Origin of the sequence: Ramlibacter albus (assembly GCF_014297445.1) — a bacterium.
GTDB lineage: Bacteria > Pseudomonadota > Gammaproteobacteria > Burkholderiales > Burkholderiaceae_C > Ramlibacter > Ramlibacter albus.
On record NZ_JACORU010000005.1, the window covers coordinates 159,653 to 378,205 of the forward strand.

Below are 218,553 nucleotides of genomic sequence, written 5' to 3' on the forward strand. Positions count from 1 at the left end.
TAGGGGCCGTCGTCACCGTAGCCGGAGATGTCGCAGACGATCAGGTTCGGGTGCTGCTCGTGCAGCGCTTCCCACGACAGGCCCATGCGCGCGGCGGCGCCGGGGGCGAGGTTCTGCACGAGCACGTCCGCCTTCGCGATCAGCTTCTTCAGCGCTGCGAGCGATTCCTCGTCCTTCAGGTCCAGCGCCAGGCTTTCCTTCGAGCGGTTCGTCCACACGAAGTGCGAGGACTGGCCTTTCACGCGCGTGTCGTAGCCGCGCGCGAAGTCGCCGGAGCCCGGGCGCTCCACCTTGATCACGCGCGCGCCGAGGTCGGCGAGCTGGCGCGTGCAGAAAGGTGCCGCGATCGCGTGTTCCAGCGACACCACCGTGATGCCATCGAGCGGGCGGGTCATGGTCAGAAAGAGCGCGGCAGCCCGAGCACGTGCTCGGCCACATAGCTCAGGATCAGGTTCGTGGAAATCGGCGCGACCTGGTAGAGCCGCGTCTCGCGGAACTTGCGCTCCACGTCGTATTCGTTCGCAAACCCGAAGCCGCCGTGGAACTGGATGCACGCGTTCGCCGCCTCCCAGCTCGCCTTGGCGGCGAGGTACTTCGCCATGTTCGCCTGCGCGCCGCAGGGCTCGTGCGCGTCGAAACGGCGGCACGCCTCCCAGCGCATCAGGTTCGCGGCTTCCACTTCGATGTACGACTCGGCGATGGGGAACTGAACGCCCTGGTTCTGCCCGATGGGCCGGCCGAAGACGATGCGGTCCTTCACGTACGCGGACACGCGGTCGACGAACCAGTAGCCGTCGCCGATGCACTCGGCGGCGATCAGCGTGCGCTCGGCGTTCAGGCCGTCGAGGATGTACTTGAAGCCCTGGCCCTCCTGCCCGATCAGGTTCTCCGCCGGGATCTCGAGGTTCTCGAAGAAGAGCTCGTTGGTCTCGTGGTTCACCATGTTCGGGATCGGCCGCACCGTCAGGCCGCTGCCCACCGCCTCGCGCAGGTCCACCATGAAGATGGACATGCCTTCGGACTTCTTCTTCACGTCCGCCAGCGGCGTGGTGCGCGCCAGCAGGATCATGAAGTCCGAGTGCTGCACGCGCGAGATCCACACCTTCTGGCCGTTGACGACGTAGCGGTCGCCCTTCTTCACCGCCGTGGTCTTGATCTTGGTGGTGTCGGTACCGGTCGTGGGCTCCGTTACGCCCATCGACTGCAAGCGCCATTCGCCGGTGGCGATCTTCGGCAGGTACTTCTTCTTCTGCGCCTCGCTGCCGTGCCGCAGCAGCGTGCCCATGTTGTACATCTGGCCGTGGCACGCGCCGGAGTTGCCGCCCGCGCGGTTGATCTCCTCCATGATCACCGAGGCTTCGGTCAGGCCCAGGCCCGAGCCGCCGTACTCCTGCGGGATCAGCGCGGCCATCCAGCCGGCTTTGGTGAGCGCATCCACGAACTCCTCGGGATAGCGCCGTGCCTCGTCCACCTTGCGGTGGTACTCATCGGGAAATTCGGCGCACAGTGCGCGCACCGCGTCGCGGATGTCCTGGTACTTGTCGGTCTCGTGTTTCATTCGATCTCTGCAGTGGCCTTCATCGTGAGAAAGCCTTGATGGTCATTGGCCCACAGGGCCACCTTGTTGCCGTCGAGGCGGCCGTTGACGCGCATCGGGTTGCCGTCGAACGTGGGCCGGACGGCCTTGAACTCGAACTTCTTCAGCCGCGCCGTCGGCGCCTTGCGGCGCAGCAGGTCCACCAGCAGCGTGGCGATCAGCGGCCCGTGCACGATGAGGCCCGGGTAGCCTTCCACCTCGGTCACGTAGCGCCGGTCGTAGTGGATGCGGTGGCCGTTGAAGGTGAGGGCGGAGTAGCGGAACAGCAGCACGTCGTCCGGCACCAGCTCGCGGTGCCAGGGTGCGCCTTCCTCCGCGCGCGTCGGCTCGGGCACGGGGTCGCCGGGCTTGGGCGCGTCGCGGTAGACGATGTCGTGTTCCTCCGTGAGCGCGAGGCCCGCGACGTTGTGGTACTCGTGCACGACGGTGACGAAGACGAGGTTGCCGGTGCGCCCGGACTTCTCGTTCACCGACGCGATGCGCGAGACGCGCTTGACGACGTCGCCCACCTGCAGCGGGTTCTCCAGGTTCCACTCGAGTCGGCCGCCCGCCCACATGCGGCGCGGCAGCGGCACCGGCGGCAGGAAGCCGCCGCGCTTCGCATGGCCGTCGGGGCCGATCTCGTGGGCCGGATGCATTGGCAGGAAGTACAACCAGTGCCACAGCGGCGGCACATCGCTGCCGCGCTGGGGCGGCACGTCGTCGCGGTCGAGGGTGGCGGACATCGCGCGCAGCGGGGCGGCGGTGATCTCGTCGGTGAGGGTCTCGGTCTTGCCGATCCAGGTTTGCAAGGGGGCGTCGGCCATGCGGAATCGTGCCCCTTTTCGCTGCAAGGCACAATGCGCCAATCCGAGACCCAGCCTTCGACGCCGCCGAAGGCTCGCCGATGCAATTCGACCTGACCGACCTGCGCCTTTTCGTGCTCGCCGCCGAGCACGGCAACATCACGCGCGCCGCCGCCGCCCAGCACCTGTCGCTGGCGGCTGCCAGCGCGCGCATCAAGGCACTGGAGGCGCAGGCCGGTCTGCCTTTGCTCTACCGCGAGGCGCGCGGCGTGCGGCTCACGCCCCCCGGGGAAGCCTTCCTGCACCACGCCCGCGGCGTGCTGCACCAGGCGGAGCAGCTGCGCCGCGACCTGCACGACTACGGCGGCGGCCTGCGCGGGCACGTGCGCGTCTTCGCCAACACCACGGCCGTCACCGACTTCCTGCCCGAGGTGCTGCCCGGCTTCCTGGCCGCCAACCCGCGCGTCAACGTGGACCTTCAGGAAAAACCGAACGCGGAGATCGCCCGCGGGGTGCTCGACGGCCGCGCCGACGTGGGCATCGTGGCCGGCGCGGTCGACACGCTCGGCCTGCAGGTCATCCACTTCAGCACCGACCGGCTGGTGCTCGTCACGCCGCGCGAGCACCGCTTCGCCAGGCGCAAGCAGATCCCCTTCGCCGAGACGCTGCAGGAGGACATGGTGGGCATGCACCACGGCAGCACGCTGCAGAGCTTCCTGGAACAGCAGGCCGAGAAGATCGGCAAGCCCATGCGCCTGCGCATCCAGCTCGGCAGTTTCGACGCGATGTGCCGCATGGTGGGCGGCGGCGTCGGCGTGGCGATCGTCCCGGAGAGCGCGGCCCGCCGCAACCTCAAGCCGCAAAAGCTCGCGCAGATCGAGCTGGCGGACGCGTGGCGCGTGCGCGAACGCTACATCGTCGTGCGCGACCGCGAGGCGCTGCCGGCGTATGCGCGGGCGCTGATCGACCGGCTCTGCGAGCACTTCAAGCGCCGTCCCGCCAAGCCCCGGCCTGCGATTTGAGCGCTGTTAACATCGCGCGGTCGATGCCCCGCAAACCCACCGCCAGGACCTCCTACCACCACGGCAACCTGCGTGAGGAGCTGGTGTCGCGCGGCCTCGAGATCCTGGAGGCGGACGGCCTGCCGGCCCTCACCATGCGCGAGATCGCGCGGCGCACGGGCGTGACCCAGACCGCGCCGCTGCACCACTTCGAGAGCAAGGCGAGCCTGCTCGCGGCGATCTCCGCCCTGGGCTTCCGCATGCTCTTCGACGAGCGCATGGCGGCGCTGAAGGACAAGCGCGAGCCCGACGAGCGCCTCATGGCCGTCATGCTGGCCTATGTGGACTTCGCGCGCCGGCACCCGGCGCTGTTCCACCTGATGCACGGGCCGGAGATCCCGGACAAGACGCTGTACCCGGAGCTCAACGACGCCGCGATCCGCTCGTACAGCCTGCTGGAGACCTGCGTGGCCGACTACCTGCTGCAGGCCGAAGGGACGATGGACCGCCGCCGCGAGGCGACGCTGGCCGCCTGGACTGCGTGCCACGGCTTCGCGCACATCATCACCAGCCCGCAGAACACGCCGCGCTACGTGCTGCGCAAGGACCCCGAAGGCACGGCGCGCAAGATTTTCGAGATCTTCATGGCGGGGCTGGGGCACGCGTAGCCAGCGCAGCGAGCGCCTCGAACTCCCCCGCGAAGACCGCGATGCCCTGGGCCGCGAACTGCGCGCGCACGCGCGGGTCGGGCGAGCTGAAGGCGAGCGTCTTGCCGCTCGCGCGCATCGCCGCGGCCGTTTCCCGAGCGAACCGTGCCACGTCGTAGCCGGGGCCGGCGATCGCAAGCAGGCTCAGCGCCGCGGCGTCGCAGCCATCGTCCATCAGCACCGCGCGCACGCAGTCTTCGAGCAGTGCGGGGTTCGCGAGGAGCATCGCGGTGAGGTCCACCGGGTTGCGGCTGCGCGAGAAGGGCGGCAGCAGGGCGTCCAGCCGCTCGCGCGTCGTGCTGCCCAGCTGCGCCAGCGGCAGCGCGTGCGCGTCGCAGGCGTCGGCGCCGAGCACGCACGACGCGCCGCTGTTGCTGATGACCGCGACGCGCGGCGGCGGCTTGGCCGCGGGCGTGAGGGGCGTGAGCCACAGCGGCACGGCCGCACTCATCTCGGCGACGCTGCGAACCTGGTGGCACCCATGCGCCGCGAACAATTCCGCGAGACCCGGGTCTCGCAGGCCGGCCGCGCCGGTGTGGCAGTCCGCCATGCGCGCGCCGCTTGCCGTGCGCGCGGAACACAGCGCGATCACCGGGACGCCGCGGGCGGCGGCGTGCGCGAGCGCGGCAGCGAGTGAGTCGCGGCTTCGCACCTCCTCGAAGTACAGCAGCACGACGCGTACTCCCTCGTCGGCCAGCACCGCGCCGAGGAAATCCACCACGTCCACGTCGGCCTGGTTGCCCGTCGCACAGAAGTAGCGCACACCGACGCCGTAGTCGCGCAGCAGCGCGTAGGCCGACGCGCCGACGGCGCCGCTTTGCGAGACGATCGCCACCGGCCCGTCCTGCGGCGCGAAGCCGGTGAAGATCGACGCGAACGACAGCACCGCGCCGGTCGCGAAGTTCGCGCAGCCGATGGTGTTGGGGCCCAGCAGCCGCAGGCCGGCGTCCGCCGCGCACTCGGCGAGGCGCCGCTGCTCCGCGCGGCCCGCCTCGCCCAGTTCGGCGAAGCCGGAGGAGAACAGCACCGCGCTGCGCGCGCCGACTGCGGCGCACGCCTGCAGTTGCTCGCGCGCCGCTTCGGCGGGCACCGACAGTACGACGCAATCGGGCGCTTCCGGCAGCTCGTGCAGGCTCGCGTGCGAGCGCACGCCCTGCACGGGCTCGCCGCGCTGGCTCACCGGGTAGAGCGTGCCCGCGAAGCCTTGCTGCAGCATGTAGTGCAGCGGCCTGCCGCCGATCTTGTGCGGGTTGCCCGACGCGCCGACGATCGCCACCGAGCGCGGGCGCAGCAGGCAGTCGATCGTCATGCGGTCTCCACGATGCCTGGCAGCAGCGCCTTCAGCGCGGGCTTGAGCAGCTTGCCGGTGCCGGATGCGGGCAGCCGCTGCATCACGTGCCAGTGGCGCGGGATCTTGTACGGCGCGATGCGGCGCCGCAGGAAGGCGGCCAGTTCCCCGGTGTCGATGTGCGCGCCGGCCTGCGGTTCGATGAACGCGACGATCTCCTCGTCACCGTCGACCGCGTGCCCCAGCACCGCGCACTGCGCGACACCCGGGTACGCCGCGATGGCGGCCTCCACCTCGGCCGGGTACACGTTGAAGCCGTTGCGGATGATCATCTCCTTGATGCGGCCCACGATCGTGAGGTCGCCTTCGGGACCGAAGCGGCCGACGTCGCCGGTGTGCAGCCAGCCGTCGGCGTCGATGGCCGTGCGCGTCTGCTCCGGGTCGCGGAAGTAGCCCGCCATCACGTTGGGGCCGCGCACGCACACCTCGCCCCGATGCAATGCGATCTCGATCCCCGGGATCGGCCAGCCCGCCGTCACGTCGCGCGGCGGTGGATGCCCGAACGTGCGCGTGACCACCGGCGCCGCTTCGGTCAGGCCGTAGCCGTGGTGCAGTTGCAGGCCCAGCAGCGCCTCCGCCTGCGCCTTGCGCGTGGCGTCGACCTGGGACCCGCCGATGTACGCCATGCGCAGGCGGTTGGGCGTGAGGCCGTTGCCGGTGGCGGCGGACCACTCCAGCAGCCGCGCGTACATGGCCGGCACGCCCTGGAAGACCGTGATGCCTTCGTCGCGGATCGCACGCGCGAGGCGCTCCCCCGTGAAGCGGCTGCACAGCTGCAGTGTCACGCCCGCGCGCAAACCGCACAGCAGCGCGCTGATGAGGCCGAAGGAATGCGAGACCGGCAGCGCGTGGAACACGCGGTCGCCCGGCAGCAGCACCTGCTGGTCCAGCGACGCCTGCGTGACGAACGCCAAATTCGCGTGCGTGAGCATCACGCCCTTGGGCGTGCCGGTGCTGCCGGAGGTGTAGAGCATCACGGCGACGTCGTCCACGGGTTCGGCAGCGGTGCGCCCTTCGCACGGCAGCCAGCCGCCGGCCGGTGCACCGAGGCGCGCGCCGTGGGCCAGGGCATCCGGCGACGCGGGCGAGAAATAAGTAAGCCGCGGTTCGCAGTGCGCGCGGATCGCGTCGATCTCGCCTTCGGCCATGCGCGGGTTCACCGGCACCGCCCAGGCCTGCGCGCGCATGGCGGCGAGCAGGGCGACCACCATGTCGACGGTGTTCTCACCGACGAGCAGCAGGCGCTCGCCGGCGGCCACGCCGCCCTCCGCGAGTGCGTCGGCGGCTTCGCCCACACGTGCGTCGAGCTCGCCGTAGGTGACGTGCGAGCCTTCGTCGTCCAGCAGCGCGGGTGTGCCGGGCGGCACGCACCGCACGTACGCGTCGGCGCGCATGTCAGGCCGCCGCGGCGCTGCGCGCCTTGTCGTGGGCGTCCTTCGCGCGGATCGCCTCGCGCATGCGGGCCCAGTCCGCGTCGCCCAGCGCGGCCAGCTCGGTGAACGACGCGCCGTTCTGGTAATGCCCGGCGCCGTCGATCGCGATCGTCTCGCCCGAGAGCCACTGCACGCCGTCGGCCATCAGGAAGACGGCCAGGTTCTGCAGCTCGCTCATGCGGCCCACGCGGTTCATCGGGTTGCGCACCACGCCGTCCTCCCAGTCCTGCAGCGGCGACAGCCGCTTGTTGGCGCCTTCGGTGGGGAAGATGCCGGGCGCGATCGCGTTCAGCCGGATGCCGTAGCGTCCCCATTCGACGGCCAGCGACTTGGTCATCACGTCGATGCCGGCCTTCGACATCGCCGACGGCACGACGAAGGGCGCGCCCGTGCGCACCCAGGTGACGACGATCGAGAGCACCGAGCCCGGGTGGCCGCCGGCGATCCAGCGCTTGCCGACGGCCTGCGTCACGTAGAAGGTGCCGTGCAGCACGATGTTGGCCACCGCGTCGAAGCCGCGCGGCGACAGGTCCTGCGTGCGGCTGACGAAGTTGCCGGCCGCGTTGTTGACGAGGCCGTCGAGCGGGCCGCCGTCGGCCCAGATGGCATCGACCATCGCCTCCACCTGCGATGCGTCGCGGATGTCGACCGGCCACGTGCGCACGCTGCCGCCGTGCTGCGCCATGAGCTGCTGTGCCGTCTCGTCCAGCACCGCCTGGCGGCGCCCGCAGATGTGGACGCAGGCGCCGAGTTCGAGGTACTTCGCGGCGATCTCGCGGCCGAGGCCCGAGCCGCCGCCGGTGACCAGGATGCGTTTGCCCGCGAGCAGGCCCGGCTGGAACATGGGTGTCTCCTGAAATCTGATCGAAACAAAGATGAGGCTGGGCAACTAGGTGAATGCCCTGAGGCCGCAAGCTTGAATCATATCTGATCGCTGTTAAGATGCAAACATCGCAAGGAGACACGGCATGCCCATCCACCTTCCCCGCATCTCGCGCCGCCGGCTGCTCGGCGCCGCGGCCCTCGGCGCGGCTGTGCCGGCGCTGGCCCAGCAGCCCGGCCTGCCCGGCCGCACCATCCACCTCGTCGTGCCGTACCCGCCCGGCGGCACCACCGACCTGCAGGCGCGCGCCATCGCGCAGAAGGTGCAGGCGCAGACCGGCGCCACGCTGCTCGTGGAAAACAAGCCCGGTGCCGGCGGCAACATCGGCGTCGAGAGCGTGCTGAAGGCGCAGCCGCGCGACGGCACCACCATCGGCATCACGGCGATGAACTCGTTCGCCATCAACCCGCTGCTCACGCGCAAGCTGCCGTACGACGTGGCGCGCGACGTGCAGCCGATCACGCTGGTGGGCAGCATGCCCAACATCGTGCTCGTGCACCCGGACGTGCCTGCCCGGGACCTGCAGGACCTCGCGAAACTCGCGCGGGCCGGCGACGTCACCTATGCGTCGCCCGGCGCCGGCACCTCGGTGCACCTGGCTGCCGAGATGATGGCCGACCAGCTCGGCGTGAAGCTGCGGCACGTGCCGTATCGCGGCGACGCACCCGCCCTGCAGGATGTGCTGGGTGGCCGTGTGCCCGTGATGCTCGCCAACCTGCCGGGCGTGATCGAGCATGTGCGCGCCGGCAAGCTGCGCGCGCTCGCCGTCACCTCGGCGAAGCGCTCGCCCATCCTGCCGCAAGTGCCCACGGTAGCCGAGTCGGGCCTGCCCGGTTTCGACGTGAAAGCGTTCTTCGCGCTCTTCACGGCCCGAGGGGTCGCGGCCGACATGGTGGCCGCGCTCAACCGCGAGTTCGGCAAGGCGATCAACCACACCGACGTGCGGACCCAGTTCGCCCGGCTGGGGATCGACACCGCCGCCTCGTCGGTCGAGGCGCTCACGGCGCTGATCTACCTCGAGTCGCGCAAGTGGGCGCCGATCGTGCAGAAGACGGGCGCGACCTGGGACTGACATACTCCACCTCCTCAATTGCTGGAGGTTGCGATGGCAGTACGCGTGTGTTGTTTCGGTGTTTCGCTCGACGGCTACTCGGCCGGCCCCAACCAGGGCCTGCAGAACGCGCTCGGCGAGAACTTCTTCGACGTGATGAAGTGGATGTTCCCCACGCGCATGTGGCACACGCTGTACGGGCAGGGTCCCGCCGAGACCGGCAAGGACAACATGATGGCCGAGCGCGGCTTCGAGAACATCGGCAGCTGGGTGATGGGCCGCAACATGTTCGGCCCGGTGCGCGGCCCGTGGCCGGACGACGAGTGGAAAGGCTGGTGGGGCGAGGAGCCGCCCTACCACTGCGATGTCTTCGTGCTCACGCACCACGCGCGGCCGCCGCTCGAGATGAAGGGCGGCACGACGTTCCACTTCGTCACCGACGGCATCCATGCCGCGCTGAACCGCGCGAAGCAAGCGGCTGCCGGCAAGGACGTGCGCATCGGCGGCGGCGCGGCGACCGTGCGGCAGTACTTGCAGGCACGCTTGATCGACGAGGCACACCTGGCGCTGGGCCCGGTGCTGATCGGGGCCGGCGAATCGCTGTTCAGCGGCATCGACCTGCGCGAGCTGGGCTACGAAGTGGCCGAGACGATCCCCGGCGAGCGCGCCACGCACATCGTGCTGCGCAGGAAGTGAGTCAGGCCGTGCGGTCGCTCCACCACCCGCCGTAATCCTTGTCGCTGCCCAGCACCCACAGTGCAAGGAGCAGCACCGCCGTGCCCGTGATGAAGCAGGAGAGCGTTGCTGCGGACAGGTGCGAGAAGCCCAGCAGCCACGGCGATGCGGCGACCCACAGCCCGAGCAGCGCTTCGGTCCACTCTTCCCACGCGAGCGGCAGGAACACGGCGCCGAGCGAAGCGGCCAGCAGGAACAGGCCCATCACCATGCTGTTGGACATGGCCATGCTGTCGCCGCCGAAGCCCAGCACCCAGGGCGCCGCAACCAGCCAGAGGGCGAGCAGGGCGTTGGCTACGTCCTGCCAGTGCTTGAAATACAGGTGGCGCATGCAGTCCTCCTGAAGACGCTCAGGAGGAACTGTATGCCTTTGCCCTGTAACAAGCTACTGGCTGAGCTGGATATTTGCTTCCTTGATGATCTTTGCGTAAAGAGCCGCTTCCGCGCGAACCGTCTTGGCAAAATCATCGGGTTTGCTTCCAGCAACCTGCAGCCCCAGCGCCTCGATCTTCGCGGTGACGTCGGGCATCTTCAGGATTCGGTTCACTTCGTCCGAGAGCTTCTGCACCACGGGCGCCGGTGCGTTCGCGGGCAGGAACACGCCGAACCAGCCGTACGGGTCGAACGAGTGGTAACCGAGCTCCACGAAGGTGGGCACGTCCGGCAGGCCCGGCATGCGTGAAGTGCCGGTCACGGCGAGCGGGCGGATGTTCTTCAACTGCGGCCGCGCGGATGCGCTGTCGACGAAGGCCGCCGTCACCTGGCCGCCCACGAGGTTCGTCATCAGCGGCGCCGCGCCCTGGAACGGCACGTGCACGAGGTCCAGCCCCGCCTGCATGTTCAGCAGCGCGCCCTGGATGTGCGACGAAGTGCCCGCGCCGTAGGAGCCCACGTTCATCTTGCCCTTGTTGGCCTTCGCGAGCGCGATGAACTCCTTGAGGTCCTTCGCGGGCGAGGACAGCGGCACGGCCAGCATGCTGGGGCTGCGCGCGATCATCGACACCGGCGCGAAGTCCTTCACCGGGTCGTAGGGCAGCTTGTCCATCATGGCGGGCTGCTGGACGATGGCCGTGATCGCGATGAGCACCGTGTGGCCGTCGGCCGGGGCCTTGGCGACGAAGTTGTTGCCGATGGTACCCGCGGCGCCCGGCCTGTTCTCCACCAGCGCGGGCTGGCCCCAGGCCTCCTGCAGCTTCTGCGCCAGCGTGCGCGCCAGCGTGTCGGTGGCGCCGCCCGCGGGGTAGGGCACCACCAGCTTGAGGGGCTGCGCGGGGTAGTTCTGCGCAAGGGCAGGCAGGGCGCACACGGCCAGGCCGGCAACCACGAATGCACGGCGCAGCATCGACATCTTCATCGGGCTTGTCTCCTCGGGTTCTGGGGGTTCACTGGTGGGCCGCGCGGATCATGTTGCGCGCGATCACGATCTGCTGGATCTGGGTGGTGCCTTCGTACAGGCGGAAGATGCGCACGTCGCGGTAGAAGCGCTCGATGCCGAAGTCGGCCATGTAGCCGCTGCCGCCGAAGATCTGCACCGCGCGGTCGGCCACGCGGCCGCACATCTCGCTGGCGAACATCTTGCTGCACGAGGCTTCGGTCGAGACGTTCTTCCCCTCGTCGCGCTTGCGCGCCGCGTCGAGCACCATGCACTTCGCGGCGTAGATCTCGGCCTGGCTGTCGGCGAGCATCGCCTGCACGAGCTGGAACTCGGCGATCGGCTGGCCGAACTGCTTGCGCTCGATGGCGTAGTTCAGGGCGTCGCGCAGCATGCGTTCGGCCACGCCCACGCAGATGGCGGCGATGTGGATGCGGCCCTTCTCCAGCACCTTCATCGCGGTCTTGAAGCCCTGGCCTTCCTTGCCGCCGATCAGCTGCGTGGCGGGCACGCGGCAGTTCTCGAAGATGACGTCGGCCGTGTGCGCGCCGCGCTGGCCCATCTTCTTGTCCTTCTTGCCGATGGTGATGCCGGGGGTGTCGGCGTCGACGATGAAGGCCGACACGCCGCCCGCGCCTTTTTCCTGGGGGTTGGTGCGGGCCATCAGCGTGAAGAGGCCTGCTTGCGGCGCATTGGTGATGAAGCGCTTGGTGCCGTTCACCACGTAGTGGTCGCCGTCGAGGATGGCTGTGGTGCGCAGTGATGCCGCGTCGGAGCCCGCTTCGGGTTCGGTGAGTGCGAAGGAGGCGAGGAGCTCGCCCGTGGCCAGCTTGGGCAGGTACTTGTCCTTCTGCTCTTGGGTCCCGTCCATCAGGATGCCCTGCGAGCCGATGCCGACGGTGGTGCCGAAGAGGGAGCGGAAGCAGGGCGAGGTCTGCCCCATGGCGAACATCACCTCCACTTCTTCTTCCATGGTCGCGCCGAAGCCGCCGTATTCCTCGGGGATGGTCAGGCCGAAAAGGCCCAGCTCCTTCATGCCGTTGGCGAGCTCCTCGGGGATCTCGTCGGTCTCCGACACGAGCGCTTCGTTGGGCACGAGTTTCTCGCGCACGTAGCGGTTCACCGAGTCAAGAAGCTGGGAGAGGATTTCGGGGTCGCGAATCATAGGGCCTCCGCAGTGCCGAGAATGGCCGTGGACTGGCTGGACAAGGTGCCGCCGTTGCCATGCGCGATGGCGGTCTTCGCGCCATTGACCTGGCGCTCGCCGCCTTCGCCACGCAATTGCCGCACCGCTTCGATCAAGGCGAAGATGCCGTACATGCCGGGGTGCGTGCAGGACAGCCCGCCGCCGTTGGTGTTGACCGGCAGCTTGCCGCCGGGTGCGATGTTTCCGTTGGCGACAAATGCGCCGCCTTCGCCCTTGGCGCAGAACCCCAGGTCTTCCAGGAACAGGATCGTGTTGATCGTGAAAGCGTCGTAGAGCTCCACCACGTCGATGTCCTTCGGCGCCATCCCCGCCATCGCGAAAGCCTCCGCGCCCGATTGCTTCGCGGAAGTCACCGTGAGGTCGTGCATCGACGAGACCTGCCGGTTCCACACCGCGGTCGCATTGCCCAGCACGTACACCGGCTTCTTCGGAAGGTCACGTGCGCGGTCGGCACGTGTGAGCACGAAGGCTCCGGCGCCGTCGGTGACGAGGCAGCAGTCGCGCACGGTCAGCGGGTCAGACACCATGCGCGACTTGAGCACGTCCTCGCGCGTGAGCGGGTCGCGCATGAAGGCTTCGGGGTTGAGGCGCGCCCACGCTCGCGCGGCCACGGCCACGTCGGCCATCTGCTCGCGTGTCGTGCCGAACTCGTGCATGTGGCGTGAGGCCGCAAGCGCGTAGGCGGAGGCGGGCAGCAGCGGCTCGTACGGGTGCTCGTACGGTTGCGGGTCGAGCAGGCGGCGCGCGGGCGCCATTTCCTTGCGGCCGAAGGTTGCCGTGCGCTGCACGCTGCCATAGGCCACGAGAACCGCATTGCACTGGCCCGACTGCAAGGCCAGCATCGCCGGCAGCAGGTGCGCGATGAAGCTGGAGCCGCCGAGCATCGTGCCGTTGATGAAGCGCGGGTTCAGGCCGAGGTGCTCGATGACGGGCATCGGCCACATCGTGGCGGAGACGCTCGCCGTCGCCAGGCCGTCGATGTCGCTCATCTTGAGGCCGGCATCCGCGACGGCGGCGTGCGCGGCGCGGGCGAGCAGTTCCATGTCGGTGAAGCCGGGGGATTCGCCGCACCCGTAAGTGGCCGCGCCGACGATCGCGCAGGAGCCGCGCAAATCTTTCAAGCTCATTTCGCGCCCTCCGCTTCGAAGAGCACGAGCCCGTTGACGACCTTCGCCTTTACGCGCTGGCCGATCTTCACGGCGTCGGGCGCGAGGTTGTCCACGCGCGACATCAGGCGCACACCTTCGTCCAGGTCGACCAGCGACACGTTGAGGTCGCCGCCGTCGGCCGGCTTGCGGCGCACGGTGGTGACGGCATGCACGACGCCGCTGCCCTTCGGCGCTTTCCATTCCAGCGACATGCTGCCGCAGTGCGGGCACAGCTCGCGCGGGTAGTAGACGTGCTTGCCGCACGCGGTGCAGCGCTGGATCAGGAACTCGCCCTGTTCCAGCTTCGCCTGGTGGTAAGCCAGCACACCGCTCATACCGGGTCCCAGTTGAAGACGTCGCCGGAGCGGTCCAGGTCGAAGAAGCTCTTCTTCAGCGCGGGCAGGGCGTGGGTGAGCACGGTCTGCGGCGTCCAGCCCTCGCCGCGATGCACCGAGCGCACCGGCCGCGGCTGGCTCATCAGGAAGATCTCGTTGTTGCGCACCGCGAAGATCTGGCCGGTGACGTCCTTCGCCGAATCGCTGGCGAGCGCCACCGCCATCGGCGCGATCTTGGCCGGCGTCATCTGCTTCATGCGGTCGACGCGTGCCTGCTCCTCGGGCGTGTCCGTCGGGATCGAGCCGATCATGCGGCTCCACGCGAACGGCGCGATGCAGTTGCTGCGCACGTTGAACTTCTGCATGTCCAGCGCGATGGATTTCGACAGGGCCGCGATGCCCAGCTTGGCCGCCGCGTAGTTGGCCTGCCCGAAGTTGCCCACGAGGCCCGAGGTGGACGTCATGTGCACGTACACGCCGCTTTCCTGCTCCTTGAAGTGGGCGGATGCCGCGCGGCTGACGTAGTAGCTGCCGTACAGGTGCACCTTGATGACCGAGTCCCACTCCTCGTCGCTCATCTTGTGGAAGAAGCGGTCGCGCAGGATGCCGGCGTTGTTGACCACGACGTCGATACGGCCGAAGGTTTCGATGGCGGTGCCGATGATGCGCGCCGCGGCCGCGCGGTCCGACACGCTGTCCGTGTTGGCGACGGCCTGGCCACCCAGCGCCTTGATCTCGTTGACCACGGCCTGCGCCGGGCCCTCGTTCTTGCCTTCGCCCGCGACCGAAGCGCCGATGTCGTTGACCACGACCTTCGCGCCTTCGCGGGCCATTGCCAGCGCGATGTCGCGGCCGATGCCCCCGCCCGCGCCCGTGACGACGACCACCTTGTCCTGAACCATGCTACTCATCATCTTTCTCCTTGTACGTGGGCCAATGGAACGCCAGCGGCTGCTTCTCGATGAAGCGCTTCACGGCGTCCTTGTGTGCGGGGGTGCTGAAGAGCAGTGCCTGCGCGTTCGCCTCGGCGTCGAGCACCGCGTCCAGCTCGCCCGTGTTCGCCGTGCTGCGCTTGACGATGCTCACCGCGATGGGCGAGGCGTGGGCGAAGCTCGCCGCGATGGCCATCGCGCGCGGCAGCAGGTCGTCGTGTTCGTGCAGCTCCATCACGATGCCGAGCTCTTTCGCTTCCTGTGCCTGCACTTCGCGTGCGGACAGCATCAGCTCGCGGGCGCGCTGCGCGCCGACCACGCGCGGCAGCAGGTAGAACGCGCCGCAGTCGGGGATGAGGCCGATGCGCAGGAACACCATGCAGAAGCGGGCGCGCGGTGTGGCGACCACGATGTCGGCCGCCAGCGCGATGCTGAAGCCCGCGCCGTAGGCCGGGCCGTCGACCGCCGCGATGACCGGCTTTTCCAGCGTGATCAGCTCGCGCATCCACTTCTGCGTCGCGTGCATGCGGGCGCGGCCCACGGGCGGGTCGATGGGCGCGAGGGCCATGCCCTTGACGTCGCCGCCCGCGCTGAACGCGCCGGCCGATCCGGTGATCACGACCGCGCGCACCTCGTCGTCCGTCTTCACAGCCTCGATCGCGGCGGCGAGCTGCTCGCGCAGCTCGGGCGTGAACGCGTTGCGCGTGGCAGGGCTGTCGAGGGTGATGACGCCGGTGTGCCCGATGACTTCCAGTCGAACGCTCATGCGGCCCTACCTTTCTCAGTGCCGAGAGATCGGTGCCTGGTGTGGCATGCCATGATGGACGCCAGGCGGCGGGAGGGGATGGCTTTCATGCTGGCTGCACTCGATGGCTCCGGAGGCACCTCCCCCTCTCCGCCCTCCCTTTTCGACCGCTGATTAGGCTTTGCGAACGATCGCTATGTAGGGCGTAGCCGGCGAGGAAGGGTTGCCTTGTGCTTCGTGAAGGAGACGGCTCATGACCACCTATGTCGGCATCGACATTGCCAAGGAGGTTCACTGGGTGTGCGCCATTGATGTTGCGGGCGCCGTCTTGTTGAACCGGAAGCTTCTTAACTCCCCGGAGGATCTGTTGAGGCTCACGGATGAGCTGCGGCAGCTGCCCGCCCCCGTGCGCGTGGGCATCGACGTGCTCGGTGGCATCGCCGCGCTGGCGCAGGCCGTGCTGCTCGATGGGGGCTTTGCTCTCGTGCATGTGCCCGGCCTTGCCGTCAACAGGGCACGCCAAGGCACCGTGGGAGGCGAGTCCAAGAGCGACCCGCGTGATGCGCGTGTGATCGCCGATCAGGTGCGCACGCGCGCCGATCTGCGCGTGGTCAGCGCCGAGACCGAGCTGGACATCGAGTTGCGTTTGCTCGTCTCGCGCCGTCACGACCTCACGACCGATCAGACGCGGCGCCTGGCGCGCATGCACGACCTGTTGGTCGGCATCTTCCCCGAGCTCGAACACGCACTGGACCTGACCAGCAAGACGGCGCTGACGCTGCTGGCGCGTTACGTCACGCCTGAAGAGTTGCGCAGCGCCGGTGACGCGGGCATCGCCGCGCAGCTGGGACCGCTGGCGCGACGCAGCTTCGGCCGCGAACTGATCGAAGTGGCCTTGCGGTGCGCTGAGCGCCAGCGCATCGCCGTGCCTGGCCAGACGTTGACCGCGCGCCTGATCAAGGAGCTCGCCGTCGAAGCCTTGAGCTGCATCGTGCGGCTCAAGGCATTGGACAGCGAGATCGAGCAGCGCCTGGCTCTCCACCCTGATGCGGCCCTCATCCTCAGCCTGCCCGGCATGGGGGCCATCCTCACGGCGGAATTCATCGCCCAGGCAGGCTCCATCGCACGATTCAAGTCGGCTGACAGCCTCGCGGCCGCGGCCGGCCTCGCACCGATCCTGAAGCAGTCCGGCAAGACCCGCTGGCTCAAACGCCCCAGCGGCGGCAGCAAAGGCCTCAAACGTGTGTTCTACCAATCGGCCTTCGCCTCGCTGCGATGCGCCGACAGCAAAGCCTTCTACGCGCGCAAGCGCCAGGAAGGAAAGCGGCATCACCAAGCCTTGATCGCCTTGGCCCGCCGTCGCGTGAACGTCCTGTGGGCGATGCTTCACAACCGCCAGCCGTTCATCGCATCCCTTACGCACTCTTCTTGACAAAGACATTAGGCGGCCTCCTTCATGGACGAAGCGCGGTGCTGCTCCTGCAGCTCGCGCCAGAGGATCTTGCCGGTGCCGGACTTCGGCAGTTTCTCGACGAACTCCACGATGCGCGGCGCCTTGTAGACGGCCATGCGCTCGCGGCACCAGTCGATGACCTGCTGCTCGGTGTACTCGCTGCGCATGCCCGGCTTGCACACGACGAGCGCCTTCACGGTCTCGCCGCGCTTGCCGTCCGGCACGCCGATGACGCAGGCCTCGTGCACGGCCGGATGGTCGTACATGGCGTTCTCCACCTCGTTGGGCCACACCTTGTAGCCCGAGGCGTTGATCATGCGCTTGAGGCGGTCGCGGATGAAGAAGTAACCCTCTTCGTCCATGTACCCCAGGTCGCCCGTGCGGAAGAAGCGCTTGCCGTCGATCTCGAGGAAGGCCTCGCGCGTGGCGGCCGGGTTGTTCCAGTAGCCGAGGGTGATCTGCTTCCCGTGGGCGACGAGCTCGCCGGTTTCGCCCTGCGGCAGTTCGGCCAGCGTCTGCGGGTCGATCACGCGCATGTCCACGCCTTGGGACGGGATGCCCAGGCACTGGCGCTTGCCGCGACCGAGCGGGTTGGCCTGCAGGAAGGACGCCGTCTCGGTGAGGCCGTAGCCTTCGTTGTAGATGATGCCGTAGCGCTCGGTGAGCATCGTGGCCACGGCCTCGGGCATCGCGGCCGCGCCGCCGGAGAGCAGGGCCAGGCTGGAGAGGTCGCGCGCCTGCGCCTCGGGGTTGGTGAACAGGTCGATGATCATCGCCGGCGGCGCGGTCCACGCCGTCACGCGGTGCTGCTCGATCAGCTGCGCCGCCAACTGCGCGTTCCAGCGCGGCATCATCACCGCGGTGGCGCCCAGCATGATCGGCAGGTTCATCCCGTTCTGCATGCCCAGCATGTGGAAGAGCGGGGCCACGCAGAGCATCACCGACTCGGCGTGCAGGCCCTTCCACACCGCGGAGGCGGCGAGCGACGCGACCACCGTCGCGTGCGTGTGGATGCAACCCTTGGGGTGCCCCGTGGTGCCCGAGGTGTAGGGCAGCACGGCGATGTCGTCGGGCGAGGTCTTCTCGGGGTCGAACTGGAGGCGCTTTGCGATGGCAGCCTCCATCGGGTGGAGCCGGTCGTCGGCCAGTTGCGGCAGCGTGCCTGCATAGTCGAAGACGACGGCCGCGGCGATCTTGCCCGGCTCATCGCCGAAGGGGATCGCGCCCAGCAGTTCGTGCGCGACGAAAGCCGCCGTCGCCCCGCTGTCCGCGGCGTAGTAGCCCACTTCCGCCTGTTTGCACATCGGGTTGACCGGCACCACGACGCCGCCGACGCGCAGCACGGCGTAGCAGGCGGCGACGTACTGCGGGCAGTTCTGCGACATCAGCAGCACGCGGTCGCCGGGGCCGATGCCCAGGCGCTGCTGCAGGTAGGCGGCCAGCGCGTCCACGCGCTGCTTCAACTGTGCATACGTGACGATCCCGCCCTCGAAGACGAAGGCGGGCTTGCCGGGGTACCGTCGGGCGGACGTGTCCAGGAACTCGGGCAGCGTGGCATGCGGCACGACGAGGTCGCGCGCCACGCCTTTCGGCCAGAACCTGAAGTGGGGCCGGTCCGCCATCAGCGCTTCTCCAGGTCGCGCGCGATGATCTCCTTCATCACCTCGTTGGCGCCGCCGAAGATCTTGGTCACCCTCACGTCCGCGTACAGGCGCGCGATCGGGTACTCGTTCATGAAGCCGTAGCCGCCGTGCAATTGCAGGCACTCGTCGACGATGCGGCACAGCGTGTCGGTGGTCCACCACTTGGCCATCGCGGCCGTGGGCACGTCCAGCTCGCCCTTCATCAGCTTGGCGATGCAGTCGTCCACGAACGCCTGCGCGGCGCGCGCCTGCGTCTCGCACTCGGCCATCTTGAATCGGGTGTTCTGCATCGCCATCAGCGGCTGGCCGAACACGTTGCGCTGGCGCACGTAGTCCAGCGTCTCGTCGATGGCTCGGCGCATCATCGCGACCGCGACCACCGCGATCAGCATGCGCTCGCGCGGCAGCTGCTGCATGAGCTGCACGAAGCCCTTGCCTTCCTCCGCGCCGAGCAGGTGGGTGGCGGGCACCTTGACGTCGTCGAAGAACAGCTCGCAGGTGTCGAGGTTGCGCTGGCCCAGCTTGTCCAGCAGCGGGCCGCGGCGGAAGCCCGCGGCCGTGTCGGTCTCCACCACCAGCAGCGAGATGCCCTTGGCGCCGGCTTCGGCACCCGTCTTCACGGCCACGACCACCAGGTTGGCGTGCAGGCCGTTGGTGATGAAGGTCTTGCTGCCGTCGATGCGCCACCAGTCGCCGTCGAGCCGGGCGTGCGTCTTGATCCGCTGCAGGTCCGTCCCCGCGCCCGGCTCGGTCATCGCGATCGCCGCCACCAGCTCGCCGGTGGCCAGCTTGGGCAGCCAGCGCTTCTTCTGCGCCTCGCTGCCGTAGGCCAGGATGTAGTGCGCGACGATACCGCTGTGCACGTTGTTGCTGAACGACTGCGACATGCTGTACGCCTGCTCTTCGACGATGACCGCCTCGTGCAGGAAATTGCCGCCGCCGCCGCCGTAGGCCTCGGGGATGCTGGCGCACAGCAGCCCCGCGGCGCCGGCCTTGGTCCAGATGTCGCGCGGCGCGTGGTGCTGGGCACGCCAGGCCATCTCGTTCGGCACGCATTCGCGCTCGAAGAACCGGCGCGCGCCGTCCCGCAGCAGCGCGAGCTCCTCGTCCATCCAGGGGCGGCGGGCGTCCATCATGGCAGTGCGACCACCGCCTCGGCGCTGAGCTTGACGATGCCGTCCTGGTTGGCCGTCTGCAGTTTCACGCGTGCGAGTTGCCGGCCCTGGTGCTGGAACTTCTCGACGACTTCGCCCGTGCAGGTGATGGTTTCGCCCACGTGCGTGATCGCCACGAAGCGGATGTCGAGCGAGCGGATGGCTTCCTGCGGCACCCAGTTGGTGAGCAAGCGGCCCAGCCATGCAGCCGACAGCATGCCGTGCGCGAACACGTCCGGCATGCCGGCGGCCTTGGCGAAGTCGCTGTCGACGTGGATCGGGTTGTGGTCGCCCGAGGCGCCGCAGTACAGCGCCAGCGTGTGGCGCGACAGCGGCGGGAGCGTGAGCGGGGGAAGTGTTTCAGCCATTTCGCATCACCGAGACGCAGCGCAGTTCCGCCACGAGTTCCTGGCGCTGGTTGGTCACGCGCGTCTTGCGCACGACGAACTCCAGCGCGCCGTTCTTCTTGTCGTAGATGTCCTCGATGCGCTGCTCGAAGGTGAGCGTGTCGCCTGCGTAAGCCATCGCGTGGTAGGTGAAGCCCTGCTCGCCGTGCAGCAGGCGCTTGTAGTCGAGGCCGAGTGTCTCGCGCATGACGGTGGAGTGCGGCGACTCGGACTCGAGGCAGAAGAAGTACGTGGGCGGCACGGCCCTGGACTCGGGGTCGCCGCCCGTGGCCTTGGCGAAGAACCTCAAGCGGCTCTGTTCCACCGGGACGCTGAAAGCGGGCATGGTCAGCCCGATGTGCTTGCGGTCGATCATTGCAGCTGGTACATCGTGACGACGCAGGCGCCGCCGAGGCCGAGGTTGTGCTGCAGCGCGACGCGTGCACCTTCCACCTGGCGCTGGTCCGCGCGGCCGCGCAGTTGCGACACGAGCTCGTAGCACTGCGCGAGGCCCGTGGCGCCGAGTGGGTGGCCCTTGGAGAGCAGGCCGCCGGAGGGGTTGGTGACGACGCGGCCACCATAGGTGTTGTCGCCTTCGACGATGAATTTCTCCGCCGTGCCTTCCGGCGTGAGGCCCAGCGCCTCGTACGTGATCAGCTCGTTGGCCGTGAAGCAGTCGTGCAGTTCCACCACGTCCAGCTCCTCGGGGCCGATGCCCGACGCTTCGTACACCTGCTTCGCCGCCGACGCGGTCATGTCGTAGCCCACCACCTTGCGCATGTCGCGCGACTCGAAGGTGGCCGGCGTGTCGGTCGTCATCGCCTGGGCCGCGATCACCACGCGCTGGTCGAGGTTGTGCTTCTTCGCGAACTCGGCCGAGCACACGATCGCCGCTGCGGCGCCGCAGGTGGGCGGGCAGCACTGGAAGCGGGTGAGCGGGTCGAAGACGGGCGCCGAGGCCATCACTTCGTCGAGCGTGAGCGTCTGGCGGAACACGGCGAGCGGGTTGCGCGCCGCGTGCTGGCGGGCCTTGACCGAGATGCGGCCGAAGGTGTCGCGCTTGATGCCGTACTGCGCCATGTAGTCGCGGCCGGCGCCGCCGAAGAACTGCGCGGCGCGCGGCGCCTCGGGGTTGTAGCCCTGCTTGGCCGTCATTGCCTCGGCGAATTTCTCCAGCGGGTTGGGCCGGTCCTCGTACTTGCCCTTGAGCGCGCCGGGCTGCATCTGCTCGAAGCCGAGCGCGATGGCGCATTCGACCACGCCGCTTTCCACCGCCTGCCGCGCCAGGAAGAGGGCGCTGGAGCCGGTGGAGCAGTTGTTGTTGACGTTGAAGACGGGGATGCCCGTGAGCCCCACGCCGTAGATGGCCGCCTGCCCGGCCGTGGAGTCGCCGTAGACGTAGCCCACGTAGGCTTGCTGCACGTCCTTGTAGTCGACGCCGGCGTCCTCCAGCGCCAGTTTGGCGGCGCGCGCACCCATGACGGTGTAGGGGTCGCTCGCCCCGGGCTTGGTGAAGGGGATCATGCCCACGCCGACGACGTGGACGGGGCGCTGCGGACGGGTCATTCGGTACTCCTCGGGTGGCTTTGTCGCCGATAGCCGGGAGTCTGCGCTTGCCGGGGCGGGCGTTCAATCGCCAATCGGGACAAAACGATTGGCGAAAAAGATCAGGTCTTGAGCAGCCCCACGTAACGCTCGTAGCTGTAGATGCGGTTGCTGCGGCCGCCCGTGAGCTCGCCGACGATGCCCAGCGTCTCGAGCTCGCGGACGGCGGCGTTCGCCGTCGGGAAGCTCGACCCGAGCTTCTCCTGCGCTTGCGCGACCGTGAATCGCGGCATTGTCGGCAGCATCTCGAAAAGGCGGTAGCTCGCCGGGGCCGCGCGCGGGGACTCCACCAGCTTCCTGCGGTCGGATGTGACCAGGCTGGCGACGGAAATGATGGAGCGTTCGGCCTGGCTCGCCGCAGCGGCAACGCCTTCCAGGAAGAAGGCGATCCAGCCTTCCCAGTCGCCGTCGCTGCGGATCGCGGACAGCCGCCTGTAGTATTCCGCCTGGTGCTGCTTGAGGTAGCCGCTGAGGTAGAGCAGCGGCTGCGGCAGCAATCCCCATTGCTCCAGGAGCGCGCCGATCAGCAGGCGCCCCAGGCGTCCGTTGCCGTCCAGGAACGGGTGGATCGTCTCGAACTGCGCGTGCACGAGCGCGATGCGCACCAGCGGCGGCAGTGTGCCCTCCGAGCCATGAATGTACTTTTCGAGGTCGCCCAGCAAGGCGGGCACCCTTTCGGGCGGCGGAGGCACGAACGCCGCATTGCCGGGGCGGGTGCCGCCGATCCAGTTCTGCGACTGCCGCAGCGCGCCGGGCTGCTTGCCCGAGCCCCGCGCGCCCGAAAGGAGCAGCTTGTGGGCTTCGCAAAGCAGCCGCACGCTCAGCGGCAGGCCTTTCGGCGAGTGAAGCTGCTGGCGCACGTGCCGGAACGTACGGATGTAGTTGGTGACCTCCTGGACGTCGTCGGCGTTGCTGACCGCGAAGCCGGCCTCCTGGTCGAAGACATCCATCAGCGTGGCCTGCGTGCCTTCGATCTGCGACGTGAGCAGCGCTTCCTTGTGGATGGCTCCGTACAGCAGCCAGTCCACCGAAGGTACGAGACCCGAGACGCCCGAAAGCCGGGCCAGGGCCAGTTCCGCGTCGCGGTTGGCCGCTTCGAAGGCGTCCGGGCCCAGCGCCGGGCGGGCGGGAGGCAGCGCATGCGGCACGAACGACCGCACGACCTCGCCGAGGGTCGTGGACTTGACGTAGGTGCCGGTGGTTCGTGGCATTAAAGTGCGCTTTAATCCGGTGCTCACCAATTAAAGCATGCTTTAATCCGTCGGCCCAGCATGAAAGCCGGCTTGAATGCCGTCAGTACGGCGGCGAGAACCCGTTGCGGCCGGCGCTGATGCGGGTGGCCGTCGGCTTGCCGTCGATGTCCTGCGCGGTCAGCGAGACCTGCGCGCCCTGCACCAGAAGGTCCCGCGTGCCGGGCTTGAGGCTGAATACCGGCGCTTCGGGCGGCACCACGATCGTCTGCTCGCCGCCCGGGTAGGTGACGCGCAGCCTGCGCCCGTCGGACGACGCGGCAACGCCCGCGACGGTGGCGTTCGTCATCGTGCTTTGCGGCAGGAAGTCGAACGGGCGGTGGCCTTCGCCGGTGCCGCGCATGGCCTCCGGGAACAGCAGCACCGCGATGGCCTTCTGCGAGCCGTCGGCCTGCGGCATCGCGCCCGCGCCGATGAAGCTGCCCGGCTGGATATCCGAGAACGCCACGGGGTAGACCTCGGTGACGGCGAGGTTGGGCGCCAGCACCAGCTCCACCAACTTGCCGCTGCGTTCGCGCAGCACGAGCTTGTCAGGGCCGAGGCTGTCGATGTTGCCGCGCAGGCGCGTCGGGGCTGCCGGCTGCGACCGCGCCGCGCAGGCCGCCAGCACAAGGGCGGCGGCGATGAAGGAACGCCGGGATCCGTCAGGCAGGTGCATTTGTTCTTCCTTTCCGGGCGCCGACAGGATAGCTGGACGGCGTTGTCATGTCGCCGCACCGCGCGTACAAAGCGCATGCAGGAGAAGGGTGCCATGAACGAAGAACGCTATTTCCGCCTCGGCGAGCGGCTGAAGGCCCTGTCTGCGGACCCCGCCACCGCGGCCGACCCGATCAAGCGCATGTTCCTCTGCGACGGCGAGCAGGTGTCGGCCAACGTGTCCATCCTGGCCGACAGCGGCGACGTGATCCACATCCAGCCGGACCACGACGAGCTCGTGCTGATCCTCGACGGCGAGTGCGGCTTCCGCGTCGGCGACGAGACGCGGCGCGTGCGCGAAGGCGACCTCATCTTCATCCCGCAGGGCACGGTGCATGGCCCCGTGATCGACAACGGGCCGATCGCGCTGCTGTCGGTGTTCGCGCCGTTCTACGACCGCAAGCGCAAGAACATCCTCTGGTCCCGCGACGGGTTTGCCTGAGGGTGCCGCGGCTCAGGTCGACGGCAACCGGCCGTCCTTGATCGACTGGATCGTATCCACGATCAGCTCGCGGTGCCGGCGGAACTCCTCCAGCGCGCCGAGCGCGGCGTGCAGCGCGCGCTCGCCGAGGTACGAGTCGCCGCCGTGCGCCTGCTGCTTCTCGATGTCCGAGCGCAATTCGGCAATGCTCCGCTCCGCCGTGGCGATGTGCTCATCGGCCAGGCGCAATTGGTCCATTTCCCATTGGAGGTTCGGCACGCTGCCAAGCATGCCACAGGTGGCGCCGCAAAGGGCTCGTCACCCCAGTTGGGAAAGGCGCTTTTCCTGACGCCGGACAAGCCGCTCGATGTCCGCGACGTCCTGCGGCGACAGTTTCGGCGCGGGCCTGCGCGCGAAAGCGGAGGCGATTGCGCCGCGCTGGTGCAGCAGGTGCTTGCGCACGGCCAGGCCGATGCCGGCCTGCTGCTCGTAGCGCGCGAGCGGCAGGTACGCATCGAACAGGTCGTGCGCGCGCTCGACGTCGCCGCGCGCATGCGCCGCCACCACGTCCACCATCATCTCGGGCCACGCGAAACCCGTCATTGCGCCATCGGCGCCGCGCGACAGTTCCTCGGGCAGGAAGAGGCCGCCGCCGTTGCCGGTGAGGATCGACACGCGCTTGACCTCGCCCCGGTCCGAAGCGGCGCGGATGGCGCTGAGCTTGGCCAGCCCCGGCCAGTCCTCGTGCTTGAGCATCACGCAGTTCGGCGAGCTCTTCAGGATGCGCAAGATCACGGCGGGCGACATCTGCACGGTGGTGGAAACCGGGTGGTCCTGCAGGCACCACGGCACGGCGCCCAGCGTCTCGTTGACCATGTCGAAGTAGCCGGCGATCTGGTCGTCGGTGCGCACGGTGGAAGGCGGCGCCACCATCACGCCGGAGGCGCCGATGCCCATTACCTCCCGCGTGAGCTCGCCCATCGCCGCGAAGCCCGGCGACGACACACCGCAGATCACCGGCACGCGCCCGCCGACGCGCCGCACGACCTGGCGGGTGAACGCCTTCGCCTCCTCGGCCGTGAGCTTGGTCGCCTCGCCCATGATGCCGAGGATGGTCAGCCCGGTGACGCCGCGCTCGAGGCAGAAGTCGACCATGCGGTCGGTGCTGGCGAGGTCCAGCGCACCGCTGTCGGTGAAGGGCGTGACGGTGATGAGGTAGACGCCCTTGGCGGATGGGTCGAACTTGTGCATGGCGCGATCTTGCCACGCCTTGCGAGGCGTGCGGTCGCTAGACCGCGGCGTCGTACCCCGGGTTCGGCAGCGCGCCGGCCACCACCGGCACGTTCGGCTTGCGCGCGGCCACCTTGCCGCCACGCGACTTGAGCCACTGCTCCACGAGCTCCCACACCGGCTTGTTGCCGGCCTTCGCGGCCTCTTCGGCCACGGGTGCCCAGCCCGCCACCTTGTACATGCGCGAGGCTTCGATCGGCTTGCCGGCCAGGCGCATGTCGGTGATGCGCTTGCCCATCGCCGCACCCGGGTCGATCGAATACTGCAGCCCGCCCACGCGCACCATGTCGCCGCCTTGCTGGTAGTACGGGTCCGGGTTGAACAGGTTGTCCGCGACGTCTTCCAGCACGGTCTTGATCGTTTCGCCGGACATCGGCGCCACGGTGGCATACGAGTACGTCGTGGCCGTCATGTCCATCAGCCACTCGCGCGTGATCTCCTGGCCGGCGAGCAGCGAAGTGCCCCAGCGGAAGCCGGGGGAGAACGCGATCTCCGCGCCTTGCACGTCCATCAATGCATCGAGCAGCAGCTGGTCACCCGAGCCGTTGAAATTGCCGCGGCGGTAGAGCGTGCCCTCGGTGGTGCCCAGCTTTTCCGCGAGCTTCGCTTCGTACGGTGCGCGGACGCGCGTGATGAGCGCGTCCATGTCCTTGTCGGCGGGCAGCATGTTCGCGAACACCGGCAACAGGCGGTAGCGGTAGTCCGCGAGCTTGCCGTTCCTCACGTCGAAGTCCATCACGGCGAGGAACTTGCCGTTGGAGCCCGCGTTGGTGACGATGGTCTTGCCGCCGGCGTTGCTCACGACGGTGGCCACCGGCATGCCGTCGTGCGTGTGGCCGCCGAGGATGGCGTCGATGCCGGTCACGCGCGTCGCCATCTTCAGGTCCACGTCCATGCCGTTGTGGCTGAGCAGCACGACGAGCTGCGCGCCCTTGCCACGCGCCTCGTTCACCACCTTCTGCATCTCGTCGTCGCGGATACCGAACTCCCACTCCGAAACGAGGTAGCGCGGGTTGGCGATGGGCGTGTACGGGAAGGCCTGGCCGAGGATGGCGACCGGCACGCCGTTGATCGTGCGCATCACGTAGGGCTTGAACACCGGCTCGCCGAAGTCGGCGGTGCGCACGTTCTGCGCGATGAAGTCGATCTTGCCCGCGAAGTCCTTCTCGACGATCTCCTTCACGCGGTCCATGCCCAGCGTGAATTCCCAGTGACCGGTCATCACGTCCACGCCGAGCAGCCTGGCCGCATCGACCATGTCCTGGCCCCTGGTCCACAGCGCGGTGGCGGACCCTTGCCAGGTGTCGCCGCCATCGAGCAGCAGCGCGCCGGGGCGGCTCGCGCGCAGGCGCTTGACCAGCGTGGCGATATGCGCGAAGCCGCCCACCTTGCCGTAGCGGCGCGCAGCGTCCTCGAACTGCAGGTAGGTGAGGGCGTGCGCCTGCGCACTGCCGGCAGGCACGTTCGCCGCCTTGAGCAGGTGCTCGCCGACGAGGTGCGGCAGCTTGCCGTTCATGCTGCCCACGCCGAGGTTCACGCTCGGTTCGCGGAAGTGGATGGGCTTCAGCTGCGCGTGGCAGTCGGTCATGTGCAGCAGCGACACGTTGCCGAAGCGCGGCACGTCGTACAGCGCCTCGCCGGCGGTCTGCGCATCCGCGTTCGCCCAGCGGCCCAGCCCCATGCCGGCGACTGAGGCCGCCCCCAGCACCTGGAGGAATTCGCGCTTGCCGAGGTTCACTTGTTGACCGGCGAGGCGGGGTCGAGCAGCAGCGCCATCACGTGGCGGATCTGCGCTTCGGTCAGGTTGCCCATGTGGCCCGCGCGCGGCATGTTGGAGCAGGCGTTGTAGGCCTTGGCGTTCCAGATCTTGCCCCACGTGTATTCCACGATCGGTTTCGCAGCGGCACTGTTCGGGTCCGCCACGCCACGCAGCTTGCCGTAGTTGTAGAGGCTCGGGCCGATCGTGCCGAAGGAGATCTCCTCCTTGCTGATCTGGTGGCAGTTGTAGCAGTTGCCGCCGTTGGACGTGCTCGCGGTGTCCGTCCAGGTGAGGCCGCGGCCGCTCTGCGCGATCTGCTCGCCCTCCTTCCAGTCGCCGAGGAACTTGCCGTCGCTCGGCCACTTGACGGTCTTGAGGTTGGCCTCCTCGATGCGCTTGGCGAGGTCCTTGTCGAGCGGCTTGCCCGTCACGTCGGCTTCGTTGCAGGCCTTGAGCGTCTCGTCGATGGCGGTGACGCGCTCGACCTTGGCGATGCCTTCGCTGCGGAAGGCGCTCTTGACCATGTCGGCGGCGATGCGGTCGGCTTCGGCGGGGCTCGGCCCCGTGGCGCAACCCGCGAGGGCCGCGAAGAGAAGCACTGCGGAAATGTTCTTCATCCTTGGGTCCCTCTCAGCGCTTGATCGTCGGCGCCGCGGACTTGGCGCCCCTGGCGTTGACACCGAGGTAGGTGGACAGCGCGGTGAGCGCGTCGCTGCCGAACTCGGGGTAGGGGAAGCGCTGCTGGCGGTAGCAGTCGTTCAGGCGCAACTGCATGCTCCACATCTGGCCGTTGGACACGCGGTACGCGGGCCAGGCGGCGAAGCCGACGCCGTCGCCGGGGTTCTTCGTGAGGTTGGGCAGGTCCTGCAGGCGGATGCGCTTGCCGTCCTCGCCGTGGCACGACGCGCACGAGAAGTCGTGCGTGCCGCCGCGCATGAAGAAGATGCGCTTGCCCGCTTCGTAGAACACCTTCTCCTGCGCATGCGACTGCGGCAGGTTGAACGGCAGGCCGCGCGACTCGGTCGCGACGTACGTCGCCAGCGCCGTCACGTTGGCCATCTCGCCGCGGCCGAACGGCGTCTTCGCGATCTCGGCGGCGTTGAAGCCCTGCAGCTTCTCCATGCACCAGACGAGACGCGTCTCGAGGTCCTGCACCTTGCCGGCGTCGGCGAAATAGCGGGGCAGCTCGACGAAGGCGCCCTTCACGACGCCCGGGCCCTTGCCGAGGTCGCAGGCTTGCAGCGACGCGTTCTTCGGGCCGCGCTTCTGTGTCCACAGCTCCTCGCCCTTGGCTTCGAACAGCTCGGCGGGGTTGCCGTCGGCGAGCATCGAGCGGTATTCGTCGATGGCCTGCGTGGCGCTCTTCTGCGCACTGGCCACCGCGGCGACGCAGGCGAGCGTCACCGCGGCGGCGGCCTTGTGGGTCCGCATCGTTGTCTCCTAGGTCGTTGTTGTTATCGGGCGGTCAGGCGACGACCGCTTCGTCCGTGCGCGTGTCGCCCCGGTTGTCCTTCCAGCTCACCGCGATCTTGTCGCCGGCCTTGGCGCCGCGAACGGTGAACTGCAGGAAGGGGTTCTTCGCGACGGCGGGGCCCCACTCGGCGGAGAGCACCTTCCTGCCGTTGTGGGTGGCCGTGACTTCGGCGATGTGCCATGCGGGGATGGTCTTGCCGGCGGCGTCCTTGCGCTGGCCGGTTTCCATCTCGTGGCTCATGAGGACTCGCACCACGGCGTTGCCGCCCTGGGCCTGGGCGCGGATGCGCATCGGGTCTGCCATGTTCCGTACTCCTTGTTGTCAGCCGCCGCAGCCGCCGAGCGTGACCTTGACTTCCTTCTTGGCGTAGAAGGCCTTGCCGTCGTTGGTGATGGCGACCGCGTACACGTCCGAGGTCTGGCCCATCTTCGTGCGCGTCGCCACGTTGGGCTCGATCGCGTCCGAGACGTCGAACTTCGCGGCCAGCGCGTTGGGGTTCTTCTCCACCAGGATCAGCAGGTGCTTGACGCCCGCCAGGGTGGACGCCGCGCCCATCGGCACCACGGCGCCGTTCTCGGCGATCTCGGGCGCGGTGAGCGTCACGTCCTTGCTTTCCACCGGCGCGGCGGCGCCGTAGGCCTTCACCGCATCGGCGATGCTCTTGGCCTCGAAGGCGTTCTTGTTGAAGGCCCACGCGGACTGCGGGAACAGCCCGGTGGCGCCCAGCAGGCCGGCCACGGCCAGCGACTGCTTGAGTGCTTCACGACGATTGCGCATGTTTTGGTCTCCACCCAAAAAATACTTAAGCGAATACTAATGAACTGGCGTTCATCAACGATACGGACATTCCCTGCAGTTCACGCCTAGCGCCCCGCGCCGGTGGCCAGCCACTCGGCAATGCGCGCGGTGTCCTGCGCACTGAGCTGCTCCTGCGGCGGCATCGGCACGTTGCCCCACACGCCGGCGCCGCCGCTCCTGATCTTCGCGGCGATGTAATCCGGCTTGCCTGCGTGCTTTCGGGCTACGTCGGCCCAGCTGGGGCCGACCAATTGCCTATCCATCGCGTGGCAGGCGGTGCAGGTGTTCCTCTGCAGCAGGTCGCCGGGCATTGTGCCTTGCGCCACCACGGCCGGCTTCGGTGGGGTTGTTGTCGCGACCCCGCGCTGCGGGCCCACCAGGCGGTTCTGCTCGGCCAGGTTGCCGTGCGCGTTGCGCGCATGGTCCGGCAGGCTCGAAGCCACTTTCGTTTCGGCGGCGCAATTGGCCATGCAGGCGGCGGCCTTCACGTCCGGCTTCACGCCCTTGGCGAACTCGTCGCCCGGCCACATCGCGTGCGAGGTGTTCATGCCATTGCGGTTCGGCATGCGCTTCTGCACTTCGGCGATGTTCGCGTCGGAAATGACGAAGTCGTCGGGCACGATGCGCGCCAGGTTCAGCATGTACGCCGTCACCGCGTACACCTCGTTCGTCGTGAGCGACTTGGGCGCGTTCCAGGGCATCGCGCGGTTGATGTAGTCCCACAGCGTGGAGACGTACGCCACCTTCATCAGCGTCGTGCGGCCGGGGTAGTCGTTGCGCTTGAGCGTGGCCACGCGGCCGGTCCGCACGTCGTCATCGGTCGTGCCGCCGACGAGCGGGTTGAACACTTCATTCGATTCGCCGAACACGCCGTGGCAGCTGGCGCACTTCGTTTCCCAGATCTTCTCGCCCTGCGACACCGAGCCCTGGCCCTTGGGCAGGCCCTTGAAGTCGGGGCGCACGTCGATGTCCCATGCCGCCACTTCGGCAGGCGTGGCCGGGCGGCCGATGCCGGGAAAGCGCTGCGCGATTGCGGGCGCCGTCGCCGCGATCGCGAGCAGGGCCAGGGTTGCGTTACGCCAGATGGACATTGCCCACCTCGCCGCTTTCCTGCACCAGCCACGACTGGATGGCGTTGTTGTGGTAGATCGACCGCGTGCCGCGCACTTCGCGCAGCTGGCGCTTGAGCGGCTGCACGTAGCCCGTCTCGTCGATCGCGCGGCTCTGGATGATCGCGGGCTTGCCGTCCCACGCCCAGTCGAGGCTGAAGCGCGTGAGGCACTTGCTCATCACGGGGTCCTGCAGGCGCGCGGTGCGCCAGTTGCGGCCGCCGTCCACCGACACGTCGACGCGCTTGACCTTGCCCCGCCCGGACCACGCGAGCCCGGTGATCGTGTAGTGGCCCTTGTCCAGCAGCACCTGCCCGCCCGACGGCGTGGTCACGACGCTCTTGCACTCCTGGATGCTCGTGTACTGGCGGTGCGTGCCGTCGGGCATGAGGTCCACGTAGTGGATCACTTCGTCCTTGGTGGCCCAGGGCTGGTCGCCCAGCTCGATGCGGCGCAGGTACTTCACCCAGCTCACGCCCTGCACGCCCGGCACGACGAGCCGCAGCGGGTAGCCGTTCTCCGGGCGCAGCATCTCGCCGTTCTGGCCGTAGGCGACGAGCACTTCGCCGCTCTTGACCAGCGACATCGGGATCGTGCGCGTCATCGACGAACCGTCCGCGCCTTCGGCCAGCACGAACCTGCCTTGCTTCAGGTCCGCGCCCGCCATTTCCAGCAGCGTGATCAGCGGCACGCCGGTGAACTCGCTGCACGAGAGCATGCCGTGCGTGTACTGGCAGGTGGGCACGGCCACGTTGCCCCACTCCATGCCGGTGTTGGCCCCGCACTCGATGAAGTGGAAGCGCGACACGGAGGGCAGCCGCATGATGTCGTCCATCGTGAAGACCATGGGCGTCTTCAGGAGGCCGTTGAGCATCAGGCGGTGCTTCGAGGGGTCGACGTCCCACCAGCCCTGGTGGTGACGCTCGAAGTGCAGGCCGCTGGGAGTGACGATGCCGAAGAGCGACTGCAGCGGCGCGAAGGACACCGACGCCTGCGCGGTCTGCGTGAGGCCGGGGCTGCGGCGGCGCTGCACGTTGCGCTCGTACTGCGAGGGCTTGCCGTAGCCGTCGGTCACGACGGGCTTGCCGAGCCCTTTCGAGTGTTCGGGCAGTTCGAGGATCGCGGGGTCGCCCTCGCGTTGCTGCGCGATCGCCGTCGTCGCGGCGGCACTTGCCGCGGCGGCGAACGCACCGCGCAGGAAGTCGCGCCTGCCGTTGCGCGCTTCGGCGAACACGGTGCGCACGCCTGCGCCGTCGATGAAGTTTTCCGGCGCCCTGATCAACCTGCCGAGCATTTATCGCTTGTCATAAATATAAGTAGACGCGAATGTAATGCCGGCAAGCTCATCCGTGGGCTCGGTGAATACCCTAGCGCCCCTGCCGCTCCATCAGCAAATACGTGTTGTACGCATTCATGCGATTCGCCGCGCGGAACAGCGGCAGCTGCTCGAAGCGCGACCAGTCGGTGCGCGCATAAGCCTCGTCGAACGGCTCCATCTCGCGGGCGGCTTCACCCATCTTCTCGCGCAGGTACACGAGGTAGTCGCGCGTGAGCTGCAGGTCGTCGCGCGCGGTGGTCGAGAGCGCGCCATGGCCCGGCGCCACCACCTTGGGCTGGAGCTTGAGCAACGATTCCAGCGCGGCGATCCACTGCCGGCTGTCGGCCTGCCCGACGAAAGGCACGCGGCCGCGGAAGACAAGATCGCCGGCGAACAGCACCCCCTCATCGGGCAGGAAGACCACGATGTCTTCGGGGGTGTGTGCGGGCCCGACGGGTTGCAGCGCGATGCGCCTGCCGCCTACTACCAGCTCCGTCGCGCCGTCGATCCACTGGTCCGGCACCACCAGCTCGGTGCTGTCGTCGATCCACGGCGCGAGGTCCGTGCGCGACACGCGCAGCCGCTGCGCCGCCGTGTCGGACTGGATGTAGTCGATGGCCGCGCGGTGCGCCACGATGCGCGCGCCGTGCTTGCGGAACTCCTGCAGGCCGTAGACATGGTCCGCGTGGTAGTGCGTGACCACGACGTGCGTCACCGGCTGCGGCGTGATGCGCGCGATCTGCGCGAGCAGGTCGCGCGCGAGCTGCGGCGAGCCGAGCGCGTCGATCACGACCACGCCGGCGGGCGTGACGATGAACCCTGCGTTGGAGATGAAGTTGCGGTTGGCCGGGCTGCCCAGCGCCGCATCGCCCTGCACGAACCAGGCGGATGCGGAGACCTGCTGCGGCAGCACGGCACGCGGCCCGGCGGGCGCCTGCTGCGCCATCGCGCCCGCGGCGAACAGCAGCGCCGCGCAGGCAGCGGCAAGGCGGGACGGCACGGCGGCGGCTACCTCGCGTCGGACTCGATCGCGATCTGCGTGCACACGGCGCGGCACAGCGTGACGACGCGGTCGTTGACGATTCGGTAGAAGATCTGCACGCCCTCGCGGCGCTTGTCGATAACGCCGGCCTGGTACAGCGTGTTCAGGTGCTGCGACATGTTCGGCTGCGTGGTGTCGATCTCCTCCAGCAGCTGCGTCACGTTCTTCTCGCCGTTGCACAGGCAGCTGATGATCTTCAGCCGCATGGGCGCGGACATCACGCGGAAGATTTCCGCGGCGGTCTCGAAGACCTCGTCCGACTCCATCTCAGGGCTTGATGTAGGCAAAGTGCTCCCTCGCTTGCAGCTGGCCGATGCGCACCACGCCCGAGGGCGTGAACTCCGCGTCCATCGAGAACTGGTTCTTGTCGATGTTGCGGTTCTTCAGCGTGATCTCGCACACCTCGAAGCGCACGCCGCGCGCCTTGAGCGCGCTCACGAGCGAGCCGTAGTCGACGTTCGGGTTCTTCTTGTCCTTGGCGCCTTCGAACAGGAAGTCGATGCCGTTGGCGTGCGTGACCACCACGATCTTCGTGTCCGGCGCCACGTCGAGGTGGTTGCGGATGTTGCGCAGCCCCTTGGTGGCCTGCGCCTCCGCGTCGTCGATGTGGTAGACCACCTTGTCCTGTGCGAAAGAAGACACGGCCAGGCCGGCCAGGAGGGCGAAGAGCGCGAGCAAACGGGTCATGGCTGTCTCCGGGAAGATATCATTGGCGGCTTATCTACCCCCGACTGTAATGGATACCAAGACCCTCGCGCTCATCGTTGTCTGGGGCGCGTTTGCCCTCGGCCTGGTTTTCGGGGCCATCGGGCAGGCCAGCCGCTTCTGCGTGCGCGGCGCCATCGCCGACTACATGGCGTTCGGCGGGGTGGGGCGGCTGGCGGCGTGGCTCGTGGCCATCGGCGTCGGCGCCGTCGGCGTGCAGGTGCTGCTGGCCACCGGGTCGTTCGACGCGGGGCGCGCCCTCTATTGGAGCGAGCGCTTCCCGTGGCCGTCCTACCTCGTGGGCGGCCTGCTTTTCGGTTACGGCATGGTGCTGGCGGGCGGCTGCCCGCAGCGCTGCCTCGTGAAGGCGGGGCAGGGCAACCTGCGCGCCGCTGGAACTTTGGTGGTGGTGGCGATCGGCGCGCTCATGACGCTGCGCGGTGCCTTCGCGCCGCTGCGCGCGAACGCGCTCGACGCGTTCGGCGCGACGCTCGCCGGTCCGCAGGACCTGGGGGGCGTGCTTTCGCGCACCGTCGGCATGTCGGCCGCGGGTTGGCGCTGGGCGATCGCCGTCGCAGTGGCTGCCGCCATCTTGGCGTTCGTGTGGCGCGTGCGCTCACGTGTGCGCACCATCGACTGGGTGGCGGGCGCCGTCGTGGGCCTACTCGTCGCGGCCGCGTTCTTCCTCACCGGTTCCATCGGCTTCGTCGCGGAGCATCCGGAGACCCTGGAGCCCGCGTGGCTCGGCACGCAGTCGCGCCGGCCGGAGGCGTTGTCGTTCTCCGCGCCGATGGGCCACCTGCTGGACCTGCTCACGCTGTGGACGGACAAGAACACGGTGGCCACGTTCGGCGTGATGTTGTCGCTTGGCGTGATGATCGGCGCGTTCGTCAGTGCCAAGTTGCGCGGCGATTTCCAGATCGAGACCTTCCGCACGCCCGGCGACCTGCGCGATCACTCGCTGGGCGGGTTGCTCATGGGCTTCGGCGGCGTGACGGCGCTGGGCTGCTCGATCGGCAACGGCGTGACGGGCCTGGCGATGCTTTCGACCGGCGCGATGCTGGCGATGGTGGGTATCACCGGCGGCGCATGGCTCGCGCTCACGCGCCAACTGAAGCGCGCCGAAGCGCCGGCCGCCGTGACCGCCACTTGAGGCGCAGCGTCGGGCTGTCATCCCGGACTTGATCCGGGATCCATGGTCGGGAGCCATGGATGCCGGGTCGAGCCCGGCATGACGCGCGTCAGGCTCGCTTCGCGGCCGCGGCAGCCGCGGAAAAGTCCCGCGGCCCCGTGAGCGACAGCCCGCCGTCGACGGGAATGATCACCCCGGTGATGTAGCTGCCCCACTCGCTAGCCAGCAGCATTGCCATGCGTGCAATGTCTTCGGTGCGGCCCAGGCGCTTGAGCGGTACACGTGCAGCCATCGCATCCAACGTGTCCGAAGTCGGCGCCAGCCGCTTCAAGCCTTCCGTGTCCGCGATCGGCCCCGGCACGATCGAATTGATGCGCACACCCTGCGGCCCCCACTCGAGCGCCAGTACCTGCGTGAGCATGTCCACGCCCGCCTTCGCCGCGCACACGTGCGCCTGGTAGGGCGTCGGCGTGAAAGCCTGGCTCGCGGAGATCTGCACGATGCAGGCACCCGGCTTGCGCAGGTGCGCGTGCGCAAGGCGCGCGACGTTGAAGCTGCCCAGCAAGTCGATGTCCACCACCGTCTTGAACGCATTGGGCGACATGTCCAGCGCCTGCGCGAGGAAGTTGCCCGCCGCGCCGGAAACGAGGATGTCGATGGGCCCGAACTTCGACGTCGCTTCGCTGAAGGCGGCCTGCAACGCGTCCGGCTGGCGCACGTCGGCGGCGATGCCGATGGCTTGCGCACCGAGCGCCTGCAACTGCTGCGCAGCCGTGGCCACCTTGTCCGCGGAGCGGCTGATCACAGTGAGCTTCGCACCCGCGCGCGCGAACGCCTGCGCGATGCCGAAGTTGATGCCGCTGGAGCCGCCCGCCACGAAGACGTGCCGGCCACTGAAGTCGAAGGGTGTATCCATGCGCGGCAGCTTAGCCCGCCGCGGGCCGCGTACCCATGGCGAAATCGCCCAATCGACTTGGCGGAACGTTCCGCGCGCACAATCGGCCCCAGGCATCACCGCAGTACAGGAGACAAACCCATGCCAAGCCTCGCCCTTCGAGCCGCCGCCGCGTTCATCGTGGCCATTGCCGCGACCGCGGCCGTCTATGCGCAGTCGGCCAAACCGCTGCGGCTGGTGGTGCCGTTCCCGGCGGGCGGCACGGCCGACATCCTGCCGCGTGTACTGGCGGAGAAACTCCGCGCCGCCTATCCCGCCGGTGTCGTGGTCGAGAACAAGACCGGCGCGGGCGGCAATATTGGCGCGGAGTTCGTGGCGAAGGCGGAGAGCGACGGCTCGACCCTGCTCGCATCGCCGCCCGGGCCGATCGCCATCAACAACCACCTCTACAAGAGCCTCACCTTCGACCCCACGAAGTGGGTGCCCGTCACCGTGCTCGCGACGGTGCCGAACGTGCTCGCGGTCAGCAACAAGCTGCCGGTGAACAACCTGCAGGAATTCATTGCGTACGTGAAAGCCCGGCCGGGGCAGGTGAGCTTTGCCTCGCAGGGCAACGGCTCCACCTCGCACCTCACGGCCGGCATGTTCATGGAGATCACGGGCACGAAGATGATCCACGTGCCCTACAAGGGCACCGCGCCGGCGCTGGTGGACCTCGTCGGCGGCCAGGTCGACTGCTTCTTCGACAACATCGCCTCGTCGGCGCCGATGCACACCGGCGGCAAGCTGAAGGTGCTGGCTGTCGCGGACGAGCAGCGCTCCTCGGCGTTGCCCAATGTCCCGACATTCGCGGAGCAGAAGGTCGCAATGAACGCCGTCACGTTCTTCAGCGTCGTGGCCCCGCCCGGCACGCCCGCGGCCGTCGCTGCCGCGCACCAGAAGGCCTTTGCGGCAGCGCTGGCGGACCCGGAGGTGAAGAAGAAGTTCGCCGAGCAGGGCGCCGAGCCGCGCGGCTGGGCGCCGGAGCAGACGGCGCAGTTCATCCGCGCCGAGTCGGACAAGTGGAGCAAGGTGATCCGCTCGGCGAACGTCACGGTCGAGTGACGCTCGCCCGCTTCACGGCGCCGCGGCCGGCCCGGGCACGAACACGTCGCTGAAGAAGTGGCGCGGGTCGAGCCCGCGCTCCTCGACGCAAACCCTTTTCACGGCCGCCACCATCGCCGGGGAGCCGCAGCAATACACCTCGTGGCCGGCCAGCGTGGCAACGTGGCTGCGCACGGCCTCATCGACACGGCCGGTGAACCCTCCGAGTTCGGCGGCATCCGCTGCGTTCTCCAGCGCAGGCACGAACATGAAACCTGGCAGCGCCTTCTTCCACCGGTCCACTGCGGGGAGCAGATACAGCCCGAACCTGTCCCGGCCGCCCCACACGAGCGTGACGGGCCGCTGCACCTTCTTCTTCACCAGGTCGTCCAGCAGCGACTTCACCGGCGCGAACCCGGTGCCGCCCACGACGCAAAGCATCGGTGCGCCCGACTCTTCCTTCAGCTCGAAGTTGCCGAACGGCAGCTCCACCTGCAACGTGTCGCCGGGCTGGAGCCGCGGCACGATGCGGCTGAATTCACCGCCGGCGACGTGGCGCACGTGCAGTTGCAGCGTGTCGCTTTCATGCGGCGGGTTGGCCATGGAGTACGAGCGGCGGCTGCCGTCCGGCAGCGCCAGCTGCAGGTACTGGCCCGCCTTGAACTTCGCGCGTTGTCCGGCGGGCAGGCGCAGCTGCAGCACGCTCACGTCCGGCGCCGCGAGCGTGTTGCGGAACACCTTCACCGTGAAAGTCTTGCGCGCCGACGGGTCCACGCGGTGCCACGCCTGCGGCACGATCTCCAGGTCACCGAGCGGGCGGCATTGGCAGAAGAGGTGTTGCCCCGGCGGCTTCGCTTCGGCGGGCGGGCTGTCCACGTTGCCGGAGGACACGGCCCCCGCGCAGTTGCCGCACACGCCCTTGCGGCAGGAGTAGGGCATCTCGATGCCGGCCTTGAGCGCGGCGTCGAGGATGTTCTCCTCGGGCGGGCAGGCGAAGTGCACGTCGGTGGCGGCGATACGGATGTCGTAGCCCATGTCGCGTCCGATCAGGAGGCCAGCCCCGCCAGCAGGCGGATGCCGCGCAGCAGCGCGTCGGGCCGCGCGATGCCGCGGCCCGCGATGTCCATCGCGCTGCCATGGCCCGTGCTCGCCAGCACGACGTCGCCGCCGATGGAGATCGCACTCGCGCCCTGCGGCGCGAGCAGCTTCACCGGGATGTGGCCCTGGTCGTGCAGCATGGCGACGTACAGGTCGTGCTTGCGGTCGGCGAGCAGCACGTCGGCGCCTTGCGGGCCGGTCACGTCGACGCCCAGTTCTTGCAACCGCCGCGCCGCGGGCAGGACACGCTCGCTGTCCTCCGGCCCGAACAACGTGCCTTCGGAGGCGTGCGGGTTGATGCCGAACAGGCCCACCTTGGGCGACGCGACGCCCAGGAGATTGCACGCGCGAACGCCCGCCTGCGTGGCCGCGACCACCAGCTCCGGTGTGATGCGCGCCAGCGCCGTCGCCACGCTCTCGTGCAACGTGACATGCACGATACGCAACCCGCCGCCGACGAGCATCAGGAACACGCTGTCCTCCGGCTGCCCGCACACGCGCGCAACGAGGGACGGGTAGCCGCTGAACGGGATGCCCGCTTGCGCGATCGCGGTCTCGTGGTGCGGGCCCGCGACCACCGCGTCGAACTCGCCGGCACGGCACGCGTCGATCGCAGCCGTGGCGACCGCCACCGTGCTGCGGCCGGCTTCGGCGTTCACTTCACCCGGCTTGAACGCGGCGGCGGGCAGGTCGCCCGCAGGCCGCAGCTCGACCTCGGCCAGCACGCGCTGCAGCCCGAGCCGTGCAGCGGTATCCGACAGCACAGCGGTCGGCCCGAACAGCGTGGTGCGCACCTGCGCATCGCCGCGCAGCGCATCCAGCGCCTTCAGCGCGATCTCCGGCCCGATCCCGTTCGGGTCGCCAATGGAGACGGCAATCCGGCGCATCACAAGGGCAACGCGAGCAGCGTGTCCGTGACCGTGCTGTCGCACACCGCCACGCGTTCGCTGAGCAGCAGCTTGCCGTCGACCTTGCGAAAGCGGTCGCGGTACTCGCCCGTCGCAAAAACGTGAGTCTCGCCCGTGTGCATGATGCGCGCCACCATGAAGGGCGTGATGGCGGTCGCACTGGTCGCGTCCGCGCTCTCCACCACCGGCATGCCGAGGATATGGCGGTAGCGCTGGCGCTCGTAGATGTTGGCTTCGCGCAGCGCCGCGATGCGGTCCTCCAGCATCGCGCGCGAGTCGGCGTAGACGATGCCGGCGGGCAGGCCTTCCGCCTCGTTCTCGACGTTGGTGATGCGGTAGCTGCAATCCTCCGTGAAGAACGCCGGCCACTGCTCGAGCCTGTCGCTGTCGATGGTGCGCGCGTATTCGGCGTTGAAGGCGCAAAGGCTCAGGAGGTCGACCATGCTCAGGCTCCCATGTGCGCGCGGTACGCTTTCCAGAAACCGCGCACCGAATTCTCCAGCGCGCGGCCCTCGCTGGACCCCACGTCCTCGCCGCCCATCTCGACCACTGCCGCCAGCCCTTCGGCGCCCGCGATGCCGCGCTGCACGAAGCCGCCGACGGCGCCGTCTTCCATCGAGATGAAGCCCGCCGGGCCCACGAGGTTCAGCTGCTTCAGCCGCACCTTCCGCTGCTCGGGCGTGTCGTCGGTGTAGCCGATGTAGGTCCAGTTCAGCTCGGTGCGCTCCTGCGCTTTCGGCAGCACCTGCCGCACGGCCAGGCAGTTCTGGATCTGCTGCAGCACGAAGCCGGGGAACACGGAGAGGATCTGCAGCGTGATGCCGTCGTCGTACTCCTTGAAGCCCTCCAGCAGCGTGGGGTCCTTCAGCCGGTACTGCGCGTCGGAGCGGATGCCCTGGTCCTTGTACGACGCATCGGCCGCGGCCGGGTCGATCATCGAGTAGCTCACGTGGTTGCCGCCGCTCTCGTCGACGATCACGCCGCCCTTTTGCGAGAGGCGGTTCAGCTCGAAGGTGGTGAAGAACAGGTGCAGCAGGCTCGCGTGGTAGCTGTCCTTTACGTTCTCCACGTACAGCTTCCAGTTGTTGGGCAGCGCCTGCGTGAAGCGCCCGATCACTTCCACGGGCTTGTGCAGCACGCGCTCGATGCGCGCGCAGATCTCGTCGCCAAGGTATTCCTCGATGGGCAGCACGTCGTCGCTGAAACTGCCGAAGACAAGACCGCAGAAGGTGGCGATGCGCAGCTTGCGCGGGCTGTGCTCCTCCTTGCAGAAGTCCGGCGGCATGCCTCCCTTGCCCTTCACGCCATTCTCGAAAGCGACGCCGGTGAGGTCGCCCTGCACGTTGTAGCTCCACGCGTGGTACACGCACTGGAAACCCTGTTCCACCTTGCCGGATTTCTCCAGCGCGATCAGCGCGCCGCGGTGCGAGCAGCGGTTCTCGAAACCGTAGATCTCGCCGTCGGTGTCCTTGACGACGACGACGGGCGTGGTGCCGACGAACGTGGTGCGGTAGCTGCCGGGCTCGGGCAGCTCGGCATCCAGGCACAGGTAGTTCCACGTCGCACCGCGGAACAGGCGCTCCTGTTCCAGCTGCGCGAGGCGGGTGTCGGTGTAGAGCCCGTAGGGGATGCGCGTGAGCCCCGGGCCTTGCCAGGCGATGGGTTGTTCCTGCATCACGCGAGTATCCGCTCCCGGCGCACGGCCGGGTGAAGCCGTTTGGCCTACTCGGGCTTGAACCCGATGTCGGCCAGCATCTTCTGCTCGCGCGCGAACTGCGCCTTCGCGTAGGCGAGGTATTCCTCGCCGCCGATCACGTGGGGCTGCATGTCGAACAGCTCCAGCTGGTTCAGGTAGGCCGGGTCGGAGGCCGCCTTGCGGAAGGCGGCGGTCAGGCGCGACGCGATCTTCGGATCGAGGTTCTTCGGCGCCACCAGGCCGACCGGTGACTCGATGACGAGGTCGTAGCCCAGCTCCTTCACCGTCGGCGCGTTGTAGCGCTTGAGGCGCTCGCTCGTGAACGTCGCGAGCAAGCGCACCTTGCCGCCTTGCACCTGCGAGCCGAAGCCCGGGTCGCCATACACGTCGAGGTGCCGGCCGATGACGGCCTGGAAAGCTTCGCTGCCGCCCTTGAACGGCACCATGTTGAACGACGTGCCCGCGGCCTTCGCGAGGCGCTCGCCGTAGATGCGGTTGATGCTGATCGCGCCCACGTTGCCCCAGCTCACGGCGCCGGGCCGCTTCTTCGCATCGGCCAGCAGCTCGGGCAGCGTCTTCCACGAAGCGTCTGCCGCTACGACGATGCCCGTCGTCAGGCCGGCGAGGCCGATCAGGTAGGTGAAGTCCTTGAGCGGGTCCCAGTTCACCTTCTGCACCAGCGGCGCGCGGATCACGGAGTTGTGCATCACCGAGATCGTGTAGCCGTCGGCCTCGTTCATCGTCGCGAGCGTTGCCGTCCCCATCACGCCGCCCGCGCCGGGCTTGTGCATGATGACGATCGGCTGGCCCAGCTCCTTCGCTGCCGCTTCGGACAAGGTGCGGAAGATCGGGTCGAACGAGCCGCCGGGCGGGAAGGGCAGGACGAGCTGGATCGGTTTGCTGGGGAATGGCTGCTGCGCAATCGCGGGGCCGGCGAGCATCACGCCGGCGGCAATGGCGGTCACCGCGGCAAGGGCCGCGCGGCGGGCGAACGGGTTCATTTCGTCTCCTCGGTATTCGTGGGGAAGGGCAGGTAGCGGAAAGTGCCGTGCGCCTGCGCGACGAGCTTGCCGCTCGCATCGGTCACTCGCGCGCGGCACCAGGCGGTGCGGTCGTCGTGGTGTGCTACCTCGCCGTCGGCAACCAGTTGCCCACGGCCGGGCGCGATGAAGTCGGTGTGCAGGTTCAGCGTGACGGCCGTGCGCTGGAAATCGATCCGGGAAACCGCGGCGCTGGCCATCACCACGTCCAGCAGCGTCACGACCACACCACCGTGGAAGCCGCCGATGACGTTGCCCAGCTCGGGCCGCTCGTCCACCACGAGTCGTGCCCGCCCGCCTTCAGAGAACTCGCGCCGCACGCCGAGCAGGTTCGTGAACGGTATCTGGCCGAACATCTCGCGCGGGTCGGCGGCGACGACCGGCTTCATGCGCGGGCCTGCTCGCGCAGCACGTTCTTCAGCACCTTGCCCGCGGCCGAGAGTGGCAGCGCATTGACGAAGGCGATACTGCGCGGGCATTTGTACCCGGCGAGGCGCTCGCGGCACCACGCACGCAGCTCCGTGACCTGCTGCTCGTTGGCCGCCGCGCCCGGCATGAGCACGACGACCGCATGCACGGCCTCGCCCCAGCGCGCATCGGGCACACCGACGACGGCGGCCTGCGCAACCTGCGGGTGCGTGCGCAACGCCGCTTCCACTTCGGCGCAGTACACGTTCTCGCCGCCGCTGATGATCATGTCCTTGAGCCGGTCGACGATGAAGAGGTAGCCGTCGGCGTCCATGCGGCCGGCGTCCCCCGTGCGGAACCAGCCGTCGCGGAAGGCGGCGGCCGTGGCCTCGGGGTTGTTCCAGTAACCGCGCATCACCATCGGGCCGCGCACGACGATCTCGCCGACTTCGCCGCGTGGGCGTTCGTTGCCGCTTTCGTCCACGATGAGGATCTCGGCGCCGAGGCCCGCGCGTCCCACGGAGTTGAGGAGGCGCCGCGCGCCGCGGTGGTTCTCCGGCAGGTTGATGCAGACCGCGCCGGCGGTCTCCGTCAATCCATACGCCTGGAAGAACTCGGCATCGGGCCATGTCTCGAGCGCGCGGTCCAGCAAGTCGGGTGGCATCGGCGCCGCGCCGAAAGCAATGCGGTCCAGCGACTGCACACGCGTCGCGTCGAACCCGGGTTCGTCCAGCAGCGACTGCAGCATCGTCGGCACGACGATCGTGTCCGTGATACGGTGTTCCGCGATCGCTTCCAGCACCGACGCGGGCCGGAACTGCGACATCGTGATGCAGCTGCCACCCACGATGCTTTGGCCCACGAGCCTTCCCAGGCCCGCCACATGAAACAGCGGCGCGACCAGCAGCGACAACGACTGCGGCGAGTTGTTCAGCTCCGCACCGCGTGTCATCGATGCCGTCCAGAAGTTCGCGTGCGACAGCATCACGCCCTTGCTCTTGCCGGTGGTGCCGCCGGTGTAGAGGATCGCGGCCAATGCATCGCCGCCGGTGCGTGTGTCCGGCATCGGTTCGAGCTTCGCGGCTTCGACCGCCAGTCCTGCCAGTGCGTCCGCATCGAGCATCACCGTCGCGCCGCTGTCCTCCAGCGCTTGCTCGCGCTCCGGCGCGGCCCAGCGCGTATTGAGCGGGCACGCCACCGTTCCCATCCACCAGCAGGCGAGGATGGCGATGACGAGGCGGTCGTCGTTGGGCGAGACGATGGCCACGCGGTCGCCGGCGCGGACGCCGCGCTTGGCGAGGGCCGCAGCATGCCGGCCGACGCTTTTGAGCAGCGCCGCCCAGGTATGCCGGCGCACGCCGTCGTCTCCCAGGTGGGTCAGTGCGATTCGCTCGGGGTGCCGCTGCAGCGCGCGCTGCAGGCCTTGCGTGAGGTACATGCCGCGAGGGTAGGGGGCCTCGCGCCCGCCCGGAATGGCGCAAATCGCCAATCGGATTGGCAAAAACTCACGAGCCGTGAGTCGTCCGGTACTCCCCCGGCGCCACACCGGTCCACTGCTTGAACGCGCGATGGAAGGTACTCGCCTCCGAGAACCCGACGCGGTTGGCAATCTCCAGCAGCGGCAGCTGCGACTGCAGCAGGTATTCGATGGCCGCATCGCGCCGCAACTCGTCCTTGATCTGCTGGAACCCGCGCCCCTCCTCGCGCAGCCGCCGCCGCAGCGTCTGCGGCGTGACGGCCAGCGCCTCACCGACTTCCTCCAGCGACGGCAGCTCGCTGCCCAGCCGCTTGCGCAACAGGCGCCGGATGCGGTCGGTGACGCTGCTCGTGTCGCGGTACTTCACGATCAGGTTCGCGGGCGCCGCGGCGAGGAACTCGCGCAGGCTCTGCGGGTTCTGCACCACGGGCAGGTCCAGCCAGTGCGCCTCGAAACTCATGCCCACGTGGGGCTGCCCCTGCCGCACCGGCGCCTGGTACACGCGCGAGGTGTCGGTGGATTGCACGCCGGTCGTGTAGTCCACGCTCAGCACCGGGATGCGCCGCGCCACCAGCCACGACGCCGCGCCGAACGTGAAGAGCATGAAGGCCTTCACCGCGTAGTCGTTCAGCGGCGTGCGCGCCCCCTTGCGCAGGATGAACTGAACGCGGGCCGTGTCGCCTTCGACCATCACGCGGCCGACGAGGTCGTCCACCAGCAGGTCGTAGAACGTGAAGCCCTGGCGCAGCGCCTCGCCCAGCGTCGCGCAACGCACCAGTTGCCGCATGCACTGGCCGAAGCTCCCCGGCCGCACAGGGCGGCTGACCAGCCCCCACAACTCGTCGCGCAATTCGCGGCGCAGCGCGCGGATCAGCAAGCCGTATTGCGTGAGCGACAGCCGTGCGAGCGGCGAGTCCACCAGCGCAGGCGAGATGCCAGCCCGCGCGAGCAAGGGCGCGATGTCGATGCCCCGATGCTGCGCCCCCAGCAGGATGCTGTGCACCTGCTGGATGGCGACGGTATGGTGCGTCGCCGTCATGCGCGCAGCCACTCCTGCAGGCCCGTGCCCACGAGCGAGTACGCACGGCCGAAGCCGGCCACGAGCCGCGCGGAGACCGGCGAGAGCGCGAAGACGTCGAAATCGCCCAGCTCGAACATCTGCGTGGCGTCGGGGAAGCGGGCCAGGTACTGCCGCTTCGCCTCCTCGTACGCAGGCGTCGATTTCGGGACCACTACCGCATCCGCCTGCAGGCTCACGCGCGGCAGCGCCTGCGGCTCCCATGGGCCGGACGTGTCCGCCGTCACCAGCACGCCCACGCGCGGGTGTTCGAGCATGTCGCGCGTGTGCGTGGCCAGCCCGCTCACGTGGATGAGCAGGGCCGTGCCGCCTTCGGGTAATACGAAGGGCACCATCGAGACCGCGGGCTCGCCCTTGTGCAAGGTGGCGAGCGCGGCGACCGGCCGCTCGGCGAGCAGGGTGCGCAACAGGCGCGAAGTGTCGGCGTCCATGACGTGGATTGTCACCTCGTCGGCACGCGAATCGGATACGTCCTACATCCGCAGCGGATCAGCTTGGGGCACCATGTGCGGAACCTGCGATTGCATGCACATGTCCGAAAAATTCTCGCTGCGCGAACACACGGCCCCCTTGTGGGCGGATTACGACGCGGCGATCGCGGACGAAACGGTGGCCTTCAACGACTTGCAGTCCGCGATCCTGCGCGACCTCTCGCTCGAAGAGAAGCGCGAGCTGCGCACCGACGCCCGCCTGCGCCTGCGCGCCGCGGCGAGCCGCAAGATGGCCGCGCACCGCGCCTTGATGAAGCGCCTGACTGCGCACCGCCCGCGCTGACTCACGCTTCGGCCAGTTCCTGCGCCGCCGGCTCCTCGCCGAGGTAGCCGCCGCTCTGGTGCGCCCACAGGCGTGCATAGAGCCCGCCGCGCGCCAGCAGCGTGCGGTGGTCGCCTTCCTCCACGATGCGGCCCTGGTTCAGCACGATCAGCCGGTCCAGTGCCGCGATGGTGGAGAGCCGGTGCGCGATGGCGATCACCGTCTTGCCCTGCATCAGCTGGTGCAGGCTGGCCTGGATGGCGGCCTCGACCTCGGAGTCGAGCGCGCTCGTGGCTTCGTCCAGCAGCAGGATGGGCGCGTCCTTGAGCATCACGCGGGCGATGGCGATGCGCTGGCGCTGCCCGCCCGAAAGCTTGACGCCTCGCTCGCCCACCTGCGCGTCGTAGCCGCGGCGGCCCTTGGGGTCGGTGAGCTGCGCGACGAAGTCGTGCGCCTGCGCCCGGCGCGCGGCGGCGAGCATGTCGTCCTCGGTCGCACCGGGGCGGCCGTAGGTGATGTTGTCGCGCACGGACCGGTGCAGCAGCGACGTGTCCTGCGTGACCATGCCGATGTTCGCGCGCAGGCTGTCCTGGGTGACGTGCGCGATGTCCTGCCCGTCGATGAGGATGCGCCCGCCGTCCACGTCGTAGAAGCGCAGCAGCAGGTTGACCAGCGTGGACTTGCCCGCGCCCGAGCGGCCGATCAGGCCCACTTTCTCGCCCGGGCGAACGACGAGGTTGAAGTCCTGCAGCACGGGCGTCTTGCCGCCGTAGGCGAAGTCGACGCGGTCGAACTTCACTTCACCGCGCGTCACCTGCAGCGGGCGGGCATCGGCCGCGTCCACCACCTGCCGGCGCTTCGTCAGCGTGGCGATGCCGTCCTGCACCGTGCCCACGTTCTCGAACATGCCGGCCAGCGACCACATCACCCAATGCGACAGGCCGCTGATGCGCAGCGCCATCGCCGTCACGGCGGCCAGCGCGCCCGGCCCCACGGCGCCCAGGCCCCACAGCCAGAGCGACTGCCCCACGGCGCCGAGGACGAGCAGGACAACCAGCGTGTGGTTGATGATCTCGAATTGCGTGATCAGCCGGTTCTGCTCCATCCCGATCTCTCCCGACTCCGCCAGCGCCTGCCGCAGGAACACCGACTCGCGCTGCGTGTGCGAGAACAGCTTCACCGTCGTGATGTTGGAGTACGCGTCCGCGATGCGGCCGGTGACGACCGCCTTGGAGTCCGCGTACTCCTTGCCGATGCGCGCGAGGCGCGGCACGAAGTACGCGGTGGACACGCCGTACAGCGCCAGCCACACCACGAAGGGCAGCATCAGCCGCGTGTCGAAAGCGGCGGCCAGGGCGATGAAGGTGACGAAGTAGACGCCGATGCCGATGATCACTTCCACCGTGGTGAAGATCACTTCGCGCACCGCCAGCCCGGTCTGCATCACCTTGGTGGTGATGCGCCCCGCGAACTCGTCGGCGTAGAAGGCCATGCTCTGGCCGAGCATCAGCCGGTGGAAATTCCAGCGCAGGCGGAAGGGGAAGTTCATCGCGAGCGTCTGGCGCTTGAGGAAGGCTTCCAGCGCGATCACGCCGATGCTCAGGCCGAGCACGACCGCGAACCACGTGAGCTCATCGCCGTGACGGGCCAGGAAGTCTTCGGCGGGAGTCTTCGATGCCCAGTCCACCACACGGCCGAGCACGGAGAACAGCCACGCCTCGAACCCGGAGACCAGCGCGCTCAGGAAAGCCAGCGCGACGATGTAGCTGCGCAGGCCCTCGGTGCAGGCCCACATGAACGAGAAGAAGCCGCTCGGCGGTTGCGCCGGCTCGGCTTCCGGGTACGGGTGGAGGAGTCGTTCGAAAAGGCGAAACAAGCCGACATCATCGCAGACGCCGCAGCGCTAACCTGTCAGGTGCAACTCACCCGGGAGACCACGACATGCAGGAAAAATCCGCCGACCAGCACCCCCTTTCCGACCTCGCCTACGACTGGATCACCCTCATCCAGAACAAGGCCCAGGCGCTGATGGCCTACGACCAGTACATCAAGGACGCCGAGAAGGCCAACTCGCCCGAGTGCGTCGCCTTCTTCCGCAAGGTGCACGACGCCGACAAGGCGCAGCTGGCCGAGGCCAAGCAGCACCTCGTCGCGGTGCTGCAGGGCAAGATGGGCGGCGGCTAACCGACGTCCACGGTCACTTTCAGGAAAGTAGCCGACACGAGCGTCGTGTTCGGGTACTGGCTCTGGTTCTGCGACGCGAAGAGCTGCGCCAGCTCGCGGCGCAGGTCGTCCGCGCGGCCCTGCTGCGCGGCGGCCTCGAACGCCTTGATCGTGGGCCCGTAGAACTGGCGGAACAGGTCCGCGAACTCCTCGGGCGCGCCCTTGTAGTCGAACACCCAGGTGTCGCGCTCCCAGCGGATCGCTTCGTCGGCGATGCCCACCGCCGCAAAACGCTCCAGGATGTGCGGCGTCGAGCCCCACGTCATCGGGCTGACGAAGCCCTCGGGCGGCGGCGGCGTGTAGGCCGAGCAGGTCTTGAGGATCTGCGCCACCAGCGTCGGGTCGCCGGGGATCCAGTTGCCCATCACGATGCGCCCGCCCGGCCGCGTCACGCGCACCATCTCGCGCGCCACGTCGAAGGGCCGCGGCGCGAACATCGCACCGAACACGCTGAGCACCAGGTCGAAGCTCTTGTTCTCGATGCCGCGCAGGTCGCTCGCGTCGCCTTCGAGGAAGACGCAGTTCGCCCCGAGCGCCGCTTGCGCCGCCCGGCGGTTGCCGGCCGCGACCAGGTTGGCCGCGATGTCGACGCCGGTCACCCGCGCGCCCAGCTTGGCCGCCGGGATCGCGGTGGTGCCGTCGCCGCAACCGAGGTCCAGCACCTGCATGCCGGGCTCGATGCCGGCGTGCCGCACGAAGTCCTCGCCGCTTTCGCGCATGGCCTCGGCGATGCGGGTGAAGTCGCCGAGCTCCCACAGGGCCTTGTTCGCGTTCATGCGCCCACCTTCGCCTTCATGTGGTCGATGACGTGCGTGTGCTCGTGCTGCGGGCTGAACATCACGACGTCGGCGTCCTCCTCCACCTTCACGTTGTGGCCGGGCGGCCAGTAGAAGAGGTCGTTCGCCTTCACCGTCTCCTGCGCGCCGGCCGCGTCGGTGGTGGTGATGCGGCCGCGCAGCACGAAGCCCCAGTGCGGGCACTGGCAGAGGTTGCCGTGCAGGCCCTCGAACAGCGGCGTGGTGTCCACGCCGGCCGCGAGGCTGAAGTACTCGCCGCTGATCTTGCCGAGCCCGGTGGCGTCGCCAAAGTCGAGCTGCTGGCGCAGCACGGCACCCGGGATCTGCATCTTGATGTCCACGTCGTCCTTGGCCAAATGCATTTCAAACTCCTTGTTGCGGGGTGTTTCAGTTGGAGCCCATCCGTGGCCCACCCCGGCGGCGGCGAACGGCATACTCGCTGGCAATGTTCCGCGGCAGGCGTTCCTCGAACGTTCCCGGAACGGAGGGCACCCATGTCGTTGCACCAGGTCCCGCCGGCGCCGCCGGTTGCGATCCGCCTGCTCGGCCGCTTCAGCGTGAGCGTGGGCGGCGACGCGCCGCACACCGCGCCCGGCCGGCGCGCGGCCGAGCTGGTGCAGCTGCTCAGCCTGCAGCCGCAGCGCAGCCTGCGCAACGAGCAGGTCGTGGAGGCGCTGTGGCCGCACCTGCTGCCCGAGGCCGGCAGCGCCAACCTGCGCAAGGCGGCGCACCATGCCCGGCAGTTCGTCGGCGCGCCGGGCGCGCTGGTGCTGCGCGGCGGGTGCGTGCTGCTGTTGCCCGAAACCCCTGTCGATTGCGACGCGCAATGCTTCGAGCGCGCGGCCGACGAAGCGCTGGCCGCCGGGGACGCGCAGGCGTGCAAGGCGGCCGCGCGCCTGTACACGGGCGAGCTGTTGCCCGAGTCCCGCTACGAGGCCTGGACCGAGGAGCCGCGGCAGCGCCTGCGCGAGAAGCACCTGCGCCTGCTGCGCGCGGCCGGCGACCTGGAGGCGCTGGTGCGCGAAGACCCCACCGACGAAGACGCGCACGTGCAGCTGATGCGCGAGGAGCTGGCCGCGGGCCGGCGCTCGTCGGCGCTGCGCTGGTGGGGCCACTTGCGAGATCACTTGCAGGGGCTGGGGCTGCGGCCGGGCCCGCACGCGGAAGCCGTGTACCGCGAGTGCGTGGCGGGCCTGCAAGGCACGGCGCCGCGCTTCGTCGGCCGCGCGCTGGAGCTCGTGCGGGTGCTGGGCCTGCTGCGCTCCAGCCTCGCGGGACAACCCGGCGGCGCGATCGTGCGTGCGCCTGCGGGCATGGGCAAGACTGCCTTCTGCCGCCGAGTGATGGAAGAAGCGCGGGGCCTCGGCTGGCAGGTGCGCGCGCTGCAGGCGGGCGACTGGACGCGGCCGTACGGGATCGCGGCCGACCTCGTGCAGCCCCTGCTGCAGGAGTTGCCCGATGCTGCGCAGGCGATCGGCGCACCCGCTCACACCGTCCTTACCGCGATCAGCGCGCATGGCGGGACGCTCCCGCTTCCCCTCCCGCTCGGCCGCCACCAGGTGGTCGGCGCACTTCGCAGGCTGTTGCTCGCGACGTCCGGCGACAAACCGGTACTGCTGGTGGTGGACGATGCGCACGCGGCCGACGACGCCAGTGCCGAAGCGCTGGTGCAGCTGGTGGCAAGCGGGCCGCCGGTCTTCGTGCTGTTCGCTTGCCGGACCGTGTTGCCGCCGGTGCTGGCGCAGCACGTCGAGCGGATGGTGCGCAGCCGGCAACTGGAGGCGCTGGAGCTCGGGCCGCTGGCCGAGGACGAGGCGGCGCTGCTGGCAACGCGCGTCTCGTCGCAAGCGCTGGCACCCGAAGCGGCGGCGCGGATCGCGCGGCTCGGCGAAGGCCATCCCTTCGCGGTGGTGGAGCTGGCGCAATCCGGTGAGACAGCAGCGGTGGCGGCGGCCATTGCGCAGCGCCTGTGCGACGTCGACGCGGACTCGATGGATGCGATGCGGCGCCTCGCGATCGCCGCGGAGTCGTTCGACGTGGCCACGGCGGTTGCATTGGCGGCGGACGACGCGGTGGACGCTGGTGCGCTCGCCCGTCCCGGGGCGGCGGTTCGCGCCGACCCGCTCGCCCGGCTCGATGCAGCGCTGGCTTGCGGCGTGCTCGTCGTGTCGCGCGGCCGCTATCGCTTCCGCCACGCCCTCGTGCGGCAGGCGCTGGTGGACGCGGTCGCGCCGCACCGCCGGATCGCCCTGCACCGCGAGGTGGCCACGCGGCTGCAGCAGGCGGGCGCCGCGCCGGGCCTCGTCGGCCAACACTGGCTGGCGGCAGGCGACGTGGAGCGCGCGAGTGCGTTCTCGGTGGCGGCCGCGCGCCACGCGTTCGCGCTCGGCGCCTACGAGGACGTGCTGCGGCACGTCGAGCCGCTGCTCGCGAACGGTCCTGTGTGGCCCGAGCGGCCGGCGCAGCGCCCCGCAGGGCCCGAAGCGCCCGCGCTGCGCGCCGCCCGGGTCGAGGCGCTCGCCTTGCGAGCCGAGTCGCTCGACGCACTCGCGCGCCCCGGTACGCTCGCGGCGTACGACGCGGCAGCCGACGTCGCGCCGCACGAGCACGCCCAGGAGCTGCGCGCCAAGCGCGCGCTGGCGCAGGTGAAGATGAGCGACCCGCCGGGTGCGCTGGCCTACCTGAAGGACGTGCACCCGACGACACTCGCCGGCCGCGTGGCCGAAGCGCTGGCCTACAGCGGCGCGGCCGCGCTCGGCTTCGGCGACCCGGCCGAAGGCTCGCGGCGTGCGGCCGAAGTGCGGCGCCTGGCCATGGAAAGCGGCGATGAAGGCGCGCTGGTCATCGCGTCATGGGCGCAGGCCGCGGCCGCGCACGCGCGCGGCGACCTGCACGGCAGCGTGTGGGCCGACCTGCGCGAGACCAGCCACCTGCCGCAGCTGGCCGTGCGCGTGTTCGACGGGCACCTGTGCATCACGCAGCGCTTCCTTTATGGCTCGCGGCCGTATGCAGACGTGATCGCGTTCGCGGATTCGCTGGCGGCCGAGGCGCAGCGGCTGGGCGCGGCGCGAGGTGAAGCCTTCGCGACCACGCTGCGGGGCGAAGCGCGGCTCCTGAGCGGCCAGCTCGACGCGGCCGAGGTGGACCTGGTCGCGGGCGGGCGCATGCACCGCGCCATCGGCGGCGCGACCGGCGAGGCACTGTCGCTGCAGCGGCGCGCCGAGCTCGCGATGCATCGCGGCCGCATGGACCACGCCCGCGGCCTGCTGGGCGAGGCGCTCGACGTGGCGCGGCAGTCGGACGTGGGCTTCCATCTGCTGGACCGGATCTACGGCACGCGCATCGCGCTGGCGCGGGACCCCGAGGCGGCCGTGTGCGTCGTCGAGGAGGCGCAGGCGGCGGTGCGGGGGCCGCTGGAGACTTGCCCCGGTTGCCGGATCACGTTCGCGATCCCGGCGACCATCGCCGCGGCGCGGGCGCGCGAGATGACGCTGGCGAGCAGCCACGAGCAGGCTTCGGACTACCTGGCCAACGTCGTGATGAAGCTGCCCGCGTGGTACGCGGCGCTGCACGAGGCCCGCGCCCACATCGCACTGGCATCGGGCGACGCCTCGGCCGCGAAGGAAAAGTTCGCCGCCGCGGCGCAGGGTTTCCGCGCCAGCGGGCAGCCGCTGGACGAACTGCGCTGCGCCTCGCTGGCGGCGCCTTAGAGCACCAGGCTCACGGCCAGCACGACGAGCGCGAGGCCCATCGCGCCGTTGAACACGCGCAGCGCGAGCGGCGAGCCGAGGAAGCGGCCGATGGCCACGCCGAAGAGTGCCCACACCGAGATCAGCGGGAAGCCGACCACGATCCCGATGGCGGCGACCAGCAGCGCGCCTTGCAGCGCGCCGAAGTCCGCGGGCATGAACATCGTGGCGATGGTGGCGGCCTTCATCCACGTCTTGGGGTTGACCACCTGGAACATCGCGCCTTCGGTGAACGACAGCGGCGTGGCCGCAGCACTGCCGCGCTGCACGCTGGCGCCTGCGAGCTTCCACGCGAGCCACACGAGGTACAGCGCGCCGACGATCTTCAGCGCGCCGTGCAGCGCCGGAAACCGCTGGAACACCACGCCGAGCCCGAGGCACACCACCACCGTGAGCACCGCCGCGCCGATGTTGATGCCCAGCATGTGCGGCAGCGTGCGGCGGTACCCGAAGTTGGCGCCCGACGCGGCGAGCATCACGTTGTTGGGCCCGGGCGTGCCGGACATGAGGGCGCAGTAGGTGGCAAGCGGGAGCAGGCTTTCGGCAGGCATGCTGCAACCGTAGCGCGCTGCGCGCGCCGCCACCGGTACATACACCCGCCCGCTGTGCTATCGAAACGGGCAGTACAGCGAGCGTGCTACTTCGTCCAGGCCGGGAACGCGGCGAGCAGCGGGATGTCGCGCGGGTCGTGCTGGATGATCAGCTTGGCCTTGAGGTTCTTCTCGATCTGCTTGACGCGGTCGATGGTGGCCAGGGTCTGCGCGCGGTCGAAGTTGAAGCCGGGGACGCCGGCATTCTCGTAGTTCTCGCGGAAGTGCACGAGGTCGCCGCTCAGGATGACCGGGCCCTTGTCCTTCAGGCGCACCAGCAGCGCCTGGTGCCCCGGCGTGTGGCCGGGCGCGCGCAGGATGACGACCGAGCCGTCGCCGAAGACGTCCTTGTCGGCGCTCTGCGGCTCCACCTTGCCGCCGCCGGTGAGCCAGTGGCGAAAGCCCCCGACGTTGGCGCCCGCCATCGGGCTGGCGGCGGTGAGCGCCGCCCACTCGAGCGCGCCGATCAGCAGCGTCGCGCCCGGCAGCGAACCGAGCTGCCCCGTGTGGTCCGCGTGGAAGTGGCTGATGCCGACGTACTTCACCTGCTCGGGCTTCACGTTCAGCCGCGCCATCTGGTCCACGAGCGACACCTGCGGTGCATTCGGGTTGGAGCCGGGCGCGAAGCCCGTGTCCCACACCATGTAGTCGTCCCCGTGCCTGATGACGTAGCAGCTGAAGGTGAAGGGCACGCTCGGGTTGTTGTACGCGAAGGTGTCGGTGAAGCGGCGCTGGTCGTTGTTGCCGGTGCCGCAGTCCAGGCGCGCGATGGACACTTCGGCGGCGGGCTGCTGCGCCGAGGCGGCCAACACGGTGAAGGAGGCGGCAGCGAGCAGGGCGCGGGCGATCCGGTGCATGGACTCTTCTCCTGGGTTGTGGTTGTGGCCATGAGTTTGCGCGAAAGCATTCACCGCACATTGGGGAACACCCTGAGCCGCGTTTCGCGTAAGGTAGGAGCGATGAACGAGACGATGGTTGAACCCTGCTCCATGCTGTTCGTGCCGGCGGACACGGACCGATTCCTCGCCAAGGCGGGCCAGCGCGGCGCCGACGCGCTGATCCTCGACCTGGAAGACGCGGTCGCGCGGCCGGCCAAGGACGCCGCGCGCGCCAACATCCCAGGCTTCGTGCCGCGGCTGCAGGCAAGCGCCGGTGTTCCGGTGTACGTGCGCGTGAACAACGAGCCCGGCCTGCTGGACGCCGACCTCGAAGCCGCTGTCGCGGCAGGCGCCAACGGCCTGCTGGTGCCGAAGGTGGATACGGCCGCGCAGGTGCTGCGGCTGGACCACGCGATCGGCGCGCTGGAGGCGCGGCACGGCCGCGAGCCGGGCGTGGTGCGCGTGGTGGCGCTGCTGGAGTCGCCGCTGGCGATCTGCAATGCGCTCGCCATCGCGCAATCGTCGCCGCGCCTGAGCGCGCTGCTGTTCGGCACCGAGGATTTCGGTGCGGCCATGGGCATCCCCTCGCAGCCCGAGAGCATGGCGGTGCCGGCGCAGATGCTGGCGCTGGCCGCTGCTGCGGCGGGGCTGCAGCCCATGGGGCTGCCGGGCACGGTGGCCGAGTTCACCGACACCGAGGCGTATCGCAGCGTGCTGATGCGCGCGCGGAACATCGGCATGCGCGGCTGCATCTGCATCCACCCGGCGCAGGTGCCGATCGCCAACGAGGTGTTCGGCGGCACGGCGCAAGAGGCGGAGCGTGCGCGCAAGTTGCTCGAATTCTTCGATGCGTCTGTGGCGGCGGGCCGCGGCGCCGTCGCGTACGAAGGCAAGATGATCGACGAGCCGATCGCCGTGCGCGCGCGGCGCTTCCTCGAGCGCTACGACGCGCTGCAGGCGCGCCGCTCGAAGGCGCGCAAGGACGCGGCATGACCGGCGGACGTTTGCCGCTCGCGGGTATCCGCGTGCTGGACCTCTCGCGCCTCATGGCGGGCAACATGCTCACGCTGCAGCTCGCGGACTTCGGCGCCGAAGTCATCAAGGTGGAGAGCGCCCAGGGCGACACGCTGCGCGACTGGAAGAACGACGGCAAGCCGCTGTGGTGGAAGGTCTACGGCCGCAACAAGAAGAGCATCTGCCTGGACCTGAAGGACAAGGGCGACCGCGATGCATTGCTCGCGCTGGTGCCGCAGGCGCAGGTGGTGGTGGAGAGCTTTCGCCACGGCGGCATGGAGGCCTTTGGTCTCGGCCCCGACGACCTGCATGCGGTGAACCCGGGCCTCGTCATCGTGCGCATCTCGGGCTGGGGCCAGACGGGGCCGTATGCGGAGCGGCCCGGCTTCGGCACCCTGGTCGAAGCGTTCTCGGGCTTTGCGGAGCGCAATGGCTTCCCCGACAAGCCTCCCGCGCTGCCGAACCTCGGCCTCGCCGACATGATCGCGGGGCTCTCCGGCGCGTTCGCCACGCTCGCGGCCGTGCGCGAAGTGGAAGTCAACGGCGGGCAAGGGCAGGTGGTGGACCTGTCGCTGCTCGAACCGATGATCGGCGTGCTCGGCCCCGACGCGGCCATCTACCAACACACGGGCAAGCGCCCGCGCCGCCTCGGCAACCGGGCCGAGAATGCCGCGCCGCGCAATGCCTACCTGTGCAGCGACGGCCACTGGATGGTGATGTCCGGCTCGACGCAGCGCATGGCCGAGCGCGTGATGGCCGCCATCGGCCGGCCCGAGCTCGCGCTCGACCCGCGCTTCATCGACAACTCCGCGCGCATCGCCAACATCGATGAACTCGACGCGCTGATCGGCGGCTTCATCGCGCAGCGCACGCTGCAGGAGAACCTGGCCCACTTCGCCGAATACGAAGTGACCGTCGGCCCGGTCCTCAACGTGGATGAGATCGTGAAAGAGCCGCACGTGAAACAGCGGCAGGTGCTGGTGGACGTGCCGGACCCGGAGCTGGGCAGCATCCTCATGCACAACGTGTTCCCGCGTTTGTCGCGCACGCCCGGCACCATCCGCACGCCTGCGCCGAAGATCGGGCAGGACCAGGCATTGATCAAGAAGGAGACGAAGTCATGAGCCCCTACGATCCCGTTCGCCGCCGTGTCGCCGCAGGCCTTGCGCTTGCGCCGCTTGCCGCCGCCTTGCCTGCTTTCGCGCAATCGACGCTGCCCAAGCAGATGACGCTCATCGTGCCGCAGGCCGCCGGCGGTTCCAACGATGTGATGGCGCGCGCCGTCGCTGCGCGGCTGCCGCAGTTCACCGGCGCGAACGTCGTCGTGGAGAACCGCCCCGGCGCGGGCGGCAACGTGGGCTCGGCATGGGTTGCGAAATCCGCGCCGAAGGACGGCAGCGTGTGGATGGTCACGGTGAACAGCGCGCAGGCGGTGAACCCCAGCTTGTACAAGTCCACCGGCTTCGACCCGATCGCGGACTTCGAGCCTGTGGCGGGCATCGCCGTCGTGCAGCACGCCATCGTCGTGAACCCCAAGTTTCCGGCGAATACCTTGCAGGAGCTTGTGGCGCTCGCGCGCAAGGAGCCCGGCAAGCTCAGTTACGGCTCGTCGGGCAACGGGACCTTCTCGCACCTGCTGATGGAGATGCTCAAGAAGTCGCAGGGCGTGCAGATCACGCACGTGCCGTACAAGGGCGTGGCGCCCGCGCTCACCGACGTGATCGGCGGCACGCTCGACATCATGGTGAGCACGATCCCTGCGTGCCTCCAGTTCGTCAAGGGCGGGCAGCTCAAGGCACTGGCGGTGCCCTCGCTGCATCGTGCGCCCGCACTGCCCAACGTGCCGCTGGCGATCGACGCGGTGCCCGGCCTCGTCGGTGAGCTGTGGGTGGCGATGTATGCCCCCAAGGGCGTGTCGAAGGACATGGTGGAGCAGATGCGCAAGGCCGTCGCGTCGGTGCAGGCCATGCCGGAGATGGAGGCGTTCTTCACCGCGCAGGGCGCGACCGCGATGAAGGCCGGCCCGGCGGAGCTGGGCACGATCACGAAGGACGAGATCGCCAAGTGGGCACCGATCATCCGCGAGTCGGGGATGAAGGTGGACTGAGCGGCGCTCAGCGCAGCAGGCCGAGGTTGTCCTTCACCAGCGCCAGCATGCGCTCGGCGCTGGTGCCCGGCGGCATGAACGCGACATAGCGGCCGGCCGGGTCCAGCAGGTAGAAGAACGCCGTGTGGTCGATGAAATAGCCGCGCGTGGCCGGCACCTTCTCATAGGCCACCTTGTACGCGGTGGCCACGCGCCGCGTTTCGGCCTCGCTGCCGCGCAGGCCGACGATGCGCGCGTCGAACGACTTCACGTATTCACGGACCACGGCCGCGGTGTCGCGCTGCGGATCGAGCGTGACGAAGACGGGCTGCACCTGCGCTGCGTCCTTGCCCAGCAACGAGAGCAAGCGTGCCATCTGCACCAGATCGGTCGGGCACACGTCGGCGCAGCCGGTGTACCCGAAGTACAGCAGTACCACCTTTCCGGAGAAGTCGGCGAGCCGCACCGGCCTGCCGTCGACGCCCTGCAAGGTGAAGGGGCCGCCGATCGGCCCACGCCCATTCATCAGGTCGTCCATCATCCGCGCGGCACCGGTGCGCTGCTGCGCGCGGCCGGGCAGGGCGGCGCAGGCCGCGGCCGCCGCAAGCAGGCGCCGCCGCGCGACGCTCACGCAGCGCCGAAGGAGATGATGGTGCCCGTGGTCGAGGTCACCAGCCGGTCCGCGAAGATGTTGCGCATCGCGTTGACAAAGCCGGGGCCCGAGCAGTGCAGGGGCACCACGACATCGGGCGACATGGCCTTGAGTTCCTCGATGGTCTTGAGGATGTAGTCGTCCGGCGCGGGGAAGAGGTGGATGCCGCCCATCACGGCGTGCAGCTTGTCGATGCCGGAAACCTCCATCGCCTGCTTCACCGTGTTCACCACGCCGGCGTGTCCGCACGATGTGATGACCACGAGGCCGCGGTCCTTCACGTTGAACACCGTGCCGTGTTCGTGCAGGTGGTTGTCGGGCGCGAGCTTGCCTTCCGCCTTGGCGTTTTCGGCGGGCATGTTGCAGCCCAGGCCGTCCTTCATCGAGAAGTCGACGAAGGTGTTCGGCAGCACGCGCTCGAAGCTGCGGCGCTGGATGATGCCGGTGCTGAACGCGTGGCCCTCGATCACCCGCGGCTGCTCGCACGGCACCACCGCCACTTTGAGCGCGGCGAGCTCGCGGCGGTCCAGCGCACCGAAGTCGCTGAAGTGGCCGGGCTGCGCGGTCTGCGATTTGCGGATGCAGAAGTTCTCCTCGCCGCCCACGTACAGCTTGAGGTCGGCGGGCAGCTTGTCGCGGTACTTCTGCAGCAGCGCGACGAGCCCGCCGTAGTGGTCGAAGTGGCCGTGGCTGACGATCAGGGCCTGCAGCTGCTCGGGCCGCACGCCCACGATCTCCATGTTGTTCATCAGCGCCGCGGGGGTGTATCCGAAGTCGAGCATCATCGTGCGCCTGTCGGTGCCGATGCGCGACTCCAGCCCGAGCGACAGGCCCCACTCGTTGTGCAGCGCGCGGCGGTAGTCGGCGCGCGAGACGAAGGGCACCCGCTCCACGCGCACCCACTTGTTGGTTTGCGGGCGGGGCGTGTCGTAGCTGCTGTCCGTCACCACCTTGACGGTGAGGCTGTCCACCGTGGGCACCTGCAGCGCCGCCGCGCGGGTGGCGCGTGGCATGGCGGCCGCGCAGCACACCGCGGCCGCGGTGGAGATCCATTGACGCCGGGAAACGGTCACGTACTTCATAGCAGCTCCTCGTCGTTGTTGCGGCCCATTCTTGCGGACCGCGCCCCGCCAACGCAAAACCGCCTGTCGGCGCTGCGTCAGCCCGGGCCGCTGCCCGAGGACCAGCGCGGCAGTGAGAAGCCGGTGAGCATCGCCAGCACGCGCAGCCCGCTTGCGCACGCGGCGCCAAGCAGCAGCGCGATGCCCGCCGGCGTGCCGGCGTGCTGCGCCAGTACCAGCACCCACCCACCGACGAATGCGCAGACCGCGTACGGGCTGTGGTCCCGCAGTGCAGCAGGAATTTCATTGCAGACGATGTCGCGCAGCACGCCGCCGAAGGTGGCGGTGATCACGCCCATGAGCACGGCGACGATGCCGGGGAGGTCTTGCGCCAGCGCGAGCTGGGTACCGCTCGCGCTGAACAGTCCGAGGCCGAGCGCATCGGGCCATTGCATCGCGCGCTCCGTCGGTGCGAAGTGACGACTGCGCAGGAAAGCCATCGCGAGTACGCAAAGCGCGAGCAGCGCCCACAGCCATTCGGAGTGCGCGACCCAGAAGAACGGGCGACGGTCGAGCAGCACGTCGCGCAACGTACCGCCGCCGAAGGCGGCGAGGCCGGCCACGATGCAGACGCCGACGGGGTCGAGGCGTTTGCGTGCGGCCTCGAGCAGGCCGGACAACGCGAAGGCGAGGGTGGCTGAGGTTTCGACCGCGGTGAGGGCGATGGAGAGGAAAGAGGCGTCGGGCATGTCAGGAGGCGATCTTGCCCGAGTCGCCCGGCGCCAACCCGCTCCCGCACATCTGGCAGAACTTCGCCTCCGACCCGTAGCCGCCCGTGCCGCAGGACGCGCACGTCCGCGCTTCGGCCGCCACGGGCCACGCGTGACGCCGCACCGTCATCTCGGCGGTGACGATGCCCGTCGGCACCGCGAGCGTGCCCCACCCGATCAGCATCATCAGCGACGCGATGAGGCACCCGAGTTCCGTCTTGGGCGTGATGTCGCCGAAGCCGACGGTGGTGATCGTCGTGATCGCCCAGTACACCGACGTCGGGATGTCGCGGAACCCGTTGTCCGGGCCCTCCACGACATAAAGCAGGGTGCCGAGCACCAGCGCCACCATCAGCACCGCGGCCAGGAAAACCATGATCTTGCGGCGGCTGGCCACCAAAGCCTCGGCCATCACCTGGTATTCGGCGATGTAGCTCGTCAGCTTGAAGATGCGGAAGATGCGCAGCAGGCGCAGGATGCGCACGTCGATCAGTGCGTGCAGCTCGGGCAGGAACAGGGCCAGGTAAGTCGGCAGGACAGAGAGCAGGTCCACCACACCGAAGAAGCTGCGCGCGTATCGCAAGGGGTGTTGCACCGACGCCAGCCGCGCGAGGTATTCCAGCGTGAAGAGCGCCGTGAACATCCACTCGGTGACTTCGAAGAACGTGCGAAACCTGAGGTTCCATGCCCGCACGCTGTCGGCCATCACCACCACGACGACGAGGATGGCGACGATCACCAGCGTGTCGAACATGCGGCCGGCGCGCGTGTCCGACTCGAAGATGATCTCGTACATGCGGCGGCGGATGCCGCTGGGAGGCTTGCCGAAGGGATGGTCGGTGGGGGGCATCGACGCTAGCTTAGCTGCGGTTGACCATCGCGTGGCCGGACAGCGCGAAGGCGAGGGTGGCGCGCCGTTTCCGCAAGCGCCAGCTTCTCGCTCTATTTCGGGCCAGGTGCGTCCGGCCCATGCCCCAGGCGCCAGACCGCCCAGAACAGGAAGCCGGCGGCAGCCCCGAGCATGCCGAAGTTCCACAGGTCTTCAAAACTCGCATAGCCGCCCGGCAAGGCTACCCCGCGACGCATGACGACCCCCGCAAAGATGCCAACGAGAGTGGCCGACCACCAACGGATCGCCCTGAATTTCCGCATGGCAAAGTAAGCTGGAACGCCAAACAGGACTGTCGCGACAGCGGAGAAGTAGTACATGATGAAGAACGTCACCAGCATCGTGTCGGCCGCGCGATTGCCGGTCAGCGGATCCCCGATGCCTACGCACAGTGCGGGTAGCACGGACGCCGCCACGAAGGCGAAGCATGTTGCACGGGCCGGCTGCACGTCTTTTAATCGTGGAGCGCGCCGTGCCCCTGCCTCCAGATCAGCCAGAAGAGGAAGCCGGCAGCAGCGCCCAGCAGCGCGAAACGCAACAACACCGCCGGTTCCGGGTCAGCAGGGATAGTTGCGACGCCGCGGACGACCGCACCGGCCAGCGCCCCGAAAACCGTTGCTGACCACCACTTCACCAGGTTCAGCCTCCGGAGTGCGAAATACGAGGGGACGCCGATCAGGACCGCCGCGACTGCCGAAAAGTAGGCCATGATGAACGTCGTCGCCAGCATCGACAGCAGGTCGTGATCACCCGTCAGGGGATGGAACACACCGATGTAGAGGGCTGGAAGTGCGGCGGCTGCCACGAATCCCAAGCAAGTCGCAGAACCGGGCCGCAAGCCGTCACCTCCGGCAAGTGCATCGTTGGACGATCATCTTCATCTCGCGCCCCCACACATATTCGTTTGCAACTGCAGTCAAGAGCGATGGCATCAATGACGACTGGATAAAGTTCGTGCCCTCACCATACGTGTGCAAGACACCGTCGGTCACCGTCCTCGCCACATAACCTGGTCCGAATCGGCTGCCCGGTCCCGTGATGTTGACGACGAGCTGCGCGCCCGTATTGAGGTCGTTGGTCAGGAACGAGGTCACGATGTTGCTGTCGGTCACGAATTCCACCACCGCATTGTTCGGTGTGCCTGCAGCCGTTGCCGCATTCGGAAGACCCGGCGTGGGATTGTCCTTGAGCATCTTCAGCACGCACTCACGATCAGCAGGAGCGAGCCGCTGCACCACATCGTACGCGTGATAGAGCGGATGCGTTGGCCCCATGTACGCAGGAAAACCGGGCTGCGCAGGGACCCTGAACGACGGACCGCCCGGAAAGCGGCACTTGGTGAACCCGTCCGCGGTGACACAGTCCAGGCCGGTCGGGTCGAACTGCGTCAGTGGGTTCGCTTCGGCGTAACCGAGCCGGGTGAGCCGATCGCCCAAAGCCGGAGGGTCGGAAGCCGACGCGGAGGCTGCGACGGCAAACACAAGCGCCAGCGCCGCAAAGATTGATCTCGACTTCATTGCCGCTCCGTTCCATAGGAAATTCCCAGCTCCACCGCTTTGCGTCGGTAAGCCTCGCTCTTCCCCATCTGCCCTTCGGCTCTCCAGAACCGCGCCAGGTAGTCAAGACAAACGACATCGCGCGGATCGAGTTCGTGGATCGCCTCGAAGTAGGCGAGCGCCTCCTGCGTCCTTCCCTGACGGTAGATGACCAAGGGGATCTGCAGCATCACGATGCCGAGGTACTCCCGCATCGTCAGCGTGCGCATGTAGGCGCCGCTTTCCAGTCCCCTCTGCGGTACACCGTACCGCCTGATGTACTCAGCGTCGCTGAGCACGCCACCGCCGCTGGTGACCTCGATGTTGTGGTGCGGCGCCGCGAGCCGCACGTAGCGCAGGAAGCAGTGGAGGGGCGCTGTGACTCCGCGAACGAAAAGAGGAAGGCGCTGCGCCACTGACATGTACAGCAGCGGCATCGTGATGCACATCCCCTTGCGCGTGTCGAGGATGCCGTTGAGGAAGTAGTTGGCCTGCTTGTCCCTCGCGTCGGCGGCATGGTCGTACGCCATGCCCCAATGGCGAAACATGTACGTGTTGAATGCGATCAGCGTGTCGATGTAGTTGCGGCTCGGCTGGCTGGCCATGTACTGCCGGGCGCCACGCACCATCTCATCGATCCTCGATGAGTACCTCTCGACGTCGAGGCGAGGGTAAACCTCGCGTGCGAGGACGAGCGACGCGCGGCCGACGTCGATGCGGTCTTCCGGCAGCGCGAGGAGGTCGCTTACTGCCGCAGGCAACCCGTGCGGACGCGGCATTGCTGCGGATGTCGAAAGCGGCGCCGCGACGATCGCCGCGAAAGTGCTTGCCAGCGCTGTTCTCCGTTTCATGTCTCTCCCTGCGTCGAAGACATGTTCCGTGAGAAGTGCGTCTCTCAGGCCGAGGAATGAACAAAAACACTCGGGGCAAGACGGAAGTCTGATGCGCGACGTTGGGAAAACGCACCCCCTCTTGGTGATGGAGTTCTAGTCAGACTAAGTTCGACGTTCCCGAATCGATCGACGAAGGCAACGACGATGCCCGGCGCCTCTTTCGCGGATAGCGAGTGCGTTGCGTTCGAGGTGATGTCGATTCGACGTCAGCGCTGTCGATTCGACGCTGAACTTGGCGTGTCCGCCTGCCCCGCGATCTTGCCGGCCAACCAGCGCCGCGCATCTTCGACGATGGCACCTCGCTCATCCCGGTCGAGCCGCTGCAGCAGCAGTTTCTCGACGGTCCCAGCTGCGCTGCTGCTGCGCCCCTGCCGCTCCTCCACGCGAGCGATCCGAAGCGCGGCGTCCAGCTCCAGGAACACGGACCCATAGCGGCGGCACACGTCCAGCGTCTCGCGCCAGCACTGCAGGGCACGTTCCTCGTTGCCAGCCAGCAGGTGCAGGTCTCCCTCGACCAGCCCGATCTTCGCCGCAACCGTCGCGTCCGAGTAGGTGCTGGCCAAGTCCCTTGACCGCGCCACCTGCTGCAGCCCGCCCGCCACATCGGCATGGAGGCGCAACGTGTCCGCGAGCACGAGTTCGTAGTAGGCCAGGCGGATGCGCACCCCGTGTCGCCGCAGCCCTTCAACCGTGCGGTGCATCTGCGCAAGGTCGTGCTCGCGGCCCAGCATGGCGTTGGCCCAGCCGATGGCAAGGGTGAGGATGCCGGTCGCGAACCCGGCGCGGCGGCAGTCCTCCAGCAATGGCGGAACGACCGCCAGCATGCGCTCGGGCTCGCGGCCCATGAAGCAAAGCCCGCCCAGCGTGATGGTGGCAATGAGTCGCGAGCCCAGGTCCGACGCCTGCGTGGCGCGCTCGAGTGCCTCGTCGAACGTGCGCCGGGCCAGTTGCGACTGGCCCAGCGACCATTGCGCGGCACCGCGGTACGAGAGGGCGCATACCGCAGGATCGTGGCCGCCGAAATGGCGCAGGTAGAGTGGCCGGTCGCGCGGGTCATAGAGCGCGAGGCCGGCGTCCGCCGCGCGGATCGTTGCCTGCAGCTCGCCGCGGTTCAGCAGCGTTTCCCACTCGGCATGGTGGACCTGCAACTGCTCACGCGGGTCGCCGGACGCCGCCGCCATCTCACGCATGGCCTGCAGCATCGCGGCCTGTTGCGCCGTGCGGCCCTGGTGCTCGTACGAATACCACAGCCCGAACGCGATCGAGAACCGCTGGGCGGGCGTACCTGCGTGCAGCGACAGCTCGCGGGCGCGTTCATAGATCTCGATGCTGACCGGCACACCGACACCCCGCGCCATCATCACCAGCGGGCCGAGCTTCAGCAACTGCGCGAGCTCCTGCGCGTCGCGTTCGGGCCCCGCCGCCTGCCCCCGGATAAGCGCCAGGGCTTGCTCGTAGTGCTGCTGCGCCTCGCCGGCAGCCCCGCGGCGCGCCGCACTCGCGCCGGCAACGTTCCAGGCCTCGATGGCTTCCCGGCTGCGGCCGGCGGCCGTGAGGTGCCAGGCCGCGGCCTCCGCGCGGCCGCTGTCGCCCGAGCCGCGGGCCGCGATCAGGTCCGCCAAGCGGCCGTGGAGCTCCCGCCGAGCGGACAACAGCAGCGTCGAGTACGCGCTCTCGCGGATGAGCGCATGCTTGAAGGTCCATTCGCGCGGGCCTTGCTCGCGCGGGGGAAGGACGAGCCCGGCCTGCGCGACACGATCGAGGGAAGCAAGCACATCGGGTGCGTCGGTTCCCGCGAGTGCCGCCAGAAGGTCGACATCGAAGCTGCGCCCGATGACGGAAGCCAGTTGCAGGAGCTCGCGCGCGGTGCCGAGGCGGTCGAAGCGGGACAGCAGCGATGCCTGCAGTGTTTCGGGGACGTCGACGGTTGCCGCGCCGCGGCTCTCGGCCTCGACCACCGCCCGCGCGATCTCCTCGAGGTAGAGGGGGACTCCGCCACCGCGTTGGACGATGGCGTCCACCACGCGCCGCGGCAGGCTGTTGCCGTGGGTTGCGCGATCGACGAGCGCGTGCGCCGCCGCGGGCGCCAGCTGTTCCAGCGGCACTTCGGTGTCCGCGCGCAACTGGGTGGCGATGGTCTTTTCCGGCCGCGTGGTGGCGATCAGCAGGACGCGCCGGCTGCGGAGGGCCGCAGCCAGGGCGCGCAGCCATTCGGACGTGGAAGGGTCGATCCAGTGCGCGTCCTCCACCAGCACCAGCACCGGCCGCTTCGATGCCGCATCGCACACCAGTTCCACGAGTTGCTCGCGCAGCGCGTGCGACGCCGCCGTGCCCCCGCCTTCGAAGAGCGGTGCAAGACCTTTGGCACGGGTAAGCGCCGACGGCGCGTCCAGCCTCGCGAATTCGGCCATCCACCCGGCCAGCCTGTCCTCGAGCGACTTCGGGTCGCCGGTGCGGGCGCCATGGACTTCCAATGCGTGGCGCAGCGGGTAGTGGTCGGTGGCCGTGTGGTGCGGCGAGCCTTGGAGCAGGAGCGAAGCCGCACCGCTTTCGCTTGCATTGGCACACGCTTCGCCGGCCAGCCGCGACTTGCCGATGCCAGGCTCGCCGCTGACGACCACCGAGCGGCCTCGGCCGTCGCATGCCGACCGCCATGCGTCCCGCAACACGGCGGCCTCCTTCTCTCGCCCGACGAGCTCGGACGAAACATCGGGTGCCTGGAATCGCGCGGGCGCGGCCGCAGTGCCGCTTACGCGCCAGCACCCGACCGGCGCGGAGAACCCCTTGAAAGCGACCTCGCCGAGTTCTTCCAGCTGGACACCCGGCCCGAGCAGGCGCCGAGTCGCCGCATCCACCACCACGTCTCCGGGCGCGGCATGGCCCTGCAGCCGGGCGGCGCGATTCGGTGCTTCACCCACGGCCACGGAGCCGGCCACGAGCTCGCTTGCGACCACGCCACCGACGACGACGAGGCCGGTCGCAATGCCGCAGCGAGCGCGCAACGGGCGGCCCGCAACCGACAACTTGCCAGTTCCCTCCACGATGGCCACGGTGGCGCGGACCGCGCGCTCCGCGTCGTCCTCGTGCGCGCGCGGGTAGCCGAAGTAAGCGAGCACGCCATCGCCGAGGTATTGCGCCACGGCGCCCTGCCATTCGCCAATGACGCGCGTGGCAAGTTGCTGGTACTCGCCCACGGCGCGGCGCAGCTCCTCCGGGTCCAGCTGTGTGCTCAGCGCGGTGAAGCCGGCCAGGTCGATGAAGCAGGCCGTGAGCATGCGCCGCTCGCCATCGGGCCGGATGGCCTGGCTCGCGCCGGCGAGCGCGCGCAACAGGCGCTTGCGGTCGCCGAGCGCGATGCCGAGTGACTGCAGGTCGGCATCGGTCAGGTCGGCGGCAATGTCGAGGTCGATGGCTGCGGCACGCAGCACGGCTTCCAGGTGGGAAAGCTGGTGCTTGGCCAGCAGTACTGCAAGACTCATGGCTGCCGGCGAGCATAGCCGACGGCAGCCGCGCCGCCTAGGGCTGCCCCACCACCACCCACCCCAGCATCCGCATCAGCGGCTCATCCGACACCCGCAGCAGGATCGCGTCCTCGCTCGCATCGTGCTGCTGCTCCAGCCAGCACGGCGCCGCGATCATGTCGCCGCGCTGCCAGTCGAACTCCTTGCCGCCGATGCGCGAGCGGCCGGCGCCCTGCACCACGGTGTAGATCTGGTTGATGCTGGAACGCACCGGCTCCCAGTGGGTGCCCGCCGCCATCGCAATGGCGACGCGGTCGAACGTCGTCAGCGTCACCGGCCCCAGCAGGTGCTGGCGCACACCCGGCGCAACCTCCGGCGCGGCGGCCGCCTTCGCGGCGTAGTCGGCGAACGCAAACCGCATCGGCGACGTCGCGTCGATGCCGTCCGAGGGCTCGTTCACGTCGGGGTAATGCTGGAAGAACACGGGGCCGATGCCGATGGCCAGCGGCGCGTCGAGGAAGTCGATCCAGTACGCATCGCTGTCGCTCTCGTTCGCATGCCCGTGCCAGCACCAGTTGGGCGTGAGCAGCACGTCGCCGGGCTCCATCGGCACCTTCATGCCTTCGACCACGGTGTACGTACCCGGCGCAGCGTCGAGCACCACGCGCATCGCGTTCGGCGTATGCCGGTGGCTGCGCGCCGTTTCGCCGGCCTTCACCATCTGGTACGCGCCGACGATGGTGGGCACGGTGGCGTAGTCGTTACCCGGGTGCGGGTTGGCCATGATCAGGTTGCGGCGCTCGGCCCACTCGGTGCCCACCAGTCGGCCCGCCACGTGCAGCGCGGCGCGCGTGTCGGCATAACGCCAGCGGTGGCCCACGAAGGGATGGCGCGGCTCGGGCACGATGGCCGGCTTGGCCTTCGCCCAGCCGTTCTTCACCTGCACCTCGTCCAGCAGCTTGTACAGCGCAGGCAAATCCTGCGCGCTCTCGAAATCGACTGCAGGCCTCATCGTCACTCGGGTTTCACGTCCGCGGCGCGGATCATCTCGGCCACTACGGCGGTCTCTTCACGGATCACCGCGGCGAATTGCTGCGGCGTGCCGGCCACCACCGTGAGGTTGCGCGAAGTGGCGTTCTTCTCGGCGAAAGCCGGGTCGCGCAGCAGGGCGCGGACATCGGCGTTGATCTTGTCGACGACGGCTTGCGGCGTGCCCGCGGGCGCGAACAGGCCATACCAGATCGACGCGTTGAGGTAACCGTACCCCTGCTCCTGCGCGGTGGGCACGTTGGGGTAGAGCGGCGAACGCTGCTTGCTCGTGATCGCCAGCGGCTTCATCTTGCCGGCCTGCATCAGCGCACCGGCCACGCTGCCGCTGCCGGTGGAGACGGCCACCTCGCCCGCGGCCAGCGCGGTCATCAGCGGCGCGATGCCCTTGTACGGGACGTGCGTCAGGTCGATGTTCTCGCGCTTGGCGAGCGTGGCAAACGCCAGGTGCGGCTGCGTGCCCGGCCCGAAGGAGCCGTAGGGGTACTTCACCGGGTCCTTCTTCGCGAGCGCGACGAATTCCTTCAGGTCCTTCGCCGGCACCGCCGAACTGGCGAGGATGAACTGCTCGCTCTCCACCATCTCGATGATGGGCACGAAGCTCTTGTCGGGGTCGTAGGGTAGCGTCTTGTAGAGGTAACGGTTGGACGTGAAGGTCTGGTTCACCGTGGCCAGCAACGTGTGCCCGTCGGCGGGCTGGCGCGCCACGTAGTCGGCGCCGATCAGCGAGCCGGCGCCGGCCTTGTTCTCGATGACGACCGGCTGGCCCCACTTCTGCGACAGCTCCTGCCCGATGGCGCGGATCATCACGTCGATGCCGCCGCCGGCCGGGAAGGGCACGACGATGCGGACGACCTTGCTGGGGAACGTGCCTTGTGCGAATGCGGGCAGGGCGAGGGCGGATGCCGAGGATGCGATGAAGGTACGGCGGCGGATCATGGCGTCTTGCTGCGAGTGGGTTTTTTCGAGGCGAGGAAGAGGTGGCCGTGCAGGTTCTCCAGGTGCGCGGTCATCAGCTCGGCGGCCTTGGCCGCGTCGCGCTTGCGCAGCTGCTGCAGGATGGCGCGGTGCGCCTTGGATGTGTCCAGGCGCGGCGCTGTGTCGTCGCGCGCCATCACCTTCAGCACGATGTCGGTGAGCGCGTCCATGATGATCACCATCACCTCGTTGCGCGTGGCCACCCCCAGCAGGTGGTAGAAGTGCAGCAGCTGGCGCCGCCGGTCCTCGATGCGGCCTTCGCGCGTGAAGGCCTCGGTCTTCTCGATGCTGGCTTCGAGCGCGTCGAAGTCTTCGGTGCTGCCGCGCTCGCATGCGAGGCGGATGATCGAATCCGTGATGAGAACGCGGCTCTCGGTCAGGCTCTCCAGCGTGATGCGGCCCAGGTTCACCATGTCGCCGAACGAGCGCGTGACGACGCCGGGGTCGCCTTCCTTGATGAACGCGCCGCCCTTGACGCCCTTGCGCAGCTCGATCACGCCGGACATCTCGAGCCCGCGCAGTGCTTCGCGCACCGCCGTACGTGACGCGTTGAAGTTCGCCGCGAGCTCGCGCTCGGCGGGCAGCTTGTCGCCGGCCTTCAGGCGGCCCAGTGCCAGCTGCGTGCGGATCTGGTCGCGGATGACTTCGAAGGTGCGCGGCGAGGGCGCGGCTTCCATGGTCACTGCGGCTCCACCTTGTAATCGCGCAGCAGCTTGGCCCAGAACTCCAGGTCCTTCTTCATCACCACCGCCATCGCGGCAGGCGTGCCGGTTTCGTACTGCACTTGCGCGAAGGAGGTCAGGCGCGTGCGGAAAGCGGGCGTCTTCTCCACTTCGGCGATCTCGTGGGCGAGGCGGTCGGTGATGGCGCCCGGCGTGCCCGCGGGCGCGACGATGCCGAACCAGAAGTCCATCTCGTAGCCCGGCAAGCCGCTCTCGGCCATCGTCGGAATGTCGGGCATGCTGGCCAGCCGCTTCGTGCTGGTCACGGCCATCATCTTCAGCTTGCCTTCCTTGGCCTGCGGCAGCAGCGCGCCGCCGTCGAACATCATGCTCACGCGCCCGGTCAGCAGGTCGGGGAACGCGGTGGTCGTGCCTTTGTAGGGTACGTGCACGAGGTCGATGCCGCCCAGCGTCTTGAACAGCTCACCGGAAAGGTGCAGCGAGCTGCCGTGGCCGAGCGATGCGTAGCTCAGTTGCCCCGGGTTCGCCTTGGCATATGCCGTCAGCTCCTTCACGTTGTTGGCAGGCACCGAGGGCGACACCATCAGGAAGAGGGGTGTGCGGAACACCAGCGACACCGGCGCGAAGTCCTTCAGCGGGTCGTAGGGCAGCTTCTTGAAGGCCGAGGCGTTGATGCCGAGGCTCGACACGCTGCCCAGCAGGATCGTGTAGCCGTCCGGCGGCGACTTCGCGACGAGGTCCGTGCCGATGATCAGGCTGCCGCCGGGCTTGTTGTCGACGATGACGGTCTGCTTCAGGCGGTCCGACAGGCCGTCGGCCAGCGCGCGTGCGAACGAGTCGGCCAGCCCGCCCGGCGGGTAGGGGATGACCAGCTTCACGGTCTTGGTGGGCCAGGCCTGCGCGTGCGCGAACAGCGGCGCGGCGACGGCCAGCGCGACCAGGAGGCGGCGGAAGTACTTCATGCGTAGACCCATCCTTCAAACAACCTGCGGGTGGTGCGGTAGAACGAACCGTGCTCGGCGTGCCAGCCGGCTTCGCGCCTGACGACAGACGCGTCGACACTGAGCACGCCGGACGGCATGGCCAGCCGCAGCGGCTGCCCTCGACGCGCATTGGCCAACTGGTGCGGGATGCTGCCCTCGATCTGCGCGGCAACCGCCGTGCACAGCGAGCCGGTGAGCGGCAGCGCGCGGTGCGGCTGGCCGTTGGAGATCATGCGCACGACGAGGTCGCAGTCTTCCTTGCGCACGGTGCCGCCGCCGATGATGGGGCTGTCCTGCGGCGCGCTGACGAAGGCGATCATCGGGATCATCGGCTTGTTGCGCGCGTCGTCGAGGCTGCGCGTGATGCCCATCTTGACCGAGGCGTAGAGGCGGACTTCGCGCAGCTGGTCCAGCACATTCGCGTTCGCTTCGATCTCGTCGGGCAGCTCCGTGCCGCGCAGGCCCAGCGTGCGCGCGTCGATGAAGACGCAGGCGTTCGCCGCATCGACCATCGACGCCGGCACCTTGCCGATGCCGGTGACCAGCAGGTCGTCCGCCGCGTTGCCGGTGGGCAGCAGCTTGCCGGTGGATGCGCCGCCCGGTTCGAGGAAGTCCAGCCGGATCGGTGCGGCGGTGCCGTGCACGCCGGGGATTTCCAGCGCGCCCGTTTCCACGCTGCGCCCATCGCGCACCTCGAACGTGGAGTGGATGATCTTGCGCGTGTTCGTGTTGTGGATGCGCACCTGCACTTCGCCGTTGCGCGCCACGTCCACCAGCTTCTCATCGACGGCAAAGGGCCCGATCGCCGAGGACATGTTGCCGCAGTTGCCGCTGTAGTCCACGCGCGCTTCCTTCACCTGCACCTGCGCGAAGGTGTAGTCGACATCCGCGCCCGGCACGCTGGGCGGCCCGATCACGCACACCTTGGAGAGCGACGACACGCCGCCGCCCATGCCGTCGAGCTGGCGGCCGTACGGGTCCGGCGAGCCCATGGCGCGCAGGAAGATCGCGTCCCACTCGCTGCGGTTGGCGGGGAGGTCCTTCAGGTGGAACACCAGGGCCTTGCTGGTGCCGCCGCGGATGAAGGCGCAGGGGATGCGGTGGGCCATGGCTTGTCTCCTAATAAGGTCGCGGCGAGATCGTGTCCCGCTCGCGCACGTGCACGGTCATGTCACCCACGTGTTCAATCGCAATGCGCACTTCGTCCCCGGGGCCGAACGGGCCCACGCCTTCCGGCGTGCCGGTGGCGATGACGTCGCCCACCTGCAGCGGCAGCACGGAGGACACCAGCTCGATCAGCTCGGCGATGCCGACGATCATCGCGCTGGTGTTGGCTTCCTGCTTGAGCTCGCCGTTCACCCACAGGCGGTTCTGCAGGTTGCCGGGGTCCGCCACTTCGTCGGCGGTGACGAGGTACGGCCCCATCGGCGTGAAGCCTTCGAAGGACTTGCGCATCGAGCGCTCTTCTTCCGCCACGCCGGGCTCGATGCGCATCGTGGCGTCGATCAGGCAGCTGTAGCCGAAGACGTGTTTCATCGCGTCGCCGCGCGGGATGTCGCGGCCGGGCTTGCCGATGATCACCGCGAGTTCGCTCTCGTGGTCGAAGCGGCGCGTCGAGCCCTTCGGCAAAGCGATCACGCCGCCCGCGCCCACCAGCGAGGCCGGTGCCTTGAGGAAGAAGCCCTGCTCGCGCGCGGTGCGGCCCTTCTTGGTGACGACACGGTCGCCGAGTTCGCCGATGTGCTTCTGGTAGTTCGCCGGCGCCGCGAACACGTGCGGCGGGGCGGGGTTGGGCGGCAGCAGCTTGACGCTGGCCACGGGAACCGGCCTGGCTTCATCGCGCAGCTTCAGGACCTGCAGCCTGGATTCGGGCCAGCGCGAGATGAGCCAGTTCATGCGCTGCGCGGGCAGCGCGTCGAGCGCGAACGGCACGACGTTCGTCACGTCGTAAAGCTGGTCGCCCTCGACGACGCCGATGCGGTGGTTGTCGTAGACCGCCAGTTTCACGCGCGGACCTCCTCGGGTTTTTCTTTCGTCGTTTCGGTTTGCGGGGCGCCCGCGCCTCGCACGGTGTCGATCAGCGCGCGCACGTCGGCGGGCAGGGCGTCGCCGCGCCAGGCCACCTGGCCGTCCGGGCGCACGAGCACCAGCTTGCGTTCGTAGAGTCGCGCCGCTTCTTCGTTGGCGATGTCGGCCACCTTGAACGGCACGCCGGCCGCACGCGCGGCATCGGTGAGCGCGTCGACCTTCGCCGACGCATCGAAACGCAGCAGCACGAACTCGCGCCCGAACAGGTCCAGCAGCGACTGCTCCGGCGCCAGCCACACGTGCGGTGCGCGCGAGCCGGGCCTTGCCGTCGGCTTGTACGTCGACACTTCATCGGGCGGCGCCGGCGTGCCGTCGGGCACGATCACCGGCGAGCGCTCGTAGACATAACCGAGGTGGATGCCGATGGAGTACCACTCGCGCTTCATCATCTCGGTGTAGCGGTCGCCATATTCCTTGCGGGCCTTCTCGACGTCCGGGTCGTTCATGTCGAACACGCGCGGGTCCGGCTTGAGGATGCGCGGCGAGAGCATGCGCTTCAGGTTGTCGCCGGCCTCGGTGACGTTGCGGATGGCGACCGGCCGCTGCTCGATCTCGTAGCTTTCCAGCAGGTGCGCGCCGCCCCAGCCTTGCAGCACGCCGGCGAGCTTCCAGCTGAGGTTGACGGCATCGAGGATGCCGGTGTTCATGCCGAAGCCGCCGGTCGGCGAGGTCAGGTGCGCGGCATCGCCGGCGATGAACACGCGCCCCTTGCCGTACGAATCCGCGACCAGCTGGCGGCGCACCCACGGGAGCATCGAAAGGATCTCGAATTCGAAGTCGCGGCCCACGGCGCGTTTGATCGCCGCGCGCATCTCCTCTTCGGAGACCTGCCGCTTCTCGTTGTCGCCGACCAGCGAGAAGCGCCACTGGTCGCGCCCGTTGATGGCGACCAGCGTGGCCCACGTGCCCTCGGGCCCGATGAAGATGAAGCGGTAGCCCGGCTTCTTGTCGTGCAGCTTCTCCAGGCCGTCGCAGCGGAACACGCAGTTGGTGGTGTAGGTCAGCACCGGCTCGCCGGTCATGCCGATGCCCAGCGCCTGGCGCACCGTGCTCGCGCCGCCGTCGCAGCCGACGAGGTACTTCGCTTCGACGGTGCGCGTCGTGCCATCCTCGGACTTCAACGTCGCAATGACCTTGTCGCCGTCGTCCTCGAACGAAGCGAGTTCCGTGCGATAGGCGAACGTCACCTTGCCCGACTCGCGCGCGAACCGCGCGAGCACGGGGTCGAAGAAGTTCTGCGGGCAACGCTCGCGCTTCAGCGGGCTTTGCGGCGGCGCCTTCTCGGTGTTGGGCGACGGGAAGGGCTCGCGGCCGAACTCGTAGCCGGTGAGATGAGTCACCCACGCGCAATCCTGCGGGTAGTCGCGGTTGTAGCCGGCGTTGCGCACCCACTCGACGATGCCCCAGCGCCGGCAGAACTCCATGGTGCGGATGCCGACCATGTCCATGCGGGGTTGGGCGACGCTGCCGTCGGTGCGTTCGACGAGCATGCATTCGATGCCGCGCCAGGCGAGGTCGCCGGCGAGGGCCAGGCCTACCGGGCCGGCGCCGACGATGAGAACAGGGACTGCCATGGTGTGAGATGCTAAAAGGTCTGTCCATTAGCCGCAAGCTCGTCATTCCCGCGCAGGCGGGAATCCAAAGCGTTCGGAAGCCTTGGATCCCCGCCTTCGCGGGGATGACGCTACACAGCCGTCACGTCGTGCTCGTAGATCCACTCGATGCCGTACGCGTGCTTGCCCTTCGCGGCCTCGGCGCGCGCCTTCGCGAAGCGCTCGTCGCGGGCGCGGATCACGGCTTCGTCGCGCGTGTGGTTCTCCACGGCGCGGGCACGCGCGGTCATCTGCACGCGCGCGGTGCGGTCGCGGCGCTGCGCTTCGTAGGCCTTCAACGCGGCGGGGATGTCATCGCGCCCGCGCTCGATGGCGGCGGCGACGGCCCAGCCGTCCTCGATGGCCTGGCACGCGCCCTGCGCGAGGTAAGGCAGCATCGGGTGGCACGCGTCGCCCATGAGCGTGGCGCGGCCCTTGCTCCACTGCGGCAGCGGGTCGCGGTCGAACAGGCCCCACTTGAGGACGGGGCCGGAGTTCTGCAGCAGCGCGCGCATGGTCGGGTGCCAGTCGGCGAAGCGGGCCATCATCTCGGCCTTGTCGCCGCGCGCCGTCCACGACTCCTCGGCCCACGTCTCCGACTCGAACATCGCGACCCAGTTCACCACCGTGCCGCCGCGGATGTAGTAGTGCACGATGCTCGCGCCGGGGCCGAACCACACCGTCATGTCAGGCTGTATCAGCCCGGGTTCCAGCGAGAAAGTCGGCGTGAGGCCGCGCCAGCATGCGTTGCCCGTGTAGCGCGGCGCCTCGGGGCCGAAGAGGCTCGCGCGCACGGCGGAGTGGATGCCATCGGCGCCGATCACGACGTCGGCTTTCAGTTCGCTGCCGTCCGAGAGCATCACGACGGCCTTGTCCCCGTCCTCGCGCACGCCGGTGCACTTGGCCTTCAGCTGGATCGCGTTCGAAGGCACGGCGGAGCGCAGGATCTCGTGCAGGTCCGCACGGTGGTAGCCGTAGTACGCCGCGCCGAACACCTTGCTGAGCGTGCCCTTGTACGGCGTGTACGCGAGGACGTCGGCGGTCTGCCAGTTGCGCACCACGTGCGCGTCGGGTTCGAAGCCGACTTCGGCGGCCCGCTGCTCGAGGCCAAGTGCGCGCAGCACCTTCAGTGCGTTGGGTGCCAGCTGCACGCCGGCGCCGATCTCACCGAGCTCGGATGCCTGCTCCAGCACCGTGAACGGGATGCCCTTCCTGTGGAGGGCGGCCGCGGCGGTGAGCCCGCCGAGGCCCGCGCCGACCACGGCGACGTGGGGTTGAGCCATGTCCTTGTCTCCTGAACTGCCTTTGGACGGGCCGCAGGATATCATGGTCAGACCATTTGGTCAGCCCAGGCCTTTTCTTGCTGCCGCGAGGGTCTGCCGGCACGTCCAGTAGCCGGCCCAGGGGTCCGCTTCGCGCGCGGAGAGATGCTCGACCGCCGTACGCACCGTCCAGTGGTCGCCGCCCGTGATCGCGCCCAGCTCGTCCCACGCGACCGGCATCGACACGCCAAGGCCCGGGCGCGCACGTGCGGAGTAGGCCGCGGCCGTGGTGGCACCGTGCGAGTTGCGCAGGTAGTCCACGAAGATGCGGCCGACGCGGTTGGCGGCGCCTGGTTTCGCCACGAAGCGCTGGGGGATGACCTTGGCGAGGTGCCGCACGACGTTTTCGGAGAGCGACTTCACCGTGTCCCAGTCGTCGCGCGGCGTGAGGGGCACGACCACGTGCAGGCCCTTGCCGCCGCTGGTTTTCACCCACGATTGCAGACGCAGTTCCTCGAGGAGGCCCCGGACGAGCAATGCCGCCTCGCGCACGTGAGTCCAAGGCACGCCCTCGCCGGGGTCGAGGTCGAAGATCACGCGGTCCGGCGCGGCGATCTTCTTGGCAGTGGCGTTCCAGGTGTGGAACTCGATGACGTTCAGCTGCGCGGCGGCTGCGAGGGCCTTGCGCGTGGGGATCTCGATGAGCGATGCGTGGCCCGGCCACAACGAAGCGGGCAGTTCGCGCACGTCGGGGATGGCCTGCTCGTTGAGGTGCTTCTGGTAGAACAGCTCGCCGCTCACGCCGCTGGGGCCGCGCACGAGCGAGCAGGGGCGGCCCTGCAGGTGCGGCAGCATCCAGTCGGCCACGGCTTCGTAGTAGCGGACGAGCTCGAGCTTGGTCACGCCACTCGCCGCATCGACGACCCGCTCGGGATTCGTGACCTTGATGCCGGCGACGGCACTCCCGCCCGCGCCGTCGTGCGCCCGGCCTGCAGGCGCGACGGATTGCTCTTGCTGCACTTGGGCGGCAGGCTTGTCCGTGCGCAGCGCGATGAACTTCGCGTGGCGCAATTGCTGCTCCGGCGTCCATGCCGAGAACTCCACCTGCACCACGAGCTGCGGCTTCACCCAGCGCGCCGGCGCCTCGCGCGTGCTCCACCGGCTGCGTTTGGGCACGTCCTGGGCGAACGGCGATGCGGCGACTTCGATCTTCGCAAGCCGCTTCTTCAAGGCGGCCGCGGTCTTCGAGTCCCAGCCAGTGCCGACATTGCCGACGTAGCGCAACGTGCCATCAGCCTCGTGCACGCCGAGCATCAACGCGCCCACTTCCGCTTCGCCGCTGGAGCGGTCGCTGTAGCCGCCCACGACGAATTCCTGCGCGAGCTTGTTCTTGAGCTTGAGCCACGTTTCCGTGCGGCGCGATTCGTACGGGGCGTCCTTGCGCTTGGCGATCACGCCTTCGAGGCCCATCTGCCGCACCGACTCGAGCAGCGCGCTCGCATCCGCGTCGAAGGCCGCGGAGAAGCGCAACTTCTCCTGGGGCCGTTCGTCGAGCAGGCGCTGAAGCAGTGCGCGTCGCTCGACCAGCCGCACCTTGCGCAGGTCATGGCCTTCGAGATAAGGCACGTCGAACAGGAAGTACTCGATGCCGCCGCTGCGAGAGGTGTCGATGGCGTTCTGCAGGGCATGGAAGTCCGGCATCCCGTCAGCGCCGACCACGACGATCTCGCCATCGAGCCATGCGCTGCCCAGGCCCAAAGCTGCGAGGGACTTCACCAGCGCGGGCATCTTCGCGGACCAGTCGTGGCCGCCCCGCGTGATGAGCTGAACTTTCTTGCCCTCGATGCGCGCGAGCAAACGGTAGCCGTCGAACTTGATCTCCCACAGCCACTCGCCCTGGGTTGGCGCGGTCGCGGTGAGGGTGGGCAATTGCGGGGAAAGTTCGGCGGGCATCGGCGCTTGCACCGCGCCGGCAGGCAAGCCGCCGGCCGATGCGAAGGGCAGGGCCTTGCGCGCCGGCATGCCCGCCTAGCGCTGCAGCCGCCGATACGCGCTGTAGTGCCGCAGCGCGCCTTGCTCGTCGCCCGCCTGCTCGTGCAGCTGCGCGAGGTTGTAGTGCGCGTCGGCCAGCGTGGGGTCCAGCGTGAGGCTGCGCTCATAGCTGGCTGCTGCTTCTTCCAGCCGCTCCAGGTGGTCCAGCGCCACGGCGAGGTTGAAGTGGATCAACGCGCAGTCGGGGCAGTGCTCCACGGCCGCGGCCGACAGGCGCACGAGCTCGCTGTAGCGGCCGGCTTCGTCCCACATCGCGCCGAGGTTCAGGTACGCGTCCTCGAGGTCGGGCGCGAGCGCGAGTGCGCGCAGGTAGGTGGCTTCGGCGACGGCAGGGTCGGTGGCTTCGAGCGCGAGCGCGCTCAGGTAAAGGTCGCGGGCATCGGGCTCGTCACTGGCGCGCTTCGGCGCAGCAGGCGCGCGCTCGAGGATCGTCACGCTGCCCGCGACCGGCGCGATGTCGAAGTCCATCAGCAACTGCCCGTCGCCCGACTGCAGGCGGCCGGTGCGGTCGCGCACGGCAACGTCATCGCCCACAGCCGTGATGCGCAGGCCGGTCAGCGGCAGCTCGCCCGGCAAGGTGGCCTTCAAGCGAGACAGCGACCGCAGGATGCGACGAGGTGCGATGCCTTGCGTCTGCAGCGCATGCGCCGTGCGCAGCAGCGTCAGGTCCTGGAAGGTGAAGCGCCACTCGTTGCGCTTGCCGCGCGTGGGCGCGACGAAGCCCGCCTCGATGAGCCCGGTCACGATGTGCCGCGACAGCCCCAGCATCGCCTGCACGCGGCGCAGGTTGAAGGTGGACTCGTCGTCGGCCGGCGTCACCGGTTACTTGCGCGCTCGGGCCTTGGCCGGGGCGGGCGCCGCGGCGACTTCGGTGGCGGCGCTGCGCTTGGCGCCCTTGCGTTCCTTCGGCGCGGCGGCGGCGGCCGGCTCCGCTTCCGCCGGTGCGGCCTTCGCGCGCGAACCACTTGCAGCGGGCTTCTTCGCCAAACTCGCCCGCAACGCCTCCATCAAATCGATCACCTGCCCGCCGCCCGCCGCTTCCTCCGGCGCCGCCATCACGATCTGCTGCCCCGCGATCTTCGCGTCGATGGCGGCGAGCACGCGCTTCTTCTCCTCGTCGACGTACTCCGTGGGGTCGTAGCTGTCGGTGGAGATCTGGTCGATGAGCTGCAGCGCCAGCTGCATCTCGGCGGGCGACACGTCGACCTGCTCGATGTCCAGGTCCTTGTGCGAGCGCACTTCGGCGGCGTACAGCAGCTGCTGCAGCACGAGCCCACCCTCGGCCGGGCGGATCTGCACGACGTACTGCTTGGCCTTCCACTTCCACTTGGCCAGCGCGCAGCGGCCGCTCTGGCGCATGGCTTCGGCGAGCAGTGCGTACGGCTTGCCGCCGCGCTTGTCGGGCGCGAGCAGGTAGGCCTTGTCGTAGAAGAGCGGGTCCACCGACTTCTCGGGGATGAAGGACATGATCTCGATGTTGGGGCTGTTGGATTCTTCCAGCGCCTTGAGCTCCTCCGGCGCGAACAGCACGTAGCGGTCCTTCTCGAACTCGTAGCCCTTGACCATCTCCGTGCGCGGCACCACGACGCTCGGGTCCTTCTCGCTCACGTACTGCTGCTTCACGCGCGAGCCGTCCTTGGTGAGCATGTTGAACTTCACGGCGCTCGACGATTCGGTGGCCGAGTACAGCTTGACCGGGATCGACACGAGGCCGAAGGAGAGCGTGAGCGTTGCGATCGAGCGGGCCGCCATGGAACTACCTCTTGCGCGCGAAGGGGAGGACCATGTTAGGCCCGGGCGCGCCGGGTGGGAACCTTCGTGTGGGCTGCGCGCGACAGATCGGAGGTCAGCCGCCGTCAGGCACGAACATGTAGCCCGCGTTGCGCACCGTGCGGATGAACTTCGGCTCGCCGGAGGCTTCCGGCTCGATCTTGCGGCGCAGGCGGCCGATGCGGATGTCGATGGAGCGGTCGAACGGCTCCCACTCGCGGTTGCGCGTGTTCAGCAGGAGCTGGTCGCGCGTGAGCACGCGGTTGGGGTTGGCGAGGAAGACCTTGAGCAGGTCGAACTCCATGGCTGTGAGCGGCTGCTCCTCGCCGTCGCTGTCGAACAGGCGGCGCGATTCGACATCGACCGTGCAGCGCCCCACCTTCTGCCGCGTGGCGATCGGCGCGAGCGGCGCGGGCGCGCTGTTGGCCGCTTCGGGCGGCTTGGCCTGGATGCGCCGCAGCACGCTCTTCACGCGCGCCAGCAGCTCGCGCGGGTCGAAGGGCTTGGCGACGTAGTCGTCGGCGCCGACTTCGAGCCCGACCACGCGGTCCACCACGTCGCCGGAGCCGGTGACCATGATGATCCCCACGTCGTAGCGCTCGCGCAGGAAGCGCGCGAGCGTCAGGCCGTCCTCGCCGGGCAGGCGCACGTCCAGCAGCACCAGGTCCGGCAGCTCGCGGTCCAGCGCCGCGCGCATCTCGTCGCCCGACGCTGCCTCGCTGACGCCGTAGCCGTGGTTGGTGAGGTACTCGCGCAGCATGTCGCGGACGGAGCGGTCGTCGTCGACGATGAGGAGGCGGGTGGCGGGCATGGGGCGGATTTTAAGGGTGGGGTAACGAAAGTGCACAGTGCACAGTGCGCAGGCGAGGCGGCTGCGAGCAGGCGCCGATAAAATTTGCCTGGGTGGAGGTTTCATGGGCGAGAAACACCTTGGCGGCTGTATCTGCGGCGCAGTCCGCTATCAAGTAACCGGGGACCCGGTCATGGGCACGGTGTGCCACTGCAGGTTCTGCCAGAAGCGGCTCGCAAGCGCCTTCGCCGTGCTCGCCTCGTTCAACGAGGAGGCGGTCGAGTTCCAGCAAGGCGAAACGCAGGAGGTCGAGCACCGCTCGGACGAAAGCGGCCGCTGGCTGCGAATGCGTTTCTGCCCGAAGTGCGGCACCACGGTCTCCCACACTTCGCAAAGGCGTCCCGGGTGGGTGACGATCGCAGCCGGCACCTTCGACGACCCCTCGTGGTTCGCCGTTACCCGGCATATCTGGGTGCGGTCGAAGCTGCCGTGGGTGAGCATTCCCGAAGGCGCAGAAGCATACGAGCAAGCGTATCTGCCGCCGGCGAGCTGATTCATGAAACGGCGCAACCTGATCCTCTCCGTGCTGCTCGTCGCAGCCCTGGCTTACTGCGCCAACCAGCAGTACGCCGAGCAGCAGGCGCGGGCGGACGCGGACGCCGTGGCGGCCAGGCTCCAGGAGCGCAAGGCCGCCACGGGCGCCTACCCCGCGAGCCTGGCCGAGATCGGGTTCGATGCCCAGGCGCTCAAGGACAAGTGGCGCCTGAGCTATCGCCTGGAGAACGGCAAGCCCTTCCTTTTCTATTCAGCGCAGAACAACTGGCTGGTCGCCTGGCACTACGACTTCACGTCGCGGTCGTGGCGGTCCCAGGACTGAGCGCGCGGCTCACCCCAGCAACGCCGCCAACGTCCGCTTCAACGTGGCCGCATCCAGCGGCTTCTTGAGCACCCGCGACACGCCGCTCGCGCGAATCTCGTCTTCACCGACTTCCGCCGCATTCCCCGTCACCAGCAACACCGGTGTCGACGGCCGCAGGATGCGGCTCTGCTCGGCCAGTTGCAACCCCGTCATCCCCGGCATCGTCAGGTCCGTCATCAACAGCCGGACCTCCCGTTCCGCATCGGCCAACAGATGCACGGCCTGCGCCGGGTCGCGCACCAGCGTCACATCCAGCCCCCAGTTCGTCAGCTGCTCCTGCAGGTAGTTGCCCACGGCCACATCGTCCTCGGCCAGCAGCACCTTCGCGGTCGGCAGCTTCGCCGCGCCGAGCGTCCCGGCACGTGTCTGCGCGAAGGGATCCTGCGGCGCCGTCGGTGGCAGCAGCACGGACAAGCAAGCACCTTGGCCCGGCGCCGTCTCCACCAGCACATGCCCGCCATGATCATGCACGATGCCGTGCACCATCGCGAGCCCCATCCCGGACCCGGCACCCGGCGCTTTCGTGGAGAAGAAGGGATCGAAGATGCGGTCCAGCAGCTCCGGCGCGATACCACTGCCCGTGTCCGCCACCCGCAGCTCCACCCAGGCGCGGTTCGCCACCGCGCCGCGGCATGACGCGCAGCGCATGTGCGCGCCCTCACGCCGCCCGAGGCGCACCACGATCTTGCCCTTGCCGTCCATGGCGTCGCGCGCATTGATGCACAGGTTGAAGAGGATCTGCTCCAGCTGCACCGGGTCGCCCATCACCCACGAAGCGTCGCCCGCGCTATCGGCATCCAGCCACTGCGCATCCAGCGAGATGCTCGAGGGCAGGGTGCTGCGCAGCAGCCGCAGCGTCTGCCGCATCAGCGGCGTCAACGCGAGTGCGCGCGGGTCGCCTTTCTGCCGACGCGCGAACGCGAGCATCTGCGCGATGAGGTCCCGCGCGCGTTCCGACGCGAGGTGCGCCTGCCCCAGCTGCCGCACGAGGGCAGGGTCGCCGACTTCGCCCGCGCGCTCCTGCGCCATCACCACGTACCCCATCACGCTGGTGAGGATGTTGTTGAAGTCGTGCGCGATGCCGCCCGTGAGCTGGCCGATCGCCTCCATCTTCTGCGCCTGGCGCAGCTGCGCTTCCAGCGCCGTGCGCTCCGCCTCGGCCTCGCGCCGCGCGCTGATGTCGCGCACGTGCCCCACGAAGATGTTGCCCTCGGGCGCCGTCGCCACGCTGATGGCCAGCTCCACCGGCAGCTCGGTGCCGTCCTTGCGCCGTGCGATCGTCTCGACGAGCCGGCCCACCATCGTGCCGCGCGAGTGCGCCCGGTAGCGCTCCAGCCCCGCTTCGTGCGCCGCCCGCAGGCGCTCGGGGATCACGAGGCTGGACAGCAAGCGCCCGAGCGCCTCGTCGCGGCTGTAGCCGAAGATGCGCTCGGCCGCCGCATTGAACTCCAGCACGCAGCCCGTCTGGTCCATCGCGATCACGGCATCGAACGACGCTTCCACCGTCGCGCGCAGGCGCGCCTCGCTGCGCTGCAGGGCGCGCTCCTTCGCGCGGCGCTCGCCGATGTCGCGCACCACCACCAGCACCTGCGGCAGCCCGCCGCGCGTGAAGGGCATGATGCGCAGCTCCGCCTCGAAGCTGGTGCCGTCGTGGCGGAAGGCCATGGTCTCCACCACGCTCGTCTCGCCCTGCAGCGCCTTGCGCACGAGGAAGTACCGCTGGTCGATGTACTCCTTGGGGACGCCGTCGCCGAAGGGCCGCGACAGGATGCTCTCGCGCGTGCGGCGGAACAGGCGCGTGCCGGCCTGGTTGCAGTCGATCACGCGCAGGTCGCGGTCCCACACGAACATGGCGTCCGACGACGCCTCGAAGATCATGCGGTACTGCTCCTCGCGCGTGGCCAGCGCCTCCATCACCTGCTTGCGCGCGGTGATGTCGACGGAGAAGGAGAGCACGGTGCGCTTGCCGCCGAGCGTCACGGGCTTCAGGCGCACTTCGCTCCAGTGCAGCGTGCCGTCGCGGTGGCGGTGCTGCCACTCGAAGGCGGGGCAGCGGTCCTCGCGCGCGAGTGCGAGGTACTCGCGGCCACGCTCGATGGTGGAGCCGTCCAGGCCCGAGCCCAGCTGCTCGGGCGGGAAGGCGAGCAGCTCCTCGCGGCTGTAGCCGTAGTACTCGCAGGCCTTGCGGTTGACGTCGAGCAGCCTGCCCGTGTCCCAGTCGATCACCAGGATGGCGTTCTCCGACGCGTCGAAGATCGTGCGGTAGTTCTGCTCGTCCGGCTGCGGGTGCTGCGGGTGCTGCGGGTCCATTTGTGCCACTCTAACGAGGGGCCCCTCGCGTGGGAATGGGGCGCGGCCCGCGATTACGCGCCGATTACAAGCGGGTTACTCAGGCGGGCACGGCCTCGGCCGCGCCGGCCTTCATCGTCTCCGAGAGGATGCGGTAGGCCGCGGTCCACGCCTCGCTCACTTCGGGCGTGTAGTCCTCGCCCAGGCCCTGTTCCAGCGTCCACAGCAGCGCGGCGCCGACCGTGGCGTAGTGGTCGTCGGTGACGCCGTAGGGCACGTGGCGCACGCCCAGCTGCCGCACGATGGGCGCCAGCTTGGGCAGGTTCGTCAGGCCCGCGACGGCGGAGCCGATCATGGACATAAGCATCTGGCCCTGCTTGTTCAGGTCGCCCTTGAAGAGCGGGCGAATGGTGGGGTCCAGCATGAAGAGGCGGTTGTAGAACAGCGCGGCCGCCGTGTCGGCGATGGGGCGCACCTGCGCGAAGGACTGCTGGACCAGGGAGATCTGTTGCGGGGTCATGTTCGGTTCATCGGGTTGCGGTGCCCGAACTGTGGCGCCCGCTTGTATTGCGCTTGTGTCGTTCGCCCCCGCGCTTGTTGCGCGAATGTTATTCAGCGCGTCGGCCCCAGCACGGCCCGCTGCCGCAGCGAGTTCTGGATCATGTGGATGTCGATGGGCGCGGTGGGCGTCTGCTGCGGCGTCTGCATCGCGCAGCTGAAGCTCGCGGCCGAATCCACATCGCCGCTGCCGTTGTACACGGCGACTTTCGGGTAGGCGCAGATCGGCCGCTGGCGCGTGATGGTGCCCGCGTCGTTGTACTTCGTCGCGACGATCGCCTCGGGCGCCACGCCTTGCTCCACCCAGCGCATGAGCGCGCCGACGGCGTGGTTCTGCGCGGTGCGCTGCGCCTTCGCGGGCTCGGGGAAGCCGCCGCCGACGGCGCCGGGGCCCGTGCCGCCGCCGCAATGGCCCACCTCCGGCAGCAGGAAGAGCCGGTGGTAGCCGGCGATGCTGCCGCCCAGCGCCAGCGAGTCGGCCGTCACCTGTTGCGGCGTGAGGTTGTCCACCGCCTCGTCGACCTGCCTCTGCGTCCGTGACTTCAGGCGCTCGAACTGGATGAGCGCGTTGTAGTACGCGATGGAGCCCGTCGGCGGCACGATGGGGTCGCTCCAGCCGTGGAACTGGATCATCTTGCCGCCGCGCGCCTTGAACGCGCCGAGGTCCGGGCTCGGCGCCGCGGTGACGGGCGTGAGGAAGGCCTTGATGTGGTCGAACTCCTCGTCCCAGGCCAGGTCCCGCCGCCAGTTGTAGGGCGGCGAGGTTTTCGAGTACACGTAGTGGCCGATGAAGGGCCCGTAGCGGTGGTCGTCCGCGAAGGCGGGGTCCCACAGGGCTTCGGAGCCGGGCTGCACGCCCGCATAGCGCAGCACGCCGCGCGAGGTGCGCATGCCGGCGTACATGCCTTGCGCCACCGCGAGCTGCGCGTCGGTCAGGCAGCCGGGGCCGTCCGCGCCGGTGCAGCGCAGCGCATCGGGCGTGAAGCGGCACGTGCGCGGGTTGGTGATCTGCCCGTCGGCCAAGCCGTCCTGCGCGTCGCAGGCGGCGTGCGAGGCTCGGTCCAGCAGTTGCTGCTTGGCGGGTGGCAGCACGGCGGGACGGCCCGCGACCGGTGTCTGCAGCTTGCCCGACCAGGCCAGCCACATCAGGATCTCGGGGTAGAAATGCGACGGCGCGCCCGTGGCGATGCCGTCGAACAGCTGCGGGTAGCGCTGCGCCAGCATCATCCCCTGCCGCCCGCCGTTGGAGCAGCCTTCGAAGTAGGCGTAGCGCACGGGCTGCCCGTAGTAGCTGTTGGCGAGCGCCTTCGCGGCCGTGGCGACGTAATAGTGCGAGCGCAGGCCCCAGTCCTTCACTTTCTCTGGGTGGTTCAGCGTCCACGCGGCCGACTCGTTGCCGTCGTGGCCCATGTTGCTGCCGGCCGTGACCCAGCCGTCCTCGATGTCCTGCGCGAGCCGCGCATAGGGGACCGCGCCGTTGTAGCCGCCCGTGCCATTGAGCTTGAAGCGGCCGCTCCACGCCTGCGCTGTCTCGGGCAGCCACACCTCGAACCGGATCTCGGAGTCGCTGGACGGGCGGGCGACGCCTTGCACGCGGCAGAACTTCGCGGCGACGTCGACGTTGCCGATCTTCGTGGGCGGCCTGACAAGGGTGGCCGAAGTCACCGTGCCCGCTTCCGTCACCACGCGCGCGAGGGCTTCGCAGGCCGCGGGCGTTTCGGTTGCGGGGCTTGCGCACGCTGCGAGCACGAAGGGGCAGAGCAGGGCGGCCCGCTTCATTTCATGTGCACCGCTGCGTCTGCCGTCGTCATCGCCCGAGCGCCTCGCGCACGCGGGTGAGCAGGTCACTCAACTCGAAGGGCTTGGACAGCACCTGCATGCCCTGCGGCAGCTGCCCGTTGGCGGTGACCATGTGCTCCGCATAGCCGGTGGTGAAGATCACCGGCAGGCCGGGCCGCCGCTCGCGCGCGGCGTCGGCCAGCTGCCGCCCGTTCATGCCGCCGGGCAGGCCCACGTCGGTGACGAGCAGCTGGATGCCCGGCTCGGCCTGCAGCAACCGCAGGCCCGCGGCGCCGTCCGCCGCCTCGATCACCTTGCAGCCGCTCTCGCGCAGCGCCTCGATCGTGAGCATGCGCACCGTGGGCTCGTCGTCCACCAGCAGCACGGTGCCTTCGGCCGGGCCGGCCGTGGCTCGCACCTCGGCGGGTGCTGCCTGCAACGGCTCCGCGGCTGCGGCACTGTGGCGCGGCAGCAGGAGCGTGACGGTCGTGCCGGCGCCTTGCCGCGTCTCGATGCCCGCATGCCCGCCGGACTGGCGCGCGAAGCCGTACACCATCGACAGCCCCAGCCCGGTGCCGGAGCCGATGGGCTTGGTGGTGAAGAAGGGGTCGAACGCGCGCGCGGCCACTTCGGGGCTCATGCCCGCGCCGGTGTCCGTGACACGGATGGCGAGGTATTCGCCGTGCTCCACTTCGAGCGGCCGCGCCGCGTCGTCGTCGAGCACTTCGTTGCCGACGGCGATGACGATGCGCCCGCCGTGCGGCATCGCGTCGCGCGCATTGATGCACAGGTTCAGCAGCGCGTTCTCCAGCTGGTAGGGGTCCACCAGCGCATGCCACGCATCCGCCGGGCCCTGCACCACGACCTCGATGTGCGGGCCCACGGTGCGGCTCACCAGCTCCTGCAGGCCGGCCACGAGCTTGTGCACGTCGGTGGGCCGCGCATCGAGTGCCTGCCGCCGCGAGAACGCCAGCAGCCGGTGCGTGAGCGACGCGGCGCGCTGCGCGGAGTTGCGCGCCGCGGTGACGTAGCCGGCGAGGCCGTCCGTGCGCCCCTGCTGCAGGCGCACCTGCAGCAGGTCCAGCGAGCCGATGATGCCGGTGAGCAGGTTGTTGAAGTCGTGCGCGATGCCACCCGTGAGCTGGCCCACCGCCTCCATCTTCTGCGAGTGGCGCAGCGCCTCTTCCTTCTCGCGCAGCTCGGCCGAGGCCTGCGCGATGCGCGACTCCAGGGTCTCGTTCAATTGCTTGAGCCCGGCCTCGGCCTTGCGCTTGGCCGTCACGTCCTGGAACAGCACGGCCACCTGCCGCAGCTGCGGCGGCTCGATGCGGAAGGCCGACAGCTCCAGGTGGCGGCCGGTGGCCACCAGCTCGCGCTCGAAGCGGATCGGCTCGCCGGTGCGCAGCACCTCGCCGTAGAGCGCCACCCAGCCGTCCGCCTCGTCCGGCACCATCTCGCGCAATTTCTGCCCGACGACGTCGGGGATGCCCGCGTGCCGCGCGTAGGCCGGGTTGGCCTCGATGTGGATGTAGTCCGACAGCGGCCCGTGCGGCCCGTCGAAGAACTCGATGATGCAGAACCCCTCGTCCATCGAATCGAACAGGGTGCGGTAACGCGCCTCGCTTTCGCGCAGTCGCCGGATCTCGTCGGGTTGGGCCACAGCTCATCCTAGCCCGTCCAGCCCGGCCGTGCGGCGCGCTCGTCAGTTTCGTGCGAAATCGATGAAGCCCTGCGCGGCGTCCACGCCAACCAGGCGCACGTCCAATGTGTCGCCGACGTCGGCGCCTTCGAAGCCCTGCACCAGGCGGCCTTCGACCATGGGGCGCCCGATGCGCACGAAAGTGCCGGTGGACTTGGCGCCGGTGACGATGGCCTCGAAGCGCTCGCCGATACGCCCTTGCAACAGGAAGGCCGCGGCCGCTTTCAGCACCTGCCGCTCGACCTTGTTCGCGTTGTCTTCCTGCAAGGTGCAGTGGCGCGCGATGCCCTGCAGCGCTTCGGCCGGGTAGGGCGGCGCGTCGCCGCGCAGCGCGGCCTTGAGCTGGCGCTGCGTCACGAGGTCCGTGAAGCGGCGGTTCGGTGCGGTGGAATGCGCATAGTCGGCGACGGCGAGGCCGAAGTGCCCGAGTGCGGGCTGCCCCGGCTGCGCGGCGGCGTATTCGCCCGGCCCGAGCATCTTGACGATCTTGAGCGACAGGTCGCCGAAACCTTCGGGGTCCTGCGTGCGGCGTTCGCCGAGAAAGCGGTCCAGCGCCAGCGGGTCGGGTTGCGGCGGCAGGGCGATGCCGTAGCCGGCGGCGAGGGCGACGATGCGGTCCCAGCGCCTCGGTGCTTCGAGCACGCGCCGCAGTGACGGAAAACCTGCGCTCGCCAGGAAGCGCGCCGTCGCGGCGTTGGCCGCGATCATCAGGTCGGCGATGAGGTCCTTGGCGCGGTTCTTCTCGTCGGGGCGGATGTCCACGAGCCGGCCGTTCTCGAACACCGGGCGCGGGCTCGCCGTCTTCACGTTCAGCCCGCCGCGCCGCTGGCGGCCGGTGCGCAACTGCGTCGCCACCGTGTCGTGGATGCGCAGCTGCGCTTCGAGAGCCTGGAACGAAGCGAACTGCGGCAACGCGTCGCCGCCGTCGAGCCATGCGCTCACCGCGTCTATGTGAGCTTGGCTCTATTGAGCACAACCGCGCTGTAGTGCTCCGACGCCACGACGTGGCCGTCGGGCTGCACCGTCATGTCGACGACGACCGCGAGCCGCTCCTCGCCCTCGTGCAGCGAAGTGCGGTCGGTGGACAGCACTTCCGGCAGCATCGGGAACACGCCCGCGGCCGTGTAGACCGAGGTGGTGTTGGCGGCCGCGTGCGAATCCGTCGCGCCGCCGGGGCGCACGAGCGCGTCGACGTCGGCGATCGCGACGAGCAGGCGCGTGGCGCCGCCCGCCAGCGCCTGCGCGACGCTCAGCTGGTCGAGGTCGCGCGTGTCGTCGTTGTCGATGGAGAACCAGGGCAGCTCGCGCAGGTCGCGGATGTCGCCGGCCGCGGCCGGCGCGGCGGCTTGCGCTTCGCGCAGCGCGTCCGGCGAGAAGGCCGGCAACAGCCCGCGCTCGCGCATCGCTTCGGTGGCGATGCGGTGCAGGTCGAGCGGTTCCATGGCCCGGGCACTTTACCGTTTCCGCTGCCACAATGGGGCGTCATGAATGCACTGGCAGGACTTTCGACACCCGCCGCCGTGGTGGACACGGCGAAGATGGACCGCAACATCGCCCGCATGCAGCAGGGGCTGCGCGAGCTGGGCGTGGCCTTCCGGCCGCACGTCAAGACGGCGAAATGCGTGGAGGTGGCGCGGCGCCAGCAGGCTGCCGGCGCGAAGGGCATCACGGTGTCCACGCTGAAGGAGGCCGAGCAGTTCTTCGCGGCCGGCTTCGCGGACATCCTCTACGCGGTGGGCATCGTGCCCAACAAGTTCTCGCAGGCGCTGGCGCTGCGCCAGCGCGGTTGCGACCTCAAGCTGATCACCGACAACGTCGAGATGGCGCAGGCGCTCGGGCGCTTCGGGCAGGAGCACGGGCATCGCTTCGAAGTCTGGATCGAGGTCGACACGGACGGGCACCGCTCCGGCATCGTGCCGGAGTCGGCGCTGCTCCTCGACGTGGGCCGCGCCGTCGCGGAGTCGGGCAGCGTGCTCGGGGGCGTGATGACGCATGCGGGTTCGAGCTACGACTTCGACACGCCCGAGGCGCTGCAGGAGGTTGCCGAGCAGGAGCGCGCCGGTTGCGTGCGCGCGGCCGAGCGCCTGCGAGCCGCGGGGCACAAGTGTCCCGTCGTCAGCGTGGGCTCGACGCCGACGGCGCTTTCCGCGAAGTCGCTGCAGGGCGTGACCGAAGTTCGCGCCGGTGTCTACGTGTTCTTCGACCTCGTGATGGCGAACGTCGGTGTATGCACGCCGCAGGACATCGCGCTGTCCGTGCTCACCACGGTCATCGGGCACCAGCCCGACAAGGGCTGGGCGATCGTCGACGCCGGCTGGATGGCGATGAGCCGCGACAGGGGCACGCAGAAGCAGAAGCACGATTACGGCTACGGGCAGGTGTGTTCGCTCGACGGCAAGGTGCTGCAGGGCTATGTGCTGAGCGGCGCGAACCAGGAGCACGGCATCCTGTCGCGCGTCGGCGAGCCCGACTTCGATATCGTCACGCGCTTCCCGGTCGGCACGCAGCTGCGAATCCTGCCGAACCACGCCTGCGCCACCGGCGCGCAGTTTCCGCGGTACGAGGCGGTCGATGCGGCCGGCGTGCAGGAGTGGCCGCGCTTTTACGGATGGTGATGCGATGAACTACGTGAACCCGGATACGGTCGCGCGCCCCGGCGGGCACTACAGCCACGCAACCGTGGCGAATGGCTTCGTCTTCGTGGCCGGGCAGTTGCCGATCACCGCGTCGGGGGAGAAGCTGGCCGGCGCGAGCTTCGAGGAGCAGGCGCGGCAGGTGCTCGCGAATGTGAAGGCCATCCTCGAGGGTTGCGGCAGCAGTGTCGACAATCTCGTGCAGGTGCGCGTGTACGTGGACGACATCGCCAACTGGCCCAAGTTCAACGAGGTGTACGTCGCGTGGGCCGGGGCCGCGAAACCTTCGCGCGCCGTCGTGCCGACCGCGCCACTGCACTACGGCTTCAAGATCGAAGTCGAGGCGGTCGCCGTCGCCTAGGGCTGCGAACGCGGGTCGCGGTCGCCGAGCGCCGACGCGAGCGGGTCGATGTGCCCGGCGGGCTGGATCTGCTGGAACGTCTCCATCACCCGCCGCACGATCGCCTTCTGGTCCTCGGGCCACTTGGCGATGCGCTCCGAGCCGAGGATGCCCTCCAGCGAGGCGATGAGGTGCAGCTGCAGCTGCTGCGGGTTGGGGTGCGTGGCCACCAGCGAGGTGATGGCGAGGTAGGCGGCGGTGTTCATCGCCATGAGGTGCTGCACCTCGCGCCGCAGGGCTTCGATGTCTTCGTCCATGGGCTATTGTGCGGCGAGCGCCCGCGGCGGCCGCGCGCTAGGCGACGGGCACGCGCTCGAACTCGGCACGCAGGAAGTCCCGCAGCTCGCGGTACTTCGCCTCCGCATCGGCCTCCAGGCGCCGCAGCTCCTGCAGCTCGGGGTCGGCAGGCGCCGGGCCCTCGTTGCGCAGCGCGGCTTGCAGGCGCGAGCGCATCTCGTGGTTGCCCTCGCGGGCGCGCCAGAGGGCGAAGTCGGCTTCCTGCTGCAGGACCCGGTAGCGGGCACGGACGTCGGGGTGCATGCGGTCCATTCTTGCCGCATCCTTGCACGCCGTCACCGGCAATTTGTCACGCACCCGACGGGCGCGTCGTCATCGGCGACGAATGCCGCCCCCGATGGGTGTCCAGCGCATCACCTGCCCTAACCGCTGTTTACCGTTTGCTGCACGTGCAACGAGCGTCGCGCCGACGAAAGTACCCAGCGTGCGCACGGAAAGCGACTGATGCTTGCGAGTGAAGAACCACGACGCGACGCCGGCGGCCAGGGCCACCCAGGGCTCGCCCGGGAAGAAAGGGCGGGGCTTGTCGTAGCGTTTGACGGCGGCGGGCTTCTCGGGCGTTTCCATGGCGAGGGGTCCTTCTCGTTCTTCGTTTCGAACATAGCGCGCGCGCCGGCGCACGGGGCACCGCCGCGGCGCTTGTCAGGTGTCGGAAAGGTCCTACGGCCGTCCATGGCCGCGGTGGGGACAATCGGCGCATGCACAAAATCCTCGTCGTTGACGACAACGCGGACGCAGCCGAGAGCCTCGCGATGCTGCTGCAGCTGGCCGAGCACGAGACCGTCACGGCCTTCAGCGGGCCCGAAGCCATCGAGACCGCGCGGCGCATCCGGCCGCGCGCCATCTTCCTCGACATCGGGCTGCCCGGCATGAACGGCTACGAAGTGGCCAAGGTGCTGCGCGCCGACCCGGACCTTGCCGGCATCGTGCTCATCGCGCTGACCGGCTGGGGCGGCGACGGGGACCAGCAGCGGGCCACCGACGCCGGCTTCGACTACCACCTCACGAAGCCGGCGGCGCTGGACCAGGTATTCGAGGTGCTGGCGCACCTCACCGAGAAGGCGCCGGGCTGACCGCCCGGCGCTTGCTTTCGCCCACTTGTCGCGGCAATGGCCGTGAATCGGTCCAGTCCTACGGAATGTGAATCGAAGACGCATTAATGTTCACTTGTTTCAAGGAAGAAGCGTCCCAACATGCCCGAAAAGACCGCCACGGAGTGGTCCGACACCGACCCCTCCTTCATCCGCACGAACGCCAGCGAGCTGTTCAACTTCGCGCGCCGCCTCGGCATGTCGAGCGACCAGGTGCGCGACGCCGTGGACAGCGGCCTCATCAAGCCTGCCGCCACGGCGCGCCTGCGCCTGGACAAGGGCGCCGCCCCCGACATCGACCTCGACGCAGCCGAGCGGCCCGACGCCGGGCTCTGACCCGCGCATGGCCGAAGCCCGGCGGGGCGACCCGCGCCTGACCGAGCAGCGCAACCCGCGCAGCACGCGCATCGACCAGCTCACCACGCAGGAGATCGTCGACCTGGTCAACGCCGAGGACCGAATGGTCGCCGCGGCCGTGGGCGAGGAGCGCGAGCAGATCGCGCGCGCCATCGACCTCGTGGTGGACAGCTTGCGGCAGGGCGGCCGCCTCTTCTATGTGGGGGCAGGGACGTCGGGGCGCCTGGGCGTGCTCGACGCGTCCGAAATGCCCCCCACCTACCGCACCGATCCCGAGCTCGTGCAAGGCGTCATCGCCGGCGGGCTGGATGCGCTCGTCCGCGCGCAGGAAGGCGCGGAGGATCACCCCGAGGACGGTGCCGCCGCCATGGACGAGCGCCACGTCGGCGCCAAGGACTTCGTGCTCGGCATCGCCGCGTCCGGCACCACGCCCTTCGTGCACGGGGCGCTCGAGCGCGCGCGCGAGCTCGGCGCGCGCACCGGCTTCCTGCTGTGCACCTACCCGTCGGAGCAGCTGATGAAGACGCACGACGTGGTGATCGCGCCCCTTGTGGGGCCGGAGGTCATCACGGGCTCCACGCGCATGAAGGCGGGTACCGCGACCAAGATCGTGCTCAACACCATCAGCACCGCCGCGATGGTGAAGACGGGCAAGGTCTACGGCAACCTCATGGTCGACCTGCAGGTGACCTGCCAGAAGCTGCAGGACCGCGGCGAGCGCATCCTCGTGGAAACACTCGGTGTGAGCGCGGAAGATGCGAGCCGCCTGCTCGGCGAATCGGGCGGCCACGTGAAGACGGCCATCGTGATGCAGCGGCTGGGGCTCACGGCGCAAGAGGCCGCGCAGCGGCTGGATGCGGTGGGTGGCTCGATCGCCGACGTGGTCGGCGACCTGGCTTCGAAGCCTTAGGAGACGTGCGCGGCCGCGCGGCGGTCGCCGCCGGAGACGGCCCAGCCCGGTTCCATCGGCGCGCCGGCCGCATCGTCGAACACCCACGCCACGCCGAGCAGCCACAGCTTGTGGTCGGGCCGCTCCACCAGCAACTGGCGCATGAACGTGCCTTCGAGGCGGTCCACGTGCGGCATCAGCATGGGGCCGCCGCGCTGGACCACGAAGTGCACGTGGATGACGCTGCGGCCGCTGCCGGTGCGCCCGTGCAGCACGTCGCACTCAACCCAGTCGGAGGGGATGGAGTGGCTGCGCAGCGTGTTGATGAAGGCGCGCTGGATGGCCTTGGTGCGCGAGCCGCGCGTATCGTCTGTGTTCATTCGGAAGTCGCCGAACGCGTTTCGGTTTCGGGGGGCCGCAGCGTGGCGCGCTGGCGCTCCTGCTGCTTCATGCGCGCAAGGGCGCTTTCGGCGCCCTTGCCGGCGCCGCCATGGCGCTCCTTCTGGTCCTCGCCCTGGGGCTGGCCCTCGGGCGAGGCGTGCTGCTGGTCCATCTGCATACGTGTCTTCGTTTCCCCTGGGCAGCCGCGAACAAGCCCGGCCGCCAACCCACGCACATTAGATGCGCGCGGCTCAGTTGCCTGTCGGCCGCGGATGTACGGCCGCGTAGGCCTTGTCCGACACGAGGATGGCCTCGGATACGCGAGGGACACGCGGGCTTCCTATACTCGCCGCTTCCCCCAAAGCAAAGAGACGAGGCTTCATGGCTGTTCGTGCGCCGTTCGTATTCATTTTTCTCGCGGGCGCGCTGCTGCTGGCCGGCTGCGGCCAGGGCCGCGGCGCCAATGCGCAGCCCGCGGGCGGCATGCCGCCGCCCGAAGTGGGCGTGATCACCGTGACCTCGGGCGACGTGGGGCTCGTGACCGAGTTGCCCGGCCGCCTCGAGGCCGCGCGCGTGGCGCAGGTGCGCGCGCGTGCGGCCGGCATCGTGCAGCAGCGGCTGTTCCGCGAAGGCAGCGACGTCAAGGCCGGGCAGGTGCTCTACCGCATCGACGCGGCGCCGTACGCGGCGGCGCACGCAAGCGCGCAGGCGCAGCTCGCGCGCGCCGAGGCCAACCTTGGGCAGGCGACCGCGCTCGCGCAGCGCTACAAGCCGCTGGCCGAAGCCAACGCGATCAGCAAGCAGGATTACGTGAACGCACAGTCTGCGCAGAAGCAGGCCGAAGCCGACGTGGCTGCGGCGCGGGCGGCCGTTCGCACGGCCGAGATCAACCTCGGCTATGCATCGGTGGTAGCGCCAATCTCGGGGCGCATCGGGCGTTCGCTCGTGACCGAGGGCGCGCTCGTGGGGCAGGGCGAGGCCACGCCGCTGGCCGTGATCCAGCAGATCGACCCGCTCTACGTCAACTTCACGCAATCGTCGGCCGAAGTGCTGGGGTTGCGCCGCGCGCTCGCCGAAGGCCGCCTGAAGCGCGCGGGTGCCGAAGGCGCGCTCGTGCACGTGATGCTGGAAGACGGCACCGAGCACCCGCAGCCGGGCAAGCTGCTCTTCGCCGACCTCACCGTGGACGCCAACACCGGCCAGGTGACGGTGCGCGCCGAAGTGCCCAACAAGGGCGCACTGCTGCTGCCCGGCATGTACGTGCGCGTGCGGCTGGAGCAGGCGAAGGCGGGCAACGCGATGCTGCTGCCGCAGCAGGCCGTGACGCGCACGCCGCAAGGCGACTCGGTGATGGTGGTGGCGGCCGACGGCAAGGTGAGCCCGCGCAACATCAGGATCGGCGGCTCGCAGGGCACGAACTGGGTCGTGCTGTCGGGGCTGCAAGTGGGCGAGCAGGTCATGGTGGACGGTTTCCAGAAGCTGCGGCCCGGCTCCCCGGTCAAGCCGGTGCCGTGGAGCGCGGCGCCTGCTGCTGCGGCTGCCGCACCCGCATCGGCCGCGAGCGCGAAGCGCTGAGGACCGGCGCATGTCGAAGTTCTTCATCGACCGCCCCATCTTCGCGTGGGTGATCGCGCTGTTCATCATCGTGCTGGGCGCGGTGTCCATCACGAAGCTGCCGGTGGCGCAGTACCCGACCGTGGCGCCGCCTTCGATCCAGGTGCAGGCCGTGTACCCGGGCGCGTCGGCGCAGACGCTCGAGGACAGCGTGCTGTCCGTCATCGAGCAGGAAATGAACGGCTCGCCCGGCCTCATCTACATGGAGTCGACGGCGCAGGCCAACGGCAGCGGCAACATCACGCTGACCTTCGAGACGGGCACCAACCCCGACCTCGCGCAGGTGGACGTGCAGAACCGCCTCGGCCGCGCGGCGCCGCGCCTGCCGGCGGCCGTGACGCAGCAGGGCGTGCGCGTGGAGAAGTCGCGCAGCAACTTCCTGCTCTTCACGATCCTGTCTTCCGACGACCCGGCGTGGGACCCGGTGGCGCTGGGCGACTACGCGTCGCGCACGGTGCTGCCCGAGATCCAGCGCATCCCGGGTGTGGGGCAGGCGCAGCTGTTCGGCACCGAGCGCGCGATGCGCATCTGGATCGACCCCGCGAAGCTCGTGAGCTTCAACCTCGCGACGAACGAAGTGCTGGCGGCGATCCGCTCGCAGAACGCGCAGGTGTCGGCAGGCACGATCGGCGACCTGCCGAACGTGCCGGGGCAGGGGGTGGCGGCAACGGTGGTTGTCAACGGGCAGCTCACGTCGGTGGAGCAGTTCGGCAACATCCAGCTGCGCGCCAACCCCGACGGCTCGTCGGTGCGGCTGAAGGACGTTGCGCGCATCGAGCTGGGCGGTCAGGCATACGCGATCTCCGCCCGCCTGAACGGCAAGCCGTCCACCGGCATCGGCGTGCAGCTCTCGCCCACCGGCAACGCGCTGGCGACGGCCGAGGCGGTGCGCGCGCGCATGGGCGAGCTCGCGAAGTTCTTCCCGCAGGGCATGAAGTGGGACATCCCGTACGACAGCTCGCGCTTCGTCAAGATCTCCATCGGCCAGGTGGTGGAGACGCTGCTCGAGGCGATGGCGCTCGTGTTCCTGGTGATGTTCCTGTTCCTGCAGAACTTCCGCTACACGGTGATCCCGTCGATCGTGGTGCCGGTCTCGCTGCTGGGCACCTTCGGCGTGCTGTACGCGCTGGGCTTCTCGATCAACGTGCTCACGATGTTCGGCATGGTGCTGGTGATCGGCATCGTGGTGGACGACGCCATCGTGGTGGTGGAGAACGTCGAGCGCATCATGAGCGAGGAGGGCCTGCCGCCGCGCGAGGCCACGCGCAAGGCGATGGGGCAGATCCAGGGCGCCATCGTCGGCGTGACCGTGGTGCTGGTCTCGGTGTTCGTGCCGCTCGCCTTCTTCGGCGGGGCGGTGGGCAACATCTACAAGCAGTTCTCGGCGGTGATGCTGGCGTCGATCATGCTGTCGGCGTTCATGGCGCTGTCGCTCACGCCCGCGCTGTGCGCGACGCTGCTCAAGCCGATGGAGGCCGGCCACCACCTGGAAAAAGGCGGCTTCTTCGGCCGCTTCAACCGCGCCTTCAAGAGCACGGCGCATGCCTACGAAGGCTTCGTGGCGCGCATCCTCGGGCGGCGCAAGCGCGCGATCGCCGTGTACCTGGGCGTCATCGCGGCGGTCGTGTTCCTGTTCATGCGCCTGCCCACCTCGTTCCTGCCGAACGAGGACCAGGGCTACATGATCGTCAACGTGCAGCTGCCGCCAGGCGCCACCGTGGACCGCACGAAGAACGTGATGACGCAGGTGGAGGACTTCATCCTCAAGCAGCCGGAAGTGCAAAGCATGGTGGCCGTGATGGGCTTCAGCTTCTCCGGGCAGGGCCAGAACGCGGGCCTCGCGTTCGTGACGCTGAAGGACTGGAAGGACCGCCCCGGCGCGGAGCACAGCGCGCAGGCGCTCGCCGGCCGCGCGTTCGGCGCGCTGTCGCGCGTGCGCGATGCGTTCATCTTCCCGCTGAGCCCGCCCGCCATTCCGGAGCTGGGCACGGCCACCGGCTTCAGCTTCCGCCTGCAGGACCGCGGCGGCCACGGGCACGATGCGCTCGTGGCCGCGCGCAACCAGCTGTTGGGTCTGGCGCGGGAAAGCAAGATCGTGACGGGCGTGCGCGCGGACGGCCTCGAAGACGCGCCGCAGCTGCAGATCGACATCGACCGCGAGAAAGCGAGCGCGCTGGGTGTGCCCTTCGACGCGGTGAACGCAGCGCTGTCGACGGCGCTGGGTTCGTCCTACGTCAACGACTTCCCCAACCGCGGCCGTTTGCAGCGCGTGGTGGTGCAGGCCGATGCGCCCGCGCGCATGCAGCCGGAAGACCTGATGCGCATCCCCGTCGTCAACTCGCGCGGTGCCTCGGTGCCCATGGGCGCTTTCGCGAGCACGCGCTGGGTGACCGGCCCGATGCAGACCGTGCGCTACAACGGCTATCCGGCGATGAAGATCTCCGGCGACGCCGTGCCCGGCCGCAGCACGGGCGAAGCGATGGCGGAGATGGAGCGGCTCGCCGCGCAGCTGCCCACGGGCTTCGGCTACGAGTGGACCGGCGTGTCGCGCGAAGAGCGCCTGTCCGGCTCGACCGCATTCATCCTGCTCGGCTTCTCGCTGCTGGCCGTGTTCCTGTGCCTTGCCGCGCTCTACGAGAGCTGGTCGATCCCGCTGTCGGTGATCCTTGTCGTGCCGCTGGGCATCATCGGCGCGCTGCTCGGCGCCAACCTGCGCGGGTTCCCGAACGACGTGTACTTCAAGGTGGGCCTCGTCACGATCATGGGCCTGTCGGCGAAGAACGCGGTGCTGATCATCGAGTACGCGAAGGACCTGCACGCACAGGGCAAGTCGCTGGTCGATGCCGTGCTGCAGGCCTGCCACCTGCGTTTCCGCCCGATCATCATGACCTCGCTCGCGTTCATCCTCGGCGTGCTGCCGCTCGTGATCGCCACCGGCGCGGGCTCGGCGAGCCAGCGCGCCATCGGCACCGGCGTGATGGGCGGCATGCTCACCGCGACGGCGCTCGCGGTGCTGTTCGTACCGGTGTTCTTCGTCGTCGTGCGGTCGATCTTCAAGGGCAGCGAAAGGCAGCGGCGCATCTATGCGCACGAGCTGGATGCGCCACCTGCGGCAAGTACGGCGAACACCGCGAACCCGGGAGCCGCCGAATGAAGCGCGCCTTGATCGCTGTTGCCTGCGCGGCGCTGGCTGCGTGCTCCATGGCGCCGAAGTACGAGCGCCCCGCCGCGCCGGTGCCCGGGGCGTTCCCGTACCCCGGTGCAAGCGAAGGTGCGGCGGCGGCCGACTTCGCGTGGCAGCAGTTCTTCACCGACGCGAAGCTGCGCGAGCTGATCGCCACCGCGCTCGCGAATAACCGCGACTTGCGCGTCGCCATCCTCAACATCGAGCAGGCACGTGCGCAGTACGACATCCGGCGTGCGGACCGGCTGCCCACGGTGGGCGGCACCGTCAGCGGCTCGCGCGTGCCGAACGCGAGCGGCGGCACGACCAGCACCTACACGGCCGGCATCGCGTTCACCTCGTGGGAGATCGACCTGTTCGGCCGTGTCGCGAGCCTGTCCGAAGTGGCACTCGCGCAGTTCCTCGCGACCGAAGAGGGCCGAAGGGCGGCGCAGGCCTCGCTCGTGGCTTCCGTCGCGAACACATGGCTCGCGCTCGCGGCCGACGACGAGCTGCTTGCGCTCACGCGCGACACGCTCGCCACGCGCGAGGAGTCGCTGCGCCTCACGCGCCTGCGTTTCGAGAACGGCGCGGCGTCGGAGATCGACTTCCGGCAGGCGCAGTCGCTGTACGAATCGGCACGCGCCACGCATGCGCAGCTGCAGCGCCAGCGTGCGCAGGACATCGATGCGCTCGCGCTGCTGATCGGCCAGGCCGTGCCGCAGGGCATCGAGGCCGGTATCACGACGGAAACCGTGCGCCTGCCGGACCTGCCTGCGGGCACGCCGTCGGATGTGCTGGTCAACCGCCCCGACGTGCGGCAGGCCGAGCAGCTGCTGGTCGCTGCCAACGCGAACATCGGCGCTGCGCGCGCGGCGTTCTTTCCGCGCATCTCGCTCACGGCGGGTCTGGGGACGGCGAGCAGCGACCTGTCCGGCCTGTTCAAGGGCGGCAGCTGGGGTTGGACGGTCGCGCCCTCGCTCGTGCAGCCGATCTTCGATGCCGGCCGCAACCGCGCGGGCCTCGCGTCGGCGCAGGTGGCGCGCGACATTGCGGTGGCGCAGTACGAGCGCGCGATCCAGTCCGCTTTCCGCGAAGTGGCCGATGCGCTCGCGGGGCGTGCGACTTACGCTGAGCAGCTTGCCGCGCAGGCGGCGGTGGTTGAGGCGGAGACCGTGCGGTTCCGGCTGGCGAAGCTGCGCTACGAAGGTGGCGTGGCCAGCTACCTCGACTTGCTCGATGCGCAGCGGTCGCTCTTTGGCGCGCAGCAGGCGCTGGTGCAGGTGCGCCTGGGGCGGTTGCAGAACCAGGTGCAGCTTTACAGGGCGTTGGGAGGGGGGTGGGGGAGTCGTTGACGTCCGTAAGCGTAGTCTCGACTTCGCCATTCTGATGTGCGTTGCTCTCCCCATCCCTCCCCCCGCCCTCCCTTCCCCTCCGGGAAAGAGAGGGAGCTAAAGCGGACAGCCGATTTGGGCTCGTCTGAACGGACAAGGCCGAATCGGGAGACGTCGGGGGGTACTCGATCGCCGTCAGCGCTATCGGCGAGAGACGGGTCCACGCGTTGCTGGGTGCTACCCAGCCTAAGGAGATGATGCTGTGACGAGATGACGATATCTTAGGCTGCGTAGCACTTCTCCCCGGAGGGGAGGGGAGGGCGGGGGGAGGGATGGGGAGAGCAACGCACATAAGCACGGCGAAGTCGAGACTACGCTTACGGACGCTCCCGCCTCAACACGCCAGCGTGAACCACACGGTAGCCCCTTCCCCAGGCCGCGCCTCAGCCCATACCCGCCCGCCGTGCCGCGTAACGATCTTCCGCACGAGCGCAAGCCCGATCCCCGTCCCCTCGTACTCCGCGGTGTGCAACCGCCGAAACGCCCCGAACAGGTTCGCGGCATGCGCCATGTCGAACCCCACCCCGCAGTCCTGCACGTAGTAGGCAACGCCGTCGGGCAGCCACTCGCTCCCAACGCGAATCACGGTGCGCGGCTTGGGCCGCGAGAACTTCCACGCATTGCCCACGAGGTTCGCCATCACGCGCTGCAGCAGCGCGGGGTCGCCAACCGCGGGCAGCGTTTCGGCAATGATCGCATCGAGCTCGCGCGCGGGCTCCAGCTCGCGCTGCCGCTGCAGGGCTTCGCGCGCCAGCACGGCCAGGTCGACGGGCTGGTTCACCATCTCCACCGACGACAGCCCGGCGAGCGAGAGCAGGGCATCGGTGAGCTCGCTCATGTGGCGCACGTTGCCCATGATGCGCCCCAGGTAGTGCTTGTTGCGCGAGTCCAGCGCAGGCAGGTTGTCGTGCAGCAAGCGGCTGAAGCCGTGCAGCGCTGTCATCGGCGCGCGCAGGTCGTGCGCGATGGAATACGCCAGCGCCTCCAGCTCCTCGTTCGCCAGCCGCAGCTGCCGCGTGCGCTCGGCCACGCGCTCTTCCAGCCGCTCCGACAGGCAGCGCTGGCTTTCGTGCAGCGCGAGCTGCGCCTGCTTGCTCTCGGTGATGTCCTGCAGGGCGCCGTGCAGCCGCTGCACGCGCGCCGCGCCGTCCCACTCGGCCTCGCAGATGATGCGCACCCAGATGCGCCGGCCGCGCGCGGTGAGGGCCTGCGACTCCACGTCGAAAGGCGTGCCGTCCTCGAGCGCGCGCTCGAGGATCGCGCGCAGCCGCGGCCGGTCGGGCTCGGCCAGCCATCGCAGCGCGCCGCGCGCGGGCACGTCGTCGCCGGGGCGCAGGTCCATCATCGCGCGCACTTCCGGCGACAAGGCCAGCGTCCTGGAGCCCATGTCGTAGGCCCAGCCACCGAGGCGGCCGATCTGCGCCGCCAGCTGCAGCAGCGCGGTGGCATCGCGCAGCCTCGCCTCGCTTGCCTGCAACGCGAGCTCCGCCACCTTGCGCTGCATGACCGCGTCCTCGAACGCACTGAACAGGTCGTTCGCTACGAAAGGGGAGGAGATGAAGGCGGTCTGCGACACGATCGCCCATCATGGGCCGACCGTGCCGCACTCCGCAAGGGTGTGGTAACCGGAGGTATCGGGCGCGCGCCTACTTCGGCTTGAGCTCGCTCTTGCTGGTGATGATGCGGCCGACGATGCCGTACTCGATGGCTTCTTCGGCGGACAGCCAGCGGTCACGCTCGATGTCCTGCAGGACGACCTCGTAGGCCTTGCCGGTCGCCTTGGAGATCGTCTGCGCGATGCGCTCGCGCGCCTTGATGATCTCCTGCGCGTGGATGGCGATGTCGCTCGCCGGGCCGCCCGCGCCGCCCGAGGGCTGGTGGATCAGGAAGCGGGTGTTGGGCGTGCAGAAGCGCCTTTCCTTGGGCACCGACAGGTACAGGTGCGTGGCGGCGCTGCCCACCCAGCCCGTGCCCACCATGTTCACCGGCGCGGTGATGAAGCGGATCATGTCGTGGATGGCGTCGCCCGACTCGAGGTGGCCGCCCGGCGAGCTGACGATCATGTCGATCGGCATCGACGACTCCGCGTCGAGGGCGAGGAGGCGCCGCGAGATGTCGGCGGCGGAGCTGTCGCTGATGGTGCCGAACACGAGGACCGTGCGGGCCTTGAAGGTCTTCTCCTCGAGGAACGAGGTGCGCGGCTCCGCGGTGGAGGCGGCGGGCGGGTTCGGGTCGTGTTCTTCTTCGGGGCTGTGCATGGAAAGCATGGGGACTCCTGGGATGCAGACCGAATCATGCACCAAGCGAGGGGCGGCCCGCCTGCTCGGCCGTAGACAGCCGCTTGTCCTACTTGGCTGTCGGACGGCGCCGACAAATGCGTGCGCCTGCTGGGCGATCAAATCGTCCTCATGACCAACAGCGGCATCACGCTGCAGCAGAGGGAAACACCGGAACAAGAGCCGGCGGCGGGCCTGTACGGCACGGCCGCGCGCTGGCGCAAGCGCGGGCTGGGCGAGCCGATCCGGGTGGGCATCGTCGACGACCACCCCATCGTCCGGGAGGCACTGCGCAGCTTCCTGGCCGAGCAGGAGGACATCCGCGTGGTCGCGGAAGCGGACTCCGGCCGCACGGCGATCGACCTCGTGCGCCGCTTCCCGCTCGACGTGCTCATCCTCGACCTGGACATGCCGGGGCAAAGCGGGATCGACGCGATCACGCTGATCAAGGCCAAGGCCGAACACCTGGCCGTGCTGATCTATTCAGGGCACCCGGAGAACGAGTACGCGGTGCCGCTCATCCGCAACGGCGCGAGCGGCTACCTCAACAAGTCCTGCGAGCCGAAGCTGCTGCTCGATGCGATCCGGAAGCTGGCGCTCGGGGGCACCTTCATCACCGCGGGCGTGGCCGACCTGCTGGCCAGCCAGCTGATGCCGGCGCGCGGGCCCTGCCCGCACGAGCAGCTCACCGCGCGCGAGCTGCAGGTGTTCCTCAAGCTCGCCCGCGGGCGCACGCCCGGGGACATCGCGCGCGAGCTGTGCCTGAGCTCCAAGACGATCAGCAGCTACCGCGCGAAAGTGCTGGAGAAGCTGCAGGCGCGATCGAACAGCGACCTCACCTACTACGCGCTGAAGCACCGGCTGCTGGAGTGACGCGCCTTTCCTTGCGGAAGGACCAGCTCGCGGCGGCGATGCGGATCGTGTCGCCCGACTGCAGCTCGATCTCGAACAGGTTCGTGCCCTGCTGGTTGGCGGCCACGAGCTGCGCCGACGGGCCCCACGGCCGCTGGCAGGGCACGTGCAATTCGCTCACGCCCTCGAAGATGAGGACGTGCAGTTCGAGTTCGTCGGGGTGGAAGGTGAAGGTCGCGCGCGAGTTGCCCCAGTCGAACAGCACGTCCACCAGGTATGCGTCGGAGAGGGGCAGCACGGCAAGGGTCACCGCCCCACTATAGCGTCACGGCGGCCTCAGAGCGCGTCCAGCATGTCCTTGGTGACCAGCACCACGCCGTTGGGGCTGCGGTGGAAGCGCTTGCCATCGAGCTCGGCGTCCTCGCCGATCACCATGCCCTCGGGGATCTCGCAGCCGCGGTCGACGACCACCCGGTGCAGCCGCGCGCCGCGTCCGATCGTGCACTGCGGCAGGATGACCGCCTGCGCGATCGTGCAGCACGAACGCACGCGCACGTTGGAGAACAGGACCGCCTCGCGGATCGACGAGCCCTGCACGATGCAGCCGCCCGAGACGAGCACGTTGGCCGTCTCGCCCTGGTGGCCGCGCTCGTCGGGGACGAACTTGGCCGGCGGCAGCTGCTCCGAGTAGGTCCAGATCGGCCAGTGGCGGTCGTACAGGTTCAGCTCCGGCATGTGGGCCGCGAGGTCCAGGTTGGCGGCCCAGAAGGCGTCCACCGTGCCGACGTCGCGCCAGTACGGGTTGTGGCGCGTATTGGCGGGGATGCTGGACATGTTCAGCGGGTGCGCCACCGCGCGGCCTTCCTTCACCACGTGCGGGATCACGTTCTTGCCGAAGTCGTGCTCGGTGTGGTCCTTCGACATCTCCTGGTCGAGCAGGCGGTACAGGTAGTCCGCGTTGAACACGTAGATGCCCATGCTGCCCAGTGCCTTGTCCGGCTTGCCGGGGATGGCGGGCGGGTCCTTCGGCTTCTCGAGGAAGGCCGTGATGCGGCGGTTCTCGTCGACGTGCATCACGCCCAGGGCGGTGGCCTCCATGCGAGGCACCTCGATGCAGCCCACGGTGCACAGCGCGCCGCTTTGCACGTGGTCCAGCAGCATCAGCGCGTAGTCCATCTTGTAGATGTGGTCGCCGGCGAGCACGAGGATGTACTCGGGGCCGTAGGCGCGCAGGATGTCGATGTTCTGGTAGATGGCGTCGGCCGTGCCGCGATACCAGAACGCCTCGTCCACGCGCTGCTGCGCGGGCAGCAGGTCGATGAACTCGTTGGCCTCGCCGCGCAGGAAGTTCCAGCCGCGCTGCAGGTGGCGCAGCAGCGAGTGGCTCTTGTACTGCGTGAGCACGCCGATGCGGCGGATGCCGGAGTTGATGCAGTTGGACAGGGCGAAGTCGATGATGCGGAACTTGCCGCCGAAGTACACGGCCGGCTTCGCGCGCCGGTCGGTCAGCTCATGCAGCCGCGAGCCGCGGCCGCCCGCCAGCACCAGCGCGACGGTCTGCTGCGGCAGCTGGCGCAGCAGCACCATGCGGTCGGCGCTGTTGTCCGCGCCCTGCTCGGAGTCGAGCACCGACACGCCCATTTCGGAGCTTCTTTCGTCTGCCATGGGAACACCTCTCTTTGTGCGTCCACTTTCCCGCACAGGTGCGAGGCGACGTGTAGGAGAGCTTCGCGTCGGATCAGCGGAGGGGCCGCTCGACAGGACCGTAGATGGCCCGTGGCTCGCCGCGGCGGAAGGCCCAGTAGCGGTCGCCGTACGAGTAGTGCCACCACTCGCGCACGTAGTTGGCGAAGCCTTCGCGCTCCATGGCTTCACACAAGAGCAGGCGGTTCGCTCGGGCTTCGGGCGTGAGGTGCGCGTGGCGCGTCTCGCAGTATTCGGACGCCACGTCCACCCAGTCCTTCACCTCCATGCCGAAGTCGATCACGCGGCCGTTGGCATCGACGATCTCCACGTCGACCGCGCCGCCCGTGCTGTGCGGCGGGATGTTGGGCTTGCCGTCGTTCTGCATCGGTGGCGCGACGAGGATGGTCGCGCGCTCGTGCACCTGCTCGGGCGTGAGGTGGGGGTGTGTCTCGGCGACGCGCCTTTTCTCTTCGTCGAACAGCCATGCCTGGATGGGCAGGCTGCGCAGGCCCTCATACAGCCGAAGCCTCAGCCCGGCAGGCAGGGAGGCCTGCACGCGCAGCAGCTTGTCGTAGACGGAGCGGCGAACCCAGCGGTAGTCGGGCTCGGTCTCGGGGCGTTCGGGCGGCGGGCCGTAGAGGATGCCGCCTTCGCGGGCGATATCCACCAGCGGCTCGCCGCACTCGGCGACGGGGATGTCCTGATGGGTCATGCGCCCATCATGGTACCGGCGGCGTGCGTTACGCCGTCAGTTCCGGCTTGAGGTCGGTGATGGGGATCAGGCCCTGGTCGCCGTCCTCGTACATGAGGTGCGCGGCATTGCCCATCGAGCGCCAGCAGGCCTGGAAGGTCTGGCCGTCCACGACGGCGGAGGCTTGCCGGTACTCTTCCTTCTGCTGCGGCTGGATCCGGCCGAGCACGAGCTCGCTCGTGCAGGGCTTGTCGCCGAGCCGCACGCTGTCGTTGCCCTGCCGGGCCACGAGGTCCTGCGCAAATGACGGTGCGGCGGCGACGAGCGCGGCACAGATCAGGAGCGTTTTCATCGAATTTCTCTCCGCTTGATGATGCAGCCATGGTGCGACCGCGCTGCTCGTGAGCTGTGTAGGACGCAAGGCGCAGGCCGCGTCGTTCGAACCCACGCTTGCGGGCAGGGCAATTGGCTGTAAAGGATGGTCACGTCTTGCTACAGCGCGCCGCCTGCGCGGTACGTCTAATGGGTCCTACACGGTCCAGTTCGGGGCGTGCCTAAAGTTTTTTCATGAGCCGCTACAACCGCGCCGAATACTCGAAGATCCTCGCCCTGCAGCAAGAGGTGTCGCGCGCGGAAGCCGACTACCAGCGCTTGCGTACGGCCTACCTCGAGGTCGCCAGGAACGAGCCGGGCCACGAGGTGGCGCTGGCGATGATCGGCGCGGACATGGACCGGGCGCATGCGCGCCTGCAGGCGCTCATCGGGCTGCCCAAGCTGCCCTTCACGCACGAGCCGAGCGTGGTGGTCCGCCGCGAAGCCCAGCGCCAGACCGAAGAACACTGACAGCCGCGCGCGGCCTTGGCCGAGTGCGCGCACGCAGGGTGCGCGCGACCATCGATGCAAAGGAGATCACATGATTCCCTACGACATCGATCCCACGCTGCACGACGGAGAACCCCATGAATCGCTGGACGACGGCTTCTCGCCGCCGCCCCACCACGAGGACGAGGGGCTGAAGGCGGCCGAGCCGGCCATGCTCGAAGCGGCGCTCGCCGCCAAGAGCCCTTTCTAGGCGACGCCTCGTGTCCACGCATCCCGTCGAACCCGAGCCGGCACCCGCGCAGGAGCAGCCGCAGCCGGCCGCGCCGAACCCGACCCACCTGCCGGTGGAGCCGGAGTTCGGCCCCGCCCTCTCGCCCGCGCGGCCCGAAGAGCCGCGCGTGCCGCAACCCGAAATCTGAAACCAAGGAAACCGACATGGACGACGCACCGCAAGCCATCACCCCTCCCGCCCCCGGCCTCGAACGCGAGGAGCCCGAATTCGTGACCGAAGACGACATCCCCCGCGACGAGGACGGGTGGCGCTGGGCCACCGCGGAGATGGACAAGCTCGGGCACAAATGACGCCTGCCACGAGCCCGGCACCGGGGCCGGAGCCCACCGAGGCGCCCAAGCCCGCGAACCCGGAGCCGACGGCTGCGCCGGCAAGTCCCGAACGACCCACGACGCCGACGGACCATCCGCGCCCGGACCGGCACGAGCACGCAGACTAGCTTTCCCCCAGCATCCCCTGCGCGTCTTCATCGAAGCCCGCCGCCGGCGTGGCCTTCGCGAGTGCCATCCACACACCGAAGGGAAGCCCTGCGCGCGTGCGCCGCTTCGCGGCGCGCGCGACGCGCAAGCGGCCTTGCTCCAGCATCATCACGCCGCACTCGCCGGGGATTTCGTCGGGCTCGCCGACAGGCCGGCCGCGCGCATCGCTGCCCAGCACGTACCAGCACTCGCCGAGGTCGAGGTAGGCGCCGCGCTTGGCTTCCTGCTTCAGGTCGCCGAGCAGGTCGGCACGCCGGACCTTCACCTCGTGCACGATCGGCTCGACATACGATTCGACCGACGTGTGCCGGATCGAGAACACGTCGGGCTTGGCGATGCACCAGCGCAGCGGCCTGGCCTCATCGCCCGTGGGCACCTGCGCGCGCAGGCTGAGCCCGCGCCACGCGAGCCGGCCGGCGCGCACCATCTCCTGCGCGACCAGCTCCACGAGCGCCTCGTGGGCCGACAACGCGCCGCGGTTGCGCGCGAGCGCTTGCGAGAGCCATTGCACGCCCGCGTCGGTGACGCGCAGCGTCTCGTGGCCGAAAGCCGAGCGCACGCGTTCGAGCAGGCCGGCGGCCAGCAAATCGATCTCGAGTGCGTCCTGGCAGGGCCAGCCGGCCGAGCGGTAGACCTCGCGCAGGCGGCGGGCGTGGGCGCGCCCGAGGGGTGGAGCGACTGCGACTTTCTCCATGGCACAGGAGTGTAGTAGGTACCCTCCGACGAAGGTTCGCGTCCCCGGCTGATCGGGGCTTCACGAGGGCTCACCACAATACCGGCATGGATGACAAAGCTGTCTACGGCATCACTGCGCTTCGCTATTCCGGCTCCCAGATCGTCGAGGCGATGGTGGGGCTGGTCGACGAGAACATGGCCGGCTGGGACCTCGGGCCCACGCCGACGAAACTGGTCGACGTGGTGGACCTCCTGGTGGAGGGCGACAAGGTGATCACCGTCTTCCCCGATGACGATGGTGGGCTCGAGCCCGGCCCGCAGGTGAAGGTGGACGTGCTGGCCGAAGGCACCGAGACGCTCGCGCTCGCCGAGGAGCGCCCGGGCAAGCGCCTCGCGGACCTCCCTCGGTTCTAGGGCCTAGGCGGCCGCGCGTCGCGGCAGCCGGATGAGGCCCGTCGACAGGGCCACCCCGCAGATGATCACCGCGCCGCACAGGACCATCCACGGCGTGACGGGCTCATCGAGGAACACCGCGCCGTACACGATGGCGAAGACGGGGATGGCGAACGTCACCGTCACGGCGCGCGCGGGGCCCAGGCTTTCGATCAGGCGGAAATACAGGACGTACGCGACGCCGGTGCAAAGCACGCCGACCACCGTGACGGCGACCCACGCCTGCGCGCCGGGCATTTGCGCGGGCCAGAGCCACAGCGCGGGCAGCAGCAGGCCGAGCGTCGCGCCCATCTGGCTACCCGTGGCCGTGACCAGCGAAGGCAGGCCTTTGAGGTAACGCTTGGTCGCATTGGCCGCGATGCCGTAGAACACCGTGGCAACCAGGCACGCGAGAACAGCCCACGCGCCGTCTGCCGCAGTGGCTTCCGGGCGGAACCCCGCCTTGTCCCACGCGAGCATGCCCACGCCCACGAAGCCCATGGCGAGGCCCACCATGCGCGAGGCGTCGAGTCGTTCGCCGAGCCAGACCCACGCGACGATCGCGCCGAAGAGCGGCACGGTGGCATTGAGAATGGCGGACAGGCCGGTGGTGATGGACAGCACCGCGAACGCGAACAGCGCGAATGGGATGCCGGAATTGATCAGGCCGATCAGCAGCACGGACTTCCAATGCTGGCGGAACGTGGGTCCGAGCCCCCGCATCAGCATGAGCGGAACGAGGAAGGCGGTGGCAATGGCGACGCGAGCCGCGGCGGTCGGCAACGCGCCGAAGTCCACCACCGCGAGGCGCATGAAGAGGAACGACGCGCCCCAGATGGCGGCGAGCAGGACGAAGTCGACGATGGCGGCGGGACTCATGAGTTCGCCAGTGTGCAGGCAAAGCAGCGAGCCGCCGCCGCGCCATTGATGAAACTTGCCCGCCGCATTGATACCGCAGTCACATCAATGCGCGTTCGAGTTTGAGAAGCGCCGTCTTGCGATCGAGCCCGCCCGCATAGCCGGTGAGCTGCCCGCCCGAGCCGAGCACGCGATGGCAGGGCACGACGATCGACAACGGGTTGCGCCCGATCGCGGCACCCACCGCGCGCGATGCGGCAGGCTTGCCGATGCGCTGCCCGATCAAGGAGTAGCTGCTGGTGTCCCCGCACGGAATGGCCAGCAGCGCATTCCACACCGACTGCTGGAAAGACGTGCCGAGGCCGAGGTCCAGCGGCAGGTCGAAGCGCGTGCGCGTGCCGTCGAAGTACTCCTGCAACTGCGCTATCGCCTGCTGCAGGACGGGGTGCCCGGGGTTCTCCGGCCAGCCGCGCATGTCGGGCTGGTGGCGCTGCCCGTCGAACCACAGGCCCGCAAGCCCTTTCGACGTGGCGCCGAGGATGATGGTGCCCAGGGGCGAGCCCCAGCGTGCGATTTCCATGGTGGTGTCCTTCACATCGAGTGCCAGGCGCGGATGACCGCGTAGCTGCGCCACGGCTTCCACGCCTGCGAGGCGGCTTCGGCCTCGCGCGCGGGGTTGCGTTCGCCCTGCACGCCCAGCGCCTTGTGCAGCGCGACGTCGCCGGCGGGGAAGGCATCGGGCCAGCGCAGGGCGCGCATGGCGATGTATTGCGCGGTCCAGTCGCCGATGCCCGGCAGTTCCTTCAGGGCCGTGGTGGTGGCTGCAACGTCCGCGCCGCCGTGCAACGCGATGCGGCCTTCGGCCACCGCCTTGGCGATGCCCACGATCGCTGCCTGGCGCTGCTTGACGATGCCGAGCTGCCCCAGTGCGTCGCCTTCCGCCTGCGCGAGCACGGCCGGCGCGGGGAAGAGCTTGCGCAGGGCCGGGTAGGGCGTTTCGACGGCGTCACCGAAGCGGTCGACGAGCCGCTGCGCAAGCGTGCGTGCCGCCGCGACGGTGATCTGCTGGCCGAGCACGGCACGTACCGCGAGCTCGTAGCCGCTCACCGCGCCCGGCACGCGCAGCCCGTCGCCTTGCGGGAAGCGCTCGTGCAGCACGGCATTGATCGCCTGCGGGTCGGCGTCGAGGTCGAGCATTGCGCGCACCCGGCGGATCACGAGCGGCAGCGCTTCGCGCAGGCTCGGGCTCACCTCCAGCTGCACCTGCGGCTGCGTGGCGTCGAAACGCGCGATGAACCAGCCCGCTACGCTGCCGTCCTTCGTGGACACGGCGAGCGTGCGGCCGAGCGTGAGCTTGTCCATGTCCACGAACTCGAGCCCGTCGATGCGCCGTGTCGCGAAGAACGACAGCATCGCGGCCGTGTCGTACGGCGGGCGCAAGCCCAGCCGCACCTGCGGACCGGCGCCACCGCGGCCGCCTTCGCGCCGCAGCTGTGTCGGGTTCAGCCCGTAGTGCTGGACGAACGCCGCGTTGAAGCGCCGCACGCTCGCGAAGCCGCTGGAGAGTGCCACCTGCGTGATGGGCAGGTCGGTGTCGGCCAGCAGCTGCTTGGCCGTGAGCAGCCGCCGGGTCTGCAGGTACTGCAGCGGCGAGACGCCGAACTGGGCCTCGAAGATGCGGCGCAGGTGCCGGTCGCTCACGCCGAGGCGGCCGGCGAGGTCCTCCACGGAGGGTGTGCCGTCGCTCCATGCTTCGGGCTCGTCCAGCAGGCGCGCGGCCTGCTGGGCCAGGATCGCGCTCGCGTCCTGGATGGACCACGTGAGCGCGCGCGGCGCCAGCTCGGGGCGGCAGCGCAGGCACGGCCGGAAGCCGGCGCTCTCGGCCTGCGCGGCATGGCTGAAGAAGCGGCAGTTCTCGCGGCGGGGCGTGCGCACCTTGCAGACGGGCCGGCAGTAGATGCCGGTGGTGGTGACGCCGGTGAAGAAACGCCCGTCGAAGCGCGCGTCCCGCGCCTTCAGGGCGAGGTAGCAGGCATCGGGCTGGAGGGCTTCGGCGACCGGGGGCATGAGGGCCATGATACGCAGCGGCGGGGCTGCGACTGGCCGTTTCCGGACATGTCCCCGGGCGGGGTCAGCGCGCGCCGGGGAAGTTGTGCAGGACGTCGTCCTTGGTCTTCTTGAGGGCCGCGGCGCGGGTGCTGGCCTCGGTGACCGAAACGCTCAGCGCCTGCATCGTCAGCTGCACTCTCAGCAGGCCCGCGCCGGACAGCAGGTCGCCGTCGAGCTTTTCCTCGTCCAGCGCTTCGACGAGTTTCTTCTCCAGCTCGGTGACGACGGCGACGGACTGGGTGAACTGCGCTTGTGACGAGCCATCGGGCCTGGGCGCGGCAGGCGCGGCGGTGACGGGCGGCGTGGAACTGGAGATGGACGACATGGCGGGCCTTTGCGGATGGGTATGCCCGGTTCGTGGCACCGCGTGCGCGGCGGTTCCTTCACCCCACCTCATGCAGGACCCGCCCCTACAATTTCCCGATGCAACCCAGCCCCAGTATCTTCAAGGCCTACGATGTCCGCGGCATCGTCCCCACCACCTTGGACGAGGAGGTGGCCGAAGCGCTCGGCCGCGCTTTCGGCACGCTCGCGCTGAAGGAAGGCGAGACGACAGTCGCGGTGGGCCGCGACGGCCGGCTCAGCGGCCCCTCGCTTTCCGCCGCACTCGTGCGCGGCCTCACCTCCACCGGCCTGGACGTCATCGACGTCGGCATGGTGACCACGCCCATGCTGTACTTCGCCGCGAGCACGCTGTGCGAAAGCGGCATCCAGGTCACCGGCAGCCACAACCCGAAGGACTACAACGGCTTCAAGATGGTGATGCGCGGCCGCGCGATCTACGGCGACGAGATCCAGGCCTTGCGGCAGGTGATCGAGCAGCGCTCGTGGAAGCAGGCGGGCCAGCCGGGCAACATCCGCAACGTCAACATCCTCGCGCCGTACCGCGACCGCATCGTCGCCGACATCAAGCTCGCGCGGCCGCTGAAGATCGTCGTGGATTGCGGCAACGGCGTGGCAGGCGCGTCGGCGCCGGGCATCTTTCGCGCGATCGGCTGCGAGGTGACGGAGCTGTTCAGCGAGGTCGACGGCAACTTCCCCAACCACCACCCGGACCCGAGCAAGCCGGAGAACCTGCGCGACCTGATCGCGAAGCTGAAGGAGACCGGCGCCGACCTGGGCCTCGCGTTCGACGGCGACGGCGACCGCCTCGGCATCATCACGCGCGGCGGCAACAACATCTACCCGGACCGGCAGATGATGCTGTTCGCGCGCGACGTGCTCTCGCGCGTGCCGGGCGGCACGATCCTGTTCGACGTGAAGTGCACGCAGCGGCTTGCGCCGACGATCCGCGAGGCGGGCGGCCAGCCGTTGATGTTCAAGACGGGGCATTCACTGATCAAGGCGAAGATGCGCGAGGTGGGTTCGCCGCTCGGGGGCGAGATGAGCGGGCACATCTTCTTCAAGGAGCGGTGGTACGGCTTCGACGACGGCACCTATGCGGGGTGCCGGTTGCTCGAGATCCTGTCGCGCCATGAGGACCCCAGCGCCGTGCTCGATGCGTTGCCCACGAGCTATTCGACGCCGGAGCTGAATGTGCAGTGTGCCGAGGGCGAGCCGCACCGCCTGGTGGCGCAACTCGTGCGCGAGGCGAAGTTCGATGCGCCGGCGGAGGTGTCGACCATCGACGGCGTGCGGGTGGATTGGCCGGACGGGTTCGGGCTGATCCGCGCTTCGAACACGACACCGGTGCTCGTGCTGCGCTTCGAGGGGCATACGCCCGAAGCGCTGCACCGGATCGAGCACGAAATGCTCGCGCTGCTGAGGACGGTGAAGCCTGACGCTAAGATCGGCGCCGCGGCGCATTGAGGCTGCGCAGGGGTGCACGAAGGCTGTCATCCCGGGCTTGACCCGGGATCCATGCCGGCGCGTCGCCTCGCCACCATGGATTGCGGGTCGAGCCCGCAATGACACCTTTTGAACATCCTCATCGTCAAGCTTTCTTCATTGGGCGACGTCGTGCACACGATGCCGGCGGTCCAGGACATCCGCCGCGCGCTGCCGGCGGCGCGCATCGACTGGGTCGTGGAGCGCGGCTTCGCGCCGCTCGTGGAGCGCTGCGAGGGGGTGCGCAAGGTGATTCCCTGTGAGCTGCGCAAGTGGCGCAAGGACCCGTTCTCGGCCGAAACGCGCCATGCATGGCGCGCATTCCGCGACGACCTGCAGTCCACCCCGTACGACGCCGTGGTCGATGTGCAGGGGCTCACCAAATCCGCGCTGGTCGCGCACGTGGCGCGCATCGCGGCCGGTGGAAAGCGCTTTGCGATGGCCAACCGCACCGAAGGCTCGAGTTACGAAGCGGCCACGCGCTGGCTGGCCGACGTGGCGGTGCCGATCCAGCCGCACATCCACGCGGTGGAGAGGGCGCGCGAGCTGTGTGCGCGTGCGCTGCGGTACGCAGTGCCGCAGCCGCTGCGTTTCGGTTTGATGGCTCGCGACAGCGCTCCGGGCGGTGGATCGTCGCCGGACGTCGCTGCACGACGCGGCCCGGTTGCGTTCATCCACGGCACCTCCCGCGCGGACAAGGCCTGGCCCGAAACCCATTGGATCGAGCTGGGCCGCACGCTCGCGGCCGAAGGCGCGACCCTCGCGCTGCCACACGGCTCCGACGACGAAGAAACCGCCAGCCGCCGCATGGCGCAGTCCATCGGCCCGGCGGCCGGAGTGTGGCCGCGCATGAAGCTCGACGCGCTCACCGACCGCCTCGCGGGCTGCGCCGGCGCGATTGGCGTGGACAGCGGCCTGAGCCACATCGCGGTGGCGCTGGACCTGCCGCACGTGCAGGTCTACAACTTCGACACCGCATGGCGCACGGGGCCGCTGCCGGGCATGGCGCGTCAGCGCAGCGTCTACGCGCAACCCGCGCCTTCGGTGGCCGACGTTCTGCACGCCTGGCGCGCAGTCGGCGGGCCGCGGTGACAGGCGCCGGGCAGGCGACAATCGCGCGGCCATGATGCGCCCGCTCTACACCCTTGCCATGCTCGGCGCGCAGCCGCTGCTGCGGCGCAAGCTGCGCCGGCGCGGCGTGGCGGAGCCGGGTTACCTCGAACACGTGGAGGAGCGCTTCGGCCGTTACGAAGGCGCGACGCAGCCGGGGCGGCTGTGGATCCACGCGGTGTCCCTGGGAGAAACGCGTGCGGCCGCGATCCTTGTCGATGCCTTGCGGCGCGAGCAGCCGGGTTTGCGCCTGCTGCTCACGCACGGCACGGCGACCGGCCGCGCCGAAGGCCTGCGCCTGCTGCGTGACGGCGACGCGCAGGCGTGGTTGCCCTGGGACACGCCGGGCGCGGTGACGCGCTTCCTCAACCACTTCAGGCCCAGCGCGGGCGTGCTGATGGAAACCGAGGTGTGGCCCAACATCGCGGCGCTGTGCAAGGCGCAGGGCGTGCCGCTGGCGCTGGCGAATGCGCGTCTCTCGGAGAAGTCGCTGGCGCAGACGCGGCGGCTGTCGGGCTTGTCCCGGCCGGCGTATGGCTCTCTTTCGGCCGTGTGGGCGCAGACCGAGGCCGATGCGCGGCGGCTGGCCGAAGCCGGGGCGACCGTGAAAGGCGTCTTCGGCAACCTGAAATTCGATGCGACGCCGAACGGCGCGCAGATCGCGCAAGGGCAGGCATGGCGCTTTTCGCTGGGCCGGCCCGTCGTCATGTTCGCGAGCTCGCGCGAGGGCGAGGAGGCGGAGTTCCTGCGAGCGTTGCCGCGCGATGCGGGCGTGCAATGGCTGGTCGTGCCGCGCCATCCGCAACGCTTCGACGAAGTCGCCGGGCTCGTCGCGCAGGCGGGGTTCACCGTGTCGCGCCGCAGTGCGTGGGGTGATTCACCCGAGCGCGCTGACGTGTGGATCGGCGATTCGCTTGGCGAGATGGCGCTGTACTACGGCCTGTCCGACGTTGCGTTGCTCGGTGGCAGTTTCGCGCCACTTGGCGGGCAGAACCTGATCGAAGCCGCCGCCTGTGGCTGCCCTGTGGTGATGGGACCGCACACGTTCAACTTCGCCGAAGCCGCGGAGCTTGCGGAGCAGGCCGGTGCCGCGTTACGCGTGAGTGGGATGGAAGAGGGCGTGCGCCGGGGCGTCGCAGTCGCAAAGGATCACCGCGACATCACGCAAGCGTGCCTTGCGTTCGCCGCGGCGCATCGCGGTGCGGCGGCGAAAACCGCCGCCGCCGTGCTCGGTCTGCTCAGGGCTTGAGCAGCTGGCTCAAACGCGTCAGGTCATCCGGCGTCAACGTCCCGTTCGCCTGCCGCAGCTTCAGGTGCCCCAGCACCACGTTGTAGCGCGCCTGCGCGAGGTCGCGCTTGGTCTGGAACAGCTGGCTCTGCGCGTTCAGCACGTCGATGTTGATGCGCACGCCCACCTGGTAGCCGAGGCGGTTTGCGTCCAGCGCGCTCTGGCTTGATGCCTCCGCGGCTTCCAGCGCGCGCACCTGGCCCTCGCCGGAAACAACGCCGAAGTAGGCGGTGCGCACCTGCTGCGCCACCGTGCGGCGCGTTGCTTCCAGGTCGTCGCGCGCCTTCTGCTCCAGCGCCAGCGTCTCGCGGATGCGGTTCTGCGTGGCGAAGCCGGCGAAGAGCGGCAGGTTGAAGTTCAGGCCGATGCTGCCCAGCTTGGGCCGGTTGTCGATGCCCGAAGTGGTGCTGCCGCCGACGTTGCGCGTGACGTTCTGCGAGGCCACGAGGTCCACCGTGGGTTTGTGGCCGGCACGCGCCTTGTCGACTTCGAGCGTCGCGATGTCGACCGCGGCGCGCTGGAGCAGGATTTGCGGGCTCGCCGCCTCGGCCTGCTGCACCCACGCCTCGGGGTCCGCCGGCTGCGGGCTCGGCACCTTGGTGACGGCCACCGGATCCGGCTCGACATTGTTCTTGCCGACGATGGTGTCCAGCGCGAGCTTCTTCACCCGCAGGTCGTTCTCGGCCGCGATCTCCTGCGCCAGCACGAGGTCGTAGCGGGCCTGCGCTTCGCGCGTGTCGGTGATGGTCGCTGTCCCGACCTCGAAGTTGCGCTTGGCGGAGGCTAGCTGTTCGGCCACCGCGGCTTTCTGCGCGCGAACGAAAGCCAGTGTGTCCTGCGCGGCGAGCACGTCGAAGTAGGCCTGGCTCACGCGGATGACGAGGTCCTGCCCCGCCACCGTGAGCTGGTACTCGGCTTGCTGCGCCTGCTTGTCGCCCTGCTTGAAGGTGGCCCAGTTCGCGGGGCGGTACAGCGGCTGCGAAGCGCTGACGGTGGCCGACTGCGTGGTGTAGTAGCGGTCAGCGGGCGGCACGTCCAGCTCGAAGTGCGAACGCGTCACGTTGGCGGCGAGGCCCGCCTGCGGCAGGATGCCGGCCACCGCCTGCGCGGCGCGCGCGAGGTTGGCTTCGTACTGCGACCGCGCCGACTGCCAGTTGGCGTCCTGCGCGCGCGCGGCCTCGTACAGCTGCAGCAGGCTTTCGGCCCGCGCCGGGGCCGCGAACGCCAGGCCGACTGCCAGCGCCAGGGGAACGAGCCGCATCGATTTCATTCTTGGTTTCTTTCCGTCTTCTTGAAGGTCAATAGCGAGGAACGCCCGGGTCGCGTTCGGCCGACCACAGGTCGATGCCGCCCGCAATGTTGGCGACGCGTGAAAAGCCCTGCTGGGCGAGGAACATCGCCACCCGCTGGCTGCGCGCGCCGTGGTGGCACAGCACGGCGACGGGGCGGCCCGAGTCCATCTCGCCCAGGCGGGCGGGGATCTGCGCCATCGGGATGGCGACCAGCTCGAAGCCCTCGGGCTTCACGCCGGCCGCCTGCAGCTCCCACGGCTCGCGCACGTCCAGCACCACCGGCACGGCGCCGCCCGAGGCCGCGTCGGCGAGCCAGTCGGGAAGCTGCGAGGGACGGACCTGGTCGATCATCAGAACGAAAACCGCGAGGGCTCGGGGAAGTTGGCCAGGCGCGGGGCCACGGTGTCCCAGGGCTGCTTCGTCTCGTACGACGCATCGCCGGTGCGGGTGATGAAGGTGGCGCGCATGACCGGCTCGTTGCCGGTGATGGCCGCCAGCCGGCCGCCGACCTTGAGCTGCTCCAGCAGCGCGCGCGGCACCTCGGGCACGGAGCCGGAGAGCACGATCACGTCGAACGGCGCCTCGCCCGGCAGGCCCTTGGACCCGTCGGCCTGCCTCACGTCCACGTTGGCGAGGCCGGCCTTCTGCAGGTTGGCACGGGCGGTGGCAGCAAGGCCGGCGTCCACTTCCAGGGTGATCACGCGCGCGGCGCGCTTGCCCAGCAGGGCGGCCATGTAGCCCGAGCCGGTGCCGACCTCCAGCACCTTCTCGTCCGGCTTGACGTCCAGGTCCTGCAGCATGCGCGCTTCCACCTTGGGCGCCAGCATGCTGCGGCCGCCGCCCAGCGGCAGCTCCATGTCCACGAAGGCCAGCGCCTTGTGCGCGGCCGGGACGAAATCCTCGCGCTTGACCAGCCCGAGCAGGTCCAGCACTTCGGGGTCGAGCACGTCCCAGGGGCGGATCTGCTGCTCGATCATGTTGAAGCGGGCGCGTTCGAGGTCTTGGGGGGCGGTCATGGCATTCCTCCGGGGGCGGGTTCAGGACAAACCGTCGATTCTAGAAGCCGGCTGGCCCTCGGGGCTTGCGCCACCTCCAGAAGAGGCCGTTTTCCGGTTGCGCCCGAACGCCCAGCTCGCCAGGTCGTCCAGGTAACAGTAGACGACCGGCACGACCACCAGTGTCAGGAGCGACGAGGTGATCACCCCGCCGATCACCGCCTGCCCCATCGGCGCGCGCTGCTCCGAGCCCTCGGTGAGCGCGAAGGCCAGCGGCACCATGCCGAAGATCATGGCCAGCGTGGTCATCAGGATCGGGCGCAGCCGCACCTTGGCCGCGTACAGCAGCGCCTCCGAACGTTGCATGCCCTGCTCGCGCATGCGGATGGCGAAGTCCACCAGCAGGATGGCGTTCTTGGTCACCAGGCCCATGAGCATCACGATGCCGATCACGGAGAAGATCGACAGCGTCGAGCGGAAGGCCATGAGCGCCAGCACGACGCCGATCAGCGTGAGCGGCAGCGAGGTCATCAGCGCCAGCGGCTGCAGGAAGCTCTTGAACTGGCTGGCGAGGATCATGTAGATGAAGACCACCGCCATCGCGAGCGCGCTGACGGCGTAGCCGAACGACTCCTGCATGTTCTTGGTGGAGCCGCCGAACTGGTAGCGGTAGCCGGGCGGGAACTGCACCTCTTCGAGTTTTGCCTTGATGTCCTTCGACACGTCGCCGGCCGCGCGGCCGAACGCGTTGGCGTTGATCGCCACCTCGCGCGTCAGGTCCCGACGGTTGATCTGGTTGGGCCCGGTCGTCTCCCTGATGCTCGCCACCTGGTTCAGGCGCACGATGCGGGGGCTGCCGTCGGCATTGGTGCCCATGGCAAAGGGAAGGCGTTCGAGGTCCTGCGGCGCGACGCGCGCGTCGGGCGAGAGGCGCACGTTGACGTCGTAGGTCTGGTCGTCGGGGGCGCGCCAGTTGCCGACGGTCTGGCCTGCGACGAGCGTGCGCAGCGAGCCGGCAATCTGGCCGACGGACAGGCCGAGGTCGGACGCGGCATCGCGCTTCACGTCGACGCCGACGACCGGCTTGTCGGGCTTGACGCTCGAGTCGAGGTCGACGAGGCCGGGGATCGGGCGCACCTTGTCCATCACCAGGCGCGAGAGCCGCTCCAGCTCCTTGAGGTCGGGCCCCTGCAGCGAGAACTCGATCTGCTTGTTGCCGCCCACCGAGTCGAGCAGGCCCACGTGCGTGACCGTGATGCCGGGAACCTGCTTGAGCCGCTCGCGCAGAACGCCCGACATCTGGTCCACGCTGCGCGTGCGCAGCTTGCGGTCCGTGAGGCGCACATAGACGTACGCGTAGATCTTGCCCTGCGCGTTGCCGGCGTTGACCATCGCGAGCGTGTAGCGAACCTCGGGGAACTCGCGCACGATGGCCTCGACCTGGCGCGCCTTGGCCTCGGTGAGCTCCAGCGACGAGCCCACCGGCGTGTAGAAGTTGATCGACGTCTCGGAGAAGTCCGCCTTGGGCACGAACTCGGTGCCCAGCAGCGGCACCATGAAGATGCTGGTGACGAAGATCGCGATGGAGCCGAGCACGGTGGCCAGCTTGTGCCCGAGCGACCAGCGCAGGATCGCCTGGTAGGCGTCGATGAGCCAGTCGGTGGCGTGGTCGAACCATGCCGTCACGCGGCCGATCGTCCTGTCGTAGAGCGTGGGGTTGTCCCTGGGCTTGCCGTGCGACTCGATCTCCGGGTCGTGCCAGATTGACGACAGCATCGGGTCCAGCGTGAAGCTCACGAACATCGAGATCAGCACGGCCGCCACGATGGTCACGCCGAACTCGTGGAAGAACTTGCCGATGATGCCGCCCATGAAGCCGATGGGCAGGAACACCGCCACGATGGAGAACGTGGTCGCCAGCACCGCAAGCCCGATCTCGTTGGTGCCGTCGAGCGACGCCTGGTAGGGCTGCTTGCCCATCTGCACGTGCCGCACGATGTTCTCGCGCACGACGATGGCGTCGTCGATCAGCAGGCCCACGCACAGCGACAGCGCCATCAGCGTGATCATGTTCACCGAGAAGCCGAACGCGTACATGAAGAGGAACGTGCCGATCAGCGCGATGGGCAGCGTGAGGCCGGTGATGACCGTGGAGCGCCACGAGTTCAGGAACAGGAAGACGATGAGGATGGTCAGTGCCGCGCCTTCGAACAGCGTGCGCTGCACGTTGGCGACAGCCACGCGGATCGGCCGCGAGCCGTCGGTCACTTCCTGCAGCCGCACGCCCGGCGGCAGCTGCTTCTTCATCTCCTCGACCGTGGACTTCAGCCCGTCGATGACGTCGATGGTGTTCTCGTCCTGGGCCTTCTGCACGGCCAGCAGCAGCGTGCGCTCGCCGTTGTAGAGGGCCAGGCTGTCGATCTCCTGCCCGCCGTCGCTCACGCGCGCGACCTGCTCGATGCGCACCGGCGCGCCGGCCTTGCGCGCGACGATGATCTTGCCGAAGTCTTCCGGCCGCTGCATGCGCGCGTCGATCTGCACCACGCGCTCCTGCGCGAGCGAGCGGATCGCGCCGAGCGGCAGGTCCTGGTTCTCGTTGCGCACGGCCGCCACCACCTGGTCGGCCGTGATGCCCAGCGCCTCCATCGCGCCCGGGTTGAGGTAGATGTTGATCTCGCGCTTGGTGCCGCCCACGAGCGACACGGAGCCGACGCCGCGCACGTTCTCCAGGCGCTTCTTCAGGACCTGGTCGGCCCAGTTGGTGAGTTCGACGGCGTTCGGTGCCTTGCCCTTGGAGGCATCCGGCAGCACGGCGATCGACCAGATCGCGCGGCTGGCCGGGTCGAAGCGCAGCACGCGCGGCTCCTTCACTTCCGTGCGGAAGGTCGGGCGCACCGCAGCCACCTTCTCGCGCACGTCCTCGGCCGCCTTGCGCCCGTCGATGTGCAACTGGAACTCGATGATGACGACGCCCGTGCCCTCGTAGCTGCGCGAGGTGAGGGCGTTGATGCCCGCGATGGAGTTCACCGCCTCCTCGATCTTCTTGGTGACCTCGGACTCGACGATCTCGGGCGACGCGCCCGGGTAGTCGGCCTGCACCACCACGACCGGCAGGTCGATGTTGGGGAACTGGTCGACCTTCAGGCGCTGGTAGGAGAAGGCGCCCAGCACCACGATGGCGAGCATCACCATCGTGGCGAACACCGGGTTCTTCAGGCTGACGCGGGTGAACCACATGGCGCGGGCTTATGGCTTCGGATGCGCGGTGAACTTCACCGCGGTGCCTTCACGCAAGGCGCCCACGTGGCCCTTGATGACGGTGGCGCCCGCGGGCACGCCTTCGACGCCCACCCAGGCCTCCTGCCCCTCGACGCCGCGCGCGCCGGTCTTCACGGCCTTGTGCGCCACCTGGTTGTTCTCCACGACCTGCACATAGGGCGCGGGCTTGTCGGTGCGGACCGCGTTCAGCGGCACGGCGAGCGTCGACGCCTTGCCCGTGCCGAGCGAACCCTGCGCGAAAAGGCCTTGCCGCAGGCCCGTCGGGTCCTGGATGGCGAGGTACACCAGCACGCTGCGGCTGCCCGCCTGCGCGCTCGGGTTGATGCGGATCACCTTGGCGGCGACGGGCCGCGTGCTGCCTTCGACCTGCAGCGTGGCTTCCTGGCCCACGCGCACTTCGATCGAATCGGCCGCGGAGAGCGTGGCTTCCACTTCGAGACGGCCGAGGTCCACGATCTCCACCACGCGGCCGTCGACACCGACGCGTTCGCCCGGCTGCGCGAAGCGCTGCGACACGACGCCGTTGATGGGGGCCTTCAATGCCGTGTCGTCGAGCGACTTCTTCGCCATGTCCACCGCCGCGAGCGCGGCCTTGTGGTTCGCCTCGGCCGAGACGAAGTTGTGCCACGACGTGTCGAGTGCGGTCTTCGAGATGAAGCCCTGGTCCACCAGCGACTTGTTGTTGTTGTACTGCCGCTGCGCGATCTCGATCTGCGCCTTGGCGGAGTCGGCCTGTTCCTGCGCCTGCTTCAGCCGCGCCTGTGTCTCGGTCGGGTCGATGCGCGCAATGAGCTGGCCGGCCTTCACCGCGTCGCCTTCGCGCACGACGAGGCCTTGCAGTTCACCGGCGACGCGCGCCTTCACGACGGCGGAGTCCACCGCGCGCAGCGAGCCGGAGATGGGCAGGCCGCGCTGCAGTTCGCGCGCTTCGGCCTTCACCACGTCGGTGGCGGCAAGCTCCACGACGGCTTGCGCCTTGGGAGCGGCGGCCGCGGCTTCCTTGCGGGCCGACATCATCTTCAGCGCGCCGCCTGCGACGACGAGCGCGATGGCCACTGCCACGATCCACTTCCACGGCAGCGCCTTCATGCGGCGGCCTCACGTCGCACGCACAGGCCGTGCAGCAGGTTGTCGGCGATGGACTTGAGGTAGCGTTCGATGTCCAGCGGGTAGTCCTGCGGGCAGCAGGGCGCCAGCGAGTGCTTCATCATGATGAGGTGCACCATCGGCGAGATGAGGCTGAAGACCGCGTAGTCGAGGTCGAGGTCCTTGCGGAACTCGCCGCGCGCGACGCCGCGCTGCAGGATGCGCCGCACGAGGTCGGTGCCGGGGCGGATCACTTCCTGCTGGTAGAAGGCCGCCAGGTCGGGGAAGTTGCGCGCCTCGCTGATGATCAGCTTGGTGATGCCCGACGCGCGCGTGGCGCCGATGCGCTCCCACCACACCTGGATGCAGTAGCGCACCATCTCGAGGGTGCTGCCCTCGAAGGTGGCGAACTCCTCGTTCCACTCGCTGAAGCGGCCGGAGATGTTCTCCCGCACCACGGCCTTGAACAGCTCCTCCTTGCTCGGGAAATAGAGGAAGAGGGTGCCTTTGGAAACCCCGGCGCGCGCGGCCACCTCCTCGGCTCGCGTGGCGGCGAAACCCTTCTCGACGAACAGGTCCAGCGCGGCGTCCAGCAGCTCGCCCGGGCGTGCTTCCTTGCGCCGCTCGCGCTTGCCTTGCGCGTCCTCCGAGAGCGGGCGGATGAGTTTGGTCAAAGTGGCCATGAAGTTAATGACTGACTGGTTAGTAATGTACTGCCGAGCCGGGGGTCAAGTCAATCTCGCGCCGAGCCACTCGTGCAGGACGTAATGGCAATTGCGCAGGCCGCGGGCGGTCGGCAGCCAGTCGTAAATGAAAGTGCCGGAGCGCCCGATGAAATCGGTCGGCGCGGCCACGACGTCGAAGCCTGCCTCCCGGAAGTTGCGCAAGGACCGCGGCATGTGGGCCGCGTCCGTGACGACCGCGATGCGCCGGATGCCCTCCGGCCGGAGCAAGGCCGCCGTCATCTCGGCGTTCTCGCGCGTGTCGCGCGACTTGCTTTCCAGCCAGCGAGGCTTGATGCCGTAGTCGCCCGCAAGCATGCGGGCGTACACCACCGCTTCGGCCTCGTCGATTTCCTCGCCGCCCCAGCCGTTGCCGGAGGAGACGGCCACCGGCTTGCCGGTGCGCCGCGCGAGAGCGGCCGTGAAACGCAGGCGCGAGAGCACCCAGGGGTTCGGCTGCAGGTTGCCGTACTCGGGCGCGTAGCCCATGCCGCCGCCGAGGACGACGATCGCCTGCACGCCCTGCAGCTCCCTGTCGGTCACGGGAACGACTGGCGGCAGCAGCCAGTGCGCGAGGGCGACTGCGACACCGTTGCACCCCAGCAGCCACAACCCTGCAAGGGCCGTGGCCGAGACCGCGAGACCGGCGATGCGTTTGCGCAGCGCGAGCAGCATGCCCAGCAGTGCCAGCAGCAGCAGGCCGGTGGGCGGCAGCGCGATCGCCTTGAGGATTGGTTTGAGTTCCCCGAATTCCATGGCAACGCATGGTAAGGCGCGGGCTGCGCGAACCGACTACAGTTCACCCCCAACAGGAGTTCCCATGGACCCACAAGTCATCGTGCTCGGCGGCGGCTGCTTCTGGTGCACCGAGGCCGTCTACAAGGAAGTGCGCGGCATCACCGACGTCGAATCGGGCTACAGCAACGGCCACCAGCAGCGCCCGAGCTACCAGGACGTCTGCACCGGCACCACCGGCCACAACGAGGTGGTCAAGCTCACGTACGACCCCACGCAGATCACCACCCGCCAGGTGCTGGAGATCTTCTTCCTCGTCCACGACCCGACCCAGCTGAACCGGCAGGGCAACGACGTCGGCACGCAGTACCGCAGCGGCATCTACTACACCAGCGACGAGCAGAAGCAGGCCGCCGAGGAGATCATCCGCGAACTCACGGAGGCCAAGGCGACCAGCAAGCCCATCGTCACCGAGGTGAAAGCGCTGTCCAACTACTGGCCGGCCGAGGACTACCACCAGGACTTCTTCGAGAAGAACCCGACGCAGGGCTATTGCCTGGCGGTCGCGGCTCCGAAGGTGGACAAGTTCCGCAAGACCTTCCGGGAGCTCGTGAAACGGTGATCCGCACGCACGGCCTGCGCTACAAGTACCCTGCGGGCCCGCAGCTCGCTTTCCGGGACGTCGAACTCGCGCGGGGTGGCGTGCTGCTGCTGCAGGGGCGCTCGGGTTCCGGCAAGTCGACGTGGCTCTCTCTCGTCGCGGGCCTGCTCACGCCGACGCAGGGCGACGTGGAGGTCGCGGGGCAGGCGCTCGCGGCGCTGTCGCGCGGTGCGCGTGACGCGTGGCGCGCGCGGAGCGTCGGCTTCCTGCCGCAGAAGCTGCACTTGAGCGAAGCGCTCACGGTGCGCGCCAACCTCGCGCTGGCGTTCTATGCAGCCGGCCTGCCGGAAGACGGCGCGCGCATCGACGAAGTGCTGGCTCGCCTCGGCGTGGGCGAGGTGGCACGCCGCAAGCCGTCGCAGCTCTCCGGGGGGCAGGCGCAGCGCGTGGCGCTGGCACGCAGCATCCTCATGAACCCGCGCGTGCTGCTGGCCGACGAGCCCACCGCAAGCCTGGACGACGAAGCCGCCGCCGCATCCCTCGAGTTGCTGCGTGAGGTGGCGCAGGCTTGCGGCGCATCGCTCGTGGTTGCGACGCACGACGTGCGCGTGCGCAACGCGCTGGCGGACGCCGTGGTCTACCGGCTCGATGCCACGGAGCCGGTGGCCGCATGAAGACGCTCGCGCTGGCCTTCCGCTACCTCTGGTCACGGCCGATCGCAGCGGTGCTCAACCTGCTGCTCCTCACGCTCGGGCTCGCGTCGATAACGTTCGTGCTGCTCGTCGGCTCGCAGGTGAGCCGGTCGTTCGAGCGCGACCTCGCAGGCATCGACGCGGTGATCGGCGCCAAGGGCAGCCCGATGCAGCTGATCCTCTCCGGCGTGTTCCACATCGACGTGCCCACGGGTAACGTGAAGCTGGAAGAAGTGGAGCGCGTCGCCAAAATGCCGCAGATCGCGCAGGTCATTCCGCTCAGCCTCGGCGACAGCTACCGCGGGTTCCGCATCGTCGGCACCACGCCCGCGTACATGGAGCACTACCGCGTCCGCGTGGCGGCAGGCACCGCGTGGCGCGAACCGATGGAAGCGGTGGCGGGCGCCGAGGTCGCGCACACGCTCGGCGTGAAGCCCGGCGACAGCTTCGCGGGCAGCCACGGCCTGGCCGGCGCGGGCGACAAGCACGCCGACAAGCCGTACCGCATCACGGGCGTGCTCGCCGCCTGCGGCTGCGTGGTGGACCGGCTCGTGCTCACCTCCACCGAGTCCGTCTGGCACATCCACGAGATGCCCGGCGCGAAGAAGCCCACGCCGCAGCCCGCCACGCACAAGGACCACGGCAAGGACAAGGACGCCCACGACAGCGACCACGACGACGACCGCGAAGTGACCGTCGCCCTTGTCAAGTACAGGACCCCGCTGGCGGCAGCCACCTTCCCGCGCTTCATCAACAGCCAGACCGGCATGCAGGCCGCCGCGCCCGCGGTGGAGGTGACGCGGCTGCTGCGCATGCTGGGGGTAGGGCGGGAAGTGCTGCAGGGCGTCGGCGCCGTGCTGCTGCTCAGTGCCGCGCTGTCGGTTTTCGTCGCGTTGTGGAACGCCGTGCGCGAACGCCGCGCGGACCTCGCCATGCTGCGCATGCTGGGGGCGACGCCGGCCAAGGTGGCGGCGCTGCTGGTGTGCGAGGCGTTGTGGCTGGCGGTTCTGGCGTCGGTGATCGGCCTCGGGCTGGGCCACCTCCTCACGGAAGCCGTCGGCACGATCCTGCAGGCGCAGCAGTCGCTGCCCGTTTCCGGGGCCGTGTGGGTGCGGGACGAAGCCTGGATCCCGGCGCTCGCGCTAGCGGTGGCGGCCCTTGCGGCCGCCATACCGGCCGTCAGCGCCTACCGGGTCGACGTGGCCCACCTGTTGAACAGCCGCTGACGGGTGCAAAATACGGCGTCCAACGCCGCGAGGTCGAACCCGATGAAGTACGCAGCCCTCCTGCTTGCCGCCGCCCTGGCCCTGGCCGCCCACGCCCAGCAGGGCGCGATCCCGCAAGGCACCGGCCCCGGGGTGCACAGCCCCAACAGCCCGTTCGCGCCGCTGCCCGAGCGCAAGGACGTGCTCTCGTGGGCGATGCTGTCCGCCATCTCCACCAAGGCCGACAAGAACAAGATCGTGCCCGTCTTCGGCAAGGAGCAGCTCGCGCTGAACCAGCGCAAGCAGCGCGTGCAGGGCTTCATGATGCCGCTGGAGCCCGGCGAGAAGCAGAGCCACTTCCTCCTGAGCTCCGTGCCGCTCACGTGCCAGTTCTGCACGCCGGGCGGGCCCGAGAGCATGGTGGAAGTGCGCACGAAGGAACCCGTGAAGTACACCCTGGACCCGGTGACGGTGGAGGGCACCTTCGCGGTCCTGAACGACGACCCCTACGGCCTTTACTACCGCGTCGTCGACGCCGTGCCCGTCAAGTAAGGCATGGCCCTGCGCCGCGTCCTCGCCCTCTGGCTGGCGATTGCGCTGCTGGCGGCGCAGTCGCTGGCATTCGTGCACGGCGTCGTGCACGCAGGGAAGTCGCAGGCGCAGGCGAGTGCCGTTTCCGCTTCGTGGGCAACCGCGCTCTTCGCAGGCCACGACGACGACTCCACCTGCCGCCTCTTCGATGCCGTCGGCCACGATGCCGCGCCGGTGCATGTGGCGTTGGTGCTGCCGCTGGCCATCCCCGCCTTCCTCTTCGCGCAGCTGCAAGGCGGCTGCGTGCATCGCTTCAGCGCGCTCTTCGAAGCGCGCGGCCCGCCTTCCGTCCGCTGAATCGCCCCTCCCGTGCGGCTGCTCATGGAGCGCCGCGTCCCGGCTTTTCTTCGGACGAACATGCACAACAGAAACCTTCGCGGCGCGATCGGCGCCGCCCTTGCCGCCGTTGCAGGCGGTGCGCTCGCGCAACCTGCGCTCCCCACCGTGACCGTCACCGGCAACCCGCTGGGCACCGGCGACGTCATCGCGCCCGTCAACCAGCTCTCCGGCCCCGAGCTGCTGCTGCGCTCGCAGTCGACACTGGGCGAGACACTGGCCAACACGCCCGGTGTGTCCAGCACGTACTTCGGGCCGAATGCGAGCCGGCCGGTGGTGCGCGGGCTCGACGGCGACCGCATCCGCGTGCTGAACAACGGCGGCGCGTCCACCGACGCGTCGAGCGTGAGCTACGACCATGCGGTGGCGACCGACCCGATCGCCGTCGAGCGCATCGAGGTGCTGCGCGGCCCGGCGGCGCTGCTGTATGGCGGCAATGCGATCGGCGGCGCGGTGAACGTGATCGACAACCGCATCCCGCGTGAAGCCATCCAGGGCGTGAGCGGCAAGGCCGACCTCGGCTGGGCGAGCGCGAACCACGAACGCAGCGCGGCGGCGCTCGTGGAAGGCGGCACGTCGAAGTTCGCGCTGCACGCGGACGCCTTCGACCGCAGCGGCGGCGACGTGCGCGTGCCGGTGGACCTGCCCTGCACGCGGCGCGGCGTGACGACAGTCGTGCGCCGCATGTGCAATTCCGCCGCGCACGCGAGTGGCGCGGCCGCGGGCGGCTCGCTGCTGTTCGACAAGGGCTACCTGGGCCTGTCCGCCAGGACCTATCGCAACGACTACGGGACGGTCGCGCAAGACGAAGTGACCATCGGCATGCGGTCGAACCGCTATGCGCTCGAAGGCGAGTTGCGCGGCCTTGGTGGCTGGCTGCAGTCCGCCAAGCTGCAGGCGGGCCACACCGACTACCGCCACACCGAGTTCGAGGCGGGTGTGCCCGGCACGGTGTTTCGCAACAACGGCTCGGACCTTCGCGTGGAGCTGAAGCACGCGAAGCTGGGCGCGCTGGGCGGCGTGGTCGGTTTGCAGGCCGAAGGCAATCGCTTTTCGGCGGATGGTGCGGAGGCCTTCGCGCCGTACAGCCGCACGCGCCAGCGCGCGATGTACGTTTACGAGGAGCTGGGGACAGGCTGGGGCAAGGTGTCGCTCGGCGGCCGCTACGAGCAGGTCGACGTGGACTCGCTGGGCCATCCCGCGCTGGCGCGTTTCGCGCCCGAGCAGCGCCGCTTCACGCCCGCGAGCATTGCGGCGGGCGCGCTGTGGCGGTTCGCGCCGCAGTGGGAATTCACCGCGAACCTCGCGCACAGCGAGCGCGCGCCCAAGGACTACGAGCTTTACGCCAACGGGCCGCACGTGGCTACCGGCGCATGGGAGATCGGCAACGCATCGGCGGGCATCGAGAAGTCGCTCAACGTCGATGCCGGCGTGCAGTGGAAGTCGGGCCACGACACCGTGCGCTTCAACGCTTTCCAGACGCGCTTCTCGAACTACATCGCGCTGCTCGGCACCGGCAACACCTTGCTCACCGACGACGGCGAACCGCTGCCCGAGTTCGCCTATACGCCGGTGCGCGCGCGCTTCCGCGGCGTGGAGCTCTCGGGCAACAAGCGCCTGCTCGAAGCAGGCACGGTGCTCGACCTGCAGTTGCGCGCCGACGCCGTGCGCGCGACCAACCTCACCACCGGCGAGCCGCTGCCGCGCATCGCGCCGCTGCGCGTCGGAGCCACCCTCGTTGCTTCACGCGGACCCTGGGGCGCGCGGATCGGTTTCGACACGCATGCGCGGCAAGACCGCGTGCCCCCTGGTGACCGGCCGACTGCAGGCTACACGCTGTGGAACGCCGCGCTCACGTACCGCATGAACGCAGGCCCGGCTTCGCTGCTCTGGTACGCCCGCGTCGACAACGCCGGCGACCGCCTCGCCTATAGCGCAACGTCCATCCTCACGCAGACCGCGCCAGGCCGGGCGCCGCTGCCGGGGCGCAATCTGAAGCTGGGGCTGCAGGCAGGGTTCTAGCAGGCCGCATTGGTTTCCGCCGGAGCGTCTGTCTGTGGCGGAATTGGCGTCAGCACATAACCGTCCTCGGCTTCAACCAGGTAGACGGTCTTACCGATGCCAAGCTGGAACTTCTCCAGGAAATCCTGGGGCAGCACGATTCCGAGTGCATCTCCAACTTCTGTCAGCTGTACTGTTTGCATTGGGTCCTCCTCGATGTTCCGCAAGCCGCACTCGTCGATGATCAGGGCGCGAGCCGGTCGCGCACCCAAGCGCCATTCACCAGCGAATACCGCAGCCGGTCATGCAACCGGCTCTTGCGCCCCTGCCAGAACTCCCAGCGGTCGGGCACGAGCCGGTAGCCGCCCCAGTGCGGCGGCCGCGGCGGGTTCAGCATGAACTGCGCGCTGTACTTCGCCGCGTTCGCCACGAGCACCGAGCGGCCGGAGATGGGCTGGCTCTGCGGGCTGGCCCAGGCGCCGATGCGCGAGTCGAGCGGGCGCGTGGCGAAGTACGCATCGCTTTCCTCCGTGCTCGTCTTCACCACCCGGCCCTCGATGCGCACCACGCGCTCGAGCTCCACCCAGTGGAACTGCAGCGCCGCATAGGGGTTGCCGGCGAGTTGCTGCCCCTTGCGGCTCTCGTAGTTGGTGTACCAGCAGATGCCGCGCTCGTCGTAGCCCTTGATGAGCACCACGCGCGTGCTCGGCCGCATGTCGCTGCCCACGGTGGCCAGCGTCATCGCGTTGGGCTCCGGCAGTTGCCCCGCAATGGCTTCCTGCAACCACTTCGCGAACTGCTGAAGCGGGTCGGCGTGCGATGCGTCTTCGCTGAGCTCGGCGCGCTCGTAGCTCTTTCGCAGCTGGGAAATGTCGGTCATCGGCGGACTGTATCAAGCCCGGCGGCAACCGGCGTAAAGTGCGCGGCATGGGGATGCCCACCGTCCTGGTCCTGGCCTCCGGCCGGGGAGAACGCTTCGTCGCCTCCGGCGGCACGGGTTCGAAACTGCAGGCCTTGCTCGCCGGCAAGCCGGTGCTCGAGCGCACGCTCGAGGCCGTGCGGGCGAGCGGGCTGCCGTGGCACCTCGAAGACGCGGGCCATCCGGGCATGGGTGATTCGATCGCCGCCGCGGTTGCGGCCACGCGGTCCGCCTACGGCTGGCTGGTGCTGCCGGGCGACCTGCCGCTGATCCGCCCCGACACGCTGGTGCAGGTGGCGAAGGCGATCGAAGACCACGTCGTCGTGCTGCCGGTCTATGGCGGGCAGCGCGGCCACCCCGTGGGTTTCAGCATCGAATGCCGCGATGCGCTGATGGGCCTTGCCGGCCCCGATGGCGCGGCGCACGTCGTGCGCGCCTATTCGAGGATGAAGCTCGCGTACCACCTGCAGGTGGATGACCCCGGCACTGTGGCCGATGTGGACACCGTCGCCGACCTCCAGGACGCGGAGCGTTTGCTCAGGTCCTGACGACCACGCCGCAGGACAGGCGCGGGCCCGAGTTGCCGGTGGGCTGCGTCTTGTAGTCGTCGGGGTCGCGGTGGACGATCACGCCCTTGCCGACGACGTCGTTCGCACCGTCGCCGACGCGCAGCGCGGTGGTTTCGAAACTGAACCGTGCCGTGCCCGAAGCATCGGCCTTCAGCGAGGGCAGGTCGCCCGCGTGGTGCACGCCGGCGCCATGCTGGCCGTGCGCGGAGCCGGCGGGGTTGAAGTGGCCGCCGGTGCTCATGCCGTCGCCGCTGGAGCAGTCGCCCTTCTCGTGCACGTGGAAGCCGTGTTCCGCGTTGGGCTTCAGGCCGCTGACGGCGCCGCTCACGCGCACCTTGTCACCGACCTGCACGAACTCGATATTCCCCGACGCCGTGTTGCCGGTGGTGGCGTTCAGGCGCGCCGCCGCGCTGGGCCCGGTGGGTGTGGCGCAACCGGAGACGAGGGCCAGGCCCCCAAGGGCGACGAGGACACGGAACGCTCTCATGGATACTTCCTTGCGTGTTGTGGCGGTGCCGACTATACGGCGCTATCGCCCGGCCAGCTTCAGGAGTTTTTCGAGGTGCCGGTCGCGGATGTTGTGGCGCCGCAATTCTTCGAGCGTGCGGTGCGCGTAGTCCAGCGTCGTGCCGTAGATGCCTTGGGCTTCCTCGAAGATGCGGCGGTATTCGGCCTCGGTGAGCACGCCGGTGTGGCTGGGGCTCTTGCGCGACAGCGTGAAGGCCAGCGCGCGCACCGGCCCCTGCGGCGTCTGGCACGGCACCCACCTGGGGTCGTACACGGCCGTGACCATCTCGCGGCCCCACAGCCGCTCCAGCACGGCCGCGCCTTCGTGCCGGGGGATGCGGAACACCACGCCGCGGCAGCTGCCCCCCGAGAGCATGCCGAACACGAGGCCCGGCCGCTCGGGCGTGCCGCGGTTGATGCGGCTCCACATCTTCAGCGCGCGGTGCCAGCCGTGCACCAGCGCGAGCCGGCGCTCGGCGTAGTCGAAATCGGGGCGCCAGATGAGCGAGCCGTACCCGAAGATCCACATGTCCTCGTGCCCGCCCCATTCCTGCAGCGTCCTGTGAAGCATGGCCTGCGAATCGCGCTTCATGCGCCGGAACTCTACCGGAGCTGCCATGCCCCTGTATTTTGGTAACCGGGTCGTACCCGGGAAAACCCCCTGACGGCGCCTTTCCGCAGTAGGATTTGGTAACTCAGTTACCGGTTTTCGATGAAACTGCATCCCACCCTCGCGGCCGTCACCGGCCGCATCCGCGAGCGCAGCGCGCCTGGGCGCTCGGCTTACCTGAAACGGCTGGACGCGGCCGCCGCGCGCGACCGCGGTGCCGACCGCATGGGCTGCGCGAACGTGGCCCACGCGTTCGCGGGCATCCCGCCCAACGACAAGTTCCGTGTGGTCGCGGAGCGTGCGCCCAACATCGGCATCGTGACGGCGTACAACGACATGCTGTCGGCGCACGCGCCTTACGAAGGCTTTCCCGCCGTCTTGAAAGACGAGGCCCGCAAGCTTGGCGCCACCGCGCAGGTCGCGGGCGGCGTGCCGGCGATGTGCGACGGCGTGACGCAGGGCACGCCCGGCATGGAGCTGTCGCTCTTCTCGCGCGACACCATCGCCCTGGGCACGGCGGTGGCCCTGAGCCACGACGTGTTCGACGCCGCGCTGATGCTGGGCATCTGCGACAAGATCGTGCCGGGCTTGCTGATCGGTGCGCTGCACTTCGGCCATTTGCCGACGGTGTTCGTGCCCGGCGGGCCGATGCCCTCGGGGCTGTCGAACAGCGAGAAGGCCAAGGTGCGCGAGAAAGCCGCGCAAGGGCTCGTGGGCCGCGCCGAGCTGCTCGAAGCCGAGTCGAAGGCGTATCACACGCTGGGCACCTGCACCTTCTACGGCACGGCCAACAGCAACCAGATGCTGATGGAGGCGATGGGCCTGCACGTACCGGGCGCGGCGTTCATCAACCCGCAGGACGGGTTGCGCGAAGAGCTCACGCGCGAGTCCGTGCGTACGGCGCTGGGCATCCTGAAATCGAAACGCTATGCACCCATCGGGCACATCGTGGACGAGCGCTGCATCGTCAATGCGATGGCGGCGCTGCTGGCCACCGGCGGCTCGACCAACCACCTGATCCACTGGGTGGCGGTCGCGCGCTCGGCGGGCATCACGATCGACTGGGACGATTTCTCCGCGCTCTCGGCCGTGGTGCCGCTGCTGGCGCGCGTGTACCCGAATGGTGAGGCGGACGTGAACGCGTTCCAGGCTGCGGGCGGGCCGGGCTACGTGATCCGCGAGCTGCTCGATGCGGGCCTGATGCACGAGGACGTGCTGACGGTGCGCGAAGGCGGCTTGCGCGAGTACACGCGCGTGCCGACGGCTGACCAGGGCCGGCTCGTGTGGCGCGACACCGGCGAGTCGGGCGACGACCACGTGCTGCGGCCGGCGCAGCAGCCTTTCAGTGCCACGGGCGGGCTCAAGTTGCTGACGGGCAACCTCGGCCGCAGCGTGATCAAGGTATCCGCCGTGCCCGAAGAGCGGCACATCGTCGAAGCGCCCGCGCGCGTGTTCGACGGGCAGGAGCAATTGCTGGCCGCCTTCAAGGCCGGCGAACTGGAACGCGACGTCGTGTGCGTCGTGCGCTGGCAAGGCCCGCGCGCCAACGGCATGCCGGAACTGCACAAGCTCACGCCGCCGCTGGCGGTGCTGCAGGGCAAGGGTTTTCGCGTCGCGCTCGTCACGGATGGCCGCATGAGCGGTGCGTCGGGCAAGGTGCCGGCTGCGATCCACGTGTCACCCGAGGCGGCATCGGGAGGGCCGCTGGCCAAGGTGCGCGATGGCGACGTCGTGCGGCTCGACGCGGTGGCCGGCACGCTGCAGGTGCTGGTTGACGACGCGCAGTGGTCCGCTCGCGAAACGGTGGCGATGCCCGAGGCATTGCGCGAATCCAACGGCCACATGATCGGCCGCGAACTGTTTGCCGGCATGCGCCGCAATGCGCTCACGGCGGAGGAAGGGGCTTGCACATGGCTGTGATGACGGCGCTGGACGTGATGCGCGATGCGCCGGTGATCCCGGTGATCGTGCTCGAGGAGATTGGCCACGCGGTGCCGCTCGCGCGCGCGCTCGTGAAGGGCGGCATCCGCATGCTGGAGGTGACGCTGCGCACGCCGGCGGCGCTGGCCTGCATCGAGGCGATCTCGAAGGAAGTGCCGGATGCGGTGCCGGGCGCGGGCACGGTGCGCAGCGCGGCCGATGCGCGCGCGGCGCGGGCCGCCGGCGCGCGGTTTGCGGTGAGCCCGGGGTACACGAGTGCGATCGGGCATGCGTGCCGCGACCATGGTTTGCCGTTGCTGCCCGGCGTGTCATCGGCGAGCGACATCCTGCGGGCGCAGGAGGACGGCTACTCGGAGCTGAAGTTCTTTCCGGCGGTGCCGTCCGGCGGCGCGCCGATGTTGAAGGCGTGGCACGGGCCGTTTCCGGAGGTGCGGTTCTGCCCGACGGGCGGGATCAGCGCGGAGAACGCGGCGCAGTTCCTCGCGTTGCCCAATGTCGTGTGCGTGGGCGGGTCGTGGCTTACGCCGGCGGATGCTGTTGCTTCCGGCGACTGGGAGCGCATCACCTCACTCGCGGCTCAGGCCACCAAGCTGTCACCCCGGGCTTGACCCGGGGTCCATGCTCGCGCTTATTCTTTCCGCTCGATCAATTCGATCTTGTACCCGTCCGGGTCCGTCACAAATGCGATGACGGTCGTGCCGCCCTTGACCGGCCCCGGCTCTCGCGTGACGTTGCCGCCGTTGTTGCGGATCTTCTCGCACGCGCCATAGACATCCGGCACGCCGATGGCGAGGTGCCCGAACGCCGTACCGAGTTCGTACTTGTCGACGCCGTAGTTGTACGTGAGCTCGATCTCCGCGTGCTCCGGGTTGTTGCCGAAGCCCACGAAGGCCAGCGAGTACTTCTGCTCGGGCCGGTCGGTGGTGCGCAGCAGCTTCATGCCGAGCACTTTGGTGTAGAAGTCGATGGCGCGCTGCAGGTCGCCAACGCGCAGCATGGTGTGGAGGAGTCGCATGCCCCGATTATGGGGCGCGCATCTCGAACACGAGGCAAGTCGTGGTGGCGTGCGCGTACAGCGTCCCATCGGGCCCGTAGAGCCGCGCCTCGGCCGTCGCCAGCTGCCGGCCGCAATGCACGACCTTGCCTTCGGCGCGCACGCGCTGCACCTTGGGGCCGATCGCCTTGACCAGGTTCACGTTCAGCTCGGCGGTGGTGTACGCACGGCCGGCGGGCATCATCGTGTGCACCGCGCAGCCGAGCGCGGAGTCGAGCAGGGTGGCATACCAGCCGCCATGGATGCCGCCCATGGGGTTGAAGTGCGCGGGCGAGGGCGTGCCCTGGAACAGCGCGCGGCCTTCGTCCGCTTCGAGCAACTGGAAATTCAGCGTCTGCGCGATCGGCGGGTAGGGCAGCTCGCCGCGCAGCATCGCCTGCATCAGCTCCAGGCCCGATTTGCCGGCGACCTGGTCGGGCCGCGACACCCCGCAACCCGCGCCGGCGTCCAGCCGCGCCTGCACTTCACGTTCCTGCGCGAGCCACGCCTCGAGCTGGTTCATCTGCGTCATTCCGTTTCTCCTTTGCATGTCGGTATGCTTGCATGTGCAACAATTGCATGTACAATAATCGCCATGGACACCGCTGTCAAGCCGCAGGGCTGTACCAACATCAAGCTGCGCCAGCTGATGCGCCGCGTCGCGCGGCTTTATGACGCGGAGGTCGGCAAGACCGGGCTGAAGGGCACGCAGTACTCGCTGCTGTCGTACGTGGTGAAGCTCGGGCCCATCCGCCCGGTCGACCTGGCGCGCGAGATGAAGATCACGCCCTCCACGCTCACGCGCAACCTGCGGCCGCTGCTCGACGCCGGCCTGCTGGAACAGGGCCCCGGCCCCGATGCGCGCAGCCTGACGATCAGTGCCAGCGACGCCGGCCGCCGTTTGCGCCAGGAGGCGCAGCGGCACTGGCGCGTCGCGCAGGAGGCGGTGAACCAGAAGCTCGGTGTGAAGCGTGTCGTCGAACTGCATGCGCTGCTCGACGAATGCATGGACCTGCTGCGGGACATTCCCGATGGAGAAGACGATGAATGACGCCCGCCGCACCACCTCCTTCTGGCTGGTGCTCATCGCCGCTGCCGGCACCTTCGCGCTGACCATGGGCACTCGCCAGACGATGGGGCTGTTCCTGTCGTCGCTCAACACCTCCACCGGCCTGGGCATCGGGCAGATCAGCCTGGCGTTCGCGTTCGGCCAGCTGTGGTGGGGCCTTACGCAGCCGTTCGCGGGTGCGATGGCCGACAAGGTGGGCGCGGGGCGCGTGCTCTTCACGGGTGCGCTGCTCGTCGCGCTCGGCACGTTCATCACCCCGTTCATGACGACGACGGCAGGGCTCATCTTCGCCATCGGTGTGCTCGCCGCCGGTGGCGCCGGCATGGCCGGGCCCGCCGTGCTGATGGCCGCGACCACGCGCCTCATCCCGCCGCACAAGCGCGGGCTGGCCACGGGCATCGTCAACGCGGGTGGTTCGTTCGGCCAGTTCATCATGGCTCCGATCGCCACCGCGCTGATGGTCGGCATCGGCTGGGCCAGCGCCATGCAGGTGCTCGGCCTGATCGTGCTGTTGGCGCTGCCCGCCGCGTGGCTGCTGCGCGGCAACTCGCTGCAGGCCGCGCCCGCGGGCCAGAAGGTGGTGGGCACGCGCGACGCTATCCGCGAGGCGATGCGCAACCCCAGCTTCCTGATGCTCGGCGCGGGATTCTTCGTCTGCGGCTTCCACGTGGCGTTCCTCGCGACGCACCTGCCGGGCGTGATCGCGCAGTGCGGCCTGCCCGCGCAATGGGCCGGCTGGTCGCTCGCGCTCATCGGCCTGTTCAACATCATCGGCAGCATCGCCATGGGCTGGGCCGTCGGCCGCTGGCGCATGAAGTCGCTGCTGTCGCTGGTCTATGCGGCGCGCGGCATCGCCGTGCTCGTGTTCCTGCTCGCGCCGAAGACGGGGCCGGTGGTGCTGCTGTTCTCGATCGCAATGGGCGTGACGTTCCTGTCCACCGTGCCGCCGACGGCGGGCCTCGTGGCGAAGTTCTTCGGCCCGGCCAACATGGCCACGCTCTTCGGCATCGTGATGCTCAGCCACCAGGTGGGCGGCTTCCTCGGCGCGTGGCTCGGCGGCCGAGTGTTCGAGCTCACCGGTGCGTACGACTGGGTGTGGTACGCGGACATCGTGCTCGCCGCCGGCGCCGCGCTCGTCCATTTGCCGATCCGCGAGGCAGCGCTGCCGTCGGCACGCGCGGCCGCCGCCTAATCGCGACAAGCACTTAGTAGCTCAACAGGAAATCGGCCTACAGACGGCTGAGGCAAAACCGCGTGCGTGGCGCGGCAATTTGCCTTCCCCGGGACGGCGGCTAGCGCTACCATTCGAGGGTCATGATAAGCGCACAGTATTATCATGTTTGACCAAGACCCGCAGTTCCGAATGGAAGACAAGCCAGCCCGACTCACGATCCTCATCGACGCCGAGAAGAAGCGCATCTTCGACGAGCTCTGCGCTTCGCAGGACATCACCGCGTCGCAGGTCGTGCGCCAGCTGATCCGTGAGTACCTGCAGAAGCACGGCGTCGAATGGACCCCGCTGCTCGTCGACAGGAACAAGACGTAGCCGCCGGGCGGCGTTGGGAACGGTTACAGGGGGTGATTACAATCCGGTTATCATCGGGGCAGACTAGTCCCCACGACCCCCTCATGGAGCTCAAGACCGCCAGGCTCACCGTCCTCATCGATCCCGGGAAGAAAGAGGCCTTCGAGGACCTCTGCCGCTCCCAGGACATGACGCCGTCGCAAGTGGTGCGCCGCCTCATTCGCGAGTGGATGGAAAAGGAAGGCGTGGCCGCCACGCCCCGCCGCAAGCCCGCCGCGAAGAAGCGCTCGCGCTGAGCGCTCAGGCCCGCAACGTCCCAGCGCACGCCGCCGCGAAGTTTCGCGCGCGCTCCAGCACTTCGCCTGCCGGCAGGCCCGGCGCGTAGAGCGCGGAGCCGATGCCGAACCCGTTCGCTCCAGCATCCCGGTAAGCACCCATGTTCGCAGTGCCGATGCCGCCCACGGGCATCAGCAGCACGTCGGCGGGCAACACGGCACGCATCGCCTTCACGGCCGCCGGCGCGATCATCTCGGCCGGGAACAGCTTGAGCGCCGTCGCGCCCGCGTCCAGCGCGGCGAACGCCTCGCTCGGTGTGGCGATACCGGGCACGCATGCCAGGCCCAGCTTGACGGCTTCTTCCACGACGGCGATGTTGAAGTTGGGCGCGACCACCATCTGCCCGCCGGCCGCGTGCACCTCGCGCACCTGCTGCGCCGTGAGCACCGTGCCCGCACCCACCATCGCGTCCGGCAGTTTCTGCGCGAGCGCCGTGATGCTCACCAGCGGTTGCGGCGAATTCAGCGGCACTTCGACGAGTCGAAAGCCCGCGTCGGCGAGCGAGCGCCCGACCGGTACCGCCTCACCGGGCGTGATGCCGCGCAGGATCGCGACGAGGGGAAAGCGTTCGAGCAGCGTGCGGAAGCGTCGGGCGGCGTTCATGGTTTTCCGATCGATTGCGCAATGGAAGCGAGGCCGCGCCACGTGGCTTCGGCGCCAAGGCAGCGAACCGACGCGTCGAGCGCGAGCGTGTAGCGCTGCGCGAGCTCCGGCGCGCCGATCACGACGAAGCCGCGCGCGTCGGCGACATAGTGCGAGCGCAGCTCCTCGCCGATCACGAGGCCGGAGAGGTAACTGGGCATGGCGGCGCGCGGCATGCGCTCGAACAGAGCCAGCGTGCGCGCGCTGAACGCCGATTGCAGCAGGTTGCCCGTGCGCTGCGCATGTTTCACGCCTTGCACGAACGCGGCTTCGTCGAGGGAGCCGTCGTCCTCGTCCATCGTGCGCGCGAGGATCGAGTGGCGGCGCAGCAGTGCATAGAACTCGCCGGTCATCGCGGTCGCGAACGACACGATGCGGCCGTGGTGCACCTCCACCCATTTGCTGTGCGTGCCGGGCAGCACCGCGACGAGGTCGTGCACGCCCAGCAGTTCCATGGCGCCGAACACCTGCACCTCTTCGCCGCGCATCACGTCCGGAACGCCGCCGTGGTGGCACACGAGGCCGGGGACGATCGCGATGCGGCCCGGGTCCACCCAGGCGAGTTGCCGGGCGAGGTCGTCGCGCGATGCGGGGCATTCGCAATAGGGTGCTTCGAGCCAGCCCTGGCGGCTGCCGGCCATGCCGGAAATGAGGCACAGGCGCCCCGCGGCGAGCCAGTCGCCGCACAGCTCGCGCAGCACCGCCGGGAACTCCCCGGCCGCGACGCTCAGGATCCCGCGCGCCGATTGCCTTTGCTCCAGCACGCGGCCTGCGCCGTCCAGCAGCGCCGCGCGCAGCGAGGACGTGCCCCAGTCCACCCCGACCCAGCCGTTGCCTGCCGCTTCCACCTTGCGTTGCGTCATCACGCGAGACTCTAACGGGGAACGGCGTGCGACACGGCAAACGTGACCACGGGCCGCTCCTTGCCCTTGACCGGCGCGGCCGGTTGCTCATGAAGCAGGTAGCGCTCGCCCAGCGCATCGCGCACGGCCTGCGTCACCAGCACGTCGGTGCCGTGCGTGCGCGTGAGCGCCTCCACCCGCGCGGCGGTGTTCACCGTGTCCCCCACCACCGTGAAGGTTGCGAGGTTGCGATTGCCCATCAGGCCGACCACGACCTCGCCGCGGTGGATGCCCACGCCGAAGCCGAGCTGCGGCCACGCCTTGGCGGCCAGCTCCGCGTTGTAGCGCGCGAGCGCGTCGCGCATCGCCAGCGCCGCATCGACCGCGTCGCGCGCCTGCCACGGGTTGGGCTCCAGCGCGCCGAACAGGGCGAGCAGGCCGTCCCCGATGAATTGCGTGACATGCCCGTGGTGGTCCACGATCGCCTGCGTCATCCGCTCGAAATAGCCGTTGAGGATGGCGACAGTCTGCGCCGCATCGGTGGTCTCGCACAGGCGCGTGAACTCGCGCACGTCCGCGAACATCACGGTCACTTCGCGCCGGCTGGGCGCCAGCTGCTCGGGCATTCCCGTGACGTGCTCGACCACGAGCGAAGGCGCGAAGCGGCTGAACTCGGTCTCCAGCCGCTCCAGCCGCGCGGCGCGGTCGGCCAGCAGCAGCTCGAGCCGGCGGCGGTTGCGCGTGGCGCGCACCAGCAGCACGCCGAGGGCGGCGGCCAGCAGGCCCAGTGCGACGAGCGCGGCGGTCATTCGAGGAGCATGGCCAGGCGCACCGTCGCATTCGCCAACGCCGCCACGCCGATCGCCTCCAGCGTGCGTTCGGCGCCGATGCGCTCGCGCAGCGCGTGCGTGCGCTTCTGGATGTCGAGCGTCTGGTAGCGCACGGTGTCGCGCGCCCAGGCGAGCAGCGGCTCCTCCATCGGGTCCAGCTGCGCGTCGGCGAGCGACTCGAGGCTGGCGCGTACCTGCGCCTGCGGCATGCCCTGCTGCGCCAGCCGCTGAACCACCTCGGCCTCGCAGAAGGGGCACTCGAGCGAACGCGCGATCACGCCGAACATCAGCAGCTTGGTGCGCAGCGAGATGTTCGGCGACGCGAACGCGGCGTCCAGCGCGTCCTGGAACATGCCGGCCGCCGGCAGGCCTTCGAGGGTGCGCGCGATGGGCGAGAGCGTGGCGGCGTCCCGTGGCGGCGCATTGCGCGGCGGCGGGCGCTTGCGCAGCTGCTTCGCGATGAGCGGGCGCATCAGCTTGCCCAGCCAGCTGTCGGCCATCTTTTCCACGCTCGCCTCGGGCGGCACGGCGAGGAAGGTCGTGATGCGGTTGCCGAAGGAGTGGTCGGCGACCATGAACGCCATCTCCGCCACCTCCAGCGGCGAGAAGCCGAGTTGCAGCAGCTCGAGCCGCGCCGCGCGGCTGGGCCGCGGGTTGGAGCGGGCGAGGTTGCGGCAGAAGCCGATGAAGACGCGCTCGCGCGGGTCCAGCTCGGCGAGCTGCACGTCGCGCTCGATGCGGGTGATCAGCTCGTCGCTGTAGCCCAGCAGCCGCATCATCGCGCGCGACAGGCCGTAGCAATAGCGGCAGGAGTTCTCCTGCGACGTCACCATGAACCCGATGTCGGTCATGCGCTGCGGCAGCGCGTCGAAGCGGTAGGTGGAGAAGTCGAGGCATACCTGCCGCAGCCAGGGGCTCGGCGCGATGCGGCGCATCCAGTCGGGCACCATGCCCATCACGCGCTTGACCTCGGCCTCCCAGGCGGGGTCCGGCGCAATGGGCAGCACCGGCTCCGTGGTCGCGATCTCGCTCGGGTGGGTGGCCATGGTGCCGGCAGGATGAACCGCGCGCGGGGCGCTTGTCAATCGGCAGGCGCGGCGAAGTCGAGCAGCACCTTCATGGCCTGCGAGCGGTCCGCCGCCAGCGCGAACGCGCGGCCCGCGTCGCGGTAGGGCACGGTCGCGGAGATCAGCGGCTTGACGTCCACGAGGCCCTTGTTCAACAGGTCGACGGCGACGCCGAACTCCTCGTGGAAGCGGAAGGTGCCGCGCAGGTCGAACTCCTTCGCGACGAGGGCGTTGACCGGCAGCGTCATCTCGCCGCCGAGCCCCACCTGCACGATGATGCCGCGCGGCCTGAGCACGTCGAACGCGCCGCGCAGCGCGCGCTCGTTGCCGCTGGCTTCGAGCAGCACGTCGAAGCTGCCCTTGTCGACGGCGAACGCGGACAGCGCCTCGGGCTCGTGCGCGACGTTGATCGCGCGGTCGGCGCCCACCTTCAGCGCGGAACGCAGCGGGAAGTCGCCGACATCGGTGACCACGATGCCGGCCGCGCCGGCGCGCCGCGCCGCGATGACCAGCAACGCGCCGATGGGCCCGCAGCCGGTGACCAGCACCTGCTTGCCCAGCAGCGGCCCGGCGCGGTTCACCGCATGCAGCGCCACCGCGAGCGGTTCGGCCATCGCCCCTTCGCGGTCGCTCACGGAAGGCGCGAGCTTGAAGGCCTGCGCCGCCTCCACCACGATCTCGCGGCGGAACGCGCCCTGCACGTGCGGCGTGCGCATGGCGCTGCCGTAGTAGCGCATGTCGAGGCAGTGGTTCTGCAGGCCTTGCTGGCAGTAGCGGCACCGGCCGCAGGGGCGGCTGGGGCTGATCGCGACGCGGTCCCCGGCTTCGAATACGCCGGCGGACGGACCCACTTCCTCCACGACCCCGGCCACCTCGTGGCCGAGCACCATCGGCTCCTTCACGCGCACGGTGCCGAAGCCGCCGTGCTGGTAGTAGTGCAGGTCGGAGCCGCAGATGCCGCCGTAGCGCACCTTCACGCGTAGCTGGCCCGTCTCCACGCGTGGCGTCGGCACGTCTTCGACGCGCAGGTCGCCGGCCGCATGGATGACGAGCGCATCCATCGCTAGTGGTTATCTTTCGGCACGAACGCCCCGCGCTTGCCGACGAGGAAGTCGAGGTCCGCGCCTTCGTCCGCCTGCAGGACGTGGTCGATGTAGAGCTTCCAGTAGCCCGATTGCAGCGGCGGCGTCGGCGGCTTCCACGCGTCGCGGCGCTTCGCAAGCTCCTCGTCGCTCACCAGCAGTTGCAGCTTGCGGTTGGGCACGTCCAGCTCGATCATGTCGCCGTTCTTCACAAGCGCGAGCGGCCCGCCGGCAGCGGCTTCGGGCGCCGTGTGCAGAACCACGGTGCCGTACGCCGTGCCGCTCATGCGCGCATCGCTGATGCGGACCATGTCCGTGATGCCCTTGCGCAGCACCTTCGGTGGCAGCGGCATGTTGCCCACCTCCGCCATGCCGGGGTAGCCCTTCGGCCCGCAGTTCTTCAGCACGAGGATGCAGTTCTCGTCGACGTCGAGGTTCTCGTCGTCGATGCGCTTGTGGAAATCGTCCGAGTCCTCGAACACCACGGCGCGACCCTTGTGCACCATGAGCGAGGGCGTGGCCGCGCTCGGCTTGATCACCGCGCCGCGTGGCGCGAGGTTGCCGCGCAGGATCGCGATGCCGGCCTTGTCCTTGAAGGGCTTGTCGAAGGTCTTGATGACGCGCGGGTCGTAGTTGACGGCATCGGCGATGTTCTCGGCGACCGTCTTGCCGCTGGCCGTGACGATGTTCGTGTGAAGCACGTGCGAGATCTCTTTCATCACCACCGGCAGGCCGCCGGCGTAGCAGAAGTCCTCCATCAGGTGCTCGCCCGAGGGCTGCAGGTTCACCAGGCACGGCATCTCGCTGCCAAGGCGCTCGAAGTCGTCGACGGTTAGCTTCACGCCCAGGCGCCCGGCGATGGCGATCAAATGGATGACCGCGTTCGTGCTGCCGCCGATGGCCGCGAGCGTGCGGATCGCGTTCTCGAAAGCCTCGCGCGTGAGCACCTGGCTGATCTTCTGGTCCGTGTGCACCATCTCGACGATGCGCCGGCCGGCGCTGCGCGCGATCACGTTGCGGCGCCCGTCGACCGCGGGGTAGGCCGCGTTGCCCGGCAGGCCGATGCCCAAGGCTTCGACCATGCTGGCCATCGTCGATGCGGTGCCCATCGTCATGCAGTGGCCGTGGCTGCGGTGCATGCAGCTCTCCGCTTCGAAGAAGTCCTGCAGCTTCAGCGTGCCCGCGCGCACTTGCTCGCTCATGCTCCACACGCCGGTGCCCGAGCCCAGCTCCTGCCCTCGCCACTTGCCATTGAGCATGGGGCCGCCCGACACCCCGATGGTCGGCAAGTCCACGCTCGATGCGCCCATCAGCAGCGACGGCGTCGTCTTGTCGCAGCCCATGAGCAGCACCACGCCGTCGATCGGGTTGCCGCGGATCGATTCCTCGACGTCCATCGACGCGAGGTTGCGATAGAGCATCGCGGTGGGCCGCAGCAGCGTCTCGCCGAGCGACATCACCGGGAATTCGAGCGGGAAGCCGCCCGCCTCGTACACGCCGATCTTCACTTGCTCCGCAAGCGTGCGGAAGTGCGAGTTGCAGGGCGTGAGTTCGCTGAAGGTGTTGCAGATGCCGATGACGGGCCGGCCGTCGAACTGGTCGTGCGGCACGCCCTTGCCCTTGACCCAGCTGCGGTAGGCGAAGCCGTCGCGGTCCTGGCGGCCGAACCATTGCTGCGAGCGCAGTTCCTCGGGTTTCTTGCGGGGCTTGTCGGTCAAAGCGGGTCTCCTCGGGTCGATTGGCTATTATGGTATGACGATTGAAACCGACCATTGAGGAGAACCCCGTGACCGATGTCTTCCTGGCCCCGAAGGCCTCGCCCCTGTACGTCAACTCGCTGAAGGAGAAGGGGCACACGCTGCACACCGAGGTCACGCCGGACAACGTGCAGAAGATCCGCGCCATCGCGGGCGGCGGCGAGTCCAGGGTGCCGGCCGACGTCATCAACCAGTTCCCCAACCTCGAAGTCATCGCGATCATGGGCGTGGGCTACGACGGCGTGGATGTCGAAGCGGCCAAGGCGCGCAACGTACTGGTCACGCACACGCCGGACGTGCTGAACGACGACGTCGCGGACCTTGCCATCGCACTCATGCTGAACGCGGCGCGCCAGCTGCCGCAATCCGATCGTTACGTGCGCTCCGGCGACTGGGAAACCAAGGGCGCAATGCCGCTGCAGCGCAAGATGTCCGGCGCACGCCTGGGCATCGTCGGCATGGGCCGCATCGGCCAGGCCATCGCGCATCGCGCCGCGGCCTTCGGCATGAAGATCGCGTACTGCGCGCGCACTGCGAAGCCGCAGCTGCCGCACACGTTCCGCGCGTCGGTGGTGGACCTCGCGCGCGAGAGCGACTTCCTGGTCGTCATCACGCCCGGCGGCGCGGGGACGAAGCACATGATCAACGCCGAGGTGCTGCAGGCGCTCGGCCAGAAGGGCATCCTCGTCAACGTCGCGCGCGGCTCGGTCGTGGATGAGCAGGCGCTCATCGATGCGCTGGAGAAGGGCGTGATCGGCGGCGCCGCGCTCGACGTGTTCGCCGACGAGCCGCGCGTGCCGCAGCGCCTGCGCGACATCCCGCACGTGGTGCTCGCGCCGCACGTGGGCAGCGCGACAACGCAGACGCGCCGCGCGATGGTTGACCTGGCGGTCGCCAATCTCGAAGCAAAGATCTCGGGCGGCAAGCCGCCGACGCCCGTGCCCGAGTGCCGCTAGGAAGTTCGCACGCCCATCCGGGCAAACCCGGAAATCCGTTTGCCTTAATCATCATACGATAGGACTTTTGCGGCAACCAACCGAGGAGACCTTCCGATGAAAGTGCAAAGGCGGATCGCGCTGGCGCTCGCGGCGCTGGGGCTGGCGACGGCGGCCATGACGGCAGGCGCGCAGCAGCAGACGCTCACCGTGTTCTGGGTCAAGGGCTTCTACAAGGCCGAGGACGACGCGCTCTTCGCGGCCATCAAGAAGTTCGAGGCCAAGCACAAGGGCGTGAAGGTCGAGCTGTCGCAGTACCCCATCCAGGACACGATCCCCAAGACAGTGGCGGCGCTCGACTCGGGCAACCCGCCCGACGTGGCGTACTCGGACGTCTACGACTTCCAGGTCACGGCCAAGTGGGCTTTCGACGGCAAGCTCGAGGACATCTCCAGCGTGATCGACCCGATCCGCGCGAAGTTCGAGCCGCACGCGCTGTCCACCACCTTCCTCTACAACGACGCCGAGAAGAAGCGCGCCTATTACGCGTTCCCGATCAAGCAGCAGACCATGCACATCCAGTACTGGAAGGACATGCTGGGGCAGGCGGGCTTCAAGGAGAGCGACATCCCGAAGGACTGGAAGGGCTACTGGAGCTTCTGGTGCGAGAAGGTGCAGCCGGCGTTCCGGCAGAAGACCGGCTCGCGCGGCTACGCCACCGGCTTCCCGATGGGCGTGGACTCGAGCGACTCGTTCTACTCGTTCCTCACGTTCATGGACGCGTACAACGTCAAGCTGGTCAACGACTCCGGCAAGCTGCTGGTGGACGACCCGTCGGTGCGCCAGGGCCTGATCAACGCGATGACCGACTACACCTCGGTGTACGCGAAGGGCTGCACGCCGCCGTCGTCGACCACGTGGAAGGACCCGGACAACAACAACGCGTTCCACAACCGCACCATCATCCTGACCCACAACGCCACGATCTCCATCGCGGCGAAGTGGCTGGACGACATGAACAACAGCACGCTGAGCGAGCAGCAGCGCGCCGACGCGAAGAAGAACTACGAGCAGAACATCGCCACCGCGGGCTTCCCGAACAAGCCCGACGGCGGCAAGATGGTCTACCGCGCCGCGGTGAAGACGGGCGTGATCTTCAAGAACGCGAAGAACAAGCCGCTGGCCAAGCAGTTCGTGGCCTTCATGCTGGACGAGGCCAACCTGCAGCCGTATGTGGAAGGCTCGCTCGGCCGCTGGTTCCCGGTGCAGAAGGCTTCGCAGCAGTCGCCGTTCTGGAAGGGCGACCCGCACCGCCTCGCCGTCTACAACCAGTTCATGAACGGCACCACGCCCTTCGAATTCACCAAGAACTACAAGTTCACGGTGCTGAACAACGAGAACGTGTGGGCCAAGGCGATGAACCGCATCCTGTCCGAGAAGGTGCCCGTGGACAAGGCGGTGGACGAGATGATCGCCCGCATCAAGCAGGTCGCGAACTGACGCGCGGCGGGGGGCGGGCATGAGCGCAACCTTGCCGGTGGAAAGCAGCGCGCCCGTCGCGGCGCGCCGCTCGACGAGCTGGCAGTTCTGGGGCCGGGCGCTCATCGCGCCCTACCTCGTGATCTTCCTCGTCTTCGTGCTCTACCCGGTGTGCTACGGCCTCTGGCTGGCGCGCCACCCGTCCTCGTACGTGCACCTCGCGGACGACCCGATCTTCTTCCGCACCGCGGTCAACACCATCATCTTCCTGGTGGTCGCGATCAACCTGAAGATGATCGTGGCGCTGCTGCTCTCCGGTTTCTTCATCCACGAGCGCTGGTGGATCAAGATCCTCTCGGTGCTGTTCATCCTGCCGTGGGCGGTGCCGTCGATCCCCACCATCCTCTCGGTGCGGTTCATGCTGAACCCCGAGTGGGGCGTGATCAACAGCACGATCTTCCGGCTCACGGCGGCGGACGGGCCCAACTGGCTGAACGACCCGACGCTCGCGCTCTCGTTCTCGATGCTGATGCACATCTGGAAGTCGCTGCCGTTCTGGACGCTGATCCTGATGGCGGGGCGCCTCGCTATTCCCGCGGAGCAGTACGAGGCCGCGTCGGTGGACGGCGCCTCGCGCTGGCAGAAGTTCAGGTACATCACGTGGCCGTCGATGCGGGGGCTCTACCTCACGTCGACCATCCTCTCGATGATCTGGACGCTCGGCGACTTCAACAGCGTTTACCTGCTCACCGGCGGCGGGCCCGCGGACCTCACGCACGTGCTCGCCACCGTCGGCATCCGCTACCTGCGGCTGGACCAGGTGGACCTGGCCATGGCCTCCATCGTGGTGGCGCTGCCGCTCGTTCTGCCCCTCGTGTTCTTCATGATGAAGCGGTTGTCCCGATGAAGATGCGCAAGGTCCTCGACGAGGGGCGCCTGCTCCTCATCGGCATCCCGGTGTTCCTGTGGACGATCATCCCGGTCTATCACCTGTTTGTGCTGTCCATCTCGCCGCGCGAGGCAGTCACGGCGGGCAAGCTGTGGCCGGACCATCCCACGCTCCACAACTTCGGCGTGGTGTTCCGGCAGGAGCACTTCTACCTGGTCCACTTCTGGACGCAGCTGTGGAACTCGGTGCTCATCGCGGTGACGGTCGGCGCCCTCACGCTCGTCATCGCCACCTGCGCGGCGTTCTCGATCAGCCGGCTGAAGGTGCGCGGCGGCCGCACGGTGATGAACATGGCGCTCTTCACCTACTTCATCCCCGCGGCCTTCCTCGCGGTGCCGATGTACAAGGCAATGAGCGTCTACGGGCTGCTGAACAACCAGTGGGCGCTGATCCTGGCGATGGTAACCATCGCCTCGCCCTACTGCATCTGGGTGCTCAAGCAGGCGAGCGACAAGCTGCCCTGGGAGCTGGACGAGGCCGCGCGCATCGACGGCGCCACGCCGCTGCAGCTGTTCCGCCTGGTCTACCTGCCGCTGATGATGCCCTCCATCGTCGCAGTGGGCACCTATGCCCTTCTGCTCGCGTGGAACGAGTACCTCTACGCCTTCCTGCTGCTGTCGCGCGACGAGAGCATGACGCTCGCCGTGGCGCTGGGCCACTTCCTGTCGTCGGACGATTCGCCGTGGGAGCTGCTCATGGCCACCGGCTTCATCTACGCGCTGCCGCCGGCGGCGATCTACTACGCGTTCAAGCGCTACATGGTCGGCGGGCTCACCGCCGGCGCCGTCAAGTCCTGATCGAACACCCATGGCCGCCGTTTCCTTCAAGAACATCCACAAGTCCTTCGACAAGGCCAAGGTCATCCACGGCATCGAGTTCGACATCGCGGACGGCGAGTTCGTCGTGCTCGTCGGGCCGTCCGGCTGCGGCAAGAGCACGCTGCTGCGCATGCTGGCCGGGCTGGAGGAAGTGACCGACGGGCAGATCGTCATCGGCGGCAAGGTCGTCAACGACCTCGACTCGAAGGACCGCGACATCGCGATGGTGTTCCAGAGCTACGCGCTCTACCCGCACATGAGCGTGCGCGACAACATGGGCTTTTCGCTGCGGCTGCGCCGCGCGGACGCGGCCACCATCGGCAAGCGCGTGGACGACGCGGCGCGCATCCTCAACCTCACCCACCTGCTCGACCGGCTGCCGCGCGAGCTGTCGGGCGGCCAGCGCCAGCGCGTCGCGATGGGCCGCGCGATCGTGCGCGACCCGCAGGTGTTCCTGTTCGACGAGCCGCTGTCCAACCTCGACGCGAAGCTGCGCGTGGCGATGCGCGCGGAGATCAAGGCGCTGCACCTGCGGCTGAAGACGACCACGGTGTACGTCACGCACGACCAGATCGAGGCGATGACGATGGCCGACCGCATCGTCGTCATGCACGACGGCATCATCGAGCAGATCGGCACGCCGCTGGAGCTGTTCGACCGGCCCGGCAACCTGTTCGTGGCGCAGTTCATCGGCTCGCCCGCGATGAATGTCTTCGAGGGCGTGGTGCGAAGCGGCGCGGTCGAGGCGCTCGGCGCGCGCTGGCCGCTGCCGCCCGGGTGCACGGCGGCCGAAGGCGCCAAGGTGCAGTACGGCGTGCGCCCGAGCGACCTGCAGATCGCGGGCGAGGGCGCCGCCGCGAAAGTGGTGGTGGTGGAGCCGACCGGCGCCGAGACGGAGCTCCTGCTCGAAGTGGGGGGCCAGCAGCTCATCGCCGTGATCCACGGCCGCACCGACGCGCAGCCGGACGACGTCATCCACGTCATGCTGGACGCCGACAAGGCGCACGTGTTCGACGAGGCCGGCGGCAAGCGCCTCTAGGCCTATGGCGCGACGGCGATGAAGCCCAAGAACGTCCACGGCAACACGCTCGACGCGCTGGGCGAGGCGATCATCGCCGGCCGCTACCCGCCGGGCGCGACCGTGCCACCCGAGCCCACGCTGTGCGAGGAGTTCGGCGTGAGCCGCACCGTCGTGCGCGAGGCCGTGAAGTCGCTGGTGGCGAAGGGGCTCGTCTCCACCGGCCCGAAGGTCGGCACGCGCGTGCTCCCCTCCGACCAGTGGAACTGGTTCGACCCCGACGTGGTGGCGTGGCAGTCCAAGGTGGGCCTCACGCGCGAGTTCCTGCGCGACCTGCAGGAGACTCGCCGCGTCGTCGAGCCCGCGGCCGTGCGCATGGCCGCGGAGCGCGCGACGGCGCAGGACGTCGCCGAGATCGAAGCCGCGTACGAAGGCATGCGCCGTGCGGTGGAAGAGGGCGGCGACTACGTCACCTTCGACCTGCGCTTCCACCAGGGCCTGCTGCGAGCCAGCCACAACCGCATGCTCGTGCAGATGAGCAAGGCACTCTCGGCGCTGCTTCGCACGAGCTTCGAGATCTCCACGAGCCGCAAGGACGGGCCGCGCGGCTCGCTGCCTTTGCATCGCGCGGTGCTCGACGCTGTCGCTGCGCATGACCCCGCACGCGCGGAAAAGTCGATCCTGCTGCTGATCGACAGCGCGCGCGACGACATCGAGGCGGTGCTCGGTTCGCGCCGCCGCCTGCCGCGGCTGAACATGCCGGCGACGCTGCTAAGGGTTTAATCCCCTCGCCGTCGCCGGGCTGACATCGGTTTGACAGCCCGCATCCTCTACAATTCTTGTCTATACAAGTTTGTAGTTCAAAACGATTACATCGTGTCCGCCGTTCCAGCTCACGGTAAAGCATTCGAGGAGGACCCCCGCCTGTGGCTGGTCTCCACGCCGCTGCTCGACCTGGACGACCCCAAGCTGCGCCTGAAGGCGCGCTCGCTCACCCAGCTTTGCAAAACCGAGCGCGAGAAGGCGCTGGCGATCTTCGGCTTCGTCAAGCGCATCCCGTTCTCCAAGCCGATGAAGATGCGCCTGCGCACCGCGCGCGAGGTGATCGACGCCGGCTGCGGTGATGCCGACGACAAGGGCACCGTGTTCGTCGCGCTGCTGCGCGCGGCCGGCATACCGGCCCGGCTGCGCTACGCCGAGCTGCGCGTGGACATGCTGCGCGGCCTGGTCCCCAACATGACGCGCGCGTCGCGCCCCGTTGCGGAGATCTGGCTGGGCCGCTGGGTGCGCACCGACACGTACATCTTCGACGCCGTCTTCATGGCGGCCGCGCGCCAGCGCCTGAAGGACGCCGGCTGGCAGTGCGGCTACGGCATCCACGTGGCCGGCGCGTCGCTGTGGAACGGCGTGGACGACGCCTACCTGGGCGGCGAGTCGACGGAAGAAGACCCGATGGTGCTGCGCGACCTGGGCGTCTACCACGACCCCGAGGACCTCGTCAGCTCGCCCGAGTGGCGCGCCGAGTTCCCGCGCGTCGTGCGCGCGCTGCACTGGAACGTGGTGGCGCCCGCGATGGAGCGCGTCATCCGCGAGCTGCGCGCCGAAGGCAGCCGCGGCGCCGTGATGCGCCCCTCCTAGGGCTGCATCTCACCCGACAACAACACACGCGTCCCGCTCGCGCGCGGCACGTTCGCAAGCAGAGCCTGCGCCACATCCGCAGCCTGGATCGAGCGATAGTTCTTCGGGATGAAGCCGCGCAGCGCCTTGCTCACCTTCAGTGCGAGCACTTCGCCGCCGCGCACCGGCTGGCCGAGCGACTCGCGGTCGCCGGCCAGCATGGAGGGGCGTGCGATCACGATGCCTTCATAGCCGAGGCCTGAAAGCGCATCCTCGAGCTCGCCCTTGGTGCGGCTGTAGAAGATCGACGAACGTGCATCGGCGCCCATCGCGCTGACGAGGCCCAGGCGCTTCGCACCCGCGGCACGCGCGGCTTTCGCGACGGCGAGGTTCGCATCGAAATCCACCGCGCGAAAAGCCTGCTGGCTGCCGGCCACCTTGATGGTGGTGCCGAGCGCGAGGTAGGCCTCGTCGATGGGTGGGAGTGGAGGGAGTGCCGCGAAATCGACGACGTGCGACGTCAACTTCGGGTGGGTGAAAGACAAAGGGCGGCGGACCAGTGCATGGACCGCCGCCACAGATTCATCCGCCGTGAGGCGCTGGAGGATTTCGCGGCCGACGAGGCCCGTGGCCCCGGCGACGGCAACAGAGCGCGCGCGTTTGGTGTCCATGGACACGCATTGTGCGCGCGCAACTCATCAGCCGTAGCGGCGCTGGCCCCCGCGGTTGCCGCCGCCGTTGCCGCCGCGGCGCTTGCCGGCGCCCATGCTGTCGACGCTGGTGCGCGTCGGGTCGGGCTGGCCAGTGGCGCTGACGGACCGCAGGCCCGTCATGTCGCGCCGGCCCGGCAGGTTGGTGCGAAGGGGGTCCACATTGCGCGGCATGCGGTCGTCGTCGCGGTCTTCGCGCACGTCGCGCGCCGCCATGTGCTCCGTCTGCCCGTGGCCCTCGTGACGGCGGGGCTGCGGCTGGGCGTGCTGCGGGCGCGCGCGCTGCTTGCCGCCGCGGCCGCCGGCCGGCGCCGGCTTCGGCGACGAGCCGCCCTCGGCCTTGCGCTGCGGCGCGTGGCGCGGCTTGGGCTGGCCCTCGGCCGCCTTGCGCTCGCGCACGCGCTGCATCATCTCGCCGCGCGCCGCCTTGGCCGCCGCGTTCATCACTTCGCGCGAAGGCATGCGGCCCGCGCCGCCCCACAGCACCTGCCGGCCCATGGCGATAGGCTCGGCGCGCTCGGTGGGCTCGGGCTCGAAGCCTTCGACCTTCTTCACGGCGATCTGCTGCTTGGTGAAGCGCTCGATCTCCTGCATGAAGCCTTCCTCGTCGAGGCAGACGAAGGAGACGGCCTGGCCTTCCTTGCCCGCGCGGCCGGTGCGGCCGATACGGTGGACGTAGTCCTCCGGCACGTTGGGGATCTCGTAGTTCACCACGTGCGGCAGGTCGTCGATGTCGATGCCGCGGGCGGCGATGTCGGTGGCCACCAGCGCGCGCAGGTCGCCGCTCTTGAAGCCGGCCAGCGCCTGCGTGCGCGCGGTCTGGCTCTTGTTGCCGTGCAGGGCCATCGCGGTGATGCCTTGCTTGTTCAGGTACTCGGCCACGTTGTTCGCGCCGAACTTGGTGCGCGTGAACACCAGCACCTGGCTCCAGTCGTGCTCGTTGATCACGTGCGCGAGCAGGGCCTTCTTCTTCTCGCGGCCCACGGGGTGGACCACCTGCGAGATGCGCTGCACCGTGGTATTGCGCGGCGTGACCTGGATCGACTCCGGGTTGCGCAGCAGGCGCTGGGCCAGCTCGCGGATCTCGTCGCTGAACGTGGCGGAGAACAGCAGGCTCTGCTTGGCCTGCGGCAGCAGCGCGAGGATCTTCTTCACGTCGGGCAGGAAGCCCATGTCGAGCATGCGGTCCGCTTCGTCGAGGACCAGCATCTCCACGGTGGACAGGTCCATGAAGCCCTGCTCGTGCAGGTCGAGCAGGCGGCCCGGCGTCGCCACGAGGATGTCGACACCGGCCTTCATCTTCTGGATCTGCGGGTTCATGCCCACGCCGCCGAAGATCACGGTCGACGACAGCGGCAGGTACTTGCCGTAGGTGCGGATGGATTCTTCCACCTGCGCGGCGAGCTCGCGCGTGGGCGTGAGCACGAGGGCGGCGATGCCGTCCACGCCGAACTTGTTGGTGGTGCTGCGGCCGTGCGTCAGCTTGTGCAGCATCGGCAGCGTGAAGGCCGCCGTCTTGCCGGTGCCGGTTTGCGCGCCCGCCAGAAGGTCCTTGCCTTCGAGTACGGCGGGGATCGCCTGGGCCTGGATGGGGGTGGGCGTTTCGTAGCCCTCTTCGTGCACCGCCTTGAGGATGGCCGGTGCCAGTTTCAGATCGTCAAAAGTCATTGAGAGATAAAGCGCCTTCCCGGGCGCGGGGACCACGTGCCAGTTGCCGGTGCATTGCACCGGCGTCCAGTCAAGGCAAGTGGAGTTTGCGTAAAACGGGAGCCCGGGGGGCTCCCCAGCGAGGACCGCTGAGCCGCGGGCAACTGGGGTCCGCGGAAGCCGCTATTGTCGCATGGATCGCGAAATCAGGCCGGCTGCATCTGCGCCAGCTGCCTGAGCTTGTTCAACCGAAGAGCCAGCAGCGGCGTCTTCTTGCCGTGTTCGGCGAGGTTCCTGTACAGGAGCGCGACGACGCCGGTGAGGTCCTGCGGGTTCTGCGCCTTCTCGATCGCCAGCTGTGCCTGGATGCGCGCGACGAACCCCAGGTCCACGGCCATCGAGGTCGCAAGCTCCACCATGGCGCGGAAGCGGCTTGCCTCGTCCAGCGGCACGGGCTCCTCCTTCACGGGGCGCGCAATGTCTTTCGGCTGCAACAGGCCCTGCTCGCAGAGGTATTCCAGGGCGGGGCGCAGCGTGGCCGCGGGCATCATCTCCACCAGGTCCTCGTAATAGCGCTCGCCGTCGCAGAGGATCAGCACCTGCCGCTGCGCCGGGGTGAGGGCGAGGCTGCGGGCCTGCACTTCGTGCCGTCCCGCGTCGGACTTGAGATACATCATGGCGAGTCTCCTGTGTGTGGTGTACTCAGGATGGTTACTCATACTTACAATGAGTTGACGCGGGCTCCTAGTGGAAACACCAACCATAATCGCTCAGCACCCATGGCCAAGCTCTTGAAACGTATGGGGGTGGCCGACGACCCCACCGCCTTGCAGCCGTCCCTGAACGATTGCATCGAGGCGATGCTGGGCCACTGCGACACCCTCATCATCGAGATGCTGGTGGGCCTCACGCACGCATCGACGCCGGGCCATCCGCGCCACGTGCGCGGCTTCCAGCAGCCGGGCATCAAGGCCGGCATCGACAGCCTCAACCGGCAGGGCGAAGCGGTGCGTGAGGTGTTCAAGGCCGAACTCACGCGGCTCGTCTACGAAGGCGGCGGCAAGGAAACCGTAGCCACCGAAGCGTTGCGGTTCGAGGACCTGAAGCTCTTCGAGGACGAACAGCTCGACGCGAGCATCGAGGTGGCGCGCGCGCAGCAGGAAGTGGCCACGGCCGTCGACGACGTGCTGCCCGCGGTCGATGCGCTCGTGAGCACGTTGCTGGGGTGGCGCACCATCCAGCCGGGGCTGAACCCGCTGCGGCCCGAGGTGTTCGTGCGCGCGCTGCAGCACACGCTGTCGGTGCACCTGCCCGAGGTGACGGTGCGCGAGGCGCTCGTCGCGCCCGCGGCCGGCCTGCTGGGCGTGAACCTGCGCAAGCTTTATCGCGAACTCGCCGACTGGCTCACGTCCACGGGTGTCGAGCCTGCAGTCCCCTTGGGCGGCCGCGCCAGCAAGGGCACGGGCGCGCCGACGCAGACGGTGGCGGATTCGGTTGCCAAGACGCTGCTCACGCTGGACAAGCTGCGCAAGCTGCTTGCGGGCGACTTCGATTCGCCCAAGCCGCGGCAGGAGTTCCTGCACACCGTGCCCGCGTCGATGGCGCTGCTGCAGGACCTCAAGGGCGGCTCCGAGGCGCTGATCAAGCGCCTGGAGCAGCGGCAGAAGCCGACACCGGCTCCTGCCGCGCCGGTCGACATGCTTGCCGAGCCGCCCGCCCAGCCCAACGCGCCCTCGCAGCGCATCGGCCAGCAGCTGGGCGACGAGGTGGTGCGGCTGATGTTCGACAACCTCGCGCAGGACCAGCGCCTGCTGCCCGGCTTCAAGAAGCAGCTCAAGGCCATCGAGCCCGCGGTGCAGAAACTCGCGGAGGAGGACTCGCGTTTCTTCTCCGACCGCAACCACCCCGCGCGGCAACTGCTGGACAAGGTCACGCAGCGCAGCCTGGCGTTCTCGTCGGAGACCGACGAGGGCTGGGCGCGTTTTGTCGTGACGGTGGAGAAGGCCTTCAAGTGGGCCGCCGAGAGCAAGGTGGCCGATGCCGACACGTTCGGCGAGCTGCTCGACACGCTGCACAAGAACTGGTCCGGCGACGACCAGAACCTGCGCGCCAAGCGCGAAGAGGCCGCGCGTGCGCTGCTGCACGCGGAGCAGCGCAACCTGCTCGCGCAGAAGCTCGCGTCCGAGTTCGCGGCGTCGCTCGAAGGGCTGGAGGTCGCCGACTTCATCGCCGATTTCCTGAAGAACTCGTGGTCGCAAGTCGTGGCCGAAGCCGAACTCAGTTGCGTGGACGGCCAGGCCGATCCTTTCGGCTACCGTGCACTGGTGGACGACCTGATCTGGAGCGTGCAGAAGTCCACCGCGCAGCGCGGCCGCGCGCGCCGCCTCGTGCAGATGATCCCCGGCCTGATCGCCAAGCTGCGCGAGGGCCTGGACCGCATCGGCTACCCGCCCGAGCTCACGCAGCGCTTCTTCGACCACCTGATCACGCTGCACAAGGACGCCGTGCAGGAGGGCGCCGACCCCGAGGTGCATGCCGCCGCGGACTCGGCGTGGTCCGAGCCGTCGAAGTTCGGCGACACGAAGGACGAGCAGGACTCGCTGTGGCTGGACAAGGGCGAGGCCGAGGAGTCGGGCTTCGTGGACCAGGAGCAGTACTTCGCGCCGGAGCACGTGGCCAGCCCGGAGGCCCCGCAGGAGGAAAAGGAGGCCGAGGGCGCCGCGCCCTTGCGAGTGGACGAACTGCGCGTGGGCAGCTGGGTGGAGCTCAACGTCGGCGGCCGCTGGATCCGCGCGCAGCTCACGTGGTGCAGCCCGCACGGCACGCTCTTCATGTTCACCGCGCAGGTGGGCACGGCGCACTCGATGTCGCGCCGCACGCTGGACAAGCTGCGCGCCATGGGCCACATCAAGGTGGTGGCCGACCGCAACGTCATCGACGAGGCGCTGGACCAGGTGGCGCAGCAGGCCCTGAAGAACTCCCTGGGCGACAAGAAGCCGTAGAGTGGGCCCAGGCCCGGCGGCGGACTAGAGCTGCACCCGCGTGCCCAGCTCGATCACCGCATTGCTCGGGATGCCGAAGTAGTCCACCGCGCGGCCGGCGTTGCGCGACATCGCCTCGAACAGGTTCTGCCGCCACCGCGCCATCGCGGCCTTCGGGCGCGGCACCACCGTCTCGCGGCTGAGGAAGAACGACGTGGAGAACATGTCGATCGCCAGGCCATGCTGCGCGCACAGCGCGAGCGCCGCCGGCACGTCCGGCTTGTCCATGAACCCGAAATCCAGCGCCGCCTGCCAGAAGCCGTGGCCCAGCTCCCGCACTTCCACGCGCCGCGCAGCGGGCACCCACGGCTCTTCGTGGAAGCGCAGGGTGAGGACGACATTGCGCCGGTGCAGCACGAGGTTGTGCTTCATGTTGTGCAGCAGCGCCTGCGGCACCACGCCCGGCTCGGCCGAGAGGAAGACCGCGGTGCGGTCCACGCGCACGACGTGCGTGTCGTGGCCGAGGCCCTCGATGAAGCCGCCCAGCGGCAGCAGGTCGGCGCGCAGGGTTTCGGACAGCAGCTCGCGCCCGCGCGCCCACGCGGTCATCAGCACCAGCATGCCCAGCGCCAGCACCACCGGGAACCAGCCGCCCTCGACGAACTTGGTGGCGCACGAGACCACGAGCAGCAGGTCGAGCGCGATGAAGACGGTCGTCGCGCCCACGGAGATCCACATCGGGTAGCCCCAGGCCCGCCGCACGACGAAGTACGTGAGCACGGTCGTGATCAGCATCGTGCCCGTCACCGCGATGCCGTAGGCCGACGCCATGGCCGACGAAGAACCGAAGCCGATGCAGGCCAGTACCACCGCGCCCAGCAGCAGCCAGTTGACCGCGGGCACGTAGACCTGCCCGCGCTCGTGCGCCGAGGTGTGCACGATCTGCATGCGCGGCAGGAACCCCAGCTGGATGGCCTGCTGCGTGAGCGAGTACGCGCCGGAGATCACGGCCTGCGAGGCGATGATGGTCGCCGCCGTTGCGAGGACGACGGCAGGCACCAGCAGCGCCGACGGGAACGAGTGGTAGAACGGGTTCTCCAGCGCCTTCGGGTCGCGCAGCAGCAGCGCGCCCTGGCCGGCGTAATTGAGCGCGAGCGCGGGCAGCACGAGCCCGGTCCACGCGATGCGGATCGGCTTCTTGCCGAAGTGGCCCATGTCGGCGTACAGCGCCTCGGCGCCGGTGACGGCCAGCACCACGGCGCCCATCGCGAGGAAGACGCCCCAGCCGCGGTCCCGCAGGAAGCGCAGCGCGTGCCGGGGGTCCAGCGCGTGCAGGATCTCCGGCGCCTGAGCGATCTGCCACACGCCCACCGCCGCGAGCACCACGAACCACACGATCACCACCGGCCCGAACCACTTGCCCACCGTGGCGGTGCCGCGCTGCTGCGCCACGAACAGGCCGCCCAGGATGCCGATCGATACCGGCAGCACCCACGGCTTGAGTGCAGGCGTCACGATCTCCAGCCCTTCGACCGCACTGAGCACCGAGATGGCTGGCGTGAGCACGCTGTCGCCGTAGAACAGGCATGCGCCGAACGCGCCGAGCAGCAGCAGCCGGCGCCGCAGCTTCGGCTGGCCCGCGGCGGTGCGCGAGGCCAGCGCGAGCAGGGCCATGATGCCGCCCTCGCCGTTGTTGCTGGCGCGCATGATGAGCGTCACGTACTTGAGCGTGACCACGCCCATCAGCAGCCAGAACACGATCGAGACCGCTCCCACCACGTTAGCCGCGTCCAGCGGCACGCCGGTGGCCGGCGAGAAGATCTCCTTCATCGTGTACAGCGGGCTGGTGCCGATGTCGCCATAGACGACGCCGAGGGCGGCAAGGGTGAGCGCGGCGGTGCCGTGGCGCAGGGGGAGCGGCTCATCGGCCGCCGGGGAGGCATAGGTGGGCGAGGCTTGCATGGACGCGTTTTTGCGCGCCGCCGCATAAAAACCGCATAAACGCGGCGCCAGGCCTGCGGCTTATTCGTCCGCGAGCCGGTAGCCCACGCCCAGCTCGGTGAGCAGCCAGCGCGGCTCGGCCGGGTCGGCCTCGATCTTGGCGCGCAAGTGGCCCATGTAGATGCGCAGGTAGTGCAGCTGGTCCACCTGGTCGCCGCCCCACACGTCGGCGAGCAGCTGGCGGTGCGTCACCACCTTGCCGGGCGTGCGCGCCAGCCGCTCGAAAAGCCGGTACTCCAGCGGCGTGAGGTGGACCTCGCGGCCGTCCACGGCGAGCGAGCGCGCCTCGCGGTCGAAGGCGAGGGCACCGATGCGCAACTGCGCGGCCGGGGCTGGCGCCGCAGCGGCGCGCCGCAGCATCGCGCGCACGCGCGCGAGCAGCTCGCCCACGCCGAACGGCTTGGTGAGGTAGTCGTCGGCGCCGGCGTCGAGCGCGGCGATCTTCTGCGCCTCCTGCATGCGCGCGGACAGCACGAGGATGGGCACGCCGCATTCGCTGCGCCATTGCGCGATGAGGTCGACGCCGTCCGCGTCCGGCAGGCCGAGGTCGACGATGAGCAGCCGCGGCATCGACGCTCGCAACTCGCCGCGCGCTTCGGCGGCGGTCGCCGCCACGCGCGGCGACATGCCCTCGGCGCTCAGGCTGGCGGCGACGAACTGCGCGATGGAGCTGTCGTCCTCGACGACCAGGATGTCAGGGCGCATGCGGTGCCACCGGCAGGTCGACGCGGAACTCCGCGCCGGGCTCGCAGCGCTTCGCCTCGATGCGCCCGCCGTGCGCCTGCGCGATGAGGCGGCAGATGGCCAGGCCGAGCCCCGCCGCGCCGTCGCGCGGCTTGCGCTCGAAGCGCTCGAAGAGCATCTGCTCGTCGCCGGGCGGCAGCCCTTCGCCCTGGTCGCGCACGGCCACGAACACGCCTTCGCGGCTGCGCCCGGCGCGGATGGTGATCTGCGGTTGCTCGCCGCCATGGCGCACCGCGTTGTCCACGAGGTTGGCCACGAGCTGCGCGAGCAGGCTGGCCTCTGCGCGCACCGGCGGCAGGCCGGGCGTCACCTTCAGCTCGATGCGCGTGCCGGGCCAGCGGCGGCGCATGCGCTGCACGGCGGCGCCGAGCACTTCCTCCACCGACTCCCACTCCACCTTCAGCTCGGACTGCGGCTGCGACAGGCGCGCGAGCTGCAGGATGTTGTCGGCCATCAGCGCCATGTCGCGGGCCTCGTTCTCGAGGTTGCCCAGCAGCCGCTCGCGCTGGGCCGCGGGCATCGCATCGCCTTGCGTGCGCAGCGCGCTCGCGGTGCCCATGATGCCCGCCAGCGGCGTGCGCAGGTCGTGCGAGAGCGACGCGAGCAGCGTGTTGCGCGCCGCTTCCGCACGCGCGCTCTCGCCGGCCGCGCGTGCCGCCTGCGCTGCGCGCTCGCGCTCGATCGACAGGCCCGCCTGCCGCGCGAGCGCCAGCCAGTGCTGCTGCACGTCCTGCGCGGGCCGCTCGCCGGGGTGCAGCAGCCATTGCACCGCGCCTTCGGAGCCGCTGCGTGCGAAGGGCGCGCACCACAGGGAAAGGTCCGGCCAGTCGTCGCAGCCGCGGCCGAGCGCGCGGCCGTGTTCGAGCGCCCAGCGCACGGCCGATTCGTTGAAGGCCGAGGGCGGCGCGCCGGCTGCATGGCACGCGAGCGTGCCGTCCTCACGCAGGAATACGGCAGCCGCGCGGCCCAGCTTCTCCTGCAGCCAGCCCGCCGCGAACACGGCCATGGCCTGGCCGCCTTCGCAGCGCGCGAGCGCCTCGGCCAGCGCGTGCAACTCCGCAGCGCGGGCCGCCGCCGTCTCGGCGCGTTCGCGCCTGTCGCGCAGCGAGGCGATGAGGGTGTTGAGCGCCAGCGACAGGCCGAGCATGACGGCCAGCGTCCACCAGTACTCGGCGCTTTCTACTTCGAACGTATAGCGCGGCGGGACGAAGAAGAAGTTGAGCGCCGAGACGCACAGCAGGGATGCGGCGATGCCTTGTGCGCGGTCGAGCGCGAGTGCGGTGGCGAAGACGGCCACGAGGTAGAGCATGGCGAGGCCGGCCACGGACATGGAACCGTCGAGCGCGAAGCCTGCGGCCGTGGCGGCCGCGGGGGCGGCGGCGGCGAGGAGCCACTGCAGGTGCGGTGCGGGGCGGTTCATGAGCGCATGGTAATGAGGCGGCTGCGCGTGTCACCGAAATGCATATGAATTGCCTCGATCAAGAAAAGTCAGGCGGGCAACACGACCGTGACGGTTGACTCACGCAATTTGATGTTGCGGCGCAGCAGGTGCATGAGAGATCGAGGGGGCAGGTGCGAACGTCTGACCTTGTGGAACGTGGGGGCCCCGTGAGGTACTCACGGAAACAACTTCTCCAGGCTCGACGATGCACCGCCCGATAAGCAAGCTCCCGTTCTGCAATCTCAGGAACCCGGACACCGAGTCGCTTCCAGTGCCGACGCCTGCCGGTGGAGCATCGACAGAAAACGATGCAACGGTTCACGTGTGGCGCACTGAAGCCGCGGAACCGGCGCGCGGCCCCAGTACGCCTTCTCCTGAAGCGCCCGAGCCGAGCCCGGACGCCGGGCTGCCGCAGCACACGCCCGTGCTGACGGCTGGCGATGTGTTGCTGCCGGTCACCATCCAGGTTCACTTGCCGCAACGAGACGACGTGCGACTGCCCGAGTGCATGCCAGTGCCGAACGCGGTTCTCGCGGCAGAGGCAGCGGCACGCTTGAACGCAGCAACCTTACCCACCTCCTTCGAACTCGGCCACCTGCCGGTCAGGGACGTCTTCGCACTCCATGGGCTCGCCGAGCGAATCCGCGACGGCGAGCTTGGCACGTGGACCCTGCAAGACCAGGCGAACGGCGGCTTGGTGAACGTCGTTTATGACCCTCAGTCCCAGCACGTCAGTGCTCTGTACCGTTACCCGGGGATCGAGATCGCCGCGGGCGGTGACGAAGACGCGCATGAGGTCGCGGTGTTCCGTATCGACAGTCGATCATTCACGGTGAGTTCTGCGGCGACAAAGCTTGTGTCTGACGGCTGCGAAATTGCCCGTGCGCCCTTCGACATGCAGTTGGCGGTCCTCGCGGGCGCGCGGGTCATAACGCCATCGTTCCATGCGCTGGCGCGAGCACGTCTCGCGGACGAGTACGTCGCAGTCATCGGGGATTCGCTTGCGAATTCCGGGAGTCCGAGCTGAAGCGATGGGTCCGGCAATCTAACGAGCGGCGACACACCACGGAGACTGAAGATGCCCAGCGATATCACCAATGTTCCTGCGAGTCCTTCTCGGCTTGTCGAGCGCGTCGAGTTGCCTGCAGCTGCGTCGCAGCAACAGCCAGTGCAGTCCGCACCGATTGCTCCTCATCGCGATGACTCGCCACCTTCCGACGATCTGGGCCCGCCGCGCCCTGCCTTCGACGCCTCGAATCCACTGCCGTACCTCCAGAGCTTCGAGCGGGCGTGGCAACCGCCTCCCAACGGCAACGGCCTGTTCACGACCAGCCAAATCCGCGACATAGACAATCGCGCCCGCTTCCACTGTCAGAACGACGTCGGCTTCCAACAGACGTACGAGACGGCCATGGCTCGCAGGGTTCAATGCGGTAACGGGCGAACCGAGGTAGGAGCCTGGGTGCGCGAATTGCTTGTCTTGCAATCCCCTCGGGCCGCTGTTCCTCGCGGTGCACCGGACCCGGACGCGGAGGGGGCGCACGAGCAGTACGTCGAGTACAGCGTCTCGACCCAAAAAATCGACGACGCGAAGGGTTCGGTCGCAGACGGCGGGAAGGATGCCATCCGCGACGGCATGTATGTCACCCCTGAGGGCGAGATCTACTATGGCCCTGCCGTGGCCATCCACATTGCGCCGGACATGGGGGCGGACCCAGCGGTGGAACAGGCCCGCATGGGCCGCTACTTGGGGAGCCTGGCCGCCACGGCAGGCGCCTTCGGTACCGCCGCGGCGACGGTTGCTACCGGCGCCTTCGTAGGCACCGGCAGTGGAGCCGCCGTCCTCGGGGTCGGGATGGCTGCGTCGTCCGTCTTTGCGGGTATGACGGCGCTGTGCAGCCAGGAGGCCGTCAAGTCGCCGTTCACCGGACTCGACACGAGAAAGGACGAAGACCTCCAGGAGGCAGCCCAGCAGTTGCGTATAGCGGTTGCAACGGCGAAAGCTTGCAAGAACGAAGGGTACGACCCGGCGAAGGACCAAAGGGTGACGGTTGCTTCCACGCTTGCACTACAGCATGCGCAGGCCGTATGCGGCATCACCAACAGCCAGGTGCGCGAGATGAGCAACGTCTTGCGGACCGTGTCGCCGCATTCTGCCGATACGGCGTGGCTCGATCGGACAGTTGCTTCGCTGATCCTCAATGGCGTCTTCGGTGCCACCGATGAAGTGGACGAAGACAACCAGGTCATTCGCTACGGATTGAAAACGCTCCTGACCGAAGGGCAGCACCGCGACTGGGGCCGCAACATCGGTGGCGGCCTGGTTGGCTACTTCAGCTCTTTCGGGATGGCGAATGCCACCAGTGGAGCGCTTGCCGCCTCTCCGATCGCGGCCCTGGCGGTTCCGGCACTCATCGTCGGGTTCGGACCCGAATTGGGGCTGAATTCAGGGTTGGTCAACAACATGTACACGGCAACGCCGACCGAAGCGCAGAAAGGTCCATGGCATACGGCGACCCACTGTGTTTCCTACTGGGGTTTTGGCGTGTTCCATACAGCCTTGGACCTCGTGGCGCCGGCCGCGGACATCAGGGCGTTCAACGTCGGCTACTGGCGCGTTGCCTCGGGCGCCATGGCATCCATCTCGACCCAGTGCACGAAACACTTCATCGACACTCACCACGCCGCGCAGACTCATGACGGCCAGAGATCGTATTTCTTCGAGTCCGTGCCGACGTGGTGTGATGCGGACAACGAGAAGATGCCTGAACTCATCGCGAGCCTGAAGCAAAGCACCTTCGTGGCTCACGGCAAGTGGCTCAAGTCGCTGATGAATAACATGAGCCCGGCTACGGTACTGGGCCATCACGCAGCCGGGGAGCGCGTGAGAAGGACAGCAAAAGTCCTGGCCCGCGCAGGCGTGCGAACTGCATTTGCCGGTGCGATATTCGCGCCTCGAACCCTCGGCGTTTCACCGGAAATCAACCCCATGGCAAATCAACTCAAGGAGAGCCGGCAGGACCTGGCCTTGAAGGCGGCCACGAATTTCGGTCTCGCCCTGTGGGAGATGCCAACCAGGGTCGTGGCCGCGGCAGGCGCGGCATGCTGCGCAGGGCAGGCGGCGCCCGCTGCTTCCGATACCAAGGACAAGGTGACTCCGCTGGGGTACGGTGGTGTGGCAACAGCCCAGTACACGTCCACGTTCTTCACGGAGGCGCTCCAGGCCCGGGACGAGGGTCGAAGCAAGGGCCTCGCCGGTCATGTCGAGGTCGTGTTGGGCAAGTCCCGGAAAGATGATGGAGACAACAATGTTTGAACAGACCGGCTCTTCCGCTCCGGCGAGTTTCGCCGAGCAACTCGTTACCGTCGACCTTCCGCAGCTCGAGGACCAGGTGGCACTTCGCTTCGAGCGCGTCGTACGTGCGGTGATCAGGCGCGAACTCGGGGAATGCCCCGCGGCGCAAGCGGCGCTGGAGAGTTGCAGCCTCGTCAAGAACGGAGTCACGATGGTGCTGCGGCTGGACCGCGAATCGGACGCGATGTCCGTCTTCGCGGACCTTGGCGCCCCACCTGACTGCCTGGACCATGCAGGGGCCCTGGGCAAGCTTCTCGAGATGAATCTGCACAATACGCATCCGGGGGTCCTGTTTGGCCGCAATCGGGACTCCGGCAGGCTCGTCGCGTTCATGCGTTGCCACATGTTTGCTCTCGACGACGAGGGTGAGGTCTGTATCGGCTGCCTCGAACTGCTCTCCCGGACTGTGCAGGCCGTCAGGACCTGGTAGTTGCCGCTGCTGGACGTACGGCGTACGGGATAATCCCCGCATGGCCCAATACGTCTACACCATGAACCGCGTCGGCAAGATCGTCCCGCCGAAGCGACAGATCCTCAAGGACATCTCCCTCTCCTTCTTCCCCGGCGCCAAGATCGGCGTCCTCGGCCTCAACGGCTCCGGCAAGTCCACGCTGCTGAAGATCATGGCCGGCATCGATACCGAGATCGAGGGCGAGGCCACGCCCATGCCCGGCCTGCGCATCGGCTACCTGCCGCAGGAGCCGCAGCTCGACCCTGAGGAAACCGTGCGCCAGGCCGTCGAGGGCGGCATGGGCGAGGTCAACAGCGCCAAGAAGCGCCTCGAAGAGGTTTACGCCGCGTACGCCGAGGAAAACGCCGACTTCGACGCGCTGGCGGCGGAGCAAGCCCAGCTCGAGGCAATCATCGCCACCTCCGGCGGCGGCGACGAGCACCAGCTGGAGATCGCGGCCGACGCGCTGCGCCTGCCAGAGTGGGACGCGGTCATCAAGAACCTCTCCGGCGGCGAAAAGCGCCGCGTCGCGCTGTGCCGCCTGCTGCTGTCCAAGCCCGACATGCTGCTGCTGGACGAGCCCACCAACCACCTGGACGCCGAGTCGGTGGAATGGCTGGAGCAGTTCCTCGCGCGCTTCCCCGGCACCGTGGTGGGCATCACCCACGACCGCTACTTCCTCGACAACGCCGCCGAATGGATCCTCGAGCTGGACCGCGGCCGCGGCATCCCGTGGAAGGGCAACTACAGCACCTGGCTGGAGCAGAAGGAAGCCCGCCTGGAGGCCGAGCAGAAGGGCGAGGAAGCGCACGCCAAGGCCATGAAGAAGGAGCTGGAATGGGCGCGCCAGAACCCCAAGGCGCGGCAGGCCAAGAGCAAGGCCCGCCTCGCGCGCTTCGAGGAGCTGAGCGACTACGAATACCAGAAGCGCAACGAGACGAACGAGATCTTCATCCCCGTGGGCGACCGCCTGGGCAACGAAGTGATCGAGTTCGTGAACGTCACCAAGTCCTTCGGCGACCGCGTGCTGATCGACAACCTCAGCTTCAAGGTGCCCGCGGGGGCCATCGTCGGCATCATCGGCCCCAACGGCGCGGGCAAGTCCACGCTGTTCAAGATGATCGCGGGCAAGGAGAAGCCGGACTCCGGCGAGGTGAAGATCGGCTCCACGGTCAAGATGGCCTTCGTGGACCAGAGCCGCGACGACCTCGCGGCCGACAAGACGGTGTGGGAGGACGTCTCGGGTGGCCTGGACATCATCACCGTCGGCAAGTTCCAGATGGCCAGCCGCGCGTACTGCGGCCGCTTCAACTTCAACGGCGGCGACCAGCAGAAGAAGGTGGGCCTGCTCTCCGGCGGCGAGCGCGGGCGCCTGCACCTGGCCAAGACGCTGATGCAGGGCGGCAACGTGCTGCTGCTGGACGAGCCTTCCAACGACCTCGACGTCGAGACGCTGCGCGCGCTGGAAGACGCGCTGCTCGAATTCGCGGGCAGCGTGATGGTGATCAGCCACGACCGCTGGTTCCTCGACCGCATCGCCACGCACATCCTCGCGGCGGAAGACGAAGGCCAGTGGGTCTTCTTCGACGGCAACTACCAGGAGTACGAGGCGGACAAGCGGAAGCGCCTCGGCGAGGAGGGCGCCAAACCGCACCGGGTGCGCTTCAAGTCCCTGAAGTAAGCCGGTAAAGTCGTTCCCATGCCGCAGCCCACCCACCAGGCCCTCTATCGTGCCTGCATGAAGGAGGCGGCGGCGCAGGGGCGCAGCCTGATGCAGCGGATGCTGCGGCGCGCGGCCTTCGAGATGCCGCGCATCGCCGAGGCTTCGCGCGATGTGGTGGAGCGCAACCTGCTGGCCGAGGCGGCGCGGCTGCTGGTGCACCACCAGGGGCTGCTCTTCGAGGCGTTCCCCCAGGCCTTGCTTCAGGAGTTCGCGCACGCGCTGGCCGGCGACCACCGCAAGGCCGGCGGCGGCGTGAGCTTCGACACGCTGGAGATGATGGCCGACGACCAGGTGCAGGAAAGCGTCGAGGTCGTTCGCACCCAGCAGGTGGTGCAGGCCGCCGTCGCGCGGCAGCTCGACGAACTCAATGCACTGATGTGCGTGGTGCAGGGGCACGGCACGGTGCAGCCGCACCGCAACCCGCTGCGGCCCGAGGTGTACGTGCGCGCGCTGCGCAGCGTCACGCGGCAAAGCCCCGTGCCGCCCAGCGCGCGCCGGCGCTGGATGCTGCACCTGGGCGAGGCGCTGGGCGTGGAGCTGGCGGGGTGCTACTCCGAGCTGTGCGCGTTGCTGCGCACGCAGGGCGTGATGCCGGGCAATGTGGCGGCCGCGCCGTCCGCCGCTGCGGGCGCGGGTGCGGACCCCAACACGCTGCTGAACGTGCGCGAGCTGCGCAGGCTGCTCGCGGGCGAGTTCGACCCCGCTACACCGCCACCGGGCGCCGCGGCGCACATCCCGCAGGCGGATTTCAACCTCACCATGCCCGCCGCCTTCGAGGCGCTGCAGGAGATGCGGCAGGTGGACCAGGTGATGCAGCGGCTGCGCCAGCGGCAGGCCGCGCAGCCGCAGGCCGACGGCGGCGTCGCGAGCTTGCGCGAGGGCCTGCGCAACGAGGCGCGCACCGCGGGCCAGCAACTGGGCTTCGAGGTCGTCACGCTGATGGTGGACAACATCGCCGCGGACGCGCGCCTGCTGCCCCCGGTGCAGGCGGCCGTGCGCAAGCTCGAGCCGGCGCTGCTGCGCCTGGCGCTGGTGGACCCGCGCTTCTTCAGCGACAAGAACCACCCGGCGCGGCGCCTGCTGCAGGAGATGACTCAGCGCAGCCTCGCGTGGACGTCGGTCGATGCACCGGGCTTTCGCGAGTTCGTGGAGCCGCTGCTCGAAGCCGTCGGCGCGCTGCTCGACGCGCGCGCGGGCGCGGAGCCGTTCGAAATCGCGCTCAATTCCCTCAACGAAGTGTGGGGCGACTCCAAGGGCAGCGACAGCGGCCACCGCGAGCGCGCCGTGCGCGCGCTGCTGCGCGCCGAGCAGCGCAACCTGGTGGCCGAGCGCATCGTGCAGCAGATGCGCCAGCGCACGGATGTCGCCCATGCGCCCTTGTTCGTGCGGCAGTTCGTCACCGGCCCGTGGGCGCAGGTGATCGCGCAGGCGCGGCTGGGGGACGCGTCCGGCGAGCAGGACCCCGAAGGCTACGTCGCGCTGGTGGGCGACCTCGCGCTGGCCGCGACCAATCGCACGCGAGCCGCACGCATGTTGCCCGCCATCGCCGCCAAGGTCCGGCAGGGGCTGACCACGATCGGCTTCCCAGCGGCGCAGGCCGAGCAGTTCCTCGCGCAACTGGCCGACGTGCCCGGCCTGCAGGAGGCGGAGGCGGCGCAGCGCGAGGAGACGGGCGTGGAGACGTGGCTCGCACCTGCCGAGGCGCAGCAATCCAACTTCCTCGCGTTGCAGTCCGTGCCGCAGGCGCTGGGTGCGGTCACGCAACCGGGTTTCATCGACACGGCGCCGGGCGCGGCGGAAACCGCGCTCACCGAACACGGCTTGCTGCCGGGCGCGTGGGTGGACATGTTCATCGGCGGCGCGTGGGGCCGCTGGCAGCTCACGTGGACCAGCCCGCACAACACCCTCTTCATGTTCACGCACTCGTCGGGGCGCTCGCAGTCGATGGCGCGCAGGCTGGTGCAGAAGATGTTGATCGCAGGGGCGTTGAAGCTCGTGTCCGCGCAAGGTGTGGTGGACGGCGCGCTCGACGCCGTGGCGGACAAGGCGCTGCGCAACAGCCTCTGAGCGGCTAGCCCTGCCAGACCCCGTACCCCTTCTCGCGCAACGCGATCCCCAGCTCCACCTCCATCTCGCAGGCCGCGCGGTAGGGCATCGGGTTGTACATCTCGTACAGGTGCGGCAGCAGCCGCAGCCCGTGGTCGCGCACGAAGGTGTTGGCCTGGATGCCGGCCTTGTGCTTGTCGAAACGCGTGTCGGGGTCGAGCCCCGTCATGCCGACGTAAACGAACGGCTTGCCGAGTTCGTAGTCGGGGTTGGCGCGCCGGAAGCGCGCGTTGTTCCACACGGCATCGTCCAGCTCCACCACATAGACGTGATAGTGATGCCGCCCCTTCCTCATTCGCCCTTGATGCCCAGCTTGCGCACGATCCTGCCGTTGGCGTCCGACTGCTCGTTCAGGAAGGCCGCGAAGGCCTCCGGCGCACTGCCCACCACCTCGAAGCCGCGTGCGGCAAACTGCTCGCGCACCTTGTCGTCGTTCAGCGCGCGCACCACGTCGCGGTGGATGCGCGCCAGCACCGGCTTCGGCGTGCCCGCAGGCGCCAGCAAACCGAACCAGGTGTTGGCCTCGAAGCCGGGCACGGTCTCGGCCACCGTGGGCACGCCGGGCAGCTGCGGCACGCGGTTCTTCGACAGCACCGCGATCGCCTTCATCTTGCCGGAGCGCACGTGCTGCTCGAAGAGCGGCATCGTGCCGAACACGATGTCCACGTGGCCGCCGAGCAGGTCGGTGATCATCGGGCCGCCGCCCTTGTACGGCACGTGCATCAGCTTCACGCCGGTCACGTCCGCGAAGTTGGCGGCGGAGACGTGGTTGGAGCTGCCGGAGCCAGTGGAGCCGTAGGTCACCTTCTCGGGATTGGCACGCGCGTAGTCGATCAGCTCCTTCACCGTCGACGGGCCGAAACCCGTCTTGGCGGCGATCATGCCGGGCGCCTGCACCAGCTGCGTGATGGGCTCGAACGACTTCTGGAAGTCGTACTGCGTCTTGTACACGTGGTGGTTCATCGCATGCGTGTCCCACACCAGCAGCAGCGTGTAGCCGTCGGCAGGTGCGTTGGCGACCTCGGCCGCGCCGATGCTGCCCGCCGCGCCGCCCTTGTAGTCGACGATGACCTGCTGCCCCAGCAGCTCGCCGAGCTTCGGCGACATCGTGCGCGCGACGAGGTCCGAGGAGCCGCCGGGCGGGAAGGGCACGACGAGCCGGATGGGCTTGGCCGGGTAGCCCTGCGCGAAAGCCATGCATGACGCCAGCCACAGCGCCAGCAGCAGAATCTTCCTCATGGAGGCCTCCTCGTCGTTGGAAAGAGCACTGTGCGCCGCTTGCGCCACATTGTCCAGCTCATGCCCGGCGGGCTGGCGCGGCGCAGCGCCGGGTCCTTGCAGTGAGCGCCCGTCACCAACGCGAGGCGTTTGCACGCTGCGGCTGGGCTGCCGTCCTACAACCCGTGCATGAGGTGGTGCCTAGAGTGCCCGCATGACGACGAAGACCATTCTGGAAGGGTTGGGAGACCGCGCGCGCCGCGCCGCGAGGTGGGCACGTGCCCACCCTGTCAAGGCGGTGGCGATCCTGCCCACGCTCGCGCTGGCCTACGTGCTCGTGCTGATCCCGTTCACGCCGAGCATCGGCGACATCAAGAAGGCGAAGATGGAATACCCCACGCGCCTGATCTCGGTGGACGGCAAGGAGATCGCCACGTACAAGCGAGCGAATCGCGACTGGGTGAAGCTCGACCACATGTCGAAGAACGTGGTGGACGCGCTGATCTCCACCGAGGACAAGCGCTTCTTCGAGCACCACGGCATGGATTTCAAGCGCACGGCGACGGCGCTGGTCAACACTCTGCGCGGCGACCGGCAGGGCGGCTCGACGATCACGCAGCAGCTCGCGCGCAACCTCTACCCGGACGACATCGGCCGCGCGCCGACCATCACGCGCAAGATCAAGGAAGCGATCACCGCCGCGAAGATCGAGGCGGTCTACACGAAGCAGGAGATCCTGGAGACCTACCTCAACACGGTGCCCTTCCTCTACAACGCGTACGGCGTGGAGATGGCGTCCCGGACGTATTTCGACAAGCCCGCCGACAAGCTCGACGTCGTCGAGGCCGCCACGCTGGTGGGCATGCTCAAGGGCACGAGCATGTACAACCCGGTGCTCAACCCCGAGCGCTCCATCGAACGCCGCAACACGGTGATGGCGATGATGGTGAAGAACGGCAAGCTCGACGAGGCGAAGTACGAGTCGCTGAAGAAGCGCCCGCTGGGCCTCGACTTCGAGCGCCTGCCCGAAGTGGCCGGCCCCGCACCGCACCTGGCGCGCTACCTGCGCCAGTGGCTGGGCGAGTGGGCCGAGCGCAACGGCTACAACCTCTATTCCGATGGGCTCGTGGTGCGCACCACCATCGACTCGCGCGTGCAGGAAGCCGCGAACCAGGCCGTGCGCAGCCAGATGGAGAAGCTGCAGGGCGCCGCCGACGCGCGCCGCAACGCGCTGCACGGCAACAAGGCCATCGTGCAGGCGTTCATCCGCGACACGCCGCAATACCGGTCGCTGCGCGAGCAGGGCCGCACCGAAGCGGATGCCATCGCGCAGCTGCAAGGCGACGCGGAGTTCATGAAGCAGATGTGGGCGGACAAGACGATGCTCACCGCCGGCTTCATGGCCATGGAGCCCGGCACCGGGTACGTGCGCGCGTGGGTGGGAAGCCGCGACTTCCAGCAGGACCAGTTCGACCACGTCTACCAGGCGCGCCGCCAGCCCGGCTCGACCTTCAAGCCCTTCGTCTACGGCGCCGCGTTCGAGCAGGGCATCAGCCCGGCGCAGCAGTTCCTCGACGGCCCGGTGGAAGTGCGCATCGACGAGCGTACCGTGTGGCGGCCGAAGGACGTGGACGCGCCGAGCATGCAGATGATGACGCTGCGCGACGCATTGGCGCAGTCGAAGAACACCGTGACGGTGCAGCTGATGCAGCAGGTGGGGCCGGAACGCGTGGCGCGGCTCGCGCAGTCCATGGGCATCCGGCAGAGCAAGCTGGACGTGGTGCCGTCGCTCGCGCTCGGCACGAGCCCGGTCACGCTCAAGGAGCTGGTGGCTTCGTACGGCACCATCGCCAACAGCGGCAGCTACGTCGAGCCGCTGATCGTCACCCGCATCGAAGACCGCTCGGGCCGTGTGCTGCAGGAGTTCTCGCCGTCGACGCCGCAATCCGCGCTCGCGACCGATGCGGCCAACACGCTGCTGGACACGCTGCGCGCCGCCATCGACAACGGCACCGGCATCCGCATTCGCGCGAGCTACAAGATCACGGGCGACGTGGCGGGCAAGACCGGTACGACGCAGAACGACACCGACGGCTGGTTCGTGCTGATGCATCCGAACCTCGTCGCCGGTGCCTGGGTGGGCTTCAACGACGCCCGCGTGACCATGCTGCACGAGTGGGGGCAGGGCGCGCACAGCGCGTTGCCGATCGTGGGCGACGTGGTCGTCGCGGCGATGCGCTCGAAGGCGATCGATGCGAAGGCGCAGTTCGCCGCGCCGCGCAACGCCGGCATGCCGGACCCGTCGCTGCTCGGCCGCGTGGGCGACTGGTGGAGCAGCCTGTGGGGCAATTCGTCAGCGCCGCCTGCGCAGCCGCAGCCGGACGTGGCCGTGGGTTCGCAGCCGCTGCCGGACCTGCCGCGCCTGCCCTCGGGCGAACCGGCGCCGCGCGTGCCGGACGCATCGATTGCGGGTACGGTGCCGCAGACGCCGACCGCACCTGAAGCGTCGGGCAGCAGCGGCAGCCCGAGCATCCTGTCGCTGGGGCTGCCGGGGCGCAACCCGATGCCGCCGCAGGCGGGCACGACCCCGCCGGCTCCCTCCGGGTCGGCTTCTTTGCCCCCACCGCCGATCGCGATCGCGCCGCGTGCGGATTCGCCGCTGCGCCAGGAGGCCGCGCGCAACGAGGCCATCACTCGCGGTGAAGCGACGGTGCGCAGCGAGCCCGCGATCCGCACGGAGCCTTCAACGCCGATGCAGCCCTCGACCCGCGCGGATTCTTCCATCCGCACGGAGCCTGCGACGCGCAGCGACACCGCGCCGCCGGTCGCATCTTCGACGCCGCGCGTGATCGTGGTGCCGAAGTCCTCTTCGGGGCCGACGACGATCACGCTGGGGGGCGGCGCCTCGCCGTCGGGCGGCAACTCGTCGCAGTCCTCCGCCGTGGTGCGTGACGTGTCGAAGGCGCCCGATTGGAAGCCGGCGCCGTCGACGTCGAGCGCCCCGCCGCCGGCATCGCCGGCCACCGGCTCGGCTACGTCGAGTTCGTCGTCGGGCTCGTCTTCGTCGTCGACGAGTTCGTCCTCGACGTCCAGCTCCGACGCGCCGACCACGTCCCCGGCGACCGGCTCCGCCACGTCGTCGCAATAACCGCCATTCCCGCGCAGGCGGGATGACGGTCACGCGTCGCCGCAGAGCCGCTGCACGAGCGCCGCAGGATCAGATGGCACTTCGTCGCCGCGCCAAGCGACGTGCTGGTCGTCGCGGCAGAGCAGCAGCTTGTGCCTGTACGCCGCGGGCCTCTCGACACCTTCCAGCTCCAGCACCGTCAGCGGCATGCCGCGCGCCGCTGCGGCACTCGCGAGAGGCACCACATCCGCGGTGCCATCGAACCGCAGCAACGTGTACCCCTTGCCGAACGCGTCGTAGAGCGAGCGCCCATCCGGCAGCCAGAAGTGCGGCGCGCGGCACCCCGGCACCGTCGACTCGGTGAAGTCGCCCATCGTGTACTCGGGCGGCGTTTCGCCGTCCCTTACGATGATCGGCGAGCGGTCGTAGAAGTACCCGAAGTTCAGCCCCGCGCAGCAGAACTGCTGCACGTTCAGCTCGTACGCTTCGCGGCCCATGCGCTCGCGCTCCGCAGCGTTCGTTTCGATGTCCGCGGGCACGGCACTGCGCGCCTTGATCATCTTGGCCGCGTGGTCCATCGCGAAACGCGACACCTGGTCGGTGATGGGCTGGCGCTCGGCCTCGTACGCGTCGAGGATGCGCTCGCCGCCCCAGCCCTGCAGCCGCGCGGCGAGCAACCACGAGAGGTTGAGCGCGTCCGCGATGCCTGCGTTCATGCCGTAGCCCGCATACGGCACCCACAGGTGCGCGGCGTCGCCCGCGATGAACACGTTGCGGTCGCGGAAGCGGTCCGCGACGAGGCGGCGGCCCACCCAGTCCTCCTTGCTGATCACGTCGTACTGGAAGTCTTCACCCACACCCAGGATCTGCCGGATGCTCCAGTCGCGGTCCACCGAATCGAACTCGGGCTCGCTCGGGTTGAGGTGGTTGTGCACCAGCCATGTTTCGTAGCCGTCGATCGCGAACACGGTGCCGCAGCGCCGCGGGTTCACCGAGTAGTACGACCACGCCCGCGGCTGCGGGATGCGCGCGAGCAAACCCGGCGCACGGATGTACGTGGACTGCACGCGCTGGATCACGGGCGTGCCTTCGAGCTTCGCGCCGATCGCCTTGCGCACGGTCGATGACCCGCCGTCGCAGCCGACGAGGAAGCGTCCTCGGATGCGGCGCTCGTGGCCGGTGTCGAGGTCGATTGCGGTCGCCGTGACACCGGACGCATCCTGTTCGAACGACGTGACCTGCGTGCGGTTGAGGAGCTGCACGCCCGGCAGCGACGCCGTGTGCTCCAGCAGGATCGGCTCGAGGAACAGCTGGTTGATGCGGTGTGGCGGCTCGGGCGTGGGCCACCACGTGTCGGGCCCGCCCGTCGCGGTGTAGCGATGCTCGCGCGAAGGGATGGGGATGCGCGTGAGCTCCAGCCCCGTCACGCTCGTGCGGAACGCGACATCGTTCGGGTGGTCGGGCGGCAGCCCGGCGTTGCGCAATTTCTGCGCGACGCCCAGCGTGCGGAAGCGCTCCATCGTGCGCGCCGCCACGTGGTTGCATTTCACGTTGGGCGGCTCCGCGTAGCGGCGCGTCTCCGCCATCGTCACCTGCACGCCGCGCGACTGCAGGTCCATCGCGAGCGAAAGGCCAACGGGCCCCGCACCGACGATGACGACGTCGGTTGTGATGTCGGCTTGCGTCACTGGTCGATCTTGATGCCGGCCTGGCGGATCACGCGGGCCCACTTCGTGTTCTCGCTGCGGATGTACGCGTCGAAGGCTTCGGGCTTCGAGGGCGCGGGCTCGACGCCGAGGTTGCGCATGCTGGTCTTGATCGCTTCGTCGTTGAGCGCGGCGGTGATCTCCGCATTCAGCTTGTTGACGATCGCGGCAGGCGTGCCCGCAGGAGCGACGACGCCGAACCAGCCGGTCGAGTCATAGCCGCTCAAACCGGCTTCGGACGCGGTGGGCACATCGGGCAACTGCGGCAATCGCTGCGGGCTCGTCACCGCATACGCGACGAGCTTGCCGGCGCGGATGTGCTGCAGCGCCGCGGGCAGGTCGACAACCGCCAGCGGCACCGTGCCCGCCAGCACGTCGAGCGCCGCGGGCCCCGAGCCCTTGTACGGCACCTCGACGAACTTCACATCGGCCATCTGGCTGAAGAGCGCCGCGGACAGATGCATCGCCGTGCCGTTGCCGCCGTGCGCGATGGAGAGCTTGCCGGGGTTCGCTTTCGCGTACGCGACGAGCTCCTGCTGCGTCTTCGCGGGAACCGAGGGGTGGCCGATGAGCACGAACGGGATCGCCGCGAGCATCGTCACGGGCTTGAAGTCCTTCTGCACGTCGAACGGCATCTGCGCATAGAGGCTGCTGTTGGCCGACAGTGCACCCGCCGCGCCCACGCCGAGCGTGTAGCCGTCGGGCGGCGCCTTCGCGACGATGGCCAGGCCGATGTTGCCGCCCGCACCCGGACGGTTGTCGACGACGACCTGCTGGCCCAGCTTGTCGTTCAGGCGCGGCACGATCATGCGCACCACCGCGTCCGCGCTGCCGCCCGGCGGGAAGGTCACGACCATCCGGATCGGCTTGTCGGGGTAGCTCTGCGCTACGGCGAACGAAGAAGAAAGGGCTGCGGCGAGAGCCGCGAAAGCGCGCCGTGTGTACTGCATGGGCCTGTCTCCTGGTGCGTGAATATTTCGCATGCATGCTAACGATAAGGCAGAGGCACCCGGAATTTACATCTTGTAGGTGAAAGACGACACCCGTGTAGGACACGCATCAGCACTCGCTTTCCCGTGGATGAGGCAGCGATGTAGGACGGCAGCTCCCCGGCCTGTCCGTTTTTTTCCGAAACTTTTGCGACGCAGCGGGTCATATCGGTTCGTCTGCAATACAGGGGGACTCTTCCGATGGCCTACGCTGGCTCTGCCGTTTCGCGCACTACCGTTCACGCTCGCAACACCACGCGCAACGCGCGCAATGTTCCTGCCCTGGCCGGCCTGCTCGCAATCGCCGGCGCCGTGGTTGCCGTCACCGGCGCGAACCCGCTGCCGCAGGTGCCCACGTTCAAGACCGTGGCTCAGCACCAGCAGCACGCAACGGAAGTGGCCACCGCATTCGCGTCGCAGCCGATCGAAGCCGCCGCTCAAGTGAAGGCCCCCGTGATCGCGTTCACCGAGCCCGAGAAGCCCGTCATCAAGTTCTCCCCCGACAAGGAGTACTACGACCAGCTGCGCTCGCGCCTGCGCTGGGTCGACATCAAGATGGGCGAGGAGAAGCTGCAGACGCCCGACACCGCGTCGCGCATCCTGCTCGCGCAGGCCGCCGCACGCAAGGCGAACCTCGCCGAGGTGGGCCTGAACTTCCGCGACGTGTACGGCATCATCAACGCCGAGACTTCGTGGATCCCGCGCATGGGCGCCAGCAAGGACGGCACGCCCAACCTGGGCATCGCGCAGTTCGAGCCCGCCACCGCGAGGGCTCTGGGCCTGGTGGACCCGCACGACCCCGTGGAGTCCGTGCACATCATGGCGCTGCACCTGAAGGACGCCGCGACGTGGAGCGCCAAGCGCCTGGCCGGCCTGAAGCTCTCCGACGCCGAGCGCGCGCTCAAGCTGCGCGAAGGCCTGTCGATCTACTACAACCTGTCCAGCAAGGGCCGCGCGATGTGGAACGGCAAGAACACGGCCAAGCTGCCCATCGAGACGCAGCGCCACATCTCCAACGCGCGCCGCGGTGCGCAGGAAGCCGACACGCTGGCCCAGCAGCTGGCCAACGTGCGTGGCCTTACGAAGGGCAGCGGCATGATGACCGCCAGCTTCAACGGCGGCAACGGCAGCAACGGCGGCAACTGAACAGCTCGCGGCCGCGCGCGCAAGCCGCGCGGGCGCGTTGTTGCCTACAAGAGGTTGCGGCTGAAGACGACCGTCGCCGCGCGGCACGCCAAGGTGCAATCGCGTTCATGATCCCCTGAAGCAGGAGCGTGTCATGAGCAGCGACAAACCCGGCCTCGGCGACGACGACCTTGCCTACTGGCGCGAGCGCTTCCACTCGCAGCCGCGCGAAGAGCGCCGGCATTTCGTATGGGAAGACTACAGCCCCGCCTATCGCTACGGCGCCGAGGCTTACGAGGCCAACCCCAAGGGCAAGTTCGAGGACGCCGAGTCCCGCCTGGAAAGCGGCTGGGACAAGGCGCGGCGCCTTTCGCGCCTCGAGTGGTCCGATGCGCGCATCGCGGCTTTCGACGCGTGGCAGCGTGCGCGGGACCTGGCGAACCGGGATCCGGACTAAGCGCCGGGTGCGCGCGATGCCTCGCGCGCGTAGTCGAAGCCCCGCTCCCACTTCTGCGACATCTTCTCGAGCAGGTCGCGCGGAACGCGGGGGTCATTCGCGGCTGCGGCAAGCGCTTGCGACATGCCGTCTGCGATCCGCTGGATGACTTCGACAGGTCGCGACACGCGGCACACGCGCGTGCCGAACCGCAGCAGGTCGGCGGTGGCCGGATAGACGCGCGATTCATGGCGACCCTTGAACAGCTTGAGCGCCATGGTGTGGTCTTCCATGGGAGGGCCACCCGAGAAGCGCCGGTACTCGTAGATGCTCGTCGTGACAACGTCGAACATCGGCGCGAGCCTTGCGTCTTCGGGCCCGGTATAGAGCACACCGAAATTCTTCAGGTGCGCATCGCCATTGCGCACCATGACGGAAAAAGCCACCTGCTCGAAGAATTTCGGCAGTTCGCGGCGCAGCTGCAGCAGTTGCAGGAGCTCGGCGACCGACTCGTAGCTGCCCACGTACTTGCGCTCGCTCAGCACGTCGCGCACCTGCAGCCCCATGAGCGAGGCGATGTCTTCGAAGCCGAATCGCTCTGCCTGCGCGCCCAGGTCGAAACGATCGATGACCAGGAGTTCGCCGTTTGCCGACAGCTCGTGCGACGGTACGGCGATGCCGGCGCGTTGCGCGGCCTGCAGGCAGACATACTCGTTGGCCGAAATTCCGGGATATGACGCCGCCGCGGCCTTCACGATCAGGTTCGGCACGGCCCACGTGGACCTGTCGGGCACCAGGATCTTCGGCTGCAGCCCGGAGACACCAATGCCGGTCGACAGGTAGGCTCGCACGAGTTCCTCGAAGAGCGGGGCGTCCGCCTTCGCGTTCAGGAGGGTCTCGCGTGAAATGACTTTCGGTGCCCCGCTCGCTTCAGCGTCGGGCAACCGGAACCCCAGGTGCCCGATGCCGTTGGTGCCGATCAATGCCAGCAGGTGCATCGGCGTGATCTGCTGCTTCGGGAAGACCTCGCGCAGTCGATGCAGCAGGAAGCCCTCGGGCAGGTTCTGGTCCATCACCGGGAACAGCGCCGTGTCGCGGTACTCCAGCCGGGAGGCAGGCATCAACAGGCCGACCGGGCGCTGCGCGGGATCGTCCTTTCGATAGGTGAAGCTGTATTGCGATGCGTGCTGCAGGAGCCCTGCCTGCTGTCCGGCGATGTTCACATCGAGCAGCCTGATCTTGGCGGGCAGCATCACTCGGGGTCCTTGAAGCGCTCGCGGATTTCCTCCAGCGTGGGAAGTGTGGCTGGCGTGATCTCGAGCGTGACACCCAGCGCGCGCAGGACATCGAAGAGTGCCGAGCTCGAAACATCGCGACCGCTTTCCAGGCGCCAGAGCAGGTCACGGCTGCGCCCGCTGCGGTCGGCCAGCTCGACGGCCGTGATGTCCCGGTCGATGCGCAACTGGCGGATCGCCGCGCCAAGGTCAGCGGGAGTCCGGATGATGTTTGACATAGCAGACATAGTGCCAGATTTCCAACTATTTGTCTTGTATATCAGACACCCGCTCGCGTACGCGGTCGATGTTGTTGCGCAGCGCGTAGAGCTCGTCCGCATAGGACAGCGGCACGCTGATGCGGCCCACCTTTTCCTGCAGCTCGCCCAGCTCCTTGGCGAGGGCGGGCGCGCTTTGCGGGTCGTCCTTCAGTCGCTGCTCGATCTCGCGCAACTGCCCGTACCAGCGGAACACACGGGAGCGGATGCGGAACTGGTAGAGCGGCGGCACGATGCGCGACAGCGGCAGCATCACCGCGAGGATGATGCCCAGCGCGAGCCACATGCGCTCGACGAGGTTCGCCAGCCAGAAAGGCAGCCAGCGCTGCAGGAAAGGCGCGCCCGCGCCGATGGTGCGCGCGGCATCGCGCGACACCGCGTACTCGCTGTGTTCGACCGTCGGGAAGGCGCCCGCGCGATGGAACCAGCCCGCGCCGCCGTGCAAGTCGCGCGCGGCCAGCGCGAAGAGCTGCAGCAGGGCCGGGTGCGTGTCGGCGCGCGCGAGCAGCGAGGTGGTCGTTGCCACCAGCCGCACGTCCTGCGGCGGCAGGTCGCGCGCGAGGTCGACCACGCCGCGCGGCAGCACCACCGGCGTGAGGAAGGGAAAGCGCCGCGAGTAGGCCTCGCTCTGCGCGAAGTCCATCAGCTTCACGCCGGGCGTCTGCAGCAGCATCTGCACCATCAACGATTCGGGCGCCGACGCGAACACCAGTGCGTCGAGCTCGCCCGCGAGGAAGGCGACCGTGGCCGGCGTCTGTTCCAGCCGCGAGAGCTTCAGCGTTGCAACATCGACCTTGTTGGCTTCGAAGAGCTTGTCCACCAGCTGCGGCACGCCGCTGCCCGGCGTGCCCACGTTCAGCCGCAGGCCCTGCAGCTGCGCCAGCGAGGTGAGCGTGCCCTGGCGATTGAGCTTGCGCGCGGACTCTTCGCGGTAGAACAGCCACACGGGCTCGACGAAGAGGCTGCCGAGCGACACGAGCTCGCTCTCCTCGCCCGTCGCGCGCTCGTTGCTGCCGCCCTGCACGAACCCGAGGTCCGCCTTGCCGTCACGCAGCAACTGCAGGTTGGCCGAGGAGCCTTCGCTGGCCTGCAGCACCACTTCGATGCCGTTCGCCGCGAGCGCCTTGCGGTAGCGCTTGCCGAATTCGTCGTAAGCGCTCTGGCCGGGGCCCGTCGCGAGCGTCACCTTGCGCGGCGGCGTAGGGTCGAGCCACAGGTAGGCCATGACGAGCAGCACCACGGCCAGCACGGCGAAGGGGCCCGCGGCAACCAGCAGGTCGCGCAGGGACAGCAGCGTGTGGCGGATCGCGCGCGTCACTGGCGGGCGGCGAAGTCGCGTGCCGCGGGCAACTTCAGCCCGTCGAAGTCCAGCGATGTGGCCGCGCGCACGGCGCGCAGCACGGCTTGTGCCACGGCCTCGGCCGCCATCGCGGACAGCGTCAGCATGTCCAGCGGCTTGCCGGCCTTGCCGGTGGCCAGCGCGAACAACGTATCGCCGTCGAACATCGTGTGTGCGGGGTTGATGGCGCGCGCCAGGCCGTCGTGCCCCACCGTCGCGAGGCGAGACGCCTGCGGCTTCGTGAGCACCGCGTCGGTCGCAACCACGCCGATGGTGGTGTTGCTGCCGGGGATGATGCGCTTGTGCGGGTCGCCGCGCACCATCGCCTGCTGCGTGTTCAGCAGCGACTTTCCGTCGTCGGCGCGCGCACCCGCGACGACCTGGCCGGTCGCGGGATCGATCACGTCGCCCAGCGCATTGCATGCGATGAGCGCGCCGACGGTGATGCCATGCGCCGTGACCGACGCGCTGCCGATGCCGCCCTTCATCGCGCGGTCCATGCCGAAGATCTTGCCGACGATCGCACCTGTGCCGGCGCCCACGCAGCCCTCCTGCGGCGGCTGCTTCGATGCGGCCGCGCACGCGGCGTAACCTGCGTTCGCATCGGGACGGATCGACGGGTCACCCATGTAGAGATCGAACAGCACCGCCGCCGGCACGATGGGCACGCGGCCCTTGGCCACCTGCAGGCCGATGCCGTGCTCGTCGAGCCAGCGCATCGCGCCGCTGGCCGCGTCCAGGCCCCACGCGCTGCCGCCGGAGAGCACCACGGCGTGCACCTGCTCGACGAGGTTGGTGGGCGAGAGCAGGTCGGTCTCGCGCGTGCCGGGCGCCGCGCCGCGCACGTCGACGCCGCCCACGGCGCCCTCCCGCGTGATCACGACCGTGCAGCCGGTCGGGCGGCGCGGGTCGGTGAAGTGGCCCACTTCGATGCCGGCCACGTCGGTGATGGAACTCATGGCGGCGATTATGGGCTGCGCCGCGTTTGACGAAACGCAAGTGCCCTGTGGCGCGGCTTCCTAGACTGGCCCCATGCCTCCGATGACGACACTCCCTCCGCAAGCCTGGCGCAGCCGGCGCGGGCGGCTGGCGTCCACGGCGATGGTGTGGGGTTTCGGGGTCGCGCAATTGCGCGAGGCTGCTCGTCCGGTGACGGCAGCACCGGCTCCCGCACCGGCGCCGGCGCCTGCGCGCTAGTGCCTCAAGCCGCAGCGGCGAACGACCGGCTCCAGGCCATCAGCCCCGAGTGCGGCGACTCGCGGCGAACCGGCGCCGCAACCGGTGCGCGCTTGCGCTGCACCGTCGAACCCGCCTTTACCTCCTTCAGCGTCGCGCCGCGCCGCACCTCGATCGGCTGCGCGGCCGCGGGTGCATGCGTGAGGTGCTCCAGGATCGCGCAGCACGAACGCTCGTCGCCCGCGCAATCCTCCACCCACTTCGACAAGGTCGCGCGCATCGCATCGAGTTCGCGCTGGCGCTCCTCCAGCTCGGCGAGCTGCTGCCGCGCCAGCTCCTTCACCGCCTTGCTCTCGCGTCGTTCGTCGCGCCACAACTTGAGCAGTGCCTCGATCTGCGGGATGGCGAAGCCCACGGCGCGCGCCTGGCGGATGAAGCGCAGCATCTCCACCTCGCGCGGGGTGTAGACGCGGTAGCCCGCGTCGGTGCGGTCCGCCGCGGGGATCAGGCCCAGCGACTCGTAGTGGCGGACCATCTTGGGGGTGACGCCCGCCGCCGCGGCGGCCTGGCCGATGTTCATGGGGTTCATGCTTCGTTTCTCCTTGCCGGTGCCCGTACTCTGGGGCAGGGCGGCCCTGGCGGCAATGCCGGGGTTCCCTCTTTTCCTGCCATGTGCCGGCGGGGCTCGCCCGGCAACGAAACGAAGTCTCGACCTTGCCATCATGGCAAGGTCAAGCACCGCAGCGCCTTGACCTTCACATCGTGGCAACCCCGAACCTTCGGTCATCCCAAACCGGACCCGAAGGAACCGACACCATGAAAGAAAACTTCTCCCGCCGCACCCTGTTCGCCGCTGCGGCCGGCCTCGCCTTGCTGGCCACCGGCTGCGCCACGGCCGCCACCGAAGCGGGCCGCGACTACTCGACCGACAAGCTCACGCAGCAAGGCGGCTTCCGCGTCTCCTGGCGCACGGAGACCGGCGCACCGCCGATCGGCCAGCTGCATACGTGGGTGCTGCACGTCGCGCGCCCGGACGGCACACCCGTCACCGATGCGGCGATCGCCATCGACGGCGACATGCCGCAGCACCTGCATGGCCTGCCGACGCGCCCGCGCATGACGCGGCACCTGGGCAACGGCGACTACCTCATCGACGGCATCAAGTTCCAGATGGGCGGCTGGTGGGTGATGGAGTTCACCATCACCGCGCAAGGCCGCAAGGACCTCGCCAAGTTCAACCTGATGCTCAAGCGATAGGCCCCAAGATGAAACGAGCCTGCATCCTTGCACTGTTCCTCTCGCTGGCCGCGGGCTTGCTGTACGCCACGGGCGATGGCGGCTGGTCGCCGGTGGAACGCAAAGACATCGCGTCGCTGGCCCTGCGGTCGCTGGGTCCCCTGCCGCCGGATCCGTCGAACCGCTTCGCCGACAACGAGCGCGCGGCCGAGTTCGGCCAGCGCCTGTTCTTCGACAAGCGCTTCAGCAGCAACGGGCAGGTGGCCTGCGCCACGTGCCACATGCCCGACAAGTCGTTCCAGGACGGCACGCCGCTCGCGAAGGGCGTGGGCACGACCAACCGCCGCACCATGGCGATCGTCGGCACCGCGCGCAGCCCGTGGCAGTTCTGGGATGGCCGCAAGGACAGCCAGTGGGCGCAGGCGCTGGGCCCGCTCGAAAGCCCGGTGGAACATGGCGGCGACCGCATGCAGTACGCGCGCGTCATCGCCGACCACTACCGTGCCGACTACGAGTCGCTGTTCGGTCCCATGCCCGACATCGGCAAGCGCGAAGAGGCGACGCGTGTGTTCGTCAACATGGGCAAGGCGATCGCTGCGTACGAACGCAAGCTGGAGCCCGGTGCGTCGAAGTTCGATGCGTTCGCGGATTCGCTGGCACGCGGTGATGCCGACGCGAACAAGCGGCTCACGAGCAACGAGATCGCCGGCCTGAAGCTGTTCCTCGGCAAGGGCCAGTGCCTGCAATGCCACAGCGGGCCGCTGCTCACGAACCACGAGTTCCACAACACCGGCGTGCCTGCCGCACCCGGGCTGCCCCTGGACACGGGGCGGCTTGGCGGCGTGAGGGACGTGCTGAAGGACGAATTCAATTGCCTCTCGATCCACAGCGACGGGAAGCCCGAGCAGTGCGGCGAGATCCGCTTCCTCGCGGAGAACAGGCACCAGGAGCGCCAGTTCCGCGTGCCGTCGCTGCGCAATGTGGCGGATCGAGCGCCGTACATGCATGCGGGGCAGCTGGCTTCGCTGCGCGACGTGGTGCGTCACTACAGCCGTGCGCCGGCGGCGCCTGCCGGGCACAGCGAGTTGTCGCGCCTCGATTTGAGCGACCGTGAAGTCGACCAGCTGGTTGCCTTCCTGCAGACGCTCAGCGGGCCCGTTGCCGCGGAGCCCAAGTGGCTCCGCGCGCCCTAAGCGCTGGCGGTCCGCCGAAGTGAGGAGGGCGTGATCCCCAGCAAGCGCGCGAAGCTGCGCCGCATGCGTTCGGGATCGCCGAAGCCGCACTGATCCGCGACTTTCTGGACAGAAGCTGCCCCCGCGTCCAACGCCGTGCGGGCGGCTTCGACACGAATGCGCTCGACGGCCTTCGCCGGCGTCACACCGGTTTCCTCATGGAACGCTCGCGCAAAGTGCCGCGGACTCATGAAGGCGCGCTCCGCGAGCTCCTCCACGCTGTGCCGCTCCTTCAGGTTCTGCCGCACGTGGTCCAGCACCGCATCGAACCGGCTGCGCCCTCCCTGCATCGACAGCAGCGCGGAGAACTGCGACTGCCCACCCGGCCTGCGGTAATAAACCACGAGCTCCTGCGCCACACGCCGAGCGATCTCGGGCCCCACGTCGTGCGAGATCATTGCAAGTGCCAGGTCGATCCCCGCCGTGATGCCGGCGCTGGTCCAGATGCGGCCCTCCTGCACGAAGATGCGGTCCGCATCGAGGTTCACCTTCGGGAACATCTCGCGGAACTGCGAGGTGCGTGACCAGTGCGTCGTGGCCGTGCGCCCGTCCAGCAGGCCTGCAGCCGCCAGCAGGATGCTGCCCGAGCACACACTCGCCACACGCAGCCCCGCGCGCTCGGCGCGGCGCAGGTACGCGAGCAGCTTGTCGTCCTTCGCGGCCTCGTCCACGCCGAAGCCGCCCGACACCAGCAGCGTGTCGCCCGAAGGCGTGCGCGGCAACGCATCGGCCACCATCGCCACGCGCGAAGAACTGCGCACCTCACCCGCCGCGGCCGCGACGACCCTCAGTTCGTAGTGCCCGCGCGCCGCCTCGAAAGCCGCGATGGGCCCGGCCGCGTCGAGCAGCTGGAAGCGGGGGAAGACCAGGATCGAGATGCGGCGCCGCATGGCAGGAAAAGCGGGAAAGGCGACATTGCCGCCATCATCATCCGGCCCGATGCTCGCTGCGTCAACTTCACGCGAGGCCCACCATGATCCATATCGGTTTCCTGCTGTTCCCCAAAGTCACGCAACTGGACCTCACCGGCCCCGCGCAGATCCTTTCGCGCGTGCCCGACGCGCGCGTTCACCTGGTGTGGAAGGACCTGCAGCCGGTGGAAACGGACGTCGGTTTCTCGATCGTGCCGACCACCACCTTCGACGATTGCCCCCAGCTCACGGTGCTGTGCGTGCCGGGAGGCTTCGGCATGGCGCAACAGCTCAATGACGAGACGACGCTGAGCTTCCTGCGCAGGCAGGGCGAAGGCGCGAAGTACGTCACTTCGGTGTGCAACGGCTCTCTGGTGCTGGGGGCTGCGGGAATGCTGCAGCGCTACAAGTCGGCCTGCCACTGGGCGTGGCGCGACTACCTGCCGCGCTTCGGCGCGGTGCCGGTGGCCGAGCGCGTGGTGCGCGACCGCAACCGCATCTCGGGCGGCGGCGTGACGGCGGGGATCGATTTCGGGTTGGCGCTCGCGGCGGAGCTGGCGGGCGAGGCGCAGGCGAAGCTGCTGCAACTGGCTTTCGAGTACGACCCGAAGCCGCCCTTCGATTGCGGCACGCCGGAGAAGGCGGGCGGCGAACTGGTGGCGCGCCTGCGCGAGCTGCAGGCGCCCCGGTTCCGCCAGGCGGAAGCCCTGATCGAGCAAGCCGCGCTGGCGGGTGCCTGAGCAGGCATTACATCGCTGTAGTCGGCGCGGACTTCGGCGCGCGTGAGCGAACCGTTGAACGCGGTGCGGTTGGCGGCGTCGTCGGCGGCTTCGTTCGCGAACGCGGAGAAAGCGCTGAGCAGCAGGGTGGATGCGACGCTGCCTATTTCGCGGCTTCGATCGCGGTAACGACCAGCTTGCCGCCGCCCTCGTCGACGGCCGCGAAGCGGACCTTGTCGCCGTTCTTCACCTTGTCGAGCAGCTTCGCATCCTTCACACCGAACACCATGGTCATGGGTGGCATGTCCAGGTTCTTGATGTGCTCGTGCTTGAGCGTGATCTTCTTGTTGGTCTTGTCGACCTTGCGCACTTCGCCGCTCGTGAGGTCGGCCGCGAACGATGTGAAGGCAAGTGCGGCGGCGGCGACTGCGGTGATGGCGGGGAAGAGGAATTTGCGTGCCATGGGATTCTCCTGGGTTGCTAGTTGACGATGAGGGTGCCCACCATGCCGGCCTGGTAGTGGCCGTCGATGAGGCATGCGAAACGGAATTCACCAGCGCGGTTGAAGTGCCACACGAGGCTTCCCTTGCGGCCGGGTCGCACGTGGACCATGCCGGGGTCGTCGTGCTCCATGCCCGGGTGCCTGGCCATCATGGCCGCGTGGGCGTCCAGCTCCTGCTGCGTGCCCAGCACGAGTTCGTGCAGAAGCCGCCCCTGGTTGGCGACCACGAAGCGGATGGTCTCGCCGCGCTTGACCTCGATGCGCTCGGGCGCGAAGCGCATCGCATCGGTCATGCTGACGCGAATGGTGCGCGTCACGGCCTTGGCGTTGCCCGCGACGCCCCAGGCCTTCTGCTCCGGCGCCGCGTGCGCGGAATGCGTGCGCGACTGGGCCTGCGCGAACGGCACAGCCATGGAGAGCGCCATGGCGGCGGCAATGATCTTCATCGACGTAACTCCCTGGCTTTGACGATGCCATAGATGGCGGGGATCACCGCCAATGTCAAGACGGTGGACGACAGCATGCCGCCCACCATCGGCGCCGCGATGCGGCTCATCACTTCCGAACCCGTCCCGGTGCCCCAGAGGATCGGCAGAAGGCCGGCCATGATCGCCGAGACCGTCATCATCTTCGGCCGCACGCGCTCCACGGCCCCTTCCTCGATGGCCGCTTCCAGGTCGGCGGCGGCCGGCGAACGCCCCTCGGCGGCGCAGCGCTGCTTCACCGCCGTCCACGCATGGTCCAGGTAGATCAGCATCACCACCCCCGTTTCAGCGGCCACGCCCGCCAGCGCAATGAAACCGACGGCAACAGCCACCGAGAGGTTGTAGCCCAGCGCCGCCATCAGCCACACGCCGCCCACCAGCGCGAAGGGCACCGACAGCATCACGATCAGCGTCTCGGGGATGCGCCGGAAGTTCAGGTACAGCAGCAGGAAGATGATCAGCAGCGTGAGCGGCACCACGATCTTCATGCGCTCGATGGCGCGCTCCATGTACTCGAACTGGCCGCTCCACGTGACGTAGTAGCCGGGCGGGAACTTCACCTTCTCCGCGACGGCCTTGCGCGCGTCGCCGACGTAGGAGCCGATGTCGCGGTCGCGGATGTCGATGTAGATGTACGCCGACAGCAGCGCGTTCTCGGTGCGGATGCCGGGCGTGCCGCGCACGACCTTCACCTTCGCCACCTGGCCCAGCGGCACCATCGCGTTCATCGCCGGCACCAGCACCTCGCGCTCGATCTGCTCGGGGCTGGCGCGCAGCTCGCGCGGGTAGCGCACTGTCACGCCGAAGCGCTCGCGGCCTTCGACGGTGGTCGTCACCATCTCGCCGCCGAGCGCCGTGCCGATCACTTCCTGCAACTCGCCCACGGTCAGGCCGTAGCGGGCGAGCTCTTCGCGCTTCGGCTCGATGTCGAAGTAGAAGCCGCCGGTGATGCGTTCGGCAAACGCGGACGTTGTCCCCGGCACGTCCTTCACCACGCCCTCGATCTCCTTGGCCAGCCGCTCCATCTCGGCGAGGTCCTTGCCGAACACCTTGATGCCGATCGGCGTGCGGATGCCGGTGGAGAGCATGTCGATGCGCGCCTTGATCGGCATCGTCCATGCGTTCGAAATGCCGGGGAACTGCAGCGCCTTGTCCAACTCGGCGATGAGCTTGTCGGTGGTCATGCCCGCGCGCCACTGCTCGCGCGGCTTGAGGTTGATGACGGTCTCGAACATCTCCACCGGCGCGGGGTCGGTGGCCGTGTTCGCGCGCCCCGCCTTGCCGTAGACCGAAGCCACTTCGGGGAAGCTCTTGATGATCTTGTCCTGCGTCTGCAGCACTTCCGCGGCCTTGGTGATCGACATGCCGGGCAGGGACGAGGGCATGTACAGCAGCGTGCCTTCGTCCAGCGCGGGCATGAACTCGGTGCCGAGTTTCATCGCCGGCACGATGGAGGCGACAAGCGAGAGCACGGCCAGGGCGATCGTGAGCTTCTTCCACTTCATCACCCACTCGATCACCGGCTGGTAGGCGCGGATGAGGAAGCGGTTGACCGGGTTGCGCGCCTCCGGCAGCACCTTGCCGCGGATGAACAGCATCATCAGCACCGGCACGAGCGTCACCGACAGCAGCGCCGCGCCGGCCATCGAGAAGGTCTTGGTGTACGCCAGCGGTGAGAAAAGCCGCCCCTCCTGTGCCTCCAGCGTGAAGACCGGCAGGAACGACACCGTGATCACCAGCAACGAGAAAAAGAGCGCGGGCCCGACCTCCTTGCATGCCGCGAGCATGGCCTCGCTGCGCTCGGCCAGCGTGTGGTCGGCCGGCAGGCGTTCGAGGTGCTTGTGCGCGTTCTCGATCATCACGATGGCCGCATCCACCATCGCGCCGATGGCGATGGCGATGCCGCCCAGGCTCATGAGGTTGGAGTTCATGCCCAACGCGCGCATCGCGATGAACGCAATCAGCACACCCACGGGAAGCATGACGATGGCCACCAGTGCGGAGCGCACGTGAAGCAGGAACACCACGCACACGGCCGCGACGATCAGGCTTTCCTCCAGCAGCGTGCGCTTGAGCGTGTCGATGGCGCGGTGGATCAACTCGGAGCGGTCGTACACCGCTTCGATCGTCGTGCCCGCGGGCAGGCCCGAGGAGATCTCCTGCACCTTGGCCTTGAGGTTGTGGATCACCTCCAGCGCGTTCTGCCCGTAGCGCGCCATCGCGATGCCGGAAACCACTTCGCCTTCGCCGTTCAGTTCGGCAAGCCCGCGGCGCTCGTCGGGCGCCATTTCCACGCGCGCGATGTCGCGCACCAGCACCGGCGTGCCGCCTTCGGCCTTGACGACGAGCGCCTCGATGTCGGCGCGGCCGCGCAGATAGCCGCGCCCGCGCACCATGTACTCGGTCTCGGCCATCTCGACGACGCGCCCGCCGACGTCGCGGTTGGAGTCGCGGATCACCTGCGACACCTTCGCCAGCGGGATGCCGTAGCCGCGCAGCTTCACGGGGTCCACGGTCACCTGGTAGGTCTGCACGAAGCCGCCGATGGAAGCGACCTCCGCCACGCCCGGCGCCTTGGTGAGCTGATAGCGCACGTACCAGTCCTGGATCGCGCGCAGCTCGGCAAGCGTGCGGTCCCTGGCGACCAGCACGTATTGGTAGACCCATCCCACGCCCGTGGCGTCCGGGCCGAGGGCCGGGCTCACGCCGCGAGGCAGGCGGCCCGACGCGAAGTTCAGGTACTCCAGCACGCGCGAGCGCGCCCAGTAGATGTCGGTGCCGTCCTCGAAGATCACGTACACGAACGAGGCGCCGAAGAACGAGAAGCCGCGAACGACCTTGGACTTCGGCACGGCCAGCATCGCGGTGGTGAGCGGGTACGTCACCTGGTCTTCCACCACCTGCGGTGCCTGGCCGGGGTACTCGGTGTAGACGATCACCTGCACGTCCGACAGGTCGGGCAGGGCGTCCAGCGGCGTGCGCACCAGCGCCCAGACGCCGGCCAGCACGATGAAGACGGTCGCTAGCAGCACCAGGAAACGGTTGCGCCCGGACCAGTCGATGATGCGGTTGAGCATGGTCGCGCCTTCAGTGCTGCACCGAGGTGATCACCCATTCGCCGGCGCCGCGCTCGACGAACTCGACGTTCACCTTCGCCTTCGGCTGCAGGTGCGCGAGCAGCCCGCTATTGGCCACCTTGAACTCCATCGTCATCGCCGGCCACTTGAGCGTGGGCACGGGGCCGTGGTTCAAGGTGACCGTGCCGGCTTTCGCGTCGACGGCTTCGACGGTGCCGCTGGCCTTGTGGCCGACCGCCGTGGGCGCTGCCGGCGCAGGTGATGCTGCCGGGCCGAGACCGGACACGGCCGCCTTGAGGTTGCTCTCGGCGTCGATCAGGAAGTTGGCCGCCACCACGACGCGCTCGCCTTCCTTCACGCCTTCGAGCACCTGCACGAAGTTGTCGCCGCGCGCACCGGTCTTCACCTCGCGCGGCTCGAAGCGGCCTTCGCCCTTGTCGACGAGGACGATGCGGCGCGTGCCGCTGTCGATCACCGCGGAGTCCGGCACCGCCAGCACCTGCGTGCGCGCGCCGGCCTGCAGTTCCACCTGCGCGAACATGCCGGGCTTGAGCAGGCCGCCGGGGTTCGGGAGCTCGATGCGCACGGGCACCGTCCGCGTCTCGGCTTTCAGCGTGGGGTACACGTAGGTGACGCGGCCTTGCAGCGCCTTGTCCGGGTAGGCGTTGATGCGCACGGCCGCGGCGGCGCCGCTGCGCACAGAGCCGAGGTCCTGCTCGTTCACTTCAGCGACGACCCACACCGCGGAAAGGTCGGTCACCTGGTACAGCATCTCGCCGGGCATGAAGCGCATGCCCTGCACGGCCTTTTTCTCCGTGACGATGCCGCCCACCGGCGAGCGGAAGGTCACGGTGCGCCGCGGCTCGCCGTTCTTCACCAGCGCCGCCAGATGCTCGGGCGGCAGGTCCCAGTTGCGCAGGCGCGCGAGCGCCGACTCGGCCAGCTGCTTCATGCCGGCCTGCGCTTCCGCGCCCGCGCCGGCCATGGCCTGCGTGCCCTGCATCGCGATCGCGTATTCGCGCTGCGCGGCGACGAGCTCGGGGCTGTAGACCTCGAAGAGCGGCTGGCCGCGCGCGACGGGTTGGCCGGTGACGTTGACGTGCAGGCGTTCCACATAGCCCTCGAACTTGGGCGAGATGACATGCACGTGGCGTTCGTCAGGCTCCACGCGGCCCACCGCGCGCACCGCCTGGCCGAGCGTGCGCATCGACGCGAGTTCGGTGCGCACGCCGAGCTTCTGCACCTTCTCCGTGGAGATGCGCACCTGCCCGCTGGCGGACGCAGCGGCAGAGTCTTCGCCCTCGTAGACCGGGACGTAGTCCATGCCCATCGGGTCCTTCTTCGGCACGGGCGAGGTGTCCGGCAGGCCCATCGGGTTGCGGTAGTACAGCACCTTGCGCTGCTTCGTGGGTTCGGGTGCCGCCGAGGCGGTTTGCGGGGTGTGCCCGCGCTGGCCGAACCAGTAGCCCGCACCGGCGGCGATGGTGGCGGCGACGGCCGCGGCGAGGAGAGTGTTGGCTTTCACAGGTCTTCTCCCAGCGTGCGTTCGATCTCGGCCAGGCGCATCTGCGCCTCGGTCTCGGCCTTCAGGCGGTCCAGCCGCGCCTTGCGGATCTGGCGCTGCGCTTCGAGCAGCGCGCTGAATTCGAGCTTGCCGCCTTCGTACGAGGCCAGCGCGGAGCGCAGCGCCAGCTCGGACTGCGGCAGCGCCTGCGCGGTGACGAGGTCCACCGTACGGCGCGCGACGTCGAGCGACGCGAGGCTCTCGCCGATGTCGCCTGCGACCTGCACGGCTGCGTTGTCGATTCGGGCGCGCGCCGCGTCCACCATCGCCTGCGCTTCGGCCTCCTGCGAGCGCCGCGTGTCCTGCTGCAGCGGCAGGTTCAGCTCCACCATCACGCCCCAGCTGGCGTTGCGCGAGTTCATGCGCGTGGGGCCCGCGCCGACGTTCACGTCCGGCAGGCGGTTGCGCAGCGCGAGCTCGCGGTTCTTCTCCGCGGCCGCGAGGCGCGCTTCCTCCGCGCGCACCACCGGGCTCGTCGCGCGTGCGCGCTGCACGAGCGTGGCGGCATCCGGCACCGCCGGCAGCGGCCGTGGCTCGCGCGGGTGCGCGAGGGCCGCCTCCGAAGGGCGCCCGAGCAGCGCGTTGATGCGCACGTGCAGGTGGTGCTTCTCCGCCTCCAGCATCAGCAGCTCGGCGCGCATCGCGGTCTGCTCCAGCTGCGCGCGGATCGCGTCCTGCTGCGGCGCCAGCCCGCCCGCATAGCGGGCCTGCGCCACCTGCTCCATGCGCCTGACCAGGTCCAGCACTTCCCGCGTGATGCGCTCGTTGGCGACGGCCGCGTAGTAGCGCGCGTAGGCCGTCTTGATGCGCATCGCCAGCTCGGCCCAGGCCGCGTCGGTGCGGGCCTGCGCTTGCCGCGCATCGGCGCTGGCGGCTTGCACGCGCAGCTCGCGCTTGCCCCATGCGGGCAACTGCTGCATGAAAGTCAGGCGCGTCTCGGGTGGCGCCTCGGCGTCACGCAGGTTCATGCGCTCCACCCGCAGCACCGGGTCAGGCAGCGCGCCGGCCGGCTGCACGCGCTGGCGCGCGGCCTCGGCTTCGGCGCGCATCAGCGCCAGCTCGGGGTTCTGCGTGCGCGCGGCTTCGAGCAGCGTCTGGAGGTTTTCCCCCAGCTGCGCCGCGGCGGCGGGGCCGGCGAGCGCGAAGGCGAGGGCGATGGCAATGGGAACGCGTGGCATGTTCGTTTCCTGGAGACCCATGGGACCCGCCCGCGGCAAATTGCGGACGGACTACGGCTGGGAGGGCTCAGGAAACGGGCGGCTTGCGGGTGGGGCGCGGCTCGGCGCTCGTGAAATGGATGGCGGCCTGCGCGGGCGTGGCGCGCGGCGCGGCGCCCGCGACCAGCACCGGCATCGCCGGCAAAGCGTGGAGCGAGCAGGCCTGGCATTGCTCGCACGACGCGGGGTTCGTCTTGCCGTCTTCGTGCGCCGCGTGGCCGGGGCAGTCGGCATGCATCGCCTGCGCCGCGACGGCCTGGTCCAGCTGCTGCGCGAGCATCTGCCCCGCCATGGCTTCGCCCACCCAGCCCTTGAAGAGCAGGGCGGCGACGAGCAGCAGGATCATGCGGATGCGCATGCCCGCAGTTTAGTGCGGGCCGCAAGTCCCCGGTTGATCCGGCTCAACCAGCGGGCCCGGGCGCCTTCCTAGACTGGCCCGCATGAAGATCACCTTCCTGGGCGGCGCGGGCACCGTCACCGGCTCGAAATTCCTGCTGGAGCACGAGGGCAAGCGCCTGCTGGCGGACTGCGGCCTGTTCCAGGGCCTGAAGGAGCTGCGCCTGCGCAACTGGGACCGGCTGCCGCTCGCGCCGGACCGCATCGACGCCGTGGTGCTCACCCACGCCCACATCGACCACAGCGGCTACCTGCCCGCCCTCGCGCGCCAGGGCTTCCGCGGGCCCGTGTACGCGACGCGTGCGACACGCGATCTGTGCAGCCTGCTGCTGCCCGACTCCGGCCACCTGCAGGAAGAAGACGCGTTCTACGCCAACCGGCACGGTTTCTCCAAGCACCACCCGGCGCTGCCGCTCTACACGGAATACGAGGCGCGGCGCACGCTGCGCCAGTTCCGCGCGGTGGACTTCGACGAGGGCTTCGAGCCCATGCCCGGCGTGCAGGTGCGCTACTCGCGCGCGGGCCACATCCTCGGCGCCGCGAGCGCACTCGTCACGTGGGGGGGCGGCAGCGCGCTCTTCTCCGGCGACCTCGGCCGCGGCAACGACATGCTGATGCGCCCGCCCGAGCCGCCGCGCGCGGCCGACTACGTGTTCATGGAGTCCACCTACGGCGACCGCGACCACGAGCCCGTCGACGCCGCTGCCGCGTTGCAGGACGTCGTGACGCGCACCGCGGCGCGCGGCGGCGTCGTCGTCGTGCCCGCCTTCGCGGTCGGCCGCGCGCAGGCCCTGCTGCACCTGCTGGCGCAGCTCAAGCGCGAACGGCGCATCCCCGACCTGCCGCTCTTCCTGAACAGCCCGATGGCGGCGGACGTCACGCAGATGTACCACCGCTACCGCGAGGACCACCGGCTCTCGGACGCCGAATGCGACGCGATGTGCCATGCCGCCCGCGTGATCAACAGCGTGGAGGAGTCGCGCGAGTTGAACAACATCCGCTTTCCCGCCGTCATCGTCTCCGCCAGCGGCATGGCCACCGGCGGCCGCGTGGTGCATCACCTCAAGGCCTTCGCGCCCGACCACCGCAACACCATCCTGCTGGCGGGCTACCAGGCCGCGGGCACGCGCGGCTGGCGCCTGCAGGCGGGCGAGAAGGAGATCCGCATCCACGGCGAGATGGTGCGCGTGCGCGCGGAGGTGACGAGCCTCGGCTCGCTGTCGGCGCACGCCGACCGCGGCGAGTTGCTGGCTTGGCTGGGCCGGCTGCCCGCCGCGCCGAAGCAGGTGACGCTGGTGCACGGCGAGCCCGAAGCGGCCGCCGCGCTGCAGCAGGCCATCGCGCAGCAGCACCCCGCGTGGCCGTGCGACGTGGCGTCGCACCTGCACACGCGCGAGCTGTGAATCAGGCCTTGTTGTACGAGGCGAAGACGCGCGTCTCGCCGGTCTTCAGCACCAGCAGCACGTCGTAGGGGTCGCGGCGCTTGCCGTACTCGGGCCCGTCCATGCCGGGCGCGCCGATGGGCATGCCGGGGACGGTGAGGCCCACGGCCTGCGGCTTGTCCTTGAGCAGCCGGCGGATGTCCGCCGCGGGCACGTGGCCTTCGATCGCATAGCCGCCGACCAGTGCCGTGTGGCACGAGCCGAGTTTCGCGGGCATGCCCATGCGCTGGCGCATCGCGGTGTTGCCGCCGTCGTGCGCCTTGACCACGAAGCCCGCGGCTTCGAGGTGCTTCACCCAGTCCTTGCAGCAGCCGCAGCCTTCGTCCTTCCAGACTTCCGCGAAGACCTTGGGGGCCTGCGCGTGGGCAGCGGGGAGCAGGGGCAGGGCTGCGAGCGCCAGGACGGCGCGCCGGGAGAGTTTCTCGTTCATTTCGGTGGGATCGTATGCGAAGGCACAGGTTCCATCTCGCGGATCAGGCGCAGCGGCGGCAGCTGGGTGGATTCATGGGCCGCCTGCTCGATCTGGCGGCGCGTGACGTCGCGCATGATGACGGTGAGCCACTGCTCGCCGTCGGCGCGCGCCGAGGAGATCGACGCCTCGATGGGGAATTCCTCGCCGTCGCTGCGCATGCCGAAGACGAGCCGGTGGCGGCCCATCGCGCGCGCGTTGCCGGGCTCGCGCACGAAGCGCCTGACCATCTGCGCGTGCATGTCGCGGTAGCGCTCGGGCATCAGGTTCTCCAGCGGCTGGCCCATCATGAAGGTGCGCGTGGTGCGGAACATGCGCTCGGCCTCGTCGTTGAAGAGGACGATGCGGCCGGCATTGTCGGCCACGACCACCGCGTCCATGGCGGTGTCGAGCACGGCGCGCAACTGCCGCTCGCTGCGCTCCAGGGCCATCGTGGACTGGTGCACCTCGCGCGCGGCCGCGTCGAGCAGCGCCGCGAATTCGTTCGCCTCGCGGAAGGCCAGCGGCGGCACGTCCATCGGCAGGCCGATGGCGGCCTGGCGCGCGTCCGCGGCCAGGGTGGCCATCGAGTCGAGGATGCGCGCGGCCAGGCGCTTGACCAGCCACAGGCTGGAGAGCACGAGCACGAGCAGGCCGCCGGTGGTCCACAGCAGCAGCCCGCGCACGTAGCGGTAGAGCGACTCGTCGGGCGCTTCCAGCACCACCGACCACCCCGTCCAGTTGGAACGCGAGTAGGCCGTGGCGCCGGTTTCGGTCTCGACGACGCCGCTGTCCCCGCGCATGCCGCGCGGCCAGACATAGTCGCGGCCCGCGGTGTCGTCGCCGTCGGGCGCCCGCGTGACGACGTGGCCGGAGTCGTTGACGATCGTCGCCACCCAGCCGGCGGGCAGGCCCTGCCGCGCCAGCATCTCGTTCAGCGGCCCCGGCTCCAGGGCGATGAAGGCGCGCGGCGCGTCCAGCTGCAGGCGCGCGCGGATGAAGCGCTCGTCGAGCGTGGCGCTGATGGCCCGCGCGGCCAGCGTCATGGTCTCCATGGCCTCGCGCTTCTCGTGGCCGTGGTGCCACCACGTCAGCGCGGCGGCACCCAGCATGACGGGCAGGAGCGCGGCCGCGACCAGGCGCGCGAGCAGCATGCGAAGCGTGGGGGCGGGCGGCAACGGCGCGTGCATGCCTGTAGCAGACACCGGCGGCCGCCCCCCGAACATGAGGCAGATCAAACAGCCGTGCTGCGGCAGGACTTTTCCTACAACGGCTGGCGAGTTTTCGCCGACAGCGGTGTATCGATGGGCTTCCTACAGTGCTTCTTCCAACCGCACGACCTTACGAGAGAGGAAAACCACATGAACGCCGAAACCGCCACCCCCTTCCCCACCAGCCCCGACACGTCCAGCAGCGGCGGCAACGGCCTCAACGGCAGCGGCAACGCCACCGAGACGGTGCATCGCCTCGCGCAGCGCGTGCACGAGGCCGTGGACACGCTCGAGCAGAAGCTGGGCCAGGGCGGCGAGAAGATGATGAGCATCCACCAGGAATACGGCGACATGGCGCGCGAGCAGGTGCGCGCGCAGCCGCTCGCCGCCGTGGGCATCGCCTTCGCGGCGGGGTACGTCTTCGCGCGGCTGTTCAGCCGCTGAAGGCACAGGGCCCCCACGCTCCCCGCTTCGCGAGGATCGCTGCCCCCCGAGGGGGCGTTCGCGCCTTGGGGCGGCCCGGCGGCGCTCAGTCGTGGAGTTCGGCGCGAGCTTGCCTGAGCACGCTCGCGCCGGCCGTCGTCGCCAGCAACGCCATCACGGCCGCGACCGCGAGGTCGGGCCAGCGCGTGCCGGTGCCGAACACGCCGAGCGCCGCGAGCAGCACCGCGACGTTGCCGATGGCGTCGTTGCGCGTGCACAGCCACACGCTGCGCATGTTGGCGTCGCCCTCGCGGAACGCGTAGAGCAGCCACGCCACGCCCAGGTTCGCGGCGAGCGCCAGCGCGCCGATCGTGCCCATCGTGACGGGTTCGGGCGCGCGGCCTTCCCACGCCGCCCACACCGCGCGGCCGAGCACCACCACGCCGAAGAGCAGCATGCAGCCGGCCTTGACGATCGCGGCGCGGGAGCGCCACGTGAAGTGCATCGTGAGCACGGCCAGCGAGATGGCGTAGTTGGCGGCGTCGCCGAAGAAGTCGATGGCGTCGGCCAGCAGCGAGACCGAGCCCGACGTGAAGCCCGCGCCGATCTCCAGCAGGAACATCGCGGCGTTGACGAAGAGGGCGATCCAGAGGACGCGGCGGTAGCCCGGGGGCACGGGGGTGCCGGGTTCGACCACGTCGTGATGGTGGTGGTGATGACCGTGATCGTGGTCGTGGTCGTGGTGCGTGTGCCCCTGCATGTCCCCAACTGTACGATGAGCGCATGAAACCCTCCGTGGCGTCGGCCCTTGCGGCGGCGTTGCTGTTCGGCGCCGCGGCGCCGCTCGCCAAGCTGTTGCTGGCGCGAGTGGATGCATGGCTGCTGGCGGCGTTGCTGTACCTCGGTTCGGGGCTCGGGCTGCTGCTTGTGCGCGTGGTGCGCCGCTCGCCTCGCGTGCGGCTGGCGGCCGGCGAGGCGAAGTGGCTGGCGGGAGCCGTGCTGTGCGGCGGTGTCGCCGGGCCGGTGCTGCTGATGGCCGGGTTGTCGCGCATGCCGGCATCGGAGGCTTCGCTGCTGCTCAATGGCGAAGGTGTGTTCACCGCGCTGATCGCGTGGTTCGTGTTCCGCGAGAACGTCGACAAGCGTGTTGCGCTCGGCATGCTGGCCATCGTGGCCGGTGGCGCGGTGCTGGCTTGGCCGGGCCAGGTGGAGGGTATCCGCTGGCAAGGCGCGCTGCTCGTGCTCGCGGCATGCCTGGCCTGGGCCGTCGACAACAACCTCACGCGCAAGGTGTCGCTGAACGACGCGTCGTGGATCGCGATGGTCAAGGGCCTCGGCGCGGGCGCGACGAACCTCGTCATCGCGCTGGCATTCGGTGCCGCGTGGCCCGCGCCAGCGGCCGTGGGTTCAGCAGCGCTGCTCGGCTTCGTCAGCTACGGCGCAAGCCTCGTGCTGTTCGTCGTCGCCCTGCGCAGCCTCGGGACCGCGCGCACCGGCGCCTACTTCTCGGTCGCGCCTTTCTTCGGCGCCGTGCTGTCGATCGCGCTGCTCGGCGAAGACGCCACGTGGCAGCTCGGCGCCGCCGGCGTGCTGATGGCCGTCGGTGTGTGGCTGCACATCACCGAGCGCCACGAGCACTGGCACCGCCACGACGTGATGGACCACGCGCACGTGCATGTCCACGGCACCGGCGACGAGCACCACGACCACGTGCACGTGCCGCCTGTGCCCCCCGGCACGCGGCACTCACACGCGCATCACCACGACCCCATCGCGCATGCGCATCCGCACTACCCCGACGCGCATCACCGCCACGAGCACTAGAACTTCGCCGGCAACGGCATTCCACGCTTCGCCATCACCTCGCGCAGGCGGTCGGGGTAGTCGGTGATGATCCCGTCCGCGCCCCAGCCGATGAACCGGTCCATGACCGCAGGGTCGTTGACGGTCCACGGAACGACCTGCAAGCCGAGCGACTGCGCTTCCTTCACCAGCGCCTCTGTGACCGCACCCTGGTTCGGCGACCACACCTTGCCGCCCGCAGCCTTCACCATCTTCGGCGCGCTGCCATGGTCGGCGAACTTCAGCCCCGCGGTCCACGAGCCGTCGCGGGTGTTGTCGTTGTTCGGGGCCTGCACCGTGAGGTAGACGGTGGGGATGGAAGGCTGCAGCTTCTGCACGAGCTGCAGCGTGCGCCAGTCGAAGCTCTGGATCGTCACGCGCGAAGCCATGCCGGCATCGTTGATGACCTTCAGCAGCGCCTGCGTCATCGCCTCGGGGCTGACCGTGTCGTCAGGCTGCGAAGGGTTGATCTTGGTCTCGATGTTGAAGCGCACACGCGTTGCATTGCGTGCCTTCACCAGGTCGAACAGTTGCGCGAGCGTCGGCACGCGCGTGCCGTCCACCGCCTGCTGCGTCTCGAAGGTCTTCGCGTACGGCGTGCCGGGCTGCAGCCGGCCGACGTCGTAGGCCTGCAGCTGCGCGAGCGTCAACGAGCGGATCAGCGGCCCTTTCGTGCCCGGCAGCCATTGGCCCTGCGCGTCGCGCGTGATCAGCGGGTTCAGGTAGGGGTCGTGCGAGATGACGACCACCCCGTCGGCCGTGACGCCGATGTCCGTTTCCAGCGTGTCCACGCCGAGCGAGAGCGCGTGTTCGAATGCCGGCAGCGTGTTCTCGGGCCGCAGGCCGCGCGTGCCGCGATGCCCCTGGAGGTCGAAGGCGAAGGCGCCGGCGGAAACCGCAAGCGCCGCGAAGGAGAGGACGAGTTGGCGAAACATGCGCGCATTCTGCACAATGCGGGCATGGCACGTTACCCGGTGAACACCTACAAGGCCTACCACGCCCACGTCTACTTCGGCCCCGGCACGGTGGAGCAGGCGCGTGCCCTGTGCGAAGAGGCGGCGCGCCTGTTCAAGGTGCAGATGGGCCGGGTCCACGAGCAGAACGTGGGGCCGCATCCGCAGTGGAGCTGCCAGCTCGCCTTCAGCGCCGAGCAGTTCGACGATCTCATCCCATGGCTCGACGAGCACCGGGGCGGCCTCGACGTGCTGGTGCATGCGCTCAGCGGCGATGCCGTCGCCGACCACACCGAACACGCGTACTGGCTCGGCAAGGAGTACCCGCTGGACCTGTCCGCGCTCAACTGAGCGCCGCGGTGGACGCGACCCGCTGCGTCAACTGCACCCAGCCGATGCAGCTCGTCGCGCTGGCCGGGCACTACGGCCGCGGCGTCGATGTCGACATGTGCGGCCCCTGCCGCCTGGTCTGGTTCGACAACCTCGAGTCGGTCAACCTCAATGGCCCCGGCACGCTGCAGTTGCTGCGCGCCATCGATGCGCAGCGCGGTGAGCTGCTGAATGCGCTGGGCGGCACCGACCTGCCATGCCCGCGCTGCACGGCCCGCCTCAAGGTGGTGAGGGACCTCGTGAGCCATGGGCCGGTGGGGCGGCTCGAATGCCCTCGCGGGCATGGCGCGCTCCAGACGTTCTCGCAGCTGCTGGCGGAAAAAGGCCTCGTGCGTCCCCTGTTCCGCCCCGAGGTGGAGCAACTGCAGCGCAGCCCCGCGACCGGGCTCGTGTTCCACTGCGTGAACTGCGGCGCCGAATTCGACCCGCGCGTGCGCGAAGCCTGCAGCTTCTGCGGGTCGCCCCGGCTCGTGCTCGACCTGCAGCGCATCCTGCATGCGCTGGACCGCCAGACGGGTGTGGTGGACAGTTCGGTCGGCGGCCCGCCCCGGCAGGTGCAGTTCACGTGCATGCATTGCGGCGGCGCCATCGACGCGGCGCGCGAGCGCCGGTGCAGCCACTGCGCGATGCCGATCGCCGTGACGGACGTGGCCGAGGTGCTGCGGCTCATCGAGCCGTACGCCGCGAAGATCGAGTCGGGCGAAGCCGCGCCCGCGCACCGGGCGGTGGAGGTGGCCGAGGTGAGCGACGGCCGGCCGCACCTGTTGCCCATGGGCCTGGAGCGCAACCCGCTGGGCCCGCCGTGGTGGGTGTACGCCTTTTGCGCCGTCGTGGCGGCCGGCGCCGGGCTCGCGCTGGTGCGCTGCGTGCCGCTGGTGTAGAAGCGGGCTAGTGCAGCGACGACAGGAACTGCTTGAGTTCCGGCGTCTGCGGGTTCGCGAACAGCGCCTGTGGCGGGCCCGCCTCGTGCACGCGCCCCTGGTGCATGAAGATCACGCGGTCGCTCACCTTGCGCGCGAAGTTCATCTCGTGCGTCACCATCAGCAGCGTCATGCCGTCGTCGGCAAGCGACTCCACGACGCGCAGCACCTCGCCCACCAGCTCGGGGTCCAGCGCGCTCGTGATCTCGTCGCACAGCAGCACGGCCGGCTCCATGGCGAGCGCACGCGCGATGGCCACGCGCTGCTGCTGGCCGCCGGAGAGCTGGTCGGGCATCGCGTCGAACTTCTCGGCGAGCCCCACGCGCTCCAGCAGCTTGCGCGCCTGCGCCTCGGCCGCGGCGCGGTCCTTCTTCTTCACGAGCGTCGGCGCCAGCATCACGTTGCGCCCGACGGTCAGGTGCGGGAAGAGGTTGAAGCTCTGGAAGATCATGCCCACGTGCTGGCGCAGCTCGCGCATCGCGGCGGCGCTGTCGTGGCGCAGCGCCTGGCCGTCGACGGTGAGCGCGCCGTCCTGGAAGGTCTCCAGCCCGTTGATGCAGCGAAGCAGCGTGCTCTTGCCCGAGCCGCTCTTGCCGATGATGGCGATCACTTCGCCGGGCTGCACCTTCAGGTCGATGCCCTTGAGCACCTCGTTGGGCCCGAAGGACTTGCGCAGGGCGGTGATCTCAACGATGGGCGGCGTGTAGTTTTCGCTCGAGGCCATGGGCATAGAGGCTGATGGGGTAACACAGCGCGAAGTACAGCAGCGCGACGAGGGCGTAGACGACGAAGGGCTTGAGCGTGGCGTTGGTGATCATCGTGCCGGCCTTCGTGAGCTCCACGAAGCCGATCACGCTGGCCAGCGCGGTGCCCTTGATCACCTGCACGAGGAAACCGACGGTGGGCGGGATGGCGATGCGCAGGGCCTGCGGCATCACGACGTGGCGCAGCTGCTCGCCGAAGGAGAGCGCCAGGCTCTGCGCCGCTTCCCACTGGCCGCGCGGGATGGACGCCACGCAGCCGCGCCAGATCTCGGTGAGGAAGGCGCTCGTGTACAGCGTGAGCGCGACCGCGGCCGCGACCCACGGCGACGTGTTGATGCCGAAGAGCGCGATGCCGAAGTACGCCAGGAACAGCTGCATCAGCAGCGGCGTGCCCTGGAACAGCTGCACGTAGCCCGCGACGAAGCGTTGCAACGCAACGGAGGGCAGCAGCCGCAGCACCAGCAGCGCGAGCCCCACGAGCCCGCCCCCGATGAAAGCGATGAGCGACAGCGCCACCGTCCACCGCCCCGCGAGCAGCAGGTTGCGCAGCATGTCCCAGAGCGAGAACTCGATCATCGGAACAGGAAGCGGGGGCCCGCCCAGTTGAGCAGCTTGCGCACGGCGATGGCAAGCAGCAGGTAGATGGCCGTGGCGATGATGAACGCCTCGAACGCGCGGAAGTTGCGGCTCTGGATCAGGTTGGCCGCGTACGACAGCTCCTCCACCGAGATCTGCCCGCAGACGGCGGAGCCGAGCATCACGATGATGATCTGGCTCACCAGCGCCGGCCACACGCGCTTGAGCGCGGGCGGCAGCACCACGCGAATGAACACCTGCGTGCGCGTGAGCGCCAGGCTCACGGCCGCCTCGATCTGCCCGCGCGGCGTGGCCTGGATGCCGGCGCGGATGATCTCCGTGGCGTAGGCGCCGAGGTTCACCACCATCGCGATCACCGACGCGGTCTCCGGCGAGAGCTTCAGGCCCGCGGCGGGCAGGCCGAAGAACACGAAGAAGAGCTGCACGATGAAGGGCGTGTTGCGGATCAGTTCGACGTAGGTGCCGACGACGATGCGCAGGGCCAGGGGGCCGGAGCTGCGGACCCACGCGCAGGCGATGCCGACGATGACGCCGATCACTGCGGACACCGCGGTGAGCGCCAGCGTCAGCAGGACGCCCTTGGCCAGCAGCGGCCACTGGGCAAGTACGGCGGCAAAGTCGAGGGTGATGCGCATGTTCGTCATGCGTCATCCCGGGCTTGACCCGGGATCCATGCCCGCGTGTCGAAGCGCCGGCATGGATGCCGGGTCGAGCCCGGCATGACAGGTCGTCAGTTCGTCGGCAGGTCACCCACCGGCCGGCCCAGCCAGCGCACGGCCATCTTGTCGATGTCGCCGTTCTTGCGGCCTTCGGCAATGATCTCGTTGACCTTCGCGCGCAGCTTGTCCTCGCCCTTGCCCACGCCGATGTAGTTGGGCGAATCCTTCAGCACGAACTTGAACTCGGTGCCTTTCTCGGGGTTCTTCGCCATCATCGCACCGGCCACCTGCGCGCTGGTGGCGACGGTCTGCACCTGCCCCGCGACGTACGCGGAGATCGTGGTGTTGTTGTCCTCGAAGCGGCGCAATTCCGCCGTGGGCGGCGCCACCTTGGTCAGCTCCATGTCGTCCACCGAACCGCGGGTGACCGAGATCGACTTGCCGGCGAGGTCGGCGGGGCCCTTCACCGCCAGCGTCTTCGGCGCGAAAACGGCGATGTAGAAGGGCGAGTAGGCGATGGTGAAGTCGATCACCTTCTCGCGGTCCGGGTTCTTGCCCAGCGTGGAGATGACCAGGTGCGCCTTGCCGGTCTGCAGGTAGGGGATGCGGTTGGCGGTGGTGACGGGCAGCAGTTCCACCTTCACGCCCAGCTTGGCGGCGATGTAGTTCGCCACGTCGATGTCCAGGCCCTGCGGCTTCAGGTCCGTGCCGACGAAACCGTAGGGCGGGAAGTCCGTGGGGATCGCGATCTTGATCTCCCTGGCCTTCATCACGTCGTCCAGGGCGTTCTGCGCCTGCGCGGCGCCGGCTGCGAACAGGGCAGTGGCCGCGAGGGCGGCCAGGGTGAGGCGTTTGCCGGGGTTCATAGCACTTCTCCGAGATAGGTGGAACGGTCGGCGCGTTTCCTGCGCGCCGGGGCTGGGGAACTTGTATGCAAGACCTGTGCCTTGGCCGGCATGGGCGCGAGGGCGAGGCGCAGTTGCGCGAGCGGGTCGGGCGCGTCGGTTTCCATGTGCAGCTTCTTGCTCCAGGTACGCAGGTGGGCGGCCATCAGCTGCTCCGCCTTCTTCAGCTCACCGGCTTCGAGGGCCTCGACGATCTTCACGTGCTCGCCGCACGACTGCGCGGCGTCCACCGCGGACTGGTAGCGCATCGCCACCAGCGTGGTGCGGGCGGTGAAGTCGCGCAGCGTCTCGGCCAGCAGGCCGTTGCCCAGGCACTCGGCCAGGCACACATGGAAGTCGCCGAGCAGGAAGCTGCGCAGCCCCACGTCGCCGTCCTTGATCGCCGCCTGCTGGCTGGCGAGGTGGGAGCGCAGCCGCTTGAGCGCCGCCTTGTCCAGCGGCCTGCCTTCGCGGATGAGGCCGGTCTCGATGACGCGGCGCGCATCGAAGGTCTCCTGCGCCTCCTCCTCGGTGGGCTCCACCACGTACCAGCCGCGGCGGGCGCTCACGGTGACGATGCCGCGCACCGCAAGCCGCGTCATGGCCTCGCGCACGATGGTGCGGCTGCAGTCGAACAGCATCGCCAGCTGCTGCTCGCCCAGGCGCGAGCCGGGCGCGAGCTTGCGGGCCATCACGGCCTCGACGATGCGTTCGCTGATCTCGGAGGAAGTCGCCATGCGCCTTGCCCAGCAGGTTTCGTGCCTTCTGGTATACAAGGTTTGCGCACCAAAGTCGACATGGCATGCACCGGTTGCGGACGGGCGGCGCACCAGCGCGGGTCAGGGCGGGTCAAGGCGGGTCAAGGCGGGTCAAGGCGGGTCAAGGCGGGCGGCGGTCGCCCCAGGGTTGCGCGTGCTCGTACTGCGCGGCGAGGGCGAGTAGCTGGGCGTCCTGGCCTCGTGCGGCGACGAGGTGCAGGCCGACCGGCAGGCCGTCCACCACGCCGCAAGGCAGCGCGATCGCGGGCAGGCCGGCCGCATTGGCGAAAGCGGTGAACACGGCGTGGCCCCGCGGCGCCACCTCCTGGCCCGCGATGCGCGTGGGCCAAGGCTCTTCGGCGGGCCACGGCATCGCGGCCGCGGCGGGCGTGAGGATGAAGTCGGAGCGCGTGAAGAGCACTGCAAGGTCGCGCTCGAGCGCATGCACGGCGGCGAGTGCCTCGAACAGTGCCGCTGCATCGGAAGCCTGTGCCTCGCGCAGGCCGTTGCGGATGGCGGGCATGCACCGCGACACGTCCGGGGTTTCACCTGCGGCAAGGCCGAACTCCGCGAACGCGCTCGCGTCCTTGAGCATCCAGGCGAGGCCCGCGCCGGAGAGCGTGGGCCATGCCGCGTTCACGCGTTCGGCGATGTCGAAGGTGGGCGCTTCGTCGATGGCGTGGCCAAGCGCCTGCAAATGGCGCGCGGCTGCGGACACGCACGAAGCGATGCCGGGGTCGACCGGATGGGCGCCGAATCGAGGCACGTAGAGAATGCGCGCTGCAGGCGGCGGGCGCAGCGTCGCAGCCGCCTCGCCCGCGACCACCTCCACGAGCCGGTGCACGTCCGCAACGGTCCGCCCGAGCGCCCCCGGCACCTCGAAGTGCAGGAAGATCTCCGGCAGCCCGCCGCCTCGCGCAACTCGCCCCGCGCTCGGCTTGAAGCCCACGAGCCCGCAATAGGAAGCCGGCCGCCGGATCGACCCGCCGCCATCGGTGGCCAATGCCAGCGGCCCGCAGCCGGCGGCCACCGCCGCCGCCGCACCGCCGGAAGAGCCGCCCGGCGTCAGCCTCGGGTCCCAGGGATTGCGTGTGACGCCGTGGACATGGTTGTCCGTGTAGCCCTGCATCGCGAACTCCGGCGTGTTCGTCTTGCCGAAGATCACCGCGCCCGCGGCACGCAAACGCGCAACCGGCAGTTCGTCATCGCGCGGCACGAAGCCTTCGAGCAACCGGCTGCCCCAGGTGGTGGGCAGGCCGGCCGCGTGCAGGTTGTCCTTCAAGGTGAGCGGTATGCCGTCGAGCGGCCCGAGCGGTTCGCCCCGCTTCCAGCGCGCCTCGCTGGCGTGCGCGGCAACCGTCGCTCCCGCGCGATCCTCGGCGATGACCGCATTGAGCGCTTTCGTGGCCGCCAGGCGCGCGAGGCACGCGTCGAGCGCCTCGCCGGGCGTGAAGTCGCCGCGCGCGTACCCTTGCACGAGTTGCGCCGCGTCCAGGCGCCAGAGCTGCGTCATCACCTCATCATAGGCGCGGCCGTCGCGAACGTGACCGCGCTGGGAGCATCCCTGATGCCGCGCGCGGCCCGCCTGTCGTAGGCTCGTGGCGATGCAACCCAGCCGTCCGCACCACAAGTTCTGGCCCAAGCGCCTGCCGCACGCCATCACCGTCCCCGCCACCTCGCTGTGGGACAACCTCGAGATCAGCGCGCGGCGCTACCCGCACAAGAACGCTTTGGTGTTCTTCGACCGCACGACCACCTACGCGCAGCTTCGCGAACAGGCCGAGCGCCTGGCCGCGCGGCTGGCCTCGCTCGGCGTGCGCAAGGGCGACCGCGTGGTGCTGGACATGCAGAACTGCCCGCAGCTCATCGTCGCGCACTGGGCCATCCTGCGCGCCAACGCGGTCGTCGTACCGGTCAACCCGATGAACCGCGCCGAGGAGCTGAAGCACTACATCACCGACCCCGACGCGAAGGTGGCGATCACCACCGCCGACCTTGCCGCGGAGATCGCCAAGGCCGACGCGCAACTGCCCGAGGCGCAGCGCCTCGCGCACATCATCGTCACCCATTTCACCGATGCCTTCGACCCCGCGTCGCCGCAGACGCTGCTGCCCGACGCGTGGCGCGACTGGCTGCTGACGAAGCACCCCCTCCCGCAGCTCGCGAGCGGCAAGGCGATGGCCTGGAACGACGCACTGGACAACGCGCTGCCGCTGCCGCCGCTCGAAGTGGGCTCCACCGACCTCGCCGTGCTGCCGTACACGAGCGGCACGACGGGCCTGCCCAAGGGCTGCATGCACTTGCACAGCAGCATCATGCACAACGCCGCCGCCGCGGCCGTGTGGGGCAACGCGACGCCGGAGAATGTCACCCTGCTGGTCGTGCCGATGTTCCACATCACCGGCATGGTGAGCGTGATGCACAGCGCGATCTTCGCGGGCAGCATGCTGGTGATCATGCCGCGCTGGGACCGCGAGCTCGCCGGCACGCTGATCTCGCGCTGGAAGGTCACCACCTGGACCAACATCCCCACGATGGTGATCGACCTGCTGGGCAGCCCCAACTTCGACAAGTTCGACCTTTCGAGCCTGCAGCACATCGGCGGCGGCGGCGCCGCGATGCCGCAGGCGGTGGCGCAGCGCCTCTTCGAGCTGTACGGCCTGCGGTATGTGGAGGGCTACGGCCTCACCGAAACCGCTGCGCCTTCGCACAGCAACCCGGTGGACCACCCCAAGCAGCAGTGCCTGGGCATCCCTTTCATGAGCTGCGACGCGCGCGTGGTGGACCCGGACACGCTCAAGGAGATGCCGGTGGGCGAGCAAGGCGAGATCATCGTGCACGGGCCCATGGTGTTCGACGGCTACTGGAAGCGCCCCGAGGCCACGGCCGCGGCCTTCATCGAGTTCGACGGCAAGCGCTTCTTCCGCACCGGCGACCTGGGGCGGGTGGATGAAGACGGCTACTTCTTCATCACCGACCGGCTCAAGCGGATGATCAACGCGTCCGGCTTCAAGGTGTGGCCGGCGGAGGTGGAGGCGCTGATGTTCAAGCACCCCGCCATCCAGGAGGCGTGCGTCATCTCCACGAAGGACGCGTACCGCGGCGAGACGGTCAAGGCGGTGGTCGTGCTGCGTGCCTCGCACAAGGGGCAGGTGAGCGAGCAGGACGTCATCGACTGGTGCCGCGAGAACATGGCGGTGTACAAGGCGCCGAAGATCGTGCAGTTCGCGGATGCGCTGCCGAAGAGCGGGAGCGGGAAGGTGATGTGGCGGGCGTTGCAGGAGGCGGAGAGGTAAGGCTCATCCGAAGGCCCTCATGCTGGAGTGCTGTCCTGCCGGATGTCCATGTCATCGCTCGCATAGTGGACGAATCCCAGTTCGGAGGTTTCAACCATGATTCCGCTTGACAGCAGGGTTCCGTCTGCCATCGGCCGGGACTCGAGCCACCGTTCGAACCCAGGCAGGCACGCGCCCGCGTCGTAGTCGCAGATAACCGTGCCGCGCACATTGCCCTCGACTACAACGTGATCGCCGAGTTTGACCTTGCTTCCGTCTGTCATGTAGCGCATAGAAAATTCTCAGTTGGCAAATGGCTCGATCGGAACCCATGAAGGTTGGATCTGCTCGGGCTTCGCAACCCACTTTTGCTTGGCCCAGAAGCAATCGCACTTCGGATAGGGCATCTGGTTGGCAATAAAGATATTGTGATGCGATCCGTAGACTCCGTGCTGCATGACGTCATCCGGAATGACGTCAAGGGGACGGTAGGCGATCGTGCCGACCGGGATGATCCTCCCGCTGGTGGTTCGGCATGGCGGGCAAGTTCCCCCAGGAGGACAGGCCTCCGGCGTCGAGTTCCCGGCCGCATCCGGCTTGGTAAGTTCGTGCGCAGTCGACGCGACAGCAGCAGCTGTGACGATGTAGGCTGCGCCTTCGAGGAGTGGGGGCAGGATCAAGGGAAGAGCGAACGCCAGTCTCCCTGTCGGGTCTGTCTTTCGTAGCGGCGAATTCTCTGCATAGGGATAGCGATTCAGCCCGCCCGCCAACCCGATCGGGTCGGCCTGGATGTAGCCCGCTCGGGTCCGCGGATCGAACGTGCGCCATCCGTTGTCGTTCAGCCCCGTTTCCGGGTCATGGGTTTGCCCGGGGAAGCGTCCGTTGTACTCGATGGGTGGTTCGGTCGCCTTCAGGGCACCCTCGGCCCATGTCGCGAGCACGCCGGTCGGCTTGTTCGCTCCGAGTGCGGAGTACGGCCACTGCCACACGACCGCCTTGCTGCTGTCCGTGATGAGCCTCGGTGTTCCGAGGTGATCGCTGTGGATCGCATAGAGCTTGCCGTTGCGGTACATACCGATCGGAATGGCGCTGCCGTCGTGAGTGGGCAGGTAGATGTACTCGGACGAGCCCTTGCCCTGGCTCGAGCCGTTGTCGTATTCGCCGAGGATGGCCCAGTTGGGGATCTCACCGTCGCCGTGGATGTACGCCGTGCCGATGCTCGTCTTGGCGCCATTGCCCTTGGCGAAGATCCAGCCGAAGTTCTTGCGCAGCCAGTTGACGAAGCTGTTGCCGAGCTCCGTTTCGTTCGGTAGCGTCTGCGCTACCTCGGGCTCGCTCTTGAACACGCGCTGGCCGGTGGCCGCATGGAGGTAGCGGATGACAGCGGCTTCGCCGTCCTTCTGGATCTCGACGCGGGCGAGCCTGCCCATGTCGTTGTACTCGAAGCGGGTGGTGCTGCCCTCGTGGTAGCGGATGGTTGCGGGCCGGCGCAGCGCGTCGCGTTCGACCTTCGTGCGCCGCGCCAGCGCATCGGTGGTCTCGATCACGTCCCCGTTCGCGTCGCGCCGGAAGGTGATGGTGCGATGTCCGGGCTGGTCTCCTCCACCACTTCGTCGAAGGCCGTGGTCTTGTACTGCGTGGCTACGCCCTTGGGATCGACCACCTGCGTCAGCTGGTCGAGCGAATTGAAGGACTGCAGGGCGGAGGCGTTGTCGGGGAAGGTGGTGGCGGTGGCGCGGCGCAGCGCATCGAGTGTGTGCCGCGTCGTGCGGTTCAGCGGGTCCGTTTCGGCAATGAGCTCGCCGTTGCGGTCGTACGCCAGCTGCGTCGCCTGCCCGGATGCGCCTTGTAGTTGCGCCAGGGCATTCAGCTCGTTGAACACGCGGGATGTGACGAGCGCAATCATCCCGGTCTCGTCGCGAACCTCCTCGCGCACGGCCTGGCCGGCCGAGTCGAGGGTGTATGTGACGGATGCGCCATTGTTGTCGGCGGCGCCGATCAACCTCTGGGCCGAGTCATGCGAGTACGCGACGCTGTAGCCGTTGTGCAGCGTCGCCGAAGCGAGCCCCGCGTCGGTGTACGTCAGCGTGGTCGTTTCACCGTCGCGAGTCACCGAGACGGGCCGGCCCTTCAGGTCGCGCACATAGGTGGTGACGAGCTCGCCCGGCTCGGTCTGCTTGACGACTCTGCCGGCGCCGTCGTATTCGAACAACGTCTCGCGGTTGAGCGGATCACGTGTCGCGATGCGATGACCCGAATCGTTGTAGCTGTATTGCCAAACGCCACCTCCCGGTTCCGTCATGGTGGCCGGCAGGTTGTTCGCGCCGTACGTCCACAACCAGGTGCGCTTCGCACCGGTGGAGGTGTCGGTGACGGTTTGCGAGAGCTTGTTGCCGCGCGAGTCCCACGTGTACTCGGTGACGCGGCCCTTCTCGTTGACCAGCAACGGCACGTTGAGGGTGGGGTGCCACTGCGTCTGCACGGCCTGTTGGTCCGGCGTGCCGGCGGCTTTCGTGACGGCCAGCGGAAGTTCGCGGTTCGCGTCCCACTCCTTGACGGTGCGCACGCCCATGAAGTCCTGCTCGACGACGGGCAGGTTGTTCGCACCGAGCGTTGTCGTGGCCGCAATGCCGGCCGCAGGGCTGCTCGTCCCGACCAGCCGCACCCGGCCGTCCCCGCCTTGCCACGTGCGGCTCGTGGTGACACCGCGCTCGTCGGTGACATCGACCGTGAGCCGGTAGAGCGACGGGTCGGCCGTGTGGCCGGCAGTGAGCGCCCCGGCGGACCCGCCGGACGGGTTCGGATAAGTGACGCTCACCTTGCCGCCGACGCCGGGGCGCGCGGATTCGACCGCGAGCCCCCGCGCGTCGTATTTGTAGATGGCGGTGGGGCTGCCGGAGCGCGCAACGCTCGTCAGCTGGCCCGGGAAGCGCGCATCGCCGTAGGCGTAGCTGCGCACCGCACCATCGGCTCCAGTTACCGCGGCGAGGCGCGAGCCTGCATCGAACGCAAAGCCGACCGAAGTGCCATCGGGCAAGCGCACCGACGCGAGCCGCCCCGCGTCGTAGCCGAACAGGATGCTGCGCGAGAACGCATTGGTCACGCGCTGCAGCTGCCCCGTGGCCGAATACGCGAACGCCATACGCCACCCGTTGGACTGCAGGATGCCCTGCAACCGCCCGCCAGCATCGAACTGCCACTGCGCCTGCGACGACGCCTGCACGTAGGTGAGACCGGCAGCACTCTCCAGCAACTGGTCCCGACCGCCCGCGGGCTGCCACGCCGCGCCGGGCTTGTCGCGATGGAAGACCACGGTGACGCCGCGCCCGAACCGGATGGCCGCCGACGCATCCCGCTTCGTCAGCGTCGCCGCCCAGTTGTGCGACCACCCCGGCCCCAGGCCCGCGTCGGCGTTGCCCGAGCTTCGGTAATGCGTCGAAAGCGTCAGCGGGTGCGGGCTCGAATCTACCCACTCGACCTCTGTTTCCTGAACGTCGCCCGTGAGCGGCTGGATCGCCGCAAGAGCCGGCCCGCCAAGCACCAGCCCCACCCACAACATGCATGCGCCAACCAGCGCACGCGCAGACCGCATCTGCATCGGAGAGCCCCCCTCGTTGGAATCGAGGCGGACTTTAGCCACGCATATGCCTACGGACAATCTATACGCTGGTCTGCTTGACAGCCACAATAGCCCCATGCCCAACGACTTGCTCCCCAGCACCGAATGGCTCGAACAGGTCGCGCCCGACGAGGACCGCCGCCACGCCGCCTACGCGGAGCAGTTCGCCGCCATCCAGGTGCGCCGCTCCGAGCGCTACGGCACCGGCCGCGCGCTGCACCGCAAGCAGCTGTGCGCCGCGCACGGCACGCTGGAGGTGCTGGACGGCTTGCCTGCTTTCACGCGCCACGGCCTGTTCGCGGTGCCGCACGACTTCGAGGTGTGGGTGCGCCTGTCCAACGGCGGCTTCGACAGCGCGCCCGACCGCGTGCCGGACGTGCGCGGCTTCGCGATGCGCGTGTTCGGCGTGCAAGGCCCCTCGGCCCTGGGCGGTACCGTCGATTCGCAGGACTTCACGCTGATCAACCACGAGTCGTTCGCCTTCGCCAACGCGGATGAATTCGTGCATTTCGCCGTGGCCGCTTCGCGCGGGCAGGGTGAACTTTTCAAGTACGTGCTCAAGCGCTATGGCCTGCTGGGCGGCCCGCGCAAGCTGGGCAAGCTGCTGCGCACGCAGACCAAGCCGTTCTCCGGCTTCGCGACGGAGACGCTGTTCAGCGCCGTGCCCATGGCCAACGGCCCGTACGCGGTGCGCCTGCGGCTGCTGCCGTCGCCCGCCAACGGCAAGCCGGTGCCGGGGGCCCGCGAGGACTGGGCCGGCGACTTCGCCGCGCGGCTGCGCGAAGGCCCGCTGCACTGGGACCTGCAGATGCAGTACTTCGCGACCGAGGAGGTCACGCCGATCGAGGACGCCTCCCGCAGCTGGCCGACGCCCTACACGACCGTGGCACGCCTGATGCTTCCGCGGCAGGACATCCGCTCCGAGGACGGCCAGGCCCTCGGCCGCAAGGTGGACGCCCTGGCCATCGACCCGTGGCACGCGCTGGCCGACCACCGGCCGCTGGGCAACGTGCAGCGCGCGCGCAAGGTGGTGTACTACGCAAGCCAGAAGGCGCGGGGCGCCGCGTAGGGCCGGCGCCACCGCTCAGCCAAGGCGTTTGCCGATCCGGGTTGTGGGATTCGGCCTACACCGCGGGCCTCTACGGTTCGGTACGATCCAGCTCTGGGCACGTTCGTCGAACATGGTACGAACATGTGCATGACATGAGACCACCTTTCCGACACATCGTCACGCCCGAGCAGGAGCGCGCGTCCACCGGCATCGCGGGGCTGGACGACGTGCTCGGCGGCGGCTTTCCCGCCAACCACCTGTACCTGATCGAGGGCAACCCCGGCGCGGGCAAGACCACGCTCGGCCTGCAGTTCCTCGTCAGCGGCGCGTCCAACGGCGAGCGGGGCCTGTACGTCACCCTGTCCGAAACGCGGATCGAGCTGACCACCGTCGCGCAGTCCCACGGCTGGAGCCTGGACGGCATCGAGGTGTTCGAGCTGGTGAGCAGCGAGGGCCTCGCGCCGGATGCCGAGCAGTCCATCCTGCACCCGTCGGAGATCGAGCTCGGCGAGACGGTGCGCGGCATCATGGCCGTGGTGGAGCGCCTGCAGCCCACCCGCGTGGTGTTCGACAGCCTCTCCGAGATGCGCCTGCTGGCGCAGAACCCGCTGCGCTACCGCCGCCAGGTGCTGGCGCTGAAGAACTTCTTCGTCGACCGCAACTGCACCGTGCTGCTGCTCGACGACCGCTCCAGCAGCAGCGCGGACCAGCAGCTGCACAGCATCGCGCACGGCGTCATCTTCCTCGAGCAGGCGGTCGACCAGTACGGCCCCGAGCGCAGGCGCCTGCGAGTCGTCAAGATGCGCGGCATCCCGTTCCGCGGCGGCGAGCACGACTTCAACCTCGAGACCGGCGGCCTCAAGGTGTTCCCCCGCCTGGTGGCGGCGGAGTACCGGGTCAGCACCGAGTCGGCCGTCGTGACCACCGGCACGCCGACGCTGGACACGCTGATGGGCGGCGGCCTGCCGCGCGGCACCAACACGCTGTTCATCGGCCCGTCCGGCGCGGGCAAGACGACCACGGCCATCTCCGTGGTGCGCGCGGCGATGCTGCGGGGCGAGCGCGCGGCCTACTACCTGTTCGACGAGGGGCTCGCTTCGCTGCTGATCCGCTCGCGCTCGCTCGGCCTCGACGTGGAGCCTTACCTGCGCAGCGGCCAGCTGCAGGTGATCCCGCTCGACCCGGCCGAGGTGTCCGCCGGCGAGTTCGCGCAGATGGTGCGCCATGCGGTGGAGGAGGAGCAGGCGCAGGTGGTCGTCATCGACAGCCTCAACGCCTACCTGCAGGCCATGCCGGGCAGCAAGCACCTGATGCTGCAGATGCACGAGCTGTCCACGTACCTGAACCACCGCAACGTCGTCACCATCACCATCCTCGGCCAGCACGGGCTGCTGGGGGAGGTGCGCTCGGACATCGACATGAGCTACCTCACCGACGGCATCCTGCTGTTCCGCTACTTCGAGGCGCGCGGCAGCCTGCTCAAGGCGGTGTCGATGGTCAAGAGCCGCATCAACCACCACGAGTTCACGATCCGCGAGTTCCGCCTGGGCAAGAACGGGCTGGAGATCGGCGAGGAGCTCAAGGACTTCGAGGGCGTGCTGCTGGGTGCCACCGTCTACCGCGGCACGCAGCCCCTGCTCGGGGACGATGGTGCCTAGTTCGGACCTCGAGCTGCGCATCCTCGTGCACGCGCCGCGCGGCCGCGACGCCGCCGTCATCGAGGCGCTGCTGCGCGGCCAGAAGATGCGGGCGCACACCTGCAGCACGCGCGAGGAGCTGGTGCGCTGCATGCGCGAGGCCGCGGCCGGCGCGATCCTCACCGAGGAGACGCTGCCCGAGCTGCTGAAGGACATGGACCTCGTGCGCTGGCTGCACCAGCAGCCGTCGTGGTCGGACTTCCCCTTCATCGTGCTGGCCACCAAGCGCGAGGGCCGGCGGCCGGTGAAGGACTTCGAGTCGCTGCACAGCCTGGGCAACCTGATCATCCTGGAGCGGCCGTTGAACGCCGAAACGCTGGCAAGCGCGGCCGAGTCGGTGGTGCGTGCGCGGCGGCGGCAGTACGCCGCGCGGCGCCACCTGGAGGAGCTGGGGCGCACGCGCAGCCAGCTGGAGCAGCTCAACTCGCAGCTGGAGGACCGCATCCACCTGCGCACGCGCGAGCTCGCCAGCGCCAACGACCGGCTGATGAAGGAGATCGCCGAGCGCGAGCGGGCGCAGGCGGCGCTGACGCAGGTGCAGAAGATGGAGGCGATCGGGCGCCTGACGGGCGGCATCGCGCACGACTTCAACAACCTGCTGCACGTGGTCAACATGAACCTCGAGCTGGTGTCGCTGTACTCGAAGGACGAGAAGGTCAAGCCGGTGGTCGAACGCGCCAAGAGCGCCGCGCGCAAGGGTTCACGCCTGACGAACCAGCTGCTCACCTTCGCGCGCAGCCAGTCGCTGATGCCGCGCAAGACGCACATCAACCACCTGATCACCGGCATGCACGACCTGCTCGAAATCTCGCTGGGCTCCGCGGTCCAGGTGGAGCTGGAGCTGTGCGAGAACCCCGACGCCGTGGTGCTGGACCCGTCGCAACTGGAGATGGCCATCCTCAACCTCGCCGTGAACGCACGCGACGCGATGCCGGGGGGCGGCAAGGTGAAGATCAGCACCTGCAACGACGTGCGGGAGGCGGCGGGCGAGCTGAAGGCGGGCCGCTACGTGGTCGTCACGGTCAGCGACAACGGGCCCGGCATCCCGGCCGCGGTGCTGCCGAAGGTGTTCGACCCTTTCTTCACCACCAAGCCGCTCGGCCAGGGCACCGGGCTCGGGCTGAGCCAGGTGTACGGCTTCGCGCGGCAGTCCGGCGGCATGGCCTTCGTGCGCAGCGAGGAGGGCAAGGGCACCGAAGTCGAGCTGCTCTTCCCCGCCGCCGGTGAGGAGGTCGTGGAGCAGGAGCCCGAGGCGCGCGTGCCGTCCGTGCCGGACAAGGCCAAGAACTGCCACATCCTCGTGGTGGAGGACGACCCCGACGTTCGCCGCGTGATCGTGGAGTGCCTCAGCCTCATCGGCTACAAGGTGTCCGAGGCGGCCAACGGCGGCGAGGGCCTGGCGGCGCTGCAGGCCGAGAAGCCCGACCTGCTGGTGGTGGACTATGCGATGCCCGACATGACCGGTGCAGAGGTCATCTCGCAGGCGCGCCGGCTCGTCGGCGACCTGCCCGTCATCCTGGCCACCGGCTATGCCGACATGGCGGCCGTGGAGCGCCTGGCCGGCAAGCCCACGATCCTTCGCAAGCCGTTCGACATCGCGGCGCTGGGCGATGCGGTGAACGAGGTGCTGGAGAAGGCGGCGGTGAGTGCGTGACCGTGCCCCTCATCGCCGGAACCGGCGGCTGCCCAGCGCGAGCCCGACCGCGAACATCACGTAAACGGCCGTGAGCTGGCCCCTGGTCAGCCGGTGCTCGAAGCCCGGCGTGGACCGGTGCGGCGTGAGCTTGTAGTCGACGAAGGCGGCCGTTGCCGCGGTTACGGCAGCCTGCGCCACGGCCTGCGGCGCACTGCGCGGCTTGCCCCAGGCGCGGGCATGCAGCGTGGACCAGAACAGCGAAGCCGCGTGGTGGATGAGGTAGCCCACGGCCGTGTGCCGCCACGAGGGCTTGTCCTTCGCCAGTGCGGGATCGCCCCACACCCAGTGGCTGATGGCATTGACGGGCGCCGCGGGCTTCCTGTGCGTGAGCAACACCGCGGCGGAGAGGATGCTCGCGATGCTGCCGGCGAGGGCACCATCGCGCAAAGACTGCTTCCACGACACCATCGGGAAACTCTAACTTAGACTGAAGCGATGCGGGTGCTCCTGACCGGCGCTTCGGGCTTCATCGGCTCGGCCGTGGCCGCGCGGCTGCAAAGCCGCGGGCACGAAGTGGTGCGCGTGGGCCGTGGTCCCGGCGCAGATGTGCGCGAGGACTTCGCATCGGTGCCGCCGCGGGACCGGTGGGTGGGGCACCTCGCACGCATCGATGCAGTGGTCGACACGGTGGGCATCATCCGCGAGACCGCAACGCAGAAGTTCGACGCGTTGCACACGCGGGCGCCGATCGAGCTGTTCGAGGCGTGCGTCATGGCGGGTGTCGATCGTGTGGTGCACGTCTCGGCATTGGGCGCCGACGAGTCGGCAACCAGCCGCTACCACCTCACGAAGAAAGCCGCCGACGACCACCTGCGCAAGCTGCCGCTGCGTGCGGCCATCGTGCAGCCTTCGCTGGTCTACGGGCCGGGTGGGTCGAGCGCGGCGCTTTTCAATGGGCTCGCCGTTGCGCCCGTTCTCGCGATGCCGCACCGCGGTGAGATGCTTGTCCAACCCGTTCACGTGGACGATGTCGCCGACGGCATCGTCGCCCTCGTCGAGCAGCCGCCTGCCGCGACGCAGACCTTCGAATTCGCAGGCACGGACGCGCTGACGATGCGCGAGTACCTCGAGCAGCTTCGAACCCGGCTGGGCTTGCGCAGCCGCTTGCACATGCTGCCGTATCCCGAGCCGCTCTTCATGCTCGCCGCAACCATCGCCGGCCGGATTCCCGGCAGCGTGCTCGACCGCGAGACGGCGGGCATGCTGCTGCGCGGCAACCATGCGCGCGACAACGCCTTGCCGCGCGTGCTGGGTCGCGAGCCACGCGGCGTGGATGAATTCCTTTCGGGTGAGCAGGCCGCGGCTGCGCGAACGCAGGCGGTGCTCTTCTGGTTCGCGCCGCTGCTGCGTTGCGTGGTCGCGCTGGTGTGGATCTGGACCGGAATCGTCTCGCTCGGGCTGTACCCGGTGCAGCAGAGCTACGAACTTCTCGCACGCACCGGGCTGCACGGCGCAGCCGCCACCGCCGCGCTTTACGGCGCTGCGGCGCTCGACCTCGCCCTCGGCGTACTCTCCCTGGCGGCGCCCGCCCGATGGCGTGGCTGGGTCTGGGGCACGCAGTTGGCGCTGATCGCGGGCTACACGTTGCTCATCACCCTGTTCCTGCCGGAGTATTGGCTGCACCCCTACGGCCCGCTCACCAAGAACCTGCCGATGATGGCCTCCATCGGTTTGCTCTGGGCATTGGAGCCGGGCAAGCCGCGCAAGCTTTGATGGACTACCTCGTTTTCAAATGGGTGCACATCCTGTCATCGACGATCCTTTTCGGCGCGGGCGTGGGCTCGGCCTTCCACCTGCTCGCCGCCACGCTGGGCCGCGACACGGCGGGGGTTGCGCAAGCCACGCGTACCGTGGTGCTCGCCGACTGGCTGTTCACCACGCCCACGGCGATCCTGCAGCCGCTGACGGGCGTGTGGCTGGTTCACCTGATGGGCTTGCCGCTCTCGACGCCCTGGATCGCCGCGTCGCTCGTGCTCTACGCCATTGCGATGGCGTGCTGGCTTCCCGTGCTGTGGCTGCAATTGCGTTTGCGCGACATCGCCGCGCAGGCGCTGCGTGAAGATTCCCGGCTGCCCCGCGCCTACTGGCGCTTCTTCGCGTGGTGGGTGGGGCTTGGCTTCGGCGGGCTCTTTTCCTTCCTCGCGATCTTCTGGCTGATGGTGTCCAAGCGTGCCTGACGAACAACTCCTCGACTGCCTCGTGATCGGCGGCGGCGTCGCCGGCCTCATGTCGGCCGTCTACCTCAAGCGCTATCGCCGCAACGTCCTCGTGGTCGATGCCGGCAAGAGCCGCTTGCGGCTGATCCCACGCACGCGCAACGTGATCGGATTTCCCGACGGCATCCCCGGCACCGAGCTGTGGGACCGCATCCGCGAACATGCGGCGCGCTACGGCGCGGAGGTGGCGCACGGCTGCATCGACCGGCTCGAGCGCGCGGGCGACGGCACGTTCGACGCGTGGTCCGGCGAGCAGCACTGGCGCGCGCGCTATGTGATCCTCGCCACCGGCGCAAGCGACGTCGCGCCGGAGATCGGCGGGCTCGACGCGGCGCTGCAGGGCGGCCAGCTGCGCTACTGCCCGGTGTGCGATGGCTTCGAGACGCAGGGCCAGCGCGTGGCCGTGCTGGGCCGCGCCGGGCACGGGCTGCGCGAATCGCTCTTCGTCGCCGGCTTCGGCAACGAAGTGACCTGGCTCGCGATGCAGACGCAGGACGAAGTGGCGCCTGAAGACCTCGCGCGCCTGCGCGAGTGCGGCGTGCGCATCGCCGAGCAGTACCCGCGGCACATCCACTGCACGCCGGGGCAGGGCGTGGAAGTGGAACTGCAGGGCGGCACGCGGCTGGCCTTCGATGTCATCTATCCCGCGCTCGGCCTCACGCACGTGAGCGAGCTGGCGCTGGCACTCGGCGCGCAGGCCCAGGCCGACGGGCAGCTGAAGGTGGACGCGCACCAGCAGACAACCGTGCCCGGCCTCTACGCGGCAGGCGACGTCTCGGTGGACCTCAACCAGATCAGCGTGGCCGCCGCCCACGCCGCGATCGCCGCCACGGCCATCCACAACAGCTTGCTCTGAGCCCCGACTTCCGCTAACTTGGCGCCTCCACCCCGGAGGAGGCCACCATGCGCAAGATCCTCACCCTCACGGCCCTGGCCCTGTTCGCAGCCGGCGCCTGGGCGCACAACTGCCCGAACGAGATGAAGGCGATCGACGCCAAGCTCGCCACCAAGCCCAACGTGCCGAGGGACACGCTCGACAAGGTCGCCAAGCTGCGCAAGGAAGGCGAGACCATGCACTCGGCCGGCAAGCACGCCGAGAGCATGAAGGCGCTGGGCGAGGCGAAGAAGCTGCTGGGTATTTGATCCGCAGCAATAGCCTGCGGCGCTCCGCGCTCGGCGTGACCAGCGCGGTCTTCGCCGCGATCGCGCTGCGCGCGATGCTCGCGCCCGCCGACATGGCCGCGGAGCTGGGCTTGCAGCTGCGCGGGCCGAACGGCTACAGCGAGATCTACGCCGTGTACCTGGGCGTGTGGCTTGCCACGGCCGCGCTCGGCGTGGTCGCAATGGGCCGGGTGGAGGACGCGCTGTGGGGCGACATGCTCGCGGTCTTCGTACTCGCGCAGCCGCTCGCGCGCCTGCTGGCCGCGGCGCAGTGGGGCTGGCCGCAGGGCATGCTCTTCGTGATGCTGTTCGTGGAGGCGATCGGCGGCGTGGCGCTGCTGCTGGTGCGGCCGCGCGCTACTTCGTGATCTCCGCGCCGCGCTGCGCCAGCAGCTCGCGCAGCACCGAGCGGTGGCAGCGCGACTCGTCCTCGCAATAGCAGCCGAGCGCAAACGAGGTCTGCTTCGACATCGCGGCCAGCAGGTCCAGCACGCGCGAGGCATCGGGCTGGTTCATCTCCGCGGTGAACTTGCGGCGGAACGCCTTCCACTGCTTCTCGTCCTCGGCGGCCAGCCCCTCGGCCACCAGCTCGGCGCTGGGGGACAGGTTGGGCAGCCACACGTCGTAGAAATCGCGCTTCGCGAATTCCGCCTTGGGCACCCCGCGCGGCGGGCGCCGCACCGTGCCCAGGCGCAGCCCCTCGCCGGCGGCGCGCGGCGTCCCGAGTTGCACGATGCGGATGGCCATGGTGCGATCTTATGCGGCAACCGCGTTCTTCAACCCGAGCACCTCGATGCGCTCGATGGAAGGCGGCACGGCCAGCAGCTCCAGCGCCGGGCCGAACAGCGCCTTGGCGATGGGGCCGGTGAGGTGGTTCTGCACGCCGGCCTCGTCATGGAACGCGTCGAACACACCGAAGGTGGACGGCGACAGCTTCAGCGCGAACCAGATCGGCGTGGTGCTTTCCTGGTTGGCCAGCTGCAGCCCCTGCGCGAGGAAACCGGCGACGTCGGCCTCCTTGCCGGGCTTGGCCTCGAGGCGGGCGAAGAGTGCGTGCTTGATCATGGGGTGCTCCTGGGTTGGGTTGAAGGTGAAGCGGATCGTAGGGATGGACATCCATTTCGGGAATCGTCAAGATTGACATCTTTCATACCGATTTCGCCACGATGAAGATCAACGTGCTGGCGCTCGACGGCGCCTTCGACACGGGCCTCGCGGCCGTGATGGATGCACTGGCCACCGCCAACGAGCTCGCGCCGATGCACGGCCTCGATGCCTTGCGCTTCGAGGTCAGCGTCGTCGGCCTGCGCCGGCACGTGAAGACGTCGCTGGGCATGGTCGTGCCCGTGCTCGCCGCGGATGCGGCACCTTTGCCCGACTGGGTGGTGGTGCCCGCCATCGGCTACAAGATGCCGGATGTGCTGCAGCAGGCGCTCACCCGGCCGGACGTGCGCGATGCGGGCGACGCGCTGCAGGCCTGGTCCGCCTCGGGCTCGAACATCGCGGCGGCGTGCATCGGCACCTTTGTCCTGGCCGAGTCGGGGCTGCTCGATGGCGAAGCCGCGACGACGACGTGGTGGCTGGCTCCCATGTTCCGCCAGCGCTACCCGTCGGTCGCGCTCGACGAGTCGCGCATGCTCATCGCGTCGGGCCGCTTCCTGACTGCCGGCGCGGCGCTCAGCCACATGGACATGGCACTCGCGCTGGTGCGGCAGGCCAGCCCCGAACTCGCGGCAACTGTCGCGCGTTACCTCATCGTCGACTCACGGCCGTCGCAGTCGGCCTACGCGATCACGGACCATCTCTCGCATGCCGACCCGTTGGTGCAGAAGTTCGAGCGCTGGGCGCGGGGGCGCCTCGACCGGGGCTTCTCGCTCGACGATGCGGCGAACGAGCTGGCCACCAGCAAGCGCACGCTGGCGCGGCGCATGGGCGAGGTGATGGGCAAGTCGCCGCTCGCGTACTTCCAGGATTTGCGCGTCGAGCGCGCGGTGCACCTGCTCAAGACCACCTCGCACAACCTGGATCGTGTCGCGGGGATGGTCGGTTATGCGGACGGCATCACGCTGGGGACGCTGTTGCGCCGGAAGTTGGGGCGAGGGGTGCGTGAGATTCGGGAGGCGGGTTAGGGCTCGTCGGTGTCGCGCTCTTCGACCTCGGCCGGCAAATCCGCACGTGGGCGCGCTGCGAGCGACGTCGTAGCCATCGCGCCGCGGACCGGCCGGGCGCGGCGTTGCCGGGAGGTCGAAGAGCGCAAGACCGAAGAACGGCGAGAAATTGGAATCTGACCCAGTACTGTCCGGAGATTTCACAGCAAGAGCAACTGGGTGGCCATAGGGTCTTCGAGTTCCTCACATCCGGCCGCGTTGGCCAAGAGAAGCGTCAGGGGTGTTTTCTCAAAGAGATTGAGGCTGAGGATCTGCAGGATGGCGTGCATCGACGCCGGAGCGTGCAATTGTTTCTTGGCAATGGCAACCAGGACATAGGCCGTGATGGCCGTCCAGATCTGGATGCTTACCGCGTTCGGGCTATTGCCGATGAAAGTCTTGATTCGCAGATGTTGCTTGATCCACTTGAAGAACAGCTCGATCTGCCACCTGCTCTTGTAGAGGCGGGCAACGACAGGCGCGTCCAGCTCGAAGTTATTG

Annotated in this window: 228 protein-coding genes and 1 pseudogene (2 of these 229 only partly in view); 81 read left to right on the top strand and 148 right to left on the bottom strand. The window is 68.9% G+C overall.

Annotated elements, in window-relative coordinates:
* The 3 genes in view from H8R02_RS14945 to H8R02_RS14955 are tightly spaced (at most 2 nt apart) and all read right to left on the bottom strand, a layout consistent with a single transcriptional unit that may run on beyond the window.
* Window positions 1-395, bottom strand: the 5' end (the start) of a protein-coding gene (locus H8R02_RS14945; RefSeq protein ID WP_187082237.1) for a CaiB/BaiF CoA transferase family protein. The gene continues 751 nt to the left of window position 1, outside the view; only the first 395 of its 1,146 coding nucleotides appear in the window; it begins with the start codon at window positions 393-395; its stop codon lies beyond the left edge, outside the window.
* A gap of 2 nt (window positions 396-397) precedes the next feature.
* The gene (locus H8R02_RS14950) at window positions 398-1,558 is read right to left on the bottom strand and encodes an acyl-CoA dehydrogenase family protein (RefSeq protein WP_187082238.1); all 1,161 of its coding nucleotides are present in this window, start codon (window positions 1,556-1,558) and stop codon (window positions 398-400) included.
* On the bottom strand, window positions 1,555-2,403 hold the full coding sequence (locus H8R02_RS14955; protein WP_187082239.1) for an HTD2 family dehydratase: 849 nt from the start codon (window positions 2,401-2,403) through the stop codon (window positions 1,555-1,557). The genes H8R02_RS14950 and H8R02_RS14955 overlap by 4 nt, the downstream gene beginning before the upstream one ends.
* An 80-nt stretch (window positions 2,404-2,483) precedes the next feature.
* Here H8R02_RS14955 and H8R02_RS14960 point away from each other — a divergent pair, with 80 nt between their 5' ends.
* Both H8R02_RS14960 and H8R02_RS14965 read left to right on the top strand, forming a co-directional pair.
* The gene (locus H8R02_RS14960; protein ID WP_187082240.1) at window positions 2,484-3,404 is read left to right on the top strand and encodes a LysR family transcriptional regulator; all 921 of its coding nucleotides are present in this window, start codon (window positions 2,484-2,486) and stop codon (window positions 3,402-3,404) included.
* Window positions 3,405-3,427: 23 nt separating this feature from the next.
* The gene (locus H8R02_RS14965; protein WP_187082241.1) at window positions 3,428-4,051 is read left to right on the top strand and encodes a TetR/AcrR family transcriptional regulator; all 624 of its coding nucleotides are present in this window, start codon (window positions 3,428-3,430) and stop codon (window positions 4,049-4,051) included.
* Here the strand turns inward: H8R02_RS14965 and H8R02_RS14970 are convergent.
* Genes H8R02_RS14970 through H8R02_RS14980 form a run of 3 tightly spaced genes read right to left on the bottom strand, consistent with a single transcriptional unit; the run spans window position 4,026 to window position 7,715 of the window.
* A complete protein-coding gene (locus H8R02_RS14970) occupies window positions 4,026-5,399 on the bottom strand; it encodes a CoA-binding protein (protein ID WP_187082242.1) in 1,374 nt (457 codons plus the stop codon). The two genes, H8R02_RS14965 and H8R02_RS14970, sit on opposite strands and share 26 nt — an antisense overlap.
* On the bottom strand, window positions 5,396-6,832 hold the full coding sequence (locus H8R02_RS14975; protein WP_187082243.1) for a class I adenylate-forming enzyme family protein: 1,437 nt from the start codon (window positions 6,830-6,832) through the stop codon (window positions 5,396-5,398). The genes H8R02_RS14970 and H8R02_RS14975 overlap by 4 nt, the downstream gene beginning before the upstream one ends.
* A gap of 1 nt (window position 6,833) precedes the next feature.
* Window positions 6,834-7,715: an SDR family oxidoreductase gene (locus H8R02_RS14980; protein ID WP_187082244.1), complete on the bottom strand. Its 882-nt coding sequence runs from the start codon at window positions 7,713-7,715 to the stop codon at window positions 6,834-6,836.
* A 124-nt stretch (window positions 7,716-7,839) separates the two neighbouring features.
* Between H8R02_RS14980 and H8R02_RS14985 the strand changes: the two genes are divergently transcribed.
* Together H8R02_RS14985 and H8R02_RS14990 are read left to right on the top strand one after the other, a co-directional pair.
* Complete coding sequence (locus H8R02_RS14985) at window positions 7,840-8,826, top strand: Bug family tripartite tricarboxylate transporter substrate binding protein (protein WP_187082245.1); 987 nt, start codon at window positions 7,840-7,842, stop codon at window positions 8,824-8,826.
* 33 nt (window positions 8,827-8,859) lie between these two features.
* Window positions 8,860-9,501, top strand: a complete 642-nt coding sequence (locus H8R02_RS14990; RefSeq protein ID WP_187082246.1) for a dihydrofolate reductase family protein — start codon at window positions 8,860-8,862, stop codon at window positions 9,499-9,501.
* A gap of 1 nt (window position 9,502) precedes the next feature.
* Here H8R02_RS14990 and H8R02_RS14995 read toward each other — a convergent pair whose 3' ends face one another.
* From H8R02_RS14995 to H8R02_RS15025, 7 genes are read right to left on the bottom strand one after another with little or no spacing between them, the layout of a single operon-like run.
* Window positions 9,503-9,871: an SPW repeat protein gene (locus H8R02_RS14995; RefSeq protein ID WP_187082247.1), complete on the bottom strand. Its 369-nt coding sequence runs from the start codon at window positions 9,869-9,871 to the stop codon at window positions 9,503-9,505.
* A gap of 54 nt (window positions 9,872-9,925) precedes the next feature.
* A complete protein-coding gene (locus H8R02_RS15000; RefSeq protein WP_187082248.1) occupies window positions 9,926-10,894 on the bottom strand; it encodes a Bug family tripartite tricarboxylate transporter substrate binding protein in 969 nt (322 codons plus the stop codon).
* 28 nt (window positions 10,895-10,922) lie between these two features.
* Window positions 10,923-12,077, bottom strand: coding sequence for an acyl-CoA dehydrogenase family protein (locus tag H8R02_RS15005; RefSeq protein ID WP_187082249.1), 1,155 nt, complete (start codon window positions 12,075-12,077; stop codon window positions 10,923-10,925).
* On the bottom strand, window positions 12,074-13,246 hold the full coding sequence (locus H8R02_RS15010) for a thiolase family protein (RefSeq protein ID WP_187082250.1): 1,173 nt from the start codon (window positions 13,244-13,246) through the stop codon (window positions 12,074-12,076). Before H8R02_RS15010 ends, H8R02_RS15005 begins: the two co-directional genes overlap by 4 nt.
* Window positions 13,243-13,602, bottom strand: a complete 360-nt coding sequence (locus H8R02_RS15015; protein WP_187082251.1) for a Zn-ribbon domain-containing OB-fold protein — start codon at window positions 13,600-13,602, stop codon at window positions 13,243-13,245. The genes H8R02_RS15010 and H8R02_RS15015 overlap by 4 nt, the downstream gene beginning before the upstream one ends.
* Window positions 13,599-14,516: an SDR family NAD(P)-dependent oxidoreductase gene (locus H8R02_RS15020; protein WP_187082252.1), complete on the bottom strand. Its 918-nt coding sequence runs from the start codon at window positions 14,514-14,516 to the stop codon at window positions 13,599-13,601. The genes H8R02_RS15015 and H8R02_RS15020 overlap by 4 nt, the downstream gene beginning before the upstream one ends.
* Complete coding sequence (locus tag H8R02_RS15025) at window positions 14,506-15,300, bottom strand: enoyl-CoA hydratase/isomerase family protein (RefSeq protein ID WP_187082253.1); 795 nt, start codon at window positions 15,298-15,300, stop codon at window positions 14,506-14,508. The genes H8R02_RS15020 and H8R02_RS15025 overlap by 11 nt, the downstream gene beginning before the upstream one ends.
* 232 nt (window positions 15,301-15,532) lie before the next feature.
* On the opposite strand from H8R02_RS15025, the gene H8R02_RS15030 reads away from it, so the two are divergent.
* Complete coding sequence (locus H8R02_RS15030; protein ID WP_187082123.1) at window positions 15,533-16,711, top strand: IS110 family RNA-guided transposase; 1,179 nt, start codon at window positions 15,533-15,535, stop codon at window positions 16,709-16,711.
* An 8-nt stretch (window positions 16,712-16,719) separates the two neighbouring features.
* Here the strand turns inward: H8R02_RS15030 and H8R02_RS15035 are convergent, their stop codons facing one another.
* The 7 genes from H8R02_RS15035 to H8R02_RS15065 all read right to left on the bottom strand — a co-directional run bounded on the left by H8R02_RS15035 (window position 16,720) and on the right by H8R02_RS15065 (window position 23,428).
* Complete coding sequence (locus H8R02_RS15035; protein ID WP_187082254.1) at window positions 16,720-18,354, bottom strand: long-chain-fatty-acid--CoA ligase; 1,635 nt, start codon at window positions 18,352-18,354, stop codon at window positions 16,720-16,722.
* Complete coding sequence (locus H8R02_RS15040) at window positions 18,354-19,508, bottom strand: acyl-CoA dehydrogenase family protein (RefSeq protein ID WP_435531275.1); 1,155 nt, start codon at window positions 19,506-19,508, stop codon at window positions 18,354-18,356. The genes H8R02_RS15035 and H8R02_RS15040 overlap by 1 nt, the downstream gene beginning before the upstream one ends.
* Window positions 19,508-19,897 carry a MaoC family dehydratase gene (locus H8R02_RS15045; RefSeq protein WP_187082256.1) on the bottom strand — a complete coding sequence of 130 codons (390 nt, stop codon included), beginning with the start codon at window positions 19,895-19,897 and terminating at the stop codon, window positions 19,508-19,510. The genes H8R02_RS15040 and H8R02_RS15045 overlap by 1 nt, the downstream gene beginning before the upstream one ends.
* Window positions 19,890-20,291, bottom strand: coding sequence for a MaoC family dehydratase N-terminal domain-containing protein (locus tag H8R02_RS15050; RefSeq protein WP_187082257.1), 402 nt, complete (start codon window positions 20,289-20,291; stop codon window positions 19,890-19,892). The genes H8R02_RS15045 and H8R02_RS15050 overlap by 8 nt, the downstream gene beginning before the upstream one ends.
* Window positions 20,288-21,481 (bottom strand): lipid-transfer protein, encoded by a 1,194-nt coding sequence (locus H8R02_RS15055; RefSeq protein WP_187082258.1) that lies wholly within the window; start codon window positions 21,479-21,481, stop codon window positions 20,288-20,290. The genes H8R02_RS15050 and H8R02_RS15055 overlap by 4 nt, the downstream gene beginning before the upstream one ends.
* Before the next feature lie 101 nt (window positions 21,482-21,582).
* Window positions 21,583-22,731 carry a Fic family protein gene (locus H8R02_RS15060; RefSeq protein ID WP_187082259.1) on the bottom strand — a complete coding sequence of 383 codons (1,149 nt, stop codon included), beginning with the start codon at window positions 22,729-22,731 and terminating at the stop codon, window positions 21,583-21,585.
* Window positions 22,732-22,813: 82 nt separating this feature from the next.
* Window positions 22,814-23,428 carry a hypothetical protein gene (locus H8R02_RS15065; protein WP_187082260.1) on the bottom strand — a complete coding sequence of 205 codons (615 nt, stop codon included), beginning with the start codon at window positions 23,426-23,428 and terminating at the stop codon, window positions 22,814-22,816.
* A 93-nt stretch (window positions 23,429-23,521) separates the two neighbouring features.
* Between H8R02_RS15065 and H8R02_RS15070 the strand changes: the two genes are divergently transcribed.
* Window positions 23,522-23,908 carry a cupin domain-containing protein gene (locus H8R02_RS15070; protein WP_187082261.1) on the top strand — a complete coding sequence of 129 codons (387 nt, stop codon included), beginning with the start codon at window positions 23,522-23,524 and terminating at the stop codon, window positions 23,906-23,908.
* Between the two features lie 12 nt (window positions 23,909-23,920).
* Here H8R02_RS15070 and H8R02_RS15075 read toward each other — a convergent pair whose 3' ends face one another.
* From H8R02_RS15075 to H8R02_RS15130, 12 genes are all read right to left on the bottom strand, one after another.
* On the bottom strand, window positions 23,921-24,166 hold the full coding sequence (locus tag H8R02_RS15075; protein ID WP_187082262.1) for a hypothetical protein: 246 nt from the start codon (window positions 24,164-24,166) through the stop codon (window positions 23,921-23,923).
* A gap of 39 nt (window positions 24,167-24,205) precedes the next feature.
* Window positions 24,206-25,138, bottom strand: a complete 933-nt coding sequence (locus H8R02_RS15080) for a dihydrodipicolinate synthase family protein (RefSeq protein ID WP_187082263.1) — start codon at window positions 25,136-25,138, stop codon at window positions 24,206-24,208.
* Window positions 25,139-25,175: 37 nt separating this feature from the next.
* Window positions 25,176-26,915 carry a thiosulfohydrolase SoxB gene (gene soxB / locus H8R02_RS15085; protein ID WP_187082264.1) on the bottom strand — a complete coding sequence of 580 codons (1,740 nt, stop codon included), beginning with the start codon at window positions 26,913-26,915 and terminating at the stop codon, window positions 25,176-25,178.
* Complete coding sequence (gene soxX / locus H8R02_RS15090; protein ID WP_187082265.1) at window positions 26,912-27,553, bottom strand: sulfur oxidation c-type cytochrome SoxX; 642 nt, start codon at window positions 27,551-27,553, stop codon at window positions 26,912-26,914. Before soxX ends, soxB begins: the two co-directional genes overlap by 4 nt.
* A gap of 13 nt (window positions 27,554-27,566) precedes the next feature.
* A complete protein-coding gene (gene soxA / locus H8R02_RS15095; RefSeq protein ID WP_187082266.1) occupies window positions 27,567-28,367 on the bottom strand; it encodes a sulfur oxidation c-type cytochrome SoxA in 801 nt (266 codons plus the stop codon).
* Between the two features lie 34 nt (window positions 28,368-28,401).
* Window positions 28,402-28,713: a thiosulfate oxidation carrier complex protein SoxZ gene (soxZ, locus tag H8R02_RS15100; protein ID WP_187082267.1), complete on the bottom strand. Its 312-nt coding sequence runs from the start codon at window positions 28,711-28,713 to the stop codon at window positions 28,402-28,404.
* A gap of 18 nt (window positions 28,714-28,731) precedes the next feature.
* Window positions 28,732-29,187, bottom strand: a complete 456-nt coding sequence (gene soxY, locus H8R02_RS15105) for a thiosulfate oxidation carrier protein SoxY (protein WP_187082268.1) — start codon at window positions 29,185-29,187, stop codon at window positions 28,732-28,734.
* An 86-nt stretch (window positions 29,188-29,273) separates the two neighbouring features.
* Window positions 29,274-30,299 carry a c-type cytochrome gene (locus tag H8R02_RS15110; protein ID WP_187082269.1) on the bottom strand — a complete coding sequence of 342 codons (1,026 nt, stop codon included), beginning with the start codon at window positions 30,297-30,299 and terminating at the stop codon, window positions 29,274-29,276.
* Complete coding sequence (soxC, locus tag H8R02_RS15115) at window positions 30,283-31,611, bottom strand: sulfite dehydrogenase (RefSeq protein ID WP_187082270.1); 1,329 nt, start codon at window positions 31,609-31,611, stop codon at window positions 30,283-30,285. Before soxC ends, H8R02_RS15110 begins: the two co-directional genes overlap by 17 nt.
* 73 nt (window positions 31,612-31,684) lie before the next feature.
* Entirely contained in the window at window positions 31,685-32,581 is an 897-nt protein-coding gene (locus tag H8R02_RS15120) for an MBL fold metallo-hydrolase (protein ID WP_187082530.1), read from the bottom strand.
* A gap of 62 nt (window positions 32,582-32,643) precedes the next feature.
* Window positions 32,644-32,943: an ArsR/SmtB family transcription factor gene (locus tag H8R02_RS15125; RefSeq protein WP_187082271.1), complete on the bottom strand. Its 300-nt coding sequence runs from the start codon at window positions 32,941-32,943 to the stop codon at window positions 32,644-32,646.
* A gap of 1 nt (window position 32,944) precedes the next feature.
* On the bottom strand, window positions 32,945-33,364 hold the full coding sequence (locus tag H8R02_RS15130) for a DsrE family protein (protein ID WP_187082272.1): 420 nt from the start codon (window positions 33,362-33,364) through the stop codon (window positions 32,945-32,947).
* Between the two features lie 49 nt (window positions 33,365-33,413).
* Between H8R02_RS15130 and H8R02_RS15135 the strand changes: the two genes are divergently transcribed.
* Window positions 33,414-34,535, top strand: a complete 1,122-nt coding sequence (locus tag H8R02_RS15135) for a YeeE/YedE family protein (protein ID WP_187082273.1) — start codon at window positions 33,414-33,416, stop codon at window positions 34,533-34,535.
* Window positions 34,536-34,623: 88 nt separating this feature from the next.
* Here H8R02_RS15135 and H8R02_RS15140 read toward each other — a convergent pair whose 3' ends face one another.
* The gene (locus H8R02_RS15140) at window positions 34,624-35,430 is read right to left on the bottom strand and encodes an SDR family oxidoreductase (protein ID WP_187082274.1); all 807 of its coding nucleotides are present in this window, start codon (window positions 35,428-35,430) and stop codon (window positions 34,624-34,626) included.
* A 120-nt stretch (window positions 35,431-35,550) separates the two neighbouring features.
* On the opposite strand from H8R02_RS15140, the gene H8R02_RS15145 reads away from it, so the two are divergent.
* Window positions 35,551-36,513, top strand: a complete 963-nt coding sequence (locus tag H8R02_RS15145) for a Bug family tripartite tricarboxylate transporter substrate binding protein (RefSeq protein WP_187082275.1) — start codon at window positions 35,551-35,553, stop codon at window positions 36,511-36,513.
* Window positions 36,514-36,525: 12 nt separating this feature from the next.
* Here the strand turns inward: H8R02_RS15145 and H8R02_RS15150 are convergent, their stop codons facing one another.
* From H8R02_RS15150 to H8R02_RS15190, 9 genes are all read right to left on the bottom strand, one after another.
* Window positions 36,526-37,527: a 2Fe-2S iron-sulfur cluster-binding protein gene (locus tag H8R02_RS15150; RefSeq protein WP_187082276.1), complete on the bottom strand. Its 1,002-nt coding sequence runs from the start codon at window positions 37,525-37,527 to the stop codon at window positions 36,526-36,528.
* Window positions 37,528-37,538: 11 nt separating this feature from the next.
* On the bottom strand, window positions 37,539-38,477 hold the full coding sequence (locus H8R02_RS15155; RefSeq protein ID WP_187082277.1) for a PdxA family dehydrogenase: 939 nt from the start codon (window positions 38,475-38,477) through the stop codon (window positions 37,539-37,541).
* Window positions 38,477-38,941: an aromatic-ring-hydroxylating dioxygenase subunit beta gene (locus H8R02_RS15160; RefSeq protein ID WP_187082278.1), complete on the bottom strand. Its 465-nt coding sequence runs from the start codon at window positions 38,939-38,941 to the stop codon at window positions 38,477-38,479. The genes H8R02_RS15155 and H8R02_RS15160 overlap by 1 nt, the downstream gene beginning before the upstream one ends.
* 2 nt (window positions 38,942-38,943) lie before the next feature.
* Window positions 38,944-40,173 (bottom strand): aromatic ring-hydroxylating dioxygenase subunit alpha, encoded by a 1,230-nt coding sequence (locus tag H8R02_RS15165; protein ID WP_187082279.1) that lies wholly within the window; start codon window positions 40,171-40,173, stop codon window positions 38,944-38,946.
* 47 nt (window positions 40,174-40,220) lie between these two features.
* Window positions 40,221-41,195: a tripartite tricarboxylate transporter substrate binding protein gene (locus H8R02_RS15170; protein WP_187082280.1), complete on the bottom strand. Its 975-nt coding sequence runs from the start codon at window positions 41,193-41,195 to the stop codon at window positions 40,221-40,223.
* A complete protein-coding gene (locus H8R02_RS15175; protein ID WP_187082281.1) occupies window positions 41,192-41,623 on the bottom strand; it encodes a PaaI family thioesterase in 432 nt (143 codons plus the stop codon). Before H8R02_RS15175 ends, H8R02_RS15170 begins: the two co-directional genes overlap by 4 nt.
* Window positions 41,620-43,080, bottom strand: a complete 1,461-nt coding sequence (locus H8R02_RS15180) for a class I adenylate-forming enzyme family protein (protein ID WP_187082282.1) — start codon at window positions 43,078-43,080, stop codon at window positions 41,620-41,622. The genes H8R02_RS15175 and H8R02_RS15180 overlap by 4 nt, the downstream gene beginning before the upstream one ends.
* Window positions 43,081-43,147: 67 nt before the next feature.
* The gene (locus tag H8R02_RS15185) at window positions 43,148-44,158 is read right to left on the bottom strand and encodes an AraC family transcriptional regulator (RefSeq protein WP_187082283.1); all 1,011 of its coding nucleotides are present in this window, start codon (window positions 44,156-44,158) and stop codon (window positions 43,148-43,150) included.
* Complete coding sequence (locus H8R02_RS15190) at window positions 44,155-44,628, bottom strand: HugZ family pyridoxamine 5'-phosphate oxidase (RefSeq protein WP_187082284.1); 474 nt, start codon at window positions 44,626-44,628, stop codon at window positions 44,155-44,157. Before H8R02_RS15190 ends, H8R02_RS15185 begins: the two co-directional genes overlap by 4 nt.
* Window positions 44,629-44,728: 100 nt before the next feature.
* On the opposite strand from H8R02_RS15190, the gene H8R02_RS15195 reads away from it, so the two are divergent.
* Window positions 44,729-44,971 (top strand): hypothetical protein, encoded by a 243-nt coding sequence (locus H8R02_RS15195; protein WP_187082285.1) that lies wholly within the window; start codon window positions 44,729-44,731, stop codon window positions 44,969-44,971.
* A 1-nt stretch (window position 44,972) separates the two neighbouring features.
* On the opposite strand, the gene H8R02_RS15200 is transcribed toward H8R02_RS15195, so the two are convergent.
* Complete coding sequence (locus H8R02_RS15200) at window positions 44,973-46,826, bottom strand: ABC transporter ATP-binding protein (RefSeq protein ID WP_187082286.1); 1,854 nt, start codon at window positions 46,824-46,826, stop codon at window positions 44,973-44,975.
* A 65-nt stretch (window positions 46,827-46,891) separates the two neighbouring features.
* Between H8R02_RS15200 and H8R02_RS15205 the strand changes: the two genes are divergently transcribed.
* Complete coding sequence (locus tag H8R02_RS15205) at window positions 46,892-47,134, top strand: hypothetical protein (protein WP_187082287.1); 243 nt, start codon at window positions 46,892-46,894, stop codon at window positions 47,132-47,134.
* Here H8R02_RS15205 and H8R02_RS15210 read toward each other — a convergent pair.
* Both H8R02_RS15210 and H8R02_RS15215 read right to left on the bottom strand, forming a co-directional pair.
* Window positions 47,131-47,949, bottom strand: coding sequence for a class I SAM-dependent methyltransferase (locus H8R02_RS15210; protein WP_187082288.1), 819 nt, complete (start codon window positions 47,947-47,949; stop codon window positions 47,131-47,133). The two genes, H8R02_RS15205 and H8R02_RS15210, sit on opposite strands and share 4 nt — an antisense overlap.
* Complete coding sequence (locus H8R02_RS15215; RefSeq protein ID WP_187082289.1) at window positions 47,946-48,332, bottom strand: cupin domain-containing protein; 387 nt, start codon at window positions 48,330-48,332, stop codon at window positions 47,946-47,948. Before H8R02_RS15215 ends, H8R02_RS15210 begins: the two co-directional genes overlap by 4 nt.
* 132 nt (window positions 48,333-48,464) lie before the next feature.
* Here H8R02_RS15215 and H8R02_RS15220 point away from each other — a divergent pair, with 132 nt between their 5' ends.
* Window positions 48,465-51,680, top strand: coding sequence for an ATP-binding protein (locus tag H8R02_RS15220; protein ID WP_187082290.1), 3,216 nt, complete (start codon window positions 48,465-48,467; stop codon window positions 51,678-51,680).
* On the opposite strand, the gene H8R02_RS15225 is transcribed toward H8R02_RS15220, so the two are convergent.
* Both H8R02_RS15225 and H8R02_RS15230 read right to left on the bottom strand, forming a co-directional pair.
* Window positions 51,677-52,270 (bottom strand): LysE family translocator, encoded by a 594-nt coding sequence (locus H8R02_RS15225; RefSeq protein WP_187082291.1) that lies wholly within the window; start codon window positions 52,268-52,270, stop codon window positions 51,677-51,679. The two genes, H8R02_RS15220 and H8R02_RS15225, sit on opposite strands and share 4 nt — an antisense overlap.
* An 86-nt stretch (window positions 52,271-52,356) precedes the next feature.
* A complete protein-coding gene (locus H8R02_RS15230; protein WP_187082292.1) occupies window positions 52,357-53,166 on the bottom strand; it encodes an N-acyl homoserine lactonase family protein in 810 nt (269 codons plus the stop codon).
* A 102-nt stretch (window positions 53,167-53,268) separates the two neighbouring features.
* Here H8R02_RS15230 and H8R02_RS15235 point away from each other — a divergent pair, with 102 nt between their 5' ends.
* The 3 genes from H8R02_RS15235 to H8R02_RS15245 are packed head-to-tail and all read left to right on the top strand — an operon-like array spanning window position 53,269 to window position 56,308.
* Window positions 53,269-54,180: an HpcH/HpaI aldolase/citrate lyase family protein gene (locus tag H8R02_RS15235; RefSeq protein WP_187082293.1), complete on the top strand. Its 912-nt coding sequence runs from the start codon at window positions 53,269-53,271 to the stop codon at window positions 54,178-54,180.
* A complete protein-coding gene (locus H8R02_RS15240; RefSeq protein ID WP_187082294.1) occupies window positions 54,177-55,325 on the top strand; it encodes a CaiB/BaiF CoA transferase family protein in 1,149 nt (382 codons plus the stop codon). Before H8R02_RS15235 ends, H8R02_RS15240 begins: the two co-directional genes overlap by 4 nt.
* The gene (locus H8R02_RS15245; protein ID WP_187082295.1) at window positions 55,322-56,308 is read left to right on the top strand and encodes a Bug family tripartite tricarboxylate transporter substrate binding protein; all 987 of its coding nucleotides are present in this window, start codon (window positions 55,322-55,324) and stop codon (window positions 56,306-56,308) included. Before H8R02_RS15240 ends, H8R02_RS15245 begins: the two co-directional genes overlap by 4 nt.
* Before the next feature lie 7 nt (window positions 56,309-56,315).
* On the opposite strand, the gene H8R02_RS15250 is transcribed toward H8R02_RS15245, so the two are convergent.
* The 21 genes from H8R02_RS15250 to H8R02_RS15350 form a co-directional block, all read right to left on the bottom strand.
* Entirely contained in the window at window positions 56,316-56,918 is a 603-nt protein-coding gene (locus H8R02_RS15250; protein ID WP_222622499.1) for an SCO family protein, read from the bottom strand.
* Complete coding sequence (locus H8R02_RS15255; RefSeq protein WP_187082296.1) at window positions 56,915-58,021, bottom strand: MBL fold metallo-hydrolase; 1,107 nt, start codon at window positions 58,019-58,021, stop codon at window positions 56,915-56,917. The genes H8R02_RS15250 and H8R02_RS15255 overlap by 4 nt, the downstream gene beginning before the upstream one ends.
* Window positions 58,022-58,098: 77 nt before the next feature.
* On the bottom strand, window positions 58,099-58,749 hold the full coding sequence (locus H8R02_RS15260) for a trimeric intracellular cation channel family protein (RefSeq protein ID WP_187082297.1): 651 nt from the start codon (window positions 58,747-58,749) through the stop codon (window positions 58,099-58,101).
* A gap of 1 nt (window position 58,750) precedes the next feature.
* A complete protein-coding gene (locus H8R02_RS15265) occupies window positions 58,751-59,620 on the bottom strand; it encodes an ion transporter (protein ID WP_187082298.1) in 870 nt (289 codons plus the stop codon).
* A 92-nt stretch (window positions 59,621-59,712) separates the two neighbouring features.
* Window positions 59,713-60,108, bottom strand: a complete 396-nt coding sequence (locus tag H8R02_RS15270; protein WP_187082299.1) for a hypothetical protein — start codon at window positions 60,106-60,108, stop codon at window positions 59,713-59,715.
* A gap of 5 nt (window positions 60,109-60,113) precedes the next feature.
* Window positions 60,114-60,464, bottom strand: a complete 351-nt coding sequence (locus H8R02_RS15275) for a hypothetical protein (protein WP_187082300.1) — start codon at window positions 60,462-60,464, stop codon at window positions 60,114-60,116.
* A 37-nt stretch (window positions 60,465-60,501) separates the two neighbouring features.
* Window positions 60,502-61,176: a hypothetical protein gene (locus tag H8R02_RS15280; RefSeq protein ID WP_187082301.1), complete on the bottom strand. Its 675-nt coding sequence runs from the start codon at window positions 61,174-61,176 to the stop codon at window positions 60,502-60,504.
* Window positions 61,173-62,045, bottom strand: coding sequence for a transglutaminase family protein (locus tag H8R02_RS15285; RefSeq protein WP_187082302.1), 873 nt, complete (start codon window positions 62,043-62,045; stop codon window positions 61,173-61,175). The genes H8R02_RS15280 and H8R02_RS15285 overlap by 4 nt, the downstream gene beginning before the upstream one ends.
* Window positions 62,046-62,293: 248 nt before the next feature.
* Window positions 62,294-65,566, bottom strand: a complete 3,273-nt coding sequence (locus H8R02_RS15290) for an ATP-binding protein (protein WP_187082303.1) — start codon at window positions 65,564-65,566, stop codon at window positions 62,294-62,296.
* Between the two features lie 37 nt (window positions 65,567-65,603).
* Complete coding sequence (locus H8R02_RS15295) at window positions 65,604-66,560, bottom strand: cupin domain-containing protein (RefSeq protein WP_187082304.1); 957 nt, start codon at window positions 66,558-66,560, stop codon at window positions 65,604-65,606.
* A 2-nt stretch (window positions 66,561-66,562) separates the two neighbouring features.
* A complete protein-coding gene (locus H8R02_RS15300) occupies window positions 66,563-67,534 on the bottom strand; it encodes a Bug family tripartite tricarboxylate transporter substrate binding protein (RefSeq protein WP_187082305.1) in 972 nt (323 codons plus the stop codon).
* Window positions 67,531-68,250: a FadR/GntR family transcriptional regulator gene (locus H8R02_RS15305; protein WP_187082306.1), complete on the bottom strand. Its 720-nt coding sequence runs from the start codon at window positions 68,248-68,250 to the stop codon at window positions 67,531-67,533. Before H8R02_RS15305 ends, H8R02_RS15300 begins: the two co-directional genes overlap by 4 nt.
* A 2-nt stretch (window positions 68,251-68,252) precedes the next feature.
* Window positions 68,253-69,218: a Bug family tripartite tricarboxylate transporter substrate binding protein gene (locus H8R02_RS15310; protein ID WP_187082307.1), complete on the bottom strand. Its 966-nt coding sequence runs from the start codon at window positions 69,216-69,218 to the stop codon at window positions 68,253-68,255.
* Window positions 69,215-70,348: a 2-methylaconitate cis-trans isomerase PrpF family protein gene (locus H8R02_RS15315; protein WP_187082308.1), complete on the bottom strand. Its 1,134-nt coding sequence runs from the start codon at window positions 70,346-70,348 to the stop codon at window positions 69,215-69,217. The genes H8R02_RS15310 and H8R02_RS15315 overlap by 4 nt, the downstream gene beginning before the upstream one ends.
* A gap of 10 nt (window positions 70,349-70,358) precedes the next feature.
* Entirely contained in the window at window positions 70,359-71,246 is an 888-nt protein-coding gene (locus H8R02_RS15320) for a fumarylacetoacetate hydrolase family protein (protein WP_187082309.1), read from the bottom strand.
* On the bottom strand, window positions 71,243-72,901 hold the full coding sequence (locus tag H8R02_RS15325) for an FAD-dependent oxidoreductase (RefSeq protein WP_187082310.1): 1,659 nt from the start codon (window positions 72,899-72,901) through the stop codon (window positions 71,243-71,245). Before H8R02_RS15325 ends, H8R02_RS15320 begins: the two co-directional genes overlap by 4 nt.
* A gap of 110 nt (window positions 72,902-73,011) precedes the next feature.
* Window positions 73,012-74,202, bottom strand: a complete 1,191-nt coding sequence (locus H8R02_RS15330; protein ID WP_187082311.1) for an FAD-dependent monooxygenase — start codon at window positions 74,200-74,202, stop codon at window positions 73,012-73,014.
* Between the two features lie 60 nt (window positions 74,203-74,262).
* Window positions 74,263-76,203, bottom strand: a complete 1,941-nt coding sequence (gene ligD, locus H8R02_RS15335) for a DNA ligase D (RefSeq protein ID WP_187082312.1) — start codon at window positions 76,201-76,203, stop codon at window positions 74,263-74,265.
* Between the two features lie 6 nt (window positions 76,204-76,209).
* Window positions 76,210-77,052 (bottom strand): tetratricopeptide repeat protein, encoded by an 843-nt coding sequence (locus tag H8R02_RS15340; protein ID WP_354004924.1) that lies wholly within the window; start codon window positions 77,050-77,052, stop codon window positions 76,210-76,212.
* Window positions 77,053-77,055: 3 nt separating this feature from the next.
* Window positions 77,056-77,985, bottom strand: a complete 930-nt coding sequence (gene ku, locus H8R02_RS15345) for a non-homologous end joining protein Ku (RefSeq protein ID WP_187082313.1) — start codon at window positions 77,983-77,985, stop codon at window positions 77,056-77,058.
* Between the two features lie 94 nt (window positions 77,986-78,079).
* Window positions 78,080-78,814, bottom strand: coding sequence for a response regulator (locus H8R02_RS15350; RefSeq protein WP_187082314.1), 735 nt, complete (start codon window positions 78,812-78,814; stop codon window positions 78,080-78,082).
* 103 nt (window positions 78,815-78,917) lie between these two features.
* Here H8R02_RS15350 and H8R02_RS15355 point away from each other — a divergent pair, with 103 nt between their 5' ends.
* Together H8R02_RS15355 and H8R02_RS15360 are read left to right on the top strand one after the other, a co-directional pair.
* Window positions 78,918-79,346, top strand: a complete 429-nt coding sequence (locus tag H8R02_RS15355) for a GFA family protein (RefSeq protein ID WP_187082315.1) — start codon at window positions 78,918-78,920, stop codon at window positions 79,344-79,346.
* A 3-nt stretch (window positions 79,347-79,349) separates the two neighbouring features.
* Window positions 79,350-79,670, top strand: coding sequence for a hypothetical protein (locus tag H8R02_RS15360; RefSeq protein ID WP_187082316.1), 321 nt, complete (start codon window positions 79,350-79,352; stop codon window positions 79,668-79,670).
* Window positions 79,671-79,679: 9 nt separating this feature from the next.
* Here H8R02_RS15360 and H8R02_RS15365 read toward each other — a convergent pair whose 3' ends face one another.
* The 6 genes and pseudogenes from H8R02_RS15365 to H8R02_RS30810 all read right to left on the bottom strand — a co-directional run.
* Entirely contained in the window at window positions 79,680-82,022 is a 2,343-nt protein-coding gene (locus tag H8R02_RS15365) for a PAS domain-containing hybrid sensor histidine kinase/response regulator (RefSeq protein ID WP_187082317.1), read from the bottom strand.
* 79 nt (window positions 82,023-82,101) lie between these two features.
* Window positions 82,102-82,521, bottom strand: a complete 420-nt coding sequence (locus tag H8R02_RS15370; RefSeq protein WP_187082318.1) for a globin family protein — start codon at window positions 82,519-82,521, stop codon at window positions 82,102-82,104.
* 92 nt (window positions 82,522-82,613) lie between these two features.
* Window positions 82,614-84,338 carry a tannase/feruloyl esterase family alpha/beta hydrolase gene (locus H8R02_RS15375; protein WP_187082319.1) on the bottom strand — a complete coding sequence of 575 codons (1,725 nt, stop codon included), beginning with the start codon at window positions 84,336-84,338 and terminating at the stop codon, window positions 82,614-82,616.
* A 28-nt stretch (window positions 84,339-84,366) separates the two neighbouring features.
* Complete coding sequence (locus H8R02_RS15380) at window positions 84,367-85,998, bottom strand: ATP-binding protein (RefSeq protein WP_354004925.1); 1,632 nt, start codon at window positions 85,996-85,998, stop codon at window positions 84,367-84,369.
* A gap of 42 nt (window positions 85,999-86,040) precedes the next feature.
* On the bottom strand, window positions 86,041-86,394 hold the full coding sequence (locus H8R02_RS30805; RefSeq protein ID WP_354004933.1) for a hypothetical protein: 354 nt from the start codon (window positions 86,392-86,394) through the stop codon (window positions 86,041-86,043).
* Between the two features lie 27 nt (window positions 86,395-86,421).
* Window positions 86,422-87,479 (bottom strand): annotated as a pseudogene (locus H8R02_RS30810) (ribonuclease catalytic domain-containing protein); the annotation flags it as partial.
* 42 nt (window positions 87,480-87,521) lie between these two features.
* On the opposite strand from H8R02_RS30810, the gene H8R02_RS15390 reads away from it, so the two are divergent.
* Entirely contained in the window at window positions 87,522-88,652 is a 1,131-nt protein-coding gene (locus H8R02_RS15390) for a DSD1 family PLP-dependent enzyme (protein WP_187082320.1), read from the top strand.
* Window positions 88,653-88,656: 4 nt separating this feature from the next.
* Window positions 88,657-89,031 (top strand): RidA family protein, encoded by a 375-nt coding sequence (locus tag H8R02_RS15395; protein ID WP_187082321.1) that lies wholly within the window; start codon window positions 88,657-88,659, stop codon window positions 89,029-89,031.
* Here H8R02_RS15395 and H8R02_RS15400 read toward each other — a convergent pair.
* The 3 genes from H8R02_RS15400 to H8R02_RS15410 are packed head-to-tail and all read right to left on the bottom strand — an operon-like array spanning window position 89,028 to window position 89,934.
* Window positions 89,028-89,327 carry a hypothetical protein gene (locus tag H8R02_RS15400; RefSeq protein WP_187082322.1) on the bottom strand — a complete coding sequence of 100 codons (300 nt, stop codon included), beginning with the start codon at window positions 89,325-89,327 and terminating at the stop codon, window positions 89,028-89,030. The two genes, H8R02_RS15395 and H8R02_RS15400, sit on opposite strands and share 4 nt — an antisense overlap.
* Window positions 89,328-89,364: 37 nt before the next feature.
* Window positions 89,365-89,619 carry a hypothetical protein gene (locus tag H8R02_RS15405; protein WP_187082323.1) on the bottom strand — a complete coding sequence of 85 codons (255 nt, stop codon included), beginning with the start codon at window positions 89,617-89,619 and terminating at the stop codon, window positions 89,365-89,367.
* A gap of 60 nt (window positions 89,620-89,679) precedes the next feature.
* On the bottom strand, window positions 89,680-89,934 hold the full coding sequence (locus H8R02_RS15410; RefSeq protein ID WP_187082324.1) for a hypothetical protein: 255 nt from the start codon (window positions 89,932-89,934) through the stop codon (window positions 89,680-89,682).
* Window positions 89,935-90,065: 131 nt separating this feature from the next.
* Between H8R02_RS15410 and H8R02_RS15415 the strand changes: the two genes are divergently transcribed.
* From H8R02_RS15415 to murQ, 3 genes are all read left to right on the top strand, one after another.
* Window positions 90,066-90,440 carry a response regulator gene (locus H8R02_RS15415; RefSeq protein WP_187082325.1) on the top strand — a complete coding sequence of 125 codons (375 nt, stop codon included), beginning with the start codon at window positions 90,066-90,068 and terminating at the stop codon, window positions 90,438-90,440.
* 120 nt (window positions 90,441-90,560) lie between these two features.
* On the top strand, window positions 90,561-90,794 hold the full coding sequence (locus H8R02_RS15420; protein WP_187082326.1) for a hypothetical protein: 234 nt from the start codon (window positions 90,561-90,563) through the stop codon (window positions 90,792-90,794).
* Between the two features lie 7 nt (window positions 90,795-90,801).
* Entirely contained in the window at window positions 90,802-91,725 is a 924-nt protein-coding gene (gene murQ / locus H8R02_RS15425) for an N-acetylmuramic acid 6-phosphate etherase (protein ID WP_187082327.1), read from the top strand.
* Here the strand turns inward: murQ and H8R02_RS15430 are convergent.
* The gene (locus H8R02_RS15430; RefSeq protein ID WP_187082328.1) at window positions 91,722-92,084 is read right to left on the bottom strand and encodes a hypothetical protein; all 363 of its coding nucleotides are present in this window, start codon (window positions 92,082-92,084) and stop codon (window positions 91,722-91,724) included. The two genes, murQ and H8R02_RS15430, sit on opposite strands and share 4 nt — an antisense overlap.
* Window positions 92,081-92,263 (bottom strand): hypothetical protein, encoded by a 183-nt coding sequence (locus H8R02_RS15435; RefSeq protein WP_187082329.1) that lies wholly within the window; start codon window positions 92,261-92,263, stop codon window positions 92,081-92,083. Before H8R02_RS15435 ends, H8R02_RS15430 begins: the two co-directional genes overlap by 4 nt.
* 203 nt (window positions 92,264-92,466) lie before the next feature.
* On the opposite strand from H8R02_RS15435, the gene H8R02_RS15440 reads away from it, so the two are divergent.
* Genes H8R02_RS15440 through H8R02_RS15450 form a run of 3 tightly spaced genes read left to right on the top strand, consistent with a single transcriptional unit; the run spans window position 92,467 to window position 98,217 of the window.
* On the top strand, window positions 92,467-93,660 hold the full coding sequence (locus H8R02_RS15440; protein ID WP_187082330.1) for an efflux RND transporter periplasmic adaptor subunit: 1,194 nt from the start codon (window positions 92,467-92,469) through the stop codon (window positions 93,658-93,660).
* Window positions 93,661-93,670: 10 nt separating this feature from the next.
* Complete coding sequence (locus H8R02_RS15445) at window positions 93,671-96,853, top strand: efflux RND transporter permease subunit (protein WP_187082331.1); 3,183 nt, start codon at window positions 93,671-93,673, stop codon at window positions 96,851-96,853.
* Window positions 96,850-98,217: an efflux transporter outer membrane subunit gene (locus H8R02_RS15450; protein WP_187082332.1), complete on the top strand. Its 1,368-nt coding sequence runs from the start codon at window positions 96,850-96,852 to the stop codon at window positions 98,215-98,217. The genes H8R02_RS15445 and H8R02_RS15450 overlap by 4 nt, the downstream gene beginning before the upstream one ends.
* 373 nt (window positions 98,218-98,590) lie before the next feature.
* Here H8R02_RS15450 and H8R02_RS15455 read toward each other — a convergent pair whose 3' ends face one another.
* Both H8R02_RS15455 and H8R02_RS15460 read right to left on the bottom strand, forming a co-directional pair.
* Window positions 98,591-99,832: a sensor histidine kinase gene (locus H8R02_RS15455; RefSeq protein WP_187082333.1), complete on the bottom strand. Its 1,242-nt coding sequence runs from the start codon at window positions 99,830-99,832 to the stop codon at window positions 98,591-98,593.
* A gap of 70 nt (window positions 99,833-99,902) precedes the next feature.
* Entirely contained in the window at window positions 99,903-100,523 is a 621-nt protein-coding gene (locus H8R02_RS15460) for an ATP-dependent Clp protease proteolytic subunit (RefSeq protein WP_435531273.1), read from the bottom strand.
* A 141-nt stretch (window positions 100,524-100,664) separates the two neighbouring features.
* Here H8R02_RS15460 and H8R02_RS15465 point away from each other — a divergent pair, with 141 nt between their 5' ends.
* Window positions 100,665-101,405: a response regulator gene (locus tag H8R02_RS15465; protein WP_187082334.1), complete on the top strand. Its 741-nt coding sequence runs from the start codon at window positions 100,665-100,667 to the stop codon at window positions 101,403-101,405.
* Here the strand turns inward: H8R02_RS15465 and H8R02_RS15470 are convergent.
* From H8R02_RS15470 to H8R02_RS15485, 4 genes are all read right to left on the bottom strand, one after another.
* On the bottom strand, window positions 101,368-101,694 hold the full coding sequence (locus H8R02_RS15470; RefSeq protein WP_187082335.1) for a hypothetical protein: 327 nt from the start codon (window positions 101,692-101,694) through the stop codon (window positions 101,368-101,370). The genes H8R02_RS15465 and H8R02_RS15470 overlap by 38 nt on opposite strands.
* Before the next feature lie 26 nt (window positions 101,695-101,720).
* Window positions 101,721-102,971 (bottom strand): glucose-1-phosphate adenylyltransferase, encoded by a 1,251-nt coding sequence (glgC, locus tag H8R02_RS15475; RefSeq protein WP_187082535.1) that lies wholly within the window; start codon window positions 102,969-102,971, stop codon window positions 101,721-101,723.
* Between the two features lie 151 nt (window positions 102,972-103,122).
* Entirely contained in the window at window positions 103,123-103,782 is a 660-nt protein-coding gene (locus tag H8R02_RS15480; RefSeq protein WP_187082336.1) for a M15 family metallopeptidase, read from the bottom strand.
* Between the two features lie 28 nt (window positions 103,783-103,810).
* Window positions 103,811-104,113, bottom strand: coding sequence for a hypothetical protein (locus H8R02_RS15485; protein WP_187082337.1), 303 nt, complete (start codon window positions 104,111-104,113; stop codon window positions 103,811-103,813).
* Window positions 104,114-104,328: 215 nt separating this feature from the next.
* On the opposite strand from H8R02_RS15485, the gene H8R02_RS15490 reads away from it, so the two are divergent.
* From H8R02_RS15490 to H8R02_RS15505, 4 genes are all read left to right on the top strand, one after another.
* Window positions 104,329-104,604, top strand: coding sequence for a hypothetical protein (locus H8R02_RS15490; RefSeq protein WP_187082338.1), 276 nt, complete (start codon window positions 104,329-104,331; stop codon window positions 104,602-104,604).
* A 70-nt stretch (window positions 104,605-104,674) separates the two neighbouring features.
* Window positions 104,675-104,833: a hypothetical protein gene (locus H8R02_RS15495; protein WP_187082339.1), complete on the top strand. Its 159-nt coding sequence runs from the start codon at window positions 104,675-104,677 to the stop codon at window positions 104,831-104,833.
* Window positions 104,834-104,843: 10 nt separating this feature from the next.
* A complete protein-coding gene (locus H8R02_RS15500; protein WP_187082340.1) occupies window positions 104,844-105,002 on the top strand; it encodes a hypothetical protein in 159 nt (52 codons plus the stop codon).
* A 16-nt stretch (window positions 105,003-105,018) separates the two neighbouring features.
* Entirely contained in the window at window positions 105,019-105,165 is a 147-nt protein-coding gene (locus H8R02_RS15505; RefSeq protein WP_187082341.1) for a hypothetical protein, read from the top strand.
* A gap of 145 nt (window positions 105,166-105,310) precedes the next feature.
* Here H8R02_RS15505 and H8R02_RS15510 read toward each other — a convergent pair whose 3' ends face one another.
* Window positions 105,311-106,048: a hypothetical protein gene (locus H8R02_RS15510; RefSeq protein ID WP_187082342.1), complete on the bottom strand. Its 738-nt coding sequence runs from the start codon at window positions 106,046-106,048 to the stop codon at window positions 105,311-105,313.
* 86 nt (window positions 106,049-106,134) lie between these two features.
* On the opposite strand from H8R02_RS15510, the gene H8R02_RS15515 reads away from it, so the two are divergent.
* Window positions 106,135-106,443: a hypothetical protein gene (locus H8R02_RS15515; protein ID WP_187082343.1), complete on the top strand. Its 309-nt coding sequence runs from the start codon at window positions 106,135-106,137 to the stop codon at window positions 106,441-106,443.
* A 3-nt stretch (window positions 106,444-106,446) separates the two neighbouring features.
* Here H8R02_RS15515 and H8R02_RS15520 read toward each other — a convergent pair whose 3' ends face one another.
* The 4 genes from H8R02_RS15520 to H8R02_RS15535 all read right to left on the bottom strand — a co-directional run bounded on the left by H8R02_RS15520 (window position 106,447) and on the right by H8R02_RS15535 (window position 109,753).
* Window positions 106,447-107,340 (bottom strand): DMT family transporter, encoded by an 894-nt coding sequence (locus tag H8R02_RS15520; RefSeq protein WP_187082344.1) that lies wholly within the window; start codon window positions 107,338-107,340, stop codon window positions 106,447-106,449.
* A 79-nt stretch (window positions 107,341-107,419) separates the two neighbouring features.
* Window positions 107,420-107,899 carry a methylated-DNA--[protein]-cysteine S-methyltransferase gene (locus tag H8R02_RS15525; protein ID WP_187082345.1) on the bottom strand — a complete coding sequence of 160 codons (480 nt, stop codon included), beginning with the start codon at window positions 107,897-107,899 and terminating at the stop codon, window positions 107,420-107,422.
* 11 nt (window positions 107,900-107,910) lie between these two features.
* The gene (locus H8R02_RS15530; RefSeq protein WP_187082346.1) at window positions 107,911-109,386 is read right to left on the bottom strand and encodes a DNA-3-methyladenine glycosylase 2 family protein; all 1,476 of its coding nucleotides are present in this window, start codon (window positions 109,384-109,386) and stop codon (window positions 107,911-107,913) included.
* A gap of 64 nt (window positions 109,387-109,450) precedes the next feature.
* Window positions 109,451-109,753: a hypothetical protein gene (locus H8R02_RS15535; protein ID WP_187082347.1), complete on the bottom strand. Its 303-nt coding sequence runs from the start codon at window positions 109,751-109,753 to the stop codon at window positions 109,451-109,453.
* A 98-nt stretch (window positions 109,754-109,851) separates the two neighbouring features.
* Between H8R02_RS15535 and H8R02_RS15540 the strand changes: the two genes are divergently transcribed.
* The 3 genes from H8R02_RS15540 (at window position 109,852) to H8R02_RS15550 (ending at window position 113,614) form a co-directional block, all read left to right on the top strand.
* Window positions 109,852-111,237, top strand: a complete 1,386-nt coding sequence (locus H8R02_RS15540) for a phosphomannomutase/phosphoglucomutase (RefSeq protein ID WP_187082348.1) — start codon at window positions 109,852-109,854, stop codon at window positions 111,235-111,237.
* A gap of 108 nt (window positions 111,238-111,345) precedes the next feature.
* On the top strand, window positions 111,346-112,347 hold the full coding sequence (gene waaC / locus H8R02_RS15545; RefSeq protein WP_187082349.1) for a lipopolysaccharide heptosyltransferase I: 1,002 nt from the start codon (window positions 111,346-111,348) through the stop codon (window positions 112,345-112,347).
* Between the two features lie 31 nt (window positions 112,348-112,378).
* Entirely contained in the window at window positions 112,379-113,614 is a 1,236-nt protein-coding gene (locus tag H8R02_RS15550) for a 3-deoxy-D-manno-octulosonic acid transferase (RefSeq protein ID WP_187082350.1), read from the top strand.
* Here H8R02_RS15550 and H8R02_RS15555 read toward each other — a convergent pair.
* From H8R02_RS15555 to H8R02_RS15585, 7 genes are read right to left on the bottom strand one after another with little or no spacing between them, the layout of a single operon-like run.
* A complete protein-coding gene (locus tag H8R02_RS15555) occupies window positions 113,604-114,923 on the bottom strand; it encodes a TolC family outer membrane protein (protein WP_187082351.1) in 1,320 nt (439 codons plus the stop codon). The two genes, H8R02_RS15550 and H8R02_RS15555, sit on opposite strands and share 11 nt — an antisense overlap.
* A gap of 28 nt (window positions 114,924-114,951) precedes the next feature.
* Window positions 114,952-115,296: a rhodanese-like domain-containing protein gene (locus tag H8R02_RS15560; protein ID WP_187082352.1), complete on the bottom strand. Its 345-nt coding sequence runs from the start codon at window positions 115,294-115,296 to the stop codon at window positions 114,952-114,954.
* Complete coding sequence (locus H8R02_RS15565) at window positions 115,296-115,961, bottom strand: protein-L-isoaspartate O-methyltransferase family protein (RefSeq protein WP_187082353.1); 666 nt, start codon at window positions 115,959-115,961, stop codon at window positions 115,296-115,298. Before H8R02_RS15565 ends, H8R02_RS15560 begins: the two co-directional genes overlap by 1 nt.
* A gap of 21 nt (window positions 115,962-115,982) precedes the next feature.
* The gene (locus tag H8R02_RS15570) at window positions 115,983-119,177 is read right to left on the bottom strand and encodes an efflux RND transporter permease subunit (RefSeq protein WP_187082354.1); all 3,195 of its coding nucleotides are present in this window, start codon (window positions 119,175-119,177) and stop codon (window positions 115,983-115,985) included.
* A gap of 9 nt (window positions 119,178-119,186) precedes the next feature.
* A complete protein-coding gene (locus H8R02_RS15575; RefSeq protein WP_187082355.1) occupies window positions 119,187-120,308 on the bottom strand; it encodes an efflux RND transporter periplasmic adaptor subunit in 1,122 nt (373 codons plus the stop codon).
* Window positions 120,305-120,988 (bottom strand): TetR/AcrR family transcriptional regulator, encoded by a 684-nt coding sequence (locus H8R02_RS15580; protein WP_187082356.1) that lies wholly within the window; start codon window positions 120,986-120,988, stop codon window positions 120,305-120,307. The genes H8R02_RS15575 and H8R02_RS15580 overlap by 4 nt, the downstream gene beginning before the upstream one ends.
* Before the next feature lie 45 nt (window positions 120,989-121,033).
* Window positions 121,034-121,783, bottom strand: coding sequence for a YdcF family protein (locus tag H8R02_RS15585; RefSeq protein ID WP_187082357.1), 750 nt, complete (start codon window positions 121,781-121,783; stop codon window positions 121,034-121,036).
* Window positions 121,784-121,847: 64 nt separating this feature from the next.
* On the opposite strand from H8R02_RS15585, the gene msrA reads away from it, so the two are divergent.
* From msrA to H8R02_RS15615, 6 genes are read left to right on the top strand one after another with little or no spacing between them, the layout of a single operon-like run.
* Window positions 121,848-122,384 (top strand): peptide-methionine (S)-S-oxide reductase MsrA, encoded by a 537-nt coding sequence (msrA, locus tag H8R02_RS15590; RefSeq protein WP_187082358.1) that lies wholly within the window; start codon window positions 121,848-121,850, stop codon window positions 122,382-122,384.
* On the top strand, window positions 122,381-123,037 hold the full coding sequence (locus H8R02_RS15595) for an ABC transporter ATP-binding protein (protein ID WP_187082359.1): 657 nt from the start codon (window positions 122,381-122,383) through the stop codon (window positions 123,035-123,037). The genes msrA and H8R02_RS15595 overlap by 4 nt, the downstream gene beginning before the upstream one ends.
* Window positions 123,034-124,281 carry an ABC transporter permease gene (locus H8R02_RS15600; protein ID WP_187082360.1) on the top strand — a complete coding sequence of 416 codons (1,248 nt, stop codon included), beginning with the start codon at window positions 123,034-123,036 and terminating at the stop codon, window positions 124,279-124,281. The genes H8R02_RS15595 and H8R02_RS15600 overlap by 4 nt, the downstream gene beginning before the upstream one ends.
* 42 nt (window positions 124,282-124,323) lie before the next feature.
* Window positions 124,324-124,812 carry a DUF3299 domain-containing protein gene (locus H8R02_RS15605; protein WP_187082361.1) on the top strand — a complete coding sequence of 163 codons (489 nt, stop codon included), beginning with the start codon at window positions 124,324-124,326 and terminating at the stop codon, window positions 124,810-124,812.
* A gap of 3 nt (window positions 124,813-124,815) precedes the next feature.
* The gene (locus tag H8R02_RS15610) at window positions 124,816-125,148 is read left to right on the top strand and encodes a hypothetical protein (protein WP_187082362.1); all 333 of its coding nucleotides are present in this window, start codon (window positions 124,816-124,818) and stop codon (window positions 125,146-125,148) included.
* 60 nt (window positions 125,149-125,208) lie between these two features.
* Window positions 125,209-127,209 carry a TonB-dependent receptor gene (locus H8R02_RS15615; protein ID WP_187082363.1) on the top strand — a complete coding sequence of 667 codons (2,001 nt, stop codon included), beginning with the start codon at window positions 125,209-125,211 and terminating at the stop codon, window positions 127,207-127,209.
* On the opposite strand, the gene H8R02_RS15620 is transcribed toward H8R02_RS15615, so the two are convergent.
* A complete protein-coding gene (locus tag H8R02_RS15620; protein WP_187082364.1) occupies window positions 127,206-127,391 on the bottom strand; it encodes an AbrB/MazE/SpoVT family DNA-binding domain-containing protein in 186 nt (61 codons plus the stop codon). The genes H8R02_RS15615 and H8R02_RS15620 overlap by 4 nt on opposite strands.
* 41 nt (window positions 127,392-127,432) lie before the next feature.
* Window positions 127,433-128,068, bottom strand: coding sequence for a pyridoxamine 5'-phosphate oxidase (gene pdxH, locus H8R02_RS15625; protein WP_187082365.1), 636 nt, complete (start codon window positions 128,066-128,068; stop codon window positions 127,433-127,435).
* A 47-nt stretch (window positions 128,069-128,115) separates the two neighbouring features.
* On the opposite strand from pdxH, the gene H8R02_RS15630 reads away from it, so the two are divergent.
* Window positions 128,116-128,655 carry a nucleotidyltransferase family protein gene (locus tag H8R02_RS15630; RefSeq protein WP_187082366.1) on the top strand — a complete coding sequence of 180 codons (540 nt, stop codon included), beginning with the start codon at window positions 128,116-128,118 and terminating at the stop codon, window positions 128,653-128,655.
* Here H8R02_RS15630 and H8R02_RS15635 read toward each other — a convergent pair.
* Entirely contained in the window at window positions 128,645-129,163 is a 519-nt protein-coding gene (locus tag H8R02_RS15635; RefSeq protein ID WP_187082367.1) for a superoxide dismutase family protein, read from the bottom strand. The genes H8R02_RS15630 and H8R02_RS15635 overlap by 11 nt on opposite strands.
* Window positions 129,164-129,205: 42 nt before the next feature.
* Complete coding sequence (locus tag H8R02_RS15640) at window positions 129,206-129,802, bottom strand: gamma-glutamylcyclotransferase (protein WP_255429363.1); 597 nt, start codon at window positions 129,800-129,802, stop codon at window positions 129,206-129,208.
* Window positions 129,803-129,895: 93 nt separating this feature from the next.
* Here H8R02_RS15640 and edd point away from each other — a divergent pair, with 93 nt between their 5' ends.
* Both edd and eda read left to right on the top strand, forming a co-directional pair.
* A complete protein-coding gene (edd, locus tag H8R02_RS15645; RefSeq protein WP_187082368.1) occupies window positions 129,896-131,713 on the top strand; it encodes a phosphogluconate dehydratase in 1,818 nt (605 codons plus the stop codon).
* Window positions 131,713-132,342, top strand: coding sequence for a bifunctional 4-hydroxy-2-oxoglutarate aldolase/2-dehydro-3-deoxy-phosphogluconate aldolase (eda, locus tag H8R02_RS15650; RefSeq protein WP_435531276.1), 630 nt, complete (start codon window positions 131,713-131,715; stop codon window positions 132,340-132,342). The genes edd and eda overlap by 1 nt, the downstream gene beginning before the upstream one ends.
* A gap of 20 nt (window positions 132,343-132,362) precedes the next feature.
* Here eda and gloA read toward each other — a convergent pair whose 3' ends face one another.
* Window positions 132,363-132,749, bottom strand: coding sequence for a lactoylglutathione lyase (gene gloA, locus H8R02_RS15655; protein WP_222622501.1), 387 nt, complete (start codon window positions 132,747-132,749; stop codon window positions 132,363-132,365).
* Window positions 132,750-132,756: 7 nt separating this feature from the next.
* Complete coding sequence (locus tag H8R02_RS15660) at window positions 132,757-133,299, bottom strand: PaaI family thioesterase (protein ID WP_187082371.1); 543 nt, start codon at window positions 133,297-133,299, stop codon at window positions 132,757-132,759.
* A gap of 63 nt (window positions 133,300-133,362) precedes the next feature.
* Here H8R02_RS15660 and H8R02_RS15665 point away from each other — a divergent pair, with 63 nt between their 5' ends.
* From H8R02_RS15665 to H8R02_RS15680, 4 genes are all read left to right on the top strand, one after another.
* Complete coding sequence (locus H8R02_RS15665) at window positions 133,363-133,818, top strand: MarR family winged helix-turn-helix transcriptional regulator (RefSeq protein ID WP_187082372.1); 456 nt, start codon at window positions 133,363-133,365, stop codon at window positions 133,816-133,818.
* On the top strand, window positions 133,811-135,028 hold the full coding sequence (locus tag H8R02_RS15670) for an MFS transporter (RefSeq protein ID WP_187082373.1): 1,218 nt from the start codon (window positions 133,811-133,813) through the stop codon (window positions 135,026-135,028). Before H8R02_RS15665 ends, H8R02_RS15670 begins: the two co-directional genes overlap by 8 nt.
* Before the next feature lie 171 nt (window positions 135,029-135,199).
* Entirely contained in the window at window positions 135,200-135,382 is a 183-nt protein-coding gene (locus tag H8R02_RS15675; protein WP_187082537.1) for a ribbon-helix-helix protein, CopG family, read from the top strand.
* Window positions 135,383-135,465: 83 nt separating this feature from the next.
* On the top strand, window positions 135,466-135,657 hold the full coding sequence (locus H8R02_RS15680) for a CopG family transcriptional regulator (RefSeq protein WP_187082374.1): 192 nt from the start codon (window positions 135,466-135,468) through the stop codon (window positions 135,655-135,657).
* Window positions 135,658-135,661: 4 nt separating this feature from the next.
* Here H8R02_RS15680 and H8R02_RS15685 read toward each other — a convergent pair whose 3' ends face one another.
* Genes H8R02_RS15685 through H8R02_RS15710 form a run of 6 tightly spaced genes read right to left on the bottom strand, consistent with a single transcriptional unit; the run spans window position 135,662 to window position 141,878 of the window.
* Window positions 135,662-136,300: a 2-dehydro-3-deoxy-6-phosphogalactonate aldolase gene (locus H8R02_RS15685; protein WP_187082375.1), complete on the bottom strand. Its 639-nt coding sequence runs from the start codon at window positions 136,298-136,300 to the stop codon at window positions 135,662-135,664.
* Window positions 136,297-137,202: a 2-dehydro-3-deoxygalactonokinase gene (locus H8R02_RS15690; RefSeq protein ID WP_187082376.1), complete on the bottom strand. Its 906-nt coding sequence runs from the start codon at window positions 137,200-137,202 to the stop codon at window positions 136,297-136,299. The genes H8R02_RS15685 and H8R02_RS15690 overlap by 4 nt, the downstream gene beginning before the upstream one ends.
* An 11-nt stretch (window positions 137,203-137,213) precedes the next feature.
* Entirely contained in the window at window positions 137,214-137,990 is a 777-nt protein-coding gene (locus H8R02_RS15695) for an adenylate/guanylate cyclase domain-containing protein (RefSeq protein WP_187082377.1), read from the bottom strand.
* Window positions 137,987-139,057 carry a carboxymuconolactone decarboxylase family protein gene (locus H8R02_RS15700; protein WP_187082378.1) on the bottom strand — a complete coding sequence of 357 codons (1,071 nt, stop codon included), beginning with the start codon at window positions 139,055-139,057 and terminating at the stop codon, window positions 137,987-137,989. The genes H8R02_RS15695 and H8R02_RS15700 overlap by 4 nt, the downstream gene beginning before the upstream one ends.
* A gap of 35 nt (window positions 139,058-139,092) precedes the next feature.
* A complete protein-coding gene (locus H8R02_RS15705; RefSeq protein ID WP_187082379.1) occupies window positions 139,093-140,139 on the bottom strand; it encodes an L-idonate 5-dehydrogenase in 1,047 nt (348 codons plus the stop codon).
* A 2-nt stretch (window positions 140,140-140,141) separates the two neighbouring features.
* A complete protein-coding gene (locus H8R02_RS15710) occupies window positions 140,142-141,878 on the bottom strand; it encodes an IlvD/Edd family dehydratase (protein ID WP_187082380.1) in 1,737 nt (578 codons plus the stop codon).
* Window positions 141,879-141,946: 68 nt separating this feature from the next.
* On the opposite strand from H8R02_RS15710, the gene H8R02_RS15715 reads away from it, so the two are divergent.
* From H8R02_RS15715 to H8R02_RS15745, 7 genes are all read left to right on the top strand, one after another.
* Window positions 141,947-142,873 carry a 2-hydroxyacid dehydrogenase gene (locus tag H8R02_RS15715; protein ID WP_187082381.1) on the top strand — a complete coding sequence of 309 codons (927 nt, stop codon included), beginning with the start codon at window positions 141,947-141,949 and terminating at the stop codon, window positions 142,871-142,873.
* A 96-nt stretch (window positions 142,874-142,969) separates the two neighbouring features.
* Window positions 142,970-144,352: an ABC transporter substrate-binding protein gene (locus tag H8R02_RS15720; protein WP_187082382.1), complete on the top strand. Its 1,383-nt coding sequence runs from the start codon at window positions 142,970-142,972 to the stop codon at window positions 144,350-144,352.
* 19 nt (window positions 144,353-144,371) lie between these two features.
* Window positions 144,372-145,238, top strand: coding sequence for a carbohydrate ABC transporter permease (locus H8R02_RS15725; RefSeq protein WP_187082383.1), 867 nt, complete (start codon window positions 144,372-144,374; stop codon window positions 145,236-145,238).
* On the top strand, window positions 145,235-146,077 hold the full coding sequence (locus tag H8R02_RS15730; protein WP_187082384.1) for a carbohydrate ABC transporter permease: 843 nt from the start codon (window positions 145,235-145,237) through the stop codon (window positions 146,075-146,077). Before H8R02_RS15725 ends, H8R02_RS15730 begins: the two co-directional genes overlap by 4 nt.
* A 10-nt stretch (window positions 146,078-146,087) precedes the next feature.
* The gene (locus H8R02_RS15735; protein ID WP_187082385.1) at window positions 146,088-147,137 is read left to right on the top strand and encodes an ABC transporter ATP-binding protein; all 1,050 of its coding nucleotides are present in this window, start codon (window positions 146,088-146,090) and stop codon (window positions 147,135-147,137) included.
* Window positions 147,138-147,155: 18 nt separating this feature from the next.
* Window positions 147,156-147,899, top strand: coding sequence for a FadR/GntR family transcriptional regulator (locus H8R02_RS15740; protein ID WP_187082386.1), 744 nt, complete (start codon window positions 147,156-147,158; stop codon window positions 147,897-147,899).
* A gap of 93 nt (window positions 147,900-147,992) precedes the next feature.
* Window positions 147,993-148,754, top strand: a complete 762-nt coding sequence (locus tag H8R02_RS15745; protein WP_187082387.1) for a transglutaminase-like domain-containing protein — start codon at window positions 147,993-147,995, stop codon at window positions 148,752-148,754.
* Here H8R02_RS15745 and H8R02_RS15750 read toward each other — a convergent pair.
* From H8R02_RS15750 to H8R02_RS15760, 3 genes are all read right to left on the bottom strand, one after another.
* The gene (locus H8R02_RS15750; protein WP_187082388.1) at window positions 148,751-149,404 is read right to left on the bottom strand and encodes an NAD(P)H-binding protein; all 654 of its coding nucleotides are present in this window, start codon (window positions 149,402-149,404) and stop codon (window positions 148,751-148,753) included. The genes H8R02_RS15745 and H8R02_RS15750 overlap by 4 nt on opposite strands.
* 27 nt (window positions 149,405-149,431) lie before the next feature.
* On the bottom strand, window positions 149,432-151,111 hold the full coding sequence (locus H8R02_RS15755) for a DEAD/DEAH box helicase (RefSeq protein ID WP_187082389.1): 1,680 nt from the start codon (window positions 151,109-151,111) through the stop codon (window positions 149,432-149,434).
* 185 nt (window positions 151,112-151,296) lie between these two features.
* The gene (locus H8R02_RS15760) at window positions 151,297-151,767 is read right to left on the bottom strand and encodes a hypothetical protein (RefSeq protein ID WP_187082390.1); all 471 of its coding nucleotides are present in this window, start codon (window positions 151,765-151,767) and stop codon (window positions 151,297-151,299) included.
* 102 nt (window positions 151,768-151,869) lie between these two features.
* Here H8R02_RS15760 and H8R02_RS15765 point away from each other — a divergent pair, with 102 nt between their 5' ends.
* Window positions 151,870-154,092 (top strand): DUF1631 family protein, encoded by a 2,223-nt coding sequence (locus H8R02_RS15765; RefSeq protein WP_187082391.1) that lies wholly within the window; start codon window positions 151,870-151,872, stop codon window positions 154,090-154,092.
* 24 nt (window positions 154,093-154,116) lie between these two features.
* Here the strand turns inward: H8R02_RS15765 and H8R02_RS15770 are convergent, their stop codons facing one another.
* From H8R02_RS15770 to H8R02_RS15780, 3 genes are read right to left on the bottom strand one after another with little or no spacing between them, the layout of a single operon-like run.
* Window positions 154,117-156,033 carry a potassium transporter Kup gene (locus H8R02_RS15770; RefSeq protein ID WP_187082392.1) on the bottom strand — a complete coding sequence of 639 codons (1,917 nt, stop codon included), beginning with the start codon at window positions 156,031-156,033 and terminating at the stop codon, window positions 154,117-154,119.
* Between the two features lie 60 nt (window positions 156,034-156,093).
* On the bottom strand, window positions 156,094-156,777 hold the full coding sequence (locus tag H8R02_RS15775; protein ID WP_187082393.1) for a response regulator: 684 nt from the start codon (window positions 156,775-156,777) through the stop codon (window positions 156,094-156,096).
* A complete protein-coding gene (locus H8R02_RS15780) occupies window positions 156,767-158,236 on the bottom strand; it encodes a DUF4118 domain-containing protein (protein WP_187082394.1) in 1,470 nt (489 codons plus the stop codon). Before H8R02_RS15780 ends, H8R02_RS15775 begins: the two co-directional genes overlap by 11 nt.
* Before the next feature lie 226 nt (window positions 158,237-158,462).
* Here H8R02_RS15780 and H8R02_RS15785 point away from each other — a divergent pair, with 226 nt between their 5' ends.
* From H8R02_RS15785 to H8R02_RS15805, 5 genes are read left to right on the top strand one after another with little or no spacing between them, the layout of a single operon-like run.
* On the top strand, window positions 158,463-159,284 hold the full coding sequence (locus H8R02_RS15785) for a hypothetical protein (RefSeq protein WP_187082395.1): 822 nt from the start codon (window positions 158,463-158,465) through the stop codon (window positions 159,282-159,284).
* Window positions 159,285-159,335: 51 nt separating this feature from the next.
* Window positions 159,336-161,573, top strand: coding sequence for a hypothetical protein (locus H8R02_RS15790; RefSeq protein ID WP_187082396.1), 2,238 nt, complete (start codon window positions 159,336-159,338; stop codon window positions 161,571-161,573).
* Window positions 161,566-162,042, top strand: a complete 477-nt coding sequence (locus H8R02_RS15795) for a CesT family type III secretion system chaperone (RefSeq protein WP_187082397.1) — start codon at window positions 161,566-161,568, stop codon at window positions 162,040-162,042. Before H8R02_RS15790 ends, H8R02_RS15795 begins: the two co-directional genes overlap by 8 nt.
* 40 nt (window positions 162,043-162,082) lie before the next feature.
* Window positions 162,083-163,744, top strand: a complete 1,662-nt coding sequence (gene ettA, locus H8R02_RS15800; protein ID WP_187082398.1) for an energy-dependent translational throttle protein EttA — start codon at window positions 162,083-162,085, stop codon at window positions 163,742-163,744.
* Between the two features lie 18 nt (window positions 163,745-163,762).
* Window positions 163,763-165,853: a DUF1631 family protein gene (locus H8R02_RS15805; protein WP_187082399.1), complete on the top strand. Its 2,091-nt coding sequence runs from the start codon at window positions 163,763-163,765 to the stop codon at window positions 165,851-165,853.
* A 4-nt stretch (window positions 165,854-165,857) separates the two neighbouring features.
* Here the strand turns inward: H8R02_RS15805 and H8R02_RS15810 are convergent, their stop codons facing one another.
* Complete coding sequence (locus H8R02_RS15810; RefSeq protein ID WP_187082400.1) at window positions 165,858-166,187, bottom strand: hypothetical protein; 330 nt, start codon at window positions 166,185-166,187, stop codon at window positions 165,858-165,860.
* Complete coding sequence (locus tag H8R02_RS15815; protein ID WP_187082401.1) at window positions 166,184-167,131, bottom strand: Bug family tripartite tricarboxylate transporter substrate binding protein; 948 nt, start codon at window positions 167,129-167,131, stop codon at window positions 166,184-166,186. The genes H8R02_RS15810 and H8R02_RS15815 overlap by 4 nt, the downstream gene beginning before the upstream one ends.
* 193 nt (window positions 167,132-167,324) lie before the next feature.
* On the opposite strand from H8R02_RS15815, the gene H8R02_RS15820 reads away from it, so the two are divergent.
* Window positions 167,325-170,258, top strand: coding sequence for a penicillin-binding protein 1A (locus H8R02_RS15820; RefSeq protein WP_222622503.1), 2,934 nt, complete (start codon window positions 167,325-167,327; stop codon window positions 170,256-170,258).
* 29 nt (window positions 170,259-170,287) lie between these two features.
* Here H8R02_RS15820 and H8R02_RS15825 read toward each other — a convergent pair whose 3' ends face one another.
* Both H8R02_RS15825 and H8R02_RS15830 read right to left on the bottom strand, forming a co-directional pair.
* Window positions 170,288-171,925: an FAD-dependent oxidoreductase gene (locus tag H8R02_RS15825; RefSeq protein WP_354004926.1), complete on the bottom strand. Its 1,638-nt coding sequence runs from the start codon at window positions 171,923-171,925 to the stop codon at window positions 170,288-170,290.
* Window positions 171,922-172,893 (bottom strand): Bug family tripartite tricarboxylate transporter substrate binding protein, encoded by a 972-nt coding sequence (locus H8R02_RS15830; RefSeq protein WP_187082402.1) that lies wholly within the window; start codon window positions 172,891-172,893, stop codon window positions 171,922-171,924. Before H8R02_RS15830 ends, H8R02_RS15825 begins: the two co-directional genes overlap by 4 nt.
* 240 nt (window positions 172,894-173,133) lie before the next feature.
* Here H8R02_RS15830 and H8R02_RS15835 point away from each other — a divergent pair, with 240 nt between their 5' ends.
* Window positions 173,134-174,078 (top strand): lysozyme family protein, encoded by a 945-nt coding sequence (locus H8R02_RS15835; RefSeq protein WP_187082403.1) that lies wholly within the window; start codon window positions 173,134-173,136, stop codon window positions 174,076-174,078.
* A gap of 133 nt (window positions 174,079-174,211) precedes the next feature.
* Window positions 174,212-174,514, top strand: coding sequence for a hypothetical protein (locus tag H8R02_RS15840; protein WP_187082404.1), 303 nt, complete (start codon window positions 174,212-174,214; stop codon window positions 174,512-174,514).
* On the opposite strand, the gene H8R02_RS15845 is transcribed toward H8R02_RS15840, so the two are convergent.
* Genes H8R02_RS15845 through H8R02_RS15860 form a run of 4 tightly spaced genes read right to left on the bottom strand, consistent with a single transcriptional unit; the run spans window position 174,511 to window position 178,343 of the window.
* Complete coding sequence (locus H8R02_RS15845) at window positions 174,511-175,746, bottom strand: type II toxin-antitoxin system HipA family toxin (RefSeq protein WP_187082405.1); 1,236 nt, start codon at window positions 175,744-175,746, stop codon at window positions 174,511-174,513. The genes H8R02_RS15840 and H8R02_RS15845 overlap by 4 nt on opposite strands.
* Window positions 175,746-176,006 (bottom strand): helix-turn-helix domain-containing protein, encoded by a 261-nt coding sequence (locus H8R02_RS15850; protein ID WP_187082406.1) that lies wholly within the window; start codon window positions 176,004-176,006, stop codon window positions 175,746-175,748. The genes H8R02_RS15845 and H8R02_RS15850 overlap by 1 nt, the downstream gene beginning before the upstream one ends.
* A gap of 25 nt (window positions 176,007-176,031) precedes the next feature.
* Window positions 176,032-177,363, bottom strand: a complete 1,332-nt coding sequence (locus H8R02_RS15855; RefSeq protein WP_187082407.1) for a TAXI family TRAP transporter solute-binding subunit — start codon at window positions 177,361-177,363, stop codon at window positions 176,032-176,034.
* Complete coding sequence (locus H8R02_RS15860) at window positions 177,360-178,343, bottom strand: P1 family peptidase (RefSeq protein ID WP_187082408.1); 984 nt, start codon at window positions 178,341-178,343, stop codon at window positions 177,360-177,362. Before H8R02_RS15860 ends, H8R02_RS15855 begins: the two co-directional genes overlap by 4 nt.
* Window positions 178,344-178,425: 82 nt before the next feature.
* On the opposite strand from H8R02_RS15860, the gene H8R02_RS15865 reads away from it, so the two are divergent.
* Entirely contained in the window at window positions 178,426-178,581 is a 156-nt protein-coding gene (locus H8R02_RS15865) for a hypothetical protein (RefSeq protein ID WP_187082409.1), read from the top strand.
* A 4-nt stretch (window positions 178,582-178,585) separates the two neighbouring features.
* Here H8R02_RS15865 and cueR read toward each other — a convergent pair whose 3' ends face one another.
* A complete protein-coding gene (gene cueR / locus H8R02_RS15870; protein WP_354004927.1) occupies window positions 178,586-179,149 on the bottom strand; it encodes a Cu(I)-responsive transcriptional regulator in 564 nt (187 codons plus the stop codon).
* A 227-nt stretch (window positions 179,150-179,376) separates the two neighbouring features.
* Between cueR and H8R02_RS15875 the strand changes: the two genes are divergently transcribed.
* Window positions 179,377-179,817: a FixH family protein gene (locus H8R02_RS15875; protein ID WP_187082410.1), complete on the top strand. Its 441-nt coding sequence runs from the start codon at window positions 179,377-179,379 to the stop codon at window positions 179,815-179,817.
* 8 nt (window positions 179,818-179,825) lie between these two features.
* Entirely contained in the window at window positions 179,826-180,989 is a 1,164-nt protein-coding gene (locus tag H8R02_RS15880) for a cytochrome-c peroxidase (protein ID WP_187082411.1), read from the top strand.
* On the opposite strand, the gene H8R02_RS15885 is transcribed toward H8R02_RS15880, so the two are convergent.
* Window positions 180,986-181,918 (bottom strand): GlxA family transcriptional regulator, encoded by a 933-nt coding sequence (locus H8R02_RS15885; protein ID WP_187082412.1) that lies wholly within the window; start codon window positions 181,916-181,918, stop codon window positions 180,986-180,988. The two genes, H8R02_RS15880 and H8R02_RS15885, sit on opposite strands and share 4 nt — an antisense overlap.
* A gap of 83 nt (window positions 181,919-182,001) precedes the next feature.
* Between H8R02_RS15885 and H8R02_RS15890 the strand changes: the two genes are divergently transcribed.
* Window positions 182,002-182,679 (top strand): DJ-1/PfpI family protein, encoded by a 678-nt coding sequence (locus tag H8R02_RS15890; RefSeq protein ID WP_187082413.1) that lies wholly within the window; start codon window positions 182,002-182,004, stop codon window positions 182,677-182,679.
* A 142-nt stretch (window positions 182,680-182,821) separates the two neighbouring features.
* On the opposite strand, the gene H8R02_RS15895 is transcribed toward H8R02_RS15890, so the two are convergent.
* The 6 genes from H8R02_RS15895 to H8R02_RS15920 all read right to left on the bottom strand — a co-directional run bounded on the left by H8R02_RS15895 (window position 182,822) and on the right by H8R02_RS15920 (window position 189,861).
* The gene (locus tag H8R02_RS15895) at window positions 182,822-183,121 is read right to left on the bottom strand and encodes a copper-binding protein (protein ID WP_187082414.1); all 300 of its coding nucleotides are present in this window, start codon (window positions 183,119-183,121) and stop codon (window positions 182,822-182,824) included.
* Between the two features lie 17 nt (window positions 183,122-183,138).
* Window positions 183,139-183,606, bottom strand: coding sequence for a cupredoxin domain-containing protein (locus H8R02_RS15900; protein ID WP_187082415.1), 468 nt, complete (start codon window positions 183,604-183,606; stop codon window positions 183,139-183,141).
* Window positions 183,603-186,722: an efflux RND transporter permease subunit gene (locus H8R02_RS15905; RefSeq protein WP_187082416.1), complete on the bottom strand. Its 3,120-nt coding sequence runs from the start codon at window positions 186,720-186,722 to the stop codon at window positions 183,603-183,605. Before H8R02_RS15905 ends, H8R02_RS15900 begins: the two co-directional genes overlap by 4 nt.
* Window positions 186,723-186,732: 10 nt before the next feature.
* A complete protein-coding gene (locus H8R02_RS15910; RefSeq protein ID WP_187082417.1) occupies window positions 186,733-188,247 on the bottom strand; it encodes an efflux RND transporter periplasmic adaptor subunit in 1,515 nt (504 codons plus the stop codon).
* Window positions 188,244-189,464 carry a TolC family protein gene (locus H8R02_RS15915; protein ID WP_187082418.1) on the bottom strand — a complete coding sequence of 407 codons (1,221 nt, stop codon included), beginning with the start codon at window positions 189,462-189,464 and terminating at the stop codon, window positions 188,244-188,246. The genes H8R02_RS15910 and H8R02_RS15915 overlap by 4 nt, the downstream gene beginning before the upstream one ends.
* A gap of 67 nt (window positions 189,465-189,531) precedes the next feature.
* Window positions 189,532-189,861 carry a hypothetical protein gene (locus tag H8R02_RS15920; protein WP_187082419.1) on the bottom strand — a complete coding sequence of 110 codons (330 nt, stop codon included), beginning with the start codon at window positions 189,859-189,861 and terminating at the stop codon, window positions 189,532-189,534.
* An 82-nt stretch (window positions 189,862-189,943) separates the two neighbouring features.
* Between H8R02_RS15920 and H8R02_RS15925 the strand changes: the two genes are divergently transcribed.
* Window positions 189,944-191,302 carry an MBL fold metallo-hydrolase RNA specificity domain-containing protein gene (locus H8R02_RS15925; protein WP_187082420.1) on the top strand — a complete coding sequence of 453 codons (1,359 nt, stop codon included), beginning with the start codon at window positions 189,944-189,946 and terminating at the stop codon, window positions 191,300-191,302.
* A gap of 1 nt (window position 191,303) precedes the next feature.
* Here the strand turns inward: H8R02_RS15925 and H8R02_RS15930 are convergent, their stop codons facing one another.
* Window positions 191,304-191,771 carry a DUF411 domain-containing protein gene (locus H8R02_RS15930; protein ID WP_187082421.1) on the bottom strand — a complete coding sequence of 156 codons (468 nt, stop codon included), beginning with the start codon at window positions 191,769-191,771 and terminating at the stop codon, window positions 191,304-191,306.
* A complete protein-coding gene (locus H8R02_RS15935; protein WP_187082422.1) occupies window positions 191,768-192,979 on the bottom strand; it encodes a PAS domain S-box protein in 1,212 nt (403 codons plus the stop codon). Before H8R02_RS15935 ends, H8R02_RS15930 begins: the two co-directional genes overlap by 4 nt.
* A 171-nt stretch (window positions 192,980-193,150) precedes the next feature.
* On the opposite strand from H8R02_RS15935, the gene H8R02_RS15940 reads away from it, so the two are divergent.
* Window positions 193,151-193,444 carry a hypothetical protein gene (locus tag H8R02_RS15940; protein ID WP_187082423.1) on the top strand — a complete coding sequence of 98 codons (294 nt, stop codon included), beginning with the start codon at window positions 193,151-193,153 and terminating at the stop codon, window positions 193,442-193,444.
* An 85-nt stretch (window positions 193,445-193,529) separates the two neighbouring features.
* On the opposite strand, the gene H8R02_RS15945 is transcribed toward H8R02_RS15940, so the two are convergent.
* Window positions 193,530-194,183 carry a cation efflux transmembrane domain-containing protein gene (locus tag H8R02_RS15945; RefSeq protein ID WP_187082424.1) on the bottom strand — a complete coding sequence of 218 codons (654 nt, stop codon included), beginning with the start codon at window positions 194,181-194,183 and terminating at the stop codon, window positions 193,530-193,532.
* 23 nt (window positions 194,184-194,206) lie between these two features.
* Between H8R02_RS15945 and H8R02_RS15950 the strand changes: the two genes are divergently transcribed.
* Window positions 194,207-195,247, top strand: a complete 1,041-nt coding sequence (locus H8R02_RS15950) for a DMT family transporter (protein WP_187082425.1) — start codon at window positions 194,207-194,209, stop codon at window positions 195,245-195,247.
* On the opposite strand, the gene H8R02_RS15955 is transcribed toward H8R02_RS15950, so the two are convergent.
* Window positions 195,244-196,200 (bottom strand): glycerophosphodiester phosphodiesterase, encoded by a 957-nt coding sequence (locus tag H8R02_RS15955; RefSeq protein ID WP_187082426.1) that lies wholly within the window; start codon window positions 196,198-196,200, stop codon window positions 195,244-195,246. The genes H8R02_RS15950 and H8R02_RS15955 overlap by 4 nt on opposite strands.
* Window positions 196,201-196,224: 24 nt before the next feature.
* On the opposite strand from H8R02_RS15955, the gene H8R02_RS15960 reads away from it, so the two are divergent.
* Window positions 196,225-196,569 carry a DOPA 4,5-dioxygenase family protein gene (locus H8R02_RS15960; protein WP_187082427.1) on the top strand — a complete coding sequence of 115 codons (345 nt, stop codon included), beginning with the start codon at window positions 196,225-196,227 and terminating at the stop codon, window positions 196,567-196,569.
* A gap of 8 nt (window positions 196,570-196,577) precedes the next feature.
* On the top strand, window positions 196,578-197,489 hold the full coding sequence (locus H8R02_RS15965) for a hypothetical protein (RefSeq protein WP_187082428.1): 912 nt from the start codon (window positions 196,578-196,580) through the stop codon (window positions 197,487-197,489).
* 7 nt (window positions 197,490-197,496) lie between these two features.
* On the opposite strand, the gene H8R02_RS15970 is transcribed toward H8R02_RS15965, so the two are convergent.
* The 6 genes from H8R02_RS15970 to H8R02_RS15995 all read right to left on the bottom strand — a co-directional run bounded on the left by H8R02_RS15970 (window position 197,497) and on the right by H8R02_RS15995 (window position 202,703).
* Window positions 197,497-198,252, bottom strand: coding sequence for an amino acid ABC transporter ATP-binding protein (locus H8R02_RS15970; protein ID WP_187082429.1), 756 nt, complete (start codon window positions 198,250-198,252; stop codon window positions 197,497-197,499).
* Window positions 198,215-198,868: an amino acid ABC transporter permease gene (locus H8R02_RS15975; protein ID WP_187082430.1), complete on the bottom strand. Its 654-nt coding sequence runs from the start codon at window positions 198,866-198,868 to the stop codon at window positions 198,215-198,217. The genes H8R02_RS15970 and H8R02_RS15975 overlap by 38 nt, the downstream gene beginning before the upstream one ends.
* Window positions 198,865-199,524: an amino acid ABC transporter permease gene (locus H8R02_RS15980; RefSeq protein WP_187082539.1), complete on the bottom strand. Its 660-nt coding sequence runs from the start codon at window positions 199,522-199,524 to the stop codon at window positions 198,865-198,867. Before H8R02_RS15980 ends, H8R02_RS15975 begins: the two co-directional genes overlap by 4 nt.
* 95 nt (window positions 199,525-199,619) lie before the next feature.
* Window positions 199,620-200,414: a transporter substrate-binding domain-containing protein gene (locus H8R02_RS15985; protein ID WP_187082431.1), complete on the bottom strand. Its 795-nt coding sequence runs from the start codon at window positions 200,412-200,414 to the stop codon at window positions 199,620-199,622.
* The gene (locus H8R02_RS15990; protein ID WP_187082432.1) at window positions 200,411-201,169 is read right to left on the bottom strand and encodes a GntR family transcriptional regulator; all 759 of its coding nucleotides are present in this window, start codon (window positions 201,167-201,169) and stop codon (window positions 200,411-200,413) included. Before H8R02_RS15990 ends, H8R02_RS15985 begins: the two co-directional genes overlap by 4 nt.
* A 142-nt stretch (window positions 201,170-201,311) precedes the next feature.
* Complete coding sequence (locus H8R02_RS15995; RefSeq protein ID WP_187082433.1) at window positions 201,312-202,703, bottom strand: amidase; 1,392 nt, start codon at window positions 202,701-202,703, stop codon at window positions 201,312-201,314.
* 91 nt (window positions 202,704-202,794) lie between these two features.
* On the opposite strand from H8R02_RS15995, the gene H8R02_RS16000 reads away from it, so the two are divergent.
* The gene (locus H8R02_RS16000; RefSeq protein ID WP_187082434.1) at window positions 202,795-204,486 is read left to right on the top strand and encodes a long-chain fatty acid--CoA ligase; all 1,692 of its coding nucleotides are present in this window, start codon (window positions 202,795-202,797) and stop codon (window positions 204,484-204,486) included.
* A gap of 17 nt (window positions 204,487-204,503) precedes the next feature.
* Here H8R02_RS16000 and H8R02_RS16005 read toward each other — a convergent pair whose 3' ends face one another.
* From H8R02_RS16005 to H8R02_RS16015, 3 genes are read right to left on the bottom strand one after another with little or no spacing between them, the layout of a single operon-like run.
* The gene (locus H8R02_RS16005; RefSeq protein ID WP_187082435.1) at window positions 204,504-204,749 is read right to left on the bottom strand and encodes a hypothetical protein; all 246 of its coding nucleotides are present in this window, start codon (window positions 204,747-204,749) and stop codon (window positions 204,504-204,506) included.
* 18 nt (window positions 204,750-204,767) lie between these two features.
* A complete protein-coding gene (locus tag H8R02_RS30815; protein ID WP_187082436.1) occupies window positions 204,768-206,012 on the bottom strand; it encodes an RHS repeat domain-containing protein in 1,245 nt (414 codons plus the stop codon).
* Window positions 206,009-208,063, bottom strand: coding sequence for a DUF6531 domain-containing protein (locus H8R02_RS16015; RefSeq protein WP_187082437.1), 2,055 nt, complete (start codon window positions 208,061-208,063; stop codon window positions 206,009-206,011). Before H8R02_RS16015 ends, H8R02_RS30815 begins: the two co-directional genes overlap by 4 nt.
* A 97-nt stretch (window positions 208,064-208,160) precedes the next feature.
* Here H8R02_RS16015 and H8R02_RS16020 point away from each other — a divergent pair, with 97 nt between their 5' ends.
* From H8R02_RS16020 to H8R02_RS16030, 3 genes are all read left to right on the top strand, one after another.
* Complete coding sequence (locus H8R02_RS16020) at window positions 208,161-209,153, top strand: catalase family protein (protein WP_187082438.1); 993 nt, start codon at window positions 208,161-208,163, stop codon at window positions 209,151-209,153.
* Window positions 209,154-209,287: 134 nt separating this feature from the next.
* Window positions 209,288-210,793, top strand: coding sequence for an ATPase domain-containing protein (locus H8R02_RS16025; RefSeq protein ID WP_187082439.1), 1,506 nt, complete (start codon window positions 209,288-209,290; stop codon window positions 210,791-210,793).
* Window positions 210,783-212,486 (top strand): response regulator, encoded by a 1,704-nt coding sequence (locus tag H8R02_RS16030; protein ID WP_187082440.1) that lies wholly within the window; start codon window positions 210,783-210,785, stop codon window positions 212,484-212,486. The genes H8R02_RS16025 and H8R02_RS16030 overlap by 11 nt, the downstream gene beginning before the upstream one ends.
* Before the next feature lie 9 nt (window positions 212,487-212,495).
* Here H8R02_RS16030 and H8R02_RS16035 read toward each other — a convergent pair whose 3' ends face one another.
* Window positions 212,496-212,936, bottom strand: a complete 441-nt coding sequence (locus H8R02_RS16035; RefSeq protein ID WP_187082441.1) for a hypothetical protein — start codon at window positions 212,934-212,936, stop codon at window positions 212,496-212,498.
* 27 nt (window positions 212,937-212,963) lie between these two features.
* Here H8R02_RS16035 and H8R02_RS16040 point away from each other — a divergent pair, with 27 nt between their 5' ends.
* From H8R02_RS16040 to H8R02_RS16060, 5 genes are read left to right on the top strand one after another with little or no spacing between them, the layout of a single operon-like run.
* Window positions 212,964-214,241 carry an SDR family oxidoreductase gene (locus tag H8R02_RS16040; protein ID WP_187082442.1) on the top strand — a complete coding sequence of 426 codons (1,278 nt, stop codon included), beginning with the start codon at window positions 212,964-212,966 and terminating at the stop codon, window positions 214,239-214,241.
* Window positions 214,241-214,705 (top strand): DUF2269 family protein, encoded by a 465-nt coding sequence (locus H8R02_RS16045; protein WP_187082443.1) that lies wholly within the window; start codon window positions 214,241-214,243, stop codon window positions 214,703-214,705. The genes H8R02_RS16040 and H8R02_RS16045 overlap by 1 nt, the downstream gene beginning before the upstream one ends.
* Window positions 214,698-215,600 carry an NAD(P)/FAD-dependent oxidoreductase gene (locus H8R02_RS16050; protein ID WP_187082444.1) on the top strand — a complete coding sequence of 301 codons (903 nt, stop codon included), beginning with the start codon at window positions 214,698-214,700 and terminating at the stop codon, window positions 215,598-215,600. Before H8R02_RS16045 ends, H8R02_RS16050 begins: the two co-directional genes overlap by 8 nt.
* Before the next feature lie 47 nt (window positions 215,601-215,647).
* On the top strand, window positions 215,648-215,887 hold the full coding sequence (locus H8R02_RS16055; protein WP_187082445.1) for a PA2433 domain-containing protein: 240 nt from the start codon (window positions 215,648-215,650) through the stop codon (window positions 215,885-215,887).
* Window positions 215,884-216,273, top strand: coding sequence for a DUF4345 family protein (locus tag H8R02_RS16060; protein ID WP_187082446.1), 390 nt, complete (start codon window positions 215,884-215,886; stop codon window positions 216,271-216,273). Before H8R02_RS16055 ends, H8R02_RS16060 begins: the two co-directional genes overlap by 4 nt.
* Here H8R02_RS16060 and H8R02_RS16065 read toward each other — a convergent pair.
* Window positions 216,263-216,652: a DUF488 domain-containing protein gene (locus H8R02_RS16065; RefSeq protein ID WP_187082447.1), complete on the bottom strand. Its 390-nt coding sequence runs from the start codon at window positions 216,650-216,652 to the stop codon at window positions 216,263-216,265. The genes H8R02_RS16060 and H8R02_RS16065 overlap by 11 nt on opposite strands.
* Window positions 216,653-216,661: 9 nt before the next feature.
* The gene (locus H8R02_RS16070; protein ID WP_187082448.1) at window positions 216,662-216,970 is read right to left on the bottom strand and encodes a putative quinol monooxygenase; all 309 of its coding nucleotides are present in this window, start codon (window positions 216,968-216,970) and stop codon (window positions 216,662-216,664) included.
* A 101-nt stretch (window positions 216,971-217,071) separates the two neighbouring features.
* Between H8R02_RS16070 and H8R02_RS16075 the strand changes: the two genes are divergently transcribed.
* A complete protein-coding gene (locus tag H8R02_RS16075; RefSeq protein ID WP_187082449.1) occupies window positions 217,072-218,034 on the top strand; it encodes a GlxA family transcriptional regulator in 963 nt (320 codons plus the stop codon).
* A gap of 179 nt (window positions 218,035-218,213) precedes the next feature.
* On the opposite strand, the gene H8R02_RS30065 is transcribed toward H8R02_RS16075, so the two are convergent.
* Window positions 218,214-218,553, bottom strand: partial view of a transposase gene (locus H8R02_RS30065; RefSeq protein ID WP_222622504.1) — the 3' portion only. 188 nt of this gene lie beyond the right edge of the window; the window shows 340 of its 528 coding nt (coding positions 189-528); the start codon falls outside the window, past its right edge — the gene reads right to left on this strand; the stop codon is at window positions 218,214-218,216.

Bases quoted from the DNA above. Each gene is read 5' to 3' on its own strand.
- H8R02_RS15300 (WP_187082305.1), bottom strand. From the start codon at position 67,534: ATGATCCGCCGCCGTACCTTCATCGCATCCTCGGCATCCGCCCTCGCC.
- H8R02_RS15550 (WP_187082350.1), top strand. From the start codon at position 112,379: ATGATGCGCCCGCTCTACACCCTTGCCATGCTCGGCGCGCAGCCGCTG.
- H8R02_RS15660 (WP_187082371.1), bottom strand. From the start codon at position 133,299: ATGACGCAGATGAACCAGCTCGAGGCGTGGCTCGCGCAGGAACGTGAA.
- H8R02_RS15155 (WP_187082277.1), bottom strand. From the start codon at position 38,477: ATGCGCCGGATTGCCGTCTCCATTGGCGACCCGAACGGGATCGGGCCG.
- H8R02_RS15555 (WP_187082351.1), bottom strand. From the start codon at position 114,923: ATGAAATCGATGCGGCTCGTTCCCCTGGCGCTGGCAGTCGGCCTGGCG.
- H8R02_RS15640 (WP_255429363.1), bottom strand. From the start codon at position 129,802: ATGGCAGCTCCGGTAGAGTTCCGGCGCATGAAGCGCGATTCGCAGGCC.
- H8R02_RS15215 (WP_187082289.1), bottom strand. From the start codon at position 48,332: ATGCATTTGGCCAAGGACGACGTGGACATCAAGATGCAGATCCCGGGT.
- H8R02_RS15955 (WP_187082426.1), bottom strand. From the start codon at position 196,200: ATGTTTCGCCAACTCGTCCTCTCCTTCGCGGCGCTTGCGGTTTCCGCC.
- H8R02_RS15495 (WP_187082339.1), top strand. From the start codon at position 104,675: ATGATTCCCTACGACATCGATCCCACGCTGCACGACGGAGAACCCCAT.
- H8R02_RS15145 (WP_187082275.1), top strand. From the start codon at position 35,551: ATGCCAAGCCTCGCCCTTCGAGCCGCCGCCGCGTTCATCGTGGCCATT.
- H8R02_RS15535 (WP_187082347.1), bottom strand. From the start codon at position 109,753: ATGTCGTCCATCTCCAGTTCCACGCCGCCCGTCACCGCCGCGCCTGCC.
- H8R02_RS15960 (WP_187082427.1), top strand. From the start codon at position 196,225: ATGGCACGTTACCCGGTGAACACCTACAAGGCCTACCACGCCCACGTC.
- H8R02_RS15775 (WP_187082393.1), bottom strand. From the start codon at position 156,777: ATGCGCCCTGACATCCTGGTCGTCGAGGACGACAGCTCCATCGCGCAG.
- H8R02_RS15375 (WP_187082319.1), bottom strand. From the start codon at position 84,338: ATGAAGCGGGCCGCCCTGCTCTGCCCCTTCGTGCTCGCAGCGTGCGCA.
- H8R02_RS15175 (WP_187082281.1), bottom strand. From the start codon at position 41,623: ATGAAGCCGGTCGTCGCCGCCGACCCGCGCGAGATGTTCGGCCAGATA.
- H8R02_RS15130 (WP_187082272.1), bottom strand. From the start codon at position 33,364: ATGACCCGTTTGCTCGCGCTCTTCGCCCTCCTGGCCGGCCTGGCCGTG.
- H8R02_RS15120 (WP_187082530.1), bottom strand. From the start codon at position 32,581: ATGGCGCAGCAGGCGCCCGCCGGGCCGCGTGCCGTGCTGCCGCAGCAG.
- H8R02_RS14960 (WP_187082240.1), top strand. From the start codon at position 2,484: ATGCAATTCGACCTGACCGACCTGCGCCTTTTCGTGCTCGCCGCCGAG.
- H8R02_RS15240 (WP_187082294.1), top strand. From the start codon at position 54,177: ATGACCGGCGGACGTTTGCCGCTCGCGGGTATCCGCGTGCTGGACCTC.
- H8R02_RS15325 (WP_187082310.1), bottom strand. From the start codon at position 72,901: ATGGCAGTCCCTGTTCTCATCGTCGGCGCCGGCCCGGTAGGCCTGGCC.
- H8R02_RS15985 (WP_187082431.1), bottom strand. From the start codon at position 200,414: ATGAACCCCGGCAAACGCCTCACCCTGGCCGCCCTCGCGGCCACTGCC.
- H8R02_RS15840 (WP_187082404.1), top strand. From the start codon at position 174,212: ATGAGCAGCGACAAACCCGGCCTCGGCGACGACGACCTTGCCTACTGG.
- H8R02_RS15520 (WP_187082344.1), bottom strand. From the start codon at position 107,340: ATGAGTCCCGCCGCCATCGTCGACTTCGTCCTGCTCGCCGCCATCTGG.
- H8R02_RS15440 (WP_187082330.1), top strand. From the start codon at position 92,467: ATGGCTGTTCGTGCGCCGTTCGTATTCATTTTTCTCGCGGGCGCGCTG.
- H8R02_RS15505 (WP_187082341.1), top strand. From the start codon at position 105,019: ATGGACGACGCACCGCAAGCCATCACCCCTCCCGCCCCCGGCCTCGAA.
- H8R02_RS15760 (WP_187082390.1), bottom strand. From the start codon at position 151,767: ATGATGTATCTCAAGTCCGACGCGGGACGGCACGAAGTGCAGGCCCGC.
- H8R02_RS15015 (WP_187082251.1), bottom strand. From the start codon at position 13,602: ATGAGCGGTGTGCTGGCTTACCACCAGGCGAAGCTGGAACAGGGCGAG.
- H8R02_RS15035 (WP_187082254.1), bottom strand. From the start codon at position 18,354: ATGGCGGACCGGCCCCACTTCAGGTTCTGGCCGAAAGGCGTGGCGCGC.
- H8R02_RS15990 (WP_187082432.1), bottom strand. From the start codon at position 201,169: ATGGCGACTTCCTCCGAGATCAGCGAACGCATCGTCGAGGCCGTGATG.
- H8R02_RS15135 (WP_187082273.1), top strand. From the start codon at position 33,414: ATGGATACCAAGACCCTCGCGCTCATCGTTGTCTGGGGCGCGTTTGCC.
- H8R02_RS15925 (WP_187082420.1), top strand. From the start codon at position 189,944: ATGAAGATCACCTTCCTGGGCGGCGCGGGCACCGTCACCGGCTCGAAA.
- H8R02_RS15255 (WP_187082296.1), bottom strand. From the start codon at position 58,021: ATGAAGTACGTGACCGTTTCCCGGCGTCAATGGATCTCCACCGCGGCC.
- H8R02_RS16015 (WP_187082437.1), bottom strand. From the start codon at position 208,063: ATGCAGATGCGGTCTGCGCGTGCGCTGGTTGGCGCATGCATGTTGTGG.
- H8R02_RS15450 (WP_187082332.1), top strand. From the start codon at position 96,850: ATGAAGCGCGCCTTGATCGCTGTTGCCTGCGCGGCGCTGGCTGCGTGC.
- H8R02_RS15080 (WP_187082263.1), bottom strand. From the start codon at position 25,138: ATGCACAAGTTCGACCCATCCGCCAAGGGCGTCTACCTCATCACCGTC.
- H8R02_RS14970 (WP_187082242.1), bottom strand. From the start codon at position 5,399: ATGACGATCGACTGCCTGCTGCGCCCGCGCTCGGTGGCGATCGTCGGC.
- H8R02_RS15755 (WP_187082389.1), bottom strand. From the start codon at position 151,111: ATGACTTTTGACGATCTGAAACTGGCACCGGCCATCCTCAAGGCGGTG.
- H8R02_RS15945 (WP_187082424.1), bottom strand. From the start codon at position 194,183: ATGCAGGGGCACACGCACCACGACCACGACCACGATCACGGTCATCAC.
- H8R02_RS15735 (WP_187082385.1), top strand. From the start codon at position 146,088: ATGGCCGCCGTTTCCTTCAAGAACATCCACAAGTCCTTCGACAAGGCC.
- H8R02_RS15930 (WP_187082421.1), bottom strand. From the start codon at position 191,771: ATGAACGAGAAACTCTCCCGGCGCGCCGTCCTGGCGCTCGCAGCCCTG.
- H8R02_RS15005 (WP_187082249.1), bottom strand. From the start codon at position 12,077: ATGATTCGCGACCCCGAAATCCTCTCCCAGCTTCTTGACTCGGTGAAC.
- H8R02_RS15600 (WP_187082360.1), top strand. From the start codon at position 123,034: ATGAAGACGCTCGCGCTGGCCTTCCGCTACCTCTGGTCACGGCCGATC.
- H8R02_RS15560 (WP_187082352.1), bottom strand. From the start codon at position 115,296: ATGATCGACCAGGTCCGTCCCTCGCAGCTTCCCGACTGGCTCGCCGAC.
- H8R02_RS15465 (WP_187082334.1), top strand. From the start codon at position 100,665: ATGACCAACAGCGGCATCACGCTGCAGCAGAGGGAAACACCGGAACAA.
- H8R02_RS14965 (WP_187082241.1), top strand. From the start codon at position 3,428: ATGCCCCGCAAACCCACCGCCAGGACCTCCTACCACCACGGCAACCTG.
- H8R02_RS15430 (WP_187082328.1), bottom strand. From the start codon at position 92,084: ATGAACACAGACGATACGCGCGGCTCGCGCACCAAGGCCATCCAGCGC.
- H8R02_RS16000 (WP_187082434.1), top strand. From the start codon at position 202,795: ATGCAACCCAGCCGTCCGCACCACAAGTTCTGGCCCAAGCGCCTGCCG.
- H8R02_RS15490 (WP_187082338.1), top strand. From the start codon at position 104,329: ATGAGCCGCTACAACCGCGCCGAATACTCGAAGATCCTCGCCCTGCAG.
- H8R02_RS15070 (WP_187082261.1), top strand. From the start codon at position 23,522: ATGAACGAAGAACGCTATTTCCGCCTCGGCGAGCGGCTGAAGGCCCTG.
- H8R02_RS15125 (WP_187082271.1), bottom strand. From the start codon at position 32,943: ATGGAGTCGGACGAGGTCTTCGAGACCGCCGCGGAAATCTTCCGCGTG.
- H8R02_RS15905 (WP_187082416.1), bottom strand. From the start codon at position 186,722: ATGCTCAACCGCATCATCGACTGGTCCGGGCGCAACCGTTTCCTGGTG.
- H8R02_RS15770 (WP_187082392.1), bottom strand. From the start codon at position 156,033: ATGCAAGCCTCGCCCACCTATGCCTCCCCGGCGGCCGATGAGCCGCTC.
- ku (WP_187082313.1), bottom strand. From the start codon at position 77,985: ATGGCGGCCCGCTCGATCGCAACGCTCACGCTCTCCTTCGGCCTCGTG.
- H8R02_RS15540 (WP_187082348.1), top strand. From the start codon at position 109,852: ATGCAACCCAGCCCCAGTATCTTCAAGGCCTACGATGTCCGCGGCATC.
- H8R02_RS15875 (WP_187082410.1), top strand. From the start codon at position 179,377: ATGAAAGAAAACTTCTCCCGCCGCACCCTGTTCGCCGCTGCGGCCGGC.
- H8R02_RS15395 (WP_187082321.1), top strand. From the start codon at position 88,657: ATGAACTACGTGAACCCGGATACGGTCGCGCGCCCCGGCGGGCACTAC.
- H8R02_RS15510 (WP_187082342.1), bottom strand. From the start codon at position 106,048: ATGGAGAAAGTCGCAGTCGCTCCACCCCTCGGGCGCGCCCACGCCCGC.
- H8R02_RS15330 (WP_187082311.1), bottom strand. From the start codon at position 74,202: ATGGCTCAACCCCACGTCGCCGTGGTCGGCGCGGGCCTCGGCGGGCTC.
- murQ (WP_187082327.1), top strand. From the start codon at position 90,802: ATGGCCGAAGCCCGGCGGGGCGACCCGCGCCTGACCGAGCAGCGCAAC.
- H8R02_RS16005 (WP_187082435.1), bottom strand. From the start codon at position 204,749: ATGACAGACGGAAGCAAGGTCAAACTCGGCGATCACGTTGTAGTCGAG.
- H8R02_RS15630 (WP_187082366.1), top strand. From the start codon at position 128,116: ATGGGGATGCCCACCGTCCTGGTCCTGGCCTCCGGCCGGGGAGAACGC.
- H8R02_RS15975 (WP_187082430.1), bottom strand. From the start codon at position 198,868: ATGATCGAGTTCTCGCTCTGGGACATGCTGCGCAACCTGCTGCTCGCG.
- H8R02_RS15790 (WP_187082396.1), top strand. From the start codon at position 159,336: ATGCCCAGCGATATCACCAATGTTCCTGCGAGTCCTTCTCGGCTTGTC.
- H8R02_RS15615 (WP_187082363.1), top strand. From the start codon at position 125,209: ATGCACAACAGAAACCTTCGCGGCGCGATCGGCGCCGCCCTTGCCGCC.
- H8R02_RS15890 (WP_187082413.1), top strand. From the start codon at position 182,002: ATGATCCATATCGGTTTCCTGCTGTTCCCCAAAGTCACGCAACTGGAC.
- H8R02_RS15980 (WP_187082539.1), bottom strand. From the start codon at position 199,524: ATGCGCATCACCCTCGACTTTGCCGCCGTACTTGCCCAGTGGCCGCTG.
- soxY (WP_187082268.1), bottom strand. From the start codon at position 29,187: ATGCGCAATCGTCGTGAAGCACTCAAGCAGTCGCTGGCCGTGGCCGGC.
- H8R02_RS15680 (WP_187082374.1), top strand. From the start codon at position 135,466: ATGGAGCTCAAGACCGCCAGGCTCACCGTCCTCATCGATCCCGGGAAG.
- H8R02_RS16065 (WP_187082447.1), bottom strand. From the start codon at position 216,652: ATGGCCATCCGCATCGTGCAACTCGGGACGCCGCGCGCCGCCGGCGAG.
- H8R02_RS15895 (WP_187082414.1), bottom strand. From the start codon at position 183,121: ATGGCACGCAAATTCCTCTTCCCCGCCATCACCGCAGTCGCCGCCGCC.
- H8R02_RS15750 (WP_187082388.1), bottom strand. From the start codon at position 149,404: ATGGACACCAAACGCGCGCGCTCTGTTGCCGTCGCCGGGGCCACGGGC.
- H8R02_RS15245 (WP_187082295.1), top strand. From the start codon at position 55,322: ATGAGCCCCTACGATCCCGTTCGCCGCCGTGTCGCCGCAGGCCTTGCG.
- H8R02_RS15185 (WP_187082283.1), bottom strand. From the start codon at position 44,158: ATGACGGCGACGCACCATACCGTCGCCATCCAGCAGGTGCACAGCATC.
- H8R02_RS15830 (WP_187082402.1), bottom strand. From the start codon at position 172,893: ATGCAGTACACACGGCGCGCTTTCGCGGCTCTCGCCGCAGCCCTTTCT.
- H8R02_RS15390 (WP_187082320.1), top strand. From the start codon at position 87,522: ATGAATGCACTGGCAGGACTTTCGACACCCGCCGCCGTGGTGGACACG.
- H8R02_RS16075 (WP_187082449.1), top strand. From the start codon at position 217,072: ATGAAGATCAACGTGCTGGCGCTCGACGGCGCCTTCGACACGGGCCTC.
- H8R02_RS15740 (WP_187082386.1), top strand. From the start codon at position 147,156: ATGAAGCCCAAGAACGTCCACGGCAACACGCTCGACGCGCTGGGCGAG.
- H8R02_RS15620 (WP_187082364.1), bottom strand. From the start codon at position 127,391: ATGCAAACAGTACAGCTGACAGAAGTTGGAGATGCACTCGGAATCGTG.
- H8R02_RS15040 (WP_435531275.1), bottom strand. From the start codon at position 19,508: ATGGACGCCCGCCGCCCCTGGATGGACGAGGAGCTCGCGCTGCTGCGG.
- H8R02_RS15525 (WP_187082345.1), bottom strand. From the start codon at position 107,899: ATGGAAATCGCACGCTGGGGCTCGCCCCTGGGCACCATCATCCTCGGC.
- H8R02_RS15230 (WP_187082292.1), bottom strand. From the start codon at position 53,166: ATGCACCGGATCGCCCGCGCCCTGCTCGCTGCCGCCTCCTTCACCGTG.
- H8R02_RS15720 (WP_187082382.1), top strand. From the start codon at position 142,970: ATGAAAGTGCAAAGGCGGATCGCGCTGGCGCTCGCGGCGCTGGGGCTG.
- ettA (WP_187082398.1), top strand. From the start codon at position 162,083: ATGGCCCAATACGTCTACACCATGAACCGCGTCGGCAAGATCGTCCCG.
- H8R02_RS14950 (WP_187082238.1), bottom strand. From the start codon at position 1,558: ATGAAACACGAGACCGACAAGTACCAGGACATCCGCGACGCGGTGCGC.
- H8R02_RS15670 (WP_187082373.1), top strand. From the start codon at position 133,811: ATGAATGACGCCCGCCGCACCACCTCCTTCTGGCTGGTGCTCATCGCC.
- H8R02_RS15835 (WP_187082403.1), top strand. From the start codon at position 173,134: ATGGCCTACGCTGGCTCTGCCGTTTCGCGCACTACCGTTCACGCTCGC.
- H8R02_RS15400 (WP_187082322.1), bottom strand. From the start codon at position 89,327: ATGGACGAAGACATCGAAGCCCTGCGGCGCGAGGTGCAGCACCTCATG.
- H8R02_RS15180 (WP_187082282.1), bottom strand. From the start codon at position 43,080: ATGTACCTCACGCAAGGCCTGCAGCGCGCGCTGCAGCGGCACCCCGAG.
- H8R02_RS16040 (WP_187082442.1), top strand. From the start codon at position 212,964: ATGCGGGTGCTCCTGACCGGCGCTTCGGGCTTCATCGGCTCGGCCGTG.
- H8R02_RS15360 (WP_187082316.1), top strand. From the start codon at position 79,350: ATGAAACGGCGCAACCTGATCCTCTCCGTGCTGCTCGTCGCAGCCCTG.
- H8R02_RS15915 (WP_187082418.1), bottom strand. From the start codon at position 189,464: ATGCCACGCGTTCCCATTGCCATCGCCCTCGCCTTCGCGCTCGCCGGC.
- H8R02_RS15000 (WP_187082248.1), bottom strand. From the start codon at position 10,894: ATGAAGATGTCGATGCTGCGCCGTGCATTCGTGGTTGCCGGCCTGGCC.
- H8R02_RS15415 (WP_187082325.1), top strand. From the start codon at position 90,066: ATGCACAAAATCCTCGTCGTTGACGACAACGCGGACGCAGCCGAGAGC.
- H8R02_RS15260 (WP_187082297.1), bottom strand. From the start codon at position 58,749: ATGCCCGACGCCTCTTTCCTCTCCATCGCCCTCACCGCGGTCGAAACC.
- H8R02_RS15780 (WP_187082394.1), bottom strand. From the start codon at position 158,236: ATGAACCGCCCCGCACCGCACCTGCAGTGGCTCCTCGCCGCCGCCGCC.
- H8R02_RS15150 (WP_187082276.1), bottom strand. From the start codon at position 37,527: ATGGGCTACGACATCCGTATCGCCGCCACCGACGTGCACTTCGCCTGC.
- H8R02_RS15420 (WP_187082326.1), top strand. From the start codon at position 90,561: ATGCCCGAAAAGACCGCCACGGAGTGGTCCGACACCGACCCCTCCTTC.
- H8R02_RS15725 (WP_187082383.1), top strand. From the start codon at position 144,372: ATGAGCGCAACCTTGCCGGTGGAAAGCAGCGCGCCCGTCGCGGCGCGC.
- H8R02_RS15730 (WP_187082384.1), top strand. From the start codon at position 145,235: ATGAAGATGCGCAAGGTCCTCGACGAGGGGCGCCTGCTCCTCATCGGC.
- pdxH (WP_187082365.1), bottom strand. From the start codon at position 128,068: ATGACCGACATTTCCCAGCTGCGAAAGAGCTACGAGCGCGCCGAGCTC.
- H8R02_RS14985 (WP_187082245.1), top strand. From the start codon at position 7,840: ATGCCCATCCACCTTCCCCGCATCTCGCGCCGCCGGCTGCTCGGCGCC.
- H8R02_RS14975 (WP_187082243.1), bottom strand. From the start codon at position 6,832: ATGCGCGCCGACGCGTACGTGCGGTGCGTGCCGCCCGGCACACCCGCG.
- H8R02_RS15350 (WP_187082314.1), bottom strand. From the start codon at position 78,814: ATGCCCGCCACCCGCCTCCTCATCGTCGACGACGACCGCTCCGTCCGC.
- H8R02_RS15950 (WP_187082425.1), top strand. From the start codon at position 194,207: ATGAAACCCTCCGTGGCGTCGGCCCTTGCGGCGGCGTTGCTGTTCGGC.
- H8R02_RS15485 (WP_187082337.1), bottom strand. From the start codon at position 104,113: ATGAAAACGCTCCTGATCTGTGCCGCGCTCGTCGCCGCCGCACCGTCA.
- gloA (WP_222622501.1), bottom strand. From the start codon at position 132,749: ATGCGACTCCTCCACACCATGCTGCGCGTTGGCGACCTGCAGCGCGCC.
- H8R02_RS16070 (WP_187082448.1), bottom strand. From the start codon at position 216,970: ATGATCAAGCACGCACTCTTCGCCCGCCTCGAGGCCAAGCCCGGCAAG.
- H8R02_RS15580 (WP_187082356.1), bottom strand. From the start codon at position 120,988: ATGGCCACTTTGACCAAACTCATCCGCCCGCTCTCGGAGGACGCGCAA.
- H8R02_RS15820 (WP_222622503.1), top strand. From the start codon at position 167,325: ATGACGACGAAGACCATTCTGGAAGGGTTGGGAGACCGCGCGCGCCGC.
- H8R02_RS15920 (WP_187082419.1), bottom strand. From the start codon at position 189,861: ATGCGCATCCGCATGATCCTGCTGCTCGTCGCCGCCCTGCTCTTCAAG.
- H8R02_RS15445 (WP_187082331.1), top strand. From the start codon at position 93,671: ATGTCGAAGTTCTTCATCGACCGCCCCATCTTCGCGTGGGTGATCGCG.
- H8R02_RS15970 (WP_187082429.1), bottom strand. From the start codon at position 198,252: ATGGCCTCGAGCGAAAACTACACGCCGCCCATCGTTGAGATCACCGCC.
- H8R02_RS15010 (WP_187082250.1), bottom strand. From the start codon at position 13,246: ATGAGCTTGAAAGATTTGCGCGGCTCCTGCGCGATCGTCGGCGCGGCC.
- H8R02_RS15365 (WP_187082317.1), bottom strand. From the start codon at position 82,022: ATGGACCCGCAGCACCCGCAGCACCCGCAGCCGGACGAGCAGAACTAC.
- H8R02_RS15845 (WP_187082405.1), bottom strand. From the start codon at position 175,746: ATGCTGCCCGCCAAGATCAGGCTGCTCGATGTGAACATCGCCGGACAG.
- soxX (WP_187082265.1), bottom strand. From the start codon at position 27,553: ATGAAGAACATTTCCGCAGTGCTTCTCTTCGCGGCCCTCGCGGGTTGC.
- H8R02_RS15940 (WP_187082423.1), top strand. From the start codon at position 193,151: ATGAACGCCGAAACCGCCACCCCCTTCCCCACCAGCCCCGACACGTCC.
- msrA (WP_187082358.1), top strand. From the start codon at position 121,848: ATGGACCCACAAGTCATCGTGCTCGGCGGCGGCTGCTTCTGGTGCACC.
- H8R02_RS15055 (WP_187082258.1), bottom strand. From the start codon at position 21,481: ATGACCCGTCCGCAGCGCCCCGTCCACGTCGTCGGCGTGGGCATGATC.
- H8R02_RS16055 (WP_187082445.1), top strand. From the start codon at position 215,648: ATGCGCAAGATCCTCACCCTCACGGCCCTGGCCCTGTTCGCAGCCGGC.
- H8R02_RS16025 (WP_187082439.1), top strand. From the start codon at position 209,288: ATGAGACCACCTTTCCGACACATCGTCACGCCCGAGCAGGAGCGCGCG.
- H8R02_RS15020 (WP_187082252.1), bottom strand. From the start codon at position 14,516: ATGATGAGTAGCATGGTTCAGGACAAGGTGGTCGTCGTCACGGGCGCG.
- H8R02_RS14955 (WP_187082239.1), bottom strand. From the start codon at position 2,403: ATGGCCGACGCCCCCTTGCAAACCTGGATCGGCAAGACCGAGACCCTC.
- H8R02_RS15860 (WP_187082408.1), bottom strand. From the start codon at position 178,343: ATGAGTTCCATCACCGACGTGGCCGGCATCGAAGTGGGCCACTTCACC.
- H8R02_RS15570 (WP_187082354.1), bottom strand. From the start codon at position 119,177: ATGTGGTTCACCCGCGTCAGCCTGAAGAACCCGGTGTTCGCCACGATG.
- H8R02_RS15235 (WP_187082293.1), top strand. From the start codon at position 53,269: ATGAACGAGACGATGGTTGAACCCTGCTCCATGCTGTTCGTGCCGGCG.
- H8R02_RS15315 (WP_187082308.1), bottom strand. From the start codon at position 70,348: ATGGCCCACCGCATCCCCTGCGCCTTCATCCGCGGCGGCACCAGCAAG.
- H8R02_RS15675 (WP_187082537.1), top strand. From the start codon at position 135,200: ATGGAAGACAAGCCAGCCCGACTCACGATCCTCATCGACGCCGAGAAG.
- glgC (WP_187082535.1), bottom strand. From the start codon at position 102,971: ATGGTGCTGCTGCGCCAGCTGCCGCAGCAGACCGTCGCGCTGGTGCTG.
- H8R02_RS15310 (WP_187082307.1), bottom strand. From the start codon at position 69,218: ATGAAGTACTTCCGCCGCCTCCTGGTCGCGCTGGCCGTCGCCGCGCCG.
- edd (WP_187082368.1), top strand. From the start codon at position 129,896: ATGAAACTGCATCCCACCCTCGCGGCCGTCACCGGCCGCATCCGCGAG.
- H8R02_RS15480 (WP_187082336.1), bottom strand. From the start codon at position 103,782: ATGACCCATCAGGACATCCCCGTCGCCGAGTGCGGCGAGCCGCTGGTG.
- H8R02_RS15410 (WP_187082324.1), bottom strand. From the start codon at position 89,934: ATGGAAACGCCCGAGAAGCCCGCCGCCGTCAAACGCTACGACAAGCCC.
- H8R02_RS14990 (WP_187082246.1), top strand. From the start codon at position 8,860: ATGGCAGTACGCGTGTGTTGTTTCGGTGTTTCGCTCGACGGCTACTCG.
- H8R02_RS15305 (WP_187082306.1), bottom strand. From the start codon at position 68,250: ATGGAAGCCGCGCCCTCGCCGCGCACCTTCGAAGTCATCCGCGACCAG.
- H8R02_RS15285 (WP_187082302.1), bottom strand. From the start codon at position 62,045: ATGAAACGGAGAACAGCGCTGGCAAGCACTTTCGCGGCGATCGTCGCG.
- H8R02_RS15435 (WP_187082329.1), bottom strand. From the start codon at position 92,263: ATGCAGATGGACCAGCAGCACGCCTCGCCCGAGGGCCAGCCCCAGGGC.
- H8R02_RS15460 (WP_435531273.1), bottom strand. From the start codon at position 100,523: ATGCTTTCCATGCACAGCCCCGAAGAAGAACACGACCCGAACCCGCCC.
- H8R02_RS14995 (WP_187082247.1), bottom strand. From the start codon at position 9,871: ATGCGCCACCTGTATTTCAAGCACTGGCAGGACGTAGCCAACGCCCTG.
- H8R02_RS15880 (WP_187082411.1), top strand. From the start codon at position 179,826: ATGAAACGAGCCTGCATCCTTGCACTGTTCCTCTCGCTGGCCGCGGGC.
- H8R02_RS15690 (WP_187082376.1), bottom strand. From the start codon at position 137,202: ATGACGCAACGCAAGGTGGAAGCGGCAGGCAACGGCTGGGTCGGGGTG.
- cueR (WP_354004927.1), bottom strand. From the start codon at position 179,149: ATGAACCCCATGAACATCGGCCAGGCCGCCGCGGCGGCGGGCGTCACC.
- H8R02_RS15195 (WP_187082285.1), top strand. From the start codon at position 44,729: ATGTCCGAAAAATTCTCGCTGCGCGAACACACGGCCCCCTTGTGGGCG.
- H8R02_RS15515 (WP_187082343.1), top strand. From the start codon at position 106,135: ATGGATGACAAAGCTGTCTACGGCATCACTGCGCTTCGCTATTCCGGC.
- H8R02_RS16020 (WP_187082438.1), top strand. From the start codon at position 208,161: ATGCCCAACGACTTGCTCCCCAGCACCGAATGGCTCGAACAGGTCGCG.
- H8R02_RS16045 (WP_187082443.1), top strand. From the start codon at position 214,241: ATGGACTACCTCGTTTTCAAATGGGTGCACATCCTGTCATCGACGATC.
- H8R02_RS15585 (WP_187082357.1), bottom strand. From the start codon at position 121,783: ATGGAATTCGGGGAACTCAAACCAATCCTCAAGGCGATCGCGCTGCCG.
- H8R02_RS15160 (WP_187082278.1), bottom strand. From the start codon at position 38,941: ATGGTCGACCTCCTGAGCCTTTGCGCCTTCAACGCCGAATACGCGCGC.
- H8R02_RS15665 (WP_187082372.1), top strand. From the start codon at position 133,363: ATGGACACCGCTGTCAAGCCGCAGGGCTGTACCAACATCAAGCTGCGC.
- H8R02_RS15405 (WP_187082323.1), bottom strand. From the start codon at position 89,619: ATGGACCGCATGCACCCCGACGTCCGTGCCCGCTACCGGGTCCTGCAG.
- H8R02_RS15610 (WP_187082362.1), top strand. From the start codon at position 124,816: ATGGCCCTGCGCCGCGTCCTCGCCCTCTGGCTGGCGATTGCGCTGCTG.
- H8R02_RS15045 (WP_187082256.1), bottom strand. From the start codon at position 19,897: ATGGCTGAAACACTTCCCCCGCTCACGCTCCCGCCGCTGTCGCGCCAC.
- H8R02_RS15685 (WP_187082375.1), bottom strand. From the start codon at position 136,300: ATGAACGCCGCCCGACGCTTCCGCACGCTGCTCGAACGCTTTCCCCTC.
- H8R02_RS15210 (WP_187082288.1), bottom strand. From the start codon at position 47,949: ATGAACGCGAACAAGGCCCTGTGGGAGCTCGGCGACTTCACCCGCATC.
- H8R02_RS15280 (WP_187082301.1), bottom strand. From the start codon at position 61,176: ATGAAGTCGAGATCAATCTTTGCGGCGCTGGCGCTTGTGTTTGCCGTC.
- H8R02_RS15355 (WP_187082315.1), top strand. From the start codon at position 78,918: ATGGGCGAGAAACACCTTGGCGGCTGTATCTGCGGCGCAGTCCGCTAT.
- H8R02_RS15885 (WP_187082412.1), bottom strand. From the start codon at position 181,918: ATGCGGCGCCGCATCTCGATCCTGGTCTTCCCCCGCTTCCAGCTGCTC.
- H8R02_RS15705 (WP_187082379.1), bottom strand. From the start codon at position 140,139: ATGGATGCGCTCGTCATCCATGCGGCCGGCGACCTGCGCGTCGAAGAC.
- soxZ (WP_187082267.1), bottom strand. From the start codon at position 28,713: ATGGCAGACCCGATGCGCATCCGCGCCCAGGCCCAGGGCGGCAACGCC.
- eda (WP_435531276.1), top strand. From the start codon at position 131,713: ATGACGGCGCTGGACGTGATGCGCGATGCGCCGGTGATCCCGGTGATC.
- H8R02_RS15575 (WP_187082355.1), bottom strand. From the start codon at position 120,308: ATGAAGGCGCTGCCGTGGAAGTGGATCGTGGCAGTGGCCATCGCGCTC.
- H8R02_RS15850 (WP_187082406.1), bottom strand. From the start codon at position 176,006: ATGTCAAACATCATCCGGACTCCCGCTGACCTTGGCGCGGCGATCCGC.
- H8R02_RS15865 (WP_187082409.1), top strand. From the start codon at position 178,426: ATGACGACACTCCCTCCGCAAGCCTGGCGCAGCCGGCGCGGGCGGCTG.
- H8R02_RS15290 (WP_187082303.1), bottom strand. From the start codon at position 65,566: ATGAGTCTTGCAGTACTGCTGGCCAAGCACCAGCTTTCCCACCTGGAA.
- H8R02_RS15530 (WP_187082346.1), bottom strand. From the start codon at position 109,386: ATGCCCCCGGTCGCCGAAGCCCTCCAGCCCGATGCCTGCTACCTCGCC.
- H8R02_RS15050 (WP_187082257.1), bottom strand. From the start codon at position 20,291: ATGATCGACCGCAAGCACATCGGGCTGACCATGCCCGCTTTCAGCGTC.
- H8R02_RS15900 (WP_187082415.1), bottom strand. From the start codon at position 183,606: ATGAAGATCATTGCCGCCGCCATGGCGCTCTCCATGGCTGTGCCGTTC.
- H8R02_RS15025 (WP_187082253.1), bottom strand. From the start codon at position 15,300: ATGAGCGTTCGACTGGAAGTCATCGGGCACACCGGCGTCATCACCCTC.
- soxC (WP_187082270.1), bottom strand. From the start codon at position 31,611: ATGCTCGGCAGGTTGATCAGGGCGCCGGAAAACTTCATCGACGGCGCA.
- H8R02_RS15295 (WP_187082304.1), bottom strand. From the start codon at position 66,560: ATGAGGCCTGCAGTCGATTTCGAGAGCGCGCAGGATTTGCCTGCGCTG.
- H8R02_RS15030 (WP_187082123.1), top strand. From the start codon at position 15,533: ATGACCACCTATGTCGGCATCGACATTGCCAAGGAGGTTCACTGGGTG.
- H8R02_RS14980 (WP_187082244.1), bottom strand. From the start codon at position 7,715: ATGTTCCAGCCGGGCCTGCTCGCGGGCAAACGCATCCTGGTCACCGGC.
- H8R02_RS15795 (WP_187082397.1), top strand. From the start codon at position 161,566: ATGTTTGAACAGACCGGCTCTTCCGCTCCGGCGAGTTTCGCCGAGCAA.
- H8R02_RS15785 (WP_187082395.1), top strand. From the start codon at position 158,463: ATGCACCGCCCGATAAGCAAGCTCCCGTTCTGCAATCTCAGGAACCCG.
- H8R02_RS15815 (WP_187082401.1), bottom strand. From the start codon at position 167,131: ATGAGGAAGATTCTGCTGCTGGCGCTGTGGCTGGCGTCATGCATGGCT.
- H8R02_RS15065 (WP_187082260.1), bottom strand. From the start codon at position 23,428: ATGCACCTGCCTGACGGATCCCGGCGTTCCTTCATCGCCGCCGCCCTT.
- H8R02_RS15635 (WP_187082367.1), bottom strand. From the start codon at position 129,163: ATGAGAGCGTTCCGTGTCCTCGTCGCCCTTGGGGGCCTGGCCCTCGTC.
- H8R02_RS15695 (WP_187082377.1), bottom strand. From the start codon at position 137,990: ATGACCGCCGCGCTCGTCGCACTGGGCCTGCTGGCCGCCGCCCTCGGC.
- H8R02_RS15060 (WP_187082259.1), bottom strand. From the start codon at position 22,731: ATGCCACGAACCACCGGCACCTACGTCAAGTCCACGACCCTCGGCGAG.
- H8R02_RS16030 (WP_187082440.1), top strand. From the start codon at position 210,783: ATGGTGCCTAGTTCGGACCTCGAGCTGCGCATCCTCGTGCACGCGCCG.
- H8R02_RS15110 (WP_187082269.1), bottom strand. From the start codon at position 30,299: ATGTCCATCTGGCGTAACGCAACCCTGGCCCTGCTCGCGATCGCGGCG.
- H8R02_RS15995 (WP_187082433.1), bottom strand. From the start codon at position 202,703: ATGACGCAGCTCTGGCGCCTGGACGCGGCGCAACTCGTGCAAGGGTAC.
- H8R02_RS15565 (WP_187082353.1), bottom strand. From the start codon at position 115,961: ATGACCGCCCCCCAAGACCTCGAACGCGCCCGCTTCAACATGATCGAG.
- soxA (WP_187082266.1), bottom strand. From the start codon at position 28,367: ATGCGGACCCACAAGGCCGCCGCCGCGGTGACGCTCGCCTGCGTCGCC.
- H8R02_RS15805 (WP_187082399.1), top strand. From the start codon at position 163,763: ATGCCGCAGCCCACCCACCAGGCCCTCTATCGTGCCTGCATGAAGGAG.
- H8R02_RS15765 (WP_187082391.1), top strand. From the start codon at position 151,870: ATGGCCAAGCTCTTGAAACGTATGGGGGTGGCCGACGACCCCACCGCC.
- H8R02_RS15605 (WP_187082361.1), top strand. From the start codon at position 124,324: ATGAAGTACGCAGCCCTCCTGCTTGCCGCCGCCCTGGCCCTGGCCGCC.
- ligD (WP_187082312.1), bottom strand. From the start codon at position 76,203: ATGCCGGCGCGCAAGGCCCTGCCCTTCGCATCGGCCGGCGGCTTGCCT.
- H8R02_RS15170 (WP_187082280.1), bottom strand. From the start codon at position 41,195: ATGAACCCGTTCGCCCGCCGCGCGGCCCTTGCCGCGGTGACCGCCATT.
- H8R02_RS15700 (WP_187082378.1), bottom strand. From the start codon at position 139,057: ATGGCCACCCACCCGAGCGAGATCGCGACCACGGAGCCGGTGCTGCCC.
- H8R02_RS15370 (WP_187082318.1), bottom strand. From the start codon at position 82,521: ATGACCCCGCAACAGATCTCCCTGGTCCAGCAGTCCTTCGCGCAGGTG.
- H8R02_RS15205 (WP_187082287.1), top strand. From the start codon at position 46,892: ATGCAGGAAAAATCCGCCGACCAGCACCCCCTTTCCGACCTCGCCTAC.
- H8R02_RS15165 (WP_187082279.1), bottom strand. From the start codon at position 40,173: ATGCAGGAACAACCCATCGCCTGGCAAGGCCCGGGGCTCACGCGCATC.
- H8R02_RS15140 (WP_187082274.1), bottom strand. From the start codon at position 35,430: ATGGATACACCCTTCGACTTCAGTGGCCGGCACGTCTTCGTGGCGGGC.
- H8R02_RS15265 (WP_187082298.1), bottom strand. From the start codon at position 59,620: ATGCCCCCCACCGACCATCCCTTCGGCAAGCCTCCCAGCGGCATCCGC.
- H8R02_RS15190 (WP_187082284.1), bottom strand. From the start codon at position 44,628: ATGGACGCCGACACTTCGCGCCTGTTGCGCACCCTGCTCGCCGAGCGG.
- H8R02_RS15220 (WP_187082290.1), top strand. From the start codon at position 48,465: ATGTCGTTGCACCAGGTCCCGCCGGCGCCGCCGGTTGCGATCCGCCTG.
- H8R02_RS15935 (WP_187082422.1), bottom strand. From the start codon at position 192,979: ATGCACGCGCCGTTGCCGCCCGCCCCCACGCTTCGCATGCTGCTCGCG.
- H8R02_RS16035 (WP_187082441.1), bottom strand. From the start codon at position 212,936: ATGGTGTCGTGGAAGCAGTCTTTGCGCGATGGTGCCCTCGCCGGCAGC.
- H8R02_RS15225 (WP_187082291.1), bottom strand. From the start codon at position 52,270: ATGCCTGCCGAAAGCCTGCTCCCGCTTGCCACCTACTGCGCCCTCATG.
- H8R02_RS15810 (WP_187082400.1), bottom strand. From the start codon at position 166,187: ATGAGGAAGGGGCGGCATCACTATCACGTCTATGTGGTGGAGCTGGAC.